This is a genomic window from Pseudomonas sp. SORGH_AS_0211 (genome assembly GCF_031453455.1).
Lineage (GTDB): Bacteria > Pseudomonadota > Gammaproteobacteria > Pseudomonadales > Pseudomonadaceae > Chryseomonas > Chryseomonas aestiva.
In genome coordinates this window covers 2,677,974-2,902,260 of record NZ_JAVIZV010000001.1, presented here as the reverse complement: position 1 = coordinate 2,902,260, position 224,287 = coordinate 2,677,974, and the positions used below count along the sequence as shown (strand labels likewise).

Below are 224,287 nucleotides of genomic sequence, written 5' to 3'. Positions count from 1 at the left end.
AGCGCCGCCAGCAGCAGGCCGACCACGCCGGCGTTGAGGCCGGTCAGCGCGCGTTGCCAGCCGGGGTGGTTCCGCAGGGTCTGCCAGAAGGGCAGGGCGGCGAGCAGGATGAGCGCGCCGGGCAGAAAGATCAGGGTCCAGAGCAGGCCATTGAGCCAGGCGGGCACGGTGGCGGGCACCAGGGCACCCAGGTAGGCGGCGAAGGTGAACAACGGACCGGGCACCGCCTGGGCCAGGCCGTAGCCGGCCATGACCTGGCCCTCGCTGACCAGGCCGCTGGGCACCACCACGGTCTGCAGCAGCGGCAGCACCACATGGCCGCCACCGAAGACCAGGGCCCCCGCTCGGTAGACACCCCCGGCCAGCGGGCCCCAGGCGGGCAACAGCAATAGCGGCAGCAGGAACAGCAGCAGCGCGCCGACCCCCAGCCGCCGGGAGAGTCCGGTTCGCAGGCCCAGGGCCGGCGGCGTGGCAGCGGGCGCCAGGGCGAGACGTCCGACCAGGGCGGCCAGGCCCAGCCCCAGCAGTTGCCCCGCCGAACCGGGCAGCCAGAGCGCCAGGCCGGCGGCAACCAGCGCCAGGAGGCGACGCGGCGTATCCGGGCACAGGCTGCGGCCCATACTCCAGACCGCCTGGGCCACAACCGCCACGGCGAAGACCTTGAGGCCATGCACCGCGCCCGAGTCGGCCAATCCCGGAAAGTGGGCAAGGCCCAGGGCGAACAGGATCAGCAGCAGGGCGGAGGGCAGGGTGAAGCCGAGCCAGGCCGCCAGCAGGCCCCAGCCGCCGGCGCGCCCCAGGCCCAGGGCCATGCCGACCTGGCTGCTGGTCGGACCGGGCAGCAGCTGGCAGAGCGCGACCAGCTCGGCATAGGCGGCTTCGTCCAGCCACTGGCGCCGCGTGACGAAGGCCTGGCGGAAGTAGCCGAGGTGGGCGATGGGGCCGCCAAAGCTGGTGCAGCCAAGGCGCAGGAAGATCAGGAAGACCTGCCAGGCGCTGTCCTTATCGCGGGCGATGTCACGCATGGCGGCCCCGATCAGCCGCGCGGCGCCGCAGAGGGAATTACTACCTCGCCATCTTCCTTGACGAAGGGACCGCGCTGCGGCTCGGGCAGAATATCGAGTACCCGTTCCGAGGGCCGGCAGAGGCGGGTACCCAGGGGGGTCACCACGATCGGTCGATTGATCAGCAGGGGATGCTGCAGCATGGCGGCGATCAGGGCCGCGTCATCCAGCTGCGGATCGTCCAGGCCCAGCTCGGCGTAGGGCGTACCCTTCTGACGCAGCAGCTCGCGCACCGGCATGTCCAGGTCGGCGATCAGCCGCTCCAGCTGCGCCCGGTCGGGTGGAGTTTCCAGGTAGTGGATGACCGTCGGCTCGACGCCGGTGTTGCGAATCAGGCCCAGCACGTTGCGTGAGGTGCCGCAGGCGGGGTTGTGATAGATCGTGATGGCGCTGTTCATGGACGGTCTCGATGGTGGGAAGGGGCACCCCGTTCGTACCAGCCACGCGAGCCGTTCACCAGGCGCACGACCAGCAGCATCAGCGGTACCTCGATAAGAACGCCCACCACGGTAGCCAGGGCGGCGCCCGAGTGGAAGCCGAACAGGCTGATGGCGGCGGCCACCGCCAGTTCGAAGAAGTTGCTGGCGCCGATCAGCGCCGAGGGACAGGCCACGCTGTGGCTCTCGCCCACCAGGCGATTCAGCCAGTAGGCCAGGGCCGAATTGAACAGCACCTGGATCAGGATAGGCACGGCCAGCAGGGCGATCACCAGCGGCTGCGCCAGGATGGCCTCGCCCTGGAAGGCGAACAGCAGCACCAGGGTGGCCAGCAGGGCGGCCATCGAGAGAGGGCCCAGACGGGCCAGGGTGCGGTCGAAGGCGGCCTGACCCTGGCGCAGCAGCGCCCGCCGCCAGAGCTGGGCGAGGATCACCGGCAGTACCAGGTAGAGGACCACCGAGAGCAGCAGCGTGGCCCAGGGCACCGTGATCGACGACAGGCCCAGCAACAGGCCGACGATGGGGGCGAAGGCGAAGACCATGAGGGTGTCGTTCAGCGCGACCTGAGACAGGGTGAACAGCGGATCGCCCTGGGTGAGTCGACTCCAGACGAAGACCATGGCGGTGCAGGGCGCCGCTGCCAGCAGGATGAGCCCGGCGATGTAGCTGTCCAGCTGCTCCGTCGGCAACCAGGGCGCGAACAGCTCCCGAATGAACAGCCAGGCGAGCAGGGCCATGGAGAAGGGCTTGACCGCCCAGTTGACGAACAGGGTGACGCCGATCCCGCGCCAGTGCTGGCGTACCTGGCCGAGGGCGCTGAAATCCACCTTGAGCAGCATGGGTACGATCATGACCCAGATCAGCAGGCCGACCGGCAGATTGACCTGGGCCACCTCGATCCGGCCGATGCAGCGGAACAGCCCCGGTGCCAGCTGGCCGAGGGCGATGCCGGCGAGGATGCAGAGCGCGACCCAGAGGCTGAGGTAACGCTCGAAGGTGTTCATGGCGGGTGCTGCCGGAGGGCAGGCGGGGGGACTGTGCATGGCGGGCCTGGTCTTGTGGTTGGCGGTGGAGGGACGGAGGTCAGCAGGAGCAGCGCGGCGGTGCGCTGACCGCGCAATCATCGCCGGCGCAACAGTGCTCGGTCAGGTAACCGAGCAGGGCATTCATCTGGTCATAGGCCGCGCGATAGATGAGATTGCGGCCCTGCTGTTCCACCGAAACCAGACCGGCATTGGCCAGCTCCTTGAGGTGGAAGGAGAGGTTGCTGCGGGCTACCTCGAGCTGATCGGCCAACTGGCTGGGGGTAAGGCCGGTCGTGCCGGCGACCACCAGGGCGCGAAAGACCCTCAGGCGCTGGGCGTGGGCGAGGGCGGCAAGGGCGGAAACGACAAGTTCTTCATTCATGGTTCAATAATACAAGAATCATTGAATCATTGAATCATTGAATGATAGGGCGTGGTGGGCGTTTGGTCGAGCCCCTATCAGCGGCGCAGCTGTCGCAACGCTTCCAGCACCTGCTGCAGCGGGCGACTCAGGGGTTTGTCGCGGCGCAGCACCAGGGCCAGGGTGCGGGTCAGGGGCGGTGCCAGCGGCTGCACTCTTAGTCCGTGGCGATGGTGCTCGGTGGCCACGGCGATGCCGGGCACCAGGCTGTAGCCGAGGCCGGCGGCCACCAGTTCCTTGAGCGCCTCGATGCTGCCCAGCTCCATCACCGGGCGGCTGGCCTGGCCGGCGCGGCGAAACCAGTCGTCGATCAGCAGCCGGGTGCTGCTGCCGGTCTCGAAGGCCAGAAGCGGCGTCTCAGCCAGGTCTGCCGGCGCCAGCGCGTGCGATGGCAGGGAGCTGGCGGGGGGCAGCAGGGCGACGAAGGCATCCTCCAGCAGCGGCTCCACCTGCAGGTTGCGGCCACTGGCGGGCAGGGTGACCAGGCCCAGGTCGAGGCGGTTGTCTTCCACCGCCCGCAGGACGTCCAGGGTGTTGCCGGTACTGACCCGCACATCCAGCTGTGGAAAGCGCTGGCGCAACTGGCCCAGCAGTGGTGGCAGGAGATGGATGCAGGCGGTGGCGCCGGTGCCGATGGCGATCCGTCCGCTGACCGTCTCGCCATGGCTGGCCAGCGCCTGCAGGGCCTGGTCCACTGCGGTCTGGATCTGCGCGGCGTGATCCAGCAGCAGACGGCCCGCCGCGGTGGGCTTGAGTCCGCGCCCCAGGCGCTCCAGCAGCTTGAGGCCCAGGCGCCGCTCCAGCTGGCGGATCTGCAGGCTGACCGCCGGCTGGCTCAGCCCCAGGCGATCGGCCGCGGCGGAAAAGCTGCCGGTGGCGACCACCTGGACGAAGGTCTGCAGCTGTGTGAGGTTGAGGTCGGCCATGAAGGTTTTGCTTATACCGGTGATAACCGAGCATAGCTTTATCTTTGGCTGGCCGTCCCGGCATGATCGCTTCATCGACCCCGCGAATGGACCTCTCCCGTGAACACCGCCCTGCAGTTGCGCGATGCCACCCCCGCCGATCTGCCGGCCATCCAGGCCATCTATGCTGAACATGTGCTGCGCAGCTGCGCCAGCTTCGAGCTGGAGCCGCCGGACCTGGCCGAGCTGGAACGCCGGTTGGCAGCTGTGCGCCAGGCCGGGCTGCCTTACCGGGTGGCCGAGCTGGACGGGGAGGTGGTGGGCTATGCCTATGCGGTGCTCTATCGCCCGCGACCGGCCTATCGCCATACCGCGGAAGACTCGGTGTATGTGCGCGACGGCCTGGGTGGCCAGGGTATCGGCCGGCGGCTGCTGGAAGAGATCATCGCGGCCTGCACGGCGGCGGGCTTTCGCCAACTGGTGGCGGTGATCGGCGACAGCGCCAACCAGGGCTCCATCGCCCTGCACCAGCGGCTGGGTTTCCGTACCGTCGGCACCTTCGAGGCGGTGGGCTTCAAGCATGGGCGCTGGGTGGATACGGTCCTGATGCAGCGCAGCCTGGGAGAGGGCGAGCGGACCCCGGGTACGCGCTGATGACATTGATGCCGAGCGATCGCGCCATCTGGCAACTGGGACTGATGCAGTTGCTGGCCTGGGGCCTGGCCTTCTATCTGCCGGGCGTCTACGGCCCGGCGATGGCCGCGGGACTGGGCTGGGACGCGCGCTGGGTCTATGGCGGCTTTTCCCTGGCGATGCTGACCATGGGGCTGGTCTCACCCTTCAGCGGCGCGGTGATCGAACGCCTGGGCGGCTGTCGTACCCTGCAACTCGGCCTGGTGCTCGATGCCCTGGGTTGCCTGGGCCTGGGCCTGGCGGCGGCCCAGTCGGCGCCGCTGTTCTACCTGGCCTGGGTGACCCTGGGCGTGGGCATGCGCCTGTCGCTGTACGACGCCGCCTTCGCCACCCTGGCGCGCCTGGCCGGCGAGCGCTCGCGGGCGGTGATGGTGCGCATCACCCTGCTCGGCGGGCTGGCCTCGGCGGTGTTCTGGCCGCTGGGGCACTGGCTGCTGGAGGTGCTGGGCTGGCGCCTGGGGCTGGTGGTCTATGCCGGCATCGCCCTGGCCGGCGTGCTGCTGCTCTTGCCGCTGCCCAATGTGCGTGGGCGCCTGCCCAGTGCCGAATTGCCGCCCGCGGCAGGGGGCGGCTCGCCGCGCCTGGCCGGCGTGCTGTTCGCCACCGGGATGGCGTTGATCGGCTTTCTTTCCGCGGGACTGTCGGCCCATCTGCCGGCGCTGCTGGCCGAGCGTGGGGTGCCGGTGGGGGTGGCGGCGCTGTGGGGGATCGGCCAGGTCTGCGCGCGGCTGGCGGAACTGGCTTCCGGCCAGCGGCTTTCGGCGCGTCAGCTGAATCTGTTGCTGGGCCTCGGCCTGCCGCTGAGTTTCGCCCTGGCGCTGGCGAGCGAAGGCCATCTCGGTCTCACCGCCGGCTTCGTCTTTCTCTATGGCGCCCTCAACGGCCTGGTGGCGGTGCTGCGGGCCAGCCTGCCGCTGGAGTTGTTCGATCGGGCGCTCTATGCGCGCCTGACCGGCAAGCTGCTGGCGCCGAGCTTCCTGCTCTCGGCGGCCGCGCCCTGGTGCTATGCCCTGGCGCGGGAGAGTTGGGGGGATCGCGGCCTGCTCGGGCTGTGCCTGCTGGTCAGCCTGGGCGTGACCCTGGCGGCGGTGGGGCTGCTCGGTCGGCGGCGTCCGGCGCCGGCCTGAGTGGGGCGCCAGTCCGTGAGCTAGTTCAGGCGGCGGGCGAACTGACCCACCGCACCGACCACGCGCTGGGCCCCATCCTGGATCTCGGTGATGCGGGTGCCGGCGGCGTTGGCCAGTTGCAGGCCCTGTTCCGCCTGGTGCTTGCTCGCCGCCATGTTGGCCACGGCGGTCTGCGCCAGTTGCTGGTTCTGCTGCACCACGCCGACGATCTCCTCGGTGGCCTTGCTGGTGCGGCCGGCCAACTGGCGGACCTCGTCGGCCACCACGGCGAAGCCGCGGCCCTGCTCGCCGGCCCGCGCCGCCTCGATGGCGGCGTTGAGCGCCAGCAGGTTGGTCTGTTCGGCGATGCCGCTGATGGTCTTGACGATGGTGCTGATCACCAGCGACTGCTCGCCCAGAGCCTCGATGCCGTTGGAAGCGACCTGCAATTCCTCGGCGATCTTGCGCATCACCGAGACGGTGTTTTGCACCACCTCGGCGCCTTCACGGGCGCTTTCATCGGTCTGCTGGGAGATGTCGAAGGCCACCTTGGCGGCTTCGGCCACCGCCTGCTCCTGCTCCACCTGGGCGGTGATGACGGTGGCGAATTTCACCACCTTGTACAGCTCGCCACGGGTGTTGAGGACCGGGTTGTAGGAGGCTTCCAGCCAGACGGTGCGACCGTGGCTGTCGATGCGCTTGAAGCGGCTGGCGATGAATTCGCCGCGATTCAGCCGTGCCCAGAACGCCTGGTAGTCGGCGGAGTGACTCTCTTCACTGGTGCAGAACATGCGGTGGTGCTTGCCCTGGATCTGCTTGAGCGAATAGCCCATGCCCTGCAGGAAGCGATCGTTGGCGGTGAGCACCTCGCCGGCCAGGTTGAATTCGATGACCGCGGTGGATCTCAGCAGGGCGTTGATGAGACCGGAGTGCTCGGTGGAGGTCTCCACCTGTTCGGTACGGTCGTTGCCGTAGCAGATGGTCTTGTGGATGCGGCCGTCGGCGTCGCGCAGCGGCTGCCAGGTGGCATAGAGCCAGGCTTCCTGGCCGTTGGCCCGCAGCAGGCGGTACATGCCGCTGGTCTGGTTGCCCTGGCTGAGCGCGTTCTTGAGGTCGCGATAGCAGGGCAATTGTTTGACGTATTCGGGAATGAAGGCGTCCAGCGGACGCCCCACCACGTTCTCCGGCCGGTAGCCCATCTCCCGGCAGAAACGTTCGTTGACCCGCTCGATGTTGCCCCGGTCATCCACGGTAAGACTTAGCGCCTGGCTTTCGAAGCCAGCGTGCAACTGACGCAATTCGGCGACCTCGGCACGCAGTTGGGCGAGTTCGGTCTTGAGCGGGCGATTAAACATGGCAGGGCACCGAGAGTAGTGAAAGTATGACTTCCACTACTTCGACGGTGCCGGGATTTTCTTAAGGGAAGCCGGGCGACTTTCGACTAAAGCCGCAGGCGTCAGGCCTGACGGCTGGCGATGAAGCGCCGGAAGACGGCCAGGGTGGCCTCGCTGACATGGTGCTCCATGCCCTCGGCGTCGCGCCGTGCGGTATCGGCGTCCACGCCCAGGGTCAGCAGGAAGGTCTCCACCACATGGTGGCGGGCGCGACTGGCTTCGGCCAGGGCTTCGCCTTCGGGGGTGAGGAAGACGCCGCGATAGGGACGCTGCACGATCAGGCCGGCGGCGGCCAGGCGCTTGAGCATCTTGGCCACGGTCGGCTGGGCGACGCCGATGCGCGCGGCGATGTCCACCTGGCGGGCTTCACCACCGTCCCGGATGAGGTCGGAAATGAGCTCGACATAGTCTTCGATCAGCTCCTGACGATGGGCTTCGCGGACCTGTTGAAAACCTTCCATATGAATGGATGGATCGACCAACCGATTCAGCAGTTCGTCGTCCTTTGTCATGTTGCCCACCTGAATGACCTTCTCCGCAAAGACCTGAGGCGCGTCGGGAGGACGCGTGCGGGCGCCATTTTGACCGAGTTGCGGGCGAATACCAAAGATTCCTTCGCCAATGGGCGTTATCGACGGATGAGATAGAGATTTTTTATTGCTGGATGTGTGAATTTTAGCCTAGGCTAAATTCTCCAAAGGGTAGTCCTACCTAGCCGCACGAGTCCGTCATGAAAGAATCCGCCAGCTACGTCGAGCCTGCCTGGCAGGAGCCTGCGCCGTCCGCCCGGCCCAGCCTGGGGCGGATGAACGCCAGCGTGCCGGTGCCCGAGGGCGGCAGCTGGTTGCGTCGGCTGCTGGCGTTCGTCGGCCCGGGCTACATGGTCTCGGTGGGCTACATGGATCCGGGCAACTGGGCCACGGACCTGGCCGGTGGCTCGCAATTCGGCTACCTGCTGCTGTCGGTGATCCTGCTCTCCAATCTCATGGCCATCCTGCTGCAGGCCCTGGCCGCGCGCCTGGGCATCGCCACCGGGCTGGACCTGGCCCAGGCCTGTCGCGCGCGCTATTCGCGGCCGGTGAGCCTGCTGCTGTGGATCGCCTGCGAGATCGCCATCATCGCCTGCGACCTGGCCGAGGTGATCGGCACCGCCATCGCGCTGAATCTGCTGTTCGGCATCCCGCTGATGTGGGGCGCCATCCTCACGGCCCTGGACGTCTTTCTCATCCTGCTGCTGATGAATCGCGGCTTTCGCTGGCTGGAAGCCTTCGTCATCGCCCTATTGACGCTGATCTTCGTCTGCTTCGGCGTGCAGATGGTGCTGGCCCAGCCATCCCTGGCCGCGGTGTTCGACGGGTTTCTGCCCAAGGCGGAGATCGTCACCAATCCGGCCGCGCTGTACCTGGCCATCGGCATCATCGGCGCCACGGTGATGCCCCACAACCTCTACCTGCATTCCTCCATCGTGCAGACCCGTGCCTACCCACGAACCGAGGCGGGGCGGCGCATGGGCCTGCGCTGGGCGGTGGCCGACAGCACCCTGGCGCTGATGCTGGCGCTGTTCGTCAACGCGGCCATCCTGATCACCGCTGCGGCGGTGTTCCACAGCGCCGGGCGCACCGACGTGGCCGAGATCCAGGATGCCTACCACCTGCTGTCGCCGATGCTGGGCGTGGGCATCGCCTCGCTGCTGTTCGCGGTGGCGCTGCTGGCCTCGGGCATCAACTCCACGGTCACCGCGACCCTGGCCGGCCAGATCGTCATGGAAGGCTTCCTGTCGCTGCGTATTCCCGACTGGGCGCGGCGGCTGATCACCCGTGGCATCGCCGTGATCCCGGTGGTGGTGGTGACCGGTCTCTACGGCGAGAGCGGTACGGCCAAGCTGCTGGTGCTGAGCCAGGTGGTGCTGTCCATGCAGCTGCCCTTCGCGGTGATTCCGCTGGTGCGCTTCGTTTCGGATCGCCAACTCATGGGGAGCTTCGTGATCGGGCGGGTCACGCAGGTGCTGGCCTGGGCGATCGCCGGATTGATCGTGGTCCTCAATGTGAAGCTGCTGGCCGATATGCTGCTCGGATAGCGGACAACTGAGGTCCTATGACCTCTGAAGGCTCTGGAACAAAGGTTTGGGAACTTCCAAAAGCGTGACGGTATCAATCCGTTACCACAATAAGTTCTTCCCATAACCACCCGGAGCACATGCCATGTCCTATGACGCCCGCCACACCCCAGCCTATGCAGCCACCACGGCCACCGCGACCGCGCCCCTGTTGAAGCGTATTTCCTGGAGTTCGATCATCGCCGGCGTGGTCATCGCCCTGACCGTTTCGCTGCTGCTGAGCCTGCTCGGCACCGCCATCGGCTCGGCTTCCATCGATCCGCAACAGGAAGCCAATCCGCTGTCCGGCCTGGGCAAGGGCACCGGTATCTGGGTCGGCGTCAGCGCCGTGGTCTCGGTCTTCATCGGCGCCTGGATCGCCGGTCGCCTGGCCCAGCGCGAAGGCGCCCTGCATGGCATCCTGGTCTGGGCCAGCGTGACCCTGGTCAGCGTCTATCTGGTGTCCAGCGCTGTGAGCGGCGTGGTGCGTACCGGTCTGAACGTGGCGGGCAGCGGCCTGTCGATGATCGGCAGCGGCCTGTCCCAGGCGGCACCGGCGCTGACCAACCAGGTTCAGGACCAGCTGCGTCAGCAGGGTATCCAGCTCGACCTGGGTGATCTGCAGAACGAACTGGAAACCGCGCTGCGCCAGACCGGCAAGACCGAACTGCAGCCGGAGAATCTGCAGCGGCAGGCTCAGGGCGCCGAACAGGATGCCAAGAACACGGCCCAGAACAGCGCCAACAATCTGCAGCAGACCGATGACCAGCTGAGCGCCCTGCTGGATCGTCTGAAGCAGCGTGGCGACCAGGCCTGGAACGCCGCTGACCGTCAGGCACTGGTCAACCTGATCAAGGCCCGCACCGGCAAGAGCGACGCCGAGGCCAACGCCATCGTCGACAAGGCCCAGCAGACCTACCAGCAGGCCTATGCCAAGTACCAGGAGCTCAAGGCCCAGGCTGAGCAGAAGGCCCGCGAAGCGGCTGACGTGGCTGCCCGCAAGGTCTCCCAGGCCAGCTGGGTCCTGCTGATCAGTCTGGTGATCGGTGGCATCGTCGGTGCCATCGGTGGTGCCCTGGGTCGTCGTACCCAGCCGGCCAACAAGTTGGTCGCTGCCTAAGCGTAACCTCTGGCGGATCCCGCGGGATCCGCTGTCAAGGCACGCGGCCCGGACTGGCGACAGTCCGGGCCTCGTCGTTTAGGGGCCGGTGCTTTTCCTAGCGGTCTGGCCGCAGTACCCGGGCGAGCAGCTGCAGGCACAGCGCCAGGTCGGGGCGTTCGGCGCCGAACAGGGTGCGATAGATCAGCGGAGCGACCAGGCCGTCGAGCAGGGCGTCCAGGGGCGGTGCCGGCTCGCCACGCCGGTGGGCACGTTCGAGCAGCAGCTCCAGGCGTTCCCGGGTCGGTTCGGTACAGCGCACCGCGCAGCACGGATCGGTGGCCGCCAGGGCATCCCTGAGCATGGCCTGGCCCGGCGTGGAGGCGAGGTCGTCGACATAGTGTTCCAGCCAGCGTTCGAGATCGCCTCTGAGGCTGCCGGTGTCCTCCGGTGGCTGGTCCGGGCGCAGGCGCTGCAGGTCGACGTCGGCCAACAGGCTGGGCAGATTGCCCCAGCGGCGATAGAGGGTCGAAGGCGTGACCCCGGCGCGCGCGGCGATCAGGGGGACGGTGAGGGCTTCCCGGGGCTGCTCCTGCAGGAGCGTCAGGACGGCCTCGTGGATGGCTTGCTGAACGCGGGCACTGCGGCCGCCGGGGCGGGCTTGCTTGTTGGTCATGGTGACAGGATACCCGGCTCTTAACGCAAACGCATTGCTTTTGCCGCAGGAAGGGTTCAGGCTTTAAAGCAATTATTTAGCTTTAAGGTATGGGCATGTCTTCTCTGAACGGCTCTTCCTCCGCACGCCTGACGCTGCTGGGCTCGGTACTGCTGGCCTTCCTGGCCGCGTCCAGTGCACCGACCCCCCTTTATGCCAGCTACCAGCAGGCCTGGGGCTTTTCCACCTTCTGGCTAACGCTGGTGTTCGCCGTCTATGCCTTTGCGCTGCTGGCCGCCTTGCTGGTGGGTGGGCGGCTGTCCGATCACCTGGGGCGCCGGCCGGTGATCCTGGCGGCGCTGGTGCTGGAAGCCGGCTCCATGCTGCTGTTCCACCAGGCGCATGACCTTGCCGACCTGGTGCTCGCCCGCGCCTTGCAGGGCCTGGCGACCGGAATCGCCACCAGTGCCCTGGGGGCGGCGCTGCTCGATGTGGATGCCGAGCGCGGCCCCTGGTTGAACAGCCTGACGCCGCTGCTCGGCATGGCGGTCGGCGCGCTGGGTTGCGGTCTGCTGGTGGAATTCGCGCCGGCGCCGTTGCAACTGGTCTATCGACTGTTCCTGCTGCTGTTCGTGTTGCAGGGCCTGGCGCTGTTGCGCCTGCCCGACCGCGTACCGCGCCGGCCGGGCCTGCTCGCCGCCTTGCGTCCCCAGCTGGCGGTGCCGCCCCAGGCCCGCGCCACGCTCTGGCGGGTATTGCCGCTGGAGCTGGCGGTCTGGGCGGTGGGCGGCTTCTATCTGTCGTTGATGCCGGGGCTGGTCAAGGCGGCGACCGGTACGACGTCGATCCTGGTTGGCGGAGTGGTGGTGGCCGGTCTGACGCTCACCGGTGCGGCCTGTCTGCACGGCTTGCGCCTCTGGCCGGCGGCGCGCCTGCTGCGGCTGGGGGCGGGCACCCTGGTGGCCGGTCCGGCAGTGCTCTGGCTGGCGGTGGCCAGCGGTCAGCTGGGCTTCTTCGCCCTGGGTACCCTGGTCACCGGCGTCGGCTTCGGCAGCGGTTTTCTCGGCGCCACCCGCAGTCTGCTGCCGCTGGCGGAACCGACCCAGCGCGCCGGGTTGCTGGCCGCCTTCTATGTGCTCAGTTACCTGGCCTTCTGCCTGCCCGCCCTGGCGGTCAGCGCCCTGGTGCCGCGGCTGGGCCTGGCCGGCGCCGCCGAACTCTATCTGGGCGGGGTGATCCTGCTGGCGGCGCTGGGGGTGCGCAACAGCCTGCCGCGCGCCTGCGTGCAGCCGGGTTAGGCGTTGTCTGAAAAGGGCCTGCGCTCGGTCAGGCGGCATTAAAAATCCGCTGGATCGCCAGCCCGGTCGGAATGCTCATTTACCCCTCGTGAACTCGAGCGCGAGCCCGGTCCACTTCCCCACGGATTTGATTCGCTGGCGCTCACCCTTCGGGCCAGCCGTTGGCTGTTACTCCCCTTGGTCGTTGCGCCTTGCCTGACCTTCGCTCGGCGACGTTACAGACAAGCCCTAGAGCAGAATGTCGGCTGGGCCGAAGATGGCCCGTTCGACGGGGCTGCCAGTGGCTCGCTCCTCATTGGAAAAGCCGTCGTGGTCGCGCAGCGAACCGAAGTCGATGCCGGTCAGCTGCTCGATGTGCAGGACGCTGCACTGGTAGGTACGCAGGCGGCCGAAGGCGATGGACAGCTGGTCGAGTTCGCGGCGCTGGTCGATCAGATAGGCGCTGGCGGAGGGCTTGCCGTCGTCACCGAGAAAGGCCACCACCTTCCAGAACGCCTCGGGAATCCGGGCCTCGCGATAGGGGCGGTCATCCGCGCGCAGGACCGGGCCGCTGAAGACGGTGATGCGCGCCTGCCAGCGCTGGGTGTTGTCGAGCAGATAATCCTCCAGCTCCAGCCAGGTCCGCTGGTTGAAGGCGGCCATCTGCGGTGCGCAGTTGGTGAAGTGGAAGGTGTCGCGGTTGGCCTGGGTGGCGGCGGCGCCCCAGTTGGGGTCCTGGCGGCGCACCAGGTGGCCGCGATCGAGCAGGTTGTCGGCATAGAGCGCTTCCCCCAGCTGGGCCTCCAGCGGCACCCGGCCGTCGTAGGCCCAGGCGTCGCGACTGCGGGGCACCTCGACGTGCTGGTCGCCATCGATGTTGACCCCGACCCAGAGCGCCATCCGCCGGCTGCGCGAGAGGCTGACCGAGAAGTGGGTGTAGTCCAGGCGATCGCCGGAGGCGGGCAGCGGATGGACGTCGCCGGCCAGGGGCGCGCTCGGACGCGGCCAGGGGACCTGGAAGTCGCCCAGGAAGTCGGCCTGGTAACCCTGGCGATCCGCCAGGCTGGCGGCGGGGGTGATGCGCGGCGCGGCGCTTCTCAGGTTGGCGGGTTGCGCCGGCAACAGGGGATGCAGGTCGGCGAGGCGCGGACGATAGGCGAGATCGACGGCAAAGGGCTGGCTGGGCATGGGTTGTCTCGACGCAGAGGGCGAACCGCCAGCGCAGCACAGGGAGGTGACCGGACGATGACGACGGTCAGCGAAGTGGTATGCACTGGCGCTAGCTGGCAAACTCGTTCGCGACCTAACGATTCCAACCGAGATCCCTGAGTGAACCGCCCATGAAGCTATCGCTGTTTTCCCCCTTTGCCCGTCGGAGCGTCTGGCTGCTCGGCGTGCCCGGCCTGCTCCTCAGCGGCGCCGCCCTGGCCAGTCAGCAGTCCGATGCCAAGGGCTTCGTCGAAGACGGTGACCTGACCCTGCTGCTGCGCAACTACTACTACCTGCGCCAGAACGAGGGCGACGGCCATGGCGCCGCGGCGCGCAACAGTCGCGATCCGCGCAGCTGGACCCAGGCCTTCCTGCTCAACTACACCTCGGGCTTCACCCAGGGCACCGTGGGCGTGGGCGTGGATGCCTATGGCTACCTGGGCCTCAAGCTGGATGGCGGCGATGGCCACGCCAACACCCCGAACATGCCGGTGGACGGCGACGGCAGCCAGCGCAGCGAATTCAGCAAGGGCGGCGCGGCGGTCAAGCTGCGCGTCTCCAACACCGTGCTCAAGTACGGTGACCAGCAACCCACGGCGCCGGTGCTGGCGGCGGGTGGCAACTGGCTGTTTCCGCAGACCGCCCGGGGCTGGAGCCTGGTGAGCCAGGAAGTCGATCACCTGATGCTCGAAGGCGGTCATTTCACCGCCGCCACGGCGCCGCGCACCACAGGTTCGGACGGCGGCATCTTCGCCGGCTACGCGGGGGTGGAAGCGGCCTCGGCCAGCTATGCCGGGGGCGTCTACAAGTTCAGCGATCACCTGAGCGCCTCGCTCTACGCCGGCCACTTCGAGGATGTCTGGGACCAGTATTACGGCAACCTCAACTATGTGGTGCCGCTGGCCGCCGAGCAGAGCCTGACCTTCGACGCCAACCTCTATCGCACCCTGGACGCCGGCAGCGCCAAGGCCGGCAGCATCGCCAACACCGCCGGCTCGCTGGCCGCCGCCTTCCAGACCGGCGCCCACACCTTCACCCTGATCCACCAGCGCATCCATGGCGACCAGCCCTTCGACTACGCGGTCTTCGGCGCGCCGGTGCCGGGTTCCTTCGGTGACTCCATCCTGCTCGGCAACTCGATGCAGTTCTCCGACTTCAACGGCCCGGGCGAGCGCAGCTGGCAGGCCCGCTACGACCTGAACATGGAAAGCTACGGCGTGCCGGGCCTGAGTCTGATGGTGCGCCATACCCGTGGCAGTGGCATCGACGGCACCCACGTGGCGGCGGATTCGGCCTACGCCGGCCTCTATGGCGACGGCGACAAGGAACACGAGACCGATCTGGAGGCCAAGTATGTCCTGCAGAACGGCCCGGCCAAGGACCTGAGCTTCCGCCTGCGCCAGGCCTGGCATTCCGGCAGCCAGAGCACCGGCGGCACCGTGGCCGAGACCCGGCTGATCACCGAATATCCGCTGAATATCCTCTGATGGGCGGCGCTCTGTAGGTTGGGCCTTGTAGGTTGGGTTGAGCGTCGCGAAGCCCAACAGTCCGTTGCCATCGGCATGTCCGGGGATGCCCTCACCCCAGCCCTCTCCCAGGGGGAGAGGGGGTAGTTCGGTGTGGGCGGGTGCCTCGTAGGTTGGGCTGAGCGTCGCGAAGCCCAACGGTCCGTTGGCCATCGGCACGTCCAGGAATGACCTCACCCCAGCCCTCTCCAAAGAGGAGAGGGGGTAGCCGCGTAGAGTGGATAACGGCGCAGCCTTATCCACGTCCAGGTGCAGTTGATCAGCGGAAAACGCTGCGCGGTTTTCCACGCTACTGACGCCTTGGCAGCGCGACACCAGGGGACAAGCCACCCCCGCGCCGGACCCAATCGCCCCCTCTCCCTTGGGGAGAGGGTTGGGGTGAGGGTTGCCCCCACCAACGGTGCCAGGGTCATGCGCGGCTTGTTGGGCTTCCGCGATAGAGATGCCTCAACCCAACCTACATGGCTGGGCCTCGTAGGTTGGGTTAAGCGTAGCGAAGCCCAACAGCCCGTTGGCATCGGCATGTCCGGGAATGCCCTTGCCCCAGCCTACCTCTAAGAGGAGAGGGGGTAGCCGCGTAGAGTGGATAACGGCGCAGCCTTATCCACGTCCAGGTGCAGTTGATCAGTGGAAAACGCTGCGCGGTTTTCCACGCTACGGACGCCTTGGCAGCGTGTTACCACGAGCAAACCACTCCCCGCGCCGGACCAACCGCCCCCTCTCCCTGGGGGAGAGGGCTGGGGTGAGGGTTGCCCTCACCAACGGTGCCAGGATCGAGCGCGGCTTGTTGAGCTACGGCGATGGAGTAGCCTCAACCTAGCTAAGTCCAACCTTGGCTACTTGCCACCTTTGGCCATCGGCATGTCCGGGAATACCCTCACCCCAACCCTCTCCCAAGGGGAGAGGGGGCAGTTCGGTGTGATCGAGTGCCGTGTAGGTTGGGTTGAGCGCAGCGAAGCCCATTTCAGACTTTCGCTCGCGATTCCTCCAGCAGCCGCTCGATCTCCCCATGCAGTCGCTCGGTGGCACCGGCGCGGTCGATCCACCATTCGGTGGACCAGACGCGCAGCAGCGTCCAGCCGAGGCCCTGGAGGATGGCGCTGCGGGTCTTGTCGCGGTCACGGGCGGTGGCGGCGCTGTGGTAGGTGGCGCCGTCGCATTCGATACCCACCAGGTAGTCGCCCGGGCGGTCGGGATGGACGATGCCCAGGTCGATGCGGAAACGCGACACGCCGATCTGCGGCACCACCTGCCAGCCCTTGGCCTGCAGCGCCTGGGCCACGGCTTCCTCGAAGGGCGAATCGTGCCCGCCCAGCGAACCCTTGACCGCGGCGGCCAGGGCCTGGGGCCCGCGCTGGGCGAATTCGAGGAACAGCTTGAGATCGCGCACCGCGCGGGCATTGGTGCGATTGAGGTCGATCAGCCCCGGATCGAAGGAGGAGAACACCAGCATCTCCCGCCGCGCCCGGGTCACGGCGACGTTGAGCCGGCGCCAGCCACCGTCCTTGTTCAGCGGACCGAAGTTCATCGACATCGTATTGGCGCCGGGCTCGGTGGGACCGAAGCCGATGCCGAGCATGATCAGGTCGCGCTCGTCGCCCTGCACCGTTTCCAGGTTCTTCACCACCACCGGCTCGGCCAGGTCCTCGGCGAAGTGCGCCTCGATCTCCGGGTGCTGTTGACGCGCGCGGTCGAGCAGGTCGGTGACCAGCCGCTGCTGTTCGCTGTTGAGGGTGATGATGCCCAGGCTGAGACCGGCGAAGGCCGGATCGAGCAGGCGCTTGACCGCTTCGGCGACCATGGCCTGGGCCTCCAGGGCGTTGTGCCGCCCCTTGCCCTTGGCGTAGACGCCGTCCACCCGCCGCCATTCCACCGCGCTCGGACGGATCTCCGGCGCGGGAAAGGTGATGAGCTTGCCGTCGTAATAGTGGTGGTTGGAAAAGGCGATCAGGCTCTCGTGGCGACTGCGGTAGTGCCAGTTGAGGCTGTGGCTGTAGATGCCGGCGCCCAGGCATTCGTCGAGGATGCTCTCCAGGTCCTCGGCGGTGTCGTCCTCGCCGGCGGCGCGGTCGAAGAAGCGCGTCGGCGGCATCTGCCGGGGGTCGCCGGCGATCACCACCTGCACGCCGCGGGCGATGGCACCCACCGCGTCCCAGGGGGCGATCTGCGAGGCTTCGTCGAAGATCACCAGGTCGAACAGACCGCCGTCCGGCGGCAGGTACTGGGCGATGGACAGCGGACTCATCAGCATGCAGGGCGCCAGTCGCGCCAGGGCGTCGCCCATTTCCAGGGCCAGCTGGCGCAGCGGCTTGTGCCGCCGCTGCTTCTGCAGTTCGTGCTTGAGCACGGCGAAGCCGCCGCCCTGGCGCGCCGCGTCGTTCTTCGGTGGCAGGCCGTGGCAGAGCAGGGCGCGGATATGGCGCACGGCCAGGGTCTGCAGGCGATCGTCCAGCCGGCGATAGGCCTGGATGTCGCTCTCGTGCTCGGCCGGGACGAAGTCGCGCAGCAACGGCTCGGCGTCCAGGGCGGTGGCGGCGAACCAGCGGGCATAGGCGGTTTCGAACAGGGCTGCCAGGTCCTCGACCGAAGCGACCGTGGCGCGGGCGATCAGAGTTGCCAGGCCGAGGGCGTCGGCTTCCTCGCGGACGCGCTGCCAGTCGCACCAGGCCTTGAGGCGACCTGGCTGACGCAGCAGCGCGGCAGCGGTACGCACCAGCTCGGCGGCGGCGGTATCACCGGCCAATCCCGCCTGCGCGGCGAATGCCTGGCGGGCGGCTTCGGCCGCGTCGAGGGCCTCGGCGAAGGCACTGCCGGCCGGGGCCAGGGTGGTGTCCACCGGCTGGTCCTCGGGATGCTGCAACCGGCGCGCTGCCGCCTGGCGCAGGGCCAGCAGCTGCTCGGGCGTTTCGGCCAGGGCCGGCAGCGCCGCGCTCAGTCTTTCCGCCAGGACGCGGCGCGCGAGCAGGGCATCGAGATCGCTGGTGACACCCTGCCAGCCACTGATGCAGGCCAGGGTGGGCGCCAGTTCGTCCAGTTCGGTGAGCAGGGTGCGCTGACGCCGCAGCCGCGGCAGATCGGCCGCCACATCGGGCTGACCCTGGGTTTCGCCCTGGCGGGCGAGATCCTGGGTGACCTGTCGCTGGGCGCGGCTGGCGAAGATCCAGAAGCGCTGCCCGGCGGCGTCCCAGGCGGTTTCCAATTGGGTCAGGGCGACACGGCGACAGGCTTCGGCGGCATAGGGCACCGACAGCTCGCGCTCCAGCGTCTGGTAGTCGCGCAGCAACTCCAGGGCGCGCCCCAGCTGGCGCTGACGCTCGGCGGCGCCAGGCCCGAAGGCGAAGGCCAGATCCGGGCCAGCGGCGTTCTGCAGCAACTCGGCGAATTCCAGCAGGCGACGGGGCGCCACCTGGTCCGCCAGTGGCAGACCGAGGACATCGCGCAGGCGTTGGCGCGCCTGCTGCAAGGCGTGTTGGCTGTCGCGCAGCCGTTCGGCGGCGGTAACCAGGGCATCCTGCCAGGCGTTGGACCAGGGATGGGCCGGCAAGAGGGCGAAATCCGCCGCCAGGCTGCGGCCGGTCTCGGCGTGCAGGGCCAGGCGCCGCACGGCGTTGCGCAGCTCGGCCAGGCCCTCGGCGTCGTGGGCGTCGGCGTTGGACCAGGCGAGTCGCGGGGTATCGGGGGCGGCGTCGCGCAGTACCCGACCGATGCTCTGCTGCAGGGTCAGGCCATTGGGCCAGCGCCGGTGCAGGCGCTCCACCACGGCATTGAGGCGATCGCGCAGGCGCTCCACCTCGGCGGCCTCGGCCAGCCATTCCTCTTCGTCGAGGCCGTCGCGGGTATCCCAGGCGCGCTCCAGCTGCTTGAGCACCTCGGCCTTGGAGGCCTTGCTCGAATGCAGTTCCAGGCAGAACTCGCCGAGTCCCTGGGCCTCCAGGCGGCGATACACCACGTCCAGCGCCGCGCGCTTCTCGGCGACGAACAAGACTCGCCGGCCGAGCGCCAGGTTGTGGGCGATCATGTTGGCGATGGTCTGGGACTTGCCGGTGCCGGGCGGGCCGTCGAGCACGAAATCCTGGCCACCGGCCGAGGCCAGCACCGCCGCCAACTGCGACGAATCCGCCGGCAGCGGGGTGAAGAGTTCCGCCGGGGTCACCTGGCGATCCAGCTCGCGCTCGCGGGGAAAGCTGCCGCCGCTCAGGTAGGCGCCGGACTCCGCGGTGCGTTCCAGCAGGTGACGCACCAGCGGGCTTTCCAGCAGCTGGTCGCTGCGTTCGGTGAGGTCCTTCCACATCAGGTACTTGGCGAAGGAGAACTGGCCCAGCAGCAATTCGCTGCTGACCTCGAAGCCGGGCAGGTCGCGCACCGCACGCCGCACCTTGGTCCAGATGTTGTCCACGTCGATGCCGTTGCCATCGCCGGGCAGCGGGCCGTCGAGTCCGGGGATGTCCAGATCGAAGTCGTGACGCAAGAGCTCCAGCAGGGTCAGGTTGAAGCGCGGCTCGTCCTCGAACAGGTGCAGGGTGATGCCGCTGGCGGCGCTCTGCCGTTCCAGGCGCACCGGCAGCAGGATCAGCGGCGCGCGGTAGTGCTTGGGATCGTCGGCGGCCTTTTTCCAGCGCAGGAAGCCCAGCGCCAGGTAGAGGGTGTTGGCGCCGCCCTCGTCGAGATCGCTGCGGGCGCGGCGATAGAGCTCCACCAGCGCCGCGTCCAGCTTGGTCGCATCCAGGGGGGCGACCACCTCGCCGCGGGCCAGGGCGCCGCGGGCGTATTCGTCGTCGAGATTCTCGTGTTCGCGGGCTTCGTGCAGCACGGCGTCGCGGCCGCTCACCGCCAGGTCCGGCAGCGGCACCAGGCGCAGCGCCCGGCCCTCGGCCAGGCGATCTTCCAGCGCCGCCGGCTCGGGGCAGAGCAGGGGCACGCTGCGGGCGTTGTCCGGCACGTGCAGCAGGCGATTGCGGGTGGTGAGATCGAGCAGCTTGCGTTGCCACAGCGCCAGGCGCCCGACCGGGGTGGTCGGTGCCGCCTCGACGTCCACGTCGAACGCCGGCAGCGGCGGGGCCTCTTCCAGAGCTTCGCCCGGCAGCAGCAGACCGTCCGCGTTGCTGGCCGGCTGGCCGGGCACCGCTAGCGGGCGGATGCGCTGCAGGCGGGCACGGCGGACGTCCAGGGCCAGTACGAAGGTCTCGTCGTCCAGCTGCCGCTCGGCCAGTTGCATGGCCTGACTGAAGGACGGCGGCGGCGAGGCGGTGGCCTGGGTGGTCTCGAAGACCAGCAGGTCCTTGAGCGCCACCCGCTTGCGTACCGGCTCGGCGTCGTCGGTGAGCAGCTGGGCGAACTCCTGGGGCTGCAGCCAGACCCCGGCGAAGGCATGGCCGCGGGTGATGACCAGCAGCGGATTGAGGCCGGCCTGTTCCAGCGCCGCGCAGGCGAGCAGGGCGAGATCCAGGCAGGTGGCCAGGCCACCGTCGAGGATGCTGCCCGGCGTGCGGATCTTCTGGCCCTGGCGCTCGAAGCTGGCGGGCGGCACCGCGTAGGTCAGCTGCAGACCGCACAGCGCCGACCAGAGCGCCGAGCCCAGCTCCCAGACGCGTCGCCGCGAGCCGCTCTCGTACCCGTCCAGCGCCGTGGACTTGCCGGCGCGGCGCAAGACCTCGGCGGCCGCGCCCAAGAGGCGATCCACCGCCGGATCGTTGGGCATGACGAAGGCCGCCGCCAGTTCCGGCATGCTGTCCACGCCACCCCACTGGTTGCGGGCCAGCAGCTCGACCGGATAGCGCCGCGTCTGCAGGATCGTATCGCCCTGGCGCACCGTGAAGGTCAGCTGGGCGACCAGGCTCTCCTGCAGGCTGCCGAGCAGGGCGGCGTCGAATTCGAGGTCGCGGTCATCGAGGTAGAGGGTGCCCTGGGGATCCAGGCGCTCCAGGTGCCAGGTGCGCGGGATCACGAAGGCCGGCTCGGCCGTGACCGTCAGACTGAGGTCGGCGAGGGATTCCTGGCCGCTGTGGGTGAGGCGCAATTCGCGCAGCACGGGCACCGCGTTCTGGTGCGCCGCGAAGCCGATCTTGCCGGCCAGCACCAGTTCGACATCCACGCTCATCGCCTACCACCCTTGCTTATTGCCTAAGGTAGATGAATGTACAGTAGTGGGCGAGTCGATGCAGCCCATAGCCCGCCTGGGCAAGCGGAAAAAGTCCTTTGGTGACGGGCGGTTGCGTGGTTTGAGCGATAGGTCGCGGTTCAGGCTGCCGGGGTCGGGAAGACCAGGCTGAAATGGATGCCCCGTTCATTCTGCTCGACCTCGGCACGACCGCCGTGCAGGCGCATGATCGCCGCGACGATGGCCAGGCCCAGGCCATTGGAATCATGGGGTTGATGGCGGGAGGGATCGGCGCGATAGAAGCGGTCGAACAGCCGTTGCAGATGCGCGGGCGCCAGGGCGGGGCCGGTGTTGCTGACGCTGATCCGGCCACCCTCCGCCTGCAGGCGGATTTCGCCATCCGGTTCGGCATAGCGAATGGCGTTGGCCACCAGGTTGCTCAGGGCGCGGCGCAGCATCAGCGGATCGGCGACCACCTGGCCGCCACCGGCCACCACCAGGCGCAGGCCGCGCTCGTCGGCCGGCCCTTCGAAATAGTCGGCGATGCGCGCCAGCTCTTCGTCCAGCCGCAGCGGCTGCGGGGTCAGTACCGCCTGGGCGTCGTCGGCGCGGGCGAGAAAGAGGATGCTCTCCACCAGCCGCGAGATGCGCTCCAGCTCTTCCAGGTTGGACGCCAGCAGCGCCTGGTAGTCCTCGGCGCTGCGCACCTGGCGCAGGGCGACCTCGGTATGGCCCATGAGGGCATTGATCGGGGTGCGGATCTCGTGGGCGAGGTCGGCGGAGAACTGCACCAGCCGGCCATAGCCGTCGGCCAGTCGCGCCAGCATGGCGTTGTAGTTTTCCACCAGCGGCTGCAGCTCGCGCGGGGCATCGGCCAGCTCCAGGGGCGCGGCCAGCCGGGTCGGGGTGATGCCGCCGGCGTGGCGGGCGATGCGCCGTAGCGGCGCCAGGCCGCGCCGCAGCAGCAGATAGCCGAGTCCGGCGGTGGCGAGGAAGGCCAGGGTCACGGCGCCGAGCAGTCCGAGACGGAAGTCGGCCAGGGTGGTGTCCTCGTTACGCAGCACATGGGCGGCGGTCAGTTCCACCGGGCCCTCGGGGGTGTTCACCGCGACCCGCGCCGCGCGCCAGCGGGTGCCGTCGGCCAGCTGGCCTTCGCGCAGATCGGCCCGTGTCGGTCGCCGCGTCTGCGGCACCACGGCCAGGTCGGGGAGGGTGATCTGCAGCGGATTGGAGGCGATCACCGGCTTGGCGCCCGGCGTGCCGATGAGAAAGACGTCCTGTTCGTTGCCCAGCATGTTGGCGAACAGCTGCGGACTGCGCCCCAGGGTCTCCAGCGACAGGTCGGCGCTGAGCAGGCTGCGAAAGTGCGCCAGCCGCCCGAGCAGCGCGTAGTCGGCGCGCTCCAGCACGGTACGTTCCAGGCTGTGGTAGAGAAAGGCTCCCGCACCGCCCACGGCGAGCAGCGCCACCAGGGCGAAACCCAGGGTGGCGCGCAGGATCAGCGAGGGTGACCGCGCGCTCAAGGCCGCACCTCGCAGACGTAGCCGATGCCGCGCACGGTATGGATCAGCTTGACCGGGTAGGGGTTGTCGACCTTGGCGCGCAGCCGCTTGATGGCCACGTCCACCACATTGGTGTCGCTGTCGAAATTCATGTCCCAGACCTCGGCGGCGATCAGGGTGCGCGACAGCACCTCGCCTTCGCGACGCAGCAGCAGGTGCAGCAGGGCGAATTCCTTGTTGGTCAGCACGATGAGGTCGTCGCCACGGGTCACCCGCCGCCGCAGGAGGTCCAGCTGCAGGTCGGCCAGGTGGAACTGCTCGGGCTCGCGCACCACGCCACGGCGCAGCAGGGTGCGGATGCGCAGCAGCAGCTCGACGAAGGAGAAGGGCTTGACCAGGTAGTCGTCGGCGCCCAGCTCCAGGCCGCGGATGCGATCCTGCAGGCCGTCGCGGGCGGTGAGAAAGAGCACCGGCACGTCGAGCTTCTTGCGCAGGACTTCCATGATCTGCCAGCCGTCGATGCCGGGCAGCATGACGTCGAGGATGACCAGGTCATGGCGGCCGTCCAGCGCCAGGTGCAGGCCATCGGCGCCGTGCTGGGTCCAGTCGACCGCGTAGCCGGATTCGCCGAGCCCCTTCTTCAGGTACTCGCCGGTCTTCTGGTCGTCTTCGATGAGGAGAATATGCATGACGTCATGGTAGGGCCTCCGGTCGCTTCGCTGGGTGACATTTTTGTCATTCGCCGGTCATCTTGCTGACCCCCCACGCGTCGCACTGTGGCGGGGCGATTCCCTATCCCAGGAGGTTTCATGCGTACCCAGACTCTGCTCCGCGGTTCCCTTGCCCTGCTGCTCGCCAGCAGTACCCTGCTGGCCCAGGCCGCGCCCATGCCCACCGTCAAGCCCATGCGCGGCACCGTGGACAGCGTCCAGGGCGACACCCTGGCCTTCACCACCCGCAACGGTGCCCACCAGACCCTGATGCTGGATGACAAGACCAGCTACCGCGCCGTGTCCAAGGCCAACCTGGATCGCATCGAAGCCAACAGCTTCATCGGCTCGGCCGCCACGCCGCAGCCGGACGGCACCCTCAAGGCGCTGGAAGTGACGGTGTTCGAGGCCAGCCTGCGCGGCTCCGGCGAAGGCCACTACGGCTGGGAAAACGCCGATGGCAGCACCGGCACCATGACCAACGGCACCGTGGGCGAACTCAAGAAGGCCAACGGCCGCACCCTGACCGTGCAGTACAAGGGCGGCGAGAAGCAGCTGGTGGTGCCGGAAGACGTACCCATCGCCTATGTCGAGAAGGGCGACCGCAGCCTGCTCAAGCCCGGTGCCAAGGTGGTGCTGTTCCCCGCCGAAGACGGCAAGCACGCCAAGGGCGTGGCGGTAGGGAAGGACGGTTTCACCCCACCCATGTAAGAACCTACTCACGGTCTGCTGCGCGTCGGCCAAACTGTGTTGAAAATGTCCTGGGTCGCCAGCCCGGTCGGAATGCTCATTTACCGCTCGTAAACCCGAGCGCGAGTCCGATCCGCTTCCTCAGCCATTTTCGCGGGGCCGCCTAGGCCTTGTTTGTCTCTAGCTCGCGAGATCGTGAGCAGGTTCTAAGACCTCCGGCGGTCGGGCAACCGACCGCCTCCATCTCGCGGTGAAGAGGGAAATGTCATGAGCACCTCGCGACGGCGTCTGGTGCACCGCTGGCCGGTGCGCCTCACCCATTGGCTCAACGCCCTGGCGATGCCCTGCATGTTCATGAGCGGCTGGGCGATCTACAACGCCTCGCCGCTGTTCCCCTTCACCTTTCCCGCCTGGGCGACCCTCGGCGGCTGGCTGGGCGGCGCCATCGCCTGGCACCTGGCGGTGTTCTGGCTGCTGCTGGTCAATGGCCTGATCTATCTGCTCTATGGCCTGTTCAGCGGCCACTTCCGGCGTGATTTCCTGCCGCTGTCGCCGCGTGCCATCGGCCGTGATTTCGCCGCGGCCGTGCGCCTGCGCCTGGGTCATCGCCTCGGCACCTACAACGCCGTGCAGCGCCTGCTCTACTGGGGCGTACTGGTCCTCGGGGTGCTGGTGGTGCTCTCCGGCCTGGCGATCTGGAAACCGGTGCAGTTGCAGGGGCTGGCGGCCCTGCTCGGCGGCTTCGACACCGCCCGCTACGTGCATTTCTTCGCCATGGCCGGCATCGGCGCCTTTGTCGTCGTGCACCTGGCCCTGGTCATCCTGGTCCCCCGCACCCTGCCGCCGATGATCACCGGTCGGGCGCACGAGGAGGTTAACGATGAGTCGGCGTGAACGGCTGCGCCTGGAGCCGGCGCAACAGCGACAGGTGGAAAATCTGCAACGACGCCTGCTGCTCAAGCAGGGCCTGACCGTGGGCGCCCTGGCCATGCTCAGCGGCTGCAACCTGCAGGACGGCGACAGCGTCGACAAGGTGCTCTGGTCCATGTCGCGCTTCAACGACCGGGTACAGGCCTGGCTGTTCGGCCGCGAGCGCCTGGCGCCGACCTATGCCGCCAGCCAGATCACCAACCCCTTTCCCTTCAACGCCTTCTACCCCGAATACAACGTTCCCGAGGTGGACCTCAGCGACTATCGCCTGGAGGTCTCCGGCCTGGTCGCCAACAAGCAGGCCTGGACCCTGGAAGACCTGCGCCGCCTGCCGCAACGCGCCGACATCACCCGCTTCATCTGCATCGAGGGCTGGAGCGCCATCGGCCAGTGGGGCGGCGTGCCCCTGCGCACCTTCCTCGAACGCATCGGCGCCGACACCAGCGCCAAGTATGTCGGCTTCAAGTGCGCCGACCGCTACTACTCCAGCATCGACATGGCCTCGGCGCTGCACCCCCAGACCCTGCTGGCGCTGGACTTCGGCCAGGTGGCCCTGCCGCCGGACTACGGCTATCCGCTGCGGCTGCGGGTACCCACCAAGCTCGGCTTCAAGAATCCCAAGCACATCCAGGCGCTGTTCGTGACCAACGACTATCCTGGCGGCTACTGGGAAGACCAGGGTTACAACTGGTTCAGCGGGATCTAGGGGCAACGTCCGCTGCGCGTCTGCCGAACTGCGTTGACAAGACCCTGGGTCGCCAGCCCGGCCTAGGCGGCCCCATCGGAAGGCTCATTTACCACTCGTGAACCCGGGCGCGGGTCCGATCCGCTGCCTCGGGTCTTCGCGCCTTGTCTGGCTCCCGCTCGCGAGACGATGACTAGACCTTTGATGGCGGAACCCCGGCCTGGAGGTAGAGTCGAGATACCACCATCCTCTACCGGGAGCTCCCCTCATGTCCGCTCATCCCTCGATCGGTTTCATCGGCTTCGGCGCCATGGCCCAGCGCATGGGCGCCAACCTGCGCGAGGCCGGCTATACGGTCAGCGCCTATGCCGAACACCAGCAGGACGGCGAGCGCCACGGCACGCCGATGGAGTCCCTGGCGACCCTGCTGTCCCAGGCCGAGGCAGTGATCGTCTCCCTGCCCAACGACGCCATTCTCGAACAGGTCCTGCTCGGCCCCGACGGCGTGCTCGCCCGCCTGGAAAGCGGTCGGTTGCTGATCAACACCAGTACCAACTCGCCCGCGCTGTCGCTGCGTCTGGAAGCGGCCGGCAGGGCTCGCGGCATTGCCGTGGTCGAGGCGCCCGTGTCCGGTAGCACGCCCGAAGCGGAAAAGGCGCAGCTGGTGGTCCTGGCCGCCGGCGAACCCGAAGCGGTGGAGCGTGCGCGGCCGATTCTCGAAGTCCTGGGCAAGACCGTGCACCACGTCGGTCCGACCGGGCAGGGCGCGGCCATCAAACTGGCTATCAACGGCCTGATGGGCGCCGGGCTCGCGGCCCTCGCCGAGGCGCTGGCCTATGCCACCCGCGCCGGCCTGGATGCCGAGGTGCTGTTCGAGGTGTTCGGCGACCTGGCGGTGCTCTCGCCCCATCACCAGCGCAAGCTGGCGGCGCTGCGCGACGGCGACTTCGCCCCGCAATTTCCGGCCGCGCTGATGCATAAGGACATGGGCCTCCTGCTGGCCGAACTCAACGCCACCTTCCAGGGCGCGCCGACCCTGGCCGCCGCGGCGCAGCAACTGGCGCTGGGCGCCGAGTTGCATCCGGATGCCGACTACCTGATCACCGCAGATGTCCTGCTGGAAGAGGCCGAAGACGCCGCCACCCGTTAACGGACCTGGCCGCACGCATGGGCGTGCGGCCAGGAACACCTCAGACGTCGGCAATCCCCAGGACCTTGGCGGTCTCCGCGCGACTCTGCCGGCAGGCCGCAGCATCGGTCTTCAGATCGACGCCGTAGGTCGGCAGGATGCGCCTCAGTGCCGGCAGCCAGGCGTCTTCGGTGAGGCGCTCCGGGAAGCAGGTTTCCAGCACTTCCAGGGCGATGGCCGCTGCCGTCGAGGCGCCGGGCGAGGCGCCGAGCAGCGCGGCGATGGATCTGTCCGCGGCGCTCACCAGTTCGGTGCCGAATTCCAGTTCGCCCTTCTTGCTCAGCAGGCCGTGCTGGCCGGTGGGCTTGATGGTCTGCACCCGCTGCCCGGCCACGGCTTCCTGCCAGTCGCGCTTCTTCGCCAGGGGGAAGAATTGCTGCAGCATGGCGAATTGCTGGCTGGAGCTCTGGAAGATCTGCCCGATCAGGTATTCGGTCAGGTCGATGTTGTCCTTGGCCACGTTCAGCAGCGGCAGGATATTGTCGTGGCGTAGCGAGGTGAAGAGATCGGTCAGGGCGCCGTGCTTGAGGAAGCGCGAGGAAAAGCCCGCATAGGGTCCGAACAGCAGCGAGCGCTGGCCGCCGATGATACGGGTATCCAGGTGCGGCACCGACATGGGCGGCGAGCCCGAGGGCGCCTTGCCATAGACCTTGGCCTGGTGCCGTTCGGCCAGTGCCGGGACGTCGCAGCGCAGCCAGATGCCGGAGATGGGAAAGCCGCCGAAGCCGTGGCCTTCCGGAATGCCGGACTTCTGCAGCAGCGGCAGCGAGCCGCCACCGGCGCCGATGAAGACGAACCTGGCGGTGACCTCCGTCCGTCCGCCATGCTCGACGTCCTCCACCGTCACCCGCCAGCGACCGCTGTCGGTACGCGCCAGGTCCACCACCCGCTGGTGATAGTGCACGGCGAAACCGGATTGCTGGCTGAGCTGGCGCACCAGCAGGTGGGTGAGGGCGCCATAGTCGACGTCGGTCCCGGTCACCATGCGCGTTGCGGCCACCGGCTCGTCGGCACTGCGCCCCTCCATGATCAGCGGTGCCCACTGGGCGATCTGGGCGCCGTCTTCGCTGTATTCCATGCCGTGATAGCAGTGATGGGCGCTCATCGTCCGATAGCGTTCACGGAGGAAGGCGACGTTCTCCGCCCCCCAGACGAAACTCAGGTGCGGGCAGGCATGGATGAAGGCCTGCGGATCGGGGATGGCGCCCTTGCGCACCAGATAGGCCCACAGTTGGCGCGAGAGATCGAACTGGGTGTTCACCTTGAGCGCCTTGGCGATGTCGACGCTGCCGTCGTCTCGCTGCGGGGTGTAGTTCAGCTCGCAGTTGGCGGCATGGCCGGTCCCGGCGTTGTTCCAGCCCTGGGAACTCTCCTGGGCGCAGTCGTGCAGACTCTCGAACAGGGTCACGCTCAGGCTGGGGTCGAGCTCCTTGAGCAGGGTGCCCAGGGTGGCGCTCATGATGCCGGCGCCGATCAACACGACGTCGGGTGAATCCGTGGAAGATAAGGACATGCCAGGTTCCTCGCGGTCAGGGGTTTGACGGTGGCGCAATACGACTGGGCGGCCGAGCGGCCAGAAGGCCATGGCGCGCTCCTGCAACCGCTCCGATCTGCCGGGGCTCGCGGCTTGCGCCGCGCGAGCCCCGGACAGGCTAGAGCAGGGTGGTCAAGGCGATGCCCAGGGCGATACCCGGGATGGCGACCAGGGTGCTGAACAGCACGCTCCGCGCGGCGTCCTCGGTGTAGACGCCGTGGGCCATCGCCAGCGTGGGCGCCGCCGTGGCCGCCGGCAGTACGCCGAGCAGGAATACCTGCTGGAGCAGCGCGCCCTGCAGGCCCACGGCCAGGCCGACGCCCAGCATCACCAGCGGTTGCAGCAGATTCTTCAGGGCCACATTGAGCCCGATGTCGCGATCCAGCCGCGGTTGGATGCCGGACAGGATCAGGCCCAGGGTGAACAGCGCGACGCCCCCGGCTGCCCGCCCTATCTCGTCAGTCGCCGTCACCAGCAACTGGGGCAGGCGGATACCCAGCAGCGCACAGAGCAATCCCAGCAGCGGCAGGATCACCAGCGGTTGGCGCAGCGCCTTGCCGAGCGCCTGCCGGGCGCCACCGCCGCTCAGCAACAGCAGCGACAGCGGGATGACCACCAGGGTGAAGATCAGATTGCCGACGATCACCGCCAGCACGGCGGAGGGGCCGATGGCGGCAGTCAGCACCGGCGGCCCGCAATAGGCCATGTTGGGAAAGGCCACCGTGATGCCGCGCATGGCCCCTTCGCACCACGTCCGCCCACCGCGGTAGCGACCCAGTAGCAGACCCAGCAGCCAGACGCCGATGAGTCCGCTAGCCAGGGTCGCCACATAAGACAGGTTGAGGACCTGCTCGGGGCGGGTGTGGGCGGCGGCGAGGAACAGGGCGATAGGCAGGGCGAAGGTGACCACGAAGGTTGCCAGGGGCTTGCTCGCCGTCTGCGGCAGTACCTTCCAGCGGCCGGCGCCCCAGCCCAGGACGGTAACGAAGATGATAGGGGCGAGTGCCTGGAAAATGGTCTCGATCATGAGCGAGGCCCCCTGGGAGCCAGGGACATGGCGAAAGACTGGCTGAATGGCGTTGGATCATCGAATGAACAGCAAGGCATCCGAAACTCCTTTGCCCGCCCAGATGCGGGTCTTCGATTGAAGGACTCATCGCGGCCTCTTCCCGCGTAGCACCAGTATCGAAAGGCCGGCCGTTACGCCTGAAGGGCTCTGCAATGCAGGTTTACCCTTTCTCTGAGGGCAAATGGAAACGTTTGTTTATACCTATTGGTGCGACATTTCGTCGCATCTAGACCTTTGTCGAATTCCCGGGGAAGCCTATATGTGAACCCCATGCTGGCCGTGGAAAGGCGCCGGCCTGTCCGGATGCAGCGCCAGCGAGCGTCCGCTAAGCTGGCTGGCCTGGCCAGATACTGGTGGCCAGTGGAAGTACCCGGTGCAAGGAGATGGCATGACCGCGACCACCCCACGCTTCTGGCACGATCCCGCGCTGCCCTTTCTCGAAGCCCGTTCCATCCAGGACGGCCGCGCGCTCTGCTATGCCCCGCATTCCCACGAAACCTTCTCCATCGGTACCGTGCTGGGTGGGCGCAGTCGCTATCACAACGGCTCGACCCGCGAACTGGTGGGGGCGGGCACCCTGGTGCTGATGAATCCCGGTGACGTCCATGCCTGCAATCCGCAGGGCGAGGACGCCTGGCGCTATCGCATGCTGCACGTAGACGCCGGCTGGCTGGCCGACCTGCAGCGCCCGGGTGCCGCCGACTTCCAACCGCTGGCCGTACAGCTGTCCCGTGACGCCCAGCTGTACGTCGGGCTGGAAGCCCTGCACGCCTGCCTGATCGATCCGGATAGCCTCACCCTGCAGCGCCAGAGTCAGGCGCTGCTGTATTTCGAAGCCGTACTCGCCCGCCTGGGTCGTACCCCGGTCGCGGCGGCGCGGGCCCGCGAGGATCGCCGCCTGAGGCGCGCCGCCGAGTTTCTCGATGCCCACTGTGGCGAGGGCGTCAGCCTGGACCAGCTCAGCCAGGTGGCGGATCTCTCGCCCACCCAGCTGATTCGCAGCTTTCGCCGGCGCTATGGCCTGACGCCCCACGCCTACCTGATCGACCGGCGCATCCGCCTGGCGCGGCAACGCCTGCGTCGGGGCGATGGCCTGGCCGAGGTCGCCCTGGCCACCGGCTTCGCCGACCAGGCCCATCTGCAGCGCACCTTCAAGCGCCTGGTGGCGGCCACCCCCGGTCAGTACCGCGCCGCTTCAGCCCTCCAATAGCAGCGAAGCGGCGCACAGCACCAGCAGCGCGGCGAGGGCGCGATTGAGCAGGCGCAGGCGGGCCGCCGACGGTGAGTGGCCACGCAGCCATTGGCCGGCCACGGCCCAGCAGGCCAGGGAGGCGAAGCAGATCACCAGATAGAGGCCGGCGAACAGCGCCAGGCGCCCGCGATCTTCGCCGACGAACAGCGCCACCCCGGCCGCGGCGGCGAGCCAGGCCTTGGGATTGAGCCATTGCAGCAGGGCGCCGTCGCGAAAGCCCGGGCAGGCTGCCACCACGCCGCTGCCCAGGTCCCCTGTGGCCCGTGCCAGTTTCCAGGCCAGGTACAGCAGGAAGAGGGCGCCGGCCACGCGCAGGATCCAGAGCAGCGCCGGCCAGGCGGCCAGCAGCTCGTGCAGGCCGAGGCCAACGGCCAGCAGCAGAACGACGAAACCCAGGGTGGCGCCAGCGACATGCCACAGGGCCGGTCGCCAGCCATGGGTGAGGCCGGTGTTGAAGCCCACCATGTTGACCGGGCCGGGAGAGAGGGACGCCACCAGGGCAAAGGCGGCCATGGACAGGATCAGGGTCATCGCGAGGTCTCGACAGTTATGGAGACCTCAACCTAGCGAGGGTAACCCCTGGCGGTATTGAAGAAAATGACCCTTCCGGCCCGACGAAAGGCGGGAATTCGCGGCGTTTCGCTGACGTCCATTACAGCGAGCCTAGCGCTCCCCCGGTGGTTTCAACGTCGCTGTCGGCCACCGGGGCTTTCTCTTCGCGGATCCTGGCGCGCTAGGGCGCGATAGGCAGGGTAAACCTGAAGGTGCTGCCCCGACCCAGGGCGCTGGTGACGCTCAAGTCGCCGCCGTGGGCCTCGACGATACCCTTGGCGATGTACAGCCCCAGACCGTGACCGGTGGGATTGTCTTCCTGCACGTGCCAGAAGCGCTCGAACACCCGCGCCTGCTGCGCCTGGTTCATGCCGCGGCCGTTGTCGGTCACGCTGATCTCGGCCAGGTTGCCGAGCTGCCGCATGCTGAGTTGCACCAGGCCGCCTGGCGCGGTGAACTTGATGGCATTGCCCAGCAGGTTCATCAGCACCTGGAAGATGCGCTCGGCTTCCACCAGTACCTGGAGATCCGGATCGGCAGCGTATTCCAGGCTGATGTTCTTGACCTCCGCCAGCGGCCGCGACAGCAGGATAGGTTGCGCGCAGACATCTGCCAGCCGTGCCGGTTTGAGGTCCAGCACCAGACGATTCGACTCGATCTTCGACAGGTCCAGCAGGTCGCTGATCAGGGCGTTCATGCGGTTGGCCGCGGTCTCTATCACCTGCAGCGAACTGGGCAGCCGGTCATCGCCCAGCGCCAGCTTTTCCAGTTGGCGCTGCAACATCCCCACCTTCATCAGGATGATGGTGATGGGGCTGCGCAGGTCGTGGGAAACCGCCGCGACGATCTCGTCGCGCAGGCGTACGGCCTGACGCTCGCGTTCGACCTGACGCGCCAGGTCCAGCTCGATGGCCGAACGGCGCAGGTCCTTGGCGGCAAACAGATCGGCCGGGCGCCAGCGTTCGGAGCGCAGGCGTACCAGCTCCTTCCAGGCATCGAAGGAGCGCCGCGGATGCGGATAGTTCAGTCCCGGACCCGATGCGGATGACGTGGCTTCCAGCTTGGCCGGGTTGCCACTCCAGACCACGGTGGTGACGATCTCGGGACGGAACCAGAGCACCAGGTTGCGCACCGGTTTGGGTAGCGCCAGTGCCAGGACGCCGCTGACCCGGTCGCTATAGCGGCGGGCCTCGGGCAATTCGTCGGCCAGGCAGCGGGTCGCATAGATGCCCGAGGCGTCCATCTCGGCCGTCACCCAGGCGGCGAGGGTACGGATGTCTTCCGCGTTCGGGCATTCGCCCAGGGTGCTGAGCTCATCCTCCACCAGCACCGCGACACCGCCGGCATTCACCAGCTCCAGGAGATCGGCGGGTCTTTCGGCGAGGCCACTGAGTACCTCGCCACGGCTGTCGCACATGCCCTGGATCAACGCCGCCAGTTGCGCCTCGCGGGCATCGATCTCGCGTTGCACCTGGCGATTTTCCAGCGCGCGAATCATCAGCGACACCAGCACCCCGACCGAGCGGCAGGCCATCCGCGTGCGATAGGGCAGATACAGGGGTTCGCGGTGGCCACAGCTGATCAACCCCCAGAGCTTGTCGTCGCTGATCAGCGACACGCTCATGGAGGCACGCAGGCCCTGGTTGCGCACATACTGGCAGTGGATGGGCGAGACACTGCGCAGCACGGCATGGGTCAGGTCGATGGGGTCGCGCTCGGTGCCATGCAGAAAGGCCGGTACCAGCGGGATCGCCTCGTACTGGGCGTCGGGAATATTGCGGATCCAGTTTTCGCGATAGAGCGCCCGGGCCTGGGCGGGAATGTCGGCCGCCGGAAAGTGCATGCCCAGATAGCTGTCGATGTCGTCGACACGGTCCTCGGTCACCACCTGGCCATCGCCGCCGTCATCGAAGCGATAGACCACTACCCGGTCGAAACCGGTGAGGGCGCGCACCTCGCGCACCGCACCCTCGCACAGCTCGGGCAGGGTGCGAGCCTGCTGCAGGCGGGCCAGGGCGCGCGCCAACCCGGCGGGCTCGACGCCGCCATGGTCGTCCGGCTCGAATTCCAGGAACACCAGGCCGTGGCTGCGATGCAGGATCACGTCCATGTCGCGAAGCGGACGCGCCCAGCTCAGCGGATTGGCTTCTTCCAGATGCTCCAGGGGCAGCGCCTGCTGCACCTGTTGGACCAGCTCGAGCGGCAGCGCCTGCTGAAACGGACGATGCAGCAGCTCGACCTGCGGCTTGCCCAGCAGCTCGGGCAGGTTGCGGCTGACATGCTTGATCAGCCATTCCCTCTCATCGAAGGCCAGGAGGTAACCGTGTGCCTGGATGGCGCCTGGAATGCGGATTGGCTCGCTTTCGCAGCTTTGCAGCGACTGACCGGAAGGTGCAGCAATCATGCGACTGTCTCAGATGAACTCTTGAATAGGACCGCGCCGAGGCGTTCCTGTTAAGGCTTCGGTACCGAATGGCTGTGAATGTGATGTCGATCACAGGCGCTTCCCAGGCATCGCACCCGCTTTGTATTTTCTGCATTCGATAACAATTATCGCGATCATTTTCTGACGAGAGGTTCATCTCCGGCGTCGGGTCCCATGGCTGGCCTCCCGGGCTGACGGCGGTATCATGGCGCTTTGACCAGAGTTCAGCCATGGCCCGCTTACGCCCCTTGCCCATCATCGATCGCAGCCGGGATGACCTGTTCATGCGCGAGGCCCTGGTCCTGGCCGAGCGGGGCGCCGAACAGGGCGAGGTGCCGGTCGGGGCCGTGGTGGTACTCGACGGAGAGGTCATCGGTCGCGGTTTCAATCGGCCCATCGGTGCCCACGATCCCAGCGCCCATGCCGAGATGGAGGCCATCCGCGATGCCGCCGCGCGGCTGGCCAACTACCGGCTGCCCGGGGCGACGCTCTACGTCACGCTTGAACCGTGCAGCATGTGCGCCGGCCTCATCGTCCACAGTCGCATCCAGCGGCTGGTCTATGGCGCCAGCGAGCCGCGCGCCGGCATGGCCCAGAGTCGCGGGCGCTTCTTCGAGCAGGACTTTCTCAATCACCGGGTCCTGGTGGAAGGCGGGGTGCTGGCCGAGGCCTGTGGCCAGGTGCTGACCGGGTTCTTCCGCGCACGGCGCAATCCCGCGGCCAGCGAAGGCTAGGCCGCCAGTTCGCGCATCCGCGTGAGCACGGCGTTCAGGCCGTTGCTGCGCGATTGCGACAGCTGGCGTTCCAGCCCGAGTTCGCCCAGCCAGCCGTGGATGTCGAGGCGACCCAGTTCTTCACGGGTCAAGCCGTTGGCGCGCACCAGCACCACGGCAAGCAGCCCCTTGAGCACCCGGGATTCGCTGCTGGCGCGAAAGAAGTGACGATCGCCCTGGGCTTCATGGGTCAGGCGTACCCGACTCTCGCAGCCCTGCACCAGATCCTCGTCGCGTTCCTCGAGCACCGCCTGCAGGCGCTCGGCCCACTGCAACAGCAGTCGCGAGCGCGCCTCCCAGCCCTTGGCGATGATGAAGGCGCGGCGAGCTTCCGCCGCATCGGGAAGCAGATTCATCGCAGCAGCTCCAAAGCGTTGTCCAGGGCAGTGAAAAAGCGCTGCAGGTCCTCGGCATCGTTGTACAGGCCCAGGGATACCCGCAGTGCACCAGGCGTCTGCAAGGTCTGGAACAGCGGCATGGCGCAGTGCTGACCGGCGCGCACCGCGATGCCCTGTTCCCCCAGCAGATGGGAAAGATCGCCGACATCGATGCCCGCGACCTGGAAGCTGGCCAGGGCGATCTGGGGTTCACCCAGCACCTGGACGCCGTCGCGGGCAGCCAGTCCGGCCAGGAGCTTCAGACTGAGCGCCTGCTCGTGACCGCGGATCAGCGTCTCGTCCTGACCCTGTAGCCAGTCGACCGCTGCACCCAGGGCGATGGCCGCGCCTATGGGCGGCGTCCCGGCTTCGAAGCCCATGGGCGCGGCATGGAAGCGGGCCTCGGCAAAGGTGGTGTGCTGCACCATCTCGCCGCCGAACTGCCAGGGCTTGAGCCGCGCCAGACAATCGGCCTTGCCCCAGAGCACGCCAATGGCCTCGGGGGCATAAAGCTTGTGGCCGGAAAAGACATAGAAGTCGGCGTCGAAGTCGCCCGGGCGATGGCGGCCATGGACCGCGCCCTGGGCGCCGTCCACCACCAGCCAGGCCGGCGAGCGCGCCCGTACCAGGGCCGCGAGCTCCGCCAGCGGTTGCCAGGTGCCGAGCACATTGGACAGCTGGCTGACCGCCACCACGCGCGTTCGAGGGCCCAGCAGCCGCTCGGCGGCTTCCAGGTCCAGATGACCGCTTGGGGTCAGGGGGATGACCCTGAGTTCAAGGCCCCGACGCCGGGCCAGCTGCTGCCAGGGCAACAGATTGGCATGGTGCTCAAGGGCGCTGATGAGAATCTCGTCACCCGCCGCGCAGGCGTCTTCCAACCCGTAGGCCAGCAGATTGAGGGCCTCGGTCGCGCCGCGGGTCAGCACCACCTCGTGCGGCGAGGCCGCGCCCAGCCAGGCGGCGATCCGTCCACGGGCGCCTTCGTAGGCGGCGGTGGTCCGCTCGGCGGCCCAGTGCTGGGCGCGATGCACATTGGCTGCACCCAGGCTGTAGCTGGCCAGCAGGGCATCCAGCACCACCTGGGGCTTCTGCGCCGTGGCGGCGCTGTCGAGGTAGGTGATGCCGTCGGCGGCGAAGGCGGTGAAAGCCGGAAACTCGGCTCTCCAGGGAGAGGGTAGCGACATGGCGACAGCTCCGGGGTAGCCCGCCTGGAGCGGGCTGCCCGGTTGTGGACTCAGTTGTGCGCGTGCAGCGCTTCGTTGAGTTCGATGGCGGTCTTGTTGGTCTTGCACTCGACCGCGCCGGTTTCCGAATTGCGGCGCAGCAGCAGGTCGCTCTGACCGGCCAGTTCGCGCGCCTTGACCACCCGTATCAGCTGGTTCTGGTCATCCAGCACGGCGACCTTGGTACCCGCGGTCACATAGAGGCCGGATTCCACGGTGCAGCGATCGCCCAGCGGGATGCCGATGCCGGCGTTGGCACCGATCAGGCAGCCTTCGCCGACGCTGATGATGATGTTGCCACCGCCCGACAGGGTGCCCATGGTCGAGCAGCCGCCGCCCAGGTCCGACCCCTTGCCGACGAAGACGCCCGCGGAGACGCGGCCTTCGATCATGCCCGGGCCGGCGGTACCGGCGTTGAAGTTGACGAAGCCTTCGTGCATCACCGTGGTGCCTTCACCCACATAGGCGCCCAGGCGCACGCGGGCGGTATCGGCGATACGCACGCCGGCCGGCACCACGTAGTCGGTCATCTTGGGGAACTTGTCCACCGAGAAGACTTCCAGCAGCTTGCCGCGCAGACGGGCCTCCAGCTGCTCGGCCGGCAGCTCGGCCAGGTCCACGGCGCCCTGGTTGGTCCAGGCCACGTTGGGCAGCAGGGCGAAGATGCCGCTGAGGTTCAGGCCATGGGGTTTGACCAGGCGATGGGACAGCAGATGCAGCTTCAGGTAGGCCTCGGGGGTGGAGGCGGGCGCGGCGTCCTCGGCCAGCAGCGTGGCCACCAGCGGCTTGTTGCTTTCCGCCAGGCGGGTCAGCAGCGCCGACTGCACGGCATCGATGCCCTTGAGGGCTTCGGCCAGACCGCGGGCCTGGGCCGGAGCGAAGGCGATGGCCTGGTTGCCGCCCTGGTACTCCAGCAGTGGCGCGACCGCTTCGACCAGCGCCGCCGAGGGATTCAGCAGAGGCTGTGCATAGAAGACTTCCAGCCAGGCGTCCTGGCGATTCTGGGTGCCGACACCGAAGGCGATACTGAAGAGGGCATTCGACATGAGACTGTTCCTTTGCAGAGGCACCGATCCGGTCGGTGCGAGATGTTCGGTAGTAGGGGCGGTGGCCGCGGGGTCAGTTCAGGGCCGCGGCATAGAGCTCGGGCTTGAAGCCCAGCAGGGTACGGTCGCCGAGATCGAGCACGGGTCGCTTGATCATCGAAGGCTGCGCCAGCATCAGGTCGATGGCCCTGGCGGTATCGAGGTTGGCCTTCTGGGCGTCGTCGAGTTTGCGGAAGGTGGTGCCGGCGCGATTGAGCACCTTGTCCCAGCCATGCTCCGCGCACCAGGCCGCCAGCCGTTCGCGGTCGATGCCGCTCTGCTTGTAGTCATGGAAGTGATAGGCCTGGCCATGCTCATCGAGCCATTGGCGGGCCTTCTTCATGGTGTCACAGGCCTTGATGCCGTAGAGGCTCAGGCCACTGGCCGCTGCGGGCATGGCGTTCTCCTGCGAAAGACTGCAACCGCGGATTATGCCATGACGGGCCGGAAAAGGGCCGGGCGTCGCGCCCTGGGTGACGAGGGCAGGCGCCGGAAAGCAGAAGGCCGGGGAGTCCCCGGCCTTGGCGATCAACCGCGGCTTTTCACGCCGTAGGTTTCGTCGAGGGTGCCGGGGGTGCCGTCACCCTTGGGCGCGTAGTCCCGCGGCGCCTCGGTCGGACCGTCGATGCGCTCGCGACTGGACGGGTAACGCTGCTCGGCGCTGTGCAGCGAAGCCAGCAGGTGCTGACGGGTCAGCTCGTCCTGGGCCAGACGCTCGGCGCCTTCGGACAGGTGCGACTGCATGTCCTGGTAGGTCTGGGTGAGCTTGCGCACCAGGCCGGCGGTGGTGCTGAAGTGGCTGGTGACCTCGTGCTGGTAGTCGTCGAACTTCTTCTGCAGGTCATCCAGCTGGCGCTGCACGCGGCTCGGCGCGGCACCCGGCACCAGGCGCGCCAGCAGAAAACCTATCCCGACCCCGATCAGCAGCGCGATCAGGGGCAACAACCAGGTAGTGAGCGACTGTTCCACGAAACTTCCTCTATGAGCGGCTTTGCTTTACGGTAACGGCAGACCGACGAGCCTGTACACTGGGTTGCGTCATCTGCCATTCGCTGGGCGTCATCATACCCCGCAGTCAGGCATCGCGCAGGATCGACCCTATCAAAATCAACTCCTTGGATGAGCACTGTTCGTCCGGGATCACGGAGTCAAGCGTGTCAGCCCGTGAACAATCCCTGCTGCTGGAGGGCCCCGCGGGCACTCTGGAAGCGCTGTACCAGAGCCCGGATGCCGCCACCGGCGCGGTCCTGCTCTGTCATCCCCATCCGCTCCATGGCGGCGCCATGCAGAACAAGGTGGTCGCCACCCTGCAGCGCATCGCTCGGGACGCCGGCCAGGCCACCCTCAGATTCAACTTTCGTGGCGTCGGCGCCAGCACCGGCGTGCATGCCGGCGGTGAAGGCGAGATCGACGATGCCGCGGCCGCCGCGGCCTGGTTGCGCGAGCGCCATCCCGACCTGCCGCTGACCCTCTGCGGTTTCTCCTTCGGTTCCTGTGTCGCCGCCTGCCTGGGCGGCCGCCTGGAAGGCGAGGGCGTGGCGGTGGAGCGGCTGTTCATGCTGGCGCCGCCGGTGGAGCGTTTCGCGGTCGACGGTCGCCTGCCACAGCGGGCGCGCCTCACGGTGATCCAGCCCGAAGCCGACGAGGTGGTGACCCCTGAGCGCGTCTACGCCTGGTCCGCCGCGCTCGAACGGCCGCACGAATTGCTCCGCGTCGCCGAGTGCAGCCATTTCTTCCATGGCAAACTCGTCGAACTCAAAGATCTGGTCCTGCCGCGCCTGCAGGCCTGACCCTCGTTAGTCTCTCGGATTCCCAGCGCCTCCATGACCACTCGCATTCTCACTGGCATCACCACCACCGGTACCCCGCACCTGGGCAATTACGCCGGGGCCATCCGTCCCGCCATCCGCGCCAGTCTGGGCGACGATGCCGACTCCTTCTATTTCCTCGCCGACTACCATGCCCTGATCAAGTGCGACGACCCCGCGCGCATCCAGCGTTCGCGCCTGGAGATCGCCGCCACCTGGCTGGCCAGCGGCCTGGATCCGGAGCGGGTGACCTTCTATCGCCAGTCCGACATCCCCGAGATCCCCGAACTGACCTGGCTGCTCACCTGCGTCGCCGGCAAGGGCCTGCTCAATCGCGCCCATGCCTACAAGGCCGCGGTCGACCGCAACCTGGAGCAGGGCGAAGATCCCGACGCGGGGGTGACCATGGGCCTCTACAGCTACCCGGTGCTGATGGCCGCGGACATTCTCATGTTCAACGCCCTGCGCGTGCCGGTCGGGCGGGACCAGATCCAGCACGTGGAGATGGCCCGCGACATCGGTCAGCGCTTCAACCACCTGTTCGGCAACGGGCGCGACTATTTCGCCCTGCCCGAGGCGGTCATCGAGGAAAGCGTCTCCACCTTGCCCGGTCTCGATGGCCGCAAGATGTCGAAGAGCTACGACAACACCATCCCGCTGTTCGGCAGCGCCAGGCAGCTCAAGGACGCCATCGCCCGCATCGTCACCGATTCGCGCCTGCCCGGCGAGCCCAAGGACCCCGACAGCGCCCACCTCTTCACCCTCTATCAGGCCTTCGCCACCCCCGAGCAGAGCGCGGCCTTCCGCGCGGCCCTGCTGGATGGTCTAGCCTGGGGCGAAGCCAAGGGCCAGCTGTTCGAGTTGCTCGACGCCGAGCTGGGCGAGGCCCGCGAGCGCTACGCAGCGCTGATCGCCCGTCCCGACGATCTGGAGGACATCCTGCTGGCTGGCGCCGCCAAGGCCCGCCGCTATGCCACGCCCTTCCTCGGCGAGCTGCGCGAAGCCGTGGGCCTGCGTTCGCTCAAGACCCAGGTCGCCACGGGTGGCGCCAAGAAGAAGGCCAGCAAGACCGCCCGCTTCGTCAGCTTCCGTGAAGGCGATAGCTTCCGTTTCCGCCTGCTCGACGCCGACGGCACGGAACTGGCGCTGTCGATCCCTTTCACCGAGGCCAAGACCGCCGGCATCACCAGCAAGCAGCTGGTCAGTACGCCGGCCACCGTCGTGGCGGCTGAGGGCAACGGCTTCCAGCTGCTGCTGGAGGATCAGATCGTGGCCGAGGGCGTCGCCAGCGATTCCCCCGCCGCGCGCGATGCGCTGATCGAGCGCACCCGGACCGCGCTTGCACAACTGGCCGAGTCCTGAAGGGCACCGGTGGTCCCTGGCGTTGTCAACGCCAGGGACCACCATTACAGTGACCACCCTTTTTTCCCATCCGACCAGAAGCCGCCATGACCCCCCTCGAGCGTTACCAGGCCGACCTCAAGCGCCCGGAGTTTTTCTACGATGCTGCCCAGGAAGAGGCCGTCCGCCATCTGCAGCGCCTTTATGACGAACTGCTCGTCGAGCCCGCCGCCAAGGGTGGCCTGTTCGGCAAGCTGCTCGGGCGCAAGACGGTCACGCCGATCAAGGGTCTGTATTTCTGGGGTGGGGTAGGGCGTGGCAAGACCTATCTGGTCGATACCTTCTATGACGCCCTGCCGTTCAAGCAGAAGATGCGCACCCACTTCCACCGCTTCATGAAGCGTGTCCACGAAGAGCTGCGTACCCTCAAGGGCGAGAAGAATCCCCTGACCATAATCGCCCGGCGCTTCGCCGACGAGGCGCGGGTGATCTGCTTCGATGAATTCTTCGTTTCCGACATCACCGACGCCATGATCCTGGCGACCCTGCTCGAAGAGCTGTTCAAGAACGGCGTGAGTCTGGTCGCCACCTCGAACATCGTGCCCGACGGCCTCTACAAGGACGGTCTGCAACGCGCGCGCTTCCTGCCGGCCATCGCGCTGCTCAAGGAACATACCGAAATCGTCAACGTCGACAGCGGCGTGGATTATCGCCTGCGCGCCCTGGAACAGGCCCAGCTGTTTCACTATCCGCTGAGCGAAGCCGTCGAGGCGGCGATGGCCAAGAGCTTCCGTTCGCTCACCGTCGAGTGCAACGACCTCTGCGAAGATGTGCCGCTGATGATCGAGAATCGCGAGATCCGCGCTCGTCGCACCTGCGAAGACGTCGCCTGGTTCGATTTCCGCGCCCTTTGCGACGGTCCGCGCAGCCAGAACGACTACATCGAGCTGGGCAAGATCTTCCAGACGGTGCTGGTCAGCAATGTCGAGCAGATGGATGCGCTCAAGGACGACATGGCGCGACGCTTCATCAACCTGGTCGATGAATTCTACGATCGTCAGGTCAAGCTGATCCTGTCCGCTGAGGTCGAGCTCAAGGACCTCTATTCCGGTGGCCGTCTGGAGTTCGAATTCCAGCGCACCCTTAGCCGTCTGCTGGAAATGCAGTCCCACGAATACCTCGCCCGACCGCACAAGCCCTGAACCCTGCCTGGGTTGAAGGATCAATCCTTTGACCCAGGTTCTCGGGAGGTACGTGTGAATTCCAATCCCTTCGCCGAGTGGGATGGCTCGCCCACCCAGGCGCGCATCCTGCAAAAGCAACTCGCCAAGCAGGTCCTGCTGCACGACGACTTCGGCTCGCCGCGGCGTTACGCCGGTGTCGATGCAGGTTTCGAGGAGGGCGGCGAGATCACCCGCGCGGTGGCCGTCCTGCTGGATGCCGAGACCCTGCAGCCGCTGGCCCATGCCGTCGCCCGCATCCCCACGGTGATGCCCTATGTCCCGGGACTGCTGTCCTTTCGGGAGCTTCCCGCACTGCTCCAGGCGCTGGCGGAATTGCCGGAGACTCCCGACCTGGTGTTCTGCGATGGCCATGGCATCGCCCATCCCCGCCGGCTGGGGATCGCCGCTCATCTGGGTGTGGTCACCGGTCTGCCGACGATCGGCGTGGCCAAGAAAATCCTTACCGGCCACCACGGCGAACTCGCCGAGACGCGCGGCAGCCAGGTCGACTTGCTGGATCGAGAGGGTGGAGTGATAGGCACGGTGCTGCGCAGCAAGGATCGGGTCAAGCCGCTGATCGTCTCGCCCGGGCACCGGGTCGGCCTGGCCACTGCGCCGGCGCTGGTCATGGCCTGCGTAAGGCGCCATCGCCTGCCGGAACCCACGCGACTGGCAGACCACCTGGCCTCACGCCGTCAGGGCTCGGCGGCTACCCAGGCGCTATTTTCCTTCTGATTCTCTGCTTGCTTTTTTACCCTGAACGGGTATCATGCCGCAGCTTTCTTGGCGGGGGATGCCTAAGCCTGCCGAAATCGCCGTAGCGGACGCCGACCCGAGCCCCCGAAGAGCGTCTGTTTCCGGCTGCCCCCGACTTGTCTGGGGTTGCACTGTTGTGTAGAATTTGCCGTCTTTTTACCAGGGCGGCCTCTGAGGCCATAGAGAATGAAAACTTTCACCGCAAAACCGGAAACCGTTAAGCGCGACTGGTACGTCGTCGACGCTGCTGGCCAGACTCTGGGTCGTCTGGCTACTGAAATCGCCACTCGCCTGCGTGGCAAGCACAAGCCCGAATACACCCCTCACGTTGACACCGGCGACTACATCGTCGTCGTCAACGCCGAGCAGGTTCGTGTGACCGGTGCCAAGACTACCGACAAGATGTACTATCATCACTCCGGTTTCCCGGGTGGCATCAAGTCGATCAACTTCGAAAAGCTGATCGCCCGTGCTCCCGAGCGCGTCATCGAGACCGCCGTCAAGGGTATGCTGCCGAAGAACCCGCTGGGCCGCGACATGTATCGCAAGCTCAAGGTGTACAAGGGTGCGAACCATCCGCACACCGCTCAGCAGCCCCAAGAACTCAAGTTTTAATCGGGATAGTACAACATGTCGGCAACTCAAAATTACGGTACCGGCCGTCGTAAGACTGCCACCGCTCGTGTCTTCCTTCGTCCGGGCACTGGCAAGATCTCCATCAACGATCGCGCTCTGGACACCTTCTTCGGCCGCGAAACCGCGCGCATGGTCGTGCGTCAGCCCCTCGAGCTGACCGAGACCCTGGAGAAGTTCGACATCTACGTTACCGTCGCTGGCGGTGGTGTGAGCGGTCAGGCCGGTGCTATCCGTCACGGCATCACCCGTGCTCTGATCGAGTATGACGAAGGCTACCGCAGCTCCCTGCGCAAAGCCGGTTACGTCACTCGTGACGCCCGTGAAGTCGAGCGTAAGAAAGTCGGTCTGCGCAAAGCGCGTAAGCGTCCGCAGTACTCCAAGCGTTAATCCTTCGGGATACGCTCGAAAAACCCAGCCAATGGCTGGGTTTTTTTATGCCCAGGATTTTTCCCGCATGGGCGCCGGAGTCTCGGGCAGGCGGGCTATCTCGCCTGTCGTTGGGCTTCGCTGCGCTCAGCGCCGACCTGCCCGGTATGTCGAGGCACCACAGGTTAGGTTGAGGCAGCTCCATCGCCGAAGCCCAGCCCGTCTATCTCGCCAGCACCGGGCTGCGCTGCGCTCAGCGCCAACCTGCCCGGTATGGCGAGGCACCGTAGGTTGGGTTGAGGCAGCTCCATCGCCGAAGCCCAACAGCCCGTCTATCTCGCCAGCACCGGGCTTCGCTGTGCTCAGCGCCAACCTGCCTGCTATGTCGAGGCGCCCTAGGGTGGCTGAGGCAGCTCCAATTCGGCGCCCGGCACCAAGGCCTATTCCTCTGTCTCGGGCTCGGCGTCAGCCCGTACGAGGCTTCTATAGCCTTACCTGGGCCGGCGCGAGTACCTATTCGAGCGCGTACCGCCGCCTGTGCGGATTCCAGGCATAAAAAAGGGGCGCCTAGGCGCCCCTTTTCATGGGTGGCTGAGATCAGCCGGGGTGATTTTCCCGGGAGTCCTTGAGCTTGCGATCGAGTTCGGCCTGAGTGGCTTCATCCTCTTTCACGGCATCGGCCTTGGGCGCTTCGTCAGTGACACTGTCCTGACCGGTCAGGGCGACGCTGGCCGCTTCTTCCTGGGCCGGGCTGGGCACGACCTCGACCGGCTCTTCCATCACGATCGGTGCCGACTCGGCCTCGGCTGCGGGCAGCTCTTCGGTCGCCTGGACGGGCTGGGCCTCGGGCGCCTGCTGCGGCTCCACGGTGCCTACCGCTGCGGTGGCGAAGGTTTCCTCGGTTTCGGCGATAGCCCCCAGAGCGGGTGCCTCGGCCTGCTGCTCGGTCTGGTTGGCGCGAGCGGCTTCAGCTTCACGAGCCATGCGCTCACGGCGACGACGCTCGCGCGGGTCGTTGGAGGCGCGGCCCGCGGCCGACTCTGCAGTTTCGGCTTCGACCGGTGCGGCAGGAATGGGGGCGGGGGTCGCGACCGGGGCGACCTGCTCGGCGGCAGGTGCGGCAATTTCCACTTCCTGGTGCGGTGCGCGCTCGTCCTGGAGCTGGCTCACGTTGGGCGTGAGGATCTCCGGCTGGGCAGGCGCCTCGGCGGCAGGCTGCTCCATCGCGGTTTCCCGGGTGGCTTCAGCGGCAGGAGTGTCGGCAGCCACTACCGGCTCGTGCTGGCGAACCTCGCGAGCCTCTTCCTGGGTGGCGACGGCAGTGACGCTCTCGCTCACCACGACAGCGGTACCCAGAGCTATGGCGGCGGGCGCTACATTGGCGTCGGTACCCGGCTCTTCGTCTTCGATGAAGTTGCCATTGGCATCGCGCTGGCGCTCGCGACGGTTGCTGCGGCGACGCTGACCGCGGGAACGACGACGCGGACGCTCTTCGCCTTCTTCCAGCTCGTCATTGCCTTCCAGTACTTCTTCTTCGTTCAGCTCTTCGGCGCTGGCCGCTTCCTGACGCTCTTCGCGCGCCTTGCGCTCTTCACGGGGCTGACGCTCTTCCCGCGGCTTGCGCTCCTCGCGCGGCTGGCGCTCTTCGCGAGCCGGACGCTCTTCGGCACTCACGTGCTCTTCGCGCGGCTGGCGATCTTCACGGGGTTGACGCTCTTCACGCGGCTGACGCTCTTCGCGAATGGCGCGCTCCTCGCGGGGCTGACGCTCTTCGCGAGGCTGGCGCTCCTCGCGCGGCTGGCGTTCTTCACGCGGTTGACGCTCTTCGCGGGTGGCGCGCTCTTCGCGAGGCTGACGCTCCTCGCGCGGCTGGCGTTCTTCACGCGGTTGACGCTCTTCGCGGGGCTGACGCTCCTCGCGAGCCGGACGGTCTTCACGGGGCTGACGCTCTTCCCGCGGCTTGCGCTCTTCGCGGGCCGGACGCTCGCTGCGCTCGCCACGATCGGCGCGGGGCTGACGCTCTTCGCGCGGCTTGCGCTCGTCGTCACGGCGACCTTCGCGGCGGCGATTCTGCTGACGGCCGTTGCGGCGCTCGTCCTGGCTGCGCTGCTCGTCGCTGCTCTTGGCGGCGACCGGTGCGGCAACGGCCTTGTCGGCCATGGGTTGCTCTTCGGTCTTGCCGGCGAACAGGCTGACCAGGGACTTGACCAGGCCCTTGAACAGATTGGGCTCGGCGGTGGCCTTGGCTGCGGTAGCGGCGGGCGCCACGACTTCGGCGGTGACCGGGGTAGGGGCGGGTGCGCGCTCGGGCGCGACCTTCACCGCCGCTTCCTGGCGCACCAGGGTGCGGGTGGAGCTGACCGGCTGCACCTCTTCGGCTTCGGTGTTGGCCATCTCGTAGCTGGACTGGCTGTTCAGCAGCTCGGGATTGTCGTCACGCAGACGCTGCACTTCGAAGTGCGGGGTCTCGATGTGATCGTCCGGCAGGATGATGATGCGCACGCGGGTGCGCAGCTCGATCTTGGTGATGCTGTTGCGCTTCTCGTTGAGCAGGAAGGACGCGACCTGGATGGGTACGTGGGCGCGGACTTCGGCGGTGCGATCCTTGAGGGCTTCTTCCTCGATCAGGCGCAGGATGGCCAGCGACAGGGATTCCACGTCGCGGATGATGCCCTGGCCGTTGCAACGGGGGCAGACGATGCCGCTGGTTTCGCGCAGGGAAGGGCGCAGGCGCTGGCGGGACATTTCCAGCAGGCCGAAGCGGGAGATACGACCGATCTGCACGCGGGCGCGGTCGGCTTCCAGGGCTTCGCGGACGCGATCTTCCACGGCGCGCTGGTTCTTGACCGGGGTCATGTCGATGAAGTCGATGACGATCAGGCCGCCGATGTCGCGCAGGCGCAGCTGGCGGGCGATTTCCTCAGCCGCTTCCAGGTTGGTCTGCAGGGCGGTTTCTTCGATGTCGCCGCCCTTGGTGGCGCGCGCCGAGTTGATGTCGATGGACACCAGGGCTTCGGTGGGGTCGATGACGATGGAGCCGCCCGAGGGCAGCTTCACTTCACGCTGGAAGGCGGTCTCGATCTGGCTTTCGATCTGGAAGCGATTGAACAGCGGGACGCTGTCCTGGTACAGCTTGATCTTGCTGGCGTACTGCGGCATCACCTGGCGGATGAAGCTCAGGGCTTCTTCCTGGGCTTCGACGCTGTCGACCAGGACCTCGCCGATGTCCTGGCGCAGATAGTCGCGGATGGCGCGAATGATGACGTTGCTTTCCTGATAGATCAGGAAGGGACCCTTGCGCTCGCCCGAGGCTTCGTTGATGGCGGACCAGAGTTGCAGCAGGTAGTCGAGGTCCCACTGCAGTTCTTCGGTGCTGCGACCAAGGCCGGCGGTGCGCACGATCAGGCCCATGTCGCCCGGGGCGTTCAGGCCGTTCAGGGCTTCGCGCAGTTCGTTGCGCTCTTCACCCTCGATGCGACGGGAGATGCCGCCCGCGCGGGGATTGTTGGGCATCAGCACCAGGTAGCGACCGGCGAGGCTGATGAAGGTGGTCAGGGCGGCGCCCTTGTTGCCGCGCTCTTCCTTTTCGACCTGGACGACTACTTCCTGGCCTTCGGAGAGCACTTCCTTGATGTTGACGCGGCCTTCCGGGTTCTTCTTGAAGTATTCCCGGGAGATTTCCTTCAGTGGCAGAAAGCCGTGGCGGTCAGCGCCGAAGTCGACGAAGGCGGCTTCCAGGCTGGGCTCGATGCGGGTGATGCGGCCTTTGTAGATGTTGGCCTTTTTCTGTTCGCGGGCTCCGGACTCGATGTCCAGATCGAACAGACGTTGACCGTCGACCAGGGCAACCCGCAATTCCTCGGGCTGGGTCGCGTTGATGAGCATTCTTTTCATGTAATACCACTACGTTCCAGGCTCTCGGCCCGCGTGGTGGCAACAGGATTCAGGAGAAGGGTGCACGGGGTCGTATCGAAGCCGGTCCAAGCCGGCCTTCGTGTCCAGCAGCAGGCCCGGGGGGCGTGCCGCGACTACGTCTCCTGCAGGCGCTTGAGCGACTGCCGTTGCAGCTCCACAAGAGGAGGAATCAACCAGGCATGGTGCGGGCGTGACAGCCGAAAGGCTCAGGCAGCCGGGTCGTCGCGGGATTCGTGTCAGGTGTCGCGGTTGGAGCATCGGCCGTTGGCCTTGAGGCTTCCACCTGCGATCGTCACCTTGGCCGAAGCTGGGCGCGAAGCGGGCTGCAGGCGTACTGTCAGGCTACGCGATACGCTGGTTGTGCATCTCCATCCTGCACACAATCTTCAGGAATCTGGTGCCGCCCGCAAGGTCCGGAGCGGTTGTCGTTTTACAGCTGACACCCTGGGTGCCGCTGCCTTGGTTACCAGGCGGATCGCAGCTCGCCACTCACCCCCTTGGGCAGAGTCGGCGGTCTGCTGGACGGCCAGACGTCCAGTGACTATTGCATTTGCAGCCTATTATTCGCGGGCGGAATCTACGGCCTCGCGAGCGGTGCCATCCAGACAGGACTGATAACCGCCTCCGGACTATAGCAGCAAGCTTTAAGTGCTTCAAATAAGGGAAAATTGCTATCATCTGCCGATGACTAAGCCTCCTTCTCCCAGCACCGGCGTTCAACTGCTCGATGTGCCCGCCGACTATGCCGGCCAGCGTATCGACAACTTCCTGCGTACCCAGCTCAAGGGTGCGCCCAAGACCCTCATCTATCGCATCCTGCGCAAGGGCGAAGTACGGGTGAACAAGGGACGCATCAAGCCCGACTATCGTCTGCAGGCCGGCGACCAGATCCGCGTCCCGCCGCTGCGCCTGTCCGAGCCTGACGAGCCGGCGCCCCTGGCCAAGGGACTGCTCGAGCGCCTGGAGGACTCCATCGTCCACGAGGACAAGACCCTCATCGTCATCAACAAGCCGGCCGGCATCGCCGTGCACGGCGGCAGTGGCCTGTCTGGCGGGGTCATCGAGGTCTTTCGCCAGCTGCGTCCCGACGCCCGCGACATCGAGCTGGTCCATCGTCTCGATCGGGATACCTCGGGCCTGCTGATGATCGCCAAGAAGCGCAGCATGCTGCGCTTCCTGCACGAAGCCTTGCGCGGCGACGGCGTGGACAAGCGCTATCACGCCCTGGTGCGGGGCCATTGGCCGGCAGCTAAGAAAAAGATCAGCGCGCCGCTGCTGAAGAACACCCTCAGGTCCGGCGAGCGCATGGTCGAGGTTAACGACGAGGGCAAGGAGGCGCTCACCGAGTTCCGGGTACTGCGGCGCTATGGCGATTTCGCCACCCTGGTCGAGGCGCGGCCGGTGACCGGGCGGACCCATCAGATCCGCGTCCACGCGCGCCATGCGGGGCACGCCATCGCCGGCGATCCCAAGTACGGCGACGAAGCCTTTTCCCAGGGGATCCGCGAACTCGGCGGCAAGCGACTGTTTCTGCACTCGGCGAGTCTGGTGATTCCCTTGCCCGAGGGCGGTGAGCTGCGCCTGGAGGCACCGGTCGACAGCACCTGGAGTCAGACGCTGGAGCGTCTGGATGCCTGACTACCAGCTGCTGATCTTCGATTGGGACGGGACCCTGGCGGATTCCATCGGCCGGATCGTCGAGGTCATGCACGTCGCGGCCGAGCAGTTGGGGTTGCCGCCGCGTAGCGACGTGGCCATCAAGGGCATCATCGGCCTGGAGCTGGTCGCGGCGATCCAGACCCTCTATCCGCATCTGGTGACCCCGGCGCAGATCGAAGGCTTTCGCGATGCCTACAGCGCAGAGTTCGTCCGTCGCGAGCAGGCGGCGTCGCCCCTGTTTCCCGATGTGCTGAGCGGGCTGCAGCGCTTTCGCGCCCAGGGTTATCAGCTGGCCGTGGCGACCGGAAAGAGCCGGCGCGGGCTGGCGCGTTCGCTGCAGCAGCATGGCTTGAGCGAGTTCTTCGACATCACCCGCTGCGCCGACGAGGCCGCCGGCAAGCCCGATCCGCAGATGGTGCGGGAAATTCTCGCCCACTGCGGCGTGGCGCCGGAGCGTGCCCTGCTGGTTGGGGATGCCGTCTTCGACCTGGAAATGGCGCGGCGTGCCGGGGTCGCTGCGGTCGGGGTCGCCTATGGTGCCCAGCCGGCCGAGGTCCTGAGGGATTTCGGGCCGCGCCTGGTGATCGAAGCTTTCGCGGACCTGGCGCTATGGCTGGGTGACAATGTTGTGTGCAGGAGTGATGGCGGGCATGGCTGACGAGTGGAAGGAAGACAGCGGACGTACGCGTCCGGCGGACGACAAGACCTGGGCCCTGATCGAGAAGACCATGCTTGCCAGCGTGCGCGAGCAACGGCGAGCGCGGCGCTGGGGCATCTTTTTCAAACTGCTGACCTTCGCCTACCTGATTGTCATGCTGGTGCTGTTCACGCCCCTGCTGTCCCTGGGCAAGAAGGGCGGGGTGACCGAGTCCGGCGCCCATACTGCGCTCATCGAACTCAAGGGGATGATCGCCGACGACGAGAAGGCCAGTGCCGACAATGTCGTGACGGCGCTGCGCAAGGCCTTCGACGACAGCAACACCCGCGGTGTGGTGCTGCGGATAAACAGCCCAGGCGGCAGTCCGGTGCAATCCGGCTACATCTATGACGAGATCAAGCGTCTGCGCGGCCTGCATCCGGACATCAAGCTGTACGCGGTGATCGCCGACCTGGGTGCCTCGGGCGCCTACTATGTGGCCAGTGCGGCCGATGCCATCTACGCCGACAAGGCCAGTCTGGTCGGCTCCATCGGCGTGACCGCGGCTTCCTTCGGCTTCGTTGGCACCATGGAAAAGCTGGGCGTGGAACGGCGGGTCTATACCTCCGGCGAGCACAAGGCCTTCCTGGATCCCTTCCAGCCGCAGAAGCCCGAAGAAACCCGCTTCTGGCAGCAGGTGCTGGATACCACTCATCAGCAGTTCATCGACAGCGTCAAGAAAGGCCGCGGCGATCGACTCAAGGTCGAGGGCCATCCCGAGTTGTTCTCCGGACTGGTCTGGTCCGGCGAGCAGGCGCTTTCCCTGGGGCTGATCGATGGTCTTGGCAGTGCCAGCTACGTGGCACGGGATGTGGTCAAGGAGGAGCGCCTGGTCGACTTTACCCAGGAGGACTCGCCCTTTGATCGCTTCGCCAAGCGCCTGGGTGCCAGCGTCGCCGAGCGTCTGGCCCTCTATATGGGCTGGCAGGGTCCGGCGCTGCGTTAGCCGCTGCCAGCTGCGGCTGGCCTAGGGCACCTGCAGTCCTGCCTGGCGCAGCAAGGCGGCCAGGCGGATCAGTGGGAGGCCGATCAGGCTGGTGGGATCCTCTCCCTGCATGGCTTCGAACAGGGCGATGCCGAGGCCCTCGGCCTTGAAGCTGCCAGCGCAGTCATAGGGTTGCTCCGCCCGCAGGTAGCGGTCGATCGTCGCAGCATCCAGCGGGCGAAAGCGCACCTGAAAATCCACCACCTCGCTTCGGCACTCGCCGGTCCGACTGTCCAGTACGGCCAGTCCGGTATGGAACACCAGGGTGCGACCGCTGGCCCGGGCCAACTGCTGGTGGGCACGGTCGTGATTCAGGGGCTTGCCAAGAATCTCTCCGTCTATGGCAGTCGCCTGATCCGAACCGATGATAAGGGTCGGCTCCCGCTGATCGGCCAGGGCGGCGGCCTTGGCTCGGGCCAGGCGTTCTACCAGCGCCCGCGGGCTCTCGCCGGATAGCGGCGTCTCGTCGATGTCCGGCGACTGGTGGGCGAAGGGCAGGTGCAGCCTTTCCAGCAATTGGCGGCGGTAAGGCGAGCTGGAAGCGAGTAGAATGAGAGGCATCAGTTTGTTCTCGGGCGAGGTCGACCAAAGGTCGGTCGGAGTCGCTTCGGGGTTAATTTCCTTTGACAGCCGTAAGGCCGTCCCTATAATGGCGCGCTTATGTTGAATGGGCCAATTCCACCTCAGGTCGATCCTCGCAAATTGGCGGATCGCGGCGTAACCCTCAAGGGTGAGCTGCCTCTCGCGAACATGCGGCGTGTCGGCGAGCAGCTCGTGAAGTCCGAAGGCGCGGTTGCCGTCGTCCTCGACTTCGGGCGTGATCAACAAAAGCAATTCGTCATCCATGGTGTCCTGGATACCAAGGTCGAGATGATTTGCCAGCGTTGTCTGGAGCCGGCAGTGCTTCCCATTAGCAGCGAATTCGATTTCGCCGTGCTCTGGGAAGGGAAGTCGGCCGATGCCTTGCCACAGGGTTACGATGCCCTGGAGGTTGGTGACGAACCCCTGGATCTGCATAGTCTGATCGAAGAAGAGCTGCTGCTCGCGCTGCCGATCATTCCCGTGCATCCAGAAGGTGCTTGCCAGCATCCGGAAGGTTTCGAGGCGCCCGAAGAGCCGGCGGACGAGGAAAAGCGACCCAACCCGTTCAGTGTACTTGCGCAGTTGAAGCGTGACCCAAACGTTTAGGAGTTAAATCATGGCTGTTCAGCAGAACAAAAAATCCCGTTCCGCTCGCGACATGCGTCGTTCGCACGACGCCCTCGAAGCGAACGCTCTGTCCGTGGAAAAGAGCACCGGTGAAGTTCACCTGCGCCACCACGTGTCGCCCGACGGTTTCTACCGCGGTCGCAAAGTGATCGACAAAGGTTCCGACGAGTAATTCTCGATCGAAATCGTCATCGCGATCGATGCAATGGGCGGGGACTTCGGTCCCCGCTGCATTGTTCCTGCTTCACTCGACGCCCTCGAGCGTTTCCCCGCCTTACACCTCCTTCTCTGTGGTCAGCGCGACGCCCTGTCGGCCTGGTCACCGCCTGCCTCTCTTGCCGCTCGCCTGCAGTTCGAATACGTCGATGGCCTCGTCGGGCCCGATGAGCGTCCCGCCAGTGTGGTGCGCAGTCGCACCCGTACGTCCATGCATGCCGCGCTCGAAGCGGTACAGCAAGGCCGTGCCCAGGGCTGCCTGAGCGCCGGCAATACCGGGGCGTGGATGGCGCTTGCGCGCCTGCTGCTCGGCACGCTGCCGGGCATCGATCGTCCGGCCATGATGTCGGCGCTGCCCGGGCAGGGCAGGCATCAGACGCTGCTGCTGGATCTTGGCGCCAATCTCGACACCACCGCCGAACAGCTGGTGCAATTCGCCTATCTGGGGGCGGGTGCGGCCCAGGCCCGGGGCGTGGTGCGGCCAAGGGTCGCGCTGCTCAATGTCGGTCGCGAACCGGGCAAGGGCACGCCGGTGATCCAGGACGCCGCACGGCGCCTCGCCGAGAGTCAGGCCTTCGACTTCATCGGCTTCGTCGAGGGCAGCGATCTCTATGCCGCGGTGGCGGATGTGGTGGTTTGCGATGGCTTCACCGGCAATGCCGTGCTCAAGTCGGGAGAGGCGCTGCTGCGCCTGCTGGTCGAGCGCAGCGGCACGGCCTCCTGGCTCGAGCGTCAGTTGCTGCAGCCGTGGCTGGCCCGGCGTTTCCGCCACTGGGATCCGGAGTTGCGCAACGGCGCGAGCTTTCTCGGCCTGAATGCGGTGGTGGTGAAAAGCCATGGCGCGGCAGGCGAAGTCGGTCTCGTTCAGGCCATCGAGCGTTCCCTGCGCGATGTGGAGACTGATCTCCCCGGGCGGATCCGGTTAAACTTGGCGGTTCTGAAAGCGGTGTGACCGACCGGTCGACACCGACATCTCAGTCTGTCAGTGGCGGAACCGCGGTTTCGCCGGCAATGGACCTACAAGAGACCTGCCTATGTCCGCCTCTCTCGCTTTCGTCTTTCCCGGTCAGGGTTCCCAGGCCCTGGGCATGCTGGGTGAGCTGGCTACGCACCACGCGCTGATCGGCGAAACCTTCGCCGAAGCGTCCGCCGTCCTCGGCTATGACCTCTGGGCGCTGACCCAGCAGGGCCCGCAGGAGTCGCTCAACCAGACCGACCGTACCCAGCCCGCCATCCTGACCGCCTCCATCGCGCTGTGGCGTCTGTGGCTGGCCGAGGGCGGCGCCAGGCCGGCCTATGTCGCCGGTCACAGCCTGGGCGAATATTCGGCGCTGGTCGCCGCGGGCAGCCTGCCGTTCGTCGAGGCGGTACGCCTGGTGGCGCGCCGCGGTGAGCTGATGCAGGAAGCCGTGCCCGCCGGGCAGGGCGGCATGGCCGCCATCCTGGGTCTGGAAGATGCCCAGGTGCTGGCCGCCTGTGCCGAAGCCGCCCAGGGTGAAGTGGTGAGCGCGGTCAACTTCAATGCCCCGGGTCAGGTGGTGATCGCCGGTGCCGCCGCTGCGGTGGAGCGCGCCATCGAGGCCTGCAAGGCCTTGGGTGCCAAGCGCGCCGTGGCCCTGCCGGTCAGCGTGCCCTCCCACTGCGACCTGATGCGTCCGGCGGCCGAGCGCTTCGCCGAGGACGTGCGTGGCTGCGCCTGGAGCCAGCCGGAGATTCCGGTGGTGCAGAACGTCAATGCCGGCGTCAACACCGATCTGGCCAGCCTCCAGCAGGATCTGCTGGCCCAGCTGTACAGCCCGGTGCGCTGGGTCGAGTCCGTGCAGTACCTGGCTGCCCAGGGCATCACCCACCTGGTGGAGTGCGGCCCCGGCAAGGTACTGGCCGGCCTGAACAAGAGATGCGTCAAGGGCGTGGAAACACTGGCCCTGGACACCCCCGACGCCTTCGCCGCCGCGCGCGCGGCTTTTTGAATCGAGGAAAACGAGATGAGTCTGCAAGGTAAGGTCGCCCTGGTCACGGGCGCCACGCGTGGTATCGGTCAAGCCATCGCCCTGGAACTGGGTCGGCTCGGCGCCACGGTGATCGGCACCGCGACCAGCGAGGCGGGCGCCCAGCGCATCGCCGAGTCGCTCAAGGCCAATGGCATCGAAGGTACCGGTCTGGTGCTCAACGTGTCCGACAACGCCTCCGTCGCGGCCGCCCTCGAGCAGGTCCAGGCGCAATTCGGCGCGCCGTCGATCCTGGTCAACAACGCCGGCATCACCCGCGACAACCTGATGCTGCGGATGAAGGACGATGAGTGGTTCGACGTGATCGATACCAACCTCAACAGCCTGTTCCGTCTCTCCAAGGCCGTGCTCAAGGGCATGACCAAGGGTCGCTGGGGTCGTATCATCAGCATCGGCTCGGTGGTTGGCGCCATGGGCAACGCCGGTCAGGCCAACTATGCCGCCGCCAAGGCCGGTCTCGAGGGCTTTACCCGGGCGCTGGCCCGCGAGGTGGGTTCGCGCAACATCACCGTCAATGCCGTGGCCCCGGGGTTCATCGACACCGATATGACTCGCGAGCTGCCCGAAGCCCAGCGCACCGCGCTGCTGACCCAGATCCCGGCCGGCCGCCTCGGTCAGGCCGACGAGATCGCCAAGGTGGTCGGCTTCCTGGCGGACGAGGGCGCGGCCTATGTGACCGGCGCCACGATCCCCGTGAACGGCGGAATGTACATGAGCTGACCGACGTTACCCCCGCGCGGCTATTGCGCTAAGCTGGTAAACTGTCGGACCAGCAATGGCCGCGCATACGTCTTGATGTCGCGTCAGCTTGAAATACGGAAATCCCTTTCTATACACTTACGCGCAATCCGTTGTGCGGATTTTTCCTTTAGGAGTGAGAACACGGTATGAGCACCATCGAAGAACGCGTTAAGAAGATCGTCGCTGAGCAGCTCGGCGTGAAGGAAGAGGAAGTTACCAACAGCGCTTCCTTCGTCGAGGATCTGGGCGCCGACTCCCTTGACACCGTCGAACTGGTGATGGCTCTGGAAGAGGAATTCGAGACCGAAATCCCGGACGAGCAGGCTGAGAAGATCACCACCGTCCAGGAAGCTATCGACTACATCGTTGCTCACCAGCAATAAGTAGTCGCCAGTTTCGGACAAAAGAAGCCGCACGTCCTGTAGGGCGTGCGGCTTTTCTTTAGGTCCAAGGTCAAGATCGATGCAATCGGCTGTTTTCAAGAGGGGTGGCCGCCCCGGAAGGACAAGAGGAGTTGGGTGTGTCGCGTAGACGTGTCGTGATCACGGGTATGGGCATGGTATCGCCGCTTGGCGCCGATGTAGCGAGCAGCTGGGAAGGCATCCTGGCCGGTCGCAGCGGTATCGCGCCGATCGAGCATATGGACGTCTCTGCCTTCAGCACGCGGATCGGCGGATCGGTCAAGGGATTCGACGTGGAGCAGTATCTGTCCGCGAAGGAAGCCCGCAAGCTGGATCTGTTCATCCAATACGGTCTCGCCGCCAGCTTCCAGGCCATGCGTGACAGCGGTCTCGAGGTCAACGATGGCAATCGCGAGCGCATGGGTGTCGCCATGGGTTCCGGCATCGGCGGACTGACCAATATCGAGGCGAATTGCCAGTCGCTGCTCGCCCAGGGTCCACGCCGTATTTCCCCCTTTTTCGTACCGGGCTCCATCATCAACATGGTGTCCGGCTTCCTGTCGATCCATCTGGGTCTGCAGGGCCCCAATTACTCCATCGCCACCGCCTGTACCACGGCAACGCACTGCATCGGCATGGCGGCGCGCAACATCGCCTATGGCGAGGCCGACGTCATGGTCGCCGGCGGTTCGGAGATGGCGACCTCGGGTCTGGGTCTGGGTGGCTTCGGCGCGGCGCGTGCCCTGTCGACCCGCAATGACGATCCGACCCGCGCCAGCCGTCCCTGGGATCGCGATCGCGATGGCTTCGTGCTGTCCGACGGTGCCGGCGCCCTGGTGCTGGAAGACTACGAGCACGCCAAGGCGCGGGGCGCCCGCATCTATGCCGAGCTGATCGGCTTCGGCATGAGCGCCGACGCCTTCCACATGACCGCCCCGCCGGAAGACGGCGCGGGCGCCGCTCGCTGCATGAGAGCGACGCTCAAGGATGCCGGTATAGCGCCGGAAGCGGTCGACTACGTCAACGCCCATGGCACCTCCACGCCGGCCGGCGACCTGGCCGAGGTGGCGGCCTTGAAGCAGGTGTTCGGCGAGCAGGCCAAGCGTCTGAGCGTGAGCTCCACCAAGTCCATGACCGGTCACCTGCTGGGCGCCGCGGGCGCGGTGGAAGCCATCTTCACGGTGCTCGCCCTGCGCGACCAGGTGGCGCCGCCCACCATCAATCTGGACAATCCCAGCGACGGCTGCGATCTGGACTTCGTGCCCCACGAGGCGCGGCAGCGGCCCATCGAAGTGGCCCTGTCCAATTCGTTCGGCTTCGGTGGCACCAACGGCAGTCTGGTGTTCCGGCGCTTCGAGGCTTGATCCAGGACTGGCTCAACGGCCAACCGCTGGACCCTGGTCTGCAACGCGATCGAGGTCTGGCCTATGGCGATGGGCTGTTCGAGACCATCGCGGTACGCCGGGGCCAGCCGCGTCTGCTCGACCGTCATCTGCAGCGGCTGGCCACCGGTTGCCAGCGGCTGCGCATTCCCTGCGACCTCGCTCAGCTTGAGGTTGAAGTCCGCGCCTATGCGGCGCTGCTGGGGGAGGGCGTCGCCAAGCTGCTGTACACCCGCGGCGATGGCCTGCGCGGTTACGCCCCGCCGGCCGAACCCGAGGTGCGGCGCCTGCTGCTGGCCTCGCCCACGCCGGCCTACCCACCGGCGCACGCGATCGAGGGCATCGCCCTCTATCCCTGCGCGACGCGCCTGGCTACCCAGCCGTTGCTGGCCGGGCTCAAGCACATGAATCGACTCGAACAGGTCCTGGCGCGCGGGGAATGGACCAGCACCGACTATGCCGAAGGCCTGATGCTGGATCAGGACGGCCGGCCGATCGAAGGGGTGTTCAGCAATCTGTTCCTGGTCTGCGCGGGGCGGCTGCAGACCCCCGCGCTCGATCGCTGTGGCGTGGCCGGGGTGCTGCGCGGTCTGCTGCTCGACCTCGCCGCTCAGGCAGGCATCCAGAGCGAGGTCCGGCCGCTGGCGCTGGACGATCTGCTCGGTGCCGACGAAGTTTTCCTCTGCAACAGCCAATACGGTATCTGGCCCGTGCGCCGGTACGCAGCCGCGAACTGGTCCGTGGGGCCGGTGACCCGTAAACTGCAAGGTTCGATAAACGAGATTCTGGAATAGCCGATGCGCAAGGCGAGAGCTCTGCTTACGGCGGTATTGGCCGCCGGTGGCCTGCTGCTGGTCCTGGCCGGTTGGCGCCAGCACCAGGCACTGATTCAGCCGCTGAAAGTCGACGGCGAGCAACTGATCGAGATCCCCAAGGGCGGGACCCCGGGCGGCAGTCTGCTGCGCCTGGAAGAGCAGGGCGTACTCGACGGCGCCTTCTGGCTGCGCCTGTACTGGCGCTTCAATCTGGCCGGGCAGACGCTGCACAGCGGCGAATACCGTCTGACCCCGGGCATGACGGTGGAGCAATTGTTCAGCCTCTGGCGCAAGGGCGAGGTGGTGCAATACGGCCTCACCCTGGTGGAGGGCTGGAATATCCGCCAGGTTCGCGCTGCGCTGGCGCGCCAGCCCAAGCTCGACCACGACACCGCCGAGCTGGACGATGCGGCCCTGATGAAACGCCTGGGGCTGGACGGCCAGCACCCCGAGGGACGTTTCTTTCCGGATACCTATCGCTATGTGAAGGGCCAGCGCGAATCCGACCTGTTGCGCCAGGCCAATCAGCGGCTGCAGTCCGTGCTCGATCAGGAATGGCAGGCGCGTGATCCCGCGGTGCCCTACAAGGACGCCTACCAGGCGCTGATCATGGCCTCGCTGGTGGAAAAGGAAACGGGCGTCCCCGAAGAGCGCGACGAGATCGCCGGGGTCTTTGTCCGGCGACTGGCGGCCGGCATGCTGCTGCAGACCGATCCCACCGTGATCTATGGCATGGGCGACCGCTATAACGGCCGGATCACCCGCGCCGATCTGCGCGAGCCCTCGCCCTACAATACCTATCTCAACGCGGGACTGCCGCCGACACCCATCGCCATGCCCGGTCGCGAGGCCATTCATGCGGCGCTGCATCCCAAGGAGGGTGACAGCCTGTACTTCGTCGCCCGTGGCGACGGCAGCCATGTCTTTTCCAAGGACCTGGAGGCGCACAACCAGGCGGTCCGCGACTTCCAGCTCAAGCGACGTGCCGACTATCGCTCCAGTCCCGCTCCGCAGACGTCCGAAACCAAGGAAACCCCATGACGGCAAACGGTCTGTTCATCACCCTCGAAGGTCCCGAGGGTGCGGGCAAGAGCACCAACCGCGACTATCTCGCCGAACTTCTTAGCGCCAGCGGGCGCGAGGTGGTGCTGACCCGCGAGCCGGGTGGTACGCCGCTGGCCGAGCGCATCCGCGAGATCCTGCTGGCGCCAGCGGCCGAGCCGATGGCCGTGGATACCGAATTGCTGCTGATGTTCGCCGCGCGCGCCCAGCACCTGGCCCAGGTCATCCGGCCCGCCCTGGCGCGGGGTGCCCTGGTGCTCTGCGATCGCTTCGTCGATGCGACCTATGCCTACCAGGGCGGCGGCCGCGGCGTACCCGTCGAGCGCATCGCTACCCTGGAGGCCTTCGTGCTGGGCGACCTGCAACCCGATCTGACCCTGGTGTTCGACCTGCCGGTGGACATCGGCCTGGCCCGTGCCGCCCGCCGTGGTGCCCTGGACCGGTTCGAACAGGAGCAGCGTGCCTTCTTCGAGGCGGTGCGCCAGACCTATCTGGATCGCGCCCGGGCCGTGCCGGCCCGCTATCGCCTGATCGATGCCTCGCGCAGTCTCGCCGAGGTACAGGCGGAGCTGCGCGCCCTGGTCGCCACCCTGGAGCCGACGCTCGGTGGCTGACGTCTATCCCTGGCAGCAGGACCTTTGGGCGCGGATCTCGCCCCGGCGGCAGCATCCCCATGCCTATCTGCTGCATGGCCCGCGCGGCATCGGCAAGCGTGATCTGGCGGAACGCCTGGCCGCCCTGCTGCTGTGCCAGGCGCCCCAGGGCGATGCCGCCTGCGGCCAGTGCAAGGCCTGTTCCCTGCTCAGGGCCGGGACCCATCCCGATTATTGCGTGATCCAGCCGGAAGAGGCCGAGAAGCCCATCCGTGTCGATCAGATCCGCGGCCTGGTGGACTTCGTCACCCAGACCGCCCAGCTGGGCGGGCGCAAGCTGATCCTGCTGGAGCCGGTCGAGGCGATGAACCTCAATGCCGCCAACGCCCTGCTCAAGAGTCTGGAGGAGCCCTCGGGCGCTACGGTGCTGCTGCTGGTGAGTCACCAGCCGAGTCGCCTGCTGCCCACCGTGCGCAGCCGCTGCGTGCAGCAGGCCTGTCCGGTGCCCTCGCGCGCCGAGAGTCTCGCCTGGCTGGGCGAGCGCCTGCCGGACCTTGAGGAGGAGATCCGCATCCAGTTGCTGGTGCTGGCCGGCGGCTCGCCGTTGGCGGCCCTGCGCCTGCATGGCGAGGACGTGCTCGCCCGCCGGGCCCTGGTGGTGGAGGGGGTGAAGCGCCTGCTCAAGCGCCAGGCGGCGCCCAGTCAGCTGGCCGAGAGCTGGAACGCCGTGCCGCTGCCGCTGCTGCTCGACTGGTTCTGTGAATGGACCCACGGCGTCCTGCGCCAGCAGTGGGGTGGTGCCGATGTCGAAGCCGCACCGGACATGGCCAAGGTACTGGGTTATCTGGCCGAGAAGAGCGCGCCGCAGACGGTGCTGGCCCTGCAGGAATGGCTGCATGCCGAGCGGCAGAAGGTGCTGGGCAAAGCCAACCTCAACCGCGTATTGTTGCTGGAATCGCTGTTGATCCGCTGGGCCGGCCTGGTGCCCGGGCGCTAGCGATCCGCGCGTTCGTCTTGCCTGTCTCGAGAGAATCTCATGAGTTTGCCGCAGAACCTGGGCCCCCGTAATGGCATCCTGTCCCTCACCATCAAGGACAAGTCGGTGCTCTATGCCGCCTACATGCCCTTCATCCGCAACGGTGGCCTGTTCATTCCGACGGGCAAGACCTACAAGCTCGGCGACGAGGTCTTCATGCTGCTCAACCTGATGGACGAGCCGGACAAGATCCCGGTCGCCGGCAAGGTCGTCTGGATCACCCCCAAGGGCGCCCAGGGCAATAGAGCCGCCGGAGTCGGTGTGCAGTTCAACGAAGGCGACAATACCGCGCGCAACAAGATCGAAACCTATCTGGCCGGCTCGCTGAAGTCGGACCGTCCCACCCATACCATGTGATGCCTGCGCCGTCCCGCTCGGGGCGGGGCGTCGCTGCTGATTCAAGGCTATTTCCCGTGCACTTCGTCGACTCCCACTGTCACCTGGATCGACTCGATCTATCCCTTCACGACGGCTCCCTGGACGCAGCGCTGGATGCCGCGCGCGCCCGGGGCGTCAGCCAGTTCCTCTGCATCGGCGTCGATGCCGGCAACGCTCCCACGGTGCAGGCCCTGGCCGAACGCTATGCCGACGTCCACTGCGCGGTGGGCATCCACCCGCTGGACGCGGCCCAGGGCAGTGCCATCGATCTCGACTGGCTGCTGGCGCGGCTGGCTCATCCCCGCGTCGCCGCCATCGGCGAGACCGGGCTGGACTATCACTATCAGCCGGACACCGCCGAGATCCAGCAGCGCTCCTTCGCCCTGCACCTGGAGGCGGCCCGCCGCACGGCGCTGCCCCTGGTGATCCATACCCGCGAAGCGCGGGCCGACACCCTGGCCATGCTGGGCGCCGCTGACCTGCCAGGCGCCGGGGTGCTGCACTGCTTCACCGAGGATTGGGCGACGGCCAAGGCTGCCCTGGACCTGGGCTTCTACATCTCCTTTTCCGGCATCCTGACCTTCCGCAACGCCGCCGACCTGCGCGATGTCGCGCGCCAGGTGCCGGCCGATCGCCTGCTGGTGGAAACCGATTCGCCCTATCTGGCGCCGGTGCCCCACCGCGGCAAGGCCAATCTGCCGCAATTCGTGGTCGAGGTCGCCCAGTGCCTGGCCGACGTGCGAGGCGTCAGTCTGGAGACCCTGGCCGAGCAGACCACGGCCAACTTCCGGCGGCTGTTTCCGCGCGCCATCCTCTAGGCAAAAAAATGGCCCGGGTATCTTGGGATACCCGGGCCGGACCAGCGGTTCGCCTGGACGGAGAGCCGCCTGCCTGGCCCGCGCCGCGGGGGTCGACGCGACCAGTCACTTGAGTATTGGTCAGCTCGGAAAAAGGTCCAGTCGGGATTGGACGTTTTTTAAACAGTTTTGGAATAGCGCTGGCCCGACACTGGCTATCCCGAGCCTTTCAGGTCCCTAGAAGCGCGCCAGTGCCCCGACCAGATCCAGCGTTTGCTCGAGTACGTGCTCGCTGGTATAGAAATGGGGCGACAGGCGGATGCCCGGACCCCGCTGGGCGCAGACCACGTCGGCGGTCTTGAGACGTTCGAACAGTTGGCGGTTGTCCCAGCCCTCGAGCGAGAAGGTGAGGATGCCCGAGCGCCGCTCGACGTTGGCCGGCGAATGCAGGACGGCACCGGGCAGGCGGCGGATATGGCTGTCGAGCAGCTCGATCCGCGCCAGCAGGTCCTTGCCCACCTGTTCCATGCCGGCATCCTCCAGCAGTGACAGACTCGCCTCCAGGGCGACGGCGCCGAGCATGTTGGGGCTGCCGCACTCGAAGCGCATCGCCGTGCTGGCCGGTTGCCATTCGCGCTGGCTGTAGTCGCCGGCGTTGTCCAGCATGTGCCAGCCGTACTCGTGCAGCTTCAGCTGCTCGCGCAGATCGGCGCGGCAATAGAAGACGCCCAGGCCTTCCGGGCCGAGCATCCACTTGTGACCGTCGGCCATGGCGAAGGCGCAGTTGCAGGCCTGGGCATCGAAGGGCAGGGCGCCCAGTTGCTGGATGGCGTCTACACACAGCAGCACGCCCTTGGCGTCGCAGCCCTGGCCCAGCTGGGGCAGGTCCAGGCGCAGGCCGCTGGCGTACTGCACGGCGCTGATGGCCATGAGTCGGGTGCGCGGGCCGCAGGCAGCCAGCAGATTAGCCTCGGGAGTGTCACCCAGGCTGACTTCCACCACCTCGACGCCAAAGCGGGCCAGGGCTTCCCAGACCACCCTGTTGGAGGGGAACTCCTCATCGCTGATCACCACCTGGTCGCCGCTCTGCCAATCCAGGCCGAAGGCAACGAAGGAGAGCGCTTCCGAGGTGTTCTTCACCAGGGCGATGTCGCTGCTGGACGGCGCATTGAGCAGGCGGGTCAGGCGATCGCGCAGGCGCTGTTCCATGACCAGCCAGGTCGGATAGTTGCGCGCGCCGTATTGGCAGTTTTCGGCGGCGAATTCGGTGACGGCCTGCGCAGCGCGCTTGGGCCACGGGGCCACGGCCGCGTGGTTGAGGTATCTCATGGCGTAGGCCTGAGGGAATTCGTGCTTCCAGGAAGACATTGACTCGATCCGTACAATCTGGGTGTGATGGGGCATAATAAGGGGCGCGCCCGCGCGGTTCACCGATGCTTTCGGTGCAGCTCGTCCAAGGTGTGACGAAGTGCCGGTATGCCGAGGGGTGACTGGCGATTCGAAGGCCCTATCCCTTTTCAAAACAACAAGTGGGCTGCCATGCAGAAAGAATCCCGCAAAGTCCGCGAGTTCCGTCGCCGCGAACAGGAAATCCTCGATACCGCCCTGCAGCTGTTTCTCTCCGAAGGAGAAGACAGCGTCACCGTCGAGATGATCGCCGAGGCGGTCGGTATCGGCAAAGGCACCATCTACAAGCACTTCAATTCCAAGGCCGAGATCTATCTGCGCCTGATGCTGGATTACGAGCGGGACCTGGCCGAGCTGTTCCAGTCGGACAACGTCGCCCGCGACCGCGAAGCGCTCTCCCGCGCCTATTTCGAATTCCGCATGAGCGATCCGCAGCGCTATCGCCTGTTCGATCGACTCGAGGAGAAGGTGGTCAAGACGCGTCAGGTGCCCGAACTGGTCGAGCAGCTGCACAGCATCCGCACCTCGAACTTCCAGCGGCTGACCAGTCTGATCGAAGGCCGGATCGACGAAGGCAAGCTCGAGGACGTACCGCCCTATTTCCATTACTGCGCCGCCTGGGCGCTGGTGCACGGGGCCGTGGCCCTTTACCATTCGCCGTTCTGGCGCGACGTGCTGGAGGATCAGGAAGGTTTCTTCCAGTTCCTCATGGAGATCGGCGTGCGCATGGGCAACCGCCGCAAGCGAGACGTCGAAACGCCTGTCCGATCCTAGGGTCCGATAGAGGCAAGGGATGCCGCGCCATCCCTTTTCTCTTGTCCCACTGGAGTACCCCCAAGATGATCGTTGACCGCCAGGGTAGGGCGTTTCGCAACTTGCGGATCAGCCTCACGGCGGCCTGCAACTATGCCTGTACGTACTGCGTGCCCGACGGCAAGCGGCTCGTGGCGGCGCAGGACGAACTCAGTGCCGAAACCATGGCCCGGGGTGTGGAATACCTCATCGATGCCGCCGGTATCGAACGGCTGCGCATCACCGGGGGCGAACCCCTGGTCACGCCGCGGCTGGAACCCTTTCTCGCCCGGGTCTCCCAGCTCGGCCTCAAGGACATCAGCCTGACCACCAACGGTCAGCTGCTGCCACGCAAGCTGGATTTCCTCATCGACCATGGTATCCGTCGCCTCAACGTTTCCCTCGACACCCTCGATGCCGCAGCCTTTCCGCGTCTGGCGCGGGGGGGCGATCTGGCCACGGTGCTGGCCGGACTGGAAGCGGCCCGGGCCGCCGGTCTCAAGATCAAGCTCAACATGGTGCCCCTGCGTGGCCAGAATCTCGACCAGGTGCTGCCGCTGCTGGACTATTGCCTGGAGCGGGGTTTCGAGCTGAGATTCATCGAGCTGATGCGCATGGGGCACCTGGCCAAGAATCCCGCGACCTTCAACAACCAGCTGGTGCCCCTGGCCGAATTGCTGGAGATCATAGGTTCGCGCCATGCCTATGTGCAGGCCGATGCGCCGGTGGATTCCACGGCGCTGCGCTATCGCGTCGAGTCGGGCGGGCACTTCGGCGTCATCGCCAACGAAAGCGTGCCCTTCTGCCGGACCTGCTCGCGGCTGCGCCTGTCGTCCACCGGCTGGCTGCACGGCTGCCTGTCGTCGAGCAACCGCCACTATGTCGGCGATCTGCTGGACAAGCCGCGTCACCTGGCATTGCCAGCGCTGCAGCGGCTGCTGGTCAAGGCCCTGGGCGACAAGCAGGAGGTGGCCTTCTCGGGGGGCGTGACCGTGATGAAGATCATCGGCGGCTGATCTACCGGCTGCGCCTCGAACTGGCGCGAAAGCTGCTAAGGCCCCTGTATCGACGACAACTTGGCGCCGGACAGGGGTCTGCTCTTCATGGTCAAACTGCGTTTTCTATTCATTTCCGTGCTGCTGGCCTGCCTGGGCGGCTGCATGAACGTCAGCGACATGGCGTCCGGTGTCGAGTACCACCTGCGCGACGCGGGGCTGCTCGACTACAGCAAGACCCAGCGGCTGAACAACTTTCGGCTACAGGCCGACTCCTACATCTACATAGCCCAGGGTGCCTTCGTGCCCGTGGGCCATCCCTATGCCCGCCCGAACGTGGTGGCGGAAGAGGCCTTCAAAGGCTTTGTGGAGTACTTTCCGCGGGTAAGGAGAGCAGACAAACCGGAGGGTTTCGACGAGGCCATGGCCAAGGCCCGCCAGCTCGGGGCCCACTATGTGCTCTATACCCGCTTCGCCGGCGCAGACGACCGCATCGGCACCTGGGAGGAATGGGAAGACCAGGACGACATCGGCCGGGTCGGGCGCGATCGCAGCGTCGTGCAGATGATGCTGGTGGAGACCGCTACCTTCCGCCTGGTGGACACGGCGCGGATCCGCAGTCGTGGCGGCTTCCTGACGTTCTATGACGAGCGCCCGGAAGACCTGCTCGGACCGGCGCTCAACGAATATGCCCAACGCCTGCTTGGTTTGGGCTCCCGGTAGAGGAGAAGGGCGTGACCCAGGTTGACGTGACGCGGAATCTGCTGGCGCAGCTGCCAGTCGCTGAGGACGGCAAGCTGCCGCCCGTGGAGCTCTGGCATCCGCCGTTCTGCGGCGACATCGACATGCGCATCGCCCGGGACGGCACCTGGTATCACCAGGGCACGCCCATCACCCGCCCGGCCATGGTACGGCTGTTTTCCACCATCCTGCGCCGCGATCCCGAGCGCTATGTACTGGTGACGCCGGTGGAGTGCGTGGGCATCCAGGTCGAGGATGTGCCCTTTCTGGCCGTGGATGTCGAATGGCGTGGCGACGGAACAGACCAGGCGCTCGATTTCCTTACCAATGTGGGTGACAGGGTCGCCGTCGATGCCGAGCATCCGCTGCGCTTCGCCGAGCAGGATGACCAGCCGGCGCCCTATGTGCGAGTGCGCGGCGGTCTGGAGGCGCGGCTCAACCGGGCGGTGTTCTATCGGCTGATGGAAAGGGTCGAGGAGGGCACCCACGAGGGCCGCTCCTGGCTCGGCCTCTGGAGTCGCGGCAGCTTCTTTCCCGTCGCGCCCGCTGAATAGAGAAAGGGCCCCGAGGGGCCCTTTTTTTACGCTTACATGTTGGGGTAGTTGGGACCACCGCTGCCTTCCGGCGCCACCCAGGTGATGTTCTGCGCCGGGTCCTTGATGTCGCAGGTCTTGCAGTGGACGCAGTTCTGGGCATTGATCTGGAAGCGCGGCTCGCCGCCGTCGCGGACCACCTCGTAGACCCCGGCCGGGCAGTAGCGCTGGGCGGGTTCGTCGTACAGCGGCAGGTTCTGCGCGATGGGGATCGAGGGATCCCTGAGCTTCAGGTGAACCGGCTGGTCTTCCTCGTGGTTGGTGTTGGAGAGGAACACCGAGGACAGCTTGTCGAAGCTCAGCTTGCCATCCGGCTTGGGATAGCTGATGCGCGGCGCCTCGTCGACCTTCTTCAGGCAGGTGTGGTCCATGCGTCGATCGTGCAGGGTGAAGGGCAGGGCGCCACCCAGCAGGTTGTGCTCGACGAAGGCGAAGGCCGGGCCCAGTAGCGGACCGAACTTGTGCATGGCCGGACCGAAGTTGCGGCTGGCGTGCAGTTCTTCCTGCACCCAGCTGCCCTTGAAGCCATCGACGTAACCCTGGAGTTCGTCGCCTTCGCGACCGGCCGCCAGGGCGGCGACGATGGCGTCGGCGGCGAGCATGCCGGACTTCATGGCGGTGTGGCTGCCCTTGATCTTGGCCGGATTGAGGGTGCCCAGGTCGCAGCCGATCAGGGCGCCACCGGGGAAGACCATCTTCGGCAGGGAATTCAGGCCGCCCTTGACCAGGGCACGGGCGCCGTAGGAGACGCGCTTGCCACCTTCCAGGTACTGGGCCACCACCGGGTGGTGCTTGTAGCGCTGGAATTCGTCATAGGGCGAGAGGTGCGGATTGCTGTAGGCCAGGTCGACGATCAGGCCGACCACCACCTGGTTGTCTTCCAGGTGATAGAGGAAGGAACCGCCCGGGTTCTCCTTGTCCAGCGGCCAGCCGGAGGTATGGATCACCAGACCCTGCTCGTGCCTGGCCGGATCGATCTCCCACAGTTCCTTGATGCCGATGCCGTAGTGCTGCGGATCGGCGCCTTCGCCGAGCTTGAATCTCTGGCCCAGCTGCTTGCCCAGATGGCCCCGGCAGCCTTCGGCGAACAGGGTGTACTTGCCGCGCAGTTCCATGCCGGGGGTGTAGACCCCCTCCTTGGGCTGGCCTTCGCGATCCACGCCCAGGTCTCCGGTGATGATGCCGCGCACCACGCCCTGCTCATCGATCAGCGGCTCCTGGGCAGCGAAGCCCGGATAGATCTCCACGCCCAGGGCTTCGGCCTGCTGGCCCAGCCAGCGGCAGAGATTGCCCAGGGAAATGATGTAGTTGCCCTCGTTGTGCATGGGCTTGGGCACGAAGAAATTCGGCACCTTGGTCGCCTGGCGATCACCCTTGAGCAGGTAGATATCGTCGCGTTTGACCGGGGTGTTCAGGGGCGCGCCGAGTTCCTTCCAGTTGGGAAAGAGCTCGTCCAGGGCGCGGGGTTCGAAGACGGCGCCGGAGAGAATGTGGGCACCGACCTCGGAGCCTTTCTCGACCACGCAGACACTGATCTCCTGGCCGTTTTCGGCCGCCTGCTGCTTGAGGCGACAGGCCGCGGACAGGCCCGCGGGGCCGGCCCCGACGATCACAACGTCGAATTCCATGTATTCGCGTTCCACGGCTCACTCTCCTCAGGCAAAACTCACGATCTGGTTATTTATGTAGGGGTGCAACAAAAGACTTCATTATATCCGGCGTGCTCCCTGGCACCCATTCAAACGTTTGTTTAAATTTTCTGCAAGCCTGTTAGACTCGGGAGTTACTGGCCCCTGACGGACTGTCGCGTTGACCCCTGCTGCCGTGGAGGTCAACATAAGAAGGATTTGCAACACGGTGTGGACCGACAGGGGTCGTGTCCAACGCAAGGCCGCCTTGGCGTCCTGTTTATTCACCAGAATAAATCGAGGGATTCATGAAGGTTCTCGTAGCTGTCAAACGCGTGGTGGACTACAACGTCAAGGTCCGCGTCAAGGCCGACCAGACCGGTGTCGACCTGGCCAACGTCAAGATGTCCATGAACCCCTTCTGCGAGATCGCCGTGGAAGAAGCGGTGCGCCTGAAGGAAAAGGGTATCGCCAGCGAGATCGTGGTCGTGACCGCGGGTCCCGCCCAGGCGCAGGAACAACTGCGTACCGCCCTGGCACTGGGCGCCGATCGCGCCGTGCTGATCGACACCGGCACCGCCGAGCTGTCGTCGCTGACCACCGCCAAGCTGCTCAAGGCCGTGGTGGACAAGGAACAGCCGCAGCTGGTGATCCTCGGCAAGCAGGCCATCGACAGCGACAACAACCAGACCGGCCAGATGCTGGCCGCTCTGACCGGCTTCGCCCAGGGCACCTTCGCCTCCAAGGTGGAGCAGGCCGCCGACGGCCTCAACGTGACTCGCGAGATCGATGGCGGTCTGCAGACCGTGGCGCTCAAGCTGCCGGCGGTGGTGACCACCGACCTGCGCCTCAACGAGCCGCGCTACGCCTCGCTGCCCAACATCATGAAGGCCAAGAAGAAGCCGCTGGAAACCCTGACCCCGGACGCCCTGGGCGTGGCGGTGAAAGCCTCCTACGAGGTGGTCAAGGTGGAAGCTCCGGCGGGTCGTCAGGCGGGCATCAAGGTCAAGTCCGTGGCCGAGCTGGTCGAAAAACTCAAGAACGAAGCTAAGGTGATCTGATGGCCATTCTCGTCATTGCCGACCACGACAACGCCAACCTCTTCGGCGCTACCCTGAACACCGTTGCCGCGGCCCAGGCCATCGGCGGCGACATCCATGTGCTGGTCGCCGGCCAGAATGCCCAGCCGGTCGCCGACGCCGCCGCCAAGCTCGCCGGCGTCGGCAAGGTGCTGCTGGCCGACAACGCCGCCTATGCTCACCAGCTGCCGGAAAACGTCGCGCCGCTGGTGGTCGAGCTGGCTGCCAACTACAGCCATGTCCTGGCCGCTGCCAGCACCAATGGCAAGAACTTCCTGCCGCGCGTCGCCGCGCTGCTGGACGTCGACCAGATCTCCGAGATCATCGCCGTCGAATCCGCCGACACCTTCAAGCGGCCGATCTATGCCGGCAACGCCATCGCCACCGTGCGCTCCACGGCGCCGATCAAGGTGATCACCGTGCGCGCCACCGGTTTCGATCCGGTCGCCGCCGAGGGCGGTTCCGCCGCCATCGAAGCCGTGGGCCTGGTCAAGGATGCCGGCATCTCCAGCTTCGTCGGCGAAGAGCTGGCCAAGTCCGACCGGCCCGAGCTGGGCGCCGCCAAGGTGGTGGTCTCCGGTGGTCGCGGTCTGCAGAACGGTGACAACTTCAAGATCCTCTACGCCCTGGCCGACAAGCTGGGCGCGGCGGTGGGTGCCTCGCGCGCCGCGGTGGACGCCGGCTTCGTGCCCAACGACATGCAGGTCGGCCAGACCGGCAAGATCGTCGCGCCGCAGCTGTACATCGCCGTCGGCATCTCCGGGGCCATCCAGCACCTGGCGGGCATGAAGGATTCCAAGGTGATCGTCGCCATCAACAAGGACGAGGAGGCGCCGATCTTCCAGGTGGCCGACTACGGCCTGGTGGGTGACCTGTTCGAATTGATCCCCGAGCTGGAAAAGGCCATCTGAGGCCCACCCCCGTGCAAGAGCCCGCCCTTTGGCGGGCTTTTTCATGGGCGCGGCAAGGCCTCTGACGTCAAGGAGGGATGCGCCGGTTCCCTGTCGTTTTTGGACATTGCCGCCCCGGGAAGGGAAGGGTTAAGGTCAGGCCTAGCTGTACCGGTATACCTTCAGGGTAGCCTGCTACTGTTCCGCTTTCGTCCAGGAAGACGCCATGACCAATCTGTTGCTCTACCAGCGCATCGCCCAGCAACTGGCGAACGACATCCGCACGGGGGTCTACAAGCCCGGCGAACGGGTGCCGTCGGTGCGCAAGCTGAGTCAGCAGTTGGGCGTAAGCCATGCCAGCGTGCTGCAGGCCTATGCCACCCTGGAAGACCAGGGGCTGATCCGGGCCCGGCCGCAGTCGGGCTTCTATGTGCACCAGACCCCGGCGCTGACCGCGCCGACGCCGGACATCGCCACGGTGGAACGGCCCAGCCTGGTGACCCGCGCGGGCATCATCAACCAGGTGCTGGCGGAATCGCGGCGGGAAGGCGTGGTGCCCCTCGGCATGGCTGTCCCCCAGCCCGACTACCTGCCCTTGCGGGCCCTGCACCAGCAACTGTCCAAGGTGACGCGCTTCCAGGCCCGCGCAGCCTTTTCCTATCTGCACAGTCCGGGCTACGAGCCCCTGCGCCGCCAGGTGGCCATCCGCCTGCGCGATGCGGGGGTGGTGGTGGGTCCGGAAGAGGTGGTGATCACCCATGGCTGCGTGGATGCGCTGCAGATGTCGCTGCGGGTGCTGACCAAGCCGGGCGATCTGATCGCCACCGAATCGCCGTCCTACTACGGGCTGCTGCAGCTAGCCGAGGTGCTGGGGCTCAAGGTGATCGAGATCCCCTGCGATCCGGAAACCGGGCTCAGCGTTGAGGCGCTGCAGCTGGCCGCGAGCCAGTGGCCGGTCAAGGCCCTGGTGGTGGCCGCGCGCCTGAGCAATCCACTGGGGGGCAGCATGCCGGAGGCGCGGCAGAAGCAGCTGCTCAGGCTGGCGGCCGAGCGCAACATCGTCATCGTCGAGGACGACATCTATGGCGAGCTGACCTACGACAGCGGCTCCAAGGCGCTCAAGGCGCTCGACAAGCAGGGTCGGGTCATCTACTGCTCGAGCTTTTCCAAGACCATTTCGCCGGGCGTCCGCATTGGCTGGGTGGTGGCCGGGCCCTACCAGGAAGACATCTGCCGCCTGCAGACCTTTACCACCCATTCCGCCTGCAGCGTGACCCAGATGGGCGTCTCCGCCTATCTGGAGAACGGCGGCTATGACCGCCACCTGCGGGCCATCCGCCAGGAATACCGACGCAACATGACCGCCTTCCAGCTGGCGATCCAGGAGCACTTTCCCGAGGGTACCCAGATGAGTCGGCCCAATGGCGGCTTCATCCTCTGGGTCAGCCTGCCGGTGCGGGTGGACACCCGTCTGCTGCACCAGCGCGCCCTGGATCAGGGGGTGAGCATCGCGCCTGGCATGATCTTCAGCAACACCGACCAGTTCAATCACTGCATCCGCCTCAATTGCGGTCTGCCCTGGGGGCGCGATGCCCAGCGGGCGCTGATGACCCTCGGGCTGCTCGCCCGTCAGCTCTGCCAGGAAAGCCTGGCCGCCTAGCGGCACGCCTGGAACCCGCTGTAGGGCAGCGGAGTCGGTTGTAGAGACTGACCCCTATCGCGCCCGGTGCTTTGCTCCGGGAGCGACACCCTGAGTGTGGTGGGCCCCATGCGTGGATACCTGGCAACGACGGCGCTGGCCGTAACCCTGCTGTTGGCGGGCTGCGATAACGAGTCACCGCCCGTCACGGCCAAGGCGCCTCCTACAGCGGCTCCAGCGCCAGAAGCGCCGAAGCCATCGGTGGCAACCGATCCCCAGAGCAGCGCCGCCGATCTGCGCGCCTACCGCCTGGACCCGCTCCCGACCAGGGCCTTCGTGCTGCCTGCACCGCCGCCCAAGAAACAGGACCTGGCCAGGAACAGCCATCTCAAGAAGCCTGCCGTGCCCAAGCCGGCCCCGGCTGTCGCCCATCCGCTCGACCTCAGCGTGCCCGGTGAAGCGGCTGCGTCCCAGTCGGCGAGCGCTCGCCGACTGGGCGCAGGCAAGACCGACAACAACGTCGCCGAGGCGGGGCTGCTGCCACAGCTGTTTCGCAAGGAGGGCGACCCCGGTCGTTTCGAATTGGGCGGTCGGGTGATCAGTCGGGATCGCAGCGACGACTTCGAAGGGGCGGAGGTCCAATTGCGCTTTCGGCGCTAGTCCGTTGCTGCCAGGTGGTCGGTACTGAACACCGGCCCGGAACTTCATCGCCGCAACGCTTGCCGACAGTTCAGGTGGCGGACACAACGTCTGCCCGGATTCGGGAGCGTTCCATGCCCAGTGCGACAGGCAAGATTCGTTATGCAGTGGTAGGCGGTGGCTGGATTTCCCAGGGCGCCTTCATGCCCGGGGTTGGCCAGACCAGCAATTCCGAGATGACCGCCCTGGTTACCGGCGATCCCGTCAAGGCGCGCGATCTGGCCGCCAAGTACGGTCTCAAGAGCTATACCTACGAAGAATTCCCGGCGCTGCTGTCTTCCGGCGAGATCGATGCGATCTACCTGGCCACGCCCAACTTTCGCCATCTGGAGTTCGCGGTACCGGCGCTGGACGCCGGCATTCACGTCCTGCTGGAAAAGCCCATGGCGATCAGCGAGGAAGAATGCCTGGCGATCAACGCCGCGGCTGCGCGCTCCGGGGCCAAGTTGATGATCGCCTATCGACTGCACTGCGAGCCGGGCACGGTGGAAATGATCGAGCGGGTGCGCAACGGCGAGATCGGCGATCCGCGCCTGTTCACCTCGACCTTCACCCAGCCGGTCGACACGGCCAACCACCGCGCCCAGAGCGGTTTCTGGGCCGGCCCCGTCACCGACATGGGGCCCTATCCACTCAATGCCGTGCGGTCGCTCTTTGGTGACGAGCCCATCGAAGTCAGTGCTGTCGGGGTGCAGACACCCGGGCGCGACATCACCACCTGGGATGCCGTGACCGTGACCTTGCGCTTTCCCGAGGAGCGGCTGGCGACGTTTTCCGTCAGCTTCAGCGGCCCCAACACCGAGCGCTTCCAGCTGGTGGGTCGCAAGGGCGAGATCGAGGCTTCACCGTGCTTCGGTTTCGGCGAAGGCGTCGCCATCGGCTATCGCCTGACCGTGGAGGGGGAGACAGCAGAGTTCAAGGCGCCGGTGGTGGATCATTTCGGCGGCGAGACGGCCTATTTCTCAGATTGCATTCTTCAGGATCGCCAGCCGGAGATGGATGGGGAGGAGGGCTGGCGCGACGTGCGCGTGCTGGCGGCCATCGAGCGCGCCCTGCAGAGCGGTCAACCGCAATCCCTGGAGCCGCTACCCAAGCGCCAGGGGCCGACCCGCGAGCAGGTGCGCAGCCTCCCACTGGCGGAGGTGCCGGAATACGTCAACACCAAGGTCCCGCTGGAGTCCTGAGACCACGAAGCCCTGCCGCACGTGATGTGGCAGGGCTTCGTCCGGACAACCAGGGTGCGCGATCAGCGGTCCTGGGCCTCCTTGGCATCCATCTCGGCATTGCGCTGCCGGATCTTGGATTTCTGTTCGTCGGTCAAGGGCACCTTGCGCGCCGTGTCCTTGAGCATGAGCAGGCTGCCGACCACCGAGCCGATGGCGACCAGCAGGATCAACCAGGCATACCAGGGCATCTTTCTTCTCCTTGAGTGGCTATATCGCTTCGACCACGGGAGCGGCTGTCAGTGCGCCCGGCAGCTCGCATTCGTGCGTCTGGCCCAGGCGGCGTAACCCAGGTCGTAGAGCCAGTTGAACGCCAGGGTATAGGGCAGGAAGAACAGGATCAGTCCCAGGTCCAGCAGCAGCGCCTGCCAGAGACCGATGGACAGCCACCAGGCGGCCAGGGGCACCAGCACCACGATCAATCCCCCTTCGAAGCCGAGGGCGTGCAGCAGCCGGACACCCAGGCCACGGCTGAAGCCCAGGCGCTCCTGCAGTCGATCGAAGCCCAGGTTGAAGATCAGATTCCAGAGCATGGCGATGGCGGAAAAGGCAGCGGTAAGCAGGCCCATGTGCCCGAGTGAGCGATCCAGCAGCCAGGCCAGGGTCGGGGTGGCGAGCAGCACGGCGATGCCTTCGAAGAGCAGGGCATGCAGCACGCGGGCACTGGCGGGACGCTGGGTGAGCGGAATGGACATGAGACGACTCCACGATGGACAGGCCCTCAGTCTCATCGGTTAAGCTGGGGAGATCAAAATGGATTCCATAGGCTGAGCCGATATGTATCCCAATGCCGAAGCCCTCGAGGCATTCGTCGAGGCGGCCGCGACAGGCTCCTTCAGTGCGGCGGCCCGGGTGTTGGGCAAGCGTCAGTCCAGTATCAGCGAAAGCATCGCCCGGCTGGAGGACGAATTGGGGTTACCGCTGTTCGATCGCCAGGGCCGCTACCCGGTGCTGACGGCGGCCGGCGAGCAACTGCTCGACCAGGCCCGTGCCGTGCTCTCGGCCCATGACCGCCTGGCCAATCGCGCCACCCAGCTCGCGGCCGGCGTGGAGCCCCGCCTGACGCTGGTGATTTCCGATACCTACCAGCCCACCCGCTATGAAGCGCTCCTGGCCGAGCTGGACCAGCGCTATCCGGATCTCGAATTCGAATGCCTGATCGCCGAAGACGCCGATGTGCTCAACTTGGTACAGGGGCGGGCGGACCTGGGCCTGCTGGCGGGTCAGCCGCCGTACCCGGCGGATATCGAGGCCGCGACCCTGGATGGCCTGGTGACCTTTGGCCTGTACGTGGCTGCCGATCACCCGCTGGCGGCGCTGTCGCGGGTCACCACGGCTGACCTCGCGCCCTATCGCCTGTTGCGTCTGAGCACCGTGATTGAATCCTCCCAGCAGGTCTGCCGTCTGCCGGACACCCGCGGGCGCTGCTGGTCGGCGCCCGACTATCTGCTGCTGCTGGACATGGCGGTGCAGGGGTTCGGCTGGGCCGAGCTGCCGCTCTGGTTGGTGACGAACTTCGGTCAGGACCGCCTGGTGGAACTGGCCGTCCCTGGCTGGCCGCAGCGGGTGGCGGTGGATGTGGTCTGGTCGCGCCGGCGGCCGCTGGGTCCGGCGGGCAACTGGCTGCGCGAGCGATTGCTCAAGCCGAGTTGAAGGAGGGGAGCGCATGCAGACAGCGGCCAAGTGCCGGCGCGGCGCTTTTCTGCGAAAATGCCGGCCTTTGCCGTTTTGCCGAGAGCGCCCATGTCCGCCTGCCAGTCTCCCATCATCGTCGCCCTGGATTTCCCTTCGTCGTCCGCCGCCCTGGCGCTGGCCGACCGCCTCGACCCCGCCACTTGCCGGGTCAAGGTCGGCAAGGAGCTGTTCACCGCCAGCGCCGCCGGCGTGGTGGAAGCCCTGCGCACGCGCGGCTTCGAAGTCTTCCTCGACCTGAAATTCCACGACATCCCCAATACCACTGCCATGGCGGTCAAGGCCGCGGCGGAGATGGGCGTCTGGATGGTCAATGTCCACTGTTCGGGCGGCCTGCGCATGATGACCGCCTGTCGCGAGACCCTGGAGGCCTTTCAGGGTCCCAAGCCGCTGCTGATCGGTGTCACCGTGCTGACCAGCATGGAGCGCGAGGACCTGGCCGACATCGGCCTGGACGTGGATCCCCAGGAGCAGGTCCTGCGCCTGGCCGGTCTGGCCGCTCGTGCTGGCCTGGACGGTCTGGTCTGCTCGGCCCAGGAGGCCTCGGCGCTCAAGGCCGCGCAGCCGACGCTGCAACTGGTCACGCCCGGCATCCGTCCGGCCGGCAGTGCCCTGGACGACCAGCGCCGCATCCTCACCCCGCGTGAAGCCCTGGATGCCGGCTCCGACTACCTGGTGATCGGCCGGCCCATCTCCCGCGCCGCCGATCCGGCCCGCGCCGTGGAAGAGATCCTCGCCACCCTGAAATAAGCGGTAAACCTCCGGGGCGGCGGTCGCCGGCAAAAGGTGCTGCTATTCTCGTTCTGCAGGCCGACGCCTTCTCGTGTCGGCGCAAGGCGAGAGACCTCAGGGCATGCACGATAGGTTGAACGCCTGTCTCAAGGCGGTAGACGGCGTTTTGTTGGGCAAGGAAACCCAGGTCAGGCTGGCGCTGGCCTGCCTGCTGGCGCGGGGTCACCTGCTGATCGAGGACCTGCCCGGGATGGGCAAGACCACCCTCAGCCATGCCCTGGCCAAGGTGCTGGGGCTGTCCTTCCAGCGCATCCAGTTCACCTCGGACCTCTTGCCCGGCGATATCCTCGGCACCTCGGTGTTCGATCGCGACAGCGGGCAGTTCGTCTTCCATCCCGGGCCGGTGTTCGCCGAACTGCTGCTGGCCGACGAGATCAATCGCGCCACGCCCAAGAGCCAGAGCGCGCTGCTGGAAGCCATGGAGGAGGGGCAGGTGACCATCGAGGGCGCCACCCGGCCCTTGCCCGATCCCTTCTTTGTCATCGCCACCCAGAATCCCATCTCCCAGGGCGGCACCTTCGCCCTGCCGGAATCCCAGCTCGATCGCTTCCTGATGCGCCTGTCGCTCGGCTATCCCGGGCGCGCCGCCGAGCGGGCGCTGCTGCTCGGCGGTTCCGGACGCGAGCAGCTGCCGCGGCTGGAGCCCCTGCTGGATCACGCCCAGCTGCGGCTGATCCAGGCCGAGGTGCCGCGTATCCACGCCAGCGAGGCGGTGGTGGACTATGTGCTGCGCCTGGTGGAGGCCACCCGCACCCAGACCTCCTTCGCCCTGGGCCTGTCGCCGCGCGGCAGCCTGGCGCTGCTGGCCGCGGCGCGGGCCTGGGCACTGCTGGCGGGGCGCGACCATGTGCTGCCCGAGGACGTTCAGACGGTGCTGCCGGCGGTGGCCGGGCATCGCCTGCGCGACATCGCCGACCCTGCCGGGCACGGTGGCGGCGCCCTGGTGCAGTGGCTGCTGCGCGAAGTCCCGGCGCTGTGACCGGCGGCGCCTGGCAGCGCTATCGAGACGGCTGGCTGACACGGCGGATTCCGCCGGCCAATCGCATCACCCTCGATCAGCGACGCATCTTCATCCTGCCCACCCGCCAGGGCGGCGCCTTCGCCATCGCCTTGCTGCTGATGCTGCTGGCCGGCATCAACTACCAGAACAGCCTGGCCTATGGCCTGACCTTCCTGCTGTTTTCCCTGGCGCTGGTGGCCATGTTGCACACCTATCGCAACCTGGCCGGCCTGCAACTGGTCGGCGGCGGCGCCAGCCCGGTGTTCGCCGGGGAGGTCGCCGGATTTCGCCTGCGCCTGGAGAGCAGTGGCCGCGCGCACCAGGGCATCGCCCTGGGCTGGCGTAACGTGCCGCTGGTGCTCAGCGACGTACCGGCGGCGGAGAGCGTCGCCCTGCAGATCTTTCACCCGGCGCCGAGCCGCGGCTGGCTGAGGCCCGGACGGCTGCGGGTGGAGAGCCGCTTTCCCCTCGGCCTGTTCGTCGCCTGGAGCTGGCTGGACCTGGACGTGCGTGCCCTGGTCTATCCGCAGCCACTGGCGACCACGACGCCGCTGCGCAGTGGCCAGGATGCCGGAGGCGAGGAAGGCCAGCGCCAGGCGGGGCAGGGCAGCGACGACTTCCAGGGTTTGCGCCCCTATCAGCCCGGCGATTCGCGCCGGCGGTTGGACTGGAAGGCCTTTTCCCGGGGGCAGGGCCTGCTGGTCAAGGACTTCACCGCCCTGGCCGGCAGCGAACTCTGGCTGGATTTCAGCGTACTCGATGGCGACACCGAGACCCGGCTATCCTGGCTGTGCCAGGCGGTGCTGGACTGCGGCGCCCGCCAGCTGCGTTTTGGCCTGCGCCTGCCCGGGGTGGAGCTGGCGCCCGCCACCGGCGAGAGCCAGCGTGACGCGGCGCTGCAGGCCCTGGCCCTGTTCGGACGGCCGACATGAGCACTGCCGTGCCGCAACCCATTCCGCGCATCGCCCTCATCTGGCTGCTGGTGGCCCAGGCCCTGGTGATCCTGCCGCACCTCACCCATCTGCCGCCCTGGGTCGGATTGCTCTGGGCCTTTTGCGCCGGCTGGCGGGTGCTGCTGTTCCGCATGCAGGTGCGGGCGCCGACGCGGATCGAGAAGGGCGGCCTGCTGCTCTTGGCCATGGGCGGCATCTGGTTGTCACGCGGCTCCTTCATCGGCCTGGACGCCGGTGCCGTCCTGCTGCTGGTGACCTTCGCCCTCAAGCTGATCGAGATGCACAGTCGCCGCGATGCCCTGGTGGTGATCTACCTGGGTTTCTTCGCGGTGGTGATCGCCTACCTGTTCGAGGACGGCCTGCTCGCCGCGCTCTACAGCCTGCTGCCGGTGACCGCCCTGGTGGCGGCGCTGATCGGTCTGCAGCAGAGCGCCCTGGCCAGTCGGCCGCTGGCGACGCTGAAGGTCGCCGGTACCCTGCTGCTGCAGGCGGTGCCCCTGATGCTGCTGCTGTTTCTGGTGTTTCCCCGGATCGGTCCGCTGTGGTCGCTGCCGCAACCGGGCGACCAGGCGCGCACCGGACTGGGCGACAGCATGGCACCCGGGGAGATCGCCCAGCTGTCGCAATCCGCAGAGCGGGTGTTTCGTGTCAGCTTCGCCGGCGAACGGCCCGCGCAGCGTGACCTCTACTGGCGGGCCACCACCTACGAGCGCTTCGATGGCGCGCGCTGGTCGGTCGATCCCGATACCGCCTGGAGTCCGGAACCGGCCTGGACGCCAGGCGGAGCCCGGCTGGATTATCAGGTGGTCATGGAGCCGAGCGGTCGGCCCTGGCTCTATGGCCTGGACGTGGCGCGCAGCGATCAGCGCGACGTGCGCCTGGCCAGCGACTTCCACCTGCAGCGCCGCCGCCCAGTGGACCAGGCGCTGCTCTACCGGGTTTCCAGCTGGCCGCAGGCAATCCGCGAGCCGGAGCGGCTGTCCGCCTCCAGCCAGCGGCGCGCGCTGCAGCTGCCCAGTGGCGGCGAACCGCGCACCCGTGCCTGGGTGGCCCAGCTCAAGACCCGCGCGTCGACATCCGAGGCCCTGGCCCAGGCGATCCTGGCCTATTTCCGCCAGCAGCCCTTCGTCTACACCCTGCAGCCGCCCACGGCGAGCGTCGATGCCATCGACGCCTTTCTCTTCGACAACCATCGTGGCTTCTGCGCCCACTATGCCGGCGCCATGACCTTTGCCCTGCGGGTGGCGGGCATCCCCGCGCGGGTGGTGGCGGGCTACCAGGGCGGTGAATTCAACGCGGCGGGTGGCTACCTGCTGGTGCAGCAGTTCGATGCCCATGCCTGGGTGGAATACTGGTTGCCAGGACGCGGCTGGATCAGCGTCGATCCTACCGCCCAGGTGGCGCCCGAGCGGATCGAGCGTGGCCTGCAGGAGGCCCTGGCGGCCCAGGGCGCGGCCAGTGAATTCCTCGCCGACAATCCCTTCGCCGCCAATCGCTATCGCAACCTGGCCTGGCTCAACGACCTGCGTCTGGGCTGGGATCGCATCAACTACGGCTGGCAGCGCTGGGTGCTCAACTATCAGGAAGACACCCAGGGCGAAGTGCTCAAGCGGCTGCTCGGCGAGGGCTCGCTGCAACGCCTGGCCCTGCTCCTGGCAGGCGTGGTGCTGGGCGTCCTCGGGGTGATGGCGCTGCTGGTGCTCAAGCCCTGGCAGCGAACGCGGGATCCCCTGCTGACGCGCTTCGGCCAGTTCGAGGGCCTGCTGGCGCGCCGGGGGGTGAAGCGGCAAGGCGGCGAGCCCGCCGGCAGCTTCGCCGCGCGCGCCATGGCCGAATTGCCGGCGTCACGCGTGGCGATCATGGCGTTCTCCGCGGAATTCCAGGCGCAGCGCTATGCCGGTCGGCCGCCGGATCCGGCGGCGCTAGCGAGGGCGCTGAAACAGTTGAAACGCCAGCTGCGTGAGCGTCAGGCGCGCAGCGACTGAGGTAGGGGGAGCGCGTCGGGTTCCTGCAGGGCGAAGGCCACCAGGCAGACGACGGCCGCCAGGATCAGCGGTTGCGGGTGCGGGTTGCCGAGTGCCTGGGCGATGCAGCCCAGGCCCAGCAACAACAGAGCGGCGGAAGTGAGGGTGCTGACCGAGCGCATGGCGGTTCTCCAAAAACGTGCGGGCATCTTGCCGCCTGTCGGGCAACCGCGCGAATGCGCTCTCGCTATGGAGGCTATAGGCGCAACTGGCGGATCGCCTGATTCAGGGTTCCTGCGAGGGCGGCCAGTTCGGTGCTGGTGCTGGCCGACTCCTGCGTCAGCAGCATGGTCCTTTCCGTGACATCGCGGATGCCTACAACCGACCTGCTCATCTCTTCCGCCACCTGCGCCTGCTGCTCCGCGGCCACCGCGATCTGGGTGTTGCTGTCGCGCATCAGGGTCACGGCGGCGGTGATGTCGGCCAGGGCCTGGCCGGCGGCGCCGGCCTGGACCACGCAGTCGTCGGCCTTGAGCGAGCTTTCGCGCATGAATTCCACGGCATCGCGGGTGCCGGCCTGGAGGCTGTCGACCATGCGGGTGATCTCGTCGGTGGAGCCCTGGACGCGCTTGGCCAGGTTGCGCACCTCGTCGGCCACCACGGCGAAGCCACGGCCGGCCTCGCCGGCGCGGGCCGCCTCGATGGCGGCGTTGAGCGCCAGCAGGTTGGTCTGCTCGGCGATGCCGTGGATGACGTTGACCACGCTGGTGATGCGCTCGCTGTTCTCGGCCAGCTCCTGGATCATCACCGCGGTCTGCTGCACGCCCTGGGAGAGGTCGGCGATGGAATGGCTGACGCGCTCCACCGCCTGCTGGCCGGCGCCGGCCAGGCGATCGGCTTCCTGGGACTGGTCGCGGGTGCCGGCGGCGTGCTCGGCGATCTGCTGCACGGTGGCGCTCATCTCGTTGATCGCGGTGGCCGCCTGGTCGGTCTCGTGCTGCTGATCGTGCATGCCGCCGCGGACGCCCTGCATGCCGCTGGCCAGGCGTCCGGCGCCTTCGTCCAGGCGCGAGGCGCTGGCGGCCACGGTACCGACGACGCGGGTGTAGCTGTCCTGCATGGCGTTGAAGGCCTGGGTCATCTGCCCCACCTCGTCGCGTCCGCGCACCTCGACCCGGGCGGTGAGATCGCCGTCGCGCTCCACCCGCAGCATGGTGTCCTTGAGGCGGTGCAGATTGCCGAGGATGAAGCGGATCAGCAGCTGCGAGGCCACCAGCAGCACCAGCATCAGCACGCCCACGGCCAGGGCGTATTCCGGCGCCCGGGCGATAAAGATGTCGCCGAAGGTCGGGGCGGTCAGCCTGGCGGCCGCCTCACCCATGGCGGCCTTGACCGCCTTGAGCTGCTCGGCGCGACCGGAGACTTCCAGCTGCATGGCGAACAGCACCAGCAAGAGGCTGGTGACGAAGGCGACGGCATTGACCGCCCAGAATTTGTACTTGAGGGAAATATCGCGCAGCCAGGCAAACATAGGGGGCATCCAGTCGGCGGGGCCGCACAGCCTGGCAGGCCGGCGCGCCCCGGATCTTGACTGGCGTCAACGTCCTGCAGGGAGGAAGGTGACGCCGCGGAACAAGCCCTGAGGTTAACGGCCCCGGCCTGCGCGACTTTAGCGCAGCGGCGCTCCGCGCCTAGTCGTATTCCTCCACCCGCTCTGGCTCGGTGATCTCCGGCAGGTCGAAGAAGGCGCGGGCGGTGGCGGTGGTGTGCAGGGCGGTCTGCTCGGGCGTTTCGTTGCGCAGGCGGGCCACGGTGCGCAGGATCTCCGGCAGGAAGGCCGGCTCGTTGTGGCCATGGCGCGGCTTGGGTCTGAGGGTACGCGGCAGCAGGTAGGGGGCATCGGTTTCCAGCATCAGCCGGCCGACCGGGATCTGCCCGACCAGTTCGTGCAGGTGCAGGCCACGGCGCTCGTCGCAGATCCAGCCGGTGATGCCCAGGTGCAGGTCAAGATCCAGGTAGCCGTAGAGCGCCTTGCGTTCGCCGGTGAAGCAGTGCACCACGGCGGCCGGCAGATGGTCGCGATAGTCGCGCAGGATCGCCAGCAGCCGCTCGCTGGCGTCGCGCTCGTGGAGAAACACCGGGCGGTGCAATTCGGCGGCCAGGGCCAGTTGCTCCTCGAAGCAGCGCTCCTGCTGCGGTCGCGGGGTGAAGTCGCGATTGAAGTCCAGGCCGCATTCACCCAGGGCCCGCACCTTGGGTTGGCTGGCCAGGTCACGCAGGATCCTGGCGGCAGCGGCGTTCCAGGTCGAGGCCTCGTGGGGATGGACGCCCGCGGTGCTGAACAGGACTTCAGCGGCATCCAGGCGCAGGCAGAGGTTGAGGGCGTTCTCGCTGTCTTCCAGGGTGGTACCGGTCAGCACCAGTTGCATCACACCGGCGGCCCGGGCCCGCTCGATCACCGCGTCCACCTCCTTGAGCAGACTGGGGTGGGTGAGGTTGACGCCGATGTCGATCAATTGCATGGTGCGGACCTTCTACAGACTTTGTTCGCTCATTCTATCCGTAGTCCGGGTGCTATCGGCGCTGTCCCGGCCAGGTCAGGAGTCCTGGATGCCGTTTCGATTCACCCTTGCCGTCCTCGGCTGCCTGCTCGCCGGTTCCGTCCAGGCGCGGCTCGGCGTCCTGCCACCCGAAGCACCGCGGCATGTCGCGGCCCGCGACCTGGTCGCCATCGAGCGGGCCGGTGAATTGCGCGTCTTGGTCAACCAGAGTCGCCACAGCTCCGGCGAATGGAACGGCCAGGCGCTGGGCATCGAGTATCGGCGCCTGCAGGCCTTCGCCCGCTACCTGCAGCACCAGCCCGGGGGCCGGCCGCTACGGCTGGTCTTCGTGCCCAAGGCCAAGGACGATCTCCTGGCGGCGCTGCAAAGAGGCGAGGGCGATCTGGTGGCGCCGGGCGAAACCCTGCTGCCGCCGCCGCGTTCGGCACTGATCGCCGCGTCGGTGGCGGCGCCCGCCAGCCTGGTGGTGGTGGGCGGACGTGGCCAGCGCCTGCCACGCCATCTGGAACAACTGGCCGGGCGCCGGGTGGTGCTGCCCCAGGGCAGCGCCGCCGGCCCGGCCCTGGAACGGCTCAACGTCCAGCTGGAAAGGCGTAAATTGCGGCCGGTGCAGATCGAGTGGGCTGATCCGACCCTGGCGGTGGAAGACGTCCTGGAGCTGACCCAGGCCGGCATCTATCCGCTCAGCATCGTCGAATCCGGCCTGGCCCATCGCTGGACGCGGGTGCTGTCGCGCCTGCGAGTGGCCGATCGGGTGGTGGTGGCCCATGACCAGGCGCAGCTCTGGTATCTGCGCGCCCCGGCGCACCAGCTCGCCGAGCGGATACGGGCCTTCGCCCGGCAACCCCAGGCGCGTGACGACGACAAGGCCTTTCGCCAGGCCTATGCGCGTCGCTATCAGGTGCGCGATCCGCTACAGGCCCATGACCGCAAGCGCCTGGCCCAGGTGCGGCCGCTATTGCAGCGCTATGCCAAGGCCTATGACTTCGACTGGCTGACCCTGGCCGCCATGGCCTACAAGGAATCCGGCCTCGATCCCCATGCCCGCGGTGCCGGCCGCGCCGCGGGGCTGCTGCAGATCACCCCGCGCGCGCGGCGCGCAGCGTCGGGGTCCGCAACCTGCATTCCGCCGAGGACAACGTCAAGGCCGCCACCCGCTATCTGGCCCGCCTGCGACGAGAATTCTTCTCCAGTCCGAAGCTGACCGAGCGCGAGCGCCGGGCCTTTACCCTGGCGGCCTACAACCTGGGACCGGAGCGTGTCCAGGCGCTGCGGGCCAAGGCGCGCAGGCAGGGGCTGGACGGCGATCGCTGGTTCTTCCAGGTCGAGCGCATCGCCGCCGAGGAGGTGGGTATCGGGGTGGTCAACTACGTGGCCAGCGTCAACAAGTACCGGGTGGCCTTCAGTCGTGAACGGGCGCGCCTGGAAGCACCGGCCGTGGCGGCGACGAGCGCCAGGGCGATCCGCCGCGAAGACGGTTGAAGCCCGCTTGACAGGGCAGTCGGGCCCTCCCTAGGATGATCCTGCGCCGATTTAAACAGCAACTTGCGGGGCGCTTACAAATACCGCTAAAGCGCTGGACGGAAGAGGCCTCGTACTACCGCCCAGCTGGATCCACGAGGCGGAATTTCGTCCATGCTACCTCTCCCGCTACGCCTTACCCCCCTGACCCAGGGCAAGCTCGCCTGTCATCCCGCCATCCTGCTCGGCGGTCCCGATCAGCCCACCCTGCTGCGCTATCTCGAAGGCTGGCCGAGGCGCTGGCCCCACAGCCGTACCCTGCAGATCCGCTTCGCCGACCAGGCCGAGCAGCTACGTGGCTTTGCCGACGACAGCTTCGACTTCGCCGTGGTGCAGTCGCCCGGCCAGGCCGGTCTCGCACCCCTGGTGCGGGAATTGACCCGGGTGGCGCGTCAGGGCGTGATTACCCGGCGGCGCTAGCGCGGGTATCGGCCAGCCTGAAGCCTCCCTTGCCGGCCAGCTTGGCGGTGTAGAGCGCCTGGTCCGCCCGCGCCAGCAAGGCCGGACTGTCCTCCGTGGTCTGCTGCAGGGCGATGCCGATGCTCACGCTCGTACCCTGAGGCAGCAGGCGTCCGAGGATACGCCGGGCCAGGTCCTGAGCCCCGTTTTCGGTGGCGTCCTGCATTACCAGCAGGAACTCGTCGCCGCCCAGGCGTCCGGCGAAATCACCCTGCCGCACGCTCAGGGTCAACACCTCGCCGCAGGTTTGCAGCAAACGATCGCCGGCGGCATGGCCCTGGGCGTCGTTAACACCCTTGAAGTCGTCCAGGTCGATATAGAAGACCGCCACGCGCCCAGATCCTGAACGCGGTCGGTGCAGGGCGCCCTCGAGCAGCGCGAGGATGCCCGCACGGTTGTAGAGTCCGGTCAGGCTGTCGTGAGTGGCATGCCAGCGGCTATCGAGTTCGGCCGTCAGTGCGCGGACCAGGGTGCGATTGAGCTTGTCCAGCAGTATCCAGTTGGCCGTCAGATAGAGCGGTGCCTGCAGCAGGAACAGCCGCAGCATGGGCTCGGGCTGGAACAGGGTGGCCAGTTTCATCGGGACGTCGGTCAGCAGGATCTGCAGGAAGGCGTAGCGTGGAATGCCCTGGTTGCGCATGGTGATGGCCCCGTTCATGGCGACTGCCGAGGTACAGCCCAGCACCTGCAGCACCACGTCGCCGCTGAGAACGCAGGCGGCCGTGCCCACACCCAGGGTAGCCGTCCAGAGCAGCCCAAGTATCAGTGAAACCTCGCTGAGCCATGGCGGCGCCAGGCCGTCCATCAGCTGGATGCAATGCAGCAGCACCAGGCGGGTGAGCCAGATCAGGGTATCGAGAATCATCCAGCCGAGGAACAACGGCGTGGGATGCAGGAAGGCGCAGGTCCAGCTGATCAACAGACTGTTCAGAGCTCCGACGAACATGGCGCCCCGTGAGGAAAACGGGCCGGCCAGCAGCTGCTGCAGCAGATTTTCGTCGAGCGGGTCCCGCGTGGTCACGAGCCAGCGGAGTACAGGCTGATTGGGCAAAGCGTAGAGCGGCGCTCCCATGCGGTGAATCCTTGCTTGAGAAGGGGGCGGTCCTCCGCCGTATGCGCCGTGGATGTTGCCTTAATTATGTGATGTAGATCACGTTTTTCGGACGGGAGTGTCTGTCGGGTCGATCAGTTATCGAGGTATTCGATCTCGACGATGTACCAGCGCTGTTCGCCAGCCGGCGTCTGCAGGCGGACTTCCGCGTCCAGCGCCTTGCCGACCAGCGCCCGCGCCAGGGGCGAGTCGATGCTGATGAGGTTCTGCCGGAGGTCCAGTTCGTCCGGGCCAACGATGCGATAGCGCTTCTCGGCGCCGTCATCGTCTTCCAGGGTGACCCAGGCGCCGAAATAGACCTTGCCCGGATCGGCCGGGCGCTCGCGGATCACCTTGAGATTCTCCAGCCGCTTGCGCAGGAAGCGCACTCGGCTGTCGATCTCGCGCAGCATCTTCTTGCCATAGATGTACTCGGCGTTCTCCGAGCGATCGCCCAGGGCGGCCGCCTCGCTCACCGCCTGGGTGACCTGGGGCCGGCGTACGTTCCACAGCTCGTGGAGTTCGGCGCGCAGCCGGGCTTCGCCGGCGGCGGTGATCAGGGGCGTGCCGGCGGTGCGCGGCGGACGGTAGCGACTCATGGATCAGCTTTCTCTCAGGATCAGTAACGGACTGGCGGTGAGGGCCCGCCGCGTACCCAGCAGGCCCGCCGTGCCGACCAGCAGGGCGCCCAGCACCGGCAGGAGCAGCAGCCAGGGATGGGGTTGCCAGTCCAGGTCGAAGGCCAGCCGGTAGAGCAGGGCGCTGACGATCTCGCAACCGAGTGCCGCGAGCAAGCCGCTGGCGCCACCGAGCAGGATGAATTCGGTGCGCCGCGCCCGTTGCAGCAACTCGCGCCGCGCACCCAGGGCGCGCAGCAGGGCGCCCTGGCGGATACGCTCGTCGAGGGTCGCCTGCAGGCCGGCCAGCAGCACGGCGATGCCGGCGGCCAGCACGAACAGCAGCACGAACTCCACCGCCACGCTGACCTGGCGCAGGATACTGCGCAGCTGGTCGAGCAGGGCGTCGATGGGCAGCAGGGTCACCGCCGGGAACTGTCGGGCCAGGGCCAGCAACTCGCGGTCATGGCCCGGCGGCAGGTAGAAGCTACCCAGGTAGGTGAAGGGCACACCCTCCAGGGCACCCGGGGCGAAGATCACGAAGAAGTTCGGCTGGAAGTTGTCCCAGCTGACCTGCCGCAGGCTGGTGATCCGCGCTTCGATCTGGCGGTCACCGATGACGAAGCCCAGGGTGTCGCCCAGGCCGACGCCGAGGCTGCGCGCCAGCTCGCTTTCCAGCGAGACGCCGGGCAGCTCCCCGGCGGGCAGCGCGTCCCACCACTGACCGGCTTCCAGGCGGTTGCCGTCCGGCAACCCCGCCGACCAGGTCAGGTTGAGATCGCGCCGGGTGGCTCGGCCACCGCGGGAATCGTCTTCCAGGCCTTCCTGGGCCGGATGCCCCTTCACGCTGACCAGCCGCCCCTGCACGATGGGATAGAGCGGACTGGCGTGGGGCGAGAGATTGCCCACCGCCGTGGCGAAGGCCTGGCGCTCGTCCGGCAGGACATTGAGGGCGAAGTGATTGGGCGCCTCGGCCGGCAATTGCGCCTGCCAGCGTTCCAGCAACTCGCCCCGCAGCAGCACCACCAGGCTCATGGCCAGCAGGATCAGGCCGAAGGCCAGGGTCTGGCCCACTGCTGCCAGCGGATGGCGCAGCAGTTGGCCCAGCCCCAGTCGCCAGGCCAGGGGCGCGCCCTGCATCCCCCGGCGCAGGCCGCGCAGGGCCAGGTAGAGCAGACTGCCGAACAGCAGCCCGGCGAGCAGGCCACCCACCAGCAGCGCCAGGGTCAGGCGCAGATCCAGCGACAGCCGCCACATGATCAGCCCCAGCGCGAGCAGGGCGCAGCCATAGACCAGCCAGGTGCGCAGCGGCACGGGTTGCAGGTCGCTGCGCAACACCCGCAACGGTGGGACCCGGCCCAGGGCGGCCAGCGGCGGCAAGGCGAAGCCGACCAGGGCGACCATCCCGGTGCCCATGCCGGCCAGCGCCGGACCGATCCCGGCGGCTGGCAGGCGCGCCGGCAAAAGTCCGTGCAGCAGCTCGAACAGCACCAGCTGCGCCAGCCAGCCGAGCAGGGCGCCGAGCAGACTCGCCGCCAGGCCCAGCAGCCCCAGTTGCAGGCCATAGAGCACCAGGGCGTCGCGCCGGGTCAGGCCCAGGCAGCGCAGCAGGGCGCTGGCGTCGAAGCGCCGGGTGGCGAAGCGATTGGCCGACAGTGCCACGGCCACGCCGGCCAGCACCACCGCCACCAGACTGGCCAGGCCGAGATAACGCTGCGCGCGCTCCAGGGCGTTGCCCAGTTGCCGATTGCCGTCGCCCGGTCCCTCGAAGCGCTGGTTGGCGGCCAGCGCCGGCGTGAGGGCCTGGCGGTAAGCGGCCAACGCTCGAGGCTCGCCGCGCCAGAGCTCGCGGTAGCGCACCCGGCTGCCGGGCTGGATGACGCCGGTGGCGGCGACGTCGTCGAGATTGATCAGCACCCGTGGCGTCAGGCTGTAGAAGTCGCCGGCGCGGTCGGGTTCATAGGTGAGCACCCGGGTGATGGTGAGGGTCTTGCGCCCGATGTCCAGGCGATCGCCGACCTTCGCGTCCAGGGCCAGCAGCAGGCGTGGTTCGACCCAGGCTTCCCCAGGTGCCGGAGCGCCACCGGGCTGGTCGGGCGCATCTGGCGCCGCAGCGCTGCGCACCTCGCCGCGCAGGGGGAAGTTGGCCTGGACCGCCTTGACGCTGGCCAGCTGCAAAGCCTCGGCACCTGCCGCCATGGTGCTGAAGTTGAGCGAGCGGCTGTGTTCGAGGCCGAGCTGCAGGCCGGCGTCCACCTGGTCCGGGCGCGACGGTACGCTGCCCAGCAACACCAGGTCAGCCGCGAGGAATTCGCTGGCGCGATTTTCCATGCCCGCGCCGAGGCGGGCAGTGAAATAGCCGATGGCGACGCTGGCCGCGACGGCGATCACCAGCGCCAGGCAGAGCATGCGAATCTCACCGGCGCGGAGTTCGCGCAAGCTCTGCCGCCAGGCCAGCCCGAACAGTCGCATCAGCGGTAGACCGATGCGCCTCATGCCGCGACCTGCCGACCGCCTTCCAGGCGCAGTTGGCGGGCGCAACGGGCAGCCAGGCGCTCGTCATGGGTCACCAGCACCAGCGTCGTGCCCCGCTCGCGATTGAGCTCGAACAGCAGATCGCTGATATGGGCGCCGGTACGGCTGTCGAGATTGCCGGTGGGCTCGTCCGCGAAGAGAATGCTCGGACGCGGCGCGAAGGCGCGGGCCAGGGCCACCCGCTGCTGCTCGCCACCGGAGAGCTGGCGCGGGTAGTGCCGCAACCGTTCGCCCAGACCGACCCGTTCCAGCAGGGCCACCGCCTGTTCCCGGGCCTGGCGCGCACCCTCCAGTTCCAGCGGCAGCATGACGTTCTCCAGTGCCGTGAGGCTGTCCAGCAACTGGAAGGACTGGAAGACGAAGCCCACCCGTTCCGCACGCAGGCGAGCGCGGGCGTCTTCGTCGAGGGTATCCAGGCGCTGACCGGCGAGATGGACCTCGCCGCCGCTGGGCAGATCGAGACCGGCCAGCAGGCCGAGCAGGGTGGACTTGCCGGAACCCGAGCTGCCGACGATGGCCAAACTGTCGCCGGCCTCCAGTTGCAGATCCAGCGCCTGGAGGATCGGCAGCGCGCCTTCCGCGCCCGTGACGACCTTGCTAAGGTCGCGTGCCAGCAGTATGACTTCGCTCATGAGGATTCCGATGCCGTATTCGAAGGGCCCGCACGCGGGCGGCTGTGGCGAGTTAGAGTCAAAAAGCCGGGCGAAGTCCAGTGCGCCTTTGCGCCAAGGCATTGCCTGGCTGCTGGCCGTGCTCTGTCTGACCCTGACGCCCCTGGCCATGGCGCGCACCCTGCTGGTGGTGGGCGACAGCATCAGCGCCGGCTACGGCCTCGCCGAAGGCCAGGGCTGGGTGCGGCTGCTGGAGCGGCGCCTGCAGGAGCAGAAGCTCGACTACCAGGTGGTGAATGCGTCCATCAGTGGCGACACCACCGCCGGTGGCCTGGCGCGACTGCCAAGGCTGCTGGCCGATCATCAGCCCACGGTGGTGGCCATCGAGTTGGGCGGCAACGACGGCCTGCGGGGCCAGCCGCTGGCCCAGTTCGAGCGCAACCTCACCGCCCTGGTGGAGCAGGCCAAGGCCAAGGGCGCCCGTGTCCTGCTGCTGGGCATGCGCCTGCCGCCCAACTACGGACCGCGCTATACCGACGGCTTCGCCCAGGTCTACACGGACGTGGCCAAGGCCCAGCAGGTAGCCCTGGTGCCCTTCCTGCTCGAAGGGGTAGGCGGCGATCCCGCCTTCATGCAAGCGGATGGCATCCACCCTCGGGCCAATGCCCAGCAACGCCTGCTGGACAACGCCTGGCCGCAGCTGCAGCCGCTGCTGCGCGACTGAACGTCGGACTTTTCCCCGACGGGGCTTTCCGCTAAGGTTGCGCGCCCCGCCGGTCCGGCCAATCGACCGCCCGGCGGAACCGCCCCTGGAGTATCCCGATGTCCCGCCTTTCCCGGTCCATGCATGGCTATCAGCTGATCCAGCCCGATGCCCAGCTCGACCTGTTCGCCTGCCGCGAGGGGCGGGTCCATATCGTCGCCCGGCAGCTGGAGCTGGGCTCGCCCACCGACCGGACCCTGTGCGGCACCCTGTTGCCGGCGCGGCCCCGATTGCATCCGCTGAATCGCCGGGCGCTCGGCCTCAAGACCCTCTGCCCGGCCTGCATGCAGCGGCTGCAGGGCGCCAAGCGAGGCCTGCCGAATCCGTTGCAGGTCTTTTGAGAGCCTGACCAAAGTCCGCCGCGGGTCGGCGAAACGGTGTCGAAAATCCCTTCGGAAAGCTCATTTACACCTTGTAAACTCCGCTTCCCCAGGTCCTTTCGCCTGGTTTGGCGCTCGCTCGCGAGCCTTTGAGCAGGCGCTGGGCTCTGCCGGAGGCGGGGTGAGCCGTGTACAATTCGCGCCGTCACCTTTTTGCTTCTTGCAAGGATTCATCCCATGCCCGCGCGCGTTTCGACCCTGGTCGGTTCCCTCTCGCTGTTTGGTCTGTTGAGCGCGGGTACGGCGCAGGCACTGGAGTTGCCGCTGCCGCCACCCGGTGAAGACGTGGTCGGCGAGGTTCAGGTCATCAAGGCCGCCTACGAAGACACCTTCGCCGATCTCGGCCAGAAATACGATCTGGGCTACACCGAGATGGTGGCCGCCAATCCGGGCGTGGACGCCTGGCTGCCGGGCGCCGGCACCGAGATCGTGCTGCCGACGCGGTTCATCCTGCCGCCCGGGCCGCGCGAAGGCATCGTCATCAACATCGCCGAATACCGCATGTACTACTACCCCAAGGGTGGTCATTCGGTGTTCACCTACCCGCTGGGCATCGGTCGTGATGGCTGGGGCTCGCCGGTCGGCGTGGCCAAGGTGGTGGACAAGATCAAGGATCCGGCCTGGTATCCGCCGGAATCCATCCGTGCCGAGCACGCTGCCGAAGGCGATCCGCTGCCCAAGGTGGTTCCGCCCGGTCCGGACAATCCCCTCGGTCCCTACAAGATCCGCCTGACCCTGCCGGGCTATCTCATCCACGGCTCGGACAAGAAGTTCGGTATCGGCATGCAGGTCAGCCATGGCTGCTTCCGCATGTACAACTTCAACGTCACCGAACTGGTCGGCATGCTGCCAATCGGCACGCCGGTGCGCATCATCGACGAGCCCTACAAGTTCGGCGTGAGCCAGGGCAAGCTCTATCTGGAAGCTCATCAGCCGGTCAACCTCAAGGGCGACCCGACCGACATCGACCGTCAGGCCGCGGTGGTCAATGCGCTGATCAAGCGTGACGACCTGCTGCAGGCCAACAGCGCGGTGAACTGGAACACGGTGCGGGACGTGGTGCAGGGCCAGGACGGCCTGCCGGTGGAAATCGCCGACCTGCCTGCCGGCATGGTTACCGGTACGGTGGCCAAGGCGCCGGCCAAGACCCTGTGATGGCGACCGGCCGAGCGTGCTCGGCCGGCCACACAAACAAAAAGCCCGCCATCTGAGATGGCGGGCTTTTTGTTTGCTCCGGGAAAGGCGACTGTTGCCACTCGCCTTTCCAGCCGAGGCGCTTACTTGCGGCTGGCTTTTTCCAGCATACGCAGGGCGCGCTCGTTGGCTTCGTCAGCGGTCTGCTGAGCTTTCTGAGCGGCGGCCAGGGCCTCGTCAGCGTGACGGTAGGCTTCGTCAGCACGAGCCTGAGCGCGGGCAGCGGCGTCTTCGGTAGCGGTCAGGCGAGCTTCGCTTTCCTTGTTAGCGGTGCTGCAACCAGTGGCCATAGCAGCGGCCAGAGCCAGGGCGGCGAATTTCAGAGCGTTGTTCATCGTAAACCCCTTGAGGTAGACATCCTGTTTTAAGATCAATTTCCCAGGTGGAAAATTGCGGCTACATACTACTCATTACCGGTCGTAAGTAAACTGAGTGAACCCGTTGAAGAGGGATTTTTTGCGGAAATTCCTCTCTTGCTCCCCGTGTTCGTCCCCGAATGCCCGCACCCGGCACCAGCAACTGCTTGGATGGCTGAAAGCCACGAACGTTTCAAAACGTTAGAGGATGACCGGAAGTTGTCAAGGTCAAAGCCGCGCCTGCTCCCGCGTGAGCAGCCCTGATATAGTGTGATTTCTCGGTGCGACGGCTGGTCAGAACCTGCTTCTTCCGGAGGGGTCTGACGCGCTGTGGCTCAGTCCCGCACAGGAAAGGTGCGTTCTCGTCTTCGGGTATCATCGATAACAATGGATAAGGCGGAGCCAAACCGCCAAGGAGTAGTCATGAATGAATCCCTGCACGTGGAACACGATGAAGCCAATCATCAATTCCACCTTTCTGTCGACGGTCAACGCGCCTATCTCGCCTACATGGATCTGGGCAAGCAGACGATGGATTTCTATCGCACCTTCGTCCCCGATGCCCTGCGCGGGCGCGGCCTTGCCGCCAGGCTGACCGAGCACGCCTTGAACTATGCCGAGAGCCGCGGCTACAGCGTCATACCGTCCTGTTCCTATGTGGAGCACTACCTGGAACGGCGTGGCCAGGTGACGCCGCTGGCCTGAACGGCCGCGCCATGAAAAACGCCGGGCTCAGCCCGGCGTTTTCGTATCCGCTGGCGGATCAGCTGCGTGCGCGACGCGGCAGTACGGCCGTGAGCTTGCGGTGCATGTCGAGAATGCTCTTCTCGGTCATGGCCCAGTCGATGCAGGCGTCGGTCACCGAGATGCCGTACTCCAGCTGCGACAGATCCGCCGGAATCGGCTGGCTGCCGAAGCCCAGGTGGCTTTCCACCATCAGGCCGACGATGGAGTTGTTGCCCTCGACGATCTGGTTGGCGACGTTGTCCATCACCAGCGGCTGCAGGGCGGCATCCTTGTTGGAGTTGGCGTGGCTGCAGTCGACCATGATGTTCGGCTTGACCTTGGCCTTGACCAGCGCCTGCTCGCACAGGGTGACGCTGACCGAGTCGTAGTTGGGCTTGCCGTTGCCGCCGCGCAGGACCACATGACCATAGGCATTGCCCTTGGTCATCACCACCGAGACCTGGCCGCGCTGGTCGATACCCAGGAAGCGGTGCGGACTGGAGACCGACTGCAGGGCATTGATGGCGACCGTCAGGCTGCCATCGGTGCCGTTCTTGAAGCCGACCGCGGAGGAGAGGCCCGAAGCCATTTCCCGGTGGGTCTGGGATTCGGTGGTGCGGGCACCGATTGCCGACCAGCTGATCAGGTCCTGCAGGTACTGGGGGGAGATGGGATCCAGCGCCTCGGTGGCGGTGGGCAGGCCCATTTCCGCCAGGTCCAGCAGCAGCTGGCGACCGATGTGCAGGCCGTCCTGGATCTTGAAGGAGTCGTCCAGGTAGGGGTCGTTGATCAGGCCCTTCCAGCCCACGGTGGTCCGGGGCTTCTCGAAATAGACGCGCATGACCAGATAGAGGCTGTCGCTGACCTGAGCGGCCAGTGCCTTGAGCCGCTCGGCGTATTCGTGGGCGGCCTTGATGTCATGGATAGAGCAGGGGCCGATCACCACGAACAGGCGATGGTCCTTGCCGTCGAGGATGTCGCGGATGACCTGGCGGCCCTGGGCGACGGTGTCGGCGGCGAGATCGCTCAGCGGGATCTCCTGCTTGAGCCGCTCGGGCGTGATGAGCGGCTCGTTGGCTTCGATGTTGAGGTCGTTAAGGCGGGGCTGTGCGGCCATGGTGCTACTCGTCGGTCACGGCGCTGCGACAGGACGGGGCCCGTGCAGGCAAAATACGGTGGAGAGGGTGGGGCACCTTAACGCGTGTCCCGCCCGGTCACAATGGTTACGACGCTATTGGCGAGCCTGAGGGCGCGCCTTGGCGATGATCGTGGCGAGGAAGCGATGGAATTGGACGATGGGACGGCGGATGCCGTCCTGCTGGCGGCGCCCGGGCGCTCGCTGCTGATCTTCACCAGCGTCGGCTGCGCTACCTGCCGGCTGGCGCGCCAGGTGCTACCTGGGGCGAGGCTGCCGGTCGACCGACTGTACTGGGTGGACGCCGAGCGCAGCGGCGGCCTGGTGCAGCGCTATGGCGTCTTTCATCTGCCGGCGCTGTTTCTGGTCCGGGACGGCGAGTTCCTCGGCCCGGTACAGGCGCCGCTACGCGAGCCGGCCCTGGTGGCGGCGATCCAGGCGGCGGATGGGCGCGAGTCCGAGGAACTGCCCTGAGCGTCCTGAGCAGGCTCTAAGGCGCGGGTTGCAGCGCAATTGGCGATCCCCTGCTACGCTGGTTAGGCTATCCCGCGTCGTACCGGCCCGATCGGCTGATCTGGCCAGGAGGAATCGTGATCCGCTCGCTGCTTTACGCCACGGACCTGGGCCTCTGTTCGCCCTATGTCTTTCAGCATGCCTTGACTCTCGCCCGTATCCATCAGGCCCAGCTGTATGTCGTCCATGTGGTGGAGCCGCTCGGCCTGCTGGCGTCTACCCTGTTGCAACAGCATCTGGACGGTGAATCCCTGGACCGCCTGCGCAATGGCGGTCTGGATCTGGTTCTGGAGACCATCGAGCAGCAGGTGTTCGAGTCCCTGCGCGAGGACCTGCTGGAAACCCCGGCCACCGTGGGGCTGGTGCGTGCGGTACGGGTGGTGCAGGGCGATCCGCCAGCGGCCATCCTCAAGCAGGCCCAGGAGTTCGCTGCGGATCTGCTGGTGATCGGCAGTCGCAGCCAGGGCGACGCCCAGGTGACGCCCCTGGGGCGTACCGCCAGCCGCCTGCTGCAGACCGCGCGCATCCCGGTATACCTGGTGCCGCTGCGTCAGGGCTGATCCGTAAGCGTCAGCCTTACTCCTCCGCGACTTAATTCGATTTCGGTCTAGAAAAAGCTTAAGGGCTGCATTACTGTTATATGCTTGCGCACGGGGTCAGCGAGGAGCCGGCATGAAGCTGCAACAGTTGAGATATATCTGGGAAGTCGCCCACCACGATCTGAACGTATCCGCCACGGCCCAGAGTCTCTATACCTCGCAGCCCGGCATCAGCAAGCAGATCCGCCTGCTCGAGGACGAGCTGGGCGTCGAGGTCTTTGCCCGCAGTGGCAAGCACCTGACCCGGGTGACCCCGGCCGGCGAACGCATCATCCAGACCGCGGGCGAGATCCTGCGCAAGTGCGAGAGCATCAAGCAGATCGCCCAGGAATTCTCCAACGAGCGCAAGGGCACCCTGTCCATCGCCACCACGCACACCCAGGCGCGCTATGCGCTGCCGGACGTGATCAGCGAATTCATCAAGCAGTATCCGGACGTGGCCCTGCACATGCACCAGGGCTCGCCGACCCAGATCGCCGAGATGGCCGCCGACGGCACCGTCGACTTCGCCATCGCCACCGAGGGTCTGGAGCGCTTCAACGACCTGGTGATGATGCCCTGCTATCGCTGGAACCGCTGCGTCATCGTGCCCCAGGGCCACCCCCTGGCCAAGGTGGAGCACCTGACCCTGGAGCATCTGGCGGAACAGCCGCTGGTGACCTACGTCTTCGGTTTCACCGGGCGCTCCAAGCTCGACGAGGCCTTTGCCCGCCAGGGCCTGGAGCCCAACGTGGTGCTGACCGCGGCGGACGCCGACGTCATCAAGACCTATGTCCGCCTTGGCCTTGGCGTGGGCATCGTCGCCGACATGGCGGTGGATCACAAAGCCGATGCCGATCTGGTCTGCCTGGACGCCAGCCACCTCTTCGAGGCCAGCGTGACCAAGATCGGCCTGCGCCGCGGCACCTTCCTGCGCGGCTTCATGTGCGATTTCATCGGCCGCTTCGCGCCGCACCTGACCCGCGATGTCCTCACCGAGGCCATGCAGACGCCTTCGCGACAGGAGCTGGAAACCCTGTTCCACGGGGTGACGTTGCCGACGTACTGAGGCCGGTTTTTTCGACGGTTTATCGCTGCCATCGCGGCCATGGCGGTCCGCCGATGCGGCCGTTCCTACAAAAGCATCACGCCCTGTAGGAGCGGCCCATGGCCGCGATAGAGGTTTTACTCCTCCAACCGCCACTGCTCCAGCAGCAGCTGCGCGGCCGCCGACAATCCCGCGCCCTGGCGCACCAGGATCGAATAGGGCTCGTTGCGGGTGCGCTGGACCACCGGCAGGCGGCGCAGCAGGCCGTGTCTCTCGCCGAACTGGGCGATGTCGCTGGGCAGCATGGCCACCTGATTGGCGTCTTCCTGCAGCAGGCCGAGCAGGGTGAAGGTCGAGGAGGTTTCCACCGGATAGCGGGGAAACTCCAGTTCCGCGGCGCGAAATTCCCGTTCCAGGGTCAGGCGCATGGGCAGGTTGGCCGGATAGACGATCCAGCGGCTGTCGACCAGCTCGGCCAGCCCCAGCGTCTCCGACTCCGCCAGCGGATGGCGGGGATGGCAGACGATCTCCAGCCGCTCTTCGCGCACCTCCAGACAGTCATAGGCATCCGGCCGGCGGCTGACGCTGCTGCGGCAGATGGCCACTTCGATGCGGCCGGCGTCGAGCAGGTCGAGCAGGCGCACACTGGTGTCCTCGATGATCTCGATCCCCAGCTGGGGTTGCGCCGCACCCAGGCGCGACACCGCGGCGATCAAGCGGGGCACGGCGCCCATGATCACGCCCACCGCCAGCCGGCCTCCTTCACCCTGGAGAATGCCGAGCATCTCTTCGCGCAGATGGGCCAGGTCGCTCTCGATCAGCCGCGCATAACGGATCACGCAGCGGCCCAGGTCATTGGGCTGCAGGCCCTGGTGGGTGCGCAGGAACAGGGTGGCGCCGAGGGTGCTCTCGATCTCGTGCAGGGCCTTGGTGGCGCCGGGCTGGGAAATGGCGATGCGTTCGGCGGCCTTGTGCAGCGAGCCCTCCTCGTCGAGGGCGATCAGCAGGCGCAGTTGCCGCAGGCGCAGACGGGAGGCGATGGAGCCCAGGGATGGCAGCATGGGAATAACCGTTGGTTATCACGGGATAGGGAGTTCTCATTAGGCAGGCCCCGTAGCGCCGAGTAAAGTCCTTCTCAGGCGATAACCAACAAGGAGAATGCCATGCACCTGATTCAGTTCGAAGACCAACAGGGCCAGCGCCGCGTCGGCGTGGTCGAGCGCGGCGAAGTCCGGCAGGTCCGGGGGGCGACCAGCACTCGAACCCTGGCGCTGCAGGCCATCCGCGCCGGCGTATCGCTGGAGTCTCAGGTGCAGACCCTGGGCCTGGAGCCCGGACCGGCCTATGCCGAGCTGCTCGATGCCGGGCGCCTGTTGCCGCCGCTGGACCACGAGGACCCGGCGCACTGCCTGGTCACCGGGACCGGTCTTACCCACCTGGGCAGCGCCGCCACCCGCGACAAGATGCACCAGCAGAACAGCCAGGAGGAGGCCAAGCTGACCGACTCCATGCGCATGTTCAAATGGGGCGTGGAGGGCGGTCGGCCCGCGACCGGCACTGCCGGTGCCCAGCCGGAATGGTTCTACAAGGGCGACGGCGGCATCCTGGTGCGCCCAGGCGCCGACATCCCGCTGCCGGAGTTCGCCGAAGATGCCGGCGAAGAGCCCGAGCTGACCGGTCTCTATGTGATCGGCGACGACGGCAAGCCCTATCGGCTGGGTTATGCGGTGGGCAACGAATTCTCCGACCACGTGATGGAACGCAAGAACTATCTCTATCTGGCCCATTCCAAACTACGCTACTGCAGCTTCGGTCCGGCGCTGCGCACCGGTGAGCTACCGCGCCATCTGGCGGGCACCAGCCGGATCCGTCGCGGCGAACAGGTGGTCTGGGAGAAGGAGTTCCTCTCGGGCGAGGACAACATGTGCCACAGCCTGGAGAATCTCGAGTACCACCACTTCAAGTACGCGCAGTTCCTGCGACCGGGCGATGTCCATGTGCATTTCTTCGGCACGGCGACCCTGTCCTTCGCCGACGGTGTGCGCGTCGAGCCGGGCGACAGATTCGAGATCGCGGTGCCGGAATTCGGCGAGCCGCTGAGCAATGGCGTCAAGGCCGGCACGGCAGCCTTCCAGCCCGGGCAGGTCCGGCAGCTCTGATAGTTGTATGATGACTGCTGACTATGCGAATGCTAGAGTGGGTATCGCACAGGCTGGCCCGGCCGCTCGGACAATGAGCGTGCCACCCTTTCGAAGACCGCCCCGCAGCGGGTGGTCTTCCCTGAACCCCTAGGTATAAGGAGTCGAGAACAATGCAGATCCAAGGCAAGAACTACATCGGTGGCGCTCGCAGCGGCGAGGGCGAGGTGCGGGTCTATAGCATCGACGCCACGACCGGCGAGAAACTGCCCTACGAATTCTTCCAGGCTTCGACCGCCGAGGTCGATGCCGCCGCCCGCGCCGCCGAGCAGGCCGCGCCCCTGTACCGCAAGCTGAGCGCCGAAAAACGCGCCACCTTCCTCGACGCCATCGCCGACGAACTGGATGGCCTGGGTGACGACTTCGTCCAGCTGGTCTGCCAGGAAACCGCGCTGCCGGCCGGTCGCATCCAGGGTGAGCGTGGCCGTACCAGCGGCCAGATGCGCCTGTTCGCCAAGGTGCTGCGCCGCGGTGACTTCCATGGTGCGCGCATCGATACCGCGCTGCCCGAGCGCAAGCCGCTGCCGCGCCCTGACCTGCGTCAGTACCGCATCGGTCTGGGTCCGGTGGCCGTGTTCGGCGCCAGCAACTTCCCGCTGGCGTTCTCCACTGCCGGTGGCGACACCGCTGCGGCCCTGGCCGCCGGTTGCCCGGTGGTGTTCAAGGCCCACAGCGGCCACATGGTCACCGCCGAATACGTGGCCGACGCGGTGATCCGCGCCGCCGAGAAGACCGGCATGCCCAAGGGCGTGTTCAACATGATCTATGGCGGTGGCGTGGGCGAGCAGCTGGTCAAGCACCCGGCCATCCAGGCCGTGGGCTTCACCGGTTCGCTGCGCGGCGGCCGCGCCCTGTGCGACATGGCCGCGGCTCGTCCGCAGCCGATCCCGGTCTTCGCCGAGATGTCCAGCATCAACCCGGTGGTGGTCCTGCCCGAGGCACTCAAGGCCCGTGGCGAGGCCATCACCGGCGAACTCGCGGCGTCCGTGGTCCTGGGCTGCGGCCAGTTCTGCACCAATCCGGGCCTGGTCATCGGCGTGCGTTCGCCCGAGTTCAGCAGCTTCCTCGAGCGCCTGGCCGGTGCCATGAACGAGCAGGCGCCCCAGACCATGCTCAATCCAGGCACCCTGAAAAGCTACGAGAAGGGCGTCGCGGCGCTGCTGGCCCATTCCGGCGTGCAGCACCTGGCCGGTGCCAACCAGGAAGGCAACCAGGCGCGTCCGCAGCTGTTCAAGGCTGACGTGAGCCTGCTGCTGGAAAACGACGAGCTGCTGCAGGAAGAAGTCTTCGGTCCCACCACCGTGGTGGTCGAGGTGGCCGACGAAGCCCAGCTGCAGCAGGCGCTGCAAGGCCTGCATGGTCAGCTGACCGCCACCCTGCTGGCCGAGCCGGCCGATCTGCAGCGCTTCGAGGCCATCATCGGCCTGTTGGAGCAGAAAGCCGGTCGCCTGTTGCTCAACGGCTATCCCACTGGCGTGGAAGTCTGCGATGCCATGGTCCATGGCGGTCCCTATCCGGCGACCTCCGATGCCCGCGGCACCTCGGTCGGCACCCTGGCCATCGACCGCTTCCTGCGCCCGGTGTGCTACCAGAACTACCCGGACGCCTTCCTCCCGGAAGCCCTGCAGAACTCCAACCCGCTGGGTATCCAGCGCCTGGTGAATGGCGAGAACACCAAGGCCGCGATCTGATCGCGCGCTTTTGAGTGGTAGAGGACCCGGCGTCGCGAGACGCCGGGTTTTTTATTGGGCGGTGAAGGGGAGTGGCAGGACAGTGGAGAAGGCTGCGCCCTTTGCCACGCTACGGAGCACGGAGGCGAGCGGGTAGCACCAAAACAAAGGCCGCTCCCGGGAGCGGCCTTTGCCTGGGTCGGAGAAAGCCCTACTTGCCAGCGAACTTGAAGATCGTCGTCTGGGTGTAGGTCTGGCCGGGATCCAGGCGGGTGGTGGGGAAGTTCGGCTGGTTGGGCGCATCCGGGTAGTGCTGGGTTTCCAGGGTGAAGGCACCCCAGTGGCCGTAGGTCTTGCCGGCCTTGCCCTTGATGTTCCCCTCCAGGAAGTTGCCGGTATAGAACTGCACGCCCGGTTCGGTGGTGTAGAGGGTCAGGGTGCGACCGGAGCTCGGATCGCTTACCACGGCAGCGGCCTTCTGCAGATCGCCGGCGGTGTTGAGCACCCAGTTGAAGTCATAACCACCCTGCTTGGGTTCGGCGTACTTCAGCTGCTGGTTTTCGTCGGCGATATGCTTGCCGATGGCGGTCGGCTTGCGAAAGTCCATCGGCGTGCCGGCCACCGGTGGCAACTCGCCGGTGGGGATCAGCTTGGCGGTCACCGGGGTGTAGGTGTCGGCATTGAGCATCGCCACCTGCTTGAGCACCGTGCCACTGCCGGCGCCGGCGAGGTTGAAGTAGCTGTGGTTGGTCAGGTTGAGCACCGTCGGCTTGTCGGTGGTGGCGCGGTACTTGAGGGTCAGCTGGTTGTGCTCGTCCAGCTGGTAGGTCACCTGGGTGGTCAGGGTGCCGGGAAAGCCCATCTCGCCATCGGGGGAGACATAGCTCAGGGTCACGCCGACCCAGCCGTCGCCCTTGGCCGGCTCGGCCTTCCACACCTTGGTGTTGAAACCCTGGGGGCCGCCGTGCAGGGCGTTGGTCTTGTCGTTCTGGGGGATCTGGTAGCTCTTGCCATCGAGGCTGAAGCGGCCCTCGGCGATGCGGTTGCCGAAGCGGCCGATGGTGGCGCCAAAGAACACGGTGGGGTTGTCAAGATAACCCTGGACGTCATCGAAGCCCAGGACCACGTCTTCGCTGTGGCCCTTGCGGTCGGGCACCTTGAGCGCCTGGAGTACGCCGCCATAGGTGATGACGGTGGCCTGCATGCCGTGGCTGTTGGTCAGGACGAACTTCTCGATGGGGGTGCCATCGGGCAGCTTGCCAAAGCTCGACTGCTGGCTGCTGAGGCCGGCCGCCTGGGCGGTAAGGGTGCTGATCATGAGTGACAGTCCAAGTCCGGTGAGGGCTAACGTGCGTTTCATCTCGACCACCTTTTCGGTTTGTTGTTGTACAGGGAACAGCGGGTTGCGGGTTGTTGGGCTTCGCTGCACTCAACCCAACCTACGGGATCTCGTAGGTTGGGTTGAGCAAGGCGAAGCCCAACGGTAGAAGCCGGTCAATGGGAGTGGCGGGGCACCTCGGCGCCGCGGCAACCGACCAGGAAGTCGAAGTCGCAGCCTTCGTCGGCCTGCAGCACGTGGTTGACGTAGAGGCGACGATAACCGCCGGCCAGCAGCTGGTCGGCCGGCGGTTGCCAGTCGGCCAGGCGCGCGGCCAGTTCTTCGTCGGGGATATCCAGGTGCAGGCGCCCGGAAGCGCAGTCCAGTTCGATCATGTCGCCTTCGCGAACCACCGCCAGCGGGCCACCGGCCGAGGCCTCGGGTGCCACGTGCAGGACCACGGTGCCATAGGCGGTGCCGCTCATGCGGGCGTCGGAGATGCGCACCATGTCGGTGATGCCCTTGGCCAGCAGCTTGGCCGGCAGGCCCATGTTGCCCACCTCGGCCATGCCCGGATAACCCTTGGGTCCGCAGTTCTTCAGCACCATCACGCAGGTCTCGTCGATATCCAGGTCCGGGTCGACGATGCGCGCCTTGTAGTCTTCCAGGTTCTCGAACACCACGGCGCGACCGCGATGCTGCATGAGCGCCGGGGTCGCGGCCGAGGGCTTGAGCACCGCGCCCTTGGGCGCCAGGTTGCCGCGCAGCACGCAGATGCCGCCATCGGCGCGCAGCGGGTTGTCCAGGGCGCGGATGACCTCGTCGTCGCCGTAGATGGGCGCCTCGGCGCAGTTGGCCCAGAGGCTCTTGCCGTTGGCGGTCAGCGCCTCGGGATGGGGCAGCAGCTTGGCTTCGCCCATGCGGCGGATCACCGCCGGCAGGCCGCCGGCATAGTAGAACTCTTCCATCAGGAAGCGGCCGGAGGGCTGCAGGTCGACGATGGTGGGGGTGCCGCGGCCGACCCGGGTCCAGTCATCCAGCTCCAGGTCCACGCCGATGCGGCCGGCGATGGCCTTGAGGTGGATCACCGCGTTGGTGGAACCGCCGATGGCGGCGTTGACGCGAATGGCGTTCTCGAAGGCTTCCTTGGTGAGGATCTTCGACAGCCGCAGGTCTTCTTCCACCATCTCGACGATGCGCATGCCGGACAGGTGCGCCAGCACGTAGCGCCGCGAATCCACCGCCGGAATGGCGGCGTTGTGCGGCAGCGAGGTGCCCAGGGCCTCGGCCATGCAGGCCATGGTAGAGGCGGTGCCCATGGTGTTGCAGGTACCGGCCGAACGCGACATCCCGGCTTCGGCGGAAAGGAACTCGTTGAGGTCGATGGCACCGGCCTTGTAGGCCTCGTGCATCTGCCAGACGATGGTGCCGGCGCCGATGTCGCGGCCGTGGTGCTTGCCGTTGAGCATGGGGCCGCCGGTGACGACGATGGCCGGCACGTCACAGCTGGCGGCGCCCATCAGCAGCGCCGGCGTGGTCTTGTCGCAGCCGGTGAGCAGCACCACGGCGTCCACCGGGTTGCCGCGGATCGCCTCTTCCACGTCCATGCTGGCCAGGTTGCGGGTCAGCATGGCGGTGGGTCTGAGGTTGGATTCGCCGTTGGAGAACACCGGGAATTCCACCGGGAAGCCGCCGGCCTCGTAGATGCCGCGCTTGACGTGTTCGGCGATCTTGCGGAAGTGGGCGTTGCAGGGGGTCAGCTCGGACCAGGTGTTGCAGATGCCGATGACGGGCTTGCCCTGGAATTCGTGGTCCGGGATGCCCTGATTCTTCATCCAGCTGCGGTACATGAAGCCGTTCTTGTCGTTGCTGCCAAACCACTGGGCGGAGCGGAGCGGGCGTTTGGGCGTGGTCATTGTCTTGTCCTCGGGCATTTCACGGGCAAAGCGGTCCCCGGCGCGGCGCCCCTGGCGCCGCGGAGGAGAACAGAGTCTGGGTTTAGCGCTGCTTGAAGCGGTCGATCACCACGGCCAGCAGCAGGATGGTTCCGCGGATGACGTACTGGTAGAAGGTGTCGATGTTCTTCAGGTTCATGGCGTTCTCGATGATCGCCAGGATCAGCACGCCGGCGATCACGTGGCGGATCATGCCGATGCCGCCGGCCAGGGAAACCCCGCCTAGCACGCAGGCGGAGATCACCGTGAGTTCGAAGCCCTGGCCGATCATCGGCTGGCCGGAGGTCATCCGCGAGGCCAGCACCACGCCGGCCAGGGCGCCGATCACCCCGTGCATGGCGAAGATGATGATCTTGGTGCGATCGACGTGGACGCCGGCCAGCAGCGCGGCTTCCTCGTTACCACCGATGGCCATGGTGTTGCGGCCGAAGGTGGTGTAGTTGAGCAGCCAGCCAAAGAACAGGATGCACAGCAGGGTGATGACGATGGGCACCGGCAGGCCGAACAGCTGGCCGTTGCCGAACACGAAGAACTGCTCCTGGGAGACGCCCACGGCCTTGCCGTCGGAGAAGATGTAGCCCAGGCCACGCACGATCTGCATGGTCGCCAGCGTGGTGATCAGGGCGTTGATCTTGAGCTTGGCGATCACCAGGCCGTTGATCAGGCCGACCACCAGGCCCATGGCCAGGGCGGCGGCGACGCCGAGAAAGACGCTGTCGAACTCGCGCATCACCACCGCGGCGACCACCCCGGCACAGGCGATGACCGAACCCACCGAGAGGTCGAAGTGGCCGGAGGCCAGGCAGAACAGCATGGTGCAGGCGGCGATGCCCACGGTGGAGATCGCCAGGCCCAGACCGCGCATGTTCAGCGGCGAGAGGAAGTTCTGCACGAACAGCGCGCAGAGGGTGAAGATGACGACGGCGGCCAGCATCATGGCCCAGTCGTCGAGGAAGCGACGCATGTCGAAGCCGCGGCGCGGCGGGGTCAGGCTGTGGGGTTGGGCGGACATGGACTGAACCTCTTTTCTTGTTTTCATCAGGCCCGGGTACGGGGCAGGGCGAGCTGCAGCAGGCGCTCGTCGTTGAACTCGGCGCGGGCCACCTCGCCGGTGATGGCGCCTTCGCTCATCACCAGGATGCGATCGGCCACGCCCATGACTTCCATCAGGTCGCTGGACACCACCACCACGGCGATGCCGCGGGCGGCGAGGTCATGGATGATGGCGTAGATCTCCGACTTGGCGCCCACGTCGATGCCGCGGGTGGGTTCGTCGAGCAGGAGCACCTGCATGGGCATCGACAGCCAGCGACCGAGGATGGCCTTCTGCTGGTTGCCGCCGGAGAGATTCTTGATCTTCTGCCCGGCATGGGGCGTCTTCACGTTCAGCGCGCGAATCTGCTTTTCGGCGTTGGCCTTTTCCCAGCGGCCCTGGATCAGGCAGCCGAGGCTGGCGTGATGGGCGCGGGCGCTGATGTTGATGTTCTCGGCCACGCTGGCCAGGGGCACGATGCCTTCCTTCTTGCGATCTTCCGGGCAGAGCAGGATGCCGGCGGCGATGGCGTCACGCGGCGATCTCAGACTGACCGGGGCGCCCTTGAGACTCAGGCTGCCGGCCTTGTGCTTTTCCAGACCCGCCAGCAGGCGCAACAGCTCGGTGCGACCGGCGCCGACCAGGCCGAACAGGCCGAGGATCTCACCCTGGCAGACCTCGAAACCGACCGGCTGCTGCAGGCCCTGGCCGAGCAGGCCCTCGACCTTGAGACAGCCACCGCCGATCTCGCGTGGGCGGTAGTCGTAGATGTCGGCGAGATCGCGGCCGACCATCAGGGTGATCAGCTGGTCGGGGGTGATGTCGGCCAGGCGCTCGATGGTGCGCACATGGCGGCCGTCCTTGAACACCGTCACCGCATCGCAGATGCGGAAGACCTCTTCCATGCGGTGGGAGACATAGAGCACCACCCGGCCTTCATCGCGCAGCCGGGCGATGATGGTCATCAGCCGATCGGTCTCGCGGGCGGACAGCGAGCTGGTCGGCTCGTCGAAGGCGATCACGCGGGCGCCGCGGGAGAGCGCCTTGGCGATCTCGACCAGTTGGCGCTGACCGAGCGACAGGCGCCCGACCTTGGTGTTGGGGTCGATCTCTTCGGCCAGGCCCTTGAGCAGGTCCAGGGCCTGGCGGCGCAGATGGCCGCGATTGACGATGCCGTAGCGCGCCGGCAGGTGCCCGAGAAAGAGATTTTCGGCGACGGTCATCTCCGGCACCAGCTGCAATTCCTGCTGGATCACGGCGACGCCGGCACGGATGGCTTCGGCGGTGCTCTTGAACACCAGTTCCTGGCCATCGATGTTGAGGTGGCCGGTGGTGGGGGCGTGGTAGCCGCTGAGGATCTTCAGCAGGGTCGACTTGCCGGCGCCGTTCTCGCCCATGAGGGCATGCACGGAACCGGGACGCACGGTGAAGGAGATGTCGGCGAGCGCCTTGACGCCGGGAAAGGTCTTGCCGATGCCGACGAAACCGAGGCTGTCGGCGCTCTGGGCGGTGGTGTGTTCCAGGGCTGCCATGAAGCACTCCTGTCAGACGAAAGAGGAGGGCGGCGCCAGCACGGGCGCCGCCGGGGTCATCACTTCCAGAGGCCGATCTTTTCCAGCTCTTGCTGGAAATTGGCGCGGGTGATGAGGGTGACCTTGTCCATCGCGGTGTACTTGGGCGGTTCCTTACCGGTAGTCACCCACTCGTACATCATGCTGGCGGTCTGGTAGCCCTCTTCGTGGGGGCTGGGCAGCATGGAGCCGAAGAAGCCGCTGTTGGCTTTCTTCAGTTCGCCGATGGCATCGGTGCCGTTGATGCCGATGCCGATCACCTGTTCGGCCTTGAAGCCGGCGCTTTCGGTGGCGCGGACGCCGCCCAGCACGGTGTTGTCGTTCATGCCGCCGATGATCAGGTGCTTGGCGCCCGAAGGCAGCTTGACCAGCGCGGAGGTGGTGGAGTCCATGCTGCCGGGCACGTCCAGGGTCTTCTGCGGCGCGAAGATGATGTGGTCGGCGGGCAGGCCGGCCTTCTTCAGGGCTTCCACCGAACCGTCGGTGCGCTTCTTGCCGGTATCCAGCTCGTTGTAGGTGTTGATCACCGCATAGGTGTCATCCCACTTCCAGCCACGCTTCTCGGCTTCGGCGGCCATGGCGGCGCCCTGCTGCTGACCGACCTCGAAGGCGGCCATGCCCAGGTAGGGCACGTCTTCCATGAATTTGCCCTTGGCGTCGACGAAGCGGTCGTCCACGGCCATGACCTTGAGGTCGTTGAGCTTGGCCTTGGCCACGATGGCCGGGCCGAGGGCGACGTCGGGCGGGCAGATCACGAAGCCCTTGGCGCCGTTGGCAGCCAGGCTGTCGATGGCGGCGAGGGTCTTCTCGCCATCCGGCACGGCGATCTTGAGCAGGGTGAAGCCCTTGTCCTTGGCAGCTTTCTCGGCGAAGGCCCACTCGGTCTGGAACCAGGGTTCCTCGGGTTGCTTGACCAGGAAACCGATCTTGACCGGATCGGCAGCGAAAGCAGAAAGGGACAGGCTGACAGCGCCGGCAGCGAGGGCGGCACGCAGCAGAGAACGAACTCCCGGAACACGGAACATAGCTGGAACTCCTTGTTTTTATTGGTGTGGCCAGGCAATGCAAGGCGGCGGGCTGCCGTCGTGGAGGTCAGACGACGCCGCTCTGTATTGATATTATGATTGGATGGATGCGGGCGCAAGAAAAAGGTGACGAGATTTTTCGTCACCTCTGTCACCGACCTGTTACATAGGGCCGGAAGCGGAAAGGCGCTGCGAAAGGACGCCTGGGTCGGTAGGATGAATCAGCCGGCGAACCTGTGGCAGGGCATGCCGGCTACCGGCGCGGTCGCCTTGAGCAGGGCGCCGTCGAGGGTACCGTCGGCGGCGGCACTGGTGACGTAGAGGGTGCGCAGATCCGCTCCGCCGAAGACGCAGCTGGTGGGCCGCTGCACGGGCAGCTCGACGATCTCCAGCAGCTCGCCCTCCGGCGAGAAGCGCAGCAGGCAGTTGCCATCCCAGCGCGCGTTCCATACGCAGCCTTCGCTGTCGATGGCCGAGCCGTCCGGCGAGCCGCGCTCGTGGGGACCGGCCCAGACGGTGGGGGTCCCCAGGTTGCCACTGGCATCCAGCGGGTAGCGATAGAGGGTGTCCTTGAGGGTGTCGGCGCTGATGACGTGGTTGTCGGCGGCGCTCCACACCAGGGTGTTGGCGATGCCGAGGTCGCTGGCGTGACGGCTGACGCTGCCGTCGGGATCGATGCGGAACAGACCGCCCGAGTGCCGGTCGATGGCCACGTCGCCGCCCTGGGCATCGAGGTTGTTCTGCATGGTGCCCAGCCACAGACGCCCCTGGGCGTCACAACGCGCCTCGTTGCCGCGATTGCCCGGATCGGGATCGGCGACGCAGAAGAGTTCCAGGGCGGGACGCTCGGGCGGGGAATCGAGATCCAGGCGGAAGACGCCGTTCGGCAGGGTCACCAGGGCATCGCCGCGGACCGTGGGCACGAAGGCGGAGCAGGGGCGATCCAGCTGCCATTCCTGATAATGCTCGCCGCGCAGGCGGCAGGCCTTGAAGCCGGCGATGTCTACCCAGTAGAGCGCCTGGGTCTCCTGGTCCCAGAAGGGGCCCTCGGCCAGTTTGAAGCGCTGGGGAAGCAGCGGCTGCCAGTCCATCGTTTACCTCTCTTGTTGTGGCAGGACGAAAAGTTCAGGCATGGGAACCTGAAACGCAGCGCAGGTTGCGCCGGGCGCGACGTCAGTCGGTATAGCGCGCCAGGGTCACCGCCGCGCTGTCGATCAGCATCATGCACGCCCAGACGGCGCGCGCGGCATCGCGCGAGGCGATACCGTCGGCCAGGGTCTTGTGCAGGGGGAGGGTGCGCCGCAATTCGTCGGGATCGGCCGACGACAGCGTGAAGGAGGCTGCCAGCAGTGCGCCCAGGGCAGGCACCATCTGCTCGATGAACTGATTGTGGCTGGCCGCCAGGACGCATTCGTGGAAGCGCTGGTCGGCGGTGTTGTAGTCGCCGCCATTGAGGGACGCTTCCAGGTGCTGATAGGCGACCTGGATCGCCTGGACCTGCTCGGGGGTGGCCCTTTCGCAGGCCCAGCGTACCGCCGCCGGCTCGATGGCGTGGCGCAGGTCCAGCAGGTCCTTGACGAAATGAGCGGGCAGACCGCCCGTGGCCAGCCAGCCCACCACCTGGGTATCGAAAAGATTCCAGCGACTGAGCGGCAGGACCCGGGTACCGACCTTGGGGCCGACTTCCAGCATGCCCTTGGCCGCCAGCGTCTTGATCGCCTCGCGCAGGATGGTGCGGCTGACGCCCAGTTCCTGGCAGAGGTCCGCCTCTACCTTGAGGGCGCTACCGGGTGGAAATTGCCCGGCCGCGAGTCGCTGGCCGAGTTGTTCTACGGTAGAGGCATGGTAGCTGCTGGACATGAGGGCATACCGCGAGTGGGTTCTTGCCCTCAATGATCATACGAAATTTCACCTTCAGACAAGGGCTGCGGCCGGAAGGCTTCGGCGACCATGTCATCGACACCGGCCAACTGGGCGATGGCGGCGTGGCGAGCGGTCAGCGGGTCGCGGTGCTGGATCGCGGTAAGGATCGCCTTGTGCCGGGAGACCAGCAGGTTGAGGCTGTCTCCGGCGGCGAACAGCGCCGAGGAGCGTTCCAGATAGTCCCGCACCGGCAGCAGCATGATGCTGTAGAGGTGCGTCAGCAATTCGTTGTGGGTGGCCGTGGCGATGGACAGGTGGAAGGCCATGTCCGGCTCGGCCATGTTGGCGATGTCGGCCGCCTGCTCCATCCGCTCGTAGGCGTCCTCGATGGCCTTGACGTCTTCGGGCTGGGCGTTGGCAGCCGCCATGGCGGCGACCTCCGGCTCGATGATGTTGCGCACCTTGACCAGGGTCTCGTAGAAGCTGTGTCGCGAATCGCTCTGCAGCAGCCAATGGAGCACGTCCGGATCGAGCAGATGCCACTCGTTGCGTGGCTTGACCACGGTACCGACCTTGGGCTTGGACCTGACCAGGCCCTTGGCCACGAGCACCCGGGTGGCCTCACGCAGGACGGGGCGGCTCACTTCGTACTCTTCGCACAGCTGCGCCTCGGGGGGCAGGCGCTGTTCTGGCAGGAAGTGCCCAGACACGATCTGGGTGCCGAGCTCATGAACGATGCGAGCGTGTCTGCTTTTGCGCGGCAGCGGTGTCTTGTAATTCATCGAAAGGCATCCGAAGTCGTCGTGCCATCACTATAACACCATCAGCGCGATAACCGATGTTATGGCGGGCCAAGCGGCTCTGTAACGGGGATCAGCGGAAATCAAGAGATAAGATTTCCTACTTCGTAACAATATTTTAGTATTATCAAAATTAGCTTAAGAGCCGATTAATGGCCTGATTTTGGTATTTAACGACTCAATGATAGTACGTTAGAATTTCGAGCGATCTGCGCTTCAACCGCACAACAACAACAAGTCGGAGAACGCCATGCACCCTGAATCCGCCCTCATCCGTCGGATCACGCTCAAGCTGGTCCCCTTTCTCGTATTGCTCTATCTGGTCGCCTACATCGACCGCTCTGCCGTGGGCTTCGCCAAGCTGCACATGGGCGCCGACATCGGCATCGGCGATGCCGCCTACGGCCTTGGTGCCGGGCTGTTCTTCATCGGCTATTTCCTCTGCGAGGTACCCAGCAACCTGCTGCTGGAACGCTTCGGTGCGCGCCGCTGGTTCGCCCGCATCCTGGTGACCTGGGGTGCCATCACCATGGGCATGGCCTTCGTCCAGGGACCGAACAGCTTCTATGTCATGCGCTTCCTGCTGGGTGCGGCCGAGGCCGGCTTCTTTCCCGGCGTGCTCTACTACCTCACCCAGTGGTTCCCGGTACGCCATCGCGGCAAGATCATGGGGCTGTTCATCCTCTCCCAGCCGATCGCCATGCTGGTGACGGGACCGCTGTCGGGCATGCTCCTGCAACTGGATGGCGCACTCGGTCTGCACGGCTGGCAGTGGCTGTTCCTCTGCATCGGAGCGCCGGCGGTGCTGCTGGCCTGGCCGACCCTGACCCGCTTGCCGGATGGTCCGCAACAGGTCGCCTGGCTGGACGCCGATGAAAAGCGCTGGCTGGCAACGGAGCTGGAAAAGGACCTGCACCTCTTCGACCAGACCCGCCATGGCAATCCCCTGTATGCGCTCAAGGATCGCCGGGTGCTGCTCTTGGCGCTCTACTATCTGCCGGTGACCCTGAGCATCTATGGCCTGGGGCTGTGGCTGCCGACGCTGATCCACCAGTTCGGCGGCAGCGATCTCACCACGGGCTTCATTTCCGCCATTCCCTACGCCTTCGGCATTCTCGGCCTGCTCATCGTGCCGCGCAGTTCCGATCGCCTGGGCGATCGCTATGGGCATCTGGCCGTGCTCTATGGGGTGGGCGCCCTGGCCATGGCCGGCAGCGCCTGGTTCGGCACTGCCGTGCTGCAACTGGCGGCGCTGTCGGTGGTGGCCTTCTGTCTGTTTTCCCTCACCGCGCTGTTCTGGACCCTGCCGGGGCGCTTCTTCGCCGGGGCCAGTGCCGCCGCCGGTATCGCCCTGATCAACTCGGTGGGCAACCTAGGCGGTTATCTTGGCCCCTATGGCATCGGTGCGCTCAAGGCGGCCACGGGTACCCTCTCCTCGGGGCTCTATCTGCTGGCCGCGGTGCTGCTGTTCGGCCTTTTGCTCACCGGTATCGTCTACAGCCGCCTGGAGCGCAAGAATCGGCGGGAAGAAGGTTATGCCGCGGAGCGTTCCGCCAGCTGACGCCCCGGACAGGTCTCGGCGGCGAACCAGGCGGCGCCGAGACACACCAGGTTGGCCACCAGCAGGTAGGCGGCCGGCGCCATACGGTCGCCGGTGGCGCCGATCAGCCAGGTCACCACGATCTGGGCGGTGCCGCCGAAGGCCGCCACCCCTAGCGCATAGACCAGCGAGAAGCCGGTCGCCCGCACCCGCTGCGGAAAGCTTTCCACTAGCAGCACGATCAGGGCCGCGCCACTCATGCCGTGCAAGCCGGAGAGCACCGCCAGGGTCAGCAGGAAGGTGCCCGGCCCGGGTGCCTGGGTGATGAGCTGCAGCGCCGGATAGAGCAGCACCAGCAACAGCAGTCGCGGCAGGATCAGCACGATGCGCCGGCCATAGCGATCGCTGAGCACGCCGCCCAGGATCGAGCAGACCGCCATGGCCGCGCCCATCACCAGGGTGGCGAGCATGGCGATCCCGGCTGGCAGCTTGAGCTCCACCAGGGCGAAGGTGGTCATGTAGTTGAGGAAATACTGGGTGATGGTGCTGCCGGAGAGGATCAGCAGCCCCAGCACCAGTGGCCGCCGCTGGGTGGCCAGCACCTCGCCCAGCACCGCGCTGGTGCCCCGGGTTTCGCCGACGTGGGTATCCACCAGGCCGCGACGGATATAGAGGCCGATGGGCAGGATCGCCAGGCCCAGCAGGAAGGGCAGGCGCCAGCCCCAGGCGAGCAGCTGCTCCGGCGTCAGCCAGAGGGTCAGGCCGTAGCCGATCAGACCGGCCGCCACCGCGGCCAGCCCCTGGGCCACCACCTGCCAGCAGGCGTAGGTGCCCCTCTTGTGCAGCGGCGCCGCTTCCAGGATGTAGGTGGTGGCCGGACCGGCTTCGCCACCCCAGGCCAGGCCCTGCAGCAGGCGCGTCAGCACCAGCAGGATGGGCGCGGCGATGCCGATCTGCTCGTAGCCTGGCAGCACGGCGATGCCACCGGTGCCCAGGGCCATCAGCACCATGGTCAGCAGCATCGCCGGCTTGCGCCCGACGCGGTCGGCCCAGGCGCCGATGAGAATGGCGCCCAGCGGGCGGACGACGAAGCCGACGCCAAAGGTGATGACGCTGGCCATCAGGCTGGCGAAGGCATTCTGCGAAGGAAAGAACACCTGGCCGATCAGCACGGCGAAGGTGGCGTAGACGCCGAAGTCGAAGAACTCCACGGCGTTGCCGAGCACCACGGCAAAGACGCCCTTGCGGGAGTGGATAGGGCGGGAAGTGGTCATGGGCGATGTTTCAGCGGAAGCAGGGCGCGCCCGGAACCGAGCGCGCGGGAGGTATCGACTCAGTGGGCGAGGTGCAGACCGCACTCGCGGTTTTCGTCACCCTTGGTGGGATCGAAGTAGTCGAATTCGTTGGGCAGGTCGTGGGCGGTGAGGTACTGGTAGAGGTCCTTGGAGGTCCAGTGCAGCAGCGGCGCGACCTTGATCAGACCGTCCGGATTGACGCTGACCGGATCCATCTGGGCGCGCACCGCGGTATCGGTGGCGCGCAGGGCGGTGAACCAGACCTCGGGCGCCGTCTCGCGCAGGGCGCGGGCGAAGGGCTCCAGCTTGACCTCTTCGGTGAAGGCGGCGTGGCGCGGATCGTCCAGCCCCGGGACCGGGCCGTCGATGGCCTCACGATGAGCGCGCGAGCGCCTGGGCAGGTAGGTCACCAGGTTGAGATCGAGCTTGCGCACGATCTCGTCGGCGCAACGGTAGGTGGCGGGGGTGTTGTAGCCACTGTCCATCCAGACCACCGGGATGTCCGGCTTGACCTGGCTGACCAGGTGCAGGATCACCGCCTCGAAGGGGCGGAAGTTGGTGGTGACGATGGCGCTCTTGCCCAGGCCCAGGGCCCAGGCGACGAGCTTTTCGGGATCGCGGCCGAGGTCGGCGTTGATGCGGGCGAGATCGAGGGACATGGCGGGCTCCAGCCGGGGAAGGGATGAGGCCATGGTAGCAAAGCCGGATCAGCTGTGGGCTGCCAGCGTCTCCAGCAGCACCCGCACCTTGGCCAGGGACTCGGCGTATTCGTCGGCCCAGTGCGAATCCATGACGATGCCGCCGCCGCCCCAGCAACTGAGCACGCCGTCTTCCGCCAGCAGGCTGCGGATCAGGATGGAGCTGTCGCTCTCGCCGCGCACGTCCAGATAGAGCAGCGAGCCGCAATAGGGACCGCGCCGGGTTTCTTCCAGCTCGTCGATGATCTGCATGGCACGGATCTTCGGTGCGCCGGTGATGGAGCCACCAGGGAAACTGCCGGCCAGCAGGTCCAGGGCGTCCAGCCCGGCGGCCAGTTCACCGGTGACGGCGCTGACCAGGTGATGGACGTTGGGATAGCTCTCCAGGACGAACAGCTCGGGCACCCGTACCGAGCCGATCCGGCAGCTGCGCCCCAGGTCGTTGCGCAGCAGGTCGACGATCATCAGGTTCTCGGCGCGATCCTTGGGGCTGGCCAGCAGGGCCTTGGCTTCGGCGGCATCGGCGCCAGGCGCGGCGCGGCGCGGCCGGGTGCCCTTGATCGGACGGGTTTCCACCTGACCACGGCTCACCCGCAGAAAGCGCTCCGGCGAATGGCTGAGCAAGGCGCCGCGCTCCAGCGCCAGATAGCCGGAGAAGGGCGTCGGGCAGGCCGCGCGCAGGGCCTGGTAGGCGGTCCAGGGCGAACCCTGGAAAGGCGCGCGAAAGCGCTGGGCAAAGTTGACCTGATAGCAGTCGCCGGCGGCGATATAGGCCTGGATGGCCTCGATGCGCTGGCGATAGGTGGGCTCGTCGATGTCGGCGGCGAAGGGGGCGGTCAGCCGGAAGCCCTCGGCCCTGGGCGCCTCCCCGGCGTCGAACAGGGCGATCAGTCGCTGGCGTTCCCCGGCGTCCAGCGCCGGATGGCAGACCAGTTGGCTGGTCCGCGCCTGGTGATCGCTGACCAGCGCCCAGGCATGGAGGCCCAGCCGCGCATCGGGTAGTGCCAGGTCGGCGCGGGCGCCCGCGGGTAGGCGCTCCAGGCGCCGGCCGAAGTCGTAGCCAAGATAGCCCAGCAGGCCACCGGCGAAGGGCAGGTCCGCACCCTCCGGCAGGTCGGCGCGACCCAGGCTGGCGAGGGCCGCGCGCGTCCGCGTGAAGAAGGCGTGGCCCGTTTCACCGGCAGCGGGCTGCAGCACCTGCAGCGGCCAGGCTGCCATGAGGTCGTAGCGCCCCCGCTCGGCCACTGGCCGCCCGGAGTCCAACAGCACCGCGCCGGGTTCGCCCTGCAGCAAGGCGAAACGCACGGTGGGATCGGCGTGGTAGGGCAGGGGATGCAGGTGGCAGAGGGGCATGGCGAGGTCGGCTGGGAGGGACGGCGCGCTAGTGTAGCGAACCGCCTCTAGCGGAGCGAGATACAGGCTGTCACAGCTGGATTGTCGACAGATGTTGACGGGAAAGGCGTTGAGGCGTAGTTATTCAGCCCATAAACACAAAAGGTGTCGACAATGATCGATAGCCCCCTCCAGGCCGAAGCGCCCGAGACCGACAGCGGGACCCTTTCCGAGCAGGTGTTCCGCCGGATCCGCGAGGCCATCGTCCGTGGCGATGTGGCGCCGGGCAGCAAGATTTCCGAGCCGGAGCTGGCCCGCACCTATGGCATCAGCCGCGGGCCGCTGCGTGAAGCCATCCACCGGCTGGAAGGCCAGCGCCTGGTGGTGCGGGTGCCCCATGCCGGCGCCCGGGTCGCCGCCCTGAGCCTGGCCGAGCTGGTCGAACTCTACGAAATCCGCGAATCCCTCGAGGGCATGGCCTGCCGCCTGGCAGCCGAACGCCTCACGTCCCAGGGCATCGACGAACTGCGCCGGCTGCTGGATACCCACGAGCGCGATCCGGCGTTCCAGGCCGGCACCGGCTACTACCTGCAGGAAGGCGACCACGACTTCCACTACCGCATCATCCAGGCCAGCGGCAACGGCATGCTGGTGCGGCTGCTCTGCGGCGAGCTCTATCACCTGGTGCGCATGTACCGGCTCAAGGTCTCCGCCACCCCCAATCGGCCGCGCCAGGCTTTCGCCGAGCACCATCGCATCCTCGATGCCCTGGCCGAGGGTGATGGCGAACTGGCCGAGCTGCTGATGCGCCGCCACATCGCCGCCTCCAAGCGCAATCTGCAGCACCATCCCCTAGTCCAAGATCAGTCGAGGTAACGCCATGCCTGCCGTCAGTCCCGGCCAGAAATTCCGCGCCGCCGTCGCCGCCGAACGCCCGCTGCAGGTGGTCGGCGCCCTCAACGCCAACCATGCGCTGCTGGCCAGGCGCGCCGGTTTCCAGGCCATCTACCTGTCCGGCGGCGGCGTCGCGGCCGGCTCCCTGGGCCTGCCGGACCTGGGCATCAGCGGCCTGGAAGACGTGCTCATCGACGTCCGCCGCATCACCGATGTCTGCGACCTGCCACTGCTGGTGGATGTCGACACCGGCTTCGGCGCCTCGGCCTTCAACGTGGCGCGCACCGTCCGGTCGCTGATCAAGGCCGGCGCGGCGGCCATGCACATCGAGGACCAGGTGGGCGCCAAGCGCTGCGGCCATCGGCCGGGCAAGGAGATCGTCAGCCAGCAGGAGATGGTGGATCGTATCAAGGCCGCGGTGGATGCCCGTACCGATCCCGACTTCGTCATCATGGCGCGCACCGATGCCCTGGCGGTGGAGGGCCTGCAGGCCGCCATCGACCGCGCCTGCGCCTGCGTCGAGGCCGGCACCGACATGATCTTTCCCGAGGCCATGACCGAGCTGCCCATGTACCGCCAGTTCGCCCAGGCGGTAGGGGTGCCGATCCTGGCCAACATCACCGAATTCGGCGCCACGCCGCTGTTCACCACCGAGGAGCTGGCCGGGGCCGATGTCGGCCTGGTGCTCTATCCGCTGTCGGCCTTCCGTGCGGCCAATCGCGCCGCCGAAAACGTCTACACGGCCATTCGCCGCGACGGCAGCCAGCAGGCGGTGGTCGACACCATGCAGACCCGCGCCGAGCTCTATGACCGCATCGACTATCACCGCTACGAGGATCAGCTGGATCGCCTGTTCCAGCAGCAGAAGAACTGACGCTCCACCCTGAACGCCCGCTTTTTCGCACAACAACTCCAAGAGGAGCGAGACGATGGCAGACAGCAAAACCCTCGGCGGCGCCGGCCTGCGTGGCCAGGTCGCCGGCCGCACCGCGCTTTGCACCGTCGGCAAGACCGGCGCCGGCCTCACCTACCGGGGCTATGACATTCGTGAACTGGCCGCTCAGGCCGACTTCGAGGAAGTCGCCCACCTGTTGCTCTATGGCGAGCTGCCCACGCAAGCGCAACTGGACGCCTATCGCCAGCGCCTGGCGGCCCTGCGTGACCTGCCGCAGCCGCTCAAGGAAGGCCTGGAGCGCATCCCCGCCAGCGCCCACCCCATGGACGTGATGCGTACCGGCGCCTCCTTGCTGGGCACCCTGGAGCCGGAGCACAGCTTCGCCGACCAGCAGCAGGTGGCCGATCGCCTGCTCGGCGCCTTTCCGGCGATCCTGCTCTACTGGCACCACTTCAGCCAGCGCGGCACCCGCATCGACTGCAGCAGCGACGCCCCGGACATCGCCAGCCACTTCCTCACCCTGCTGCACGGCAAGGCGCCCAGCGAGTTGCATGCCCGGGTGATGAACGTCTCGCTGATCCTCTATGCCGAGCACGAATTCAACGCCTCCACCTTTACCGCCCGGGTCTGCGCCTCGACGCTGTCCGACCTCTATTCCTGCGTCACCGGCGCCATCGGCTCCCTGCGCGGGCCGCTGCACGGTGGGGCCAACGAGGCGGCCATGGCGCTGATCGAGCGCTTCGCTTCGCCCGAGGCGGCGGTCACCGGCCTCAAGCAGATGCTCGAACGCAAGGAGAAGGTGATGGGCTTCGGCCACGCCATCTACCGCGACAGCGATCCGCGCAACGAGGTGATCAAGGACTACGCCCGGCAACTGGCGGCGGAGGTGGGCGACCGGGTGCTGTTCCCGGTCTCGGAAGCCATCGACCGCACCATGAAGGAAGAGAAGGGGCTGTTCCCCAACGCCGACTTCTACCATGCCTCGGCCTACCACTTCCTCGGCATCCCGACGCCGCTGTTCACCCCGATCTTCGTCTGCTCGCGCACGGCCGGCTGGTGCGCCCACGTCTTCGAGCAGCGCGCCGACAACCGCATCATCCGCCCCAGCGCGGATTACATCGGTGTGGAGCAACGTGCCTTCACGCCCATCGCCAACCGCTGAACAAACCTGATCGCGGCCATGGGCCGCTCCTACAAGGGCGAGAGGGTCCTGTAGGAGCGGCCCATGGCCGCGATGAACCTAGCCCCGTAGCAGCGGCCGTATCGGCGGACCGCCATGACCGCGATAAGGAATCAAAACCCCATGAGTGCCAACGTCGATCTCAACAACCGGCCCGACTACGACCAGGTCATCCAGGACCTGGCCGACTACGTGCTGACCTACCAGGTCACCTCCCGCGAGGCCCTGGACACCGCCCGCAACTGCCTGATGGACACCCTCGGCTGCGGCCTGCTGTCCCTGCGCTTCCCCGAGTGCACCAAGCTGCTCGGCCCCCAGGTGGAGGGCACCGTGGTGCCCCAGGGTGCGCGGGTGCCGGGCACCAGCTATCGCCTGGATCCGGTCAAGGCGGCCTGGGACATCGGCTGCATCATTCGCTGGCTGGACTACAACGACACCTGGCTGGCCGCCGAGTGGGGCCATCCCTCCGACAACCTCGGTGCCATCCTGGCGGTGGCCGACCACCTCTCCCAGCGCCGCGTGGCCCAGGGCGAAGCGCCCCTGACCATGCGCCAGGTGCTGGAAGCCATGGTCATGGCCCACGAGATCCAGGGCATCTTCGCCCTGGAGAACTCCTTCAACCGCGTTGGCCTGGACCACGTCTTCCTGGTCAAGCTGGCTTCCACCGCGGTCAGCGCCAAGCTGATGGGCGCCAACCGCGAGCAACTGCTGGCGGCGCTTTCCCACGCCTTCGTCGATGGCCAGGCGCTGCGCACCTATCGCCATGCGCCCAATGCCGGCAGCCGCAAGTCCTGGGCCGCCGGCGACGCCTCCAGTCGCGGCGTGCGCCTGGCCGATATCGCCCTGCGCGGCGAGATGGGCATTCCCGGCGTGCTCAGTGCACCCCAGTGGGGCTTCTACGACGTGCTGTTCAGCCACACCAACAAGGACCTGGCCACCAAGCCGGCCGATCAGCGCCAATTCAGCTTTCCCCAGGCCTTCGGCAGCTACGTGATGGAACACGTGCTGTTCAAGATCAGCTTCCCGGCGGAATTCCATGCCCAGACCGCCGCCGAGGCCGCGGTGATCCTGCATCCCCAGGTGCGCGATCGCGTCGATCAGATCGAGAAGATCGTGGTGACCACCCACGAATCGGCCATCCGCATCATCTCCAAGCAGGGCCCCATGGCCAACGCCGCCGACCGCGACCACTGCCTGCAGTACATGATCGCCGTACCGCTGCTGTTCGGCGACCTGGTCGCCGAGCACTATGAGGACGCCTTCCACCAGGCCCATCCGCGCATCGACCAGCTGCGCGAGAAGATGGAGATCGTCGAGGACGAACGCTACAGCCGCGAATACCTGGAAGCCGACAAGCGTTCCATCGCCAACGCCCTGCAGGTGTTCTTCACCGACGGCAGCAGCACCGAGAAGATCGCCGTGGAATATCCCATTGGTCATCGCCGTCGCCGCGAGGAGGGCATTCCGCTGCTGGAGCGCAAATTCCAGAGCAACCTGGCGACGCGCTTCCCGGCCGGTCGCTGCGCCCAGATCTTCGAGCTGTGCAAGGACCAGGCGGGACTGGAGGCCACTCCGGTGCATCGCTTCGTGGATCTGTTCGTCCTCTAGGCATTGTCTGAAAAGTGCCTGCGCTCGATCATGCTGCGTTGAAAATCAGCTGGAATGCCAGCCCAGTCGGAATGCTCATTTACCGCTCGTAAACTCGTTCGCGAGCCCGGTCCGCTTCCTCGCTGATTCTTGCCTTGCCTGACCTTCGCTCGGCGACTGCTCAAACAAGCCTAACCAAATAAAGGAGGCGACTCGACCGAGCCTGCAGGGCCATGCAGGAGCGGACGAGTCGCCTCGGAGGTTGGGGCAGGGCGTGGCGGGTGATCAACCACCCGTCGCGCCCTTTTTCATGGCTAGCAGTAGCGATCCACATAGGCCGGCTGCTGCTGCCGACCGGCCAGGCGCCAGTGCTCCTGCAGGGCGGCGTGGACGCTTCTGATGAAGTGGTCGTCCGCCGCGGCCGACTTGCCGACATAGCCGCCGCCCTTGTTGTAGGTCTTGAAGCGGATGCGCAGGCTGGGATGGCGCTCTTCGAACTGCTCGGGCGTTTCGCCGCCGGGCAGGCGGTCGACGTGCACCGCGCCGCTCTCGCAGACCCAGAGGATGTGGGTGTGGTTCTTGTCCTTGAGCCGGCCGAACAGGCGCTTGAGATCGTCCAGGCTGGGGTTGTCGTTCAGGTTCATGAGCGTGTCCTCCGCAGTGGCCGTGATCAATGGAACTGGTTCATGGTGTTGTCCTTGCCCGCCGCCTTGAGGGCGGCCTCGCCGGCAAAGTATTCCTTGTGGTCGTCGCCCATGTCCGAGCCGGCCATGTTCTGGTGCTTGACGCAGGCGATGCCCTGGCGGATCTCCTGGCGCTGCACGCCCTTGACGTAGGCCAGCATGCCTTCCTCGGCGAAGTAGCCCTTGGCCAGGTTGTCGGTGGACAGCGCCGCGGTGTGGTAGGTGGGCAGGGTGATCAGGTGGTGGAAGATGCCCGCTTCCCGTGCCGCATCGCGCTGGAAGCTCTGGATCCGCGCATCGGCCAGGCGGCCCAGCTCGGTGTCGTCGTAGTCCACGCTCATCAGCCTGGCGCGGTCGTAGGCGGACACGTCCTTGCCCTCGGCCTGCAGGGCGTCGAACACCTGCTGGCGGAAACTCAGGGTCCAGTTGAAGGAGGGGCTGTTGTTGTAGACCAGCTTGGCGTTGGGCACGACTTCGCGGATGCGGTCGACCATGGCCTTGATCTGGCCGACGTGGGGCTTCTCGGTCTCGATCCACAGCAGGTCGGCGCCGTTCTGCAGCGAGGTGATGCAATCCAGCACCACCCGGTCCACACCGCTGCCGGCACGGAACTGGAACAGGCCGCTGGCCAGGCGCTTGGGCCGGAGCAGCTTGCCGCCGCGGCTGATCAGGACATCGCCGTTGCCCAGCTGGCTGGCGTCCACCTCGTCGCAGTCGAGGAAGCCGTTGTACTGGTCGCCCAGGTCGCCCGGCTGCTTGCTCACGGCGATCTGCTTGGTCAGGCCGGCGCCCAGGGAATCGGTGCGGGCGACGATGACGCCCTCGTCCACGCCCAGTTCGAGGAAGGCGTAGCGCACGGCGTTGATCTTGGCCAGGAAGTCCTCGTGGGGCACCGTGACCTTGCCGTCCTGGTGGCCGCACTGCTTCTCGTCGGAGACCTGGTTTTCCAGCTGGATGCAGCAGGCTCCGGCCTCGATCATCTTCTTGGCCAGCAGGTAGGTGGCCTCGGCGTTGCCGAAACCGGCGTCGATGTCGGCGATGATCGGCACCACGTGGGTCTCGTAGTTATCGATCTTCGCCTGGATGGCGGCGGCCTTGGCGTTCTCGTCGGCGGCGCGGGCGGCGTCCAGGTCGCGGAACAGCATGGCCAGCTCGCGGGCGTCGGCCTGGCGCAGGAAGGTGTAGAGCTCTTCGATCAGCGCCGGCACGCTGGTCTTCTCGTGCATGGACTGATCGGGCAGCGGGCCGAATTCCGAACGCAGCGCGGCGATCATCCAGCCCGACAGGTAGAGGTAGCGGCCTTTCGTGCTGCCCAGGTGCTTCTTGATGGCGACCAGCTTCTGCTGCCCGATGAAACCGTGCCAGCAGCCCAGCGACTGGGTGTAGGCGCTGCTGTCGGCGTCGTAGGCGGCCATGTCCCGGCGCATGATGGCCGCGCAGTAGCGGGCGATGTCGAGACCGGTCTTGAAGCGATTCTGCAGGCGCATCCTCGCGGCGTATTCCGGATTGATGGCGCTCCAGTGATTGCCGGTGCTGTTCTTGAGGGCGGCGATGGCCTGAACGTCGTTCTCGTAAGCGGACATGAGTCGATCCTTCTCGATGAGGTTGGCTTGGGTACCAGTCTTTTCCCAACGTCCGGCAGCGGGATGGCGGTTGCCACCCGGATGCCGGTCGCGAAGGCGAAAGGTCAGCCCAGCTGTCGAGTCATGTCGCCGTACGTTCCTGCATGGATCCGGACGTCACCTCTGGCGACGCTGCCTCGAGCAGCGCGGCATTTCAGTCGTCTTCTCTTGTAGTGCCTCTTGAGCATCACTACGCAAGACGGCCCGAGGGTCACCCGGAGCCCAGGCGCGACCCGCATGGATAGGGGGTTCGCGTCCGGTGCAGCTAGAGATTTGCAGGAGATCAGGCTGTCGTCAATCGAGTTTTGTAGTGCTTTCGTATAGTCACTACAAAAGTCGTAGACGCGGCCGGGAGCAGGTTTGGGGCGTCTATTGCTGACCCGTGGGTCGCCGACAGGGGCAAAAAGGGCCCGCAAGCCACGGCGCTGGCCGTGACCCTGCGGTCACTTGGAAGGTGATCCGATGCCCACCGGTATCTGCCCCTGGTGAGGGGCAGCTACGCGGGCGACGGGCGAGACTTGCCGGTCAGTGCCGACGAACGGTAAGTCCCTCTGGCCTAGGACGACGTGGCGGCGGTAAGGCCGGTGAGGGTATCGGCGATGTCCTTGGTGCGGTGGGAGGTCTGGGCGGTGAGCCGGCCGGATTCGCGCAGGACGGCAAGCAGCTCCTGCAGCGAGCCCACGTCCTCGGCCTGGCCGGCGATATGGGCGCCGACCTCGCTGATGGCGCGGGACAGCTGGTCGATGTCGGCGCCGATCTCGGCGGCGTTCTTGTGGGTGATGGCCGCCAGGTTGCGCACCTCGTCGGCCACCACCGCGAAGCCGCGGCCGCTCTCGCCGGCGCGCGCCGCCTCGATGGCCGCGTTGAGCGCCAGCAGGTTGGTCTGGCCGGCGATCTGCTGGATCACCTGGACGATGGACTGGATGCGCAGACTCGACTGGCTCAGTTCGTTGGCACTGCGCACCACGTCCTCGGCCTGTTCGGTGAGGTGCTGCACGGTGCTGTCGGCCTGGCGGGTGACCTCGCCCTGCTGCAGGATGTTGCCCGCCAGATCGTCCATGCTGCTGTGCAATTCGCCGGAGTAGTGCCGCAACTGCTCGCCGATCTCCTGGCGACTCTGGTGGGCCTGGCGCAACACCTGGCCGAGATCGGCGAGGCCGCCGAACACCGCCTGGATGGAGTCGTCGAGGCCCTGGGCATCCACCACGCCGTTGAAATTCTGCCGCTTGAATTCGTTGATCTGGTTGACCACCACCTGGCTCAGGCCGGCCAGCTTCTTGATCTGTCGACGCAGGAAGAAGGCCTTGAACTCGCCATAGTGGGCGGCGAAGTTGTCGACGTAGTCGTCGCGGAAGGGCGCGCCTTCGGGGGTGCGGAAAAAGAACACCGCGGTGAGCGTCTGGTTGAGATTCAGGCCAAGGATCTCGCCAAAGGTGGAAAAGCCCACCACCGGCGTCTGGCCGAACACCTCGCCCATGCGCGGCAGCTCGGTGCCGTTGTTGGCGCGGCGCAGGATGCAATCGTTGAGCACGCCCACCAGCGGGGTGCCGCTCTTGCCCTGCAGGAAGCGCGCGAAGTCCTGGCGGGTGGCGTCCACCAGCGAGGTGCGCTTGACCATCACCAGCTCTTCGCCGGGCGCCACGTCGCAGAACAGGTGGATGCGCTCGCGCGCGTAGTCGATGCGGGCGATGGAGCGGACGAACAGCTCCTCGCCCACGCGGATGGCGAAGGAATAATCCGCCAGGCGCTGCTCCAGCTGTTCGGCGCGGCAGCTCAGGGCCTCGCAGAGGGCCGCCACCATGCTCTTGATCTGGCCGCGGCTGTCGACCACCTGGCTGATGTAGCGCTCTTCCAGGGAGGCGGTGAGGACACTGAGGCTGAGCGGCGTGGCGCTGAAATTCTGGCTCTTGAACACCCCGAAGCGGGTGTTCCTGGCCATCTTCAGGAAAACCAGCTGGGCATGGTTTTCATAGGCCTTGCGGCCATCGTGCAACAGCGTCTGGCGGAAGTCGCCCTTGCCGCCGGCGGAGCCGCCGACGAACAGGCAGGGGAAGCGGCCGGACTCGTACAGCGCCTCCATGAAGAAGGATTCCGAGGCGGACAGGCCGTCGAACAGCACGAAGGCCAGGGTATCGCGGTGATCGATGGGCGTGCGCACCTGCAGGCGCTTGAGCGACTCGGTCAGGCGGGCGAGGCGTTCCTTCATGCTGCGGCGCGGTCCGCCCCGGCGGATGTCCTCGCTGTCCAGCGGGACGTGCACCACCTCGGCCGAGGCGATGACCGAGGCATCGAAGAATTGCAGCACCAGCCGGTCCCAGGCGCCGTCGGCGGTGCAATACAGGCGTGACTCGCTGCCGCAGAGTTCGCCGGAAGTGGTGCACAGGCTGATGGAGGCGTCGGGAAAGCGCCCGGCCAGTTGCCGGGCGATGGCGTCCAGGTCCAGGTGCGGCGAGACGAACCCGGCGATGTAGGTGGGCTTGAGGGCGACGCCGCCGAGGCGGTCGCTCAATTCGCGAGCGGAGCAGGTCAGGCTGAACACGCCGCTACCGCCCTGGCGGGCACGCGCGCCGAAGCGTTGCAGAAACCCCATGATTGTTCCTCTTGTCTGGCAGGCTGGGAAAGGGAGCTCACCCAGGCATCGGCGCGTTTGGCGGCGGCTTGATAGGGGTGTGCGCCCAGGCCGCAGGCACGCGGGCAGGGTGGCTCGGGGGTGGGGAGGGGAATGGGGCTCTGGCACGAGCCTTGGCGCGCTAAGCGCCGTGCCCGGAGGCGCCCAGGGTCAGGCGACCAGCGGTCATGGCCGGCGCCGGGAGTCGAACCCGGGCAGCTAGTCCCGGCTGTCGTGCTCGGCCAGGGCTTCGGCGCCGGTCAACTGGCGATGCGAGTGCGTGAAGCAGTACCAGGGCGGCTTTTCCTCCATGAAGATTTCGCTGTCCAGCCACCAGTCCGCGCCCTCGAGCAGGCCGACCGGGATGGCATAGTGCGGCTCGGCCTTAAGGCGGTAGAACAGGTGGGTGCCGCAGTGGCGACAGAAGCCGCGCTCGGCCCAGTCGGACGAGGCATGGATGGCCAGGGCGTCGCCGCCACCGATCACCGGCGGCTGGGCGCATTCCACCGCCAGCAGCGGGCCACCACCCCAGCGGCGACAGGTCCGGCAATGGCAGGCCGAAACGGCCAGGGTAGCGAGACGACAATCCAGCTGAACAGCGCCGCACAGGCACTGGCCGTGACGTTCGAGGGGCAGGGACATGGCGCTATCCTCGGGAGGCAGGAAGTCTGCAGGATAGCCGGTTGGGCGCAGGGAGGGGAGGGTGCTCCCGCCGTGAGCGGGAGCACCGGCGCGATCAATCCTCGCGGCTGGTGACTTCCACCAGGTGATAGCCGAACTGGGTCTTTACTGGACCCTGGACCTGGTGCAGCGGCGCGCTGAACACCACGGTGTCGAATTCCTTGACCATCTGGCCCGGGCGGAAGGTGCCCAGGTCGCCGCCCTGACGGCTGGAGGGGCAGCTGGAGTTGTCCTTGGCCACCTGGGCGAAGTCGGCGCCTCCTTCGATGGCGGCTTTGAGTTCGTTGCACTTGTCTTCGCTGGAAACCAGGATGTGGCGGGCAGAGGCTTTGGCCATGGGAGAGACTCCTGTTGAATGAGCGGGCGAGCCTACCCCAATCACCCCTGCAAGCAAACTGCCATCCGTTCCTCGGTTGGCGAACCGTTTGGGTTGCGCCCCCGGTTCAGGGCGGGTACATAGCGCTTCCCTGTTTTCCGGATCCGCTCGCGCATGCCTCGTCTTTCCGCCTTGTCCCTGCTGCTGACCTCGACCTTGCTGACCCAGGCCGCCCTCGCCGCGACGCCCGAGGAGGCGCGGCTGGTCAGCCTGATCAACGCCTATCGCGCCGTGCCCCAGGGCTGCCCCGGCACCCGCGCCGCGGCGCCCCTCGCCGCCGACGGCCGCCTGGCGGCGGTACGCCTGACCGGTCGCGATCGGCTGCAGAGCGATCTGCGCGCCGCGGGTTATCAGGCGTCGGCGGTGCAGGTGATCATGCTGGCGGGCGCGCCGACCGCCCAGGCGGCCATGGCCGGGCTGCGCCAGCAGTACTGCCGACCGCTGGCCAGCAGCGACTATGCGCAGATCGGGGTGAGCCAGCAGGGGCCGCGCTGGCAACTGGTGCTGGCGCGGCCGGTAGTGAGCGCCGGCCTGGGCGACTGGCAGACCGCCGGCAAGGCGGTGCTGGCCGAGGTCAATCGCGCCCGGGCCCAGGCGCGCACCTGCGGCACCCGCCGCTTCGCCGCCACCACGCCGCTGCGCTGGAATCCGGCGCTGGCCAATGCCGCCCTGGCCCACAGCCAGGACATGGCCGGGCGCGACTACTTCTCCCATACCGCACCCGGCGGCGGCACCGTGGCCGAGCGGGCGGCCAGGCAGGGTTACGGCTGGACCCGCATCGGCGAGAACATCGCCGCCGGCGCCGGTTCGGTCACCCAGGCCATGCAGGGCTGGCTGGCGAGTCCGGGCCACTGCGCCAACCTGATGAATCCGGAATTCACCGAGATGGGCGCGGCCTATGCCCTGAATCCGCGCAGCACCCACAGCCTCTACTGGACCCAGGTGTTTGGCCGGCCACGCTAGCCCGGGTACTCGGCGATCTCGATCAGGTTGAGGTCGGGATCGCGCACATAGACCGAGCGAATCGGTCCGGTGGCGCCGGTGCGCGCCACCGGACCCTCGATGATCGGCCAGCCCTCGCGCTGCAGATGGGCGATCACCCGGTCCAGCGGCTCACGGGCGATAAAGCAGAGGTCGAGGGCACCCGGCACCGGCAGGTGGGCCTTGGGTTCGAATTCGTGCCCTCGCTCGTGCAGATTGATCTTCTGGTTGCCATAGCGCAGCGCCTTGCGCCCCGCGCCGAACGTTTCCAGGCGCATACCCAGCACCCGGGTGTAGAAATCCTCGCAGGCGGCGAGGTCCGTGGTGGTCAGGACCAGATGATCCAGATGGTCGATCAGCATGGCGGTCTCCGCGTCGGGACTGGTATCTCACTGTGCCAGTCCCGGACGCGGTGCACCATCACTTGGCGTGGGCCTTGATCCAGCGGTTGAGCTGGTCGATTTCCTTCTGCTGGGCCTGGATGATGTCCTCGGCCAATGTGCGCATCTCCGGGTCCTTGCCGTGCTGGAGTTGGTAGCGAGCCATGTCGACGGCGCCCTCGTGGTGGGCCAGCATGCCCTTGGCGAAGGCCAGGTCCGGGTCCTTGGCCTTGAGGCCTTCTTCCATGCCCTGATGCATGGTCTCCATGCTCTTCTGCATGTCTTGGTGGGCCGGGTGCTGGGCCTCGGCGGCCTGGGCGACGCCGCCCGCCAGCAAGGTGAGGGCGAGCAGGGTGGAGGTAAGGGCAATACGCATGTTCAGAGCTCCTGACTGGGCTGACGACGCCGAGGCTAGAGCTTGCCCCTGGGGCAAGGTCAATGACCAGCTGCCTTTCGCCAACAGCCTGACCCAGGCAAAAGGTTTCGCGATGTTTTGTCGCAGCGACGGGCAGCTGCCAGGCCGGTTACTGGGCGAAAAAGCGCCGCCGATCAGGCAGTTGGGCACTCTGAGCGGGTGATGGTGGCAGCCGGGCGCAACTGCAGGTGGTTGTGGGGGTCCGAATCGACAGCGTAGAATTTTTACCACATCCAATTCCAATCCCTACCTACAGCAGACTTCTCGCTCGCGAACAGGCGTCGCAGGCGGGCCAAGCCTTTGCTCGTGGGTTTTCGTCGTCGACTTTCCGTCTGGAATTCGCTGTCCACCCTTTCGCTCTGGAGTAGAAGCCCCCCCATGGATGCTACCGCCGAAGCCCGGAAACCCAGCTGGTCCGGTGTCATCGCCCTGGCCCTGGCCGCCTTCATCTTCAACACCACGGAATTCGTCCCGGTGGCGCTGCTCAGCGACATCGGTCGCAGTTTCGACATGCGTCCCTCGCAGGTCGGGTTGATGCTGACCATCTATGCCTGGGTGGTCGCCCTGATGTCGCTGCCGATGATGCTCGCCACCCGCTCCATCGAGCGGCGGCGCCTGCTGATGTTCGTCTTCGTCGTCTTCATCGCCTGCCACGGCCTCTCCGGGGTGGCCTGGAGCTTCGAGGTGCTGGTGGCCAGCCGCATCGGCATCGCCTTTGCCCATGCGGTGTTCTGGTCGATCACCGCCTCGCTGGCGGTGCGCATCGCTCCGGCCGGCAAGCAGACCCAGGCCCTCGGCCTGCTGGCCACCGGCACCTGTCTGGCCATGGTGCTGGGTATCCCGCTGGGCCGGGTACTGGGCGAATTGCTGGGCTGGCGCTACACCTTCGTCGCCATCGCGGCGCTGGCGGTGGGCACGGTGCTCTGGCTGGCGCGCAACCTGCCGCTGCTGCCCAGCGAGAACTCCGGTTCCCTGGCCAGCCTGCCGGTGCTGTTCAAGCGCCCGGCGCTGCTGTGCATCTACCTGCTCACCACCCTGGTGGTGACCGCCCACTTCACCGGCTACAGCTACATCGAGCCCTTCGCGGTGGAAGTAGCGGGCATGGGCGGGATGCAGATCACCGCCTTGCTGCTGCTGTTCGGCGGCTCCGGCGTCATAGGTTCGCTGCTGTTCAGCCGCTACAGCCTGAGATTCCCCAATGGCTTCCTGGTCGCGGCCATCGCCGGCATCGCCCTGTCGCTGCTGTTGCTGCTGCCCTTCGCCTGGAAGAGCTTCATGCTGGAAGGGCTGAGCGTGGTCTGGGGCATCGCCATCATGAGTTTCGGCCTGGCGCTGCAATCCAAGGTGCTGGCGCTGGCCAAGGACGCCACCGACGTCGCCATGGCGCTGTTCTCCGGCATCTACAACGTCGGCATCGGTGGCGGCGCCCTGCTGGGCAGCGTGGTGGGGACCCATGTCGGCATGCCCTACATCGGCCTGGTGGGCGGCAGCCTGGCGGTGGCCGGCCTGCTGTTCGCGATCTTCATGACGCGGCGCTACACCGAGCAGCTCAACGCCAATCCGCTGTGATGTGCCAGGGCGCCTCGGCTGTTTCGAGGCGCCTCGGACCGCACGACCAGTGAGTCGCGAACTGTCTACCGGGCCGCGCCCGCTAGTCGTGGAGCGGCCCGGGACGAAGCGCTAAGCTGCGGGCTCCTGGCGCCTCGGCCAGGCTGCCGGATGCGCTCGCCATGAATCGACTGCTGTTCAATCTCTTCGTCTGGACCAAGGTGCCCATCGCCAAGATCGCCGGGCTGCGCCTGCGGCACCTGGACGATGCCGGCTGCCAGATGCAGGTCACCCATGGCTGGCTGAACCAGAATCCCTTCAGGAGCATGTTCTGGGCGGTGGAGGGCATGGCGGCGGAATTCTCCACCGGCATCCTCGCCGACCGGCACATCCGCCGTTCCGGCAGCCGCTACGCCATGCTGGTGGTGGCCATGAGCGCGACCTTCAGCAAGAAGGCCGTGGGCACCCTCGTGTTTCGCTGCGACCAGGGCGCGGCCATCGCCGCGGCGCTGGTGCAGGCGCGCGCGACGGGCGAGCCCCAGACCCTGAGTCTGCGCAGCGTCGGCACCGACGAAAGCGGCGACCAGGTCGCCGAATTCTGCTTCACCTGGAGCTTCAAGGCGCGGATGCCGGTGGCTACGTCTCTGTAGGATCGGCCGGCCGGTAGCGTGGAAAACCGCGCAGTGTTTTCCACTGGCAAGCCCACTGCAAAACGGTGGAAGGCCGCGCCGTTATCCACCTCCGCGGCCTAACCGCGCCCTCTCCCTGGGGGAAGGGGCTGGAGAGAGGGGGATCGCGGCCATGAGTGGCCACGTTGTTGGGCTTCGCTGCGCTCAGCGCCAACCTACGAAATTAGCGGCCGAAGCGTCCGCCACGGCGTTCGCCCCGTCCCTGGCGGCGCTCGCCCTTGCCTTTGCCCTGGCCCTTCTCCTGGCCACGTGGCCGCCGCCGGCGCGACAACTCCCGGGTGATGGCGTCGTTGAGCAGGTCGCGATGATCCTGGCCGCGTTCCAGGGCCGGAAACAGCTCGGGCAGGCTACGCGCCAGGTGCAGATAGGTCTCCACCACGTGCAGGGCGCTTTCCAGCCCGGCGAGATCGGTGCCCATGGGGATGCGCGGCAGGTCCACCGGCTCGCCGCGAGCGACGCTGCGCAGCCAGCGCTGAGCCTGGCCGCTGGCCGGGCCTTCCAGGCCGCCGCGGATCGGCGTGCAGGCGAAGATCCAGCGCAACTGGAAATCGATGCCGGGCAGGTCGATCAGCTTGATCCACTCGGCCAGCTCGTCGGGCAGTACCGAGACGAAGGCGTCGCCATAGTTGATGTTGCGATTGAAGGTCAGCCAGGTGCGCAGCAGGCTGGGCTCCTCCATGAACTCGGACAGCGCGCGCAGGTGCTCCAGGCTCGGCCGCACCTGGAACTGGTGCAGGTCCACCGGATCGTCCGGACTGTGGAACAGCCGCTTGATGTTGCGCAGTACATGGGGCTCCAGCGCGGTGATCTCGCCCTCGGCATGGTGACCGAAACGCCCGGCGCGACCGCCGATCTGCTTGACCTCCTGCACCCGCAGTGGACGGTTCTCCACCCCGTCGAATTTCTCGTCGGTGTAGAAGCACAGGGTGTGGGCCGGCAGGTTGAGGCCCATGCCCACCGCATCGGTGGCGACCATGATCTCGGTCTCGCCTTCGCGGAAGCGGCGCGCCTGCTCCCGGCGCACCTCCGGCGAGAGGGCGCCGTAGACCACCGAGACCCGGCGGCCGGCCATCTCCAGCAGGCCCTTGAGTTCCAGCACCACCCGCCGGCTGAAGGCCACCAGCAGCGAACCCGGTTCCAGGCGTTCCAGGGTGGTGGCGTGGCGCGCCACCGTGACCGGTGACAGGCGCTTGGTAGGCTTGATCTCCAGACGGTCCTCGCACAGGGCGCTGAGGGTGCGCAGCGAGGGCTCGATCAGCGCCGGACCGGTCATCAGCAGGCGTTTGGTGTGGGCGCTGACCAGGGCATCGACCCAGGCCCAGCCGCGCTGCGGATCGGCCAGCATCTGCACCTCGTCGACCACCACCACCTCCCACTGCTGGCGGCGGAAGCGGGCGAATTCCTCGACGGTGCAGCAGAAGTGGGTGGCGCCCGGACGGATGATCTCCTCCTCGCCGGTGACCAGCGAGCAGGGTACGCCCAGGGATTCCAGGCGCTCCTGGTTTTCCAGGGCCATCAGCCGCAGCGGCGAGAGGTAGATGGCATGGGTCACCGCCGCCATGGCCTCGATGGATCTGTGGGTCTTGCCGCTGTTGGTGGGGCCAAGCAGGGCAGTCCAGGTGCGGGTCAGCCGCCGGGCCGGATAGTTCTGGTGGTACTGGCCGAAGCGCGGGTTGTTTTCCAGCAGCACGGCGAAGGCCATCTTCTCGCGCTGCTGGGTCACGGCGTGGCGCAGGGCCCGGCGCAGCTTGTCGGCTTCCAGGCGCATCAGCTCCTGCAGACGCGGCGTGCCCAGCTGGTGCAGGTCGAAGTCCAGGGCATCGGCTTCGCCCACCAGCACGGCGAAACGCTCGCGCAGGTCCGCCTCGGCTTCGGCCCTGAGCGCGGCGACATCGGCAGCGCCGAGCAGGCGGCCCTGGTTGGCCGCCAGCCGCCGGGGGATCTCCAGGCGAATGTCCTCGTGGGTCAGGACCACGTTGAATCTCAGTTCGTGGCGCGTCTCGTTGAGCACCTCCACCGCCCGCGGCAGGAAGTCGTCCAGACGGATCAGCGCCTGGGGCACCCGCTCCAGTACCCGCTGGCGATCCTCGTCGGCCATCTCGGCGAAGGGCGCCGCCAGGAGGCCCAGACGCTCGCGCACGGCATCACCTAGGCGCTCGCTGACCGCGGCGGCGAAGGCTTCGGCGCAAGCGCTGTCAGCCAGATTGAGCGCCCAGTGGGGTTCGAGCAATTCGCTTGCCGCGCCGCCGGTAAAGAGCTTTTCACTGCCGAAGACATCCACCGCATAGCCGAAGGTCTTGCCGGCACCGAGCAGCGCCTGGCCCAGCAGGCTGTCGGGATCGGGCGCGCTGCCCGTAGCCACTGCGGCGGCTTCGTCCAGACCCAGCCAGAAGGCCTTGGCGATCCGCCCCAGGTGCGGCAGGGGATAGCCCGAATAGGGCTTGAACCAGAGTTCCTGGTGCTGTTGCCGGGCGACGAAGTCGGGATAGGTGCGGCCGGCCCAGTCGAGGAAGCGCTGCAGGCGTTCGAGGCGGCGTTGCTTGCGGAGGCGGTGATCGCTCATGCGAGGAGAGACTTTCCTTGAGGACTATAGGGCATGGGACCCCGGCCATGGGCACGGGGTCACGGCTGCGCGCACCATTCGGCAGATAGGGGGCACCGTGGCTGCGTTTGCGCAGTCTCCATCACAAGGGTGGCATTCGCTACCCGCTCTCCTTCTTCTGTTCTGGATCACGCTACCCACATGACATTTCTCGTCTGGGTCGGGGTATTGGGATCGCTGTTGATGATCCTGGCCCTGACGTCCGCCTATCTGCGCTGGCTGCCGGTCACCACCTCGGTGGTCTGTCTGGCCTTCGGCATGCTGATCAGTCCCATTGGCCTCGGACTCGCCGAGGTCAATTTCCAGCAGTCAGCGACCTGGATCGGTCACCTCACCGAGGTGGCGGTGCTCTTTTCGCTGTTCGTCAGCGGCCTCAAGCTGCGCCTGTCCTTTCATCGCTCCTCCTGGCACGGCGCCTACCTGCTGGCCGGGCCGGTGATGATCCTCAGCATCGCCGGGGTCTGCCTGGTGGCCCACTATCTGCTCGGCCTGCCCTGGGGCGTGGCCCTGCTGATCGGCGCCATCCTCGCGCCCACCGATCCGGTGCTGGCCGGGCTGGTGCAGGTCAACCACGCCCAGGATTTCGACCGGGTACGCTTCGGTCTCTCCGGCGAGGCGGGCCTCAACGACGGCACCGCCTTTCCCTTCGTGCTGCTCGGCCTGCTGCTCCTGCAGCACGGCGAATTGCAGTGGGGCTGGACCCTGGAGTGGTTCCTCAAGAACGTGGTCTGGGGCGTGCCGGCGGGCCTGCTGCTGGGCTATGTCATGGGCAAGGGGGTCGGGCGGCTGATGATCTTTCTGCGCACCCGGCATGGCGACAGCACCATCTCGCCCAATGACTTTCTCGCCCTGGCGCTGATCGCCCTGTCCTATGTGCTGGCCGACGAGATCGGCGCCTTCGGCTTTCTCGCGGTGTTCGCCGCCGGCCTGGGCCTGCGCCAGGCCGAGGTACAGACCTCCGGCCATGCCGAAGTACCCTCCGAGCACCTGGCGCAGCCGGTGATCGGTCATCTCACCGGGGCGCCGGAGCGCGCCACCGTGGCCAACGCCGAGGACATCGAGGAGCCGCGGATGGCGGCCGGGGTGATGATGGGCGACATGCTCGCCTTCGGCAGCCTGGTGGAGCGCTCCTTCGAGGTACTCCTGGTGACCCTGCTCGGGGTGGTGCTGATCACCCACTGGGACAGCCGCGCGCTGCTGCTGGGCGCCTTGCTGTTCGTGGTGATCCGCCCGCTGGGCGTGGCTACCATGCTGCCCTTCACCCGCATCGATCGCCACCAGGGTGCGCTGATCGGCTGGTTCGGCATCCGTGGCATCGGTAGCCTGTATTATCTGTGCTACGCGCTCACGCATCACGTCACGGCCGACTGGGCCGGGACCATCGTCGACCTGACCCTGTCGGTGGTGGCCTTGAGCATCGCGGTCCACGGGATTTCCATCCAGCCGCTGCTCGACCGCTACGAGCGCCTCACTGCCCGTCGCGAGGGCTCGGCGAGACCCTGAGCCCGTTTGCGACCTATACCGGAGGACGCATGTATCACGGCGAACGTCTCAATGCCTGGACCCATCTGGTCGGTGCCCTGCTGGCCCTGGCCGGCGCCATCACCCTGGTGGTGCTGGCCAGCCTGCAGGGCGATCCCTGGCGCATCGTCAGCGTGGCCATCTACGGGGTCGCGCTGGTGATCCTCTACAGCGTCTCGACCCTCTACCACAGCGTGAAGGGCCGCGCGAAACGCCTGCTGCAAAAGCTCGATCACCTGTCGATCTATCTGCTGATCGCCGGCAGCTACACGCCGTTCTGCCTGGTAACCCTGCGCGGGCCCTGGGGCTGGACGTTGTTCGGCATCGTCTGGGGCCTGGCGCTGATCGGCATGGCGCAGGAGCTCAAGCCCCGTTCGGAGGCGCGCATCCTGTCGCTGGTGATCTACGCCGTCATGGGCTGGATCGTGCTGGTGGCAGTGGGACCGCTGCTGGACCGCCTGGGCGGTGAAGGCTTCGCCTGGCTGGCGGCCGGCGGCGTGCTCTATACCGTGGGCATCCTGTTCTTCGTCTTCGACGATCGCTTCCGCCACTGGCATGGCATCTGGCATGGCTTCGTCATGGCCGGCAGCGCGCTGCACTTCGTCGCCATCCTCCGCTACGTGCTGCCGACGTCCTAGGCGGGTCTTGAGGGGTCCGTCACAGATATGGCGGCCTATGGCCATACTTCGCGAACCCTTGGGTAGCGGAGCGGTTCAGAGATAGCTGAATCCACTCCCCAGTGCGTTGCTTTCCCAAAACGAAGAAGAAGAGGAAGGTGAAACGTGTTCAGCCGTCCCAGATTTCTTGTATTGCTCCTGTTGCTCGCCTGCAGCGCCTGCCAGGAAAAGGATGCCAAGACCGTCGCCGCGCCGATCAAGAAGGAAGCCAGCTTCGAGCAACGCGGCAAGGCCTCCTTCTATGCGCGCAAATTCCATGGCAAGGAAACCGCCAGCGGCGAGACCTTCAACAACAACGAGCTGGTCGCCGCCCACAAGACCCTGCCGCTTGGCACCCGGGTCAAGGTGACCAACCTGGAAAACGATCGTGCCGTGGTGGTGCGCATCAACGACCGCGGCCCCTATATCCGCGGCCGTATCATCGATCTTTCGCGCGCCGCTGCCCGGCGGGTGGACATGGTCGACGACGGCACCACCGCGGTGAAGGTGGAAAAGCTGGAGTAGCGACCCTCAACGGATCCAGACGGTCTGGTCCTTGCCCTGGCGCTTGGCCCGATAGAGCCCTTCGTCCGCCTGGCGCAGCAATTCGTTCAGCGACAGCTCCGGCGCGAGCCGTAGCGCCCCGGCACTGAAGCGGATACCCAGGGGCTCGGCTTCAGCCAAGCGCCTGCGCAGGGTTTCCAGCAGCTGACTGACCCGCGCCTCGTCGAGGTCGCGGATCAGCAGGCCGAATTCCTCGCCGCCCAGCCGGCCGCCTTGCAACCGCGGATCGAGCTGATCGAGTTGCCGCGCCGTGGCGAACAGCACCTGGTCACCGACCTGGTGGCCGTGGCGGTCGTTGATCTCCTTGAAGTTGTCGATATCGAGCATGACGAAATGCCTGGGCGCCTGCCCGCTCTCGCCGCGTGCCGCGTCGACCTGCTCGAGGAGCTTGCGGCGGTTGGCGATTCCGGTGAGTTCATCGGTCTCCGCGAGAATCCGATAGCGCTCCTTGAGAATGAAGGTCCGCCGCATCCACTGGCTGTTGGCATGGTTGTAGGCGATGCCGATGGCCAGGGTGGCACTGACCAGCAACCCGACCAGCTGCACCGGCATGGCGGCGGGTATCAGCTGGGCCTGACCGGCGAAGAGGATGAAGGCGGCGCCGGCGAGGGTGATCAGGTAGTGGGAGAGGCGATAGGTCAGGCCGCAGGTGCCCAGCACGACGGCGACGGCGATGGGGAGATTCCAGTAGTGACCCAGGGCGCCACCATCCTGGATCTGGATGCGGAAGGCGAAGACGAGCGCCCAGATGTTGCCAGTGAAGGTCAGACTCATCATGCGCGCGCTGCGCGCCACGCCGAGCAGGGCGCTGATCCCCAGCAACAGCAGCATCACCGCGAAATAGCGCGTCTTGTAAGGACTGCCGATCAGCGGATTGCTCCACAGACTCAGCGGCCACATCGCCAGCATCAGGGGCTGCAACACCAGCAGGGGCGTGCGCAGCACCCGGCGGACATGCTGTTCATAGCGAATATCGTCGTCCATCGACATCTCGGAAGGGGATAGGGCCGCTGGACGATGGCAAATCGGCCGATGGCTCGGCCAGGGTGCGTCACTGTAATGGCTAAGTGCTAGTGCCTCCAAGTAGGAAAGGGGTGCTATTGCCCGCCGTAGAGCGGTTTGCCGATGACTGGTCTGACTGTATGGCCAGCCTGGCGCAACACTGTATCTGGCCGACGCCCGCCCGTGAGGCCGAGACTCTTGCTTCACCCCGCGCCCTGGTAGCCCCATGCACCTCGCCATCCTCACCTTCGACGGCTTCAACGAACTGGACTCCCTGATCGCCCTGGGCCTCCTCAATCGCATCAGGCGTCCGGACTGGCGGGTCTCGCTGATGGCGCCGACTCCCTGCGTGACCTCCATGAACGGCGTTCGCCTGGAGCGTCAGGCCGGCTTCGACGAGCTGACGGACTGCACCGCCGTGCTGGTGGGCAGTGGCAGCCGTACCCGGGAACTGGCGCGAGACGCCGCGCTGCTGGAACAGCTGGCGGTGCTCGATCCCGGGCGCCAGCTGATCGGTGCCCAGTGCTCCGGGACGCTGCTGCTGGCGCGCCTCGGCCTGCTCGACGGCGTACCCGGCTGCACCGATCTCACCACCAAGCCCTGGGTGCAGGAAGCCGGCATCGAGGTGCTGAATCAGCCCTTCTTCGCCCGCGGCAACCTGGCCACCGCTGGCGGCTGCCTGGCTTCCAGCTACCTGGCGGCCTGGGCCATCGCGAGGCTGCTGGGCCGCGACGCGGCGGCCGAGGTGCTGCATTACGTGGCACCGGTGGGCGAGAAGGAGGACTATGTGCAGCGCGCGCTCGGCAATATCGAGCCCTATCTCAGCCATCCATCCCGGGAGGTCGACTCGGCATGCTGAAGATTCTTGGTCGCGTCTCTTCGATCAACGTACGCAAGGCGCTCTGGTGCCTCGATGAACTGGGCCTGGGCTATGAGCGCGAGGATTGGGGCGCCGGCTTTCGCTCAGCGCAATCCGCCGAGTATTTGCAGTGGAATCCCAATGGCCAGATCCCGGTCCTGCTGGACGGCGACTTCGTGCTCTGGGAGTCCAACAGCATCCTGCGCTACCTGGCCAACGCCCATGGCGGCGAGGCGCTGTATCCCACCGCACCGCGCGCCCGAGCGCGGGTCGATCAGTGGCTCGACTGGCAGGCCTGCGAACTCAATCCGGCCTGGAGCTATGCCTATCTGGCGCTGGTGAAGCAGCAGCCACCGGAACCCGATCCGCAACGCCTGGCGCAAGGCATCGCCGCCTGGAACGGGTGCATCGCCATTCTGGACGCGCACCTGGCGCAGCATGGCCCCTACGTGGCCGGCGAACACTTCAGCCTGGCCGACATCGCCCTGGGCCTGTCGCTGCACCGATGGCGCAGCACCCCAATGGAGCGCATCGCGGCGCCGGCGATCGAGGCCTATCTCGAACGCCTGGCCACGCGCCCGGCCTGGGCCTGCTATGCGAGCACTGCCACGCCCTGAGACGCAGCGTCTGGGCTAGTGGGCCGACTCCTCCGGCTGGCTCTTCTCCGTAGGAGGGAACAGCGGATTGCCGCAGCGGTTGCAAAAGGAGGAATCGGGTTCGTGGGTAGGCTTCTGGCAGCGTGGACAGTCGCGCTGCAGCGTGGCGCTGCGCATGGCGTTGGCCAGCTCCGCGGTAAAGATGCCGGTGGGCACGGCGATGATCGAATAACCGGTGATCATGATCATCCCCGCCAGGGTCTGGCCCAGCGCCGTCTTGGGCACCATGTCGCCGAAACCCACGGTGGTCAGGGTCACCACTGCCCAGTAGATGCTGCGCGGGATGCTGGTGAAACCATTGGCCGGTCCTTCGATGACGTACATGAAGGTGCCGAACATGGTCACCAGGGTGCAGATGGCCAGCAGGAAGACGGTGATCTTCTGCCGGCTGCTGCTCAGCGCCACCATCAGGAAATCCGCCTGGCTCAGGTAGGGCGTCAGCTTGAGTACGCGGAACACCCGCATCATCCGCAGCACCCGGATGACCAGGAAATACTGGGCGTCGGGCATCAGCAGGGCGATGAAGGCCGGCAGCACGGCCAGCAAATCGATGAAGCCGTAGAAACTGGTGACGTACTGGCGCGGCCGGGGCGCGCAGATCACCCGCAGCAGGTATTCGATCGCGAAGAGGCCGGTGAAGATCCATTCCAGTCCATAGAGCCAACTGCCGTAGCGCAGGTGGATGGCCTGGATGCTGTCCAGCATCACCACACCCAGGCTGGCCATGATGATCGCCAGCAGCAGGGTGTCGAAGAGTCTTCCGGCCGGGGTGTAGGTGTGGAAGATGATGACGTACAGGCGCTCGCGCCAGGTACCTGGGCGAGGGTAGGGATCCATGGGCGCTCCTGGGCAGGGGTATCCAACGGACCAGCATAGCAAGACCCTTCCCGCTGACCGAGTGAATGTGCCCTAGAGCCGTCCGGCCACCTCGGTAGTCGCCAGGAGGTGCTGGAAGCCGTCCAGCAGCGCCGTTTCCGCCTGGGTCATGCGCTGCTCGCGGTGCCAGAGCAGGTGCACGTCGACATCGGCCACGCCTTCGCCCGGCGGCAGTCGCCAGAGTTCGCCGGCGGCCACGTCATCGGCCACTACATGCTGTGGCAGACAGCCGATGCCGTAACCGGCGCCGACCAGGCGGCGGATTTCTTCCAGGCTGGGTGAGGAAGCGACGATCCGTCCGGTGAAGCCCTGCTGGTCGCGAAAGATGGTGAGCGGCGAGAGGCTGCCGCCAATCTGGTCGCTGGTGAAACTGACGAAGTTCTCGCCCTGCAGATCGGCCAGCGACAGGTCACTGCGCCCGAACAAGGGATGGCGACGTCCGCAGAAAAAGGCATAGCGCTGCTGCAACAGCACCCGTTGCTCCAGTTTTGGCTGAGGAATACGGCAGAGGGCGAGGCCCAGGGTCGCGGTCTTCTGCAGCAGGGAGCTAATGATGTCCGAGCTGCGCATCACGTCGATCTCCAGTTCCACCCGTGGAAAGCGGCGGTGGAAGTCGGCGAGGAAGTCGTCGTAGCAGCGCGACTGGATGCGGCTGATGGTGAGCATCCGCACCTTGCCCACCACGGTTTCCGTTGAGCGCTCCAGCGCAGCGCCGAGGCGGGAGACGTTGCCATAGAGATCGCTGGCGATGCGGGCCACCTCTTCGCCGGCCTCGGTGAGGGCGAAGCGCGGCCCCCGGCGAATGATCAGCGCCCGATCGAGTTGTTCCTCCAGCCGCTTGAGGGCCTGGCTCACTGCCGGCTGAGTCAGGTGCAGCCGCGCGGCCGCACGACTCACGCTGCCTTCCTGGACGATCACCAGATAGGTGCGCAGAAGATTCCAGTCCAGCCGATCGTTGAGAAACCGCCGGCCGTCGTGCAAGGGCGCGGGGGAGAGCGGTTCATTTTGATTATTAGTCATGCTTATAAATAAGTATAAGAATTAGAAAATTGACTAATCTTAGCCTGCCAAGGGATAACGACGTCAAGGCGCCCCAGAACGCTCCTGCATTCTTCTTCCTCTCCTGCCCAACAAGAACGATACCTCCAGGAGTGCTGCGTCCATGTCTCCCTGATTGCGCCTGCCCATCGCTCTCCGTGCGTCCGGCCTTTTAATCCGCCGCGCCGCCCCTCTTTCCGGCAGTCGATAGGAGCACCCTGCATGCCGTCCACCTCATCTCGCCGCCAACCCAGGCGCGCCGCCGCCGCTGCTTTCGTGGGCACCACCATCGAGTGGTACGACTACTACATCTTCGCCACGGCCGCCGCACTGGTCTTCGGCCAGCTGTTCTTTCCCTCCGATGACCGCTTGCTGAGCACCCTGGCTGCCTTCGGTACCTTCGCCGTGGGGTTCTTCGCCCGGCCATTGGGTGGTCTGGTCTTCGGCCATATCGGCGACCGCATCGGCCGCAAGAAATCCCTGATCGTCACTCTGCTGATGATGGGCGTGGTCACCGTACTCATCGGCGTGCTACCCACCTACAGCCAGGCCGGCGTCTGGGCGCCGATCCTGCTGATCCTGCTGCGGGTGGTGCAGGGCATCGCCGTGGGTGGCGAATGGGGCGGCGCCGTGCTGATGGCCGGCGAGCATGCACCCGCCGGTCGACGTACCTTTTTCGCTTCCTTCGCCCAGTGGGGTAGCCCGGCCGGCCTGATCCTGTCGATCATTGCCTTTCGTAGCGTCACCAGCCTGCCGGAAGAGGACCTGCTCGACTGGGGCTGGCGCCTGCCGTTCCTGGCCAGCGCGCTGCTCCTGGTGGTCGGCCTGGCCATCCGCCTGGGCGTGGACGAGTCCCCCGAGTTCGCCGAGATGAAGGAGCGCCAGGAAACGGCCAAGGCGCCGGCGGCCGAAGTGCTGCGTACCGCCTGGCGTCCGCTGCTGCTGTGCATCGGTGCCAATACCCTGGGCATCGCCGGGGTCTATTTCACCAATACCTTCATGCTCAGCTACACCACCCAGGTGCTGGAGTTGTCGCGCTCGCTGATCCTTGATTGCCTGCTGTTCGTCGCCCTCATCCAGTTCCTGGTCCAGCCGCTGGCCGCACTGCTCGCCGAGCGCCTGGGCAGCGCACGTTTCCTGCTGTTGATCTCGGCCCTGGCCATGGCCTCGCCCTATCCGATGTTCGTCCTGGTCAAGACCGGCTCGGCGCCGCTGATCGTGCTGGGAATCGCCCTGGCGGCCGCCTGCATGGCGTCCTTCTATGCGGTGATCGCCGGCTTTGTCAGTGGCGTCTTCGCTACCCGGGTGCGCTACACCGCCATCTCCATGGCCTACCAGGTCTGTGGCGCCATTGCCGGTGGCCTGACACCCATGGTCGGCACCCTGCTGGCCCATCGCTTCACGGGCGAGTGGTGGCCGCTGGCGGTCTTCTACTCCCTGCTGGCCGGCCTGTCGCTGCTGTGCGTGGCGGCCCTGGCGCGCCGTCGGGAGGCCACCGCCCATGTTTCTCCCGCCTGAGCACAAGGAATCCAGCATGTATAAAGTTGATGGCGAGCGCCTCTGGCAGAGTCTGGCCGCCATGGCCGAGGTCGGTCCGGGCGAGGCCGGAGGCAGCAGTCGCCTGGCCCTGACCGAAGAAGATCGCCAGGGTCGGGCGTTGTTCAGCCAGTGGTGCGTGGCCGCCGGCCTCAGCCTGACGGTGGACCCTGTCGGCAACCTGTTCGCTCGTCGTCCGGGTGTTGATGAGCAGGCCGCGCCAGTGGTCATGGGCAGCCATCTGGACACCCAACCCAAGGGCGGGCGCTTCGATGGCGTCTATGGGGTGTTGGCCGGGCTCGAGGTGATGCGCAGCCTGAACGACGCGGACATCCAGACCGACCGACCCCTGGAAATCGCCGTCTGGACCAACGAGGAGGGTGCCCGCTTCACGCCGGCCATGCTGGGTTCCGCGGTCTTCACCGGGCAGTTGCCCCTCGCCGCCGCCCTGGCGACCTGCGACCGTGACGGCATCTCCGTGGCCACGAGTCTGGAACGCACCGGCTATGCCGGCGACCAGCCGTTGGGGCGGTCCTTCGATAGCTATTTCGAGGCCCATATCGAGCAGGGCCCGGTTCTCGAAGACGAAGGCCTGGCCGTGGGCGTGGTCACCGGGGGCCAGGCGATCTGCTGGCTCGACGTGTGCGTCCGGGGCACCGCGGCCCACGCCGGCACCACCCCCATGGCTAGGCGCCGGGATGCCCTGTTCGGCGTCGGTCGGATGCTGGCTGCGCTGGAGGATCTCGCTTCTCGCTTCGGCGACGGACTGGTCACCGTGGGGCAACTGGACGTGGCGCGCTCCTCGCGCAACACCATCGCCGGCGAGGTGCACTTCACCCTGGACCTGCGTCACCCCCGGGACCCGACCCTGGCAGCGCTGGAAACCGCCGCACGCGAATGCCTGGCCGCCGTGGCCGCGGAGCGCGGATTGTCGCTGGACGTCCAGCGGCACTGGCTGAGCCCTGCTACCCCCTTCGCCGCCGACTGCGTCGCCGCCGTACGCGACGCGGTCCAGGCGCTGGACTATCCCCACCGCGACATCATCAGCGGCGCCGGTCACGACGCCATCCACCTGGCCAGGCACTGCCCCACGGCGATGATCTTCATCCCCTGTGCCGGCGGCCTGAGCCACAACGAGGCCGAGTCGGCCAGTTTCGATGACGTCCGCCGCGGCGCCGACGTCCTGTTCAATGCCGTGCTGGCCCGCGCGGGCCATCAGGAGAGATGACATGAAGACCTTTTTCCATCCCGATCAGCGCCTGCATCATCCGCGCAGCTACCTGTCCCGTGGCCAGATGCGCACCCCCCAGGAGGTGCCGGCCCGCCTCGACGCCTTGCTGGCCGCGGTGGAGCGGCTGGGCTATCCCCTCGAACAGCCGGCGGATCACGGCCGCGCACCGCTGCATGCCGTGCACGGCGAGGCCTATGTGACCTACCTGGAGAATGCCTATCGCGACTGGCACCAGGTGCCCGAGGACTGGGGTGACGAGGTGATGTCGAACATCTATGTCCGCGAGAACAACCCGCTGCGTGGCATCCTTGGCCAGACCGCCCGCTACCTGGCGGACGGCAGTTGCCCGATCGGCGCCCAGACCTGGGCCGCCGTCTATGGCTCCGCGCAGAGCGCGGTCGCCGCGGCGCGCTGCGTGCGGGACGGCGCGCCAGCCGCCTATGCGCTCTGTCGCCCACCGGGGCATCATGCCCGGGCCGAGGCGGCCGGCGGTTTCTGCTACCTGAACGGCGCCGCCATCGCCGCCCAGGAGTTGCGCGCGCGCTTCGCCCGGGTCGCCATCCTCGATACCGACATGCACCACGGCCAGGGTATCCAGGAAATCTTCTACGACCGCGACGACGTCTATTACCTGTCGATTCACGGTGATCCGACCAATTTCTATCCGGTGGTGGCGGGCTTCGCCGACGAACGCGGCAGCGGGCGGGGCGAGGGCTGCAACCTCAATCTGCCGATGCCCCACGGCGCCTCCGAAGCGGACTTCTTCGCCCGGCTGGAAGAGGCCGAGACGGCGCTGCGTGAATGGGCGCCGGACGTGCTGGTGCTATCCCTCGGCTTCGACATCTACGAAAACGATCCGCAGTCCAAGGTGGCGGTGAGTCAGGCAGGGTTCGGCGTGCTGGGCGAAAGGATCAAGGCCCTGGGGCTGCCCACGGTGATCGTGCAGGAAGGGGGATACGACCTGAAAACCCTGAGCGACAATGCCGAGCGGTTCTTCCGCGGTTTCGACGGTCGCTGACCGCAGGCCCCGGCCTTGGCGCCGGGGCCTGTCCTGGCCTGATCAGGCAAACACGAAATACTTACGCACCGTCTCGACCACTTCCCAGGTGCCCTTCATGCCGGGCTCCACGACGAAGATGTCGCCGGCCTTGAGGTGGATGGGTTCCTGGCCATCGGGGGTGATGATGCAGTAGCCCTCCTGGAAGTGGCAGTACTCCCACTTCACGTAGTCGACGCGCCACTTGCCGGGGGTGCAGATCCAGGTGCCCATGATCTTGCTGCCGTCATCGGAGGTGTAGGCATTGAGGTTGACGGTATGGGGCTCGCCTTCGATGCGCTCCCATTTGCAGGCATCGACCACGGGCATAGGTTGGGTGTCGCGCAGAACGGTGATGGGCGGGTTGGCCATGGCGGCTCTCCTGGTGATGGAAGCCGCCAAGGGTGAGGGGTCGCCCCGGACCGGAGTTGTCCAGGGTCGACCTCTAGCGGTGCGTTTGCGCTATCCGGCCGACTAGCGCTCCACCTGCCGATTCCAGCGCGCATTCCACTGCGGCCGTACCTTGTTGACCTCGTCCCAGTCGATGGTCACGGCGGTCTTCAGGTAGTTCTGCATGGCGTCCACCTGGCCGCGGGTCTTGTCGGTGGTGGGGGTGTTGGGATTGGACGGGATCTGGTCGCCCAGTTCCAGCGCCGGGGCCTGGGCCTCCGGGGTCAGCAGGTACTCAGCCAGTTGCTGGGCCAGCTCCGGCTGGTCGTTGTTGGCGGTCACGCATTCGGCGACGTTGAGGACCACGGCGCCTTCCTTGGGCGGCGCGTATTCCACCGGGATGCCCTTGAGCTTGAGCGCGGTGACCTGGGTGGGCGTCAGCGGGAACAGCGCCGCCTCGTCGGTCTGCACCATCTCCGAGAGCTTGGCCGAGCTGGGGATGTACTCCAGCACATTGGGGCCGACGGTGGTGGGCCAGGCCTTGAAGCCGGGGTCGACGTCCTGCTCGGTGCCGCCCTTGAGGCGGTTGAACATCAAAAAGCCGTGCAGGCCGAAGGTCGACGAGGACAGCGACTGGAACACCACCTTGCCCTTGTACTTGGGGTCGGCGAGGTCCGCCCAGGAGGTCGGCGCCGCCCAGCCCTTGTCCTTGAACAGCCGGCTGTTGTAGGCCAGGCCGGTCACGCCCAGGCTGACGGCGGCGGCCTGGTCCTTGATCTTGGCCTTGTCGGGAATCTGCGCCAGGCTCGCGCTGGGCTTGAGCGGGCTGCACAGGTTCATGCCGATGGCGCGGTACATGATGCCGTCGTCGAGGAACATCACGTGGATCGGCGGCTTCTGCGGACTGGCCTGGACCTTGGCGAGGATGTCCGCCGAAGTACCGGGCACGATCACCACCTTGACGTTGTGCGCCTTCTCGAAGGCGGGCAGCACGCTGTCGGCATAGAGGCGCTCCATGGTGCCGCCATTCATGCCGAGATAGAGCGTCGGTTCGGCCACGGCGGCCAGGGGCAGGCCGGCGAGGGCCACGAGCAGGGCAGGGGTCAGGCGCATGATTGGGAACTCCTGGGCTGGGAAGGGAAACGGGCGATGGAAAAGGCCTGCAGGCTGTGCCGGGGCGCGCCCTGCAGGATGCACTCGGCCAGGGCTTCGCCAGCCGCCGGCCCGATCTGGAAGCCCGCGCCGGCAAAGCCGAAGCCGTGCAGCAGGCCGGGAGTGGTGAGACTAGGGCCGAGCACCGGCTGGTGGTCCGGCAGATAGCCCTCGACGCCGCTCCAGGTGCGGATCGCCTGGGCACCGGTCAGGGCCGGATAGAGTTCGGCGGCGTTTCTCAGGATGTCGAGGATGGCCAGCTGGCCGGGGCGGGCGCGGTCGGCGTCGAGGGCGAAACCGCGCCCGCCGCCCAGCACGCAATTGCCGCGCGCCACCTGGCGAGCATAGATGCCACCGCCTTCCACGCCGGTGCTGGCGGTCATGAACGGGGGCAGCGGTTCGGTCACCAGCATGGCCGGATGGGCCGCGGTAAGGGGTACCGGCTCGCCGAAGCGGGCGGCCAGCTCCGCGGCCCAGGCGCCCGCGCAATTCAGCAGCCAGGGCGCGCTCAAGGTCAGGCCGCTGTCGGTGCGGAGCTGGAAGCGCTGGCCGTCGTGCTCGACGGCGGTCACGGCGGTCCGCTCGAGGATTCGGGCGCCCGCCCGGGCAGCCGCCTGGGCGAAGGCCGGGGAGACCAGCCGTGGATTGGCGTGGCCGTCCTCCGGGCAGAAGGAGGCGCCCACGGCGATGTCGCCGACCCAGGGAAAGCGCCGGCGCAATTCGCCCCGGTCGAGCAGTTGCAGATCGAGGTCGAAGCCCTGGCTGGCCTGGGCATAGGCCTGCAGGGAGGCGAAGTCGGTGTCGCTGCGGGCCAGTTTGAGGTGGCCGGATCTGAGGTATTCGCCATCGGTACCCAGCAGGTCTTGCAGACCGCCCCAGAGCTGATGAGCGCGACTGGACAGTGGCAACTGCACCAGCGGGCGGCCCTGGCGGCGCACCCCGCCGTAGTTGACGCCACTGGCCTGGGCGCCGCAGAAGTTGCGTTCCAGCAGGGCGACGCGCTGGCCGCCCTGCGCCAGGAACAGCGCCGCGCTGCTGCCGACGATGCCGCCACCGATGATCAGGACATCCACGTCCAGCCGGCTCATGGCGCCAGCTCCACGCCGAAGGGCAGCGGCTTGATCGGCGCCTGGGCGCGCAGCCGGCCGATCTGGTCCGGCGGGCGACCACTGGCGCAGGCGATCAGCTCGGCCGCCGCGGCGCCGCAGATGCGCCCCTGGCAGCGGCCCATGCCGACCCGGCAGGTGGCCTTGACCCTGTTGATCTCCCAATGGCCCTGGCCCACGGCGGCGCGGATCTCGCCCGCGCTGACCTGTTCGCAGCGACAGACCATGAGTTCGTCCGGCGCCTTGGCCGCCCAGTCCGCGGGGAAGGGGAAGGCTCGCTCCAGGCCCTGGCGAAACACCTCGAAGCGCGCCAGCCGTCCTTGCAGGACCTGGATGCGCGCCCTGTCCACCGGCACGCCCCGATCGTCCAGCAGACTCAGGGCCGCCAGTTCGCCCGCCAGTTCGGCGGCATCGGCGCCCTGGATACCGGCGCCATCGCCGGCCAGGTAGACCCCGGCCTGGCTGCTGCGACCGCCGTTGTCCCGCACGGGCAACCAGGCGCGATTGAGGCCACTCCAGGCGAAGTCGCACCCCAGCAGGTCGGCCAGTTGCGTCTCGCTGCGCAGCGTCTGGCCGAAGCCCAGGGCGTCGCACTCCAGTCGATGCGCCTCACCATCGGCAGCGCGCCAGCGCACGGCAGCCACCCGGCGTTCACCTTCGACGGCGAGGAGCTCGGCGCCCTGGTGCACGGGTACGCCATGCAGCGCCAGCCAGCTGCGGTAATAGAGGCCCTTGGCAAAGATGGCCGGCTGGCCGAGCAGGGCCGGGGTGGCCGCGGCCTGGTCGCGGAAGGGCGCGCTGTCCAGTACCGCCAGTGGCTTGGCCCCGGCCTTGGCGTATTGATAGGCCACCAGATAGAGCAGCGGGCCCGTCCCGGCCAGTACCGGACGGCTGCCGATGGCGCAGCCCTGGAACTTGAGCGCCACCTGGGCCGCGCCGAGGCTGTAGACGCCCGGCAGCGTCCAACCCGGCACGGGCAGGATGCGGTCGGTGGCACCGGTGGCGACGATGACCTGGTCGAAGGTCAGGCGGTCGACGTAGCGGCCTTGGCTCAGGGTATCCAGGGCGCTTTGCTCGGCATTCCACACCAGGGTGTCAGGCCGATAGTCCAGCGCCGTCTGCACCTCGGTCAAAGCACCGTGCAGTGCCTGGGCCTTGCCGGCTTCGAAGCCGTACAGCGCCTTTGGCGGACGCTGGAAATTGTCCGGTTGCTGGCGATAGATCTGGCCGCCGCCGCGGGCGCTTTCATCCAGCAGCACCGGCTCGAGGCCATGGGCGACCAGGGTCTGGGCCGCACGAATGCCCGCCGGCCCGGCGCCCACCACCACGACGGCGCTCATAGCGGCCGCCCCGGGTCGCGACTGATCGCCTGGCCCGCTTCGAGAAAGGTGGCGCAGGCGCGCACCCGGCGGCCGTCGGCCAGGCGCACCCAGCAGTCCTGGCAGGCGCCCATCAGGCAGAAACCGGCGCGGGGTTCGCCGCCGAAGTCGCTGCCACGCAGGTGATCGCTCTGGGTCAGGATGGCGGTGAGCAGAGTATCGCCCTGCAGGCCCTCGGCCGGCTGGCCGTCGAGGGTGAAGGCCAGGGTCGGGCGGTCGCCTTCGGCCACTCGCTTGAGCAGTGCCATGGAGAGGTCTCGGCTGTTCATTGTTTGCCCACCAGCACGCGATCCAGGCCATAGACGCGGTCGAGCAGGATCATGGTGGCCGCGGTGAGGGCGATCACCAGGGCCGACACCGCCGCCATCATCGGATCGATGGATTCGGTGGCGTAGACGTACATCCGCACCGGCAGGGTCTGGGTCGCGGGGGAGGTGACGAAGATCGACAGGGTCACCTCGTCGAAACTGTTGATGAAGGCCAGCAGCCAGCCGCCGGCCACCCCGGGCAGGATCATCGGCAGGGTGATGCGGCAGAACAGCGTGGTGCGACTGGCGCCCAGGCTCTCGGCGGCCTGCTCGGCGCTGCGGTCGATGCCGATGGCGGCGGCGATCACCAGGCGCAGCACATAGGGGGTGATCACCACCACGTGGGCCAGCACCAGCCAGCTGAAGCTGCCGTTCACCCCGAGCAGGGCGAACAGCCGCAGCATGGCCACGCCCAGCACCAGGTGCGGGATGATGATCGGCGAGAGGAACAGGCCGTTGAGAAAGCCCTGGCCGGGAAAGCGGTAGCGGGTGATGGCCAGCCCGGCCGGTACCGCGATCAGCGTCGCCAGGGTCGCCGACAGCGCCGCCAGCTGCAGGCTGTTGTAGAAGGCGGTGAGGAAGTCCGCCCGTTCGAACACGGCGGCGAACCAGCGCAGCGAGAAGCCGGAGGTGGGCAGGCTGAGGGTGTTCTCCGGGGTGAAGGCCACCAGGCAGACCACCACCAGCGGCGCCAGCATGAAGACCATCACCAGGGTATGGAAGGCGAGCCCGAGCGGGCCGTTGCGGGTCATGAGGTCAGACTCCCAGGGCACGTTTGTAGCGGCGTTCCACCAGGCGATTCCAGCCCAGCATCACCAGCAGGTTGAGCAGCAGCAGGGCCACCGCCAGGGTGGCGCCCATCGGCCAGTTGAGTTCGGCCAGGTACTGGTCGTAGATCAGGGTGGCGACCATCTTCAGCCGGCGTCCGCCGAGCAGGCCGGGGATGGCGAAGGAGCTGGCGGCCAGGCCGAAGACGATCAGCGTCCCCGACAGCACCCCGGGCATTACCTGGGGCAGCACGATGCGCCGCAGCACCGTCAGGTGACTGGCGCCCAGCGACAGCGCGGCCTGCTCGGCGGCAGGATCGAGCTTCTGCAGCGAGGTCCACACCGGGATGATCATGAAGGGCAGCATCACGTGGACCAGGCCGACGATCACCGCGAAGGGGGTGTAGAGCAGCTTCAGCGGTCGCCCGCCCAGGGCCACGATGGCCTGGTTGACCAGCCCGTCGGCGCCCAGCAGCAGACTCCAGCCAAAGGCGCGCACCACCACCGAGATCAGCAGCGGCGTCAGCACCAGGATCAGGAAGATCGAGCGCCAGGGCGCGCCCATGCGACTGAGGACGATGGCCTCCGGTACCCCGATCAGCACGCAGAGCAGGGTGACCAGGGCGCTGATCCAGAAGGTGCGCAGGAAGATCTCGTAGAAATAGGGGTCGCCCAGCAGGCTGATGTAGTGCGCCAGGGTGTAGCTGCCTTCCTTGATCCCGGTCTCGTAGTCGAAGACGTTGAAGGACAGCGCCAGGGTCAGCGCCAGGGGCGCCAGCAGCAGTCCGGCGAACAGCACCAGCGCCGGGGCGCTGAGCAGATAGGCGCGACCGGTGCCGCGCAGCAGGGTGCTCATGCCGCGGCCTCCGCGGCTTCCAGCCGGCGCAGCAGACCGTCGTCCCAGTGCAGCCCGACACGCTGCCCTTCGTCCAGCGGCGGCAGCCCATCGTTGCTGCGCAGCACCGAGACCTCGCCCAGCGCCGTCTCCAGGCGATACAGCCACTGGCTGCCGAGGAAGAAACGGGTCAGCACCCGCCCTTGCAGACGCCCCTCACCGGCAGGGCGCACCTCGATCTTTTCCGGCCGCAGCGAGATCGCCAGGGCGCCGCCCGCGGTGATCTGCGGCCGACCCTGGGGATCCAGGCTGCCGGGCAGCAGGTTGGCCTTGCCGACGAAATCGGAGATGAATCTGTTGCGCGGGTGTTCGTAGAGGCGATAGGGCGCATCCACCTGGGTGATGCGCCCGGCCTCCATCACCACCACCCGGTCGCTGATGGACAGCGCCTCGGATTGGTCGTGGGTCACCATCAGGGTGGTGATGCCCACCTCGCGCTGGATGCGGCGGATCTCGAACTGCATCTCCTCGCGCAGATGGGCGTCCAGGTTGGACAGTGGTTCGTCCAGCAATAGCACCGGGGGTGCTATCACCAGCGCCCGCGCCAGGGCCACCCGCTGGCGCTGGCCACCGGAAAGTTCGCGCGGATAGCGCTCGGCGTGCTGGCCCAGGTGCACCAGGCCCAGGGCTTCCTCGACGCGCCGCGCCAGTTCGGCGCCCGCCACCTTGCGCATGCGCAGGCCGAAGGCGACGTTGTCGCGCACCGTCATGTGCGGAAACAGCGCATAGCTCTGGAAGACCACTCCGAGGCCGCGACTGGCCGGCTTGGCGTGGGTGATGTCCTGGCCGTCGAGGAGGATGCGCCCGCTGCTGACGTCGACGAAGCCGGCGATCATCTGCAGGGTGGTGGTCTTGCCGCAGCCGGAGGGGCCGAGCAGGGAGACGAATTCGCCGCGCTCGATGGCCAGGGTCGAACCGGCCACCGCGTAGCTGTCGCCGTAGCGCTTGCTGAGATTGTCGAGAGTCAGGAAAGCCATGGCCGCAATGCTCCTCCGGTCGCGCCCACGGGAGAGGTGGGCAAGGTATGGGCAGGGCGAAAGACAGCCTGGATCTGGGACGTTGGCGCTCGCTCGATTGGCGGCGTCCGGTGATTGTGAGTATCGCCCTATGGACCTGAAGGTAAGGGCGACCTAGGATGCAGGACAAGCAAGTTTTTCACTGAATGAACTCTTTTTTCATATTTTTTCACTCAGTGGAATATTTTGGAGTGGCGTAGATGGAAGATTCCATTGAAAGAAAGACCATTGCGGGAGAGGTAGGCGTCGGCGCCATCAGCCGGGTGTTTGCCGTGGTGCGCGCCCTGGGCGAGGGCGATCCCGAGGGGGAAAAGGTCACTCGCCTCGCTGAGCGCGTGGGCCTGTCGCAACCCACCACCCACCGGTTGCTGCGCGGCCTGGTGGAGGAGGGCATGGTCGAGCAGTGCGCCCGCAGCAAGAGATACCGCCTGAGCCTGGACTTCTTCGCCCTGGCGGCTCGTGCCGGCCAGGTCGGCAACCTGCGCGACCTGGCGCGCCCCAGTCTGCTGCGGCTGTCGGCGTCTCTGGGCGATTCGCTGTTCCTGCTGGCGCGCAGCGGCTTCGACGCCATGTGCCTGGACCGCAGCGAGGGGCCCTATCCGATCCGTACCTTCACCGGCGACATCGGCGGTCGCGTGCCCCTGGGCGGCGGCCAGGGCGCCCTGGCGATCCTCGCCTTCCTGCCCGAGGAAGAGCGCGAAGAGGTGATCCGCTACAACCTGCCGCGGCTGCGCGATGCCCATCATTACGACGAGGTGCTCCTGCGCGCCGAGATCGACAACGTCCGCCAGCAGGGCTACGCCGCGCGCAACACCGGGGTACTGGCTGGCATGGCGGGTCTTGCCGTCCCCATCCTCGACCGCAACGGCCGGGCGGTGGCGGCCCTGAGCGTGGGCACCCTGAGCGAACGCCTCAACCCCCAGCGCCTGCCCACGGTGATCGAACTGCTCCGGCGCGAAGCCGGAGTGATCGCCGCACGCATCAACCCCTTCGATCCGGTCTTGCGCCGGCCGACCCAGGGGTTTGGTTAAAAAAGCGGACCGGAGCGGGTGTTATTGCCCTTCGCCAGGCGGTCATAGAGCACCACGTTGACCGTGGCCGCCAGATTCATGCAGCCCTGGGTGGGGATGTACACCACGTCCTCGCACCAGTCGCGCAACTCCTGGCTCAGGGAGCCGTCCTCGGCGCCGAACAGATAGAGGGCGCGATCGGGATGGGTGTACTCGGGCAGCGGCCGGGCGCCGTCCACCAACTCTACCGCCACCGGCACGCAACCCAGCGGCAGGATGCGGCGCAGGTCGTCGATGTTGATCAGCGGGATGTCCTGGTGGACCTTCTTGGTGTCGGTGACGAAGTCCTTGGCGCGATCGTAGCGGGTGCCGGTATAGAACACCGAGGCCACTCCATAGCAACCCGCCGCCCTCATGATGGACCCGACGTTGGACGGCGACTTGGGGTTGCTCAGGCCGATGCAGGCGTATCTCTTGTTGCTCACGTCAGGGGACTCTCGGGAAAACCGCCAGTATAAAGGCTCGATCATGGTTAAAACCGACTAAGATGCGCGCCCGCGTCTCCAGCCCCGAGCCCCTGCGATGTCCGCCACCGCCCTCTACACCGACCTGTCGGCCTACTACGACCTGCTCTGCGCCGACATCGACTACCGGGCCCAGAGCGAGGCGGTGCTGCGTCTGCAGCGAATGTTCGGTAACGGCGGCAGCCGTCACCTGGATCTCGCCTGCGGCACCGGCCCCCATGTGCGGCATTTTCTCGATGCCGGCTTCCAGAGCAGCGGGGTGGACCTCAATCCGCCGATGCTGGCCCAGGCCGCGCTGCGCTGCCCCGAGGCCCGATTCTCCTGCCAGGACATGTGCGCCTTCGAGCTGGAGCAGCCGGCCGATCTCATCACCTGCTTTCTCTATTCTCTACACTACAGTGGCAGCCTTGCACGGCTCCAGGCCTGTCTGGCGCGGGTCCACGCGGCGCTGACCCCGGGCGGCCTGTTCTGCTTCAACGCCGTCGACAAGCGCCGCATCGACAATGCCTCCAGCGTCGGCCACAGCGTCGAACGGGCCGATGGTCACTTCAGCTTCGCCTCCGCCTGGCACTACCCGGGCGACGGCGAGCACCAGCAACTGCGCCTGCGCATCGAACGCCGCCACGCCGGCCAGCAGCAGACCTGGCAGGACGAACACCCCATGGTGGCGGTGGACTTCCCCGAATTGCTGGCCCTGCTGGAGCCGCACTTCGAGGTCCAGGTGCTGGAGCACGACTACCAGCGCATCGAACCCTGGGCCGGCGAGGCAGGCAATGCGCTGTTCGTCTGCGTCAGGCGCTAGTGGGCATGGGCTACCGTAGCGTGGAAAACGGCGGAGCCTTTTCCACTGATCACTATCAACGCATGACTGGAGTATCTGCGTGGACAAGCTGCGCGTTGTCCACCCTACCTCGCTGCCTCAAGCGCTGGTGGGCTAAGGGCTACCGTAGCGTGGAAAACGGCGCAGCCTTTTCCACTGATCACTATCAACGCATGGCTGGAGTATCTGCGTGGGCAAGCTGCGCGTTGTCCACCCTACCTCGCTGCCTCAAGCGCTGGTGGGCTAAGGGCTACCGTAGCGTGGAAAACGGCGCAGCCTTTTCCACTGATGCCGCCAAGTCGTGACCCCGCGTGGACCAGCTTCCCTTGTCCGCCCTACGTAGCTATTCCCCCCAATGCCCCATCTCCGCCATAAAGTCTCTACCCCAATCTTGCGGATAGAGCCCCTCCCGCACCGCTTGATGGAAACTCGAATAAGGCCAGTCCTTCACCGCGCCAACGTGGCCATGCTTTACCGGATTGAAGTGGATGTACTCCACATGACGCTGGTAATCCTGCTCGTCTCTTATCAGGTGCTCCCAGTACCGCCGCTGCCATATCCCGCGTTCACCCCGGGCCCTTTGCGTCGCGGTACGCTCCTCACCTACTGGCAGGCGCTTTGAGAAACCGAACTTGATCACCTTCCAGCGCAAGGCGAAATTCGCATCGCCCTCCGGCAGGGTCCAGATGCAATGCAGATGATCGGGGAGGGTGACCCACGCATCGATATGAAAGGGATGGCGCGACTGCGTCGCCCGCACGGTCTCGCGGAGCAGATCAATATGGCGCGTCAGCAGATCGCTACGCCGATCCGCCAAGACGACGGTGAAAAAATAGGAAGCCCCCGGAACACGGGCACGACGAAATCGAGACATGGCAGCTCTTCCTTGAGCAGAGACAGAAACGATAGCTCAACCCGTAGCGTGGAAAACGGCGCAGCCTTTTCCACTAACTCCACCAACACATGATCCCAAAACTCCCGCATGGACAAGCTTCGCGTTGGCCACCCTATAGGTCCCGTAGCGTGGAAAACGGCGAAGCCTTTTCCACTGACGCCACCAACGCCAATCCCAAAGCTCTCGCGTGGACAAGCTTCGCGTTGTCCACCCTACAGGTCCCGTAGCGTGGAAAACGGCGTAGCCTTTTCCACCGGCGCCACCAACGCACGCCCCCAAAGCTCCCACATGGACAAGCTTCGCGTTCTCCGCCCTACAAAATCCGTAGCGTGGAAAACGGCGCAGCCTTTTCCACTGACGCCTCCAGCGCACAGCACCAGAGCTTCCGCGTGGACAAGCTTCGCGTTGTCCACCCTACGCCTCCAACCCCTTCTCCATGAACACGCTCAACGGATCCTCCCGATACGCCCCAAAAGGACCACGCCGCCGGTAACCCGCCGACTCATAAAGCCTCAAGGCTTCCGGCTGATAAGGCCCCGTTTCCAGTCGTGCCAATTCACACCCGCGACCTGCCGCTTCGCGCTCCAGCTCCCTCAGCAGGCGACCACCCAGCCCTTGCCCGCGACCCCTGGGGCTCACATACATCCGCTTGATCTCGCCATAGCCGTCCTGCAGCACCATGGCCCCACAGCCCAGGGCGCTACCGCTGTCATCCCGGGCGACCAGGAAAAGCACGTTCGGCTGCATGAGTGATGTCAGATCCAGGGCATGACGACTCTCGGGCGGATAGAGGCCGTCCTGATAGGCATCCAGTTCGGCGATCAGGGCGATCACCTCGGGTTGGTCGGGGGATTCGAGGGCGATGGGCATGGTGGCTCCGGTCAGGCAATCGCCCAAGCCTAAGCCATTAGCGCGGCTTCATCCCAGGCTCATCCGCAAGCCATCCCGCCCGCCGCGCTTGGCGGCGTAGAGGGCACCGTCCCCGCGCTCCAGCAGGGCCGCGAGGCTTTCCGGCGGTTGGTCGAACAGCACGGCGCCGATGCTCAGGGTGACCGGCTCGGGCGTCCGCAAGCGCTGCGCCGCCAGCTGGTTGAAGCGCTGGCGCAAGGTGTCTGCCAGACGCACGACATCCGCATCAGCCGCCTCACCCAGTAGCACCACGAACTCATCACCCCCCAATCTAGCGATGAGGGCCTGGCGAGGCAGGGTGCTGCGCAGCAGGTCGCTCAGGGCGATCAGCAGGCCGTCGCCCGCCGCGTGACCATGGAGGTCGTTCACCAGCTTGAAGTTGTCCAGATCGATCAGCAGCAGCGCGCCGGGTCGAGCCGGTGTCGCCTGGCCGAACAGTCGCGGCGCCTCGGCTTCCAGCGCGCGGCGGTTATGCAGGCCGGTGAGGGGATCGCTGCCGGCCAGGCGCTCGATATGCTGCTCGCGGCGATAGCGCACCGTGCCGGTCATCGACAGGGCGATCAGCATCACCGCCATCACCCCCTCCACCAGCGAGACCTGGATGATGGCGCCGCGATAGACCGCCAGGTCGATCAGGGCGCCGGGGGTGAGCGGTGGGATCATCTTGATCAGGTAGAAGAGGCCATGGATCAGCAGCACCATGCGCAGCTGCCGCTCTCCGGCATTGCGCCGCCGCAGCAGCAGGCTCGCCCGTATCGCCAGGACGCCGATCATGAGCGACTGCACCACCAGCAGTACCTTGGACCACCAGGGCTCGTTGGGCAGCAGCAACAACCCCAGCCAGAGGGCGGCGATGGCCCACCAGCCCAGACTCAGCCGCCGCCCGGTGAAGCGCGCCACGCCGAGCAGAAAGAGGCCATGCACGAAAATCAGCAGCCCATTGGCGAACCAGATACCCACCAGCAGCAGCCCCTGACTGCGCAACAGCGCCAGGGTGCTACCCACGCAAATCAGGGCGAAACCCGTGCTCCAGTACAGCAGCGCCGACTCGCGCACCGACCGCCACTCGATGGCTAGATAGCCCGCCGCGGCAGCCGCCAGGGCGATGGTGAGGGTCAGCATGGTGGGGGCATCGAGTGCCATGGGCGAATCGGACCTGTCTGGATACGAGAAGGGCGTTCCCTGCCTGGGACGCGCGCCCGCCAAAGCGGAGCCGCACCGCAGTCTTATCGACACGGCAGGCGCGGGCTTGAGGCAGAGGATTGCCGGTCATGATGACGGGCAGATAACGCTAATTCAAACCTGACCTTTAGCGGGGGCAGGTGGCCCGCCCGTTACTGGGGTTTCACCAGCGTCCGAATCGCCGTGGCCGGCAACCGCGCCATGCTGCCGTCCGCCAATCGAAGCACGAAGGCCTCGCCCAGCGACCAGACCACCTGCACGTCCTTGAGCACGCACTGGTCATCGGTGGGCAGCACCCTGGCCTGCTCCTTGGCGCAATAGGAGGTATCGAGCACGATGGCCCTGGCGTGGTAGTTACCCAGACCCAGCGTCTTGACCATGGTCTCGGGCAGGGTGGTGAGCACACCGCTATAGCCGGCGAGAAAGAGAGCGAAGAACAGCGAAAACATCATCGCCGCCTTCCAGCCAGCGATGAACAGCATGGAAGTCATGGTCGTGACGAAGGCAATGATGAAGGGGGCGATGGCCAGAGCGCCCCACTTGAACAGCGGCTGCCAGTCGCCCACCAGCGGATAGGCCTGCGCCAGCATCCAGACAATGAACAGGCCGACGATCATTGTCGGCAGGTAAGCCTCCCAGACGAACTTCAGGAAGCTGAAGCGGCGCAAGTCGAATAGCCCCTGTACGGCCATGCCTGCCAGCAGCGTGATGGGGATGGGTGCAAGCAAGGCAACGCTGACAAACAGCTCAGGATCGACGAAGAGAATGGCCGCATCGCTGAAGCCCGCCAGCAGATAGGGCACGAAGAACACCAGCGCAATCAACAGCATGACCTTGCGAAAGCGCCCCTCGCCGCGATAGGGCAGGGCGTAGGTGATGTCTTCCTTGATCGCCGCCGTATTGATGAAGCGGTAATAGACCCAGGCTCCAGGCAGAAACAGTGCGGCGACGAAGGCGCCTATGGTCAGGAAGCCTAGGCAGGCAGCCGCCAGCAAAAGCGACGAAAACTGGAAGAGATCGAAGCTGGGATAGAAGTGATTCCGGGCGAAATAGGCCAGGAACATCCCGAAGCCCAGGGTCGGCGGCAGCCCCTTGGCCAGCAGCGAGGCATGACGCCGTAGGAAGGTGCCGGAGAACTCTAGGATAAAATCGAAGACGGCGTCCGTGTCGGTGGCGGGTTGTTCAGTCCAGCGGGGCATGGGTTTTGTTATCGTCAAGTGTGGAGATTGACTGATTTTCACAATTTGATTGATTAGTCGTTGTAGCCTTGAACTATTAATTTTTCATTGCCGTCAAAGATTGTTTCTTGATAGCTTTCTATTAGTTTTTCTAATTCATCCGATGTCAGGCTCAATGTGATTTGAAGATTTTCTTTTATTCTTCTTAGTCGGCTTATCGATGAATTTATCAGGTCTTGATCTCTTTCGTTTATAAGAACTTCTTTATTTGTTATTCCTAGTGTTTCTAGGTCTGATAAAAGCATAGGCATTTCGCCTAACGCGGTAGCCAATGCTAGGGCCTTTTTTTCAGGCAAAAACCAAAGTTGCTCTAGCGCTATATCGGATTTCAACCAGATATCTTTATGCATTAATAGACTCGTCATTTTGAATGTATCATAAGGACGTGTCGCGCCTAAGCGGATTTTTTGTTGTTTTTCAAGCGCTCCTAGAACGCAAGATGCTCTTCTTATAAGAAGTTCGGCTGCAGGGCGGAAGTAGGCTTGAAAGCAATTGGCTTTGCTTCGGCCTTCACGTATGCGATGATAGGAGTCTTTCAATGTTGCGAAAAGTGCAACCACTATAGCTGCTAAGGTCAAGTAGTCAGATATTGGCATTTTAGAGCTTTCTTAATAGAGTTTATCTGCTTGGCTGCCTGTGCTCTTCGTGTTCTATTATTATTAAATTTTCCCGTAAATGTACTAGGATGTGACTGGTCATTGCTGAAGTTGACAGTGGTTCAGCGTGATCGTTGTTTTCGGTATGGATTATCGTTTGAGCATATGCTCTGTAAAAAGGATCTTTGAATGAATAGAGGCCAGAGTCAGAATCGTGGCGCAGGATTGATCCATATTCTGCTTCAAGTAACTTTTTGATATGAATTTTCAGAATCGCGTCGGTGTAACTTGGCGAATTCTCTTGAATTCTACTTAGTAACTTCAGTCTGGCTAAGCCCCGTTCGTGAGCAAACGCCAGAGCTTCAATGATTAGCCGTGAACTATCGAATTTCGTTTTGTTCCGCTGCTTTAGTGCTTTGTCGAATGCGCCGCGCAGACTATCAGAAGCATCTTCAATATACATTTCGACAGCTCTGTCGAAATTCTTGTCTGAGAGAGCTTTCGGTGAGCCCTGTTTTCCTATGACGTTGGCGTCTATGCACATGTTTAGACATAGCTGATGACATATTGAGGCCACGCCGCAAGCGTGTTTTGCAACTTTGCTCCTCAATGCGCTTGGAAATCGAATATTAAGAAGTTCTTCGCCTTTGTTTACGATCTGGTAGATTTCTTGATCGCTCATTAAGGGGACGTGAATTTCGGCTACTCTTCTTCTCATTTCCTCGTCATAGGCGACAACTTGTCTTGCTGTATCTACAGCTCCTAAGCATATTATCTTTAGGAGTCGGTGCTCTGGTGCAAGATCCATGAATACTTTCAGTAGTTGAGAGAGTTTTTGCTTTTCTGTTTCATCTATCTTGTGAAAGTCTTCAATAACCCAGCACTTTTTGGATGATCCTAGTAGCCTTCCTAAAGATTGAGGTGTTAGCTGGGGTGGTAAGGCCCTTTTTTCGTTTTTTGAGTATTCTGAAGTGTGTGATGCTTCAAGGGCTAATTTAATTGATTTGTAAGTTGCTGCCAAGGATGCCTTTGAAGTGGCAGATTCTTTGGTGGATTTCTGTTCTTCGTAATATGGTGCTAGCTGATCAAAGGCATCAATTACCAGCTGCTCGAAAGACATTCCTTTCATGCATTGGCTAGTTATGTGGCCTTCATAAGTCTGATACAGTTTATTGCTTAGTAGAGTGGTCTTTCCGCTTCCGGAATGACCATAGACAACAATCTGCTTGCCAGGTGTCCTAAGCGCATTAACCAAGCCGGAGTTTATAGTTTCCCTATCTATAAAGGAAAGTTTTGCAGGTTGCGAGGGCGTGAATACGTCAAACACATCATAAGGTAACGTGTCTTCTTTTTGCATTTTATAATATACGTTAGGTAGTGTTAGATGCAGATCACCACCATGATTGGTGGTGATCTTTTAGACAAGACTTGTATCAATCCCAGCTCAACGCCCCACCGGTCTGATACTCGATCACGCGGGTCTCGAAGAAGTTCTTCTCCTTCTTGAGGTCCATGATCTCGCTCATCCAGGGGAAGGGGTTGGTGGCGCCCGGGTATTCTTCCTTGAGGCCGATCTGGGTCAGGCGGCGGTTGGCGATGAACTTGAGGTAGTCCTCCATCATCGCCGCGTTCATGCCCAGTACGCCGCGGGGCATGGTATCGCGGGCGTATTCGATTTCCAGTTGGGTGCCCTGGAGGATCATCTGGGTGGCTTCGTCCTTCATCTGGGCATCCCACAGCTGCGGGTTCTCGATCTTGATCTGGTTGATCATGTCGATGCCGAAGTTCAGGTGCATGGACTCGTCACGCAGGATGTACTGGAACTGCTCGGCGGTGCCGGTCATCTTGTTGCGGCGACCCATGGAGAGGATCTGGGTGAAGCCGCAATAGAAGAAGATGCCTTCCAGCACGCAGTAGTAGGCGATCAGGTTCTTGAGGAACTGGCGATCGGTCTCCGGGGTGCCGGTCTTGAACTCGGGGTCGGAGATGGAGCGGGTGTACTTCAGGCCCCAGCTCGCCTTTTTCGCGACGCTCGGGATCTCGTGGTACATGTTGAAGATCTCGCCTTCATCCATGCCCAGCGACTCGATGCAGTACTGGTAGGCGTGGGTGTGGATCGCCTCTTCGAAGGCCTGGCGCAGGATGTACTGGCGGCACTCGGGGTTGGTGATCAGGCGGTAGACGGCCAGCACCAGGTTGTTGGCGACCAGGGAGTCGGCGGTGGAGAAGAAGCCGAGGTTGCGCTTGACGATGCGGCGCTCGTCCTCGGTGAGGCCGTCTGCGCTCTTCCAGGTCGCGATGTCGGCGTTCATGTTCACTTCCTGGGGCATCCAGTGGTTGGCGCAACCATCCAGATACTTCTGCCAGGCCCAGTCGTACTTGAAGGGCACGAGCTGGTTGAGGTCGGCGCGGGCGTTGATCATCTGCTTGTCGCCAACGTGCACGCGTGCGGAAGAGCCTTCCAGGTCGTCCAGGCCTTCTTGGATGTCCAGTTCGTTCAGCGCGGCCTTGGCGCGGGCCACGGCGTCGGAGTCGTCGGCGGAGGGGGCGCGGGCGTCATGGACCAGGGCGTCGCCTTCGGAGTCCAGACGCTCCGTCTGGGCGGGCGCCTGCTGGCCGGCGGCCTGCGCGGGCTTGGCGGTGGCGGTGTCGTCGTCTTTGTCGAATTCTTCCCAGTTCAGCATGGGGTGTCTCCTGGGTGGGCCCGGCCTGAAAGGGCCGGGCGGATAGAAAGGATCGCGGCCATGGGCCGCTCCTACAGAAAGCGCAGGAGCGGTGGCGCGGGGGTTACTGGCAGGCTTCGCACTCGGGATCGTCGAGGCTGCAGGCCTTGGGCACCGGAGCCGGTGCGGCGGCGGGCGCCGCTTCGACCTTCTGCGCCGGGGCGGGCGCCGCGCTGGCCTGGACGCCGGTGATGGGATCGGCGCTCACGGCGTTCAGCTTGCCGGTGTTGATGGTCGACTTCTCGGTGCTGGTGGCGGCCAGGGCACGGAGGTAGTAGGTGGTCTTCAGACCGCGGAACCAGGCCATGCGGTAAGTCACGTCGAGCTTCTTGCCCGAGGCGCCGGCGATGTACAGGTTCAGCGACTGCGCCTGGTCGATCCACTTCTGGCGACGGCTGGCGGCCTCGACGATCCATTTGGTCTCGACTTCGAAGGCGGTGGCGTACAGGTCCTTCAGATCCTGCGGGATGCGCTCGATCTGCTGCACGGAGCCGTCGTAGTACTTGAGGTCGTTGACCATCACCGAGTCCCACAGGCCGCGGGCCTTGAGGTCGCGTACCAGGTAGGGGTTGATGACGGTGAATTCGCCCGAGAGGTTCGACTTCACATAGAGGTTCTGGTAGGTCGGCTCGATCGACTGGGACACGCCGGTGATGTTGGCGATGGTCGCGGTCGGGGCGATGGCCATGATGTTGGAGTTGCGGATGCCTTTCTTGGCACGCTCGCGCAGCGGGGCCCAGTCCAGGGTCTCGGACAGGTCGACCTCGATGTACTTGGCGCCGCGCTCTTCGATCAGGCGCTTCTCGGAATCGATCGGCAGGATGCCCTGGGACCACAGCGAACCCTGGAAGCTGGAGTAGCTGCCACGCTCTTCGGCCAGGTCACAGGAGGCCTGGATGGCGTAGTAGCTGATCACTTCCATGGAGGTGTCGGCGAACTGCACGGCGGCATCCGAACCGTAGGCGATGTGCTGCAGGTACAGCGCATCCTGGAAGCCCATGATGCCCATGCCGACCGGACGGTGCTTGAGGTTGGAGTTCTCCGCCTGGGGCACCGAGTAGTAGTTGATGTCGATGACGTTGTCGAGCATGCGCACGGCGGTCTTGACGGTGCGGGCGACCTTGGCCACGTCCAGCTTGCCGTCGACGATGTGGTTCACCAGGTTCACCGAACCCAGGTTGCACACGGCGATCTCGTCCTTGTTGGTGTTCAGAGTGATCTCGGTGCAGAGGTTGGAGCTGTGCACCACGCCCACGTGCTGCTGCGGGCTGCGCAGGTTGCACGGGTCCTTGAAGGTCAGCCACGGGTGGCCGGTCTCGAACAGCATGGACAGCATCTTGCGCCAGAGGTCCTTGGCCTTGATGGTCTTGTGCAGCTTGAGCTTGCCGTACTCGGTCAGGGCTTCGTAGTACTCGTAGCGCTCTTCGAAGGCCTTGCCGTAGAGGTCGTGCAGGTCGGGCACGTCGGCGGGGGAGAACAGGGTCCAGTTGCCGTCCTCGAAGACGCGCTTCATGAACAGGTCGGGGATCCAGTTGGCGGTGTTCATGTCGTGGGTACGCCGACGGTCATCACCGGTGTTCTTGCGCAGCTCGAGGAATTCCTCAATGTCCAGGTGCCAGGTTTCCAGGTAGGCGCAGACCGCGCCCTTGCGCTTGCCGCCCTGGTTGACCGCCACGGCGGTGTCGTTGACCACCTTGAGGAAGGGCACGACGCCCTGGCTCTTGCCGTTGGTGCCCTTGATGTAGGAGCCCAGGGCGCGCACCGGGGTCCAGTCGTTGCCCAGGCCGCCGGCGAACTTCGACAGCATGGCGTTATCGTGGATGGCGCCATAGATGCCGGACAGGTCGTCGGGCACGGTGGTCAGGTAGCAGCTGGACAGTTGCGGACGCAGGGTGCCGGCGTTGAACAGGGTCGGGGTGGACGCCATGTAGTCGAAGCTGGCCAGCAGGTTGTAGAACTCGATGGCGCGGGCTTCCTTGTCCTGCTCCATGTGCGCCAGACCCATGGCCACGCGCATGAAGAACAGCTGCGGAAGCTCGAAGCGGGTGCCGTGGCTGTGCAGGAAGTAGCGGTCGTACAGGGTCTGCAGACCCAGGTAGGTGAACTGCTGGTCACGCTCGTGATCGATGGCGGCGCCCAGGCGTTCCAGGTCGAAGCTGGCCAGTTTCGGGTCCAGCAGCTCCAGCTCCACGCCCTTGGCGACGTAGGCGGGCAGGGCCTTGGCGTAGAGGTCGGCCATCTCGTGGTGGGTGGCGGACTCGGCGACGCCGAGGAAGCTCAGGCCTTCGGCGCGCAGGCTGTCCAGCAGCAGGCGGGCGGTGACGTAGGAGTAGTTGGGCTCACGCTCGACCAGGGTACGGGCGGTCATCACAAGAGCGGTGTTGACGTCCTTCTCCGCCACGCCGTCGTACAGGTTCTTCAGGGTTTCCTTCTGGATCAGCTCGCCGTTCACCTCTTCGAGGCCTTCGCAGGCTTCGGTGATGATGGTGTTCAGGCGGCCCATGTCCAGCGGCTGGGTGGTGCCGTCGGCCTTGGTCACGCGGATGCTCGGGTGCGGCTCGGCGATGTCGCTGACGGCGCCTTGCTTGCGCTCCTGGCTGCGGGCTTCACGATAGATCACGTAGCTGCGCGCGACCTTCTGCTCGCCGGCGCGCATCAGCGCCAGTTCGACCTGGTCCTGGATCTCCTCGATGTGGATGGTGCCACCGGAGGGCATGCGGCGCTTGAAGGTGCTGCTGACCTGGTCGGTGAGCTGCTTGACGGTGGTGTGAATGCGCGAGGAGGCCGCGGCGGTACCGCCTTCCACGGCGAGGAAAGCCTTGCTGATGGCCACGGTGATCTTGTCGTCGGTGTAGGGGACGACGGTACCGTTGCGCTTGATGACGCGCAGTTGACCGGGGGCGGTGGCGCCCAGGTCCTGGCTGTCATCTTGCGCCGGGCGGCCCTGCTGGGCTTGCTCGCGGGTCAGGTCGGTGTGCATGCGGAACTCCCTTGATCGGAAAGAGGGGATCGTCGGCGAGCCGGCGATCCGGAAAAGTGTTGGTCTGGGCCTGCGCGACGACTGCCGATCGCGTCCTTACCCTGAAGATTCCAACGAAAAGCCGTACTGCCGCCGATTCCCGAGGGAACCGGCGTTCGGGGTCAGGGACCCTGGAAATTCATGATTCGGACAACAGGATAAGCCCTCCTCGCTAGGGAAGACAGTCTTGACAGAGGGGTGTTTCGCCGTCCCGGGTCATACCGACGAACTGCTATATATGGTGGTATGGGGGTACAAGGGCCACTAGATGTCGCGTTTGTCACGTTTCCGGCTGTGGATAAGACGTGGATAAGCTGTTCGGGACTGGGGGGTATCCTGGGGGTGGTACCTGGCCAGTGCGCGTGAAGGCTGGGCTCAGAGCGAAGTGGTCAAATAACGTACAACGTGACAGGGCCGGTGAGACGAAAGCGTCAGGGGATATACCGGTTCGCTATCAACACCTTCTCCACCATAAGAAAACGTTCGATGCCCACTGCGACGTTCTGCCCTGGCCGGCGGCTGCGCACCTGCTCGACCAGAGAGCGCTTCCTCTATATGGCGTCATCTCTCAATGACGAGGCGCGACCAGCGTCAACAGCCGAGCTTCCTCGTCCAGGCGGAAGTGACCGCGCACCGAGGTCCCGATGGACCAGCGCGGCGACAGCGCGATCAGCAGCCGGAGATCGAAGGTGCCGCTGGGATCCATCGTCAGGATCTCGGCATCCTGGAAGAAGAACATCTGCCCGACCTGGGGGTGCAGCGCCTTGAACAGGCTCTCCTTGGCGGAAAAGGCCAGGGTGATGGCAAAGGCCTGCTGCCTTTCGTCCAGCGGCTGCAGGCGTTCCCGTTCGGCCGGGGTGAGGATCTGCTCCGCCAGGCGCAGGGCCTTGTCCGGTTCGAGCAGGGTTTCCACGTCCAGGCCAAGGCCCAGGTAGTCCCCTGCCTTGCCCACCACGGCGGCTGCCCAGCCATGGCTATGGGTGATGGCACCGACCCAGCCGGAAGGCCAGGCGGGGCCGCGGTCCGTAGTGCGATGGCCGGGGACGACGGGGGCGCCGCTCAACTGGCGCAGGGCCTCGCGGGCGCAGAGACGACCGGCCAGGTATTCGGCCTGGCGCTTGGCCACGGCGCGGCGGATGTTGTCCGGCGGCAGGGCGCCGAGGCGCAGGGCGTCGCGCTCGAAGCTCACCTGGGCGGGATCGAAGCGGCAGTGCCGCAGGGCCAGGGCGCCGAGCTCGACCGCCAGGGGCGGCAGCGGCTCGGGTGGCGTGCAGCAGCCGGGCAGGTCGGAGGCGGGCAGGGCAGGCATCTCAGCCGACCACTCGGAGAGGACAGCAACGGATCACGACGGGCTCCGACGAAAAGGCGCGCAAAGAATAGCCGACTACCGACTCCGGCTGGCGGAAAACCGCCTCGGGCCCGGGGGATTTCCGCCGGTTTCCGTCGGATGGCGGGGTTCCGCCCGCCGCTGGCAACTAGACTTTCGACTGAAAGGTGCATGAAAGCTGGCCCTTTGATTGCGCACCAGGATGTGGAACGGCGATTGCTTATATCAAGCCAGATGCTGGTGTCACCGTCGCACGGCCACCGGATCCACAACAAAAAGCTCTCAGGATGAGAGAGCCACTTTCAGTCAGTGCCCACTCAGACAGGACGTCAGGCAGTGGCCACAAGGGATCGAGCCATGACAGCAACCGTCGATACAACAACTACTACAGCTCCCGCGCCCAAGGTGCCCGTCAAGCAGCCGCTCTACAAGAGTCTCTACTTCCAGGTGATCCTGGCGATCGTCCTGGGTATCTTGCTCGGCCACTTCTATCCCCAGACCGGCGCTGCCATGAAGCCCCTCGGTGACGGTTTCATCAAGCTGATCAAGATGGTCATCGCACCCATCATCTTCTGTACCGTGGTGACCGGTATCGCCGGCATGCAGAACATGAAGGCCGTGGGCAAGACCGGCGGCATGGCGCTGCTGTACTTCGAGATCTTCTCGACCATCGCGCTGCTGATCGGCCTGATCGTGGTCAACATCGTCCAGCCGGGCGCCGGCATGAACGTCGACGTCAGCACCCTGGACACCAAGGGCATCGCGGCCTACGCCGCTGCCGCGGAAAAGCAGACCACCATCGATTTCCTGCTGAACATCATTCCCTCGACGGTCGTCAACGCCTTCGCTACCGGTGAGATCCTGCAGGTCCTGTTCTTCGCCGTGCTGTTCGGCTACGCCCTGCATCGCCTGGGCGAGACCGGTCAACTGGTGTTCAACTTCATCGACCGCATCTCCCACGTCTTCTTCAACATCATCAACGTCATCATGAAGCTCGCCCCCATCGGCGCCTTCGGTGCCATGGCGTTCACCATCGGCAAATACGGCGTCGGCACCCTGGTGCAGCTGGGCTACCTGATGGCCTGCTTCTACATCACCTGCCTGCTGTTCGTGCTGCTGGTGCTGGGCGCCGTGGCGCGCATGCACGGCTTCAGCATCCTCAAGTTCATCAAGTACATCCGTGAAGAACTGCTGATCGTGCTGGGTACCTCGTCTTCCGAGTCCGCCCTGCCACGCATGCTGACCAAGATGCAGAAGCTGGGCGCCGAGAAGTCGGTGGTTGGCCTGGTGATCCCCACCGGCTACTCCTTCAACCTCGACGGTACCGCCATCTACCTGACCATGGCCGCGGTGTTCATCGCCCAGGCCACCAATACCCAGATGGACATCACCCACCAGATCACCCTGCTGCTGGTGCTGCTGATCTCCTCCAAGGGCGCTGCGGGCGTCACCGGTAGCGGCTTCATCGTGCTGGCCGCCACCCTGTCCGCCGTCGGTCACGTACCGGTCGCCGGCCTGGCACTGATCCTGGGTATCGACCGCTTCATGTCCGAAGCCCGCGCCCTGACCAACCTGGTCGGCAACGGCGTGGCCTCCATCGTGGTCGCCAAGTGGTGCGGCCAGTTGGACGAGCAGACCCTGAAGACCGAACTCGCTCGCGGCCCGAACGCCGTCGAAGTCGAGGAAGCTCGCCAGACTGCCTGAGGCTGATGCAAGGGCCGCTCCTGGAGCGGTCCCTGCGGTCACTACCAGACGCCCGTATCGCAAGATGCGGGCGTTTTCTTTTGTGCTGGATTCGGTGCGGGGAGGGCGGCGGTGGCGTGCCTGGCCGAGAGTGCCGAGCGGTCAATCGACGGGGGCTCAGGGTGACGGCCAAGGCGTCAGGGCGGCAGCTCCATCATGGGTGGAGTGGCAGCCGGGCTACGGCGAAGGGCGGCAGGGCGCCCTGGGCGGGTCTTGCGAGCGCCCTCGTGCCGAAGGGCTGGTAGGGCTGAGGGAATGACTCGCGAGCGTCGGACGGGCGCGTACGACCCGCCAGGCAGCCTGGTCGCAGCCGGGTTGTCGAGGCAGAGGGATAGGAGGGGAAGCGGGTAGCGGCAGGGGGGGGAAGCGCTGGCAGACCGCCAGCGCTTCGGGGGTGGATCAGCGACGCAGGGTGGGGCGATAGCCCATCACGCCGTAGAACAGGATGTAGAGGTAGCAGACCAGCGGGATCAGGAAGGAGGGCAGCAGGCCGATGGTGTCGGCGAAGTAGCCCTGGATGGCCGGCACCAGCGCGCCACCCACGATACCCATGCACAGCAGGCCCGAACCCTTGGAAGTGAACTTGCCCAGGCCCTTGAGCGCCAGGGAGAAGATCGTCGGGAACATGATGGAGTTGAAGAAGCCGATGGCCAGCAGCGCCCACATGGCGACCTTGCCACCCTGCAGCACGGCGATGGCCAGCAGTACGCCAATGGCAATGGCGTTGAAGGTCAGCACCAGGTTCGGCCGCACCTTGGTCATGATCACGCCGCCGATGAAGCGACCGATCATGGCGCCACCCCAGTACAGCGACAGGTACTTGGCGGCGGTGGCGGCGTTCAGGCCGGCCACGTCCGGGCTTTCCATCAGGCTCACCAGGTAGCTGCCGATGGAGACTTCCGCACCCACGTACATGAAGATGCCGACCACGCCGAGCAGCAGGTGGCGATAGGCCCAGACGCTGCTGGCGGTCAGGGCGTTTTCGTCAGTAGCGTTGTCCTGTTCGGTGTCCTTGATCTGCGGCAGGCGGAAGAGACCGATGATCACCGCCAGGGCCACCAGCATGCCGGCCAGGATCAGGTAGGGCAGCTGCACCGAGTGGGCGGCGGAGTCTTCACCGACCAGTGCCAGGATGGTCACCGCGCCCACCAGTGGGCCGACGGTGGTACCCAAGGAGTTGAAGGCCTGGGTCAGGTTCAGGCGCGAGGCCGCGGTTTCCGGCTTGCCGAGGATGGTGACATAGGGATTCGCTGCCACCTGCAGCACGGTGATACCGGCCGCCAGCACGAACAGGGCCGTCAGGAAGAAGCCATAGGACTGGGCTCCGGCTGCCGGGTAGAACAGCACGCAACCGACGCCGGCGGTAAGCAGGCCGACGATGATGCCCTTCTTGTAGCCCAGGCTTTCCACCAGGCGACCCGCCGGGAAGGACACGATGAAGTAGGCGGTGAAGAAGCAGAACTGGATCAGCGAGGCCTGCAGATAGCTGAGGGTGAAGACCGCCTTGAGGTGGGGAATGAGGATGTCGTTCAGCGAGGTGATCAGCCCCCACATGAAGAACAGCATGGTGAGGACGATCAAGGGTCCGCGGTAGCTCTGGTTTTGATTGTGCATTGGGGCTCCATGGGTACTACAGTTTCTTGTTTCTGTCCGGCATGTCCAGACAGCGCTGTCTATGGCGGCTGCGCAGACACAGCGAAGCGGCGCGAGATTAAGCTATTCACGCTGCTGAATCCATTCTTCCTGGAGGTTCGCAGGCGAAGTGCCGGCGCCTTCGACCGCGGGGCCTGTGACCGGTTCAGCCGGGCAGGGGGCAGAAATGAAAAACGGCGCCAGAGGCGCCGTTTGGGTCACACAAGCGAGGGCTATCAGCCCTGCCAGCGCTTCAGGACCAGGGTGGCGTTGGTGCCGCCGAAGCCGAAGCTGTTGCTCATGATGAGGTCCAGCTTGGCGTCTTCCTTGGTCTCGCGCAGGATCGGCAGGTCGGCGACCTCCGGATCCAGCTCGTCGATGTTGGCCGAGCCGGCGATGAAGTTGCCTTCCATCATCAGCATGCAGTAGATGGCCTCGTGGACACCGGCCGCGCCCAGGGAGTGACCGGACAGGCTCTTGGTGGAGCTGATGGCCGGAGCCTTGTCACCGAACACGGCGCGCACGCCCTTGATCTCGGCCACGTCGCCCACCGGGGTGGAGGTGCCGTGGGTGTTCAGGTAGTCGATCTCGCCATCGACGGTGGACAGCGCCTGCTGCATGCAGCGGATGGCGCCTTCGCCACTTGGGGCGACCATGTCGTAGCCATCGGAGGTCGCGCCGTAGCCGACGATCTCGGCGTAGATCTTGGCGCCACGGGCCAGGGCGTGCTCGAGTTCCTCGACCACCACCATGCCGCCGCCGCCGGCGATGACGAAACCGTCACGCTTGCTGTCGTAGGCACGGGAAGCCTTTTCCGGCGTCTCGTTGTAGTCGCTGGAGAGCGCGCCCATGGCATCGAACAGCATGCTCTGGGTCCAGTGCTCCTCCTCGCCGCCACCGGCAAAGACGACGTCCTGCTTGCCGAGCTGGATCTGCTCCATGGCCAGGCCGATGCAGTGGGCGCTGGTGGCGCAGGCCGAGGCTACGGAGTAGTTCAGGCCCTTGATCTTGAAGGGGGTGGCCAGGCAGGCGGAAACCGTGCTGCTCATGGTCCGGGTCACGCGGTAGGGACCGACGCGCTTGACGCCCTTCTCGCGCAGGATGTCCAGGGCTTCCATCTGGTTGAAGGTGGAAGCGCCACCGGAACCGGCGATCAGGCCGGTACGGGGATTGGAGACCTGGTCTTCGGCCAGGCCGGAGTCCTTGATCGCCTGCTCCATCGCCAGATAGGCGTAGGCAGCGGCATCGCCGACGAAGCGCTTGACCTTGCGGTCGATCAGTTCTTCGAGGTTCAGGTCGATGGAACCGGAAACCTGACTGCGCAGACCCATCTCGGCATATTCCGGATTGTGACGGATGCCGGCACGGCCTGCGCGCAGGTTGGCGGAAACGGTGTCTTTATCATTGCCCAGGCACGAAACGATACCCAGACCGGTAATGACGACGCGACGCATGCGAAAAGCCCTTAGAAGCTATCGGTGGAAGTGAACAGGCCAACGCGCAGACCTTCGGCGGAGTAGATCTCGCGGCCGTCCACGCTTACGGTGCCATCGGCGATGGCAAGAATCAGCGACCTGTTGATGGTGCGTTTGATATGGATATTGTAGGTGACCTTCTTGGCGGTCGGCAGTACCTGGCCGAAGAACTTCACTTCGCCAGAGCCCAGGGCGCGACCGCGGCCCGGATTGCCCTGCCAGCCAAGGTAGAAACCAACCAGCTGCCACATGGCATCCAGGCCCAGGCAGCCCGGCATCACCGGGTCACCTTCGAAATGGCAGCCGAAGAACCAGAGGTCGGGACGGATATCGAGTTCCGCCACCAGTTCGCCCTTGCCGTATTTCCCGCCTACCTCACTGATATGCACGATCCGATCGATCATCAGCATGTTCGGTGCGGGCAATTGGGCATTGCCCGGACCGAAGAGCTCGCCACGGCTGCAGCGCAGCAAGTCTTCGTAGGTAAAGGCGTGTTGTTTGGTCATGCAAGCTCCTGTAGCTGGCCTAGGTCCAGGCTCTGGCGACTCCAATGGTCGCTCTGGGTATGGCTTCGTGTAGCAGTAGACTGCCGGGGCATGGGGAAAGTCACAGGCCAGCGCCCCGCTCGTTAACGGACCATTGTGCACTTTCCGCAGTCAATTCTCCATCCTGGGCCGCGCGAGCGGCTACCGTATACTGGCGACGAGGCCGCGCGATCGCGGTGAAGCCGAGAGTTTCGATGACAGTCCAATCCCCCATCGCCGTCCTGGGCGGCGGCAGTTTCGGTACCGCCCTGGCCAATCTGGTCGCCGAGAACGGGCTGCCGGTGCGCCTGTGGATGCGTGATCCGCAACAGGCCGAGACCATCCGTCGCGAACGCGAGAATCCGCGCTATCTGAAGGGCATCAAGGTGCACGCCGCGGTCGAGGCCACCAGCGACCTGCAGGGCGCCATCCAGGGCTGCGAACTGATCCTGGTGGCGCTGCCGTCGAGCGCGCTGCGCCAGGCGCTGGCGCCCATCGCCCAGCAACTGGAAGGGCGTTTTCTGGTCAGCACCACCAAGGGCATCGAGGCGCATTCCTTCATGCTGATGAGCGAGATCCTCGCGGAAATCGTGCCGCGGGCGCGCATCGGCATCATCTCCGGGCCCAACCTCGCCCGCGAGATCGCCGAGCATCAGCTCACCGCCACGGTGGTGGCCAGCGAGGACGAAGCCGTGTGTCGGCAGGTCCAGGCGGCGCTGCACGGCCGTACCTTCCGCGTCTATGCCAGCGCCGACCGCCTCGGCGTGGAGCTGGCCGGTGCCCTGAAGAACGTCTACGCCATCATCGCCGGCATGGCCGCGGCCCTGGCGATGGGCGAGAACACCCGCAGCATGCTGATCACCCGGGCCCTGGCCGAGATGACCCGCTTCGCCGTGCAGCGTGGCGCCAATCCCATCACCTACCTGGGCCTGGCCGGGGTGGGGGACCTGATCGTGACCTGCTCGTCGGAGAAGAGCCGCAACTACCGCGTTGGCCATGCCCTCGGTCGGGGACTGACCCTGGACGAGGCGGTGGCGCAGATCGGCGAGACCGCCGAGGGCGTCAACACCCTGCGCGTGCTCAAGGAAAAAGCGGATGAGCTGGGCGTCTACATGCCCCTGGTCAACGGCCTCTATGCGATCCTGTTCGAGGGTCGCAGTCTGGGGCAGGTGATCGAGGCCCTGATGGGCGGTGAGCCCAAGACCGATGTCGATGTGGCGGACGCCCCTTTTAATTGAGCCGCTACACTGTCTGAAAAGAGGAATTCCCATGTCTCAACCCGAGCATTCCCGCGAGCTGCTGGGCCTGCGCTTGATCTGGATGCTGCTGTTCCTGTTCGTCTGGCTGGGTGCGCAGTACGTGCTGGCGGTGGTGGTATTGGTGCAACTGGTGGTGCGCCTGATCAAGGGCGAGGCCAATCCCGGGCTGATCGCCTTCGGCGCCGCCCTGGGCGCCTATCTGGCGCAGATCGTCCGCTTCGGCACCTTCGCCAGCGAAGTGAAGCCCTGGCCCTTCGCCGATTGGCCGGCCACCGCGCAACCCGACGACCGCTCCGCCACCGCGCCATGAGACTCTGGCTGCTGCGGCATGGCGAGGCCGAAGCGCGGGCGCCGAGCGACGAGGTGCGCGAGCTGACCGCGGCCGGTCGCGCCGAGGTGCTGCGCAGCGCCATGCAGCTGCAGAATGCAGAGCCGCGGCTCATCCTCGCCAGTCCCTACGTGCGCGCGCAGCAGACGGCGGCCCTGGTCCGGCAACAACTGGGCTGGTCGGGCGAGGTGCGCAGCGTCGCCTGGGCCACGCCCGACGGCGAGCCGGAGCGCGCCCTGGCGGAACTGGCGCTCCTGGAGGTGGAGGAGCTGTTGCTGGTCACCCACAACCCCTTCGTCGGTGAACTGGCCGGCTGGTTGCTGCATGGTCATCGACAGGCACCGGTGCCGATGGGCACCGCCTCCCTGCTGTGCCTGGAAGCGCCGCTGCCCCTGGCTGGCGGTTTCGATCTGGTCAGTCGCTTCCACGGCTGACGCCCTTGCAAGGAACGTACATGAGCATCTGGCAGACCCTTCCGGATCCCGCGGACCTCGAGCGTGCGCTCGAGAACACCCTGGCCGAACACCTGGACATGCGCATCGAAGCCTGGGACGACAGCAGCCTGACCGCCAGCATGGTGGTCGACCGCCGCACCCATCAGCCCATGGGACTGCTGCATGGCGGCGCCTCGGTGGCCCTGGCGGAAACCGTCGGCTCGATCGCCAGCATGCTCTGCGTGGATCGCTCGCGCTTCTATTGCGTGGGTCAGGAAATCAATGCCAACCACCTGCGCGGCGTGCGGTCCGGGCGGGTGACGGCGGTAGCCCGGCCCCTGCACCTGGGGCGCAGCAGCCATGTCTGGGATATCCGCCTGAGCGATGAGGAGGGACGCCTGACCTGCGTCTCGCGCCTGACCGTGGCCGTGGTGCCGCTGCAACGGGACGCCTCCTAGCCATGGTCAGCGTCTGGCTGGCAGGGGAGGCCGGCGCATGACCGCCCAGGTGCAGGAGTTGCGTCTGGAGTTGCCTCATATCGAACTGAGCGCCCGGGTCTTCGGCCCGGAAGACGGCTATCCCGTGCTGGCGCTGCACGGCTGGCTCGACAATGCCATGACCTTCGCCCAGCTCGCCCCGCGGTTGCCGGGGCTGCGCATCGTCGCGCTGGATCTGCCGGGACACGGGCTGTCGGCACATCGCCCCGTGGGCGTCGGCTATGCCATCCAGGACTATGGGCTGGATGTGCTCGCCGCCGCTCGGCAACTGGGCTGGGACCGCTTCGGCCTACTCGGGCATTCCATGGGGGCCATCGTTGGCGTCATCGCCGCCGCCGCCCTGCCGGAGCAGATCGAGCGCCTGGCGCTGATCGATGGCCTGCTGCCCTACACCACGCCGGCGGAGGAAGTCGCCGAGAAGCTGGGCAAGGCCTTGCTCGCCGAACTGGAAGTGCCCAATCGGCGCAAGCCGGTCTACGCCACAGTGGAAGATGCCGTGGCGGCGCGGTTGAAGGGCGCCCTGACGGTCAGTCGCGAAGCCTCCGAATTGCTTGCCGAGCGCGGCCTGATGGCGGTGCCCGGCGGCTACACCTGGCGCTCCGATCCGCGCTTGCGCCTGCCCAGCCGGATCCGCTTCACGCCGGAACAGGCCGCCGCCTGCCTGGGCGCCGTGCGCTGCCCGACGGCTCTGGTGGTGGCCACGGGCGGCCTGGTGGCGACCCATGCCGAGGCCATGCGGCTGGCGCGGCAGCAGCCGAACGTCCGTCTTCATGAACTGCCGGGCGGGCACCATCTGCATCTGGACGATGCCGCGGGCGCCCAGGCCGTCGCAGATTGTTTCAATGCCTTCTTTGCCGCCGGCACCGGGCGCGACGAATAATGCGGCATGCCTAGCCGTCCGTTTTGCTCGCGCTTGCCCTCCGTTCGACGCTCTCTGCTGATCGGCCTGTTGTCCACCGGGATGGCGCAGGCGGAGGTGTTGCCGGAGATCGCGCCCATGGATCATGCCCAGCTCGTGCGCGAAAGCGCACCGGCCAGCGCCGAACGTCTCTATCCACTGGGACCGGTCAGTCGCATTGGCGGTCGTCTGCGCCTAGAGGACTCGCTGCAGCTGGAAGGCCGGTTGCTGACCCAGACCTTCGAACTGGCCAGCGGCCATCCACCGCTGGCACGGCTGGACAGCGAGCGGCAGCGCCTGCAGCAGCAGGGCGCGACGCTGCTCTACTGGTGCGAGGGGCGTGATTGCGGCGCCAGCAATGTCATCGCCAACAACCTGCTGGGCGAGGCCATGCTCTATGGGCCGGATGATCAGCAGGGGCTGCTGGTGCTGCAGCTGGTGGAGCCGCAGACGGTGCTGACCCTCTATGGCATCACCCGTGGCAATCGTCGCGGCTACCTGCATGCCGAACGACTGCAGGCCGGCCAGCCTCTTCCTGAACTGTTGCCGAGCGCTGCTACCCTGCTCAAGGAATTGCAGCGCGACGGCCAGCTGCTCTTGCCCGCCCTGGAACGGGCGCCAGAGCAACCCTGGATCGCCCGCCTCGCGGCGGCCCTGGCGCTCAATGGCGACGTGGCGGTGACCCTCGGCGGCGACCAGGCCGCAGCCTGGCAGAGCGCCCTGCGCGAGGCGGGCATCCGCGCGCCGCGGCTGCAGACCGAAGCCGGTCGAGCCGCCGGGCTCTATCGCCGCTAGACGTCGTTGACGTAGCGGGTGCGTCCCGCACCCAGACCGAACAGCGTGGCCAGCACGGCGATCAGGGTAAAGAGCACGCCCATGGGCGCCCAGCCGTGGGTGGCGTCGTGGATGATGCCCACCAGCAGCGGACCGAGCGAGGCCAGGCTGTAGCCCGCGCCCTGGGCCATGCCCGACAGCCGCCCGGCGGTTTCCGCGTCCCGCGAGCGCAGCACCAGCAGGGCGAGCGCCAGGCTGAAGGTGCCGCCCTGGCCCAGGCCGAGGATCACCGCCCACAGCCAGAGGCTGCCGACGGGGGCGTACAGGCAGCCGAGCAAGCCGGCGAGGGTCAGACTCATCACCACCACGATGGCCAGGCGCTGGTCCTGGCCGCGGGTCGCCAGCCAGGGGGCGGTGAGGGCGCTGACCAGCTGGGTCATCACCGAGCCCGACAGCATAAGGCCGGCCTGCACCATGCCCAGGCCGCGATCCATCAGCAGGGTGGGCAGCCAGCCGAAGACGATATAGGCCAGCGACGACTGCAAGCCCATGTAGAGGGTGATCTGCCAGGCCAGCCGATTGCGCCACAGCGAGCCACCAGCACCCCGCGTTGGCGCGGTCGTGGGCGCCTGGCGCAGCTGTGGCAGCCAGACCAGCAGGGCTGCCACGGCGACCAGTGCCCAGGCGGCGAGGGCGGGCTGCCAGTGGCCGTCGAAGGCTTCGGCAAGGGGCGCAGTAGCCCCGGCGGCCACGGCGGCGCCAATGCACAGCATCATGGTGTAGAGCCCCATCAGCTGGCCGGCTTGGGCGGGGAAATCGCGCTTGACCAGGGCCGGCAGCAGCACGCCAAGGATGCCGATGCAGGCGCCAGCGATCAGGCTGCCGAGAAACAGACCCAGGGGCGGCAGCAGGCTGCGCAGGACGATGCCACAGGCGAGCAGCGCCAGGATGGCGCCCAGGGTGCGTTCGCTGCCCCAACGGCGCGCCAGACGCGGAGCCAGGGGGGCGAACAGCCCCAGGCAGAGCACCGGCAGGGTGGTGAGCAGGCCGATGGCACTGCTGGACAGGCCCGTGCTGGCCTCGATCTGCCGCAGCAGCGGCGCCAGGCTGGAGAGGGCCGGACGCAGGTTGAGGGCGATGAGCATGAGGCTGGCGAGCAGCAGGCCGCGTTGCCACGGCGTGAGATGGGAAGTCGCTGAGGAAGACATGAGTCCTGCTATGACCGGGGAAACCGCCAATGCTAGCGCACCCTGGCCATAACGCACGGCGCTTCCATTCGCTACCCTCAAACGGGAAAAAATAGTTGGCAGACCGGCTAAAAAATCGCCAGTTCGTCAATCGCCGCACCGCCGCTCGCTTGTCCGGGGTCAGCTGGAGGTTTTCCACGAGGTTATCCACAGCAACTGTGGATTACCCTTAGAAAACAGTCCTTTTGCTTTGGCGGGCGATCTGTTAAGCGCGGCCGGTGCCCGCCAGTAGACGGGCATTTGCTACTATTACGCCCCTTCGCGCTGCCTGTCGAACGAGCGCCACCGCTGAACCGGAGTAACGATGACCGATCCCATTCGCCTCACCCAATACAGCCACGGTGCCGGTTGTGGCTGCAAGATCGCCCCCAAGACCCTGGAGACCATCCTGGCCGGCAGCGGCGCCCAGCATCTGGATCCGCGGCTATGGGTGGGCAATGCCTCGCGCGATGATGCCGCGGTCTATGGGCTGGATGACGAGCGCGGGGTGGTCTCCACCACCGACTTCTTCATGCCCATCGTCGATGACCCCTTCGATTTCGGCCGCATCGCCGCCACCAACGCCATCAGCGACATCTACGCCATGGGTGGCGATCCGCTGCTGGCCATCGCCATTCTCGGCTGGCCGGTCAACGTGCTGCCGCCGGAAGTGGCGCGCGAGGTCATCGCCGGCGGCCGCCGCGTGTGCGACGAAGCCGGCATTCCCCTGGCTGGCGGCCATTCCATCGACGCCCCCGAGCCGATCTTCGGCCTGGCCGTCACCGGGATCGTGGAAAAGCGCCATCTCAAGCGCAACGACACCGCGACCCTGGGCAGCCGCCTCTATCTGACCAAGCCGCTGGGCATCGGCATCCTCACCACCGCCGAGAAGCGCGCCCTGCTGCGGCCCGAGGATCGCCATCTGGCGCGCGACACCATGTGCCAGCTCAATCGTCCTGGCAGTCGCTTCGGTCGGCTGGCCGGGGTCACGGCGATGACCGACGTCACCGGCTTCGGCCTGCTCGGCCACCTGGTGGAGATGGCCGACGGCAGTGGCCTCACCGCCGAACTCGACTTCGCCGCCATTCCCCGCCTCGAAGGGGTGGATTTCTACCTGCAGCAGGGCTGCGTGCCCGGCGGGACCGAGCGCAACTTCGACAGCTACGGCAGCCGCATCGCCCCGCTGGCCGAAGGGCGCCGCCAGCTGCTGTGCGATCCCCAGACCAGTGGCGGCCTGCTGGTGGCCGTCGCGCCGGAAGGCGAGACGGAATTTCTCGCCGTCGCCGCGGAGCTGGGCCTGGCGCTGCAACCCATAGGGCAACTGGTGGACCGGCGCGCCCATGCGGTCGAGGTGGCCTGATGAGCCAGCGTGAGGATGCCCGCGACCTGCAGGCGCTGTTCCTGAGCGATATCCCCCTGGTCGATGTCCGCGCCCCCGTGGAATTTGGCAAGGGCGCCTTTCCCCAGGCGACCAATCTGCCGCTGATGAATGACCTGGAGCGCCAGCGCGTCGGTACCCGCTACAAGCAGCAGGGTCAGCAGGCGGCGCTGCAACTGGGGCATCAGCTGGTGTCCGGGGCGGTGAAGGAGGCACGCATCCAGGCCTGGGCCGACTTCGCCCAGGCGCATCCCGAGGGCTACCTCTACTGCTTCCGCGGCGGCTTGCGCTCGCAGATCAGCCAGGAATGGCTGCGCAGCGAAGCCGGTATCGCCTATCCGCGCGTGGTAGGGGGCTACAAGGCCATGCGCACCTTCCTTATCGATACGCTGCAGCAGGCGCTCGCCGAGTGCGGCTTCGTGGTGGTGGGCGGCATGACCGGCACCGGCAAGACCGAAGTGGTGGCCCAGCTCGCTAACGCCGTCGATCTGGAGGGTCATGCCAACCACCGGGGCTCCAGTTTCGGCAAGCGCGCCACGCCGCAGCCGGGGCAGATCGATTTCGAGAACAGCCTGGCCATCGACCTGCTGCGGCGTCGCCATGCAGGGCAGGCGCAATTCGTGCTGGAAGACGAGTCGCGCCTGGTCGGTCGCTGCTCCCTGCCGCTGGAATTGCACCAGGGCATGCAGCAGTACCCCTTGGTCTGGCTGGAGGACAGTCGGGAAAATCGCATCGAGCGCATCCGGCGCGACTATGTCATCGACCTGGCAGCGGAATTCATCGGCCTGCACGGCCCCGAGCAGGGCTTCGCGCTGTTCGCCGAGCAGTTGCGCAAGAGTCTTTCCGGCATCGCCAAGCGTCTGGGCGGGGAACGCTTCCAGCGGCTCTCGGCCATCCTCGAAGACGCCCTGGCGGAACAGGAGCGTTCGGGCGACGTCGCGGCCCATCGTGGCTGGATCGAGGGACTGCTGGCGGAATACTACGACCCCATGTACGCCTATCAGCGCGAGAGCAAGGCCTCCCGGGTGATCTTCAGCGGCGATCAGGCCGCCGTGGTCGAATTTCTGCGCGACCGGCGCTGAACAGCCTCCGCGCTTGGCGGTCTACGCTGCGGTTATCCGGCCGTTCCGGCCGGCTGCAGGTCGCAAGGAGACCAAGAGATGAAAGCGAAACTGGTGCCTGTCCTGGCCGCCACACTGGCTGCCGTGGTACTCGCAGGCTGCTCGGGCAAGGTGGTCAATCGCGATAGCTGCGCCGCCCAGACCCGCTCCGCCTGGCAGGAGCTCGACCTGGCCAAGGCCGAAGGCTTTTCCGGTACGGTGAGCTATTCCAAGGCGCTGGCGCTGCTGTCCACCGCCAAGACGCAACAGCAGGTGGAGGCCTACACCGGCTGCGTGAAGAATGCCGAAAAGGCGAGCTTCTATATTCGCGAGTCCCGCGCCGGTCGTTGATCGGTCGTGCGGCTGGCAAACGGCCGCCATCCAAAGCGACGTCGGCATAACCGCGTGCGACGGATAGCGGCCCGTTAGCCCCCCAGCCCCTCAAGAATCGGTTTCTGCGGACGACAGCGTCGGTAGAACTCATTCCGTTGGGGTGCCGTATGAAAGGGATTGCCCGCTATCGCCTGGCCAATTGGCGAACCGCGACCAAACTGGCCGTGGGCTTTGGCCTGGTGCTGCTGCTGACCCTGGTGGTGGCCTTGCAGGGCGGGCTCGCGCTCAAGGACGTGGAACATCGCTTCGGTTCCCTGCGCGACATGGCCGCGATCAACCGGCAGGTGATGCAGGTCCGCGCCCTGGAGCAGGGCTTTCGCCTCAGCGGCGAGGCGGCCCAGGCCGAGCACCTGCGGCAGGCGCTGCCGGCGGTACTCGATCACCTGGAGCAACTCGCGGCCGAGGTGGGCAGTGCCAACGCGGCCGATATCGACGCCGCCCGCGCGGCCACCCAGGCCTATGGCGCCGCCTTCGCCGACTATGAACGCCTCAACACCTCACGCCGTCTGGCCATGGAAGGGGCGGCCTTCCTCGTGGAGGGCGCGGCCAACAGTCTGGACATCCTCCAGTCCGGCCTGTTGGACGACGGCGCCTATGCCCTCAAGGACTCCGGCGGCAAGCAGGGCGCCGAACTCCTGACCCTGTCGCAACAGGTCGGCGAACTCTATCGCCTGATGCTCAAGAGCCTCGACGAAGCCCAGGCGCGGGCGAGCAAGAGCACGGTGGACGATCAGCCGTTGCCGTCGGCCAGTGCCGCATTGGAGCTGTTGGCCAAGGTGGAGCCGCAACTGAGCGATCCGGCCTATTCCTCGGTCATCCAGGACGTCTCCACCAACATCAAGGAATTCATCCGCCGCCTGGGCGACTATGCCGCGGCCCTGGCCCAGGAACAGGCCGCCGGCGCGCGCATGACCAGCCTGGCCGAGGCCGCCGTGCAGCGGGTCGATGCCCTCTATGGGCAACAGGAAACCGAGCTGCAAGCGATGATGACCAAGCGCCTGCTGACCATCGGCGGCGTGGCCCTGCTGGCGTTGATCGTCGGCACCCTGGCCGCGCTGATCATCACCCTGGCCATCGTCCGGCCGTTGCGCAAGGTGATCGCCGCTGCCGAACGTATCGCCCAGGGTCAGCTGGATGTCGAATTGACGGTGGATCGGGGCGACGAGATCGGCCAGCTGCAACGCTCCAGCGCCAGCATGGTGGCGGCACTGCGCGGCATGGTCCTGCAGTTGCAGAACGGTATCGGTCGGCTCGGCCAGTCCGCGGCCGCCCTGGCCGAGCAGGCGCGCGAGGCGCAGCTGGGCGTGACGCGCCAGCGGGAGGAAACCGATCAGGTGGCCGCGGCCATGGCCGAACTGGCCGCCACTGCCCAGGGCGTCGCCGCGGACGCCGAGGCGGCTGCCGGTGCTGGCGATCAGGCTGAACGCCAGGTCAGCGATGGCCAGGCGGTGATCGGCCGTAGCCTGGCCGGTATCGAGACCCTGGGAGTGGACGTCCGTGCGGCTGCCGAGCGGCTCCAGGGTGTGTCCCACGACAGCCAGGCGATCAGCAGCGTGCTCGACGTGATCAAGGCGGTGGCCGAGCAGACCAATCTGCTGGCGCTCAACGCGGCCATCGAGGCGGCGCGGGCCGGGGAACAGGGTCGCGGCTTCGCCGTGGTCGCCGACGAGGTCCGGGCGCTGGCGCGGCGTACCCAGCAGTCGAGCGTCGAGATCGAACAGCTCATCGTGGTGTTGCAGAAGGGCAGTGGTGAGGCAGTCGAGCGGATGCAGCAGAGCGAGACCCTGCTGGCCGGGACCCTGGGCAGTGCCGGTGACACGCGTCGCGCCTTTGCCGGCATCGCCACCGCGGTGGCCAGCATCCAGCAAAAGAACCAGCAGATCGCTGCGGCGGCGGTGCAGCAGCGAGGAGTGGCTGAAGAGGTCGCGGTCAATGTCACGCGCATTCGCGACGGCGCCGACCAATCCAGTCAGGCGATGGCGGCGACGGCCTCGGCCAGCCGCGAGCTGGCCGAGCTGGGTGACGAACTCTCGCGCCTGGTGCAGCGCTTCCACGTCTGACCGGACCTGTTACTGGGCGTTGAGTGCCTGGCCGGTGGTGCCCTGGCTGGCCGGGCCGAGCAGATAGAGATAGACCGGCAGGATGGCGTCCGCCGCGGGCACCCGGGCCGGGTCCTCCTCGGGATAGGCCGCCGCGCGCATGGCGGTACGGGTACCGCCCGGATTGACGCTGTTGACCCGGATACCGGCTTCTCCAAGCTCCTCGGCCCAGACCTGCATCAGCCCCTCGGTGGCGAACTTGGACACCGAATAGGCGCCCCAGCCGGCCCGGCCCTTGCGACCGACACTGCTGGAGGTGAAGATCACCGAGGCCTCACCGGCAGCCTTGAGCAGGGGCAGCAGGGCCTGGGTCAGGGCGAAGCCGGCCTGGACATTGACCTGCAGCACCTGCGCCAGGGCCGTGGCGGGCGTCTGCTCCAGCAGCACCCGCGGTCCCAGCAGGCCGGCGTTGTGCACCAGCCCATCCAGACGACCATGACGTCGCTGCAGGCGTTCAGCGACGGCGGCATAGGCCGCCGCATCGGCCTGTTCGAGATCCAGCACCAGGGTCTCGGCCCGACCGCCGCTGGCCTGGATCTCCTGGCGCACCTGTTCCAGCGCCGCGGCATCGCGACCCTGGAGGATGAGGGTGGCGCCCAGGGCGGCGCAGCCCTTGGCCAGGGCGGCGCCAATGCCGCGATTGGCACCGGTGACGAGGATGACACGGTCTTTGAGCAGCTCGGCCGGAGCCTGGTAGTCGAACATCTGAACCCCTAGCAGCCGCACAGTGCGCGATCGAGCAGCGCACGCAATTCCAACGGATGGTCGATGATGGCGTCGGCACCCCAGTGCTCGGGATGGTCGTCCGGATGGATGTAGCCGTAGCGCGCCGCCACCGTCCTGCTGCCGGCGGCGCGGCCGGACTCGATGTCGCGCAGGTCGTCGCCGATAAAGAGGGCGGTCTGGGGATCGACATCCAGTTGCCGGCAGGCCAGCAGCACCATCTCCGGGTCCGGCTTGCTGTGCGTGACGTGGTCCGGGCAGACCAGGCAGGCCGATCGCTCGGCCAGGCCCAGGCGCTGCATGATGGGCTCGGCGAAGCGCACCGGCTTGTTGGTCACCACGCCCCAGCGCAGCCGGGCGGCGTCGAGATCGCGCAGGATCTCCTCCATGCCGTCGAACAGCCGGGTATGGACCGCGCACTGCGTCTGGTAGCGCTCGAGGAATTCCAGGCGCAGCGGTTCGAGTTCGGCGCCCAGCGGATCGACCTCGAAGCCGGCCAGGATCATCGCCTTGGCACCGCCGGAAATGACACCGCGCAGGCGGGCCTCGTCGGCCGCTGCCAGGCCCTGGTCCTGGCGCATGGCCTGGATGATGGCGATGAAGTCCGGCGCCGTGTCCAGCAGGGTGCCGTCCATGTCGAAAAGGACCGCTTGCAGACGCATGGCCTAGTCCTCGCGCTGGGTGCGCACCATGTAGTTCACCGTCACGTCGCCTTCCAGCTTGTATCTCTTGGTCAGCGGGTTGTAGGTGAGACCGATGACGTCACGCAGATTGAGGCCGGCGGCGCGGGCCCAGGCCCCCAGCTCCGAGGGGCGGATGAACTTGCGGAAATCGTGGGTGCCACGCGGCAGCAGGCGCAGCACGTATTCGGCGCCGACGATGGCGAACAGATAGGCCTTGGGGTTGCGGTTGATGGTGGAAAAGAACACCTGGCCGCCCGGCTTGACCAGGTCGTGGCAGGCCCTGATCACCGAGGAGGGATCCGGCACGTGTTCGAGCATCTCCAGGCAGGTCACGATGTCATAGGTGCCGGCGTGCTTGCGCGCGTGGTCCTCGGTGGTCTCCTGGATGTATTCCACCGGCACACCGGATTCCAGCTGGTGCAGCCGGGCCACCGCCAGGGGTGCCTCGGCCATGTCGATGCCGGTCACCTGGGCACCACGTTGCGCCATGGCTTCGCTGAGGATGCCGCCACCGCAACCGACGTCCAGTACCTTCTTGCCGGCCAGACCGGCGTGCTGGTCGATCCAGTTGACGCGCAGCGGGTTGATGTCGTGCAGCGGCTTGAATTCGCTCTCGCGGTCCCACCAGCGGTAGGCGAGGGCCTCGAACTTGGCGATCTCGGCGTTATCGACGTTGGACATGGTGTTCTCCAGAGGCAAGGGAGCGGGGCGCGTCAGGCGCCCTGCTGGATACGGGTGGCCCACTGCTGCGCATTGGCTATGAGTTCGGCCTCGTCCAGGCGCACGAGTTCGCTCTGGCGCAGCAGCGGCACGCCACCGACCCAGACGTCGCTGACGCGATCGCGGCCGGTGGCGTAGATGAGTTGCGAGACGGGGTCATAGAGCGGCTGCTGGGCGAGACCGCTGAGGTCGACGGCGGTCAGGTCGGCCGCCTTGCCGACTTCCAGCGAACCCAGGCAGCGCTCCAGGCCCAGGGCGCGGGCACCGTTCAGGGTGGCCATGCGCAACGCGCGGTGGGCATCCAGGGCGGTGGCCGAGCCGGCGACGGCCTTGGCCAGCAGGGCGGCGGTGCGGGTTTCGCCGAGCAGGTCGAGATCGTTGTTGCTGGCCGCACCGTCGGTGCCGATGGCGACATTGACGCCGGCCTGCCAGAGGCGCTCCACCGGGCAGAAGCCGCTGGCCAGCTTGAGGTTGGACTCGGGGCTGTGGATGACGTGGCTGTTGGTCTCGACCAGGTTTTCCAGGTCCTCGTCGTCCACCTGGGTCATGTGCACGGCCTGGAAACGCGGGCCGAGCAGGCCCAGGCGCCGCAGCCGGCTGAGCGGCCGCTCGCCGGTCTGCTCCAGTGCCTGCTCCACCTCGAAGGCGGTCTCGTGCACGTGCATCTGGATCGGTGCCTGCAGCTGCTCGGCCAGCACCAGGATCTCTTCGAGCTTGGCGTCGGCCACGGTGTAGGGCGCATGGGGGCCGAAGGCCACGCTGATGCGCTCGTGCAGCTTCATGTCGTCGAACAGTTCCAGGCCCCGACGGATCATGTCGTCGGCGGTACGGGCGCCCGGAATCGGGAAATCGAGGATCGGCAGGCAGACCTGGGCGCGCACCCCGGTGCGATGGATCGCCTCGCACGCCACCTGGGGATAGAAGTACATGTCCGAGAAGCAGGTGATGCCGCCGCGGATCTGCTCGGCGATGGCCAGGGTGGTGCCGTCCCGGACGAAATCCTCGTCGACCCAGCGCCCTTCGGCGGGCCAGATGTGATCCTGCAGCCAGGTCTGCAGCGGCAGGTCGTCGGCCATGCCGCGAAACAGCGTCATGGCGGCGTGGCCGTGGGCATTGATCAGCCCGGGAATCAGCACCTTGCCCGGCAGCTCCAGGGTCTCCTTGGCCGGATGACGCAGGGCCTCGCTACGCGGCGCGAGCAGGGCGATGCAGCCGTCGCGCACGCCCAGGGCGTAATCGCGCAGGACCACCCCGGCCGGCTCCACCGGCACGATCCAGCTGGGGAGCAACAAGAGGTCCAGGGGCGCGGGGGTGGGCATCTGCGGCGGTTCCAAGAGGGGCGAGCCGGCAGTATAGCGGTCCTTGCGGCGCTACCGCACGCCGATGCCGGTATACTGGCGGGCTACAGATTCAGGTCGAGGAGAGATCATGCGAGAGCGTCTGCTGGCGGCGGAAAAGATCAAGGCGATCGAATGGCGGGACGGTGCCCTGCACCTGCTCGACCAGCGCCTGTTGCCGCTGCGCGAACACTGGGTCGCCTGTCACAGCGCCGCCGAGGTGGCCCAGGCCATCCGCGACATGCTGGTACGAGGCGCGCCGGCCATCGGCATCAGCGCCGCCTATGGCGTGGTGCTGGGTGCCCGGCAGCGCGCCGCGGCGGGCGAGGACTGGCAAGCGACCGTCAACGTCGACTTCGAACTGCTGGCGGCCTCGCGGCCCACCGCGGTCAATCTGTTCTGGGCGCTCAACCGGATGCGCGAGCGCCTGGCGCGCACCGCTGGGGAGGGCGCCCTGGCGGCGCTGGAAGCCGAGGCAATAGCCATCCACCTGAGCGACCGCGAAGCCAACCTGACCATGGCCCAGCTGGGCGTCGAGCTGATCCGCAAGCACGACGCCAGCAAGCAGACCTTCCTTACCCACTGCAATACCGGCGCCCTGGCCACCGGCGGCTTCGGCACCGCCCTGGGCGTCCTGCGCGCGGCGCACCTGGACGGCCTGGTGGAATGCGTCCACGCCGACGAGACCCGCCCCTGGCTGCAGGGCTCGCGCCTGACCGCCTGGGAACTGGCCGGGGAGGGGATCCCGGTCAGCCTCAACGCCGATGCCGCCGCGGCGCATTTGATGAAGACGCGCAACGTCGCCTGGGTGATCGTCGGTGCCGATCGCATCACCGCCAATGGCGACGTGGCCAACAAGATCGGTACCTACAACCTGGCGGTCATCGCCATGCACCACGGGGTGCGCTTCATGGTGGTGGCGCCCAGCTCCACCATCGACATGAATCTCGCGTCCGGTGACGACATTCCCATCGAAGAGCGCGCCGGTCATGAGCTGCTGGAAGTGGGCGGGCAGCGCATCGCCGCCGGCGTGGAGGCCTTCAATCCGGTGTTCGACGTCACCCCGGCCGATCTCATCGACGCCATCGTCACCGAGCGTGGTGTGGTGGAGCGTCCGGACGCCAGGAAGATGGCCGAGCTGATGAATCGCCGACGCCTGCATTGAGGTGATCGCCAGGGGCGGATACATCCCTGAATGTGTTAGAATTTCGCTCTTTGCACAGGCTTTGTTCGAAAGCCCTCGGCAGGCGGTGATGCAGTGCCGAAAACCGGTTGGGGCGCCCCTTGCGCCGCTGGTGGCAGGCGCCGCCAAACGGGCTTTCGCCTCTCCTATATCAGGCTCGGCCGACGTGCGGACGAGCCCTAGCGCTTTTCAGATCAGAAGGAACCAGGCTTCTCATGGGTGAACTGGCCAAAGAAATCCTCCCGGTCAATATCGAAGACGAATTGCGGCAGTCGTATCTCGACTACGCGATGAGCGTCATCGTCGGCCGGGCCCTGCCGGATGTGCGCGACGGCCTCAAGCCGGTGCACCGGCGCGTGCTCTACGCCATGAGCGAGCTGGGCAACGACTGGAACAAGCCGTACAAGAAATCCGCCCGTGTGGTGGGTGACGTCATCGGTAAGTACCACCCCCACGGCGATACCGCCGTCTACGACACCATCGTGCGGATGGCGCAGCCCTTCTCGCTGCGCTACATGCTGGTGGACGGCCAGGGCAACTTCGGTTCGGTGGACGGTGACAACGCCGCGGCCATGCGTTACACCGAAGTGCGGATGTCCAAGCTCGCCCATGAACTGCTGGCCGACCTGGACAAGGAAACCGTCGACTGGGTGCCCAACTACGACGGCACCGAGCAGATCCCGGCGGTGATGCCTACGCGCATCCCCAACCTGCTGGTCAATGGTTCCAGCGGCATCGCGGTCGGCATGGCCACCAACATTCCGCCGCACAACCTCGGCGAAGTGATCGATGGCTGCCTGGCGCTGATCGAGAACAGCGAGCTGACCGTCGACGACCTGATGCAGTACATCCCCGGTCCGGACTTCCCGACCGCGGGCATCATCAACGGTCGTGCCGGCATCATCGAGGCCTATCGCACTGGTCGTGGGCGCATCTATGTGCGGGCCCGCGCCGAGGTCGAGGACATCGACAAGAGCGCCAATCGCCAGCAGATCGTCATCACCGAGCTGCCCTACCAGCTCAACAAGGCCCGGCTGATCGAGAAGATCGCCGAGCTGGTGAAAGAGAAGAAGATCGAAGGCATCACCGAGCTGCGCGACGAGTCCGACAAGGACGGCATGCGCGTGGTCATCGAGCTGCGGCGCGGCGAAACCCCCGAGGTGGTGCTCAACAACCTCTATGCCCAGACCCAGCTGCAGACGGTGTTTGGCATCAACGTGGTGGCCCTGCTCGACGGCCAGCCGCGCACCCTGAACCTCAAGGAACTGCTGGAAGCCTTCATTCGCCACCGTCGCGAAGTCGTCACCCGGCGGACCGTCTACGAACTGCGCAAGGCGCGCGAGCGTGGCCACATCCTCGAAGGCCAGGCGGTCGCCCTGTCCAACATCGATCCGGTCATCGAGCTGATCAAGAGCTCGCCGACCCCGGCCGAAGCCAAGGAACGCCTGATCGCCACGCCCTGGGAGTCCAGCGCGGTACGCGAGATGGTCGAGCGCGCCGGCGCCGACTCCTGCCGTCCGGACGAACTGCCCGAGCAGTACGGCCTGCACGAAGGCAGGTACCACCTCTCGCCGGAACAGGCCCAGGCGATCCTCGACCTGCGCCTGCACCGCCTGACCGGCCTGGAGCACGAGAAGCTCATCGCCGAGTACCAGGAAATCCTGCTGCAGATCGGCGAGCTGATCCGCATCCTGACCAATCCCGAGCGGCTGATGGAAGTCATCCGCGAGGAGCTGGAAAAGGTCAAGGCCGAGTTCGGCGACAAGCGTCGTACCGAGATCATCGCCTCCCAGGTGGACCTGACCATCGCCGACCTCATCACCGAGGAAGACCGCGTCGTCACCATCTCCCATGGCGGCTACGCCAAGTCCCAGCCGCTGCACGCCTACCAGGCCCAGCGCCGGGGCGGTCGCGGCCGTTCGGCCTCGGCGGTCAAGGAAGAGGACTACATCGAGCACCTGCTGGTCGCCAACAGCCATACCACCCTGCTGCTGTTCTCCAGCCTGGGCAAGGTCTACTGGAAGCGTACCTACGAGATCCCCGAGGCTTCCCGCGCCGCCCGTGGCCGGCCGCTGGTCAACCTGCTGCCGCTGGCCGAAGGCGAGCGCATCACCGCCATGCTGCCGGTCGATCTGGAGGCCGTGCGCCAGCAGGCGCCCATCGGTGAAGAAGAGCTGGGCGAGCAGGACGACAACCTGGACATCGAAGACGCCGTGCTGGTGGAAGACGACGTCGAGAGCGAAAGCGAAGGCGAAGAGGGCGAGCTCCTCGATGCCGGCCAGGACGAGCCCACCGGTGCCTACATCTTCATGGCCACCCGCAACGGCACCGTGAAGAAGACCCCGCTGGTGCAGTTCAGCCGTCCGCGCAGCAATGGCCTGATCGCGCTGAAGCTGGAGGAGGGCGACAGCCTGATCGCCGCCGCCATCACCGACGGTGCCCGCGAAGTCATGCTGTTCTCCGATGGCGGCAAGGTCATCCGCTTCAAGGAGCGCCATGTGCGCACCATGGGTCGTACCGCCCGCGGCGTGCGCGGCATGCGCCTGGCTGAAAGCCAGCGCCTGATTTCCATGCTGATCCCCGAGCCGGGCGCCGAGATCCTCACCGCCAGCCTCAACGGCTTCGGCAAGCGCACCGCCATGGCCGAATACCCGCAGCGCGGCCGCGGTGGCCAGGGCGTGATCGCCATGGTCATCAACGAGCGCAACGGCCCCCTGATCGGCGCCATCCAGGTGCTGGACGGCGAAGAGATCATGCTGATCTCCGACCAGGGCACCCTGGTGCGTACCCCGGTCGAAGGCATCTCCCGTACCGGCCGTAATACCCAGGGCGTCACCCTGATCAAGCTCGGCAAGGGCGAGAAGCTGGTGGGGCTGGAGCGGGTGCAGGAGCCTTCGGTGGACGAAGAGCTGCTGGATCACGAAGCCGAACTGGACGACGAGGTGCTCGACAAGGAGTTGCCGGTCGACAGCCACGAGCCGGACCAGGACGATGTGCTGCCCGGTGCCAGCGACGTACCGAGCGATGACCTTCCCAACGAGGATGACGAGTGATGAGCAAGCGTGCCTACAACTTCTGCGCCGGCCCGGCGGCCCTGCCTGAAGCTGTGCTGCGCCAGGCCCAGGCCGATCTGCTGGATTGGCAGGGCCGTGGCCTGTCGGTGATGGAGATGAGCCATCGCGGTGAGGACTTCACCGCCATCTCGAACCAGGCCGAGGCCGATCTGCGCGAGTTGCTGGGTGTCCCCGGCAACTACAAGGTGCTGTTCCTGCAGGGCGGCGCCAGTCTGCAATTCGCCCAGCTGGCGATGAACCTGATGCCCGAGGGCGGCACCGCCGACTACATCGACACCGGCATCTGGTCGCGCAAGGCCATCGAGCAGGCGCAGCACTATGGCACCGTCAATGTCGCCGCCAGCGCCAAGGGCTACGACTACTTCGCCATCCCGGGGCAGCACGAGTGGCAGCTGTCCAAGGATGCCGCCTACGTTCATTACACCCCCAACGAGACCATCGGCGGCCTGGAGTTCGACTGGATTCCGGACGTGGGCGATGTGCCCCTGGTGGCGGATGCCTCTTCCGACATCCTCTCGCGTCCGCTGGACGTCTCGCGCTTCGGGCTGATCTACGCCGGTGCGCAGAAGAACATCGGACCCAGCGGCCTGGTGGTGGTGATCGTCCGCGAAGACCTGCTGGGTCGCGCCCGTGCCGCCTGCCCGACGCTGCTGGACTACAAGGTCGAGGCCGACAACGGCTCCATGTACAACACTCCGGCGACCTTCTCCTGGTACCTGTCGGGCCTGGTGTTCAAGTGGCTGAAGGAGCAGGGTGGCCTGCCCGCCATGGAGCGCCTGAATCGCCAGAAGAAGGAGCTGCTGTACGGCTTCATCGACGCCAGCGACTTCTACAGCAACCCGATCGCCCACAACGACCGCTCCTGGATGAACGTACCCTTCCGCCTGGCGGACGAGCGCCTCGACAAGGCGTTCCTCGAAGGCGCCGAAGCGCGCGGCCTGCTGTATCTGCAGGGGCATCGTTCGGTGGGCGGCATGCGCGCCTCCATCTACAATGCCGTCACCCTGGAAGCCGTCCAGGTGCTGGTGAGTTATCTGGCCGAATTCGAGAAGGAGCACGGCTGATCATGTCGGAACACGAGCTCAAGGCCCTGCGTCTGCGTATCGACAGTCTGGACGAACGCATCCAGGACCTGATCAGCGAGCGCGCTCGCTGCGCCCAGGACGTGGCGCGGGTCAAGATGGGAACGCTGGCGGAAGGCGAAAAGCCCGTGTTCTACCGACCCGAGCGCGAGGCCCAGGTCCTCAAGCGGGTGATGGAGCGCAACGGCGGTCCGGTCCGTGACGAAGACATGGCGCGACTGTTCCGCGAGATCATGTCCTGCTGCCTGGCCCTGGAAGAGCCGCTGCACGTGGCCTACCTCGGCCCGGAAGGCACCTTCTCCCAGGCCGCGGCGCTCAAGCACTTCGGCAAGGCCGTGGTGACCCGGCCCATGGCGGCCATCGACGAGGTGTTCCGCGAGGTCGCCGCCGGTGCCTCCCAGTTCGGCGTGGTGCCGGTGGAGAACTCCACCGAGGGTGCGGTCAACCACACCCTGGACAGCTTCCTCGAGCACAACCTGTCGATCTGCGGCGAGGTGGAACTGCGTATCCACCACCATCTGCTGATCGGCGAAAACACCAAGGCCGACAGCATCACCCGCATCTATTCCCACGCCCAGTCGCTGGCCCAGTGCCGCAAGTGGCTGGACTCCTATTACCCGAGCGTCGAGCGGGTGGCGGTGGCCAGCAACGCCGAAGCGGCGCGGCGGGTGAAAGGCGAGTGGAACAGCGCGGCCATCGCCGGCGACATGGCGGCCTCGCTCTATGGCCTGACCCCGGTTCAGCAGAAGATCGAGGATCGCCCGGACAACTCCACGCGCTTCCTCATCATCGGCAACCAGGACGTGCCGCCCAGTGGCGACGACAAGACCTCCATCATCGTCTCCATGCAGAACAAGCCGGGCGCCCTGCACGAGTTGCTGCTGCCGTTCCACACCAACAACATCGACCTCAGCCGGATCGAGACGCGGCCTTCGCGCAGCGGCAAGTGGACCTATGTCTTCTTCATCGATTTCCTCGGCCACCAGGCCGATCCGCTGATCCGCGATGTCCTGGAACGCCTGTCCACCGGTGCCGTGGCGCTCAAGGTCCTGGGCTCCTACCCCCGCGCCGTGCTCTGACGGAGCAGCCGTCGGTTGCGGGCGTCAGCGCCGACGCACGCAACCATGCTCGTCGAAGGTCACCAGCCGCGTACGGTCTTTGCGCTGGCGCGCCTCGTAGTGATAACGGGTCAGGGCATCCAGCTGGGAAATCCGCTGCGGTTGCCCCAAGGCGCTCTCCACGTCCGCCCGGCTCATGCCGACCTTGACCTGTCCGCGAATGATCGCCTGGCGCCTTGCGCTGGCGCTGAGCAGATCGCCACAGCCGTCCGTCTTGGCTGCCACCACCGTGGGCGTGCGCGAGACTTCCTTGCGGGGAGTGGCCTTGGGTTTCGCCATCAGCGTGGGTTTGGCACCGCCCGGACGGGGATTGTCCGCGCGCTGCAGCCGGCTATCGCTGTCCGAGGCGCAGCCGCTGGCGGAAAAGGTGAGGTGGCCGTCGGTATCCTCGCAGCGATACACCGTGGCGGCCTGGACGGTGGTGCAACCCAGCAGCAGGCCGAGCGCGAGCAGCTTTTTCATGGGACGTCCTCCTTGACGTAGGGGCTCAAGCTTAGCGAAGCCTGGGGCGTTCGGCGAGGGCCGGAAACGTGCCCTCGTGACCTTGCGGAAGCCTTGCAAATAGCTGTTTTGAAACCCTTTTGCCTTAGCACCCGCAAGCGGTCCGGTGTATCATCCCCGCCGTCAGCCCCGCCGGGGCAGTGGTTATCCCCCCTTATGGACTTACCCAGTCAATACTCAATCGCCTTTTTCGTCCCGTTGTTGAGTTAGGGTTCGTCGGTGCGCTCCGCCGGCGGGCCGGAGTGCGCTATGACCGTAGTGAACGAAGCAGAAATCAGAAAGCCCCACGAGACGCTGCAGGAGCGGCTCGCCCAGGTCGTGGAGTTGCTGGAGCGCTACGACCTCGCTGTCGAGGCGCGTGAAGACCAGGACCGCGCCCCCGTATCCCCCGCCGATATTCCCGAGGAAGGCCTCGAAGAGCTGCGTGCCCGCCTGGACGAGCTGCACCCGGCCGACGTCGCCTTCATCCTCGAAGCCTTGCCGCGGGAAGACCGCCTGACCGTCTGGGGTCTGGTCAAGACCGAGCGCGATGGCGAGATCCTGCTCGAAGTCTCGGACGCGGTCCGCGAGACCCTGATCGCCGACATGGACGACCAGGAAATCCTCGCGGTAGCCGGTCAGCTCGACGCCGACGAACTCGCCGACCTGGCGCCGGATCTGCCGCGCGATGTCGTTCACGAACTCATGGACGCCCTCGACGCTCAGCAGCGCGAGCGGGTGCGCTCCGCACTGTCCTACGAAGAGGATCAGGTCGGCGCGCTGATGGACTTCGAGATGGTGACCATCCGTGACGACGTCGCCCTGGAAGTGGTATTGCGCTACCTGCGACGGCTGAAAGAGCTGCCCGACCACACCGACAAGCTGTTCGTGGTCGATAACGACAGCATCCTCAAGGGCGTCCTGCCGATCAAGCGCCTGCTGGTCAACGACCCGGAAAAGCTGGTGGTCGAGGTCATGGCCAAGGAGGCGGTGGCCTTCCATCCGGACGGAGACGCCTATGACGCGGCCCAGGCCTTCGAACGCTACGACCTGGTTTCGGCGCCGGTGGTGGACAAGAACGGCAAGCTGATCGGTCGTCTCACCATCGACGAGATGGTCGACCTGATCCGCGAGGAAAGCGAAAGCGAAGTTCTCAACATGGCCGGTCTGCGCGAAGACGAAGACGTCTTCGCCTCGGTATGGAAATCGGTGGGCAATCGCTGGACCTGGCTGGCCACCAACCTCATCACGGCCTTCATCGCTTCGCGGGTCATCGGTCTCTTCGAGGGTTCGATCGAGAAGCTGGTGGCCCTGGCCGCACTCATGCCCATCGTGGCCGGCATCGGCGGCAACTCGGGCAACCAGGCCATCACCATGATCGTCCGCGCCATGGCGCTGGGGCAGATCAGTGTCACCAGCACCGCGCGACTGCTGCGCAAGGAAATGGGCGTAGCCCTGTGCAATGGCGTCATCTGGGGCGGGGTGATAGGGCTGGTGGCCTTCTATCTCTACAGCAGCTGGTCACTGGGCCTGGTGATGATGGGCGCCATGACCCTCAATCTGCTACTGGCCGCATTCATGGGGGTGTTGATTCCCATGACCCTGCAGCGCTTCGGTCGCGACCCGGCCATGGGGTCGAGCGTGCTGATCACCGCAGTGACCGACAGCGGCGGCTTCTTTATCTTCTTGGGGCTCGCCACCCTGTTCCTGATGTAGGACAGGGTAGGGGGCAACGGGCTACCCAGGGGCAGGGCAGCCCGACGTCGTCAGGATGCGGCGTCGATGTCGTGGGCGATCAGCGAAATCAGAGCGTTCTGCTGCCGACCCGACAGTTGCCGAAAGCGCTGCAGCAACTCCCGCTCGCTGGCGGTGATCTCCGGACTGTCCAGGCGAAGCCCGGGCTCGTCGCCAAGGGCGCCCTCTTGCTGCAAGCTCTGCTCGAGACGCGCGATGATTTCGGAGTTCATGCTGCGATGATGGTTGCGGGCCACATCCGCGATGCGCTCTCGCATGCCCTCGGGCAGACGCACGACGAATTTGTCAGCGGTACGGCTTGAGTAGGATCTAATGGCCTGGGTCATTGAGGTACTTCATCTGGAGTCAAAAATCAGTGAAGGCGTTAGCCCTCGTCTCGTTCCGCTAGCACTCACGGCACCTTGGACTCTGTAACCACCTGTCCCTAGGTATCTGTTTTTATTGACGTCAATTTACCGACGTACACAAAAAATTGCAAAGCTGCCGAAGAACTTCCTGCCTTTGCCCGTCCTCGCGCACAGTGGCGCTGCCGAACCGAAGCATGACAAACCTTCCGCTGCTCGTTACCATGAGCGCCCTTTACTGTCCCAGTAGCTCAATTGGATAGAGCATCCCCCTCCTAAGGGGAAGGTTGGTGGTTCGACCCCACTCTGGGACACCAGATTCCTTTCCAGTACCTCTCCTCGCGATCCGACGCCTTCAAGTGCCCTTGCCGAACCGTTACAGCAGTTTGGAGGATAGGGCAAAAACGGCGACCTTGTCCGACTTCCAGGCTCTTCCAGTAGCGATTTGTGGCTGTGATCACAGCATAGAGCAGCAGACGAAAACCTGCCGAATTTATCTGTACTCTCCGTTGGCTAACCGTCTGCATTGCTTGTATCTGGAGCGCCTCTGGAGGTTCGCGTCATGGCCTTTTATCCCGTCCTACTTTCAGTCGTGTTCGTCGTTCGTAATCAGGCTGCCGAGTTGCAGAGCGTCCTCGAACGCGCGGCAACTGTTATCGGTCCCTTGGTAAGTGACTACGAACTTATCATTGTCGATAACGCCTCCGCTGATGACAGCGTAGCGCGACTCAAACAACTCACCAGTATCACCGGCCTGCCCAATCTGCAGGTATATGCCCTGACCAAGGAAGTGGACTCCGATACCGCTGCCTGGGTGGGTCTGGAAAATGCGCTGGGTGACTTCGCGGTCGTCATAGATCCGGAAACCGATGACATCGCCTTCTTGCCTGACATGTTGCAACAGGCGGCCGGTGGCATCGACGTGGTGTTCGCCAACAATCAGCAGAAAGTTCGGCAGACCCTGTCCTACAGTCTGTGCTCCAGAGGTTTCAACAGCCTCTACCGGCGATTCAACGGGGTCGATCTGGCCAAGGATGCGCCCCAGTACCGCATGCTCAGCAAGAAGGTCATCAATTACATCCTGCGCCATCCCGCGCCGGCCTTGACCTACCGGCACCTGCCGGCGACGGCAGGCTTCTCCCGTACCAATCTCGAATACAGCATGCCGCCGCGCAGCGGCAAGCCCAAGCGGCTGTCCGGCAGCTTCGATCGCGGTGCCCGACTGCTGGTGTCCTCCACCCGCAAACCCATGCGCATGGTCAGTTTCCTGTCCATCGTGGGCGCCTTGTCCAATCTGCTCTATTCCATTTACGTCATCGCCATCGGCCTGTTCAAGGATGACGTCGCACCGGGTTGGGTGACGATTTCATTACAGCAGTCCGGCATGTTCTTTCTCATTTCGCTGGTCCTGCTCGTCCTTGGCGAATATGTCCTGCAGTTGACCCACAGAGTCAACGAAGGGCCGCTCTACCATGTCGCCCAGGAGTTCACGAGCGCCGTCATGACGCGTCGTGACAAGCTCAATGTCGAAGTAGTGCAGGGTGGCAATGCCGCCAGACCGGCTACTCAATCCGGCATGGCGTGACAATCATGAGAGATGCGATCGTCATAGGCGGCGGATTTTACGGGGCCATGACGGCCCTGTATCTCATGCGCGTGAGGGGCTTTGCGAAAGTCACCCTGATCGAGCGGGAAGACGGGCTGTTGAAGCGTGCCTCTTATCACAATCAGGCACGTGTTCATAACGGTTACCACTATCCGCGCAGTTTCGTCACGGCCTTTCGCAGCCGGGTCAACTTGCCGCGCTTCTTGCGCGACTATCCCGATGTGGTAGTGCGGGACTTCACCAAGTTGTATGCCATTGCCCGCAACAACTCCAAGGTAACGGCCAAACAGTTCGAACGTTTCTGTCAGGGGATCGAGGCTTCCCTGCAGCCGGCGTCCGAAGAATTAAGTCGATTGTTCGACGATCGATTGATCGAGGCGGTGTATCTCACCGAAGAATATGCCTTCAACTCCGCCGTACTCGCCGCCGAAGTGAGTCGCGAGCTCGATGCCGTCGGCGTCGAGGTGCGCCTCAAGAGTCGCGTGACAGCGATCCGCGGTGAAACGGGCGGGCTGGGTGTTGATGTGGTGGATGAAGCCGGAGGACAGGAGGAGCTGCACGGCCGCTATCTCTTCAACTGTACCTACAGCGGCCTCAACCAGTACGGCGGCGACTTCCCCGGTACCGCCACCCGGTTGCGCCACGAGATCACCGAGATGGCCCTGGTGGAGATGCCTCCGGAGCTGCGCAACCTCGGCGTGACGGTCATGGACGGTCCGTTCTTTTCCATGATGCCGTTCCCGGCGCGCGGTCTGCACACCCTGTCCCATGTGCGTTATACCCCGCACCTGAACTGGGAAGACGCCAATGGCACCGATCCCTATGCACTGCTCGACGATTACGACCGTGCCTCGCGCGCGGACTGGATGGTCCGGGACGTGACCCGCTACATGTCGGCTGCGGCGCGGGTGGAGTACCGGGACTCGCTGTTCGAGGTGAAGACCATCCTGATGAAGAACGAAGGCGACGACGGCCGTCCCATCCTCTTCGAACAACATCCCCAGCTGCCCGGCTGCTATTCGATGCTGGGCGGCAAGATCGACAATATTTTCGATGCCCTGGAGCGCCTCGATGCCGAACCCTTCCACTGAAGCGACACCCAGGGGGGTGTCCGGCGTCGCCGGCTTCATCAGCGTTCTGGTCTTTTCCATCATCAATTTCTTTCTGTTCGGCAAGGGCGTCATCCTCGACCCCTTCCACCAGGGAGAATACTTCGCCACGCTGCCGACGCTGCTGCACAGTCAGCCGGGCGCGCATGCCTTCACCATCCATGGCGGGCTGGATTTCATCCCGGTATGGCTGGCGGAGACCTGGTTCGGTGCCCAGCACACCTTCCTGGTGACCCAGATCCTCTATGGACTGTGCAACACCGGCGCGGCCCTGTTGCTGTGGGGAACGGCCGTTTTGCTGTGCCCCGTGCCCAAGGGCCGCGCGCGACTGATCCTGCTGGTCGCCGTGGGCGCCGTGGCGACCCAGGTGGTGGGCTATCGCGATCTCTTCCTGCTGCTGTCGCTGTTCCTCTTCTGTCTGCATCGCAAGGTGGAGACCACGCCGCGGCGATTGGTCTGCGAGGTGCTGTTGGGGCTGGCAGCCGGTTTCAACCTGTTCTGGTCCTATGACCGCGGGATCGCCGGGGTGCTGGCCATCGGCTCGGCCGTACTGCTCACGCTGCTCCTACAGCGGCGCCATTTCCTCTCGCTGCTGAGCTTCGTGGCAACGGTTGGCTGGCTTGGCTTTGGTACCGATTTCTTCGCCCTGACCGATTACGTCAAGAACCTGACCTTCCTCCTGGAAACCTCTTCCCAGTGGGGCTATGGCCTGGATGCCCGGCCGCTGGCACTGAGCCTGCTGCTGGCGGTGCCTACGGCGCTGGCCGGTTTCGCGCTGATCCGTTGCCTGCCCTGGCCGTGGCGCTGGAGCGAGGATCTGCCGCTGATCGGCGCCCTGGCGGTGCTGCTCGCGATCTTCTTCAAGATCGGGGTCAATCGCGCGGACTTCCAGCACATCCAGATGGGCTTCTGGGTGCCCCTGCTGAGCCTGCTCTATGCTGCCCGCCGGCAGCGGCTGGCCCGCAACGGCGGCTGGGACATCTCGGCGCATCCGCGTGCGGCGGCCGCGGCCGTCGCCGCCGCCGTGCTGATGGGACTGGTCGGACTTAATCCCTCGCCGTTCTTTGCGGTGCTGCTGGCAGGTGCGCTGCTGGCCTTCGGCCGGCGCCTGCTGTTGCCAGGCCTGGCGGCGCTGCTGGTGCTGCTCGCCGCCTTCAATCTCTACAAGTCGCCGGTCGAGCGGGTGTGGGCCCAGGGGCTTGCCTGGGTACCGGCGCTGACCGCCTTGCCGGATGACGCCGCCCTGGCGACGCCCGGGGTGCAATGGGCCTCGCGACGCCTGCTGGAAAGCGGTGCCCACTGTGTGTTCGACCTGGCCAACAACGGGGTCATCAACGGGGTGACCGATCTGCCGGCCTGTACCAAGTACATCTATCCGGTCTATGCCACGCCGCCCTACGAGGCCGACCTGCTCAGCGATCTGCAGCATGCCGATCCGCCGGCGGTGGTGTATTCGACGACCTTCTGGTCATTCAAGCTGAACAACATTTCCATGCACGACAAGTTTCCACGACTCAAGGCCTACCTGGACGAGCGTTATCCCGTCGAGGAGTGCCAACCGGACTATTGCCTGAGATTCAAGACCAAGGGGTGAGCAACATGAAGACCGACGCATTGATAGGGTACAGCGGCTTCGTGGGGTCGACGCTGCTCAAGCAGAAGGCCTTCGGCGCGCTGTTTCGCTCCACCAATATCGACCAGATCGGCGATCAGCCCTATGGCCAGGTCATCTGCGCCGGAGCTCCCGCGCAGAAATGGATCGCCAATCGCGATCCCGCGGCCGATCGCGAGAAGATCGATGGCCTGATCGGTCATCTGTCGCGGATCCAGTGTGATTCCTTCGTGCTGATCAGCACCGTGGATGTCTTCAAGCAGCCGCTTGGCGTCGATGAGACCACCGCGGTGGACGAAGAGGGACTGCACGCCTACGGCGCCAATCGCTATCGACTGGAGCAGTTCGTCCGTGCGCATTTCGCCAATGCGCTGATCGTCCGCCTGCCGGGCCTGGTCGGGCCCGGGCTGCGCAAGAACGTGATCTACGACCTGCTCAACGACAACAACCTGCACGCGGTGGAAAGTCGCGGCGTCTTCCAGTTCTATCCGATGGTCAATCTCGGCTATGACATCCAGACCGCCCAGGCTGCCGGGCTGGACCTGGTGCACCTGACCGCCGAGCCCATCAGCGTGGCGGACATCGCCAGCCAGGGTTTCGGACGCGATTTCGGCAACACCCTGGAGGGTACGCCGGCGCGCTACGATTTCCGCAGCGTGCATGCCGAGGCCTTCGGCGGGCGGGACGGCTACCAGTACAGCGCGCGCGACACCCTGCTCGCGGTCCGCGCCTACGCCCAGTCGGAACCCCCGGTCATCAAGGCGGAGGGTCAGTGATGCGCATCGCCATCTCCAATATCGCCTGGGATCCGACCGATGACGCCATGGTCGCCGAGATCCTGCAGCAATACCGGGTGGATGCCATCGACATCGCCCCCGGCAAGTATTTCGCCGATCCTAAGACGGCCACCGCCCAGGAAATCCAGGGCGTGCGTCAGCAGTGGCAGGCCCGCGGCATCGAGATCACCGGCATGCAGGCGTTACTGTTCGGCACTACCGGCCTCAATGTCTTCGGCACCGACGACGTGCAGCACGCGCTGCTGGCGCAGCTGGAGGGCGTCTGCCGGGTCGCCGAGGGGCTGGGCGCGACGCGCCTGGTGTTCGGCTCGCCGCGCAATCGCGATCGCTCGGGGCTGAGTGACGACCAGGCCCTGGCGCAGGCACGGGATTTCTTCCGCCGCCTGGGTGATGTGGCCGCGGCGCACCGGGTGCAGATCTGCCTGGAGCCGAATCCGCCACGCTATGGCGCCAACTTCATGATCGACAGCGATTCCACCGCCGCCGTGGTACGGGCCGTGGAGCATCCGGCGATCCTCATGCAACTCGATACCGGCGCCCTGACCATCAACGAGGAGGACGCCGCCCGCGTCCTCGAAGAGCATGCCGAACTGATCGGCCACGTCCATGCCAGCGAACCGGATCTGGTGACCCTGGGGGAGGGTGGTACCAACCACGAGGGCATCGCCTTCGCCCTGACCCGGCGGCTGCCGGAGCAAGTGGTCAGCATCGAGATGCTGCCAGCCAAGCAGGGCTCCAACCTGGCCGCGCTGGAGCGTGGCGTCCAGGTCGCGGTCAAGGCCTATCGCGAACTGCCGGAGGCTGCCGCATGAAGTGGCTGATCCTGATCCTGGGCATCGCCTCCAACGCCTCGGCGAGCGTGCTGGTGAAGCTGGCCATGCTGCCCCCGCGGCGCTTTCCCAGCCTGAGCGATCCCATGGCCGCGCTGGCCAACTGGCCGTTCTGGCTGGGGCTGTTCATGTATGGCCTGGCCTTTCTGCTGTACGCCGCCGCCCTCGCCAAGCTGCCGCTGAACGTGGCGCATCCGGTGCTGACGGCCGGGGCCATCGCCAGCGTCGCCTTGTTGTCGGTGGTGATCTTTCGTGAAGCCTTTCCCTGGACCACGGCGGCAGGCATCGTCCTGATCATCGCCGGCGTCGCCCTCATCACGGCCCGTGTCGGTTGAACCTGGAGGACCTATGACTACTGCAATTCCCGCCACCGAGCGCGCCCTCTGGCAGGTGCCCAGCTATTCGACGACCTTCTGGAACGGTCGCAGCCGTCCGCACTGCGTGGTGATCCCGGTCATCAACGAAGGCGAGCGGATTCTCAACCTCTTGCGGCGCATGGCAGCGGTCAGGATCGCCGACATCGCCGACGTCATCATCGTCGACGGTGGCAGCACCGACGGTTCGCTGGAGCCGCAACGGCTGCAGGAGCTGGGCGTTCGCGGGCTGCTGGTCAAGACCGCGTCGGGCAAGCTCAGCTCCCAGCTGCGCTGCGCCTATGCCTTCGTGCTCGACGAGGGTTACACCGGCATCGTGACCATCGACGGCAACGACAAGGACGACCCGGACGCCATCCCGCGCTTCATCGACGCCATCGAGCAGGGCTACGACTTCGTCCAGGCCTCGCGCTTTCTGGTCGGCGGCGTGGCGGAGAACACCCCCAAGTCCCGCGACTTCGCCATTCGCTTCATCCATGCGCCCATGCTGAGCCTGGCCTCGGGTTTCCACTGGACCGACACCACCCAGGGTTTCCGCGCCTACAGCCGGGCCATGCTGCTGGATCCGCGCGTGGCACCGTTCCGCGACGAGTTCACCACCTACGAGTTGCTGGCCTATCTTTCCTATCGGGTACCGAAATTGGGCTATCGCTGCGTGGAACTCCCCACCGTGCGGCGCTATCCGAAGGGCGAGGTACCCACCAAGATCAGCAGCGTCAGAGGTAATCTGTCGGTGCTGCAGGTACTGATGAAGGCCTGTGCAGGCCAATACAACCCACGCCTGGGCGAGGACGCCCAGCTGGCGGCGCAACGACGAAGCTGATTCCGTCGCGCTTGCCGGGTGTGCAAGAGACGATGGAGTAGGCAATGGTGCGTGTGCTGTCGGCGTTTCGCGGGCTCTATTTCGCGACGCTGTTGATGTTGATCGGGACCGGTCTGCTGAGTACCTATCTCGGTCTGCGACTGGCCGCCGATCAGGTGCAGGGACTCTGGGTCGGCGCCCTGACCGCTGCCTATTACGCGGGACTGGTGATAGGCGGCAAGTTGGGGCATCGACTGATCGCCAAGGTCGGCCATATCCGTGCCTATGTGACCTGCGCCGGCGTGGTCGGCGCAGCGGTGCTGGGGATCGGCCTGCTGCCCTGGCTGCCGATGTGGCTGGCACTCAGGGTGCTGATCGGCATGGGCATGATGTGCCAGTACATGGTGCTGGAGAGCTGGCTCAACGAGCAGGCCGGCCCAGGCGAGCGCGGCAAGGTCTTTTCCGGCTACATGACCGCTTCCTACCTCGGCCTGGCGCTGGGGCAGGTGGTGCTGGTGCTCTCGCCCGATCTCGGCGTCGACAAGCTGATGCTGGTTGCCATCTGCTATGCCCTGTGCCTGGTGCCGGTGGCAGTCACCGGCAAGATCCACCCGGCACCGCTCAAGCCGGCGCCGCTGGAACCCACGTTCTTCATCCAGCGGATTCCGCAGTCGTTGACCACGACCCTGGTCGCCGGACTGGTGATCGGCTCCTTCTATGGCCTGGCGCCCCTCTATGCCAGCGCCCAGGGTCTGCCCACCGAGCGCATCGGCCTGTTCATGGCCTGCTGCATCTTCGCCGGCCTGATCGCCCAGTGGCCCATCGGCTGGCTGTCGGATCGGCATGATCGCAGCTGGCTGATCCGGGTGGTCGCCATCGCCCTGACGCTGGCTGCCCTGCCACTGGCCGTGCTGCCCCATGTGCCGCCGGTGGTGCTGCTGCCGCTCGGCCTCATTGCCAGCCTGCTGCAATTCGTGCTCTATCCCCTGGCGGTGGCGCTGTCCAATGACCATATCGAGGGGGAGCGGCGGGTATCCCTGAGCGCCATGCTGCTGGTGACCTTTGGCATCGGTGCCTGTATCGGTCCGCTGGTGGTGGGTGCGCTGATGAATCTGGTCGGACCCAACATGCTCTATGCCTTTGTCGTGCTCTGCGGTGCCATCCTGATCTGGCGCATCCGCCCGGATGCGGTCACCGGCAAGCACCTGGTCGACGAGGCGCCGCTGAGCCACGTACAGATGCCCGAAGGGTCGACCAGTTCGCCGCTGGCAGCGGCCCTGGATCCACGGGTCGATAGCCAGGTGGTGCATGACCAGATGCACACTGAGCCGGTCGTAGAGGAGGAGCCTGTCGAGGAGGGAGCACCGCTGCAGGAAGAGATCGAGTTCCTGCAGAACCCGCCTGAATCCAAGGCGCCCTGAGCGGTGGAGGAGGGCGTCCAGCAGTCGTGGACGCCCGGTCGATCACTCGAACCGGCGGTTTTCCCGCTGCAACTGGTAGATGAAGCGCTCGATCTGGCGCTGGGCTGCGCCGGTCAGGCTGTTGAAGCAGACGCCGACGTCGCTGTATTCCAAACGCTCCGGGCAGGCCACGTGGCGAATGGTCACCGGGGTGTTGATCGTTCCGATGGGCAACTCCGCGCTGAAGCTCTGTACCTGCTGCCCCGGTTGCAGCAGATGAGTGACGTTGCCAGGGAAGCGCAGCTTGCAGCCCGTGGCCGACAGGTCGATCAACTGGCCTCGCAGCTGGATCGGGCTGTTGCCCTGGCTCAGCTCTGCGGTGGCCGGCTGGGTCAGCAGCAACTTGACCCGATAGGCGTTGCGCCGCTGGTGATAGGAGAGTTCGGCGGGCAGGCCGATCCAGTAGCAGCGATTGCCATCCAGCTCGCTGAACTCGACCGGATGATCGATCTGCCAGCTGACCTTGATGCCTTCGTGGAAGCTGTCCACCCGGAACGGCTGGCCCTGTTCGAGCAGGCGTTCGGCTTCGCGTGGAATGAATTCATCCAGCGCGATCAATCCCTTGGCCTCGTCGATCTCGACGACGAAGCTCTGGAATTGCTGCCCCTGACGATTGAAGGTGATCCGCAGCGGAATATGCTGCTGTTGCGCCGGCCGCAGGCAGGCCAGGATCTCGCCCTTGGAGCGATAGACCTGGGGTGGCTGAGCGGCATGGTCGCTAGCGGAAGAGCCTTGCACCTGGAAACTCCTGTAAACAGCGGTCAGCAAGGATACTGGCTTAACGCCATCTGTACAGTGAAAAACGCTGGCATGAGAATGCCCGTGATCAAGCCGAACTCAGGGGGCGCTGATAGCCGCCACCGGTCTGACTGCCGCGACGGTTGTACAGCGTGGGCGCCGAGGTGCCCTGCAGTACATTGAGCAGTTTGCCGACCACGAAGCGGTTGGCCTGGATGATCTGGCCATTACGGACGTTGTGAGCCTTGCATTGCTCCATGAGCTGCGCGAGCTGACTGGAGCGCGCCAGCAATTCTTCCCCGTCGGGCTGCTGGGCGGCGTAGGCCTGCAAACCCTGCAGATCCGCTCGCAGACCATGGGCCTGGAGCAGCAAGGTGCGCTGCTGGGCGTGCTGGTCGAGCTGCTTGAGCAGGATCTGCTTGGTGCCCAGCAGGGCCTCCAGCCGATCGAGCTGGCGCTCGCTCAGGGCCTGGAACTCCTGCTCGATCAGGGCCAGCAGTTGCTCGCTCAGGTCGATGTCGTGGCGGGTGATCTCGAGCAAGTTGGCATGGGGCATGGCGCGGTTTCCGTTCGAACGTTAGTGGCGATCGTCAGAAAGGCCATGCCGAACCGGGCGTCAGGACTCGAACGCCATCAGCTTGTCGGCCACCTTCTGGCTGTCGACCTTGTAGGAGCCATCGGCGATGGCCTGTTTCAGGCGGCTGACCTTGTCGCTGTCGACCACCGGCAGATCCTTGAGCCCTGCCGTCAGGGAGCTCAGTTGCTTGGCCTCGGCGCTCAAGCTGACCGACTCGCCGGAGGCGGTGCTCTTGGTAGCCTTGACGTCGCTGGCCTGAGCCGTGGACACGTCCTTGGTGGACGCCGCCTTGGTGTTGCCTATGCCCGCAGTAGAGGACGAATTCAGGCGATTGATATCTAGAGCCATGAGTGAAGATCCTCGTGTCGTCTCATTCGCATGTCCGGCTTATCGGCGCGCCATGCCGAAACTTTAGCCGTAGACCTGTGCGCCATGTCACATCCTTCGACAGGATGACGCGCAGAGGTTCAGGATGCAGACGCCAAGGTACTCCTTTTGACTTCTTCGCTAAAGCGCCACCTCCACCTGCCCCTGATCGACGACCCGACCGCGGATCACCCGGTTGGAGCTCAGGTTGCGTACACGAATCTCCTCGTCCTTGGCCCCTGCGCTGAGGGCTTCGCCCTGCATGCGGATACTGAAGGAAGCGCTGCGGGCATTGATCACCACCTGTTCGCCCTTGCGGATGAGTTCGGCCTGCTCGATAAAGGAGGGCGCCAGCACCTGCTCGCTGACCACCTGACGCTTCAGCTGGGTACCTATCACCTGCTCCAGGCTGGTCAGGTAACCCTGGGTCAGGGTGCCGACATCGCGTTCCACCAGGGCCACGTTCTGGTCGTCGAGCACCGCGCCGCGCAACAGCGGCTGCAGGGTGACCACCACCGGGCGATACAGCTTGACCTGGGCGGGCACGAACACCGTCCAGGGACTGCCGCCTTCGCAACGCACCTTGATGTTGATCCGCCCCACCGGCGTCGGGCTGCCCTGTTGCGAGAGCGTCAGGGGTTTGTCGCAGGCGGCAAGGCGCAATCGGGGATCCAGGGAGTTGATCTGGGTTTCATGGCGAGCGTTGGAATTGGTCTCCAGCAAATATTCCTGCACGCGCTCCTCAAGAAAACTTTCGACAGCGCCGATAAGTTCGTCAGATGAGGTGTAGTCGCCTTCTGCATAGGCCTTTCCGCCCAGGCATGTCAGGATCAACAAGAGATTCGCAGCCCAGCGGCAAGAGGTCTTCATAGGTCGGAAACACGTCGCTTCGATCTTCATGAGTCACATCTAAGCAAGCCCTGTGCCGAGTTTTCCAACCGGTCCGTGGCAACGAGAGGAGTCGCCAAATGGCTGGTGTATTGGACGCAGTCAACCAACGTACCCAACTGGTGGGCCAGAACCGTCTGGAACTGCTGCTGTTCCGCCTGGACGGCTCGCAGCTCTACGGCATCAACGTCTTCAAGGTGAAGGAGGTGCTGCAGTGCCCCAAACTCACCGTGATGCCGAAATCCAGTCCGGTGGTACGGGGCGTGGCCAGCATTCGTGGCGGCACCTTTCCCATCATCGACCTGGCCATGGCGACCGGTCGTCGTGGGCTGGAAGACATCAACAACTGCTTCGTGATCATCACCGAGTACAACACCAAGGTGCAGGGCTTCCTGGTGCGCTCGGTGGAGCGAATCGTCAACATGAACTGGGAGGGCATCAACCCGCCGCCCAAGGGCACCGGTCGTGATCACTACCTGACCGCCGTCACCCGGGTCGATAACCAGCTCGTCGAGATCATCGACGTGGAAAAGATCCTCTCCGAAGTCGCACCGTCGGTCGAAACCGTGTCGGCCGGCGTCATCAGCGAAGTGGTACAGGCCAAGGCCGTCACCAAGCGCGTCCTGATCGTCGACGACTCCTCGGTGGCCCGCAAGCAGGTGAGCCGCTGCCTGGAAACCGTCGGGGTAGAGGTCATCTCCCTCAACGACGGTCGCCAGGCCTTGAATTTCCTCCAGGCGATGGTGGCTGAAGGCAAGCGTCCGGAAGAGGAATTGCTGATGATCATTTCCGACATCGAGATGCCGGAAATGGATGGCTACACCCTGACGGCGGAAATCCGTCATGATTCGCGGATGCAGAAAGTGCATATACTGCTGCATACCTCCTTGTCCGGCGTCTTCAACCAGGCGATGGTCAAGAAGGTCGGTGCGGACGACTTCCTGGCCAAGTTCCGTCCCGATGATCTTGCCTCCCGGGTAGCCGAGCGCATCAATGCGGTCGACAGTCACTAGGTGAAGGCGTCTCTATCCCGGTATCCAGAAGGCGGAGCGGCAGTGTCAGCAGTCAACGCGGATTTTGTGCTTTTTCGTGATTTCCTCGAGAAATCCAGCGGGATCCTGCTCGGTGACAACAAGCAGTACCTGGTCTCCAGTCGGCTCAACAAGCTGATGGAGACCGAGGGGATCAAGACGTTGTCGGAGTTGGTGCAGCGCATCCAGATGCAGCCCCGTAGCGGTCTGCGGGAAAAGGTCATCGATGCGATGACGACCAATGAAACCCTCTGGTTTCGCGACACCTATCCCTTCGAGGTGCTGAAGAACCGCCTCTTGCCGGAGTTGACCAAGAACACCTTTGGCCAGCGCCTGCGGGTCTGGTCGGCGGCCTGCTCCTCGGGTCAGGAACCCTATTCGCTGTCCATGACCATGGACGAATTCGAGCGGAGCGCGGCAGGGCAAGGGCGAGGCGGCATGCAGATCGTGGCGACCGACCTGTCCGGCGCCATTCTCACCGCGGCCAAGTCCGGCGAGTACGATTCGCTGGCGATCGGCCGGGGGCTGTCCCCGGAGCGCCTGCAGCGCTACTTCGACGTGCAGCAGCCGGGTCGCTGGGCGGTCAAGCCGGCGATTCGCAGCCGTATCGAATTCCGCGCGCTGAATCTGCTGGACAGCTACGCCAGTCTGGGCAAGTTCGACATGGTGTTCTGCCGCAATGTGCTGATCTACTTCTCCGCCGAGGTGAAGAAGGACATCCTCACGCGCATCCACGGCACCCTCAAGCCGGGCGGCTATCTGTTCCTGGGCGCCTCCGAGGCCCTCAATGGCCTGCCGGATCTCTACCAGATGGTGCAGTGCAATCCGGGCATCATCTACAAGGCCAAGTAGGCCGGTCGATTGACACCCAAGGGCAGACCCAGGTCTGCCCTTTCTTTTGCGCCAAAGTTTTGCCGCAGCCGATCCCGGAGCCGGCAAAGCCGGCGGAAAAACCTTGCCGCTTGCCGTCGTTCTGACTGCCGCGTTGCGCTAAGCCCTTGATTTAGATGGATGCTGGAGGCTGGCACGGGCCTTGCTAAATCGCTTGCAAGCCACGTCAAAGGTCTCTCGACATGAGCATCAGTTTCGACAAAGCACTCGGGTTGCACGAACAGGCGCTGAACTTCCGTTCGCAACGCGCCGAGGTACTGGGCAACAACATCGCCAATGCCGACACCCCGGGCTACAAGGCGCGGGATCTGGATTTCAGCGCCGTGATGGCTGAGCAGGCGGCCAAGAGCGCTCCGGGGGCATCCGGCCACTATCAGCTGGAAACCACCAACAGCCGCCATATCGCCGCTGAAGGCTTCGACATGGGCATGGGCGACTCGGCCTTGAAGTATCGCATCCCCACTCAGCCCTCGGTGGACCAGAACACCGTGGATGCGCAGGTCGAGCAGGCCAACTACGCCGAAAACGCGATGAATTTCCAGGCCAGCTTCACCCTGCTCAATAGCAAGTTCAAGGGGCTGATGTCGGCCCTGCGCGGAGAATAGCCATGTCCCTGAGTTCGCTGTTCAACATCGCCGGTAGCGGGATGAGCGCCCAGAACGTTCGCCTCAACACCGTGGCCAGCAACATGGCCAACGCCGATTCCGTGTCCTCCAGCGTCGACCAGACCTACAAGGCGCGGCATCCGGTATTCGCCGCCCAGCTCAATGACGCCCAGGGCGGCGCCTCGCTGTTCGACGACCGGGGCCAGGCCGGCGTTGGGGTAGAGGTGAAGGGCATCGTCGAGGATCAGAGCGAGGTGCAGAAGCGCTATGAGCCCAACCACCCCATGGCGGACAAGGAAGGCTACGTCTACTACCCCAACGTGAACGTGGTGGAGGAGATGGCCGACATGATTTCGGCCAGTCGCGCCTTCCAGACCAATGCGGAAATGATGAATACCGCCAAACAGATGATGCAGAAGGTACTGACCCTCGGTCAGTAAGGAACCGGCGCCATGTCCATAAGCACGACCAATTCAACCGCTCAGTCGGTGCTCGACAAGTACTCCGTCAACAAGACAGACGCTACCTCCGAGACCGCCAGCAGCGATGGCAAGAAAGGCGGCAAGCTCGGCAAGGACGAGTTCCTCAAGCTGATGGTCGCCCAGATGAACAACCAGAATCCGCTGGAGCCCCAGGGCAACGGCGAATTCATCGCGCAGCTGGCGCAGTTCAGTACCGTCGAGGGCATCACCAACCTCAACACCAGCGTCAGCTCGATCCTCTCCGGCAGTCAGTCCTCCCAGGCGCTGCAGGCGTCCACCCTGGTGGGCCGCAAGGTGATCGTCGATACCGACAAGGTCAAGGTGGATACCAGCGCGGACTTCAAGGGTGCGCTCAACCTGACCGCGTCCAGTCCGAACGTCTGGGTCAACGTCTACAACGACGCGGGCAGTCAGGTGAATCGTCTGAACCTGGGGCAGCAATCCAGTGGCCTGGTGAATTTTACCTGGGATGGCACCGACGCCAGCGGCAAGAAGCTGGATGCCGGCACCTACCGCTTCGAGGCCCAGGCGAACGTGAACGACACCACCACGGCCATGAAGACCAGCCTGCCAGCCAACGTCGACAGTGTGACGCTCGGGCAGAACGGCGGCGAAATGACACTCAACCTTGCCGGCGTCGGCAGCATCGGCATCTCCAAAGTCCAGGCGGTCGGCCAGTAAGGCGCGGCACACGAGAGGAATCCAGCATGTCTTTCAATATCGGTTTGAGCGGCATCAAGGCCGCGTCCAGTGACCTCAACATCACCGGCAACAACATCGCCAACGCCAGCACCGTCGGCTTCAAGCAGTCACGGGCGGAGTTCCAGGACCTCTATGCCGCCTCGGTACTGGGCACCGGCAAGAATGCCCAGGGCAGCGGCGTGCTGCTCGGCAACGTCGGCCAGCTGTTCAACCAGGGCACCATCGATTCCACGCAGAACGCGCTGGACATGGGCATCAACGGCAATGGTTTCTTCGTCACCAGCAACAATGGCGCTATCCAGTACACCCGTGCCGGTTACTTTGGCACCGACAAGGAAGGCTTCATCGTCGACAACAACGGCTACAAGCTGCAGGGCTACACCACCAACGACCAGGGTCTGCTGCAGCCGGGCGTGCGCAGCGACCTGCGTATCGAGACCGCCAGCCAGGCGCCCAAGGCGTCCAGCTCGATCAAGCAGACGGTCAACCTGAACTCGACCCAGACGACGCCGACCACGACGCCGTTCAACCCGTCCGATCCGACCAGCTACAACTCCTCGACCTCGGTGAACATCTATGACAGCCAGGGCAACGCCCACGTCCTGTCGCAGTATTTCGTCAAGGGCGCGAACAACTCCTGGACCATGAACGTGCTGATCGACGGCCGCAATCCGGGCGACCCCACCAAGGAAGATGCGACCACCAAGGTCGCCACGCCCTACAGCGTGACCCTGCCGTTCACCAGCAGTGGTGCGCTCGACGGTGCCAATGTGGCCTCGACCGATCTCAAGCAGGTCAACAACGCCAGCACCAATGCCTTCGAGGGCGTGCTCAAGCTGGACAACTGGGTCCCGGCCATTTCCAATGGCGGTACCCCGGCGACCTGGGCCTCCAACGGCGCCGTGGCCAACCCGGCCGGCATTACCCTGGACATGCGTGGCTCGACCCAGTACAGCAGTGCCTTTGCCGTGACCAGCGTCAACCAGGACGGCTACACCACCGGCCAGCTGTCCGGCCTGGAGATCGATGATACCGGCCAGATCTTCGCGCGCTACACCAACGGTCAGTCCAAGGTCCAGGGCCAGGTCGTGCTGGCGAATTTCGCCAACGTCCAGGGCCTGACCCCCATGGGCAAGACCTCCTGGACCGAGTCTTCGGAATCGGGTCAGCCGGTGGTCGGCACGCCGCGCTCCGGTACCCTGGGTGCCCTGCAGTCCGGTGCGCTGGAGGCGTCCAACGTGGACATCTCCACCGAGCTGGTCGACATGATCGTGGCGCAGCGCAACTACCAGGCGAACGCCAAGACCATCGAGACCGAGAACGCCATCACCCAGACCATCATCAACCTGCGTTGATGTCGTTTCTCTGACGGCTTGCCGCTCAGACGTCAGGAAAAGCCTCCCTCGGGAGGCTTTTCTATTCTCAAGTCCTTGATTCAGCAGGCTTTCCGTTTTCTGGAACGGGCCTTGCTATAGAACCTCCGAACGCAAGCTTGGCGGCAATCTGCCGCCGTCGGAGGATCAGATGGACAAGCTGCTGTACGTCGCCATGACCGGCGCCAGCCAGAACGAAATGGCCCAGCGCGCCCATGCCAACAACCTAGCCAACGTCTCGACCTCGGGATTCCGCAAGGATCTCGAACAGGCGCGCTCGATGCAGGTGTTCGGCGAGACCATGCCGTCGCGCGTCTATTCCATGAGCGAGCGGCCGGCGACCGACTTCACCCCCGGCGCACTGCAGGAAACCGGGCGTGACCTGGACGTGGCCGTCCAGGGGCCGGGCTTCGTCGCGGTCCAGGATCCCTCCGGCAAGGAGGCCTATGTCCGCACCTCCAGCCTGCAGATCGATCCCCTCGGCATGCTGCGGACCGGCAGCGGCTTGCCGGTGCTCGGCAATGGCGGACCCATCGCCGTGCCGCCCGCTTCCAAGGTGGAAATCGGCCAGGACGGCAGCATCACCGTGCGCGGCTCCGGTCAGGCGGCCAACGCCCTGGCCCAGGTCGATCGCATCAAGCTGGTCAATCCCGACACCAAGCAGATGGAAAAGGGGCTCGACGGCCTGCTGCACATGAAGCAGGGCCAGGCAGCGCCGCCCATGGACGCCAACGTGTCCCTGGTGTCCGGCTTCGTCGAGTCGAGCAACGTCAATGCGGCGGAGGAGATGACCTCCATCCTGTCGCTGTCCCGCCAGTTCGAACTGCAGGTGAAGATGATGCGCAGCGCCGAAGACAACGACGCGGCGCTGGCAAAGGTTTTGCAATTCTCCTGATCAAGGCTAGCGCCGACGTAAAACCGGCACTTCGAGGAATACCATCATGATGTCGTCACTGTGGGTCGCCAAGACCGGTCTGTCCGCCCAGGACATGAACCTCACCACCATTTCCAACAACCTGGCCAACGTGTCCACCACGGGCTTCAAGCGCGATCGCGCCGAATTCCAGGACCTGCTGTACCAGATCCGTCGCCAGCCGGGTGCCCAGTCCACACAGGACAACCAGCTGCCCTCCGGCCTGCAGCTGGGTACCGGTGTGCGCATCGTCGGCACCCAGAAGAACTTCACCGAGGGCTCGCTGCAGACCACCGACCAGCCGCTGGACATGGCCATCAACGGCGACGGCTTCTTCCAGGTGACCATGCCCGACGGGACCATCAACTACACCCGTGACGGTACCTTCCACCTGAATGCCGATGGCCAGCTGGTCACCGCCAATGGCTTCGCCCTGCAGCCCGCCATCGTGCTGCCGGCCGATACCAAGACCTTCACCGTCGGCGAAGACGGCACCGTGTCGGTCACCACCGCCGGCCAGGCCGCGCCCCAGGTGATCGGCAATCTGCAGATCGCCCAGTTCGTCAACCCGGGCGGTCTCCAGGCCGTGGGCCAGAACCTGTTCAGCGAGACCGCGTCCAGCGGTGCGCCCCAGGTTGGCACCCCTGGCCTCAACGGTCTTGGCACCGTCCTGCAGAGCACCCTGGAAAACTCCAACGTGAGCACCGTCGAGGAGCTGGTGAACATGATCACCACCCAACGCGCCTACGAGATGAATTCCAAGGTCATCAAAGCGGCCGACGACATGCTCGGCTTCGTCAGTCAACAGCTCTAATCCCCTGTGAGGAAGCGCTCCATGAAACCTCTGTTCGCCGTCGTCCCGCTCCTGGGAGCGCTCGTACTCGCAGGATGCGTAGCCCCGGCCGCCAAGCCGGACGATCCCTACTACGCCCCGGTGCTGCCGCGCACGCCGGTGCCGGCGGCGCAGAACAACGGCGCCATCTTCCAGTCGGGGTTCGAGCAGAATCTCTATACCGACCGCAAGGCCTTCCGCATCGGCGACATCATCACCGTCACCCTGCAGGAGAAGACCCAGGCCAGCAAGAACGCCAGTTCCGACGTCGCCAAGAACAGCAAGGCGACCCTCGGGCTGACCTCGCTGTTCGGCGCCAAGCCGAAGATCCCCAATCCCCTGTCCGATGGTGACCTGAGCCTGGACGCCGGCTTCTCCGGCAACCGTTCCAACACCGGCAAGTCCACGGCGGCCCAGGGCAACAGCCTGTCCGGCTCGCTGACCGTGACCATCGCCGAGGTGCTGCCGAACGGCATCCTGGTGGTCCGCGGCGAGAAGTGGCTGACGCTCAACACCGGCAACGAACTCATGCGCATCCAGGGCATGGTCCGCGCCGACGACATCGCCACCGACAACACCGTGTCGTCCACCCGCGTGGCCGATGCGCGGATCACCTATTCGGGCACCGGCGCCTTCGCCGATGCCAGTCAGCCGGGCTGGCTGAGCCAGTTCTTCGGCAGCCCGCTGATGCCCTTCTGAGGATGAGCGCCATGTTCAAGACCCTCATCGCCGCTGCCGCCCTGGCCCTGGTCATGCCCCTGGCCCAGGCGGATCGGCTCAAGGACATCGCCAGCATCCAGGGCGTGCGGACCAACCAGCTGATCGGCTACGGCCTGGTGGTGGGGCTGCCCGGTACCGGCGACCAGACCACCCAGACGCCCTTCACCGTGCAGACCTTCAACAACATGCTGGCCCAGTTCGGCATCAAGGTACCGCCGGGTACCACGGCGCAGCTGAAGAACGTCGCGGCGGTATCGATCCATGCCGATCTGCCGGCCTTTTCCAAGCCCGGCCAGACCATCGACATCACGGTGTCCTCCATCGGCAACTCCAAGAGCCTGAGAGGCGGCAGTCTGCTGCTCTCGCCGCTGAAGGGTATCGATGGCCAGATCTACGCCATCGCCCAGGGCAACCTGGTGGTCGGGGGTTTTGACGCCGAAGGCCGTGACGGCTCGAAGATTACCGTCAACGTTCCGTCGTCCGGCCGCATTCCCAATGGCGCCACCGTCGAGCGACCGGTGCCGAGCGGCTTCGACCAGGGCAACAGCATCACGCTGGACCTCAATCGCAGCGACTTCACCACCGCCAAGCGCATCGTCGACAAGATCAACGAGACACTTGGCGCGGGTGTTGCATCAGCTGTCGATGCCGGATCGATTCGTGTCACGGCGCCGGTGGATCCTGGCCAGCGCGTCGACTACATCTCGATCCTGGAGAACATGGAAGTGGATCCGGGGCAGGCGGTGGCCAAGGTCATCGTCAACTCCCGCACCGGGACCATCGTCATCGGCCAGAACGTCAAGGTCTCGCCGGCGGCGGTGACCCAGGGCAGCCTGACCGTGACCATCAGTGAGGACCCCCAGGTGAGCCAGCCCAATCCCTTGTCGGGTGGGCAGACGGTGGTGACTCCCCAGTCGACCGTCAAGGCCAAGCAGGAGGCCAAGCCGATGTTCAAGTTCGGTCCGGGTACCACGTTGGACGAGATCGTGAGAGCGGTGAATCAGGTGGGCGCGGCGCCCAGCGATCTGGTCGCCATTCTCGAAGCGTTGAAACAGGCCGGCGCCTTGCAGGCCGATCTGATCGTTATCTAAGGAGAACGGGCGATGGAATCTCGTCTGGGTGGCAACTACGGCAACGTCAAGGATTCGGGGGCCTTCACCGACCTGAATCGGTTGGCCCAGATGAAGGGTAAGGATCGCGACAGCTCGGAAAACGTCAAGAAGGTCGCCGGCGAATTCGAGTCGCTGTTCCTGAGCCAGATGCTCAAGTCCATGCGCAGCGCCAACCAGGCGCTGGCGGACAAGGACAGCCCCTTTTCCAGCGAGACCACCAAGCAGTACCAGGACATGTACGACCAGCAGCTGGCCGTGTCCCTGTCCCGGGACGGCGGCGGTATCGGCCTTGCCAACGTGCTCGAGCGTCAGCTGAGCAAGACCGCCCAGCCGTCGGCGCGCCCCAATCCCTTCGCCCAGGTCGGCCAGGCTGCGCCCACCGAAGGCCAGCTGGCCGCTGGCCGTAACGCCAAGCTCAACGACGTGGCGAGCCACGGCCTCAAGCCGACCAATGCGGTAGCGTCCGGGCGTGACGATTCCAGCGCGCTGAATTCGCGTCGGCTGGCGCTGCCCGGGCGACTGGCCGAGCGTACCGCCGCCAATATTTCCGGCGCGGCCGAGCAGGGCGCCACCCTCAAGCAGAGCTTCCAGGACGTCGCGGCCGTCCAGAGCGCCTGGCGTCAGCAGGCCACGCAACCCGGCAGCAGGCCGGCCGCCTCGACCGAGGCCGTCGCCAGCGTGGACGGCGCCGCCGCCACCGGCAAGACCCGTTTCCGTACCCGTCAGGAATTCGTCGACACCATGATGCCGATGGCCGAAGCCGCGGCGAAGCGCCTGGGCGTGGACCCCAAGTTCCTGGTCGCCCAGGCGGCGCTGGAAACCGGCTGGGGCAAGCACATGGTCAAGCAGGCCGACGGCAGCAACAGCAACAACCTGTTCGGCATCAAGTCCCACGGCTGGGACGGCGGCAGCGCCCCGGCGGTGACCCAGGAGTTCGTCAACGGCAAGGCGGTGACCGAGACCGCCAAGTTCCGCACCTACGACTCCTTCGCCGACAGCTTCCACGACTACGTGAACTTCCTGCAGAGCAACGACCGCTACGACAAGGCGCTGTCCACCAATGGCAACTCCGAGCGCTTCATGCAGGGCCTGCAACAGGCCGGCTACGCCACCGATCCGCAATACGCACGCAAGGTGATCCAGATCGCCCGCAACATGAACACCTATCAGACGGTCGCCTCCCTGGGCACCAGTCCGTCCCGCGGTTGAGGTGAGCCATGGCTGATCTACTTTCCATTGGTCTGTCGGGCCTGCGCACCACGCAGAACGCCCTGACCACCACCGGCCACAATATCGCCAACGTCAACACGCCCGGCTATTCGCGGCAGGAGACCATCCAGCAGACCAACATCGCCCAGTTCAACGGCTCGGGTTATGTCGGTTCCGGCTCCCAGACGGTGGATGTCCGCCGTCTCGCCAGCGATTTCCTCACCAACCAGGTGCGCTCGGCCAACAGCCAGAACAGCGAGTTGCAGACCTTCAAGAGCCAGATCTCCCAGCTCGACGGCCTGCTGTCCGACAGCACCACCGGTATCACCCCGGCGATGCAGAAGTTCTTCGCCACCCTGCAGACCGCTGCCCAGGATCCCTCGTCGATCCCGGCGCGGGAGGCCGTGCTCGCCCAGGCCCAGGGCATGGCCAAGTCGTTCAACACCCTGTACGACCAGGTCGACAAGCAGAACGGCCAGATCAACGATCAGCTGTCGGCGCTGACCAATCAGGTCAATGCCCTGGCCAAGAGCGTCGGCAGTCTCAACGACGCCATCGCCCGCTCCAAGGCCGCCGGCGGTTCGCCCAACGATCTCATCGATTCCCGTGAACAGGCGATCAAGCAGCTGTCCGGCATGGTCGGGCTGCAGGTGGTGGAGCAGGACGACGGCGCGCTGAACCTGTTCGTCGGCACCGGCCAGCCGCTGGTGGTGGGCAATACCGTGTCCAGCATGACGGCCAAGCCCGGTACCGACGATCCCTCGCGCTTCCAGATCGTCCTGACCTCCGGCTCGACCGAGCAGAATGTCACCAGCCAGCTGAGCGGCGGCGAGATGGGCGGCCTGCTGTCCTATCGCGACACGGCGCTGGACCACGCCTACAACAGCCTGGGGCAGTTGTCGCTGACCCTGGCGGATACCATCAACAAGCAGTTGGGACAGGGCCTGGATCTGTCCGGCAATGCCGGCTCGGCGCTGTTCGGCGACATCAACGATACCCAGAGCATCGGCTTGCGGGTGATGGGGCGGGCCACCAACACCGGCTCGGCCAGCGCCACCCTGAGCATCACCGATACCAGCAAGCTCTCGCCCAGCGACTACCGCCTCGATTACAACGGCACCGGCTTCACCGCGCGTCGCGCGAGCGACAACGCGGCGCTCACGGTCAACCAGAGCGGTACCGATCCGGTCACCCTGACCCTGACGGATTCCAATGGCAACGATCAGGGCTTCAAGGTGCAGTTCAGTGCTGCCGAACTCGCCAAGGCCCAGGCCGGCGACGTCTTCAGCCTGCAGCCGACGCGTCGCGGCGCCTCCCAGCTCAAGGTGGACCTGGCGCAAGCCGATCAGCTGGGCTTCGCCGGTACCGCCAAGGCCGCGGCCACGACCAACAACCGCGGTACGGGGGCCATCACCCAGCCGGCGCTGACCAGCATTGTTTCGCCGGTCAACACGGCGGATCTGACCCGCCTCTTCGGGACCGATGGCCTGAAGTTGAGCTTCAATAGCACCACCAACCAGTTGGCGGGCACCCTGCCGACCGGGGCGACGCTCAGCTACGTGTCGCCCACGACGACCGGTCTCACCAGCGGCCAGACCAACGCCGTTCGCCTCACGTACGCCGACCCGACCACCAACAACAGCTACACCTACGATTTCAATATCAGCGGCGTTCCCCAGTCTGGTGACAGCTTCACCCTGGGCGCCAACAAGGGCGCGGTTTCGGACAACCGTAACGCGCTGAACCTGGTGGCCTTGCAGACCAAACCCACCATGGGCGGCTATGGCAATACCGGCACCACCTACAACAACGCCTACGGCGGCCTGGTGGAGCGGGTCGGTACCCTGACCGCCCAGGTGCGGGTGGATTCCGCCGCCAGCGAAACGGTGCTCAAGCAGTCCCAGGACAACCGTGACTCCCTGTCGGCCGTCAACCTCGACGAGGAAGCCGCCAAACTCGTCCAGTTCCAGCAGTACTACGGTGCCTCGGCGCAGGTCATCAAGATCGCCCAGTCGCTGTTCGATACCCTGCTCGGCGCCTTCAGATAAGGAAACCGCCCATGCGCATCTCTACCGTCCAGGCATTCAACAACGGCATCAGCGGCCTGCAGAACAACTACGGCAGCGTCACCCGTACTCAGGAAGAGATCAGCACGGGCAAGAAGATCCTGACGCCGGCGGACGATCCGGTGGCCTCGGTCAAGCTGTTGCAGATCAGCCAGGAAGAGGCGCTCAACGGTCAGTACAACACCGGCATGACCGCCGCCAAGAACAGCCTCAACACCGAGGAGTCCATGCTGACCTCGGTGGAAACCGTGCTGACGCGCATCCGCGAGATCGCCGTCCAGGCCGGCAACGGTGCCCTAGATCCAACCGATCGCGCGTCCCTGGCCAAGGAGGTCGGTCAGCGCGAAGACGAGCTGATGAACCTGATGAACAGCAAGGATGCCAGCGGCAAGTACCTGTTCTCCGGCTCCATGGGCGATACCCAGCCCTATGTGCGCAACGCCGATGGCACCTACAGCTACAACGGTGATGAAGGCCAGCGCAGCGTACAGATCGCCAGCTCGACCTTCGTGCCCATCAGCGACAGCGGTAAGGACGCCTTCGAGAACAACTTCAACGCCAATCGGGTGGATACCACGCCGGTGGCTGGCAATACGGGTACCGGGCGGATCTCGCTCGGCCTGGTGGATGACAAGAAAGCCTACGATTCCACTTTTCCCGCCAGCAATCCACCGGCCGCTACCGATGGTGTCGGCATCCATTTCCTTGATGACAAGAAGTACGTCATCTACGACCTGTCCAAGGCGCCTACCGCTGCCGAATGGGCGGCCTACGACCCGGCCAATCCGCCGGCTGGCCAGCTCAAGGCAGATAGCCTCAACAGCACCCAGGAAGCCAGCAAGTTCATCAACTACGGCGGGGTGAAGGTGCAGATGGACGGTGCTCCCGCTGCCGGCGATGAGTTCAAGATCACTCGCGATACCTCCAACGAGAAGCGCAGCCTGCTCAATGTGGTATCCGATCTGCGCAAGGCCCTGGAGAGCGGCGATGGCAGCACCGAGGGCGTGTACAAGATGCGCGACAACGCTGCAGTAGCCCTGAGCAACCTCGATACGGCCTATACCCAGGTCGATGGCATCCGCGGCAAGGTCGGTGCACGTCTCAACGTCATCGACTCCACCAGCGACTTCATCGCCGACGTCAGCCTGGTCAACAAGTCGGTGCAGTCGGACCTCCAGGATCTGGACTATGCTGAGGCTTTGTCACGCTACGCGCTGCAGAACACCGTACTGCAGGCGACCCAGCAGAGTTTCGTGAAGGTGTCGCAGTTGAGTCTATTCAATTATCTGTCATAGCTGTAGAAGGTTGTTTTATTATTATGGGGTTCGATTAATGACGAAGGTGGCCATCGTCCAGTCCAATTACATTCCTTGGCGCGGCTATTTTGATCTGATCCGAAGTGCTGATGTATTTGTGCTGTATGATGATGTCCAGTTTACTCGACGGGATTGGCGTAACCGCAATCTGATCAGGACTGCACAGGGGCTGCATTGGTTAAGTATTCCAGTGAAGAACCGTGGTCGCTTTACCCAGAGAATCCAAGATGTAGAGGTTAGTGACCGCGACTGGTCCGCAAAGCACTGGCAGACCATAAGCACTAGCTATCGCAAAGCTGCGGGCTTTGCGGCTATGGCAAATCGCCTAGAAGAGCTCTATGCCCAATGCCAGCCTCTGGAGCGACTCTCCGATATCAACCAGCTTTTGCTCAGCGGCATATGTCGTTTGCTCGGTATCCCTACGCCACTGATCTTTTCATCGAGTTTTCCAAGCGTGTCCGGACGTACCGAGAATCTCGTCAACCTCTGCGTAGCCTTGAAAGCCAATACCTACATTTCGGGTCCCGCTGCCAAGGTTTATTTACAGCACGACCTCTTTGAAAGGCGAAACATAGGCGTCGAGTATTTTGATTATGCTGGCTATCCAGCATACGCACAGTTGCACGGTGGGTTCGAATCGGCCGTCAGTATCCTGGACCTGCTGCTCAATACTGGAGAAACCGCTGCCGCTTATTTGCAAAAGGAGCTCGCATGACTGAGGTTCTGCAGGCTCTCGAGGGGGCGACGGAAAGATATTATTCGAGGAAGATCAGTGAGTTCGGTGCCACTCCCCGAGGGGTGGACTGGAATGGTCACGAGTCGCAGCAGATCAGGTTCCATCAGTTGGCCAAGATCATTGGCGAAGCCGGGCAGGAACCGATATCGCTAAATGACCTGGGCTGCGGCTATGGAGCCTACTACGATTATTTGAACACATTGAGCATCCCGCTGAGCTACCGGGGTACCGATCTCTCAGCGGGCATGATCGCAGCAGCGCGGAACGCTCATCCCGGAGCCGGTAATGCCCAGTTCGAGGTCAAGCGCACCTGTGCAGGACCTGCCCACTACTCGGTGGCCAGCGGAGTGTTCAACGTCCGTCAGACGGCATCCGTAACCGATTGGCATGCCTATGTACTGTCCATGTTGGAGGAGCTTGACAGCAACAGTAGTCGAGGATTCGCCTTCAATTGCCTCAGCATCTATTCCGACCTTGACCGTCAGCGCGCCGATCTCTATTACGGTGACCCGCTGTTTTTCTTCGATCATTGCAAGAGGCATTTTGCGAAAAATGTCGCGCTGCTTCATGATTATGATCTATACGAATTTACGGTGCTCGTAAGGAAGTCGTGAGAAGGGGCCATTTGATGCCCTCTGGCAATGCGGACCAATGATAAAAGGGTGTGACGCATGGAGATTCCGTTGGTCATCATCGGCGACGGGCTGTTCGCTGATATAGCCTATGAATACTTTACTCATGATTCTTCGTACCATGTCGTTGCGTTCAGCGTCGATCAGGACTATTTGCGCAGCTCGGAGAAGTTCGGTTTGCCGGTCATTCCCTTTGATAGGCTGACCGAATATTTTTCCGATACTGCTACCCGGCCTCACTTCTACGCTGCCATCACGTACGGCCAGTTGAATCGCACCCGCGAACGTTTCTATAGAGAAGCCAAGGCCATGGGCTTCCTAGCGGCGAGTTATATCAGTTCCAATGCTTTTGTATGGCGTAATGTGGTAGTTGGTGAGCATTGCTTCATCTTTGAGAACAATACGGTGCAACCGTTCGTGACCTTGGGCGACAACGTCGTACTGTGGAGCGGTAACCACATAGGTCACCATTCGGTCATTGGCAACCACGTGTTCGTCGCGTCCCAGGCAGTGATTTCCGGCAATTGCCGGATCGGCGATCACCAGTTCATCGGAGTCAATGCAACGTTGGTCAATGATGTCGCTTTGGCCGACGATGTTCTGGTGGGAGCCGGTGCGCTGGTCACCCGCAGCGTCGCCACCGATCAGATCGCGAAGGGCGTCGCCGCCACCAATGTTGCTGGAGCCAAGCGCTACTTCAAGGTCGAGCATGAGTGAACAGCGCTGGCGTCGGCTCGGATCAGTGTTCGTTCCGGATCGGCAGCGTTCCTGGCTATTCAGCCATGCCTCCAATCCCCAAGCGATAAAGCTTCCCCATTCCGACCTGTACCGGATTTACTTCAACTTCCGTGATGAGCGTAGGCGCTCCGGAATTGCCTGGCTGGACTGGCGGCTTGCCACAAATGAGGTGATCTCGTTAAGCGAACACCCGGTGCTTCTCCCTGGCAGAGAAGGACATTTTGACGAGGATGGCGTTTCGCTGGGCAATATCGTCGTCCGTGACGCGGAGCTGTGGTGCTTTTATGTCGGCTGGAACCTGAGTGTCAGCGTCCCTTGGCGCAACTTCATCGGGCTCGCCCGTGGCCAGGGGGAGTATCTCCTCGAGCGGGTAGGACGAGTACCCATTCTCGACCGCAGCGAAGCTGATCCCTTTTCCCTTTCCTATCCCTGGGTGCTGTGGGACGCCCAGCATTCCCGCTGGCGTATGTGGTACGGCTCGAACCTCGCCTGGGGAGCCCAGCCAGAAAGCATGCAGCACGTCATCAAGTATGCCGAGTCGGTGGATGGCCTTTCCTGGCAACGCTCGGGCGCGGTGGTGTTGCCGTTGCGTGAGGGCGAGCTGGGCCTTTCCCGACCCTGCGTCCTGATCGACCCTCAGGGCCGGTACCGGCTCTGGTACGCCATTCGGTCGTCCCAGGGGTATCGGCTGGGGTATGCCGAATCAGCTGATGGAACGAACTGGGAACGGCTGGACCAGCGACTCCATTGGCTTGGACCGGTCGGCGCATGGGAGAGTGAGAGCCAGACCTATCCCTGCGTTTTCGCGGCTGAAGGCGTCCTCTACATGCTGTACAACGGTAACGGCTATGGTCGTCACGGGTTCGGTCTGGCGCGCCTGGAAGAGTAATCGCCCATGAAAACAAGCACGCTCGACATCGACGAGCTCAAGATTCTACTTGATACCCAGGGGTACGCTGTCGTGCCTGCCGTGGTCCCCCCACGTTTGCTCGCGCGCATGAGCGAAGGTCTCTACAGGGTGCGGGATCGAATCGAGGAAGAGGTGGGGCGGTTTCGCCTGGAAAGAGCCAGGGAAGTGGGCGTCCTACGGCTGATGATGAGGTTCGATCCGGTCTTCACCGAGCTGTTGGAGTTGCCCATCCTGCTCACGCTTGTGGATGAACTCATGGGGAGCACAGCCATTCTTCACCTACAGAATGGCTTGCTGCTGCCGCCTACCAGCGAGCCTGACGCAGATGTCTTCCAGTATCGTTTCCATCAGGACTTCCCGCGCTATCTCAACGGTTATCGGGCATCGCTGAACGTCATGATCGCCATCGACGCCTTCACCGCAGAAAATGGCGCGACCCTAGTGGTTCCTGCAACTCATCAGCGCGAGATAGCTCCTTTGGGAGAGTTCTGCCGGCGTTGGGCGCGGCCTGTGATCTGTGCCGCCGGCGATGCCATCGTGTTCGATTCTACGTTGTGGCACGCGGCGGGGACCAACCGCAGTAGCCGTGATCGTCTGGCGATCAATCACCAGTTCACCCGTCCCTGGATAAAACAGCAGATCGATTATTGTCGTGCCCTGGACGCCACTCTGCTAGACGGCCTGCCAGAACGCAGTCGTCAGCTATTGGGCTACTACACTCGGGTGGTGGCTTCGCTGGATGACTACTACCAGCCCACGGAGCATCGCCTTTACCGGAGTGGCCAGGGCTGAACACTATGCGTCGAAAAACTGGCGGGTCCGGTTCTTGCAACGAAGGCATTGCAGACTCCATGTCGGAAGCTCGAGAGCGCTAGCGCCGCTCGTGGCATTCGATCTACTCCATTCTGGGAGACCTCATGTCACGAGCGCGTATCCCCTTCGCGAAGCCATTCATCATGGGCAAGGAGCTGTTCTACATCGCCCAGGCGGTAATGAATGGTTCCATTGCTGGTGACGGCGAGTTCACCAAGCGCTGCCAGGCCTTGCTTGAAGAGCAGCTCGGTTGCCGGAAGGTCCTGTTGACTCACTCCTGCACGGCGGCTCTGGAGATGACCGCGATTCTGGCTGGGATCGGTCCCGGAGACGAAGTCATCATGCCTTCGTTCACCTTCGTCTCTACAGCCAATGCCTTCGTCCTGCGCGGAGCAGTACCGGTATTCGTGGATATCCGCCCGGATACCCTCAACATTGATGAGCGCCTGGTCGAGGCAGCCATCACACCGCGTACCAAGGCCGTCGTCGCGGTGCATTACGCTGGTCAATCCTGCGCCATGTACACGCTCAAGGCCCTGTGCGTACGCCATGGCTTACGGCTGATCGAGGATGCGGCTCAGGCCATCCTCGTCAAGAACGAAGGCCAGTCGCTGGGTACCATAGGCGACATGGGCTGCCTGAGCTTTCACGAGACCAAGAACATCATCGCTGGCGAGGGTGGAGCGTTGATGATCAACGACGAGAGCCTGATCGAGCGCGCCGAGATCATTTGGCAGAAGGGCACCAATCGTAAGGCCTTCTTCCGCGGCGAGGTAGACAAATACACCTGGGTCGACATGGGTTCATCGTTTCTGCCAAGCGAACTGACGGCAGCCTTCCTCTTCGCCCAGCTCGAGCATGGCGAGCGGATCAACGCTCATCGTCGGGAGCTTTACGAATACTATTACCAGGCCCTGCTGCCGCTGGAGCGCGATGCGTTTCTGACACTGCCCACCTATCGCGGCGACGCCTCGGCCAATGCCCACATCTTCTTCGTTCTCACCCGGGACAGCGAAGAGCGGCGGGCGCTGATCGCTCATCTACAGGCGCTGGGTATTAGTGCGGTGTTCCACTTCGTCCCGTTGCACGACTCTCCCGGCGGCCGACGTTTTGGCCGAGCGTCCGGGGAGCTGCCGGTCACCCATGACATCTCCGATCGCATCCTCAGGCTGCCCTTGTTCTCGGACCTGACCCACGAGCAGGTACGGCAAGTCACGGAGGCTGTCACAGGCTTCTACAGGCCGACTTCGCTTTCTTTGTTCAATGTGGAATCTAGGAAGGACCGCGCATGAGTTTCTCATCAATGGCGGGCGTACCGACAGACAGCAGGCTCCACCAAATGCACCTTGGGCTGGGGCATCCCTATTACATCTATGCGCCAGATTTCCGCGATACCTCGGCCGGGGTAGCCTGCCTGCATTACCTCTGTCACACCCTTAACATCCACGGGCGAGATGCCTATGTGATGAGCTGCAATCAGGTCAACCCCAACCTGAAGACTCCGCGGGTGAGCCAGGAACTGGTGGATAGCCATCGACAACTGGGCAAGGTTCCCATCGTTATCTATCCAGAGGTGGTCAGTGGTAACCCGGCTGGCGCAGATGTCGTGGTGCGCTACCTGCTCAATTTCGAGGGTGCCCTGACCGGTCGAGGTATGGAGGCAGGCAGCGACGACCTGAGGATATATGCCGGCCCGGTCCTCGTCCGAGATCCCGGCGAGCGTGCGGATGGCTTTCTCGACGTCCCTTGCATAAACACCGTGCTGTTCAATGCCAATGGTTGCGGTACGCGCCTGGGCCGCTATTTCTATCGCCATCGCTATCCGCTCGATCAGGTGGACTTCAGCCGATTCCCCCTGGACGTCCAGGAATTGTCGATGCACGAGCCGCTTCCCCTGCCCAGGCTGGCGCAGCTGCTCCGAGGCGCTGAGGTTCTCTACACGTACGAATGGTCCATGACCTGTGTCCTGGCAATTCTCTGCGGCTGTCCGGTGCTGTTCATGCGGGAAGGAGGCATTGATGAGGCCTTTCTAGACCAGAGCTACATAGGTTCCGGTGGCTTCGCCATGTTCGACGCGCCTCAAGCACTGGAGGTTGCTCAAGGGGGGCTGGCCGATGCCATGGCGCGTTATGCGAGGCTCGAACATGGCTTCTGGCGGCAGCTCGATCGCTTCATCGAACTCACCCAGGCACGTAGCGAGCATCACGTGGGCGCTGATCTTCTGAACCAGCAGTATCAGCGGTGGCTGGGCGAACGTGCGCTGCAGGGTACCCGGCTGCGCCTGTACGAGCAGGCGCTGGTGGTGGGAGAGCGGCCGCTGCACTTCGAGGTAGTGGTGTTCGGTGGAGCAGGGGAGGACGAACGGACCCTGGCCAGTCTGGCGCGGCAGCACTATCCACTTACCCAGGCGTCCTTCCTGCCGGAAGCGACGGACTACCTGACGCCATGGCAGGCGCTGGCACATGCCAGTCGTTGCCAATGGTTCGTGCTGCTACCCAATGGCGATGAGGTAGCGACCGATCTACTGCTGCTGGCGGCCGAAGCCATTTCCCTGAACCCGCGCCTTAAGGCGCTATACGTCGACCAGGACGAGCTGACCGCCCAGGGGCCTGCCAATCCCGTGTTCAAGCCGGATTTCAATCTGGACTTGCTCCGCAGCTACAACTATACGGGCTCGCTGTTGCTGGTGAGTCGTGACGCGCTGCTGGTTACGGTCCCCAGTATGCCCTGTACTGGCGAAGCCATTTTCACCGATATTCTATTCCAGAGCGTTGAACGGGATGGGGTGACGGCCATTGGTCATCTCTCCGCTATCCTCCATCACAGTCGCCAAAGCTATGCAGCCTGGCTGGCCGAGCAAGTCGATCCTTCAGTCGGACGCGGCATTGTGCAGGCCCATCTTCAACGGCTGGGCCTGGCCGCTCAGGTGGAGTCTTGTCGTCTGCCGTTCGTCAACCGCATCCGCCTGGTATGGCCAGGCAACCCCCTGGTGTCCTTGCTCGTAGATGCCCGCGGGCCGCTGTCCCAGGTCACTCGCTGCCTGGAAAGCCTATTACAGACGCGCGGCGTCAATTACCAGATCCATCTGGTGGAGTCATCGCAAGCGGAGCCCGAGTTGCGCGCCTGGTTGATGGAAATCGAGGCGATGGGTGAGCCGTTGATCCGGGTCGTACGCGCACCGCTGAGCCAGGTGATTGAATCGGCGGACGGTGAGTACCTCGTGCTGCTCGACGCGGCCTGTCTCGCCACAGATCCTGACTGGCTTCTGGAGCTGCTGGCACAGGGTCGCCGTGATGAGGTCGCGGCGGTGGGTGCAAAACTCGTCGGGCCCGACGACCGCATCGTATCGGCCGGGCTGGTACTGGGTCTACGAGGTGCTGCCGATTGCCTATTCAAGGGCGAGTCCGATCAGAATGGCGGCTATCTGCATCGTCTTCAGGTTGCCCAGAATCTCAGCGCCCTAGACGGAAGATGCCTGCTGCTCAAGAAGGCAGCGCTCGCTGAAATCGATGGCCTGGCTGACCTCGCCTGGGGGCAGCGAGGCACTGATGTCGAGTTGAGCCTGAAACTTACGCAGGCCGGCTATCTGCTGGTTTGGACGCCCTACGCGAAATTGCTCTGGCAGGAACAGGAGTATCGTGGGGCCATGCTCGACGAGGTCTCTCCAGGGCTCTACGAACAATGGCTGCCGGAGCTGGTCGACGATGCTGCTTACAACCGTAACTTCAGCCGTGAGGGCCTGGATTTCGAACTGGAGATCCAGTCGCAGCATCTTTGGCGACCCCTTGCGTGGCGGCCGCTACCGGTCGTCCAGATCGTACCAGGTCAGTCGGCGGGATGTGCTTATTACCGTGTGCTGCAACCCTTCCGAGCATTGGAACAGGCGCTCGAAATCGAGGGCATCATCACCGAGCGGCCGAAGTCGCCCGTACTGTTGGCCGGTATCGCAGCTGACGTGGTGGTCGTCCAGCGTGAGCACCAGCCCTTGCAAATGGATGCGTTGCAGACCCTAAGGCGGGCCACGGACGCCTTTGTCATCTACGACATGGACGATTGGCTCGCCGATTCGCCTGCTGCAGGTAAGGGAGCGGCGACTGGGGCACCAGCCGTTGCCGACTTGGAAAGAGCACTCGCCAACGTTGATCGTGTGGTCGTCTCTACCCCTGCGCTGGCGAATCGGCTGGAGGGCCGGCATCACGACATACGCGTGGTACCTACCCGGCTTCCCGCTGCCCATTGGGGCTCCCTTGTCAGTAATCGGCGACGCCAAGGGCGGCCACGGATCGGTTTTGCCGGCAACGCTGGTCATAGGCTTGATTTGGCGATAATCGAGGAAGTGATACAGACACTCGGGCAGGAGGTCGAATGGGTATTCCTCGGAATCCGGCCCGCAGTGGCCAAGATCGACGAGTTCCACGCTCCCGTGCCGATTGAGGATTATCCAGGGAAGCTCGCAGGTCTCGACCTCGACATCGCGCTTGCGCCCTTGCTGGCGAACGATTTCAACGAGTGTAAGAGCAACCTGCGCCTATTGGAGATGGGAGCCTGTGGCTATCCGGTGATTGCATCGGATATCGCGCCATACCGGGGAGACCTCCCTGTACAACGGGTCGCCAACGAGCCGACGCAATGGCTGGAGGCGATCCGCGCTCATCTGGTGGATTTGGACGCGGCCTTCATCCAGGGGCAGCGGCTGCGAGAAGCCGTGCAACGTGACTGGCTATTGGAGGGTGCCAATTTGAGAAGTTGGAAACGAGACTGGTTGCCAGGCTAGGAGACGTTAGCCCGCCACTGGCAGGTGCTTAGCCTCCTTCTACTCTCGAGCCTTGGCGGACGTGTCTATCTTTGTAGTACCAGGGGCTGCGCTGCCGGCCTTTGACAACCTAGATCCCCAAGGTGAGGGCCGGCCTTCAGGGGTTT

Annotated in this window: 210 protein-coding genes, 1 tRNA gene and 4 pseudogenes (1 of these 215 running past the window's edge); 123 read left to right on the top strand and 92 right to left on the bottom strand. The window is 65.6% G+C overall.

The annotated features are described in order from the left end of the window. From chrA to QE393_RS13465, 5 genes are all read right to left on the bottom strand, one after another. A protein-coding gene (chrA, locus tag QE393_RS13485; protein WP_273807877.1) for a chromate efflux transporter crosses the window boundary here: on the bottom strand, positions 1-1,025 show its 5' portion. Its footprint begins 148 nt before the window's first position; only the first 1,025 of its 1,173 coding nucleotides appear in the window; its start codon is at positions 1,023-1,025; the stop codon falls past the left edge of the window. A gap of 11 nt (positions 1,026-1,036) precedes the next feature. Beyond that, positions 1,037-1,462 (bottom strand): arsenate reductase (glutaredoxin), encoded by a 426-nt coding sequence (gene arsC, locus QE393_RS13480; protein WP_310044000.1) that lies wholly within the window; start codon positions 1,460-1,462, stop codon positions 1,037-1,039. After that, positions 1,459-2,544, bottom strand: coding sequence for an ACR3 family arsenite efflux transporter (arsB, locus tag QE393_RS13475; RefSeq protein ID WP_273807875.1), 1,086 nt, complete (start codon positions 2,542-2,544; stop codon positions 1,459-1,461). The genes arsC and arsB overlap by 4 nt, the downstream gene beginning before the upstream one ends. Before the next feature lie 40 nt (positions 2,545-2,584). Then, positions 2,585-2,908: a helix-turn-helix transcriptional regulator gene (locus tag QE393_RS13470; protein WP_273807874.1), complete on the bottom strand. Its 324-nt coding sequence runs from the start codon at positions 2,906-2,908 to the stop codon at positions 2,585-2,587. 77 nt (positions 2,909-2,985) lie between these two features. Further along, on the bottom strand, positions 2,986-3,873 hold the full coding sequence (locus tag QE393_RS13465; RefSeq protein WP_273807873.1) for a LysR family transcriptional regulator: 888 nt from the start codon (positions 3,871-3,873) through the stop codon (positions 2,986-2,988). A gap of 99 nt (positions 3,874-3,972) precedes the next feature. On the opposite strand from QE393_RS13465, the gene QE393_RS13460 reads away from it, so the two are divergent. After that, positions 3,973-4,506 (top strand): N-acetyltransferase family protein, encoded by a 534-nt coding sequence (locus QE393_RS13460; RefSeq protein WP_310043996.1) that lies wholly within the window; start codon positions 3,973-3,975, stop codon positions 4,504-4,506. After that, the gene (locus QE393_RS13455; RefSeq protein WP_310043994.1) at positions 4,506-5,672 is read left to right on the top strand and encodes an MFS transporter; all 1,167 of its coding nucleotides are present in this window, start codon (positions 4,506-4,508) and stop codon (positions 5,670-5,672) included. Before QE393_RS13460 ends, QE393_RS13455 begins: the two co-directional genes overlap by 1 nt. Positions 5,673-5,692: 20 nt before the next feature. Here QE393_RS13455 and QE393_RS22580 read toward each other — a convergent pair. From QE393_RS22580 to mntR, 3 genes and pseudogenes are all read right to left on the bottom strand, one after another. Next, positions 5,693-6,130: pseudogene (locus QE393_RS22580) on the bottom strand (methyl-accepting chemotaxis protein); the annotation flags it as partial. A gap of 99 nt (positions 6,131-6,229) precedes the next feature. Further along, positions 6,230-7,006 (bottom strand): annotated as a pseudogene (locus tag QE393_RS22575) (PAS domain-containing protein); the annotation flags it as partial. 101 nt (positions 7,007-7,107) lie between these two features. Further along, positions 7,108-7,557, bottom strand: a complete 450-nt coding sequence (mntR, locus tag QE393_RS13445) for a manganese-binding transcriptional regulator MntR (protein ID WP_017640022.1) — start codon at positions 7,555-7,557, stop codon at positions 7,108-7,110. Positions 7,558-7,775: 218 nt separating this feature from the next. On the opposite strand from mntR, the gene QE393_RS13440 reads away from it, so the two are divergent. Further along, a complete protein-coding gene (locus QE393_RS13440; RefSeq protein WP_310043990.1) occupies positions 7,776-9,122 on the top strand; it encodes an Nramp family divalent metal transporter in 1,347 nt (448 codons plus the stop codon). Between the two features lie 124 nt (positions 9,123-9,246). Continuing rightward, positions 9,247-10,260 (top strand): hypothetical protein, encoded by a 1,014-nt coding sequence (locus tag QE393_RS13435; protein WP_310043989.1) that lies wholly within the window; start codon positions 9,247-9,249, stop codon positions 10,258-10,260. A gap of 97 nt (positions 10,261-10,357) precedes the next feature. Here the strand turns inward: QE393_RS13435 and QE393_RS13430 are convergent, their stop codons facing one another. Next, positions 10,358-10,915 (bottom strand): TetR/AcrR family transcriptional regulator, encoded by a 558-nt coding sequence (locus QE393_RS13430; protein ID WP_273807867.1) that lies wholly within the window; start codon positions 10,913-10,915, stop codon positions 10,358-10,360. 95 nt (positions 10,916-11,010) lie between these two features. Here QE393_RS13430 and QE393_RS13425 point away from each other — a divergent pair, with 95 nt between their 5' ends. Further along, entirely contained in the window at positions 11,011-12,192 is a 1,182-nt protein-coding gene (locus tag QE393_RS13425; protein WP_273807866.1) for an MFS transporter, read from the top strand. A 228-nt stretch (positions 12,193-12,420) separates the two neighbouring features. On the opposite strand, the gene QE393_RS13420 is transcribed toward QE393_RS13425, so the two are convergent. Continuing rightward, positions 12,421-13,359 carry a DNA/RNA non-specific endonuclease gene (locus QE393_RS13420; RefSeq protein WP_273807865.1) on the bottom strand — a complete coding sequence of 313 codons (939 nt, stop codon included), beginning with the start codon at positions 13,357-13,359 and terminating at the stop codon, positions 12,421-12,423. A 152-nt stretch (positions 13,360-13,511) separates the two neighbouring features. Here QE393_RS13420 and QE393_RS13415 point away from each other — a divergent pair, with 152 nt between their 5' ends. Further along, positions 13,512-14,867: an OprD family porin gene (locus QE393_RS13415; RefSeq protein ID WP_273807864.1), complete on the top strand. Its 1,356-nt coding sequence runs from the start codon at positions 13,512-13,514 to the stop codon at positions 14,865-14,867. A 1,003-nt stretch (positions 14,868-15,870) separates the two neighbouring features. On the opposite strand, the gene QE393_RS13410 is transcribed toward QE393_RS13415, so the two are convergent. From QE393_RS13410 to QE393_RS13400, 3 genes are all read right to left on the bottom strand, one after another. Next, positions 15,871-21,003 (bottom strand): DUF4011 domain-containing protein, encoded by a 5,133-nt coding sequence (locus tag QE393_RS13410; RefSeq protein WP_310043986.1) that lies wholly within the window; start codon positions 21,001-21,003, stop codon positions 15,871-15,873. 140 nt (positions 21,004-21,143) lie between these two features. Next, positions 21,144-22,526: a heavy metal sensor histidine kinase gene (locus tag QE393_RS13405; protein ID WP_310043985.1), complete on the bottom strand. Its 1,383-nt coding sequence runs from the start codon at positions 22,524-22,526 to the stop codon at positions 21,144-21,146. Next, positions 22,523-23,194 carry a heavy metal response regulator transcription factor gene (locus QE393_RS13400; protein ID WP_273807860.1) on the bottom strand — a complete coding sequence of 224 codons (672 nt, stop codon included), beginning with the start codon at positions 23,192-23,194 and terminating at the stop codon, positions 22,523-22,525. Before QE393_RS13400 ends, QE393_RS13405 begins: the two co-directional genes overlap by 4 nt. 120 nt (positions 23,195-23,314) lie before the next feature. On the opposite strand from QE393_RS13400, the gene QE393_RS13395 reads away from it, so the two are divergent. From QE393_RS13395 to QE393_RS13380, 4 genes are all read left to right on the top strand, one after another. Further along, on the top strand, positions 23,315-23,926 hold the full coding sequence (locus QE393_RS13395) for a hypothetical protein (protein WP_310043984.1): 612 nt from the start codon (positions 23,315-23,317) through the stop codon (positions 23,924-23,926). 246 nt (positions 23,927-24,172) lie between these two features. Continuing rightward, positions 24,173-24,799 carry a cytochrome b/b6 domain-containing protein gene (locus QE393_RS13390; RefSeq protein ID WP_310043980.1) on the top strand — a complete coding sequence of 209 codons (627 nt, stop codon included), beginning with the start codon at positions 24,173-24,175 and terminating at the stop codon, positions 24,797-24,799. Next, positions 24,786-25,541: a molybdopterin-dependent oxidoreductase gene (locus QE393_RS13385; RefSeq protein ID WP_059226651.1), complete on the top strand. Its 756-nt coding sequence runs from the start codon at positions 24,786-24,788 to the stop codon at positions 25,539-25,541. The genes QE393_RS13390 and QE393_RS13385 overlap by 14 nt, the downstream gene beginning before the upstream one ends. Before the next feature lie 247 nt (positions 25,542-25,788). Further along, positions 25,789-26,670 carry an NAD(P)-dependent oxidoreductase gene (locus tag QE393_RS13380; RefSeq protein WP_310043978.1) on the top strand — a complete coding sequence of 294 codons (882 nt, stop codon included), beginning with the start codon at positions 25,789-25,791 and terminating at the stop codon, positions 26,668-26,670. Positions 26,671-26,710: 40 nt separating this feature from the next. Here the strand turns inward: QE393_RS13380 and mqo are convergent, their stop codons facing one another. After that, positions 26,711-28,222 carry a malate dehydrogenase (quinone) gene (gene mqo, locus QE393_RS13375; RefSeq protein ID WP_310043976.1) on the bottom strand — a complete coding sequence of 504 codons (1,512 nt, stop codon included), beginning with the start codon at positions 28,220-28,222 and terminating at the stop codon, positions 26,711-26,713. A 139-nt stretch (positions 28,223-28,361) separates the two neighbouring features. Then, positions 28,362-29,270, bottom strand: a complete 909-nt coding sequence (locus tag QE393_RS13370) for an AEC family transporter (protein WP_310043975.1) — start codon at positions 29,268-29,270, stop codon at positions 28,362-28,364. 430 nt (positions 29,271-29,700) lie between these two features. Here QE393_RS13370 and QE393_RS13365 point away from each other — a divergent pair, with 430 nt between their 5' ends. Further along, entirely contained in the window at positions 29,701-30,522 is an 822-nt protein-coding gene (locus QE393_RS13365) for an AraC family transcriptional regulator (RefSeq protein ID WP_310043974.1), read from the top strand. Here the strand turns inward: QE393_RS13365 and QE393_RS13360 are convergent. Together QE393_RS13360 and QE393_RS13355 are read right to left on the bottom strand one after the other, a co-directional pair. Continuing rightward, positions 30,508-31,095 carry a LysE family translocator gene (locus tag QE393_RS13360; protein WP_310043973.1) on the bottom strand — a complete coding sequence of 196 codons (588 nt, stop codon included), beginning with the start codon at positions 31,093-31,095 and terminating at the stop codon, positions 30,508-30,510. The two genes, QE393_RS13365 and QE393_RS13360, sit on opposite strands and share 15 nt — an antisense overlap. A 202-nt stretch (positions 31,096-31,297) precedes the next feature. After that, positions 31,298-33,520: an ATP-binding protein gene (locus QE393_RS13355; RefSeq protein WP_310043971.1), complete on the bottom strand. Its 2,223-nt coding sequence runs from the start codon at positions 33,518-33,520 to the stop codon at positions 31,298-31,300. A gap of 251 nt (positions 33,521-33,771) precedes the next feature. Here QE393_RS13355 and tadA point away from each other — a divergent pair, with 251 nt between their 5' ends. Beyond that, positions 33,772-34,275 (top strand): tRNA adenosine(34) deaminase TadA, encoded by a 504-nt coding sequence (gene tadA, locus QE393_RS13350; protein WP_273807851.1) that lies wholly within the window; start codon positions 33,772-33,774, stop codon positions 34,273-34,275. Here the strand turns inward: tadA and QE393_RS13345 are convergent. The 5 genes from QE393_RS13345 to QE393_RS13325 form a co-directional block, all read right to left on the bottom strand. Continuing rightward, complete coding sequence (locus QE393_RS13345; protein WP_273807850.1) at positions 34,272-34,670, bottom strand: SufE family protein; 399 nt, start codon at positions 34,668-34,670, stop codon at positions 34,272-34,274. The genes tadA and QE393_RS13345 overlap by 4 nt on opposite strands. Next, positions 34,667-35,875: an aminotransferase class V-fold PLP-dependent enzyme gene (locus tag QE393_RS13340; RefSeq protein WP_273807849.1), complete on the bottom strand. Its 1,209-nt coding sequence runs from the start codon at positions 35,873-35,875 to the stop codon at positions 34,667-34,669. Before QE393_RS13340 ends, QE393_RS13345 begins: the two co-directional genes overlap by 4 nt. Before the next feature lie 50 nt (positions 35,876-35,925). After that, positions 35,926-36,960, bottom strand: a complete 1,035-nt coding sequence (gene dapD / locus QE393_RS13335) for a 2,3,4,5-tetrahydropyridine-2,6-dicarboxylate N-succinyltransferase (RefSeq protein ID WP_310043969.1) — start codon at positions 36,958-36,960, stop codon at positions 35,926-35,928. Between the two features lie 73 nt (positions 36,961-37,033). Then, a complete protein-coding gene (locus QE393_RS13330) occupies positions 37,034-37,396 on the bottom strand; it encodes an ArsC family reductase (protein ID WP_273807847.1) in 363 nt (120 codons plus the stop codon). Between the two features lie 131 nt (positions 37,397-37,527). Continuing rightward, the gene (locus tag QE393_RS13325; RefSeq protein WP_064307427.1) at positions 37,528-37,968 is read right to left on the bottom strand and encodes a YhcB family protein; all 441 of its coding nucleotides are present in this window, start codon (positions 37,966-37,968) and stop codon (positions 37,528-37,530) included. A 185-nt stretch (positions 37,969-38,153) separates the two neighbouring features. On the opposite strand from QE393_RS13325, the gene QE393_RS13320 reads away from it, so the two are divergent. From QE393_RS13320 to rpsI, 6 genes are all read left to right on the top strand, one after another. Further along, on the top strand, positions 38,154-38,789 hold the full coding sequence (locus QE393_RS13320; RefSeq protein WP_310043966.1) for an alpha/beta fold hydrolase: 636 nt from the start codon (positions 38,154-38,156) through the stop codon (positions 38,787-38,789). Positions 38,790-38,822: 33 nt separating this feature from the next. Beyond that, positions 38,823-40,169 (top strand): tryptophan--tRNA ligase, encoded by a 1,347-nt coding sequence (locus tag QE393_RS13315; RefSeq protein WP_310043964.1) that lies wholly within the window; start codon positions 38,823-38,825, stop codon positions 40,167-40,169. Between the two features lie 86 nt (positions 40,170-40,255). Further along, complete coding sequence (gene zapE, locus QE393_RS13310) at positions 40,256-41,350, top strand: cell division protein ZapE (protein ID WP_208692212.1); 1,095 nt, start codon at positions 40,256-40,258, stop codon at positions 41,348-41,350. Between the two features lie 54 nt (positions 41,351-41,404). After that, positions 41,405-42,106, top strand: a complete 702-nt coding sequence (gene nfi / locus QE393_RS13305; protein ID WP_310043961.1) for a deoxyribonuclease V — start codon at positions 41,405-41,407, stop codon at positions 42,104-42,106. Between the two features lie 207 nt (positions 42,107-42,313). Then, entirely contained in the window at positions 42,314-42,742 is a 429-nt protein-coding gene (gene rplM / locus QE393_RS13300) for a 50S ribosomal protein L13 (protein WP_310043959.1), read from the top strand. Positions 42,743-42,757: 15 nt separating this feature from the next. Beyond that, positions 42,758-43,150: a 30S ribosomal protein S9 gene (gene rpsI / locus QE393_RS13295; protein WP_017640910.1), complete on the top strand. Its 393-nt coding sequence runs from the start codon at positions 42,758-42,760 to the stop codon at positions 43,148-43,150. Between the two features lie 576 nt (positions 43,151-43,726). Here rpsI and rne read toward each other — a convergent pair. After that, positions 43,727-47,023 carry a ribonuclease E gene (gene rne / locus QE393_RS13290; protein WP_310043957.1) on the bottom strand — a complete coding sequence of 1,099 codons (3,297 nt, stop codon included), beginning with the start codon at positions 47,021-47,023 and terminating at the stop codon, positions 43,727-43,729. 705 nt (positions 47,024-47,728) lie between these two features. Here rne and rluC point away from each other — a divergent pair. The 3 genes from rluC to sppA are packed head-to-tail and all read left to right on the top strand — an operon-like array spanning position 47,729 to position 50,346. Then, on the top strand, positions 47,729-48,682 hold the full coding sequence (rluC, locus tag QE393_RS13285; RefSeq protein ID WP_310043956.1) for a 23S rRNA pseudouridine(955/2504/2580) synthase RluC: 954 nt from the start codon (positions 47,729-47,731) through the stop codon (positions 48,680-48,682). Then, a complete protein-coding gene (locus tag QE393_RS13280) occupies positions 48,675-49,361 on the top strand; it encodes an HAD-IIIA family hydrolase (RefSeq protein WP_273807840.1) in 687 nt (228 codons plus the stop codon). The genes rluC and QE393_RS13280 overlap by 8 nt, the downstream gene beginning before the upstream one ends. Then, complete coding sequence (gene sppA / locus QE393_RS13275) at positions 49,354-50,346, top strand: signal peptide peptidase SppA (RefSeq protein ID WP_273807839.1); 993 nt, start codon at positions 49,354-49,356, stop codon at positions 50,344-50,346. The genes QE393_RS13280 and sppA overlap by 8 nt, the downstream gene beginning before the upstream one ends. A gap of 21 nt (positions 50,347-50,367) precedes the next feature. On the opposite strand, the gene QE393_RS13270 is transcribed toward sppA, so the two are convergent. After that, a complete protein-coding gene (locus QE393_RS13270; RefSeq protein WP_273807838.1) occupies positions 50,368-50,946 on the bottom strand; it encodes a nucleoside triphosphate pyrophosphatase in 579 nt (192 codons plus the stop codon). A 99-nt stretch (positions 50,947-51,045) separates the two neighbouring features. Here QE393_RS13270 and QE393_RS13265 point away from each other — a divergent pair, with 99 nt between their 5' ends. From QE393_RS13265 to QE393_RS13205, 13 genes are all read left to right on the top strand, one after another. After that, complete coding sequence (locus tag QE393_RS13265; protein ID WP_273807836.1) at positions 51,046-51,573, top strand: YceD family protein; 528 nt, start codon at positions 51,046-51,048, stop codon at positions 51,571-51,573. A 10-nt stretch (positions 51,574-51,583) separates the two neighbouring features. Next, positions 51,584-51,766: a 50S ribosomal protein L32 gene (gene rpmF / locus QE393_RS13260; protein ID WP_007160601.1), complete on the top strand. Its 183-nt coding sequence runs from the start codon at positions 51,584-51,586 to the stop codon at positions 51,764-51,766. Between the two features lie 6 nt (positions 51,767-51,772). Continuing rightward, positions 51,773-52,762 (top strand): phosphate acyltransferase PlsX, encoded by a 990-nt coding sequence (gene plsX / locus QE393_RS13255; RefSeq protein ID WP_405046300.1) that lies wholly within the window; start codon positions 51,773-51,775, stop codon positions 52,760-52,762. A gap of 82 nt (positions 52,763-52,844) precedes the next feature. Then, positions 52,845-53,780: an ACP S-malonyltransferase gene (gene fabD, locus QE393_RS13250; RefSeq protein ID WP_310043952.1), complete on the top strand. Its 936-nt coding sequence runs from the start codon at positions 52,845-52,847 to the stop codon at positions 53,778-53,780. A 15-nt stretch (positions 53,781-53,795) separates the two neighbouring features. Beyond that, positions 53,796-54,539, top strand: coding sequence for a 3-oxoacyl-ACP reductase FabG (gene fabG / locus QE393_RS13245; protein WP_273807828.1), 744 nt, complete (start codon positions 53,796-53,798; stop codon positions 54,537-54,539). 167 nt (positions 54,540-54,706) lie between these two features. Further along, on the top strand, positions 54,707-54,943 hold the full coding sequence (acpP, locus tag QE393_RS13240; RefSeq protein WP_007160597.1) for an acyl carrier protein: 237 nt from the start codon (positions 54,707-54,709) through the stop codon (positions 54,941-54,943). A gap of 137 nt (positions 54,944-55,080) precedes the next feature. Next, positions 55,081-56,325, top strand: a complete 1,245-nt coding sequence (fabF, locus tag QE393_RS13235) for a beta-ketoacyl-ACP synthase II (RefSeq protein ID WP_310043948.1) — start codon at positions 55,081-55,083, stop codon at positions 56,323-56,325. Then, positions 56,325-57,137: an aminodeoxychorismate lyase gene (pabC, locus tag QE393_RS13230; protein ID WP_310045637.1), complete on the top strand. Its 813-nt coding sequence runs from the start codon at positions 56,325-56,327 to the stop codon at positions 57,135-57,137. The genes fabF and pabC overlap by 1 nt, the downstream gene beginning before the upstream one ends. 3 nt (positions 57,138-57,140) lie before the next feature. Continuing rightward, the gene (gene mltG / locus QE393_RS13225) at positions 57,141-58,199 is read left to right on the top strand and encodes an endolytic transglycosylase MltG (protein WP_273807821.1); all 1,059 of its coding nucleotides are present in this window, start codon (positions 57,141-57,143) and stop codon (positions 58,197-58,199) included. Further along, positions 58,196-58,834: a dTMP kinase gene (gene tmk, locus QE393_RS13220; RefSeq protein ID WP_310043946.1), complete on the top strand. Its 639-nt coding sequence runs from the start codon at positions 58,196-58,198 to the stop codon at positions 58,832-58,834. The genes mltG and tmk overlap by 4 nt, the downstream gene beginning before the upstream one ends. Beyond that, a complete protein-coding gene (locus QE393_RS13215; RefSeq protein ID WP_310043945.1) occupies positions 58,827-59,810 on the top strand; it encodes a DNA polymerase III subunit delta' in 984 nt (327 codons plus the stop codon). The genes tmk and QE393_RS13215 overlap by 8 nt, the downstream gene beginning before the upstream one ends. Positions 59,811-59,849: 39 nt before the next feature. Further along, positions 59,850-60,206 carry a PilZ domain-containing protein gene (locus QE393_RS13210; protein ID WP_017641886.1) on the top strand — a complete coding sequence of 119 codons (357 nt, stop codon included), beginning with the start codon at positions 59,850-59,852 and terminating at the stop codon, positions 60,204-60,206. A 56-nt stretch (positions 60,207-60,262) separates the two neighbouring features. Continuing rightward, positions 60,263-61,045 (top strand): TatD family hydrolase, encoded by a 783-nt coding sequence (locus QE393_RS13205; protein WP_310043942.1) that lies wholly within the window; start codon positions 60,263-60,265, stop codon positions 61,043-61,045. A gap of 216 nt (positions 61,046-61,261) precedes the next feature. On the opposite strand, the gene QE393_RS13200 is transcribed toward QE393_RS13205, so the two are convergent. Then, positions 61,262-62,392, bottom strand: coding sequence for an aminotransferase class V-fold PLP-dependent enzyme (locus QE393_RS13200; RefSeq protein ID WP_310043941.1), 1,131 nt, complete (start codon positions 62,390-62,392; stop codon positions 61,262-61,264). Between the two features lie 171 nt (positions 62,393-62,563). Here QE393_RS13200 and QE393_RS13195 point away from each other — a divergent pair, with 171 nt between their 5' ends. From QE393_RS13195 to QE393_RS13180, 4 genes are all read left to right on the top strand, one after another. Next, positions 62,564-63,205 (top strand): TetR/AcrR family transcriptional regulator, encoded by a 642-nt coding sequence (locus QE393_RS13195; RefSeq protein ID WP_007160588.1) that lies wholly within the window; start codon positions 62,564-62,566, stop codon positions 63,203-63,205. Positions 63,206-63,270: 65 nt separating this feature from the next. Next, positions 63,271-64,239, top strand: coding sequence for a GTP 3',8-cyclase MoaA (locus QE393_RS13190; RefSeq protein ID WP_273807816.1), 969 nt, complete (start codon positions 63,271-63,273; stop codon positions 64,237-64,239). Positions 64,240-64,326: 87 nt separating this feature from the next. Then, on the top strand, positions 64,327-64,941 hold the full coding sequence (locus QE393_RS13185; protein WP_273807815.1) for a DUF4823 domain-containing protein: 615 nt from the start codon (positions 64,327-64,329) through the stop codon (positions 64,939-64,941). A gap of 11 nt (positions 64,942-64,952) precedes the next feature. Further along, positions 64,953-65,513 carry a DUF1285 domain-containing protein gene (locus QE393_RS13180; protein WP_405046251.1) on the top strand — a complete coding sequence of 187 codons (561 nt, stop codon included), beginning with the start codon at positions 64,953-64,955 and terminating at the stop codon, positions 65,511-65,513. Positions 65,514-65,545: 32 nt separating this feature from the next. On the opposite strand, the gene QE393_RS13175 is transcribed toward QE393_RS13180, so the two are convergent. After that, positions 65,546-67,195 carry an electron transfer flavoprotein-ubiquinone oxidoreductase gene (locus QE393_RS13175; RefSeq protein ID WP_273807814.1) on the bottom strand — a complete coding sequence of 550 codons (1,650 nt, stop codon included), beginning with the start codon at positions 67,193-67,195 and terminating at the stop codon, positions 65,546-65,548. A gap of 293 nt (positions 67,196-67,488) precedes the next feature. On the opposite strand from QE393_RS13175, the gene QE393_RS13170 reads away from it, so the two are divergent. From QE393_RS13170 to QE393_RS13150, 5 genes are all read left to right on the top strand, one after another. Then, entirely contained in the window at positions 67,489-68,241 is a 753-nt protein-coding gene (locus tag QE393_RS13170) for an electron transfer flavoprotein subunit beta/FixA family protein (RefSeq protein ID WP_133862694.1), read from the top strand. Continuing rightward, complete coding sequence (locus tag QE393_RS13165) at positions 68,241-69,170, top strand: FAD-binding protein (protein WP_310043938.1); 930 nt, start codon at positions 68,241-68,243, stop codon at positions 69,168-69,170. Before QE393_RS13170 ends, QE393_RS13165 begins: the two co-directional genes overlap by 1 nt. A 205-nt stretch (positions 69,171-69,375) precedes the next feature. Then, positions 69,376-70,809, top strand: coding sequence for a PLP-dependent aminotransferase family protein (locus QE393_RS13160; RefSeq protein ID WP_310043937.1), 1,434 nt, complete (start codon positions 69,376-69,378; stop codon positions 70,807-70,809). A gap of 240 nt (positions 70,810-71,049) precedes the next feature. Then, the gene (locus tag QE393_RS13155; RefSeq protein ID WP_310043934.1) at positions 71,050-71,448 is read left to right on the top strand and encodes a hypothetical protein; all 399 of its coding nucleotides are present in this window, start codon (positions 71,050-71,052) and stop codon (positions 71,446-71,448) included. Positions 71,449-71,561: 113 nt separating this feature from the next. Beyond that, positions 71,562-72,671: a Gfo/Idh/MocA family oxidoreductase gene (locus QE393_RS13150; protein WP_310043932.1), complete on the top strand. Its 1,110-nt coding sequence runs from the start codon at positions 71,562-71,564 to the stop codon at positions 72,669-72,671. 62 nt (positions 72,672-72,733) lie between these two features. Here the strand turns inward: QE393_RS13150 and QE393_RS13145 are convergent, their stop codons facing one another. Both QE393_RS13145 and QE393_RS13140 read right to left on the bottom strand, forming a co-directional pair. Further along, complete coding sequence (locus QE393_RS13145) at positions 72,734-72,901, bottom strand: DUF2897 family protein (RefSeq protein ID WP_017641898.1); 168 nt, start codon at positions 72,899-72,901, stop codon at positions 72,734-72,736. A 48-nt stretch (positions 72,902-72,949) separates the two neighbouring features. Next, entirely contained in the window at positions 72,950-73,405 is a 456-nt protein-coding gene (locus tag QE393_RS13140; RefSeq protein WP_273807806.1) for a multidrug/biocide efflux PACE transporter, read from the bottom strand. An 82-nt stretch (positions 73,406-73,487) separates the two neighbouring features. Here QE393_RS13140 and QE393_RS13135 point away from each other — a divergent pair, with 82 nt between their 5' ends. The 5 genes from QE393_RS13135 (at position 73,488) to QE393_RS13115 (ending at position 79,132) form a co-directional block, all read left to right on the top strand. After that, positions 73,488-74,363, top strand: a complete 876-nt coding sequence (locus QE393_RS13135) for a LysR family transcriptional regulator (RefSeq protein WP_273807805.1) — start codon at positions 73,488-73,490, stop codon at positions 74,361-74,363. A 90-nt stretch (positions 74,364-74,453) separates the two neighbouring features. Further along, positions 74,454-75,152 (top strand): orotidine-5'-phosphate decarboxylase, encoded by a 699-nt coding sequence (gene pyrF / locus QE393_RS13130; protein WP_310043928.1) that lies wholly within the window; start codon positions 74,454-74,456, stop codon positions 75,150-75,152. A gap of 103 nt (positions 75,153-75,255) precedes the next feature. After that, positions 75,256-76,173 (top strand): MoxR family ATPase, encoded by a 918-nt coding sequence (locus QE393_RS13125; protein WP_007160574.1) that lies wholly within the window; start codon positions 75,256-75,258, stop codon positions 76,171-76,173. Beyond that, positions 76,143-77,126 carry a DUF58 domain-containing protein gene (locus tag QE393_RS13120; RefSeq protein WP_405046250.1) on the top strand — a complete coding sequence of 328 codons (984 nt, stop codon included), beginning with the start codon at positions 76,143-76,145 and terminating at the stop codon, positions 77,124-77,126. The genes QE393_RS13125 and QE393_RS13120 overlap by 31 nt, the downstream gene beginning before the upstream one ends. After that, on the top strand, positions 77,123-79,132 hold the full coding sequence (locus QE393_RS13115; RefSeq protein WP_310043925.1) for a DUF3488 and transglutaminase-like domain-containing protein: 2,010 nt from the start codon (positions 77,123-77,125) through the stop codon (positions 79,130-79,132). The genes QE393_RS13120 and QE393_RS13115 overlap by 4 nt, the downstream gene beginning before the upstream one ends. On the opposite strand, the gene QE393_RS13110 is transcribed toward QE393_RS13115, so the two are convergent. From QE393_RS13110 to QE393_RS13100, 3 genes are all read right to left on the bottom strand, one after another. Then, complete coding sequence (locus QE393_RS13110) at positions 79,114-79,293, bottom strand: hypothetical protein (RefSeq protein ID WP_273807799.1); 180 nt, start codon at positions 79,291-79,293, stop codon at positions 79,114-79,116. The two genes, QE393_RS13115 and QE393_RS13110, sit on opposite strands and share 19 nt — an antisense overlap. Before the next feature lie 74 nt (positions 79,294-79,367). Next, positions 79,368-80,642 carry a methyl-accepting chemotaxis protein gene (locus QE393_RS13105; protein ID WP_310043923.1) on the bottom strand — a complete coding sequence of 425 codons (1,275 nt, stop codon included), beginning with the start codon at positions 80,640-80,642 and terminating at the stop codon, positions 79,368-79,370. 160 nt (positions 80,643-80,802) lie between these two features. After that, entirely contained in the window at positions 80,803-81,633 is an 831-nt protein-coding gene (locus tag QE393_RS13100) for a TatD family hydrolase (protein WP_310043921.1), read from the bottom strand. An 88-nt stretch (positions 81,634-81,721) separates the two neighbouring features. Between QE393_RS13100 and QE393_RS13095 the strand changes: the two are divergent. Next, positions 81,722-83,154 (top strand): annotated as a pseudogene (locus QE393_RS13095) (transglycosylase SLT domain-containing protein). A gap of 153 nt (positions 83,155-83,307) precedes the next feature. After that, complete coding sequence (locus QE393_RS13085; protein ID WP_310043917.1) at positions 83,308-83,613, top strand: hypothetical protein; 306 nt, start codon at positions 83,308-83,310, stop codon at positions 83,611-83,613. Here the strand turns inward: QE393_RS13085 and QE393_RS13080 are convergent. From QE393_RS13080 to QE393_RS13065, 4 genes are all read right to left on the bottom strand, one after another. Beyond that, positions 83,597-84,724 (bottom strand): GGDEF domain-containing protein, encoded by a 1,128-nt coding sequence (locus QE393_RS13080; RefSeq protein ID WP_310043916.1) that lies wholly within the window; start codon positions 84,722-84,724, stop codon positions 83,597-83,599. The two genes, QE393_RS13085 and QE393_RS13080, sit on opposite strands and share 17 nt — an antisense overlap. 113 nt (positions 84,725-84,837) lie before the next feature. After that, positions 84,838-85,341: a transcription elongation factor GreB gene (greB, locus tag QE393_RS13075; protein WP_187980005.1), complete on the bottom strand. Its 504-nt coding sequence runs from the start codon at positions 85,339-85,341 to the stop codon at positions 84,838-84,840. A 3-nt stretch (positions 85,342-85,344) separates the two neighbouring features. Further along, the gene (locus QE393_RS13070; protein ID WP_310043914.1) at positions 85,345-87,855 is read right to left on the bottom strand and encodes an FtsX-like permease family protein; all 2,511 of its coding nucleotides are present in this window, start codon (positions 87,853-87,855) and stop codon (positions 85,345-85,347) included. Continuing rightward, entirely contained in the window at positions 87,852-88,526 is a 675-nt protein-coding gene (locus QE393_RS13065; RefSeq protein WP_273807792.1) for an ABC transporter ATP-binding protein, read from the bottom strand. The genes QE393_RS13070 and QE393_RS13065 overlap by 4 nt, the downstream gene beginning before the upstream one ends. 148 nt (positions 88,527-88,674) lie before the next feature. Between QE393_RS13065 and QE393_RS13060 the strand changes: the two genes are divergently transcribed. The 3 genes from QE393_RS13060 (at position 88,675) to QE393_RS13050 (ending at position 90,803) form a co-directional block, all read left to right on the top strand. Continuing rightward, positions 88,675-89,229, top strand: coding sequence for an arylesterase (locus tag QE393_RS13060; RefSeq protein ID WP_273808046.1), 555 nt, complete (start codon positions 88,675-88,677; stop codon positions 89,227-89,229). A gap of 98 nt (positions 89,230-89,327) precedes the next feature. Continuing rightward, positions 89,328-89,609, top strand: coding sequence for a hypothetical protein (locus QE393_RS13055; protein ID WP_007160562.1), 282 nt, complete (start codon positions 89,328-89,330; stop codon positions 89,607-89,609). Between the two features lie 216 nt (positions 89,610-89,825). After that, positions 89,826-90,803, top strand: coding sequence for a L,D-transpeptidase family protein (locus QE393_RS13050; protein ID WP_133862714.1), 978 nt, complete (start codon positions 89,826-89,828; stop codon positions 90,801-90,803). A gap of 122 nt (positions 90,804-90,925) precedes the next feature. On the opposite strand, the gene QE393_RS13045 is transcribed toward QE393_RS13050, so the two are convergent. Next, entirely contained in the window at positions 90,926-91,177 is a 252-nt protein-coding gene (locus tag QE393_RS13045; protein WP_059315705.1) for an Lpp/OprI family alanine-zipper lipoprotein, read from the bottom strand. A gap of 444 nt (positions 91,178-91,621) precedes the next feature. Between QE393_RS13045 and QE393_RS13040 the strand changes: the two genes are divergently transcribed. Next, positions 91,622-91,903, top strand: coding sequence for a GNAT family N-acetyltransferase (locus tag QE393_RS13040; RefSeq protein WP_058790539.1), 282 nt, complete (start codon positions 91,622-91,624; stop codon positions 91,901-91,903). 58 nt (positions 91,904-91,961) lie between these two features. Here the strand turns inward: QE393_RS13040 and QE393_RS13035 are convergent, their stop codons facing one another. Continuing rightward, positions 91,962-93,041: a 3-deoxy-7-phosphoheptulonate synthase gene (locus QE393_RS13035; protein WP_273807790.1), complete on the bottom strand. Its 1,080-nt coding sequence runs from the start codon at positions 93,039-93,041 to the stop codon at positions 91,962-91,964. Positions 93,042-93,206: 165 nt separating this feature from the next. Here QE393_RS13035 and QE393_RS13030 point away from each other — a divergent pair, with 165 nt between their 5' ends. The 3 genes from QE393_RS13030 to cysB all read left to right on the top strand — a co-directional run bounded on the left by QE393_RS13030 (position 93,207) and on the right by cysB (position 95,219). Beyond that, entirely contained in the window at positions 93,207-93,533 is a 327-nt protein-coding gene (locus tag QE393_RS13030) for a co-chaperone YbbN (RefSeq protein ID WP_273807789.1), read from the top strand. Between the two features lie 116 nt (positions 93,534-93,649). After that, complete coding sequence (locus QE393_RS13025; protein WP_273807788.1) at positions 93,650-94,132, top strand: universal stress protein; 483 nt, start codon at positions 93,650-93,652, stop codon at positions 94,130-94,132. A gap of 112 nt (positions 94,133-94,244) precedes the next feature. After that, a complete protein-coding gene (gene cysB, locus QE393_RS13020; RefSeq protein WP_007160555.1) occupies positions 94,245-95,219 on the top strand; it encodes an HTH-type transcriptional regulator CysB in 975 nt (324 codons plus the stop codon). Between the two features lie 116 nt (positions 95,220-95,335). On the opposite strand, the gene QE393_RS13015 is transcribed toward cysB, so the two are convergent. Beyond that, positions 95,336-96,259, bottom strand: a complete 924-nt coding sequence (locus QE393_RS13015; RefSeq protein WP_273807785.1) for a LysR family transcriptional regulator — start codon at positions 96,257-96,259, stop codon at positions 95,336-95,338. Positions 96,260-96,361: 102 nt separating this feature from the next. Here QE393_RS13015 and araD1 point away from each other — a divergent pair, with 102 nt between their 5' ends. Both araD1 and QE393_RS13005 read left to right on the top strand, forming a co-directional pair. Continuing rightward, complete coding sequence (gene araD1, locus QE393_RS13010; RefSeq protein WP_273807783.1) at positions 96,362-97,357, top strand: AraD1 family protein; 996 nt, start codon at positions 96,362-96,364, stop codon at positions 97,355-97,357. A 152-nt stretch (positions 97,358-97,509) separates the two neighbouring features. Next, on the top strand, positions 97,510-99,087 hold the full coding sequence (locus QE393_RS13005) for an aldehyde dehydrogenase (NADP(+)) (protein ID WP_310043908.1): 1,578 nt from the start codon (positions 97,510-97,512) through the stop codon (positions 99,085-99,087). Positions 99,088-99,277: 190 nt separating this feature from the next. Here the strand turns inward: QE393_RS13005 and QE393_RS13000 are convergent, their stop codons facing one another. The 8 genes from QE393_RS13000 to QE393_RS12965 form a co-directional block, all read right to left on the bottom strand. Beyond that, positions 99,278-100,426, bottom strand: a complete 1,149-nt coding sequence (locus QE393_RS13000) for an aldose epimerase family protein (RefSeq protein WP_273807781.1) — start codon at positions 100,424-100,426, stop codon at positions 99,278-99,280. A gap of 134 nt (positions 100,427-100,560) precedes the next feature. Beyond that, positions 100,561-102,300 (bottom strand): IlvD/Edd family dehydratase, encoded by a 1,740-nt coding sequence (locus tag QE393_RS12995; protein WP_158892690.1) that lies wholly within the window; start codon positions 102,298-102,300, stop codon positions 100,561-100,563. A gap of 82 nt (positions 102,301-102,382) precedes the next feature. Continuing rightward, entirely contained in the window at positions 102,383-103,351 is a 969-nt protein-coding gene (gene araH, locus QE393_RS12990; protein WP_166655940.1) for an L-arabinose ABC transporter permease AraH, read from the bottom strand. A 26-nt stretch (positions 103,352-103,377) separates the two neighbouring features. Further along, a complete protein-coding gene (araG, locus tag QE393_RS12985; RefSeq protein WP_310043906.1) occupies positions 103,378-104,904 on the bottom strand; it encodes an L-arabinose ABC transporter ATP-binding protein AraG in 1,527 nt (508 codons plus the stop codon). Between the two features lie 59 nt (positions 104,905-104,963). Next, positions 104,964-105,968 (bottom strand): substrate-binding domain-containing protein, encoded by a 1,005-nt coding sequence (locus QE393_RS12980; RefSeq protein WP_208692148.1) that lies wholly within the window; start codon positions 105,966-105,968, stop codon positions 104,964-104,966. A gap of 221 nt (positions 105,969-106,189) precedes the next feature. Continuing rightward, complete coding sequence (locus QE393_RS12975; RefSeq protein WP_273807776.1) at positions 106,190-107,059, bottom strand: SMP-30/gluconolactonase/LRE family protein; 870 nt, start codon at positions 107,057-107,059, stop codon at positions 106,190-106,192. 82 nt (positions 107,060-107,141) lie between these two features. Beyond that, positions 107,142-107,828, bottom strand: a complete 687-nt coding sequence (locus QE393_RS12970) for a FadR/GntR family transcriptional regulator (protein ID WP_132831943.1) — start codon at positions 107,826-107,828, stop codon at positions 107,142-107,144. 29 nt (positions 107,829-107,857) lie between these two features. Next, positions 107,858-108,613, bottom strand: coding sequence for a FadR/GntR family transcriptional regulator (locus tag QE393_RS12965; RefSeq protein ID WP_273807775.1), 756 nt, complete (start codon positions 108,611-108,613; stop codon positions 107,858-107,860). A gap of 268 nt (positions 108,614-108,881) precedes the next feature. Here QE393_RS12965 and QE393_RS12960 point away from each other — a divergent pair, with 268 nt between their 5' ends. Further along, positions 108,882-110,192, top strand: a complete 1,311-nt coding sequence (locus QE393_RS12960; protein ID WP_310043902.1) for an MFS transporter — start codon at positions 108,882-108,884, stop codon at positions 110,190-110,192. Here QE393_RS12960 and QE393_RS12955 read toward each other — a convergent pair. Genes QE393_RS12955 through pabB form a run of 3 tightly spaced genes read right to left on the bottom strand, consistent with a single transcriptional unit; the run spans position 110,165 to position 113,517 of the window. Continuing rightward, entirely contained in the window at positions 110,165-111,445 is a 1,281-nt protein-coding gene (locus tag QE393_RS12955) for an MFS transporter (RefSeq protein WP_310043900.1), read from the bottom strand. The genes QE393_RS12960 and QE393_RS12955 overlap by 28 nt on opposite strands. A 59-nt stretch (positions 111,446-111,504) precedes the next feature. After that, complete coding sequence (locus QE393_RS12950; protein ID WP_273807772.1) at positions 111,505-112,125, bottom strand: phosphoadenosine phosphosulfate reductase family protein; 621 nt, start codon at positions 112,123-112,125, stop codon at positions 111,505-111,507. Between the two features lie 48 nt (positions 112,126-112,173). After that, positions 112,174-113,517, bottom strand: coding sequence for an aminodeoxychorismate synthase component I (gene pabB / locus QE393_RS12945; RefSeq protein WP_310043897.1), 1,344 nt, complete (start codon positions 113,515-113,517; stop codon positions 112,174-112,176). A gap of 153 nt (positions 113,518-113,670) precedes the next feature. Between pabB and QE393_RS12940 the strand changes: the two genes are divergently transcribed. The 4 genes from QE393_RS12940 to prpD all read left to right on the top strand — a co-directional run bounded on the left by QE393_RS12940 (position 113,671) and on the right by prpD (position 118,073). After that, a complete protein-coding gene (locus QE393_RS12940; RefSeq protein ID WP_273807770.1) occupies positions 113,671-114,372 on the top strand; it encodes a GntR family transcriptional regulator in 702 nt (233 codons plus the stop codon). Positions 114,373-114,376: 4 nt separating this feature from the next. After that, positions 114,377-115,264 carry a methylisocitrate lyase gene (gene prpB / locus QE393_RS12935; RefSeq protein ID WP_310043894.1) on the top strand — a complete coding sequence of 296 codons (888 nt, stop codon included), beginning with the start codon at positions 114,377-114,379 and terminating at the stop codon, positions 115,262-115,264. A gap of 55 nt (positions 115,265-115,319) precedes the next feature. Continuing rightward, positions 115,320-116,447 (top strand): 2-methylcitrate synthase, encoded by a 1,128-nt coding sequence (prpC, locus tag QE393_RS12930; protein WP_310043891.1) that lies wholly within the window; start codon positions 115,320-115,322, stop codon positions 116,445-116,447. Positions 116,448-116,588: 141 nt separating this feature from the next. Continuing rightward, entirely contained in the window at positions 116,589-118,073 is a 1,485-nt protein-coding gene (gene prpD, locus QE393_RS12925) for a 2-methylcitrate dehydratase (protein WP_310043888.1), read from the top strand. Between the two features lie 293 nt (positions 118,074-118,366). On the opposite strand, the gene QE393_RS12920 is transcribed toward prpD, so the two are convergent. From QE393_RS12920 to QE393_RS12900, 5 genes are all read right to left on the bottom strand, one after another. Continuing rightward, the gene (locus QE393_RS12920) at positions 118,367-118,696 is read right to left on the bottom strand and encodes a hypothetical protein (protein WP_310043886.1); all 330 of its coding nucleotides are present in this window, start codon (positions 118,694-118,696) and stop codon (positions 118,367-118,369) included. 26 nt (positions 118,697-118,722) lie between these two features. Continuing rightward, positions 118,723-120,318, bottom strand: coding sequence for an isocitrate lyase (locus QE393_RS12915; protein WP_310043884.1), 1,596 nt, complete (start codon positions 120,316-120,318; stop codon positions 118,723-118,725). A 595-nt stretch (positions 120,319-120,913) separates the two neighbouring features. Next, entirely contained in the window at positions 120,914-122,947 is a 2,034-nt protein-coding gene (locus tag QE393_RS12910; RefSeq protein ID WP_310043882.1) for a methyl-accepting chemotaxis protein, read from the bottom strand. 237 nt (positions 122,948-123,184) lie between these two features. Then, on the bottom strand, positions 123,185-123,607 hold the full coding sequence (locus QE393_RS12905; RefSeq protein ID WP_310043880.1) for a GFA family protein: 423 nt from the start codon (positions 123,605-123,607) through the stop codon (positions 123,185-123,187). Positions 123,608-123,701: 94 nt separating this feature from the next. Next, a complete protein-coding gene (locus tag QE393_RS12900; protein ID WP_064307472.1) occupies positions 123,702-123,983 on the bottom strand; it encodes a peptidylprolyl isomerase in 282 nt (93 codons plus the stop codon). A gap of 153 nt (positions 123,984-124,136) precedes the next feature. Between QE393_RS12900 and QE393_RS12895 the strand changes: the two genes are divergently transcribed. Further along, on the top strand, positions 124,137-124,985 hold the full coding sequence (locus QE393_RS12895) for a CAP domain-containing protein (RefSeq protein ID WP_310043879.1): 849 nt from the start codon (positions 124,137-124,139) through the stop codon (positions 124,983-124,985). Here QE393_RS12895 and QE393_RS12890 read toward each other — a convergent pair. Together QE393_RS12890 and QE393_RS12885 are read right to left on the bottom strand one after the other, a co-directional pair. Next, positions 124,982-125,362 carry a VOC family protein gene (locus QE393_RS12890; protein ID WP_273808045.1) on the bottom strand — a complete coding sequence of 127 codons (381 nt, stop codon included), beginning with the start codon at positions 125,360-125,362 and terminating at the stop codon, positions 124,982-124,984. The genes QE393_RS12895 and QE393_RS12890 overlap by 4 nt on opposite strands. Positions 125,363-125,423: 61 nt before the next feature. After that, entirely contained in the window at positions 125,424-125,759 is a 336-nt protein-coding gene (locus QE393_RS12885) for a DUF305 domain-containing protein (protein WP_273807759.1), read from the bottom strand. Positions 125,760-126,176: 417 nt separating this feature from the next. Between QE393_RS12885 and QE393_RS12880 the strand changes: the two genes are divergently transcribed. Next, on the top strand, positions 126,177-127,367 hold the full coding sequence (locus QE393_RS12880) for a sugar transporter (protein WP_273807758.1): 1,191 nt from the start codon (positions 126,177-126,179) through the stop codon (positions 127,365-127,367). Positions 127,368-127,528: 161 nt separating this feature from the next. Next, a complete protein-coding gene (locus QE393_RS12875) occupies positions 127,529-127,996 on the top strand; it encodes a DUF4442 domain-containing protein (RefSeq protein ID WP_310043875.1) in 468 nt (155 codons plus the stop codon). Positions 127,997-128,198: 202 nt separating this feature from the next. On the opposite strand, the gene QE393_RS12870 is transcribed toward QE393_RS12875, so the two are convergent. Continuing rightward, complete coding sequence (locus tag QE393_RS12870) at positions 128,199-130,598, bottom strand: DEAD/DEAH box helicase (protein WP_310043874.1); 2,400 nt, start codon at positions 130,596-130,598, stop codon at positions 128,199-128,201. A 180-nt stretch (positions 130,599-130,778) separates the two neighbouring features. On the opposite strand from QE393_RS12870, the gene QE393_RS12865 reads away from it, so the two are divergent. From QE393_RS12865 to QE393_RS12855, 3 genes are all read left to right on the top strand, one after another. Beyond that, on the top strand, positions 130,779-132,140 hold the full coding sequence (locus tag QE393_RS12865; RefSeq protein ID WP_310043872.1) for a cation:proton antiporter: 1,362 nt from the start codon (positions 130,779-130,781) through the stop codon (positions 132,138-132,140). Between the two features lie 29 nt (positions 132,141-132,169). Continuing rightward, positions 132,170-132,796: a hemolysin III family protein gene (locus tag QE393_RS12860; RefSeq protein WP_310043871.1), complete on the top strand. Its 627-nt coding sequence runs from the start codon at positions 132,170-132,172 to the stop codon at positions 132,794-132,796. Positions 132,797-132,940: 144 nt separating this feature from the next. After that, on the top strand, positions 132,941-133,339 hold the full coding sequence (locus QE393_RS12855; protein WP_158892742.1) for a septal ring lytic transglycosylase RlpA family protein: 399 nt from the start codon (positions 132,941-132,943) through the stop codon (positions 133,337-133,339). Between the two features lie 6 nt (positions 133,340-133,345). Here the strand turns inward: QE393_RS12855 and QE393_RS12850 are convergent, their stop codons facing one another. Continuing rightward, complete coding sequence (locus QE393_RS12850) at positions 133,346-134,362, bottom strand: GGDEF domain-containing protein (protein ID WP_310043869.1); 1,017 nt, start codon at positions 134,360-134,362, stop codon at positions 133,346-133,348. 244 nt (positions 134,363-134,606) lie between these two features. Between QE393_RS12850 and QE393_RS12845 the strand changes: the two genes are divergently transcribed. Both QE393_RS12845 and QE393_RS12840 read left to right on the top strand, forming a co-directional pair. Then, positions 134,607-135,239 (top strand): DJ-1/PfpI family protein, encoded by a 633-nt coding sequence (locus QE393_RS12845; RefSeq protein WP_310043867.1) that lies wholly within the window; start codon positions 134,607-134,609, stop codon positions 135,237-135,239. Beyond that, positions 135,233-135,856 carry a glutathione S-transferase family protein gene (locus QE393_RS12840; protein WP_310043865.1) on the top strand — a complete coding sequence of 208 codons (624 nt, stop codon included), beginning with the start codon at positions 135,233-135,235 and terminating at the stop codon, positions 135,854-135,856. The genes QE393_RS12845 and QE393_RS12840 overlap by 7 nt, the downstream gene beginning before the upstream one ends. A 15-nt stretch (positions 135,857-135,871) precedes the next feature. Here QE393_RS12840 and QE393_RS12835 read toward each other — a convergent pair whose 3' ends face one another. Continuing rightward, positions 135,872-136,732 carry an ion transporter gene (locus tag QE393_RS12835; RefSeq protein WP_310043863.1) on the bottom strand — a complete coding sequence of 287 codons (861 nt, stop codon included), beginning with the start codon at positions 136,730-136,732 and terminating at the stop codon, positions 135,872-135,874. A gap of 72 nt (positions 136,733-136,804) precedes the next feature. Continuing rightward, entirely contained in the window at positions 136,805-137,791 is a 987-nt protein-coding gene (locus tag QE393_RS12830) for a LysR family transcriptional regulator (RefSeq protein WP_310043860.1), read from the bottom strand. Positions 137,792-138,031: 240 nt separating this feature from the next. Between QE393_RS12830 and QE393_RS12825 the strand changes: the two genes are divergently transcribed. Genes QE393_RS12825 through QE393_RS12815 form a run of 3 tightly spaced genes read left to right on the top strand, consistent with a single transcriptional unit; the run spans position 138,032 to position 141,594 of the window. Further along, on the top strand, positions 138,032-139,327 hold the full coding sequence (locus QE393_RS12825; RefSeq protein WP_310043859.1) for an MFS transporter: 1,296 nt from the start codon (positions 138,032-138,034) through the stop codon (positions 139,325-139,327). Positions 139,328-139,343: 16 nt separating this feature from the next. Then, positions 139,344-140,573: a Zn-dependent hydrolase gene (locus tag QE393_RS12820; protein WP_310043857.1), complete on the top strand. Its 1,230-nt coding sequence runs from the start codon at positions 139,344-139,346 to the stop codon at positions 140,571-140,573. A 1-nt stretch (position 140,574) separates the two neighbouring features. Continuing rightward, the gene (locus QE393_RS12815; protein ID WP_310043856.1) at positions 140,575-141,594 is read left to right on the top strand and encodes a histone deacetylase family protein; all 1,020 of its coding nucleotides are present in this window, start codon (positions 140,575-140,577) and stop codon (positions 141,592-141,594) included. A gap of 42 nt (positions 141,595-141,636) precedes the next feature. On the opposite strand, the gene QE393_RS12810 is transcribed toward QE393_RS12815, so the two are convergent. The 8 genes from QE393_RS12810 to QE393_RS12775 form a co-directional block, all read right to left on the bottom strand. Further along, entirely contained in the window at positions 141,637-141,984 is a 348-nt protein-coding gene (locus tag QE393_RS12810) for a cupin domain-containing protein (protein WP_273807744.1), read from the bottom strand. A gap of 102 nt (positions 141,985-142,086) precedes the next feature. Beyond that, positions 142,087-143,115, bottom strand: a complete 1,029-nt coding sequence (locus tag QE393_RS12805) for an ABC transporter substrate-binding protein (protein WP_187979971.1) — start codon at positions 143,113-143,115, stop codon at positions 142,087-142,089. Beyond that, the gene (locus QE393_RS12800; RefSeq protein WP_310043855.1) at positions 143,106-144,242 is read right to left on the bottom strand and encodes an FAD-binding oxidoreductase; all 1,137 of its coding nucleotides are present in this window, start codon (positions 144,240-144,242) and stop codon (positions 143,106-143,108) included. The genes QE393_RS12805 and QE393_RS12800 overlap by 10 nt, the downstream gene beginning before the upstream one ends. Then, positions 144,239-145,600, bottom strand: coding sequence for an FAD/NAD(P)-binding oxidoreductase (locus QE393_RS12795; protein WP_310043854.1), 1,362 nt, complete (start codon positions 145,598-145,600; stop codon positions 144,239-144,241). Before QE393_RS12795 ends, QE393_RS12800 begins: the two co-directional genes overlap by 4 nt. After that, positions 145,597-145,887, bottom strand: coding sequence for a (2Fe-2S)-binding protein (locus tag QE393_RS12790; RefSeq protein WP_310045634.1), 291 nt, complete (start codon positions 145,885-145,887; stop codon positions 145,597-145,599). Before QE393_RS12790 ends, QE393_RS12795 begins: the two co-directional genes overlap by 4 nt. 17 nt (positions 145,888-145,904) lie before the next feature. Then, complete coding sequence (locus tag QE393_RS12785) at positions 145,905-146,699, bottom strand: ABC transporter permease (protein ID WP_273807740.1); 795 nt, start codon at positions 146,697-146,699, stop codon at positions 145,905-145,907. A gap of 4 nt (positions 146,700-146,703) precedes the next feature. Then, positions 146,704-147,570 (bottom strand): ABC transporter permease, encoded by an 867-nt coding sequence (locus QE393_RS12780; RefSeq protein ID WP_310043850.1) that lies wholly within the window; start codon positions 147,568-147,570, stop codon positions 146,704-146,706. Further along, the gene (locus QE393_RS12775; RefSeq protein WP_273807737.1) at positions 147,567-148,586 is read right to left on the bottom strand and encodes an ABC transporter ATP-binding protein; all 1,020 of its coding nucleotides are present in this window, start codon (positions 148,584-148,586) and stop codon (positions 147,567-147,569) included. Before QE393_RS12775 ends, QE393_RS12780 begins: the two co-directional genes overlap by 4 nt. Before the next feature lie 239 nt (positions 148,587-148,825). On the opposite strand from QE393_RS12775, the gene QE393_RS12770 reads away from it, so the two are divergent. Beyond that, positions 148,826-149,656 (top strand): IclR family transcriptional regulator, encoded by an 831-nt coding sequence (locus tag QE393_RS12770; protein ID WP_310043849.1) that lies wholly within the window; start codon positions 148,826-148,828, stop codon positions 149,654-149,656. Here the strand turns inward: QE393_RS12770 and QE393_RS12765 are convergent. Further along, the gene (locus QE393_RS12765) at positions 149,653-150,120 is read right to left on the bottom strand and encodes an RNA methyltransferase (protein WP_007160503.1); all 468 of its coding nucleotides are present in this window, start codon (positions 150,118-150,120) and stop codon (positions 149,653-149,655) included. The genes QE393_RS12770 and QE393_RS12765 overlap by 4 nt on opposite strands. A 97-nt stretch (positions 150,121-150,217) precedes the next feature. Here QE393_RS12765 and QE393_RS12760 point away from each other — a divergent pair, with 97 nt between their 5' ends. Then, the gene (locus QE393_RS12760) at positions 150,218-150,961 is read left to right on the top strand and encodes a class I SAM-dependent methyltransferase (RefSeq protein WP_310043848.1); all 744 of its coding nucleotides are present in this window, start codon (positions 150,218-150,220) and stop codon (positions 150,959-150,961) included. 361 nt (positions 150,962-151,322) lie between these two features. Here the strand turns inward: QE393_RS12760 and QE393_RS12755 are convergent, their stop codons facing one another. From QE393_RS12755 to QE393_RS12715, 9 genes are all read right to left on the bottom strand, one after another. Next, on the bottom strand, positions 151,323-151,853 hold the full coding sequence (locus QE393_RS12755; RefSeq protein ID WP_310043845.1) for an REP-associated tyrosine transposase: 531 nt from the start codon (positions 151,851-151,853) through the stop codon (positions 151,323-151,325). Between the two features lie 435 nt (positions 151,854-152,288). After that, complete coding sequence (locus tag QE393_RS12750; protein ID WP_310043843.1) at positions 152,289-152,744, bottom strand: GNAT family N-acetyltransferase; 456 nt, start codon at positions 152,742-152,744, stop codon at positions 152,289-152,291. Positions 152,745-152,792: 48 nt separating this feature from the next. Then, entirely contained in the window at positions 152,793-153,926 is a 1,134-nt protein-coding gene (locus QE393_RS12745; protein WP_310043842.1) for a GGDEF domain-containing protein, read from the bottom strand. 191 nt (positions 153,927-154,117) lie between these two features. Further along, positions 154,118-155,164, bottom strand: coding sequence for a hypothetical protein (locus QE393_RS12740; RefSeq protein ID WP_310043840.1), 1,047 nt, complete (start codon positions 155,162-155,164; stop codon positions 154,118-154,120). A 53-nt stretch (positions 155,165-155,217) separates the two neighbouring features. Beyond that, the gene (locus QE393_RS12735) at positions 155,218-155,799 is read right to left on the bottom strand and encodes a hypothetical protein (RefSeq protein WP_310043838.1); all 582 of its coding nucleotides are present in this window, start codon (positions 155,797-155,799) and stop codon (positions 155,218-155,220) included. A gap of 22 nt (positions 155,800-155,821) precedes the next feature. Next, complete coding sequence (locus QE393_RS12730; RefSeq protein ID WP_310043837.1) at positions 155,822-157,156, bottom strand: AAA family ATPase; 1,335 nt, start codon at positions 157,154-157,156, stop codon at positions 155,822-155,824. 76 nt (positions 157,157-157,232) lie between these two features. Continuing rightward, positions 157,233-158,483 (bottom strand): ribonucleotide-diphosphate reductase subunit beta, encoded by a 1,251-nt coding sequence (locus tag QE393_RS12725; protein WP_187979957.1) that lies wholly within the window; start codon positions 158,481-158,483, stop codon positions 157,233-157,235. A 103-nt stretch (positions 158,484-158,586) separates the two neighbouring features. Further along, positions 158,587-161,502 (bottom strand): ribonucleoside-diphosphate reductase subunit alpha, encoded by a 2,916-nt coding sequence (locus QE393_RS12720; protein ID WP_310043835.1) that lies wholly within the window; start codon positions 161,500-161,502, stop codon positions 158,587-158,589. A gap of 607 nt (positions 161,503-162,109) precedes the next feature. Next, on the bottom strand, positions 162,110-162,850 hold the full coding sequence (locus QE393_RS12715; protein WP_310043832.1) for a 4'-phosphopantetheinyl transferase superfamily protein: 741 nt from the start codon (positions 162,848-162,850) through the stop codon (positions 162,110-162,112). A 375-nt stretch (positions 162,851-163,225) separates the two neighbouring features. Between QE393_RS12715 and QE393_RS12710 the strand changes: the two genes are divergently transcribed. Continuing rightward, positions 163,226-164,572 carry a dicarboxylate/amino acid:cation symporter gene (locus tag QE393_RS12710; RefSeq protein WP_273807726.1) on the top strand — a complete coding sequence of 449 codons (1,347 nt, stop codon included), beginning with the start codon at positions 163,226-163,228 and terminating at the stop codon, positions 164,570-164,572. 438 nt (positions 164,573-165,010) lie between these two features. On the opposite strand, the gene QE393_RS12705 is transcribed toward QE393_RS12710, so the two are convergent. The 3 genes from QE393_RS12705 to fabA form a co-directional block, all read right to left on the bottom strand. Further along, positions 165,011-166,225 (bottom strand): sugar MFS transporter, encoded by a 1,215-nt coding sequence (locus tag QE393_RS12705; protein ID WP_273807724.1) that lies wholly within the window; start codon positions 166,223-166,225, stop codon positions 165,011-165,013. Between the two features lie 254 nt (positions 166,226-166,479). Beyond that, entirely contained in the window at positions 166,480-167,697 is a 1,218-nt protein-coding gene (gene fabB, locus QE393_RS12700) for a beta-ketoacyl-ACP synthase I (RefSeq protein WP_133862490.1), read from the bottom strand. Positions 167,698-167,708: 11 nt separating this feature from the next. Then, entirely contained in the window at positions 167,709-168,224 is a 516-nt protein-coding gene (gene fabA / locus QE393_RS12695; protein WP_058761548.1) for a 3-hydroxyacyl-[acyl-carrier-protein] dehydratase FabA, read from the bottom strand. 233 nt (positions 168,225-168,457) lie between these two features. On the opposite strand from fabA, the gene QE393_RS12690 reads away from it, so the two are divergent. The 6 genes from QE393_RS12690 (at position 168,458) to QE393_RS12665 (ending at position 172,453) form a co-directional block, all read left to right on the top strand. Next, positions 168,458-169,480, top strand: a complete 1,023-nt coding sequence (locus QE393_RS12690; protein ID WP_273807721.1) for an NAD(P)H-dependent glycerol-3-phosphate dehydrogenase — start codon at positions 168,458-168,460, stop codon at positions 169,478-169,480. A 31-nt stretch (positions 169,481-169,511) separates the two neighbouring features. Next, positions 169,512-169,811, top strand: a complete 300-nt coding sequence (locus QE393_RS12685) for a DUF4389 domain-containing protein (RefSeq protein ID WP_158891732.1) — start codon at positions 169,512-169,514, stop codon at positions 169,809-169,811. Further along, complete coding sequence (sixA, locus tag QE393_RS12680; RefSeq protein WP_310043828.1) at positions 169,808-170,263, top strand: phosphohistidine phosphatase SixA; 456 nt, start codon at positions 169,808-169,810, stop codon at positions 170,261-170,263. The genes QE393_RS12685 and sixA overlap by 4 nt, the downstream gene beginning before the upstream one ends. A gap of 20 nt (positions 170,264-170,283) precedes the next feature. Next, positions 170,284-170,721: a hotdog fold thioesterase gene (locus QE393_RS12675; protein WP_187979950.1), complete on the top strand. Its 438-nt coding sequence runs from the start codon at positions 170,284-170,286 to the stop codon at positions 170,719-170,721. Between the two features lie 37 nt (positions 170,722-170,758). Beyond that, complete coding sequence (locus QE393_RS12670) at positions 170,759-171,640, top strand: alpha/beta hydrolase (RefSeq protein WP_310043825.1); 882 nt, start codon at positions 170,759-170,761, stop codon at positions 171,638-171,640. Positions 171,641-171,757: 117 nt separating this feature from the next. Then, the gene (locus QE393_RS12665) at positions 171,758-172,453 is read left to right on the top strand and encodes a DUF4892 domain-containing protein (RefSeq protein WP_405046249.1); all 696 of its coding nucleotides are present in this window, start codon (positions 171,758-171,760) and stop codon (positions 172,451-172,453) included. On the opposite strand, the gene QE393_RS12660 is transcribed toward QE393_RS12665, so the two are convergent. Next, positions 172,450-173,640, bottom strand: coding sequence for an MFS transporter (locus tag QE393_RS12660; RefSeq protein ID WP_273807717.1), 1,191 nt, complete (start codon positions 173,638-173,640; stop codon positions 172,450-172,452). The two genes, QE393_RS12665 and QE393_RS12660, sit on opposite strands and share 4 nt — an antisense overlap. A 343-nt stretch (positions 173,641-173,983) precedes the next feature. Between QE393_RS12660 and selD the strand changes: the two genes are divergently transcribed. From selD to QE393_RS22565, 5 genes and pseudogenes are all read left to right on the top strand, one after another. Beyond that, on the top strand, positions 173,984-175,018 hold the full coding sequence (gene selD, locus QE393_RS12655) for a selenide, water dikinase SelD (RefSeq protein WP_310043822.1): 1,035 nt from the start codon (positions 173,984-173,986) through the stop codon (positions 175,016-175,018). After that, complete coding sequence (gene mnmH / locus QE393_RS12650; RefSeq protein ID WP_310043821.1) at positions 175,018-176,118, top strand: tRNA 2-selenouridine(34) synthase MnmH; 1,101 nt, start codon at positions 175,018-175,020, stop codon at positions 176,116-176,118. Before selD ends, mnmH begins: the two co-directional genes overlap by 1 nt. 78 nt (positions 176,119-176,196) lie before the next feature. Further along, positions 176,197-176,487: a hypothetical protein gene (locus QE393_RS12645; RefSeq protein ID WP_133862481.1), complete on the top strand. Its 291-nt coding sequence runs from the start codon at positions 176,197-176,199 to the stop codon at positions 176,485-176,487. Between the two features lie 149 nt (positions 176,488-176,636). Further along, a pseudogene (locus tag QE393_RS22570) lies at positions 176,637-177,704 on the top strand (HAMP domain-containing protein); the annotation flags it as partial. A gap of 21 nt (positions 177,705-177,725) precedes the next feature. Next, the gene (locus QE393_RS22565; protein WP_405046299.1) at positions 177,726-178,589 is read left to right on the top strand and encodes a methyl-accepting chemotaxis protein; all 864 of its coding nucleotides are present in this window, start codon (positions 177,726-177,728) and stop codon (positions 178,587-178,589) included. 9 nt (positions 178,590-178,598) lie between these two features. Here QE393_RS22565 and QE393_RS12635 read toward each other — a convergent pair whose 3' ends face one another. The 4 genes from QE393_RS12635 to QE393_RS12620 are packed head-to-tail and all read right to left on the bottom strand — an operon-like array spanning position 178,599 to position 182,073. Next, the gene (locus QE393_RS12635) at positions 178,599-179,333 is read right to left on the bottom strand and encodes a YciK family oxidoreductase (RefSeq protein ID WP_310043817.1); all 735 of its coding nucleotides are present in this window, start codon (positions 179,331-179,333) and stop codon (positions 178,599-178,601) included. An 8-nt stretch (positions 179,334-179,341) separates the two neighbouring features. Further along, complete coding sequence (gene mupP, locus QE393_RS12630) at positions 179,342-180,013, bottom strand: N-acetylmuramic acid 6-phosphate phosphatase MupP (protein ID WP_310043816.1); 672 nt, start codon at positions 180,011-180,013, stop codon at positions 179,342-179,344. 3 nt (positions 180,014-180,016) lie between these two features. After that, positions 180,017-180,715 (bottom strand): bifunctional 2-polyprenyl-6-hydroxyphenol methylase/3-demethylubiquinol 3-O-methyltransferase UbiG, encoded by a 699-nt coding sequence (gene ubiG / locus QE393_RS12625; protein WP_310043815.1) that lies wholly within the window; start codon positions 180,713-180,715, stop codon positions 180,017-180,019. A 32-nt stretch (positions 180,716-180,747) separates the two neighbouring features. Beyond that, positions 180,748-182,073 (bottom strand): TRZ/ATZ family hydrolase, encoded by a 1,326-nt coding sequence (locus tag QE393_RS12620; RefSeq protein WP_273807708.1) that lies wholly within the window; start codon positions 182,071-182,073, stop codon positions 180,748-180,750. A 109-nt stretch (positions 182,074-182,182) separates the two neighbouring features. Between QE393_RS12620 and mtnA the strand changes: the two genes are divergently transcribed. The 4 genes from mtnA to pheA all read left to right on the top strand — a co-directional run bounded on the left by mtnA (position 182,183) and on the right by pheA (position 188,509). Then, entirely contained in the window at positions 182,183-183,256 is a 1,074-nt protein-coding gene (mtnA, locus tag QE393_RS12615; RefSeq protein ID WP_310043813.1) for an S-methyl-5-thioribose-1-phosphate isomerase, read from the top strand. Positions 183,257-183,489: 233 nt separating this feature from the next. Continuing rightward, entirely contained in the window at positions 183,490-186,327 is a 2,838-nt protein-coding gene (gyrA, locus tag QE393_RS12610; protein WP_310043810.1) for a DNA gyrase subunit A, read from the top strand. Then, on the top strand, positions 186,327-187,412 hold the full coding sequence (gene serC / locus QE393_RS12605) for a 3-phosphoserine/phosphohydroxythreonine transaminase (protein ID WP_310043808.1): 1,086 nt from the start codon (positions 186,327-186,329) through the stop codon (positions 187,410-187,412). The genes gyrA and serC overlap by 1 nt, the downstream gene beginning before the upstream one ends. 2 nt (positions 187,413-187,414) lie before the next feature. Beyond that, positions 187,415-188,509: a prephenate dehydratase gene (gene pheA / locus QE393_RS12600; protein WP_158892948.1), complete on the top strand. Its 1,095-nt coding sequence runs from the start codon at positions 187,415-187,417 to the stop codon at positions 188,507-188,509. A 24-nt stretch (positions 188,510-188,533) separates the two neighbouring features. Here the strand turns inward: pheA and QE393_RS12595 are convergent, their stop codons facing one another. Then, on the bottom strand, positions 188,534-189,010 hold the full coding sequence (locus tag QE393_RS12595) for a DUF4124 domain-containing protein (protein WP_310043807.1): 477 nt from the start codon (positions 189,008-189,010) through the stop codon (positions 188,534-188,536). A 288-nt stretch (positions 189,011-189,298) separates the two neighbouring features. On the opposite strand from QE393_RS12595, the gene mgtE reads away from it, so the two are divergent. Beyond that, on the top strand, positions 189,299-190,744 hold the full coding sequence (gene mgtE, locus QE393_RS12590) for a magnesium transporter (RefSeq protein ID WP_405046248.1): 1,446 nt from the start codon (positions 189,299-189,301) through the stop codon (positions 190,742-190,744). A 50-nt stretch (positions 190,745-190,794) separates the two neighbouring features. Here the strand turns inward: mgtE and QE393_RS12585 are convergent, their stop codons facing one another. After that, positions 190,795-191,109 carry an Arc family DNA-binding protein gene (locus QE393_RS12585; RefSeq protein WP_007160462.1) on the bottom strand — a complete coding sequence of 105 codons (315 nt, stop codon included), beginning with the start codon at positions 191,107-191,109 and terminating at the stop codon, positions 190,795-190,797. A 258-nt stretch (positions 191,110-191,367) separates the two neighbouring features. On the opposite strand from QE393_RS12585, the gene QE393_RS12580 reads away from it, so the two are divergent. The 9 genes from QE393_RS12580 to QE393_RS12540 all read left to right on the top strand — a co-directional run bounded on the left by QE393_RS12580 (position 191,368) and on the right by QE393_RS12540 (position 199,678). Beyond that, positions 191,368-191,444: transfer RNA gene (locus QE393_RS12580), tRNA-Arg, on the top strand. Positions 191,445-191,689: 245 nt separating this feature from the next. Then, complete coding sequence (locus QE393_RS12575) at positions 191,690-192,712, top strand: glycosyltransferase (protein ID WP_273807700.1); 1,023 nt, start codon at positions 191,690-191,692, stop codon at positions 192,710-192,712. A gap of 47 nt (positions 192,713-192,759) precedes the next feature. Beyond that, the gene (locus QE393_RS12570; protein WP_405046298.1) at positions 192,760-193,824 is read left to right on the top strand and encodes an FAD-dependent oxidoreductase; all 1,065 of its coding nucleotides are present in this window, start codon (positions 192,760-192,762) and stop codon (positions 193,822-193,824) included. Next, entirely contained in the window at positions 193,805-195,436 is a 1,632-nt protein-coding gene (locus tag QE393_RS12565) for a hypothetical protein (protein WP_310043804.1), read from the top strand. The genes QE393_RS12570 and QE393_RS12565 overlap by 20 nt, the downstream gene beginning before the upstream one ends. 5 nt (positions 195,437-195,441) lie before the next feature. Beyond that, positions 195,442-196,230 (top strand): pyridine nucleotide transhydrogenase, encoded by a 789-nt coding sequence (locus QE393_RS12560; RefSeq protein WP_310043803.1) that lies wholly within the window; start codon positions 195,442-195,444, stop codon positions 196,228-196,230. After that, complete coding sequence (locus tag QE393_RS12555) at positions 196,230-197,063, top strand: sugar phosphate isomerase/epimerase family protein (protein ID WP_310043802.1); 834 nt, start codon at positions 196,230-196,232, stop codon at positions 197,061-197,063. Before QE393_RS12560 ends, QE393_RS12555 begins: the two co-directional genes overlap by 1 nt. Beyond that, complete coding sequence (locus QE393_RS12550) at positions 197,060-197,416, top strand: SMR family transporter (RefSeq protein WP_027598043.1); 357 nt, start codon at positions 197,060-197,062, stop codon at positions 197,414-197,416. The genes QE393_RS12555 and QE393_RS12550 overlap by 4 nt, the downstream gene beginning before the upstream one ends. Before the next feature lie 13 nt (positions 197,417-197,429). Then, positions 197,430-198,278, top strand: a complete 849-nt coding sequence (locus tag QE393_RS12545) for a glycosyltransferase family 2 protein (protein WP_310043799.1) — start codon at positions 197,430-197,432, stop codon at positions 198,276-198,278. Positions 198,279-198,322: 44 nt separating this feature from the next. Beyond that, on the top strand, positions 198,323-199,678 hold the full coding sequence (locus QE393_RS12540; RefSeq protein WP_133862467.1) for an MFS transporter: 1,356 nt from the start codon (positions 198,323-198,325) through the stop codon (positions 199,676-199,678). Between the two features lie 42 nt (positions 199,679-199,720). On the opposite strand, the gene QE393_RS12535 is transcribed toward QE393_RS12540, so the two are convergent. The 4 genes from QE393_RS12535 to flgA form a co-directional block, all read right to left on the bottom strand. Further along, entirely contained in the window at positions 199,721-200,455 is a 735-nt protein-coding gene (locus tag QE393_RS12535) for a flagellar regulator YcgR PilZN domain-containing protein (RefSeq protein ID WP_310043797.1), read from the bottom strand. Between the two features lie 88 nt (positions 200,456-200,543). After that, the gene (locus tag QE393_RS12530) at positions 200,544-201,011 is read right to left on the bottom strand and encodes a flagellar protein FlgN (RefSeq protein ID WP_310043796.1); all 468 of its coding nucleotides are present in this window, start codon (positions 201,009-201,011) and stop codon (positions 200,544-200,546) included. Positions 201,012-201,071: 60 nt separating this feature from the next. After that, positions 201,072-201,380 carry a flagellar biosynthesis anti-sigma factor FlgM gene (gene flgM, locus QE393_RS12525; protein WP_310043795.1) on the bottom strand — a complete coding sequence of 103 codons (309 nt, stop codon included), beginning with the start codon at positions 201,378-201,380 and terminating at the stop codon, positions 201,072-201,074. A gap of 159 nt (positions 201,381-201,539) precedes the next feature. Further along, positions 201,540-202,268: a flagellar basal body P-ring formation chaperone FlgA gene (flgA, locus tag QE393_RS12520; RefSeq protein WP_405046247.1), complete on the bottom strand. Its 729-nt coding sequence runs from the start codon at positions 202,266-202,268 to the stop codon at positions 201,540-201,542. A gap of 98 nt (positions 202,269-202,366) precedes the next feature. On the opposite strand from flgA, the gene QE393_RS12515 reads away from it, so the two are divergent. From QE393_RS12515 to QE393_RS12420, 20 genes are all read left to right on the top strand, one after another. Continuing rightward, positions 202,367-203,299 carry a chemotaxis protein CheV gene (locus tag QE393_RS12515; RefSeq protein ID WP_044340938.1) on the top strand — a complete coding sequence of 311 codons (933 nt, stop codon included), beginning with the start codon at positions 202,367-202,369 and terminating at the stop codon, positions 203,297-203,299. 42 nt (positions 203,300-203,341) lie between these two features. Continuing rightward, positions 203,342-204,169 (top strand): protein-glutamate O-methyltransferase CheR, encoded by an 828-nt coding sequence (cheR, locus tag QE393_RS12510; protein ID WP_282284213.1) that lies wholly within the window; start codon positions 203,342-203,344, stop codon positions 204,167-204,169. Positions 204,170-204,390: 221 nt separating this feature from the next. Beyond that, entirely contained in the window at positions 204,391-204,813 is a 423-nt protein-coding gene (gene flgB, locus QE393_RS12505) for a flagellar basal body rod protein FlgB (protein ID WP_017642008.1), read from the top strand. 2 nt (positions 204,814-204,815) lie between these two features. Further along, positions 204,816-205,253, top strand: a complete 438-nt coding sequence (flgC, locus tag QE393_RS12500; protein WP_310043791.1) for a flagellar basal body rod protein FlgC — start codon at positions 204,816-204,818, stop codon at positions 205,251-205,253. 12 nt (positions 205,254-205,265) lie between these two features. Further along, positions 205,266-205,976: a flagellar hook assembly protein FlgD gene (locus QE393_RS12495; RefSeq protein ID WP_044340937.1), complete on the top strand. Its 711-nt coding sequence runs from the start codon at positions 205,266-205,268 to the stop codon at positions 205,974-205,976. A gap of 26 nt (positions 205,977-206,002) precedes the next feature. Then, positions 206,003-207,352, top strand: coding sequence for a flagellar hook protein FlgE (flgE, locus tag QE393_RS12490; RefSeq protein ID WP_187979931.1), 1,350 nt, complete (start codon positions 206,003-206,005; stop codon positions 207,350-207,352). 169 nt (positions 207,353-207,521) lie between these two features. Beyond that, positions 207,522-208,265, top strand: coding sequence for a flagellar basal body rod protein FlgF (locus QE393_RS12485; protein ID WP_133862456.1), 744 nt, complete (start codon positions 207,522-207,524; stop codon positions 208,263-208,265). A 46-nt stretch (positions 208,266-208,311) separates the two neighbouring features. Further along, positions 208,312-209,097 carry a flagellar basal-body rod protein FlgG gene (flgG, locus tag QE393_RS12480; RefSeq protein WP_027598031.1) on the top strand — a complete coding sequence of 262 codons (786 nt, stop codon included), beginning with the start codon at positions 208,312-208,314 and terminating at the stop codon, positions 209,095-209,097. Between the two features lie 21 nt (positions 209,098-209,118). Beyond that, the gene (gene flgH, locus QE393_RS12475; protein WP_310043790.1) at positions 209,119-209,814 is read left to right on the top strand and encodes a flagellar basal body L-ring protein FlgH; all 696 of its coding nucleotides are present in this window, start codon (positions 209,119-209,121) and stop codon (positions 209,812-209,814) included. A gap of 11 nt (positions 209,815-209,825) precedes the next feature. Continuing rightward, a complete protein-coding gene (locus QE393_RS12470) occupies positions 209,826-210,926 on the top strand; it encodes a flagellar basal body P-ring protein FlgI (RefSeq protein ID WP_133862454.1) in 1,101 nt (366 codons plus the stop codon). Positions 210,927-210,938: 12 nt separating this feature from the next. Next, positions 210,939-212,156, top strand: coding sequence for a flagellar assembly peptidoglycan hydrolase FlgJ (gene flgJ / locus QE393_RS12465; protein ID WP_310043788.1), 1,218 nt, complete (start codon positions 210,939-210,941; stop codon positions 212,154-212,156). Between the two features lie 8 nt (positions 212,157-212,164). Next, positions 212,165-214,204, top strand: coding sequence for a flagellar hook-associated protein FlgK (gene flgK, locus QE393_RS12460; protein WP_310043785.1), 2,040 nt, complete (start codon positions 212,165-212,167; stop codon positions 214,202-214,204). Positions 214,205-214,215: 11 nt separating this feature from the next. Then, entirely contained in the window at positions 214,216-215,517 is a 1,302-nt protein-coding gene (flgL, locus tag QE393_RS12455; RefSeq protein ID WP_273861438.1) for a flagellar hook-associated protein FlgL, read from the top strand. A gap of 37 nt (positions 215,518-215,554) precedes the next feature. Beyond that, positions 215,555-216,253, top strand: a complete 699-nt coding sequence (locus tag QE393_RS12450) for a WbqC family protein (protein WP_310043783.1) — start codon at positions 215,555-215,557, stop codon at positions 216,251-216,253. Then, positions 216,250-216,888 (top strand): class I SAM-dependent methyltransferase, encoded by a 639-nt coding sequence (locus tag QE393_RS12445; RefSeq protein ID WP_183629115.1) that lies wholly within the window; start codon positions 216,250-216,252, stop codon positions 216,886-216,888. Before QE393_RS12450 ends, QE393_RS12445 begins: the two co-directional genes overlap by 4 nt. 57 nt (positions 216,889-216,945) lie before the next feature. Continuing rightward, positions 216,946-217,623, top strand: coding sequence for an acetyltransferase (locus QE393_RS12440; RefSeq protein WP_183629117.1), 678 nt, complete (start codon positions 216,946-216,948; stop codon positions 217,621-217,623). Beyond that, complete coding sequence (locus QE393_RS12435; RefSeq protein ID WP_310043780.1) at positions 217,616-218,533, top strand: hypothetical protein; 918 nt, start codon at positions 217,616-217,618, stop codon at positions 218,531-218,533. Before QE393_RS12440 ends, QE393_RS12435 begins: the two co-directional genes overlap by 8 nt. Positions 218,534-218,539: 6 nt before the next feature. Then, positions 218,540-219,346 (top strand): phytanoyl-CoA dioxygenase family protein, encoded by an 807-nt coding sequence (locus QE393_RS12430; RefSeq protein WP_183629120.1) that lies wholly within the window; start codon positions 218,540-218,542, stop codon positions 219,344-219,346. A 125-nt stretch (positions 219,347-219,471) separates the two neighbouring features. Continuing rightward, positions 219,472-220,659: a dTDP-4-amino-4,6-dideoxygalactose transaminase gene (rffA, locus tag QE393_RS12425; protein ID WP_310043778.1), complete on the top strand. Its 1,188-nt coding sequence runs from the start codon at positions 219,472-219,474 to the stop codon at positions 220,657-220,659. Then, a complete protein-coding gene (locus tag QE393_RS12420) occupies positions 220,656-224,141 on the top strand; it encodes a hypothetical protein (RefSeq protein ID WP_310043775.1) in 3,486 nt (1,161 codons plus the stop codon). The genes rffA and QE393_RS12420 overlap by 4 nt, the downstream gene beginning before the upstream one ends. Positions 224,142-224,287: the final 146 nt, after the last annotated feature.

What these genes read in the sequence shown, in the direction of transcription:
- arsC (WP_310044000.1), bottom strand. Translation starts at nt 1,462, where the DNA reads ATGAACAGCGCCATCACGATCTATCACAACCCCGCCTGCGGCACCTCA.
- arsB (WP_273807875.1), bottom strand. Translation starts at nt 2,544, where the DNA reads ATGCACAGTCCCCCCGCCTGCCCTCCGGCAGCACCCGCCATGAACACC.
- QE393_RS13470 (WP_273807874.1), bottom strand. Translation starts at nt 2,908, where the DNA reads ATGAATGAAGAACTTGTCGTTTCCGCCCTTGCCGCCCTCGCCCACGCC.
- QE393_RS13465 (WP_273807873.1), bottom strand. Translation starts at nt 3,873, where the DNA reads ATGGCCGACCTCAACCTCACACAGCTGCAGACCTTCGTCCAGGTGGTC.
- QE393_RS13455 (WP_310043994.1), top strand. Translation starts at nt 4,506, where the DNA reads ATGACATTGATGCCGAGCGATCGCGCCATCTGGCAACTGGGACTGATG.
- mntR (WP_017640022.1), bottom strand. Translation starts at nt 7,557, where the DNA reads ATGACAAAGGACGACGAACTGCTGAATCGGTTGGTCGATCCATCCATT.
- QE393_RS13440 (WP_310043990.1), top strand. Translation starts at nt 7,776, where the DNA reads ATGAAAGAATCCGCCAGCTACGTCGAGCCTGCCTGGCAGGAGCCTGCG.
- QE393_RS13435 (WP_310043989.1), top strand. Translation starts at nt 9,247, where the DNA reads ATGTCCTATGACGCCCGCCACACCCCAGCCTATGCAGCCACCACGGCC.
- QE393_RS13430 (WP_273807867.1), bottom strand. Translation starts at nt 10,915, where the DNA reads ATGACCAACAAGCAAGCCCGCCCCGGCGGCCGCAGTGCCCGCGTTCAG.
- QE393_RS13425 (WP_273807866.1), top strand. Translation starts at nt 11,011, where the DNA reads ATGTCTTCTCTGAACGGCTCTTCCTCCGCACGCCTGACGCTGCTGGGC.
- QE393_RS13420 (WP_273807865.1), bottom strand. Translation starts at nt 13,359, where the DNA reads ATGCCCAGCCAGCCCTTTGCCGTCGATCTCGCCTATCGTCCGCGCCTC.
- QE393_RS13415 (WP_273807864.1), top strand. Translation starts at nt 13,512, where the DNA reads ATGAAGCTATCGCTGTTTTCCCCCTTTGCCCGTCGGAGCGTCTGGCTG.
- QE393_RS13410 (WP_310043986.1), bottom strand. Translation starts at nt 21,003, where the DNA reads ATGAGCGTGGATGTCGAACTGGTGCTGGCCGGCAAGATCGGCTTCGCG.
- QE393_RS13400 (WP_273807860.1), bottom strand. Translation starts at nt 23,194, where the DNA reads ATGCATATTCTCCTCATCGAAGACGACCAGAAGACCGGCGAGTACCTG.
- QE393_RS13395 (WP_310043984.1), top strand. Translation starts at nt 23,315, where the DNA reads ATGCGTACCCAGACTCTGCTCCGCGGTTCCCTTGCCCTGCTGCTCGCC.
- QE393_RS13390 (WP_310043980.1), top strand. Translation starts at nt 24,173, where the DNA reads ATGAGCACCTCGCGACGGCGTCTGGTGCACCGCTGGCCGGTGCGCCTC.
- QE393_RS13385 (WP_059226651.1), top strand. Translation starts at nt 24,786, where the DNA reads ATGAGTCGGCGTGAACGGCTGCGCCTGGAGCCGGCGCAACAGCGACAG.
- QE393_RS13380 (WP_310043978.1), top strand. Translation starts at nt 25,789, where the DNA reads ATGTCCGCTCATCCCTCGATCGGTTTCATCGGCTTCGGCGCCATGGCC.
- mqo (WP_310043976.1), bottom strand. Translation starts at nt 28,222, where the DNA reads ATGTCCTTATCTTCCACGGATTCACCCGACGTCGTGTTGATCGGCGCC.
- QE393_RS13370 (WP_310043975.1), bottom strand. Translation starts at nt 29,270, where the DNA reads ATGATCGAGACCATTTTCCAGGCACTCGCCCCTATCATCTTCGTTACC.
- QE393_RS13365 (WP_310043974.1), top strand. Translation starts at nt 29,701, where the DNA reads ATGACCGCGACCACCCCACGCTTCTGGCACGATCCCGCGCTGCCCTTT.
- QE393_RS13360 (WP_310043973.1), bottom strand. Translation starts at nt 31,095, where the DNA reads ATGACCCTGATCCTGTCCATGGCCGCCTTTGCCCTGGTGGCGTCCCTC.
- QE393_RS13355 (WP_310043971.1), bottom strand. Translation starts at nt 33,520, where the DNA reads ATGATTGCTGCACCTTCCGGTCAGTCGCTGCAAAGCTGCGAAAGCGAG.
- tadA (WP_273807851.1), top strand. Translation starts at nt 33,772, where the DNA reads ATGGCCCGCTTACGCCCCTTGCCCATCATCGATCGCAGCCGGGATGAC.
- QE393_RS13345 (WP_273807850.1), bottom strand. Translation starts at nt 34,670, where the DNA reads ATGAATCTGCTTCCCGATGCGGCGGAAGCTCGCCGCGCCTTCATCATC.
- QE393_RS13340 (WP_273807849.1), bottom strand. Translation starts at nt 35,875, where the DNA reads ATGTCGCTACCCTCTCCCTGGAGAGCCGAGTTTCCGGCTTTCACCGCC.
- dapD (WP_310043969.1), bottom strand. Translation starts at nt 36,960, where the DNA reads ATGTCGAATGCCCTCTTCAGTATCGCCTTCGGTGTCGGCACCCAGAAT.
- QE393_RS13330 (WP_273807847.1), bottom strand. Translation starts at nt 37,396, where the DNA reads ATGCCCGCAGCGGCCAGTGGCCTGAGCCTCTACGGCATCAAGGCCTGT.
- QE393_RS13315 (WP_310043964.1), top strand. Translation starts at nt 38,823, where the DNA reads ATGACCACTCGCATTCTCACTGGCATCACCACCACCGGTACCCCGCAC.
- zapE (WP_208692212.1), top strand. Translation starts at nt 40,256, where the DNA reads ATGACCCCCCTCGAGCGTTACCAGGCCGACCTCAAGCGCCCGGAGTTT.
- rplM (WP_310043959.1), top strand. Translation starts at nt 42,314, where the DNA reads ATGAAAACTTTCACCGCAAAACCGGAAACCGTTAAGCGCGACTGGTAC.
- rpsI (WP_017640910.1), top strand. Translation starts at nt 42,758, where the DNA reads ATGTCGGCAACTCAAAATTACGGTACCGGCCGTCGTAAGACTGCCACC.
- rne (WP_310043957.1), bottom strand. Translation starts at nt 47,023, where the DNA reads ATGAAAAGAATGCTCATCAACGCGACCCAGCCCGAGGAATTGCGGGTT.
- rluC (WP_310043956.1), top strand. Translation starts at nt 47,729, where the DNA reads ATGACTAAGCCTCCTTCTCCCAGCACCGGCGTTCAACTGCTCGATGTG.
- QE393_RS13280 (WP_273807840.1), top strand. Translation starts at nt 48,675, where the DNA reads ATGCCTGACTACCAGCTGCTGATCTTCGATTGGGACGGGACCCTGGCG.
- sppA (WP_273807839.1), top strand. Translation starts at nt 49,354, where the DNA reads ATGGCTGACGAGTGGAAGGAAGACAGCGGACGTACGCGTCCGGCGGAC.
- QE393_RS13270 (WP_273807838.1), bottom strand. Translation starts at nt 50,946, where the DNA reads ATGCCTCTCATTCTACTCGCTTCCAGCTCGCCTTACCGCCGCCAATTG.
- QE393_RS13265 (WP_273807836.1), top strand. Translation starts at nt 51,046, where the DNA reads ATGTTGAATGGGCCAATTCCACCTCAGGTCGATCCTCGCAAATTGGCG.
- rpmF (WP_007160601.1), top strand. Translation starts at nt 51,584, where the DNA reads ATGGCTGTTCAGCAGAACAAAAAATCCCGTTCCGCTCGCGACATGCGT.
- fabD (WP_310043952.1), top strand. Translation starts at nt 52,845, where the DNA reads ATGTCCGCCTCTCTCGCTTTCGTCTTTCCCGGTCAGGGTTCCCAGGCC.
- fabG (WP_273807828.1), top strand. Translation starts at nt 53,796, where the DNA reads ATGAGTCTGCAAGGTAAGGTCGCCCTGGTCACGGGCGCCACGCGTGGT.
- acpP (WP_007160597.1), top strand. Translation starts at nt 54,707, where the DNA reads ATGAGCACCATCGAAGAACGCGTTAAGAAGATCGTCGCTGAGCAGCTC.
- mltG (WP_273807821.1), top strand. Translation starts at nt 57,141, where the DNA reads ATGCGCAAGGCGAGAGCTCTGCTTACGGCGGTATTGGCCGCCGGTGGC.
- tmk (WP_310043946.1), top strand. Translation starts at nt 58,196, where the DNA reads ATGACGGCAAACGGTCTGTTCATCACCCTCGAAGGTCCCGAGGGTGCG.
- QE393_RS13210 (WP_017641886.1), top strand. Translation starts at nt 59,850, where the DNA reads ATGAGTTTGCCGCAGAACCTGGGCCCCCGTAATGGCATCCTGTCCCTC.
- QE393_RS13200 (WP_310043941.1), bottom strand. Translation starts at nt 62,392, where the DNA reads ATGTCTTCCTGGAAGCACGAATTCCCTCAGGCCTACGCCATGAGATAC.
- QE393_RS13195 (WP_007160588.1), top strand. Translation starts at nt 62,564, where the DNA reads ATGCAGAAAGAATCCCGCAAAGTCCGCGAGTTCCGTCGCCGCGAACAG.
- QE393_RS13190 (WP_273807816.1), top strand. Translation starts at nt 63,271, where the DNA reads ATGATCGTTGACCGCCAGGGTAGGGCGTTTCGCAACTTGCGGATCAGC.
- QE393_RS13185 (WP_273807815.1), top strand. Translation starts at nt 64,327, where the DNA reads ATGGTCAAACTGCGTTTTCTATTCATTTCCGTGCTGCTGGCCTGCCTG.
- QE393_RS13170 (WP_133862694.1), top strand. Translation starts at nt 67,489, where the DNA reads ATGAAGGTTCTCGTAGCTGTCAAACGCGTGGTGGACTACAACGTCAAG.
- QE393_RS13165 (WP_310043938.1), top strand. Translation starts at nt 68,241, where the DNA reads ATGGCCATTCTCGTCATTGCCGACCACGACAACGCCAACCTCTTCGGC.
- QE393_RS13160 (WP_310043937.1), top strand. Translation starts at nt 69,376, where the DNA reads ATGACCAATCTGTTGCTCTACCAGCGCATCGCCCAGCAACTGGCGAAC.
- QE393_RS13150 (WP_310043932.1), top strand. Translation starts at nt 71,562, where the DNA reads ATGCCCAGTGCGACAGGCAAGATTCGTTATGCAGTGGTAGGCGGTGGC.
- QE393_RS13145 (WP_017641898.1), bottom strand. Translation starts at nt 72,901, where the DNA reads ATGCCCTGGTATGCCTGGTTGATCCTGCTGGTCGCCATCGGCTCGGTG.
- QE393_RS13140 (WP_273807806.1), bottom strand. Translation starts at nt 73,405, where the DNA reads ATGTCCATTCCGCTCACCCAGCGTCCCGCCAGTGCCCGCGTGCTGCAT.
- QE393_RS13135 (WP_273807805.1), top strand. Translation starts at nt 73,488, where the DNA reads ATGTATCCCAATGCCGAAGCCCTCGAGGCATTCGTCGAGGCGGCCGCG.
- pyrF (WP_310043928.1), top strand. Translation starts at nt 74,454, where the DNA reads ATGTCCGCCTGCCAGTCTCCCATCATCGTCGCCCTGGATTTCCCTTCG.
- QE393_RS13125 (WP_007160574.1), top strand. Translation starts at nt 75,256, where the DNA reads ATGCACGATAGGTTGAACGCCTGTCTCAAGGCGGTAGACGGCGTTTTG.
- QE393_RS13115 (WP_310043925.1), top strand. Translation starts at nt 77,123, where the DNA reads ATGAGCACTGCCGTGCCGCAACCCATTCCGCGCATCGCCCTCATCTGG.
- QE393_RS13110 (WP_273807799.1), bottom strand. Translation starts at nt 79,293, where the DNA reads ATGCGCTCGGTCAGCACCCTCACTTCCGCCGCTCTGTTGTTGCTGGGC.
- QE393_RS13105 (WP_310043923.1), bottom strand. Translation starts at nt 80,642, where the DNA reads ATGTTTGCCTGGCTGCGCGATATTTCCCTCAAGTACAAATTCTGGGCG.
- QE393_RS13100 (WP_310043921.1), bottom strand. Translation starts at nt 81,633, where the DNA reads ATGCAATTGATCGACATCGGCGTCAACCTCACCCACCCCAGTCTGCTC.
- QE393_RS13085 (WP_310043917.1), top strand. Translation starts at nt 83,308, where the DNA reads ATGCTACCTCTCCCGCTACGCCTTACCCCCCTGACCCAGGGCAAGCTC.
- QE393_RS13080 (WP_310043916.1), bottom strand. Translation starts at nt 84,724, where the DNA reads ATGGGAGCGCCGCTCTACGCTTTGCCCAATCAGCCTGTACTCCGCTGG.
- greB (WP_187980005.1), bottom strand. Translation starts at nt 85,341, where the DNA reads ATGAGTCGCTACCGTCCGCCGCGCACCGCCGGCACGCCCCTGATCACC.
- QE393_RS13070 (WP_310043914.1), bottom strand. Translation starts at nt 87,855, where the DNA reads ATGAGGCGCATCGGTCTACCGCTGATGCGACTGTTCGGGCTGGCCTGG.
- QE393_RS13065 (WP_273807792.1), bottom strand. Translation starts at nt 88,526, where the DNA reads ATGAGCGAAGTCATACTGCTGGCACGCGACCTTAGCAAGGTCGTCACG.
- QE393_RS13060 (WP_273808046.1), top strand. Translation starts at nt 88,675, where the DNA reads ATGGCGCGCACCCTGCTGGTGGTGGGCGACAGCATCAGCGCCGGCTAC.
- QE393_RS13055 (WP_007160562.1), top strand. Translation starts at nt 89,328, where the DNA reads ATGTCCCGCCTTTCCCGGTCCATGCATGGCTATCAGCTGATCCAGCCC.
- QE393_RS13050 (WP_133862714.1), top strand. Translation starts at nt 89,826, where the DNA reads ATGCCCGCGCGCGTTTCGACCCTGGTCGGTTCCCTCTCGCTGTTTGGT.
- QE393_RS13045 (WP_059315705.1), bottom strand. Translation starts at nt 91,177, where the DNA reads ATGAACAACGCTCTGAAATTCGCCGCCCTGGCTCTGGCCGCTGCTATG.
- QE393_RS13040 (WP_058790539.1), top strand. Translation starts at nt 91,622, where the DNA reads ATGAATGAATCCCTGCACGTGGAACACGATGAAGCCAATCATCAATTC.
- QE393_RS13035 (WP_273807790.1), bottom strand. Translation starts at nt 93,041, where the DNA reads ATGGCCGCACAGCCCCGCCTTAACGACCTCAACATCGAAGCCAACGAG.
- QE393_RS13030 (WP_273807789.1), top strand. Translation starts at nt 93,207, where the DNA reads ATGGAATTGGACGATGGGACGGCGGATGCCGTCCTGCTGGCGGCGCCC.
- cysB (WP_007160555.1), top strand. Translation starts at nt 94,245, where the DNA reads ATGAAGCTGCAACAGTTGAGATATATCTGGGAAGTCGCCCACCACGAT.
- QE393_RS13015 (WP_273807785.1), bottom strand. Translation starts at nt 96,259, where the DNA reads ATGCTGCCATCCCTGGGCTCCATCGCCTCCCGTCTGCGCCTGCGGCAA.
- araD1 (WP_273807783.1), top strand. Translation starts at nt 96,362, where the DNA reads ATGCACCTGATTCAGTTCGAAGACCAACAGGGCCAGCGCCGCGTCGGC.
- QE393_RS13005 (WP_310043908.1), top strand. Translation starts at nt 97,510, where the DNA reads ATGCAGATCCAAGGCAAGAACTACATCGGTGGCGCTCGCAGCGGCGAG.
- QE393_RS13000 (WP_273807781.1), bottom strand. Translation starts at nt 100,426, where the DNA reads ATGAAACGCACGTTAGCCCTCACCGGACTTGGACTGTCACTCATGATC.
- QE393_RS12995 (WP_158892690.1), bottom strand. Translation starts at nt 102,300, where the DNA reads ATGACCACGCCCAAACGCCCGCTCCGCTCCGCCCAGTGGTTTGGCAGC.
- araH (WP_166655940.1), bottom strand. Translation starts at nt 103,351, where the DNA reads ATGTCCGCCCAACCCCACAGCCTGACCCCGCCGCGCCGCGGCTTCGAC.
- araG (WP_310043906.1), bottom strand. Translation starts at nt 104,904, where the DNA reads ATGGCAGCCCTGGAACACACCACCGCCCAGAGCGCCGACAGCCTCGGT.
- QE393_RS12980 (WP_208692148.1), bottom strand. Translation starts at nt 105,968, where the DNA reads ATGTTCCGTGTTCCGGGAGTTCGTTCTCTGCTGCGTGCCGCCCTCGCT.
- QE393_RS12975 (WP_273807776.1), bottom strand. Translation starts at nt 107,059, where the DNA reads ATGGACTGGCAGCCGCTGCTTCCCCAGCGCTTCAAACTGGCCGAGGGC.
- QE393_RS12970 (WP_132831943.1), bottom strand. Translation starts at nt 107,828, where the DNA reads ATGTCCAGCAGCTACCATGCCTCTACCGTAGAACAACTCGGCCAGCGA.
- QE393_RS12965 (WP_273807775.1), bottom strand. Translation starts at nt 108,613, where the DNA reads ATGAATTACAAGACACCGCTGCCGCGCAAAAGCAGACACGCTCGCATC.
- QE393_RS12960 (WP_310043902.1), top strand. Translation starts at nt 108,882, where the DNA reads ATGCACCCTGAATCCGCCCTCATCCGTCGGATCACGCTCAAGCTGGTC.
- QE393_RS12955 (WP_310043900.1), bottom strand. Translation starts at nt 111,445, where the DNA reads ATGACCACTTCCCGCCCTATCCACTCCCGCAAGGGCGTCTTTGCCGTG.
- QE393_RS12950 (WP_273807772.1), bottom strand. Translation starts at nt 112,125, where the DNA reads ATGTCCCTCGATCTCGCCCGCATCAACGCCGACCTCGGCCGCGATCCC.
- pabB (WP_310043897.1), bottom strand. Translation starts at nt 113,517, where the DNA reads ATGCCCCTCTGCCACCTGCATCCCCTGCCCTACCACGCCGATCCCACC.
- QE393_RS12940 (WP_273807770.1), top strand. Translation starts at nt 113,671, where the DNA reads ATGATCGATAGCCCCCTCCAGGCCGAAGCGCCCGAGACCGACAGCGGG.
- prpB (WP_310043894.1), top strand. Translation starts at nt 114,377, where the DNA reads ATGCCTGCCGTCAGTCCCGGCCAGAAATTCCGCGCCGCCGTCGCCGCC.
- prpC (WP_310043891.1), top strand. Translation starts at nt 115,320, where the DNA reads ATGGCAGACAGCAAAACCCTCGGCGGCGCCGGCCTGCGTGGCCAGGTC.
- prpD (WP_310043888.1), top strand. Translation starts at nt 116,589, where the DNA reads ATGAGTGCCAACGTCGATCTCAACAACCGGCCCGACTACGACCAGGTC.
- QE393_RS12920 (WP_310043886.1), bottom strand. Translation starts at nt 118,696, where the DNA reads ATGAACCTGAACGACAACCCCAGCCTGGACGATCTCAAGCGCCTGTTC.
- QE393_RS12915 (WP_310043884.1), bottom strand. Translation starts at nt 120,318, where the DNA reads ATGTCCGCTTACGAGAACGACGTTCAGGCCATCGCCGCCCTCAAGAAC.
- QE393_RS12910 (WP_310043882.1), bottom strand. Translation starts at nt 122,947, where the DNA reads ATGGGGTTTCTGCAACGCTTCGGCGCGCGTGCCCGCCAGGGCGGTAGC.
- QE393_RS12905 (WP_310043880.1), bottom strand. Translation starts at nt 123,607, where the DNA reads ATGTCCCTGCCCCTCGAACGTCACGGCCAGTGCCTGTGCGGCGCTGTT.
- QE393_RS12900 (WP_064307472.1), bottom strand. Translation starts at nt 123,983, where the DNA reads ATGGCCAAAGCCTCTGCCCGCCACATCCTGGTTTCCAGCGAAGACAAG.
- QE393_RS12895 (WP_310043879.1), top strand. Translation starts at nt 124,137, where the DNA reads ATGCCTCGTCTTTCCGCCTTGTCCCTGCTGCTGACCTCGACCTTGCTG.
- QE393_RS12885 (WP_273807759.1), bottom strand. Translation starts at nt 125,759, where the DNA reads ATGCGTATTGCCCTTACCTCCACCCTGCTCGCCCTCACCTTGCTGGCG.
- QE393_RS12880 (WP_273807758.1), top strand. Translation starts at nt 126,177, where the DNA reads ATGGATGCTACCGCCGAAGCCCGGAAACCCAGCTGGTCCGGTGTCATC.
- QE393_RS12875 (WP_310043875.1), top strand. Translation starts at nt 127,529, where the DNA reads ATGAATCGACTGCTGTTCAATCTCTTCGTCTGGACCAAGGTGCCCATC.
- QE393_RS12870 (WP_310043874.1), bottom strand. Translation starts at nt 130,598, where the DNA reads ATGAGCGATCACCGCCTCCGCAAGCAACGCCGCCTCGAACGCCTGCAG.
- QE393_RS12865 (WP_310043872.1), top strand. Translation starts at nt 130,779, where the DNA reads ATGACATTTCTCGTCTGGGTCGGGGTATTGGGATCGCTGTTGATGATC.
- QE393_RS12860 (WP_310043871.1), top strand. Translation starts at nt 132,170, where the DNA reads ATGTATCACGGCGAACGTCTCAATGCCTGGACCCATCTGGTCGGTGCC.
- QE393_RS12850 (WP_310043869.1), bottom strand. Translation starts at nt 134,362, where the DNA reads ATGGACGACGATATTCGCTATGAACAGCATGTCCGCCGGGTGCTGCGC.
- QE393_RS12845 (WP_310043867.1), top strand. Translation starts at nt 134,607, where the DNA reads ATGCACCTCGCCATCCTCACCTTCGACGGCTTCAACGAACTGGACTCC.
- QE393_RS12840 (WP_310043865.1), top strand. Translation starts at nt 135,233, where the DNA reads ATGCTGAAGATTCTTGGTCGCGTCTCTTCGATCAACGTACGCAAGGCG.
- QE393_RS12835 (WP_310043863.1), bottom strand. Translation starts at nt 136,732, where the DNA reads ATGGATCCCTACCCTCGCCCAGGTACCTGGCGCGAGCGCCTGTACGTC.
- QE393_RS12830 (WP_310043860.1), bottom strand. Translation starts at nt 137,791, where the DNA reads ATGACTAATAATCAAAATGAACCGCTCTCCCCCGCGCCCTTGCACGAC.
- QE393_RS12825 (WP_310043859.1), top strand. Translation starts at nt 138,032, where the DNA reads ATGCCGTCCACCTCATCTCGCCGCCAACCCAGGCGCGCCGCCGCCGCT.
- QE393_RS12820 (WP_310043857.1), top strand. Translation starts at nt 139,344, where the DNA reads ATGTATAAAGTTGATGGCGAGCGCCTCTGGCAGAGTCTGGCCGCCATG.
- QE393_RS12815 (WP_310043856.1), top strand. Translation starts at nt 140,575, where the DNA reads ATGAAGACCTTTTTCCATCCCGATCAGCGCCTGCATCATCCGCGCAGC.
- QE393_RS12810 (WP_273807744.1), bottom strand. Translation starts at nt 141,984, where the DNA reads ATGGCCAACCCGCCCATCACCGTTCTGCGCGACACCCAACCTATGCCC.
- QE393_RS12805 (WP_187979971.1), bottom strand. Translation starts at nt 143,115, where the DNA reads ATGCGCCTGACCCCTGCCCTGCTCGTGGCCCTCGCCGGCCTGCCCCTG.
- QE393_RS12800 (WP_310043855.1), bottom strand. Translation starts at nt 144,242, where the DNA reads ATGAGCCGGCTGGACGTGGATGTCCTGATCATCGGTGGCGGCATCGTC.
- QE393_RS12795 (WP_310043854.1), bottom strand. Translation starts at nt 145,600, where the DNA reads ATGAGCGCCGTCGTGGTGGTGGGCGCCGGGCCGGCGGGCATTCGTGCG.
- QE393_RS12790 (WP_310045634.1), bottom strand. Translation starts at nt 145,887, where the DNA reads ATGGCACTGCTCAAGCGAGTGGCCGAAGGCGACCGCCCGACCCTGGCC.
- QE393_RS12785 (WP_273807740.1), bottom strand. Translation starts at nt 146,699, where the DNA reads ATGACCCGCAACGGCCCGCTCGGGCTCGCCTTCCATACCCTGGTGATG.
- QE393_RS12780 (WP_310043850.1), bottom strand. Translation starts at nt 147,570, where the DNA reads ATGAGCACCCTGCTGCGCGGCACCGGTCGCGCCTATCTGCTCAGCGCC.
- QE393_RS12775 (WP_273807737.1), bottom strand. Translation starts at nt 148,586, where the DNA reads ATGGCTTTCCTGACTCTCGACAATCTCAGCAAGCGCTACGGCGACAGC.
- QE393_RS12770 (WP_310043849.1), top strand. Translation starts at nt 148,826, where the DNA reads ATGGAAGATTCCATTGAAAGAAAGACCATTGCGGGAGAGGTAGGCGTC.
- QE393_RS12760 (WP_310043848.1), top strand. Translation starts at nt 150,218, where the DNA reads ATGTCCGCCACCGCCCTCTACACCGACCTGTCGGCCTACTACGACCTG.
- QE393_RS12755 (WP_310043845.1), bottom strand. Translation starts at nt 151,853, where the DNA reads ATGTCTCGATTTCGTCGTGCCCGTGTTCCGGGGGCTTCCTATTTTTTC.
- QE393_RS12750 (WP_310043843.1), bottom strand. Translation starts at nt 152,744, where the DNA reads ATGCCCATCGCCCTCGAATCCCCCGACCAACCCGAGGTGATCGCCCTG.
- QE393_RS12745 (WP_310043842.1), bottom strand. Translation starts at nt 153,926, where the DNA reads ATGGCACTCGATGCCCCCACCATGCTGACCCTCACCATCGCCCTGGCG.
- QE393_RS12740 (WP_310043840.1), bottom strand. Translation starts at nt 155,164, where the DNA reads ATGCCCCGCTGGACTGAACAACCCGCCACCGACACGGACGCCGTCTTC.
- QE393_RS12735 (WP_310043838.1), bottom strand. Translation starts at nt 155,799, where the DNA reads ATGCCAATATCTGACTACTTGACCTTAGCAGCTATAGTGGTTGCACTT.
- QE393_RS12730 (WP_310043837.1), bottom strand. Translation starts at nt 157,156, where the DNA reads ATGCAAAAAGAAGACACGTTACCTTATGATGTGTTTGACGTATTCACG.
- QE393_RS12725 (WP_187979957.1), bottom strand. Translation starts at nt 158,483, where the DNA reads ATGCTGAACTGGGAAGAATTCGACAAAGACGACGACACCGCCACCGCC.
- QE393_RS12720 (WP_310043835.1), bottom strand. Translation starts at nt 161,502, where the DNA reads ATGCACACCGACCTGACCCGCGAGCAAGCCCAGCAGGGCCGCCCGGCG.
- QE393_RS12715 (WP_310043832.1), bottom strand. Translation starts at nt 162,850, where the DNA reads ATGCCTGCCCTGCCCGCCTCCGACCTGCCCGGCTGCTGCACGCCACCC.
- QE393_RS12710 (WP_273807726.1), top strand. Translation starts at nt 163,226, where the DNA reads ATGACAGCAACCGTCGATACAACAACTACTACAGCTCCCGCGCCCAAG.
- QE393_RS12705 (WP_273807724.1), bottom strand. Translation starts at nt 166,225, where the DNA reads ATGCACAATCAAAACCAGAGCTACCGCGGACCCTTGATCGTCCTCACC.
- fabB (WP_133862490.1), bottom strand. Translation starts at nt 167,697, where the DNA reads ATGCGTCGCGTCGTCATTACCGGTCTGGGTATCGTTTCGTGCCTGGGC.
- fabA (WP_058761548.1), bottom strand. Translation starts at nt 168,224, where the DNA reads ATGACCAAACAACACGCCTTTACCTACGAAGACTTGCTGCGCTGCAGC.
- QE393_RS12690 (WP_273807721.1), top strand. Translation starts at nt 168,458, where the DNA reads ATGACAGTCCAATCCCCCATCGCCGTCCTGGGCGGCGGCAGTTTCGGT.
- QE393_RS12685 (WP_158891732.1), top strand. Translation starts at nt 169,512, where the DNA reads ATGTCTCAACCCGAGCATTCCCGCGAGCTGCTGGGCCTGCGCTTGATC.
- sixA (WP_310043828.1), top strand. Translation starts at nt 169,808, where the DNA reads ATGAGACTCTGGCTGCTGCGGCATGGCGAGGCCGAAGCGCGGGCGCCG.
- QE393_RS12675 (WP_187979950.1), top strand. Translation starts at nt 170,284, where the DNA reads ATGAGCATCTGGCAGACCCTTCCGGATCCCGCGGACCTCGAGCGTGCG.
- QE393_RS12670 (WP_310043825.1), top strand. Translation starts at nt 170,759, where the DNA reads ATGACCGCCCAGGTGCAGGAGTTGCGTCTGGAGTTGCCTCATATCGAA.
- QE393_RS12665 (WP_405046249.1), top strand. Translation starts at nt 171,758, where the DNA reads ATGGATCATGCCCAGCTCGTGCGCGAAAGCGCACCGGCCAGCGCCGAA.
- QE393_RS12660 (WP_273807717.1), bottom strand. Translation starts at nt 173,640, where the DNA reads ATGTCTTCCTCAGCGACTTCCCATCTCACGCCGTGGCAACGCGGCCTG.
- selD (WP_310043822.1), top strand. Translation starts at nt 173,984, where the DNA reads ATGACCGATCCCATTCGCCTCACCCAATACAGCCACGGTGCCGGTTGT.
- mnmH (WP_310043821.1), top strand. Translation starts at nt 175,018, where the DNA reads ATGAGCCAGCGTGAGGATGCCCGCGACCTGCAGGCGCTGTTCCTGAGC.
- QE393_RS12645 (WP_133862481.1), top strand. Translation starts at nt 176,197, where the DNA reads ATGAAAGCGAAACTGGTGCCTGTCCTGGCCGCCACACTGGCTGCCGTG.
- QE393_RS22565 (WP_405046299.1), top strand. Translation starts at nt 177,726, where the DNA reads ATGGTGGCGGCACTGCGCGGCATGGTCCTGCAGTTGCAGAACGGTATC.
- QE393_RS12635 (WP_310043817.1), bottom strand. Translation starts at nt 179,333, where the DNA reads ATGTTCGACTACCAGGCTCCGGCCGAGCTGCTCAAAGACCGTGTCATC.
- mupP (WP_310043816.1), bottom strand. Translation starts at nt 180,013, where the DNA reads ATGCGTCTGCAAGCGGTCCTTTTCGACATGGACGGCACCCTGCTGGAC.
- ubiG (WP_310043815.1), bottom strand. Translation starts at nt 180,715, where the DNA reads ATGTCCAACGTCGATAACGCCGAGATCGCCAAGTTCGAGGCCCTCGCC.
- QE393_RS12620 (WP_273807708.1), bottom strand. Translation starts at nt 182,073, where the DNA reads ATGCCCACCCCCGCGCCCCTGGACCTCTTGTTGCTCCCCAGCTGGATC.
- mtnA (WP_310043813.1), top strand. Translation starts at nt 182,183, where the DNA reads ATGCGAGAGCGTCTGCTGGCGGCGGAAAAGATCAAGGCGATCGAATGG.
- gyrA (WP_310043810.1), top strand. Translation starts at nt 183,490, where the DNA reads ATGGGTGAACTGGCCAAAGAAATCCTCCCGGTCAATATCGAAGACGAA.
- serC (WP_310043808.1), top strand. Translation starts at nt 186,327, where the DNA reads ATGAGCAAGCGTGCCTACAACTTCTGCGCCGGCCCGGCGGCCCTGCCT.
- pheA (WP_158892948.1), top strand. Translation starts at nt 187,415, where the DNA reads ATGTCGGAACACGAGCTCAAGGCCCTGCGTCTGCGTATCGACAGTCTG.
- QE393_RS12595 (WP_310043807.1), bottom strand. Translation starts at nt 189,010, where the DNA reads ATGAAAAAGCTGCTCGCGCTCGGCCTGCTGCTGGGTTGCACCACCGTC.
- mgtE (WP_405046248.1), top strand. Translation starts at nt 189,299, where the DNA reads ATGACCGTAGTGAACGAAGCAGAAATCAGAAAGCCCCACGAGACGCTG.
- QE393_RS12585 (WP_007160462.1), bottom strand. Translation starts at nt 191,109, where the DNA reads ATGACCCAGGCCATTAGATCCTACTCAAGCCGTACCGCTGACAAATTC.
- QE393_RS12575 (WP_273807700.1), top strand. Translation starts at nt 191,690, where the DNA reads ATGGCCTTTTATCCCGTCCTACTTTCAGTCGTGTTCGTCGTTCGTAAT.
- QE393_RS12570 (WP_405046298.1), top strand. Translation starts at nt 192,760, where the DNA reads ATGACGGCCCTGTATCTCATGCGCGTGAGGGGCTTTGCGAAAGTCACC.
- QE393_RS12565 (WP_310043804.1), top strand. Translation starts at nt 193,805, where the DNA reads ATGCCGAACCCTTCCACTGAAGCGACACCCAGGGGGGTGTCCGGCGTC.
- QE393_RS12560 (WP_310043803.1), top strand. Translation starts at nt 195,442, where the DNA reads ATGAAGACCGACGCATTGATAGGGTACAGCGGCTTCGTGGGGTCGACG.
- QE393_RS12555 (WP_310043802.1), top strand. Translation starts at nt 196,230, where the DNA reads ATGCGCATCGCCATCTCCAATATCGCCTGGGATCCGACCGATGACGCC.
- QE393_RS12550 (WP_027598043.1), top strand. Translation starts at nt 197,060, where the DNA reads ATGAAGTGGCTGATCCTGATCCTGGGCATCGCCTCCAACGCCTCGGCG.
- QE393_RS12545 (WP_310043799.1), top strand. Translation starts at nt 197,430, where the DNA reads ATGACTACTGCAATTCCCGCCACCGAGCGCGCCCTCTGGCAGGTGCCC.
- QE393_RS12540 (WP_133862467.1), top strand. Translation starts at nt 198,323, where the DNA reads ATGGTGCGTGTGCTGTCGGCGTTTCGCGGGCTCTATTTCGCGACGCTG.
- QE393_RS12530 (WP_310043796.1), bottom strand. Translation starts at nt 201,011, where the DNA reads ATGCCCCATGCCAACTTGCTCGAGATCACCCGCCACGACATCGACCTG.
- flgM (WP_310043795.1), bottom strand. Translation starts at nt 201,380, where the DNA reads ATGGCTCTAGATATCAATCGCCTGAATTCGTCCTCTACTGCGGGCATA.
- flgA (WP_405046247.1), bottom strand. Translation starts at nt 202,268, where the DNA reads ATGAAGACCTCTTGCCGCTGGGCTGCGAATCTCTTGTTGATCCTGACA.
- QE393_RS12515 (WP_044340938.1), top strand. Translation starts at nt 202,367, where the DNA reads ATGGCTGGTGTATTGGACGCAGTCAACCAACGTACCCAACTGGTGGGC.
- flgB (WP_017642008.1), top strand. Translation starts at nt 204,391, where the DNA reads ATGAGCATCAGTTTCGACAAAGCACTCGGGTTGCACGAACAGGCGCTG.
- flgC (WP_310043791.1), top strand. Translation starts at nt 204,816, where the DNA reads ATGTCCCTGAGTTCGCTGTTCAACATCGCCGGTAGCGGGATGAGCGCC.
- QE393_RS12495 (WP_044340937.1), top strand. Translation starts at nt 205,266, where the DNA reads ATGTCCATAAGCACGACCAATTCAACCGCTCAGTCGGTGCTCGACAAG.
- flgE (WP_187979931.1), top strand. Translation starts at nt 206,003, where the DNA reads ATGTCTTTCAATATCGGTTTGAGCGGCATCAAGGCCGCGTCCAGTGAC.
- QE393_RS12485 (WP_133862456.1), top strand. Translation starts at nt 207,522, where the DNA reads ATGGACAAGCTGCTGTACGTCGCCATGACCGGCGCCAGCCAGAACGAA.
- flgG (WP_027598031.1), top strand. Translation starts at nt 208,312, where the DNA reads ATGATGTCGTCACTGTGGGTCGCCAAGACCGGTCTGTCCGCCCAGGAC.
- flgH (WP_310043790.1), top strand. Translation starts at nt 209,119, where the DNA reads ATGAAACCTCTGTTCGCCGTCGTCCCGCTCCTGGGAGCGCTCGTACTC.
- QE393_RS12470 (WP_133862454.1), top strand. Translation starts at nt 209,826, where the DNA reads ATGTTCAAGACCCTCATCGCCGCTGCCGCCCTGGCCCTGGTCATGCCC.
- flgJ (WP_310043788.1), top strand. Translation starts at nt 210,939, where the DNA reads ATGGAATCTCGTCTGGGTGGCAACTACGGCAACGTCAAGGATTCGGGG.
- flgK (WP_310043785.1), top strand. Translation starts at nt 212,165, where the DNA reads ATGGCTGATCTACTTTCCATTGGTCTGTCGGGCCTGCGCACCACGCAG.
- flgL (WP_273861438.1), top strand. Translation starts at nt 214,216, where the DNA reads ATGCGCATCTCTACCGTCCAGGCATTCAACAACGGCATCAGCGGCCTG.
- QE393_RS12450 (WP_310043783.1), top strand. Translation starts at nt 215,555, where the DNA reads ATGACGAAGGTGGCCATCGTCCAGTCCAATTACATTCCTTGGCGCGGC.
- QE393_RS12445 (WP_183629115.1), top strand. Translation starts at nt 216,250, where the DNA reads ATGACTGAGGTTCTGCAGGCTCTCGAGGGGGCGACGGAAAGATATTAT.
- QE393_RS12440 (WP_183629117.1), top strand. Translation starts at nt 216,946, where the DNA reads ATGGAGATTCCGTTGGTCATCATCGGCGACGGGCTGTTCGCTGATATA.
- QE393_RS12435 (WP_310043780.1), top strand. Translation starts at nt 217,616, where the DNA reads ATGAGTGAACAGCGCTGGCGTCGGCTCGGATCAGTGTTCGTTCCGGAT.
- QE393_RS12430 (WP_183629120.1), top strand. Translation starts at nt 218,540, where the DNA reads ATGAAAACAAGCACGCTCGACATCGACGAGCTCAAGATTCTACTTGAT.
- rffA (WP_310043778.1), top strand. Translation starts at nt 219,472, where the DNA reads ATGTCACGAGCGCGTATCCCCTTCGCGAAGCCATTCATCATGGGCAAG.
- QE393_RS12420 (WP_310043775.1), top strand. Translation starts at nt 220,656, where the DNA reads ATGAGTTTCTCATCAATGGCGGGCGTACCGACAGACAGCAGGCTCCAC.